The organism is Paenibacillus borealis, from assembly GCF_000758665.1.
In the GTDB taxonomy this organism is placed as follows: Bacteria; Bacillota; Bacilli; order Paenibacillales; family Paenibacillaceae; genus Paenibacillus_AQ; species Paenibacillus_AQ borealis.
In genome coordinates this window covers 7,606,210-7,836,895 of record NZ_CP009285.1, presented here as the reverse complement: position 1 = coordinate 7,836,895, position 230,686 = coordinate 7,606,210, and the positions used below count along the sequence as shown (strand labels likewise).

Annotated in this window: 190 protein-coding genes and 2 riboswitches (2 of these 192 running past the window's edge); of the genes, 143 read left to right on the top strand and 47 right to left on the bottom strand. The window is 53.3% G+C overall.

What is annotated here, in order from left to right; all coding sequences use genetic code 11:
* A protein-coding gene (pgmB, locus tag PBOR_RS33300; RefSeq protein WP_099052507.1) for a beta-phosphoglucomutase crosses the window boundary here: on the top strand, positions 1-1,970 show its 3' portion. 1,042 nt of this gene lie to the left of the window's left edge; the window shows 1,970 of its 3,012 coding nt (coding positions 1,043-3,012); its start codon lies off the left edge, out of view; the stop codon is at positions 1,968-1,970.
* A gap of 216 nt (positions 1,971-2,186) precedes the next feature.
* Here the strand turns inward: pgmB and PBOR_RS33295 are convergent, their stop codons facing one another.
* Together PBOR_RS33295 and PBOR_RS33290 are read right to left on the bottom strand one after the other, a co-directional pair.
* The gene (locus PBOR_RS33295) at positions 2,187-2,648 is read right to left on the bottom strand and encodes a DinB family protein (RefSeq protein WP_052429755.1); all 462 of its coding nucleotides are present in this window, start codon (positions 2,646-2,648) and stop codon (positions 2,187-2,189) included.
* 715 nt (positions 2,649-3,363) lie between these two features.
* Positions 3,364-4,341: a LacI family DNA-binding transcriptional regulator gene (locus tag PBOR_RS33290; protein WP_042218311.1), complete on the bottom strand. Its 978-nt coding sequence runs from the start codon at positions 4,339-4,341 to the stop codon at positions 3,364-3,366.
* Positions 4,342-4,684: 343 nt separating this feature from the next.
* On the opposite strand from PBOR_RS33290, the gene PBOR_RS35905 reads away from it, so the two are divergent.
* Positions 4,685-7,639 carry an ABC transporter substrate binding protein gene (locus PBOR_RS35905; RefSeq protein WP_052429754.1) on the top strand — a complete coding sequence of 985 codons (2,955 nt, stop codon included), beginning with the start codon at positions 4,685-4,687 and terminating at the stop codon, positions 7,637-7,639.
* 151 nt (positions 7,640-7,790) lie between these two features.
* Here the strand turns inward: PBOR_RS35905 and PBOR_RS33275 are convergent, their stop codons facing one another.
* Positions 7,791-9,182, bottom strand: coding sequence for an aldehyde dehydrogenase (locus tag PBOR_RS33275; RefSeq protein WP_042218310.1), 1,392 nt, complete (start codon positions 9,180-9,182; stop codon positions 7,791-7,793).
* Positions 9,183-9,283: 101 nt separating this feature from the next.
* Positions 9,284-9,988: a Crp/Fnr family transcriptional regulator gene (locus PBOR_RS33270; protein WP_042218307.1), complete on the bottom strand. Its 705-nt coding sequence runs from the start codon at positions 9,986-9,988 to the stop codon at positions 9,284-9,286.
* 144 nt (positions 9,989-10,132) lie between these two features.
* Here PBOR_RS33270 and hcp point away from each other — a divergent pair, with 144 nt between their 5' ends.
* Complete coding sequence (gene hcp, locus PBOR_RS33265; protein WP_081972287.1) at positions 10,133-11,785, top strand: hydroxylamine reductase; 1,653 nt, start codon at positions 10,133-10,135, stop codon at positions 11,783-11,785.
* Between the two features lie 504 nt (positions 11,786-12,289).
* Here the strand turns inward: hcp and PBOR_RS33260 are convergent.
* Positions 12,290-13,264 (bottom strand): aldo/keto reductase, encoded by a 975-nt coding sequence (locus PBOR_RS33260; RefSeq protein WP_042218305.1) that lies wholly within the window; start codon positions 13,262-13,264, stop codon positions 12,290-12,292.
* A 5-nt stretch (positions 13,265-13,269) separates the two neighbouring features.
* A complete protein-coding gene (locus PBOR_RS33255; RefSeq protein WP_042218304.1) occupies positions 13,270-14,199 on the bottom strand; it encodes a LysR family transcriptional regulator in 930 nt (309 codons plus the stop codon).
* A gap of 96 nt (positions 14,200-14,295) precedes the next feature.
* Here PBOR_RS33255 and PBOR_RS33250 point away from each other — a divergent pair, with 96 nt between their 5' ends.
* Entirely contained in the window at positions 14,296-15,213 is a 918-nt protein-coding gene (locus PBOR_RS33250) for a DMT family transporter (RefSeq protein WP_042218303.1), read from the top strand.
* A gap of 67 nt (positions 15,214-15,280) precedes the next feature.
* Here the strand turns inward: PBOR_RS33250 and PBOR_RS33245 are convergent, their stop codons facing one another.
* On the bottom strand, positions 15,281-16,906 hold the full coding sequence (locus PBOR_RS33245) for a flagellar assembly protein A (protein ID WP_042218302.1): 1,626 nt from the start codon (positions 16,904-16,906) through the stop codon (positions 15,281-15,283).
* A 102-nt stretch (positions 16,907-17,008) separates the two neighbouring features.
* A riboswitch (cyclic di-GMP riboswitch) is annotated at positions 17,009-17,102 on the bottom strand.
* Positions 17,103-17,621: 519 nt separating this feature from the next.
* Here PBOR_RS33245 and biuH point away from each other — a divergent pair.
* From biuH to atzF, 8 genes are all read left to right on the top strand, one after another.
* Positions 17,622-18,305, top strand: a complete 684-nt coding sequence (gene biuH, locus PBOR_RS33240; RefSeq protein ID WP_042218301.1) for a biuret amidohydrolase — start codon at positions 17,622-17,624, stop codon at positions 18,303-18,305.
* Between the two features lie 68 nt (positions 18,306-18,373).
* Positions 18,374-19,387 carry an ABC transporter substrate-binding protein gene (locus tag PBOR_RS33235; RefSeq protein WP_042218300.1) on the top strand — a complete coding sequence of 338 codons (1,014 nt, stop codon included), beginning with the start codon at positions 18,374-18,376 and terminating at the stop codon, positions 19,385-19,387.
* 13 nt (positions 19,388-19,400) lie between these two features.
* A complete protein-coding gene (locus tag PBOR_RS33230) occupies positions 19,401-20,210 on the top strand; it encodes an ABC transporter ATP-binding protein (protein WP_052422151.1) in 810 nt (269 codons plus the stop codon).
* Positions 20,207-20,959, top strand: coding sequence for an ABC transporter permease (locus PBOR_RS33225; protein ID WP_042218299.1), 753 nt, complete (start codon positions 20,207-20,209; stop codon positions 20,957-20,959). The genes PBOR_RS33230 and PBOR_RS33225 overlap by 4 nt, the downstream gene beginning before the upstream one ends.
* Entirely contained in the window at positions 20,959-22,029 is a 1,071-nt protein-coding gene (atzD, locus tag PBOR_RS33220; protein ID WP_042218297.1) for a cyanuric acid amidohydrolase, read from the top strand. Before PBOR_RS33225 ends, atzD begins: the two co-directional genes overlap by 1 nt.
* 53 nt (positions 22,030-22,082) lie before the next feature.
* Complete coding sequence (locus tag PBOR_RS33215; protein WP_042218295.1) at positions 22,083-22,514, top strand: cupin domain-containing protein; 432 nt, start codon at positions 22,083-22,085, stop codon at positions 22,512-22,514.
* A 13-nt stretch (positions 22,515-22,527) separates the two neighbouring features.
* On the top strand, positions 22,528-24,174 hold the full coding sequence (locus PBOR_RS33210; protein WP_245647974.1) for a PucR family transcriptional regulator: 1,647 nt from the start codon (positions 22,528-22,530) through the stop codon (positions 24,172-24,174).
* A gap of 6 nt (positions 24,175-24,180) precedes the next feature.
* A complete protein-coding gene (atzF, locus tag PBOR_RS33205; RefSeq protein WP_042218292.1) occupies positions 24,181-25,953 on the top strand; it encodes an allophanate hydrolase in 1,773 nt (590 codons plus the stop codon).
* Between the two features lie 497 nt (positions 25,954-26,450).
* On the opposite strand, the gene PBOR_RS33200 is transcribed toward atzF, so the two are convergent.
* Complete coding sequence (locus tag PBOR_RS33200) at positions 26,451-27,551, bottom strand: FUSC family protein (RefSeq protein WP_042218291.1); 1,101 nt, start codon at positions 27,549-27,551, stop codon at positions 26,451-26,453.
* A 294-nt stretch (positions 27,552-27,845) separates the two neighbouring features.
* On the opposite strand from PBOR_RS33200, the gene PBOR_RS33195 reads away from it, so the two are divergent.
* Genes PBOR_RS33195 through PBOR_RS33180 form a run of 4 tightly spaced genes read left to right on the top strand, consistent with a single transcriptional unit; the run spans position 27,846 to position 31,684 of the window.
* Positions 27,846-28,970 carry an ABC transporter ATP-binding protein gene (locus PBOR_RS33195; protein ID WP_174479840.1) on the top strand — a complete coding sequence of 375 codons (1,125 nt, stop codon included), beginning with the start codon at positions 27,846-27,848 and terminating at the stop codon, positions 28,968-28,970.
* Positions 28,960-29,766, top strand: coding sequence for an ABC transporter permease (locus tag PBOR_RS33190; RefSeq protein ID WP_042218289.1), 807 nt, complete (start codon positions 28,960-28,962; stop codon positions 29,764-29,766). The genes PBOR_RS33195 and PBOR_RS33190 overlap by 11 nt, the downstream gene beginning before the upstream one ends.
* Positions 29,767-29,786: 20 nt before the next feature.
* On the top strand, positions 29,787-30,614 hold the full coding sequence (locus PBOR_RS33185) for an ABC transporter permease (RefSeq protein WP_042220208.1): 828 nt from the start codon (positions 29,787-29,789) through the stop codon (positions 30,612-30,614).
* Positions 30,611-31,684 carry an ABC transporter substrate-binding protein gene (locus tag PBOR_RS33180; protein ID WP_042218288.1) on the top strand — a complete coding sequence of 358 codons (1,074 nt, stop codon included), beginning with the start codon at positions 30,611-30,613 and terminating at the stop codon, positions 31,682-31,684. The genes PBOR_RS33185 and PBOR_RS33180 overlap by 4 nt, the downstream gene beginning before the upstream one ends.
* A gap of 611 nt (positions 31,685-32,295) precedes the next feature.
* Here PBOR_RS33180 and PBOR_RS35140 read toward each other — a convergent pair.
* The 4 genes from PBOR_RS35140 to PBOR_RS33160 all read right to left on the bottom strand — a co-directional run bounded on the left by PBOR_RS35140 (position 32,296) and on the right by PBOR_RS33160 (position 35,438).
* Positions 32,296-32,940 (bottom strand): PDDEXK family nuclease, encoded by a 645-nt coding sequence (locus tag PBOR_RS35140; protein WP_245647972.1) that lies wholly within the window; start codon positions 32,938-32,940, stop codon positions 32,296-32,298.
* A gap of 135 nt (positions 32,941-33,075) precedes the next feature.
* Complete coding sequence (locus tag PBOR_RS33170; protein ID WP_042218286.1) at positions 33,076-33,900, bottom strand: class I SAM-dependent methyltransferase; 825 nt, start codon at positions 33,898-33,900, stop codon at positions 33,076-33,078.
* Between the two features lie 54 nt (positions 33,901-33,954).
* Positions 33,955-34,806, bottom strand: a complete 852-nt coding sequence (locus tag PBOR_RS33165) for a 1,4-dihydroxy-6-naphtoate synthase (RefSeq protein WP_042218285.1) — start codon at positions 34,804-34,806, stop codon at positions 33,955-33,957.
* A complete protein-coding gene (locus PBOR_RS33160; protein ID WP_245647970.1) occupies positions 34,806-35,438 on the bottom strand; it encodes a futalosine hydrolase in 633 nt (210 codons plus the stop codon). The genes PBOR_RS33165 and PBOR_RS33160 overlap by 1 nt, the downstream gene beginning before the upstream one ends.
* A gap of 548 nt (positions 35,439-35,986) precedes the next feature.
* Between PBOR_RS33160 and PBOR_RS33155 the strand changes: the two genes are divergently transcribed.
* The 9 genes from PBOR_RS33155 (at position 35,987) to PBOR_RS33115 (ending at position 45,684) form a co-directional block, all read left to right on the top strand.
* Entirely contained in the window at positions 35,987-36,478 is a 492-nt protein-coding gene (locus PBOR_RS33155; RefSeq protein WP_042218283.1) for a MarR family winged helix-turn-helix transcriptional regulator, read from the top strand.
* Between the two features lie 268 nt (positions 36,479-36,746).
* Entirely contained in the window at positions 36,747-37,148 is a 402-nt protein-coding gene (locus tag PBOR_RS33150) for a DoxX family protein (protein ID WP_042218281.1), read from the top strand.
* 93 nt (positions 37,149-37,241) lie between these two features.
* Positions 37,242-38,192: a ring-cleaving dioxygenase gene (locus tag PBOR_RS33145; RefSeq protein ID WP_042218279.1), complete on the top strand. Its 951-nt coding sequence runs from the start codon at positions 37,242-37,244 to the stop codon at positions 38,190-38,192.
* A gap of 2 nt (positions 38,193-38,194) precedes the next feature.
* A complete protein-coding gene (locus PBOR_RS33140; RefSeq protein WP_174479877.1) occupies positions 38,195-38,812 on the top strand; it encodes an alpha/beta hydrolase in 618 nt (205 codons plus the stop codon).
* A 258-nt stretch (positions 38,813-39,070) separates the two neighbouring features.
* The gene (locus PBOR_RS33135; protein WP_042218275.1) at positions 39,071-40,300 is read left to right on the top strand and encodes a multidrug effflux MFS transporter; all 1,230 of its coding nucleotides are present in this window, start codon (positions 39,071-39,073) and stop codon (positions 40,298-40,300) included.
* A complete protein-coding gene (locus PBOR_RS33130; protein WP_042218272.1) occupies positions 40,297-41,163 on the top strand; it encodes a DMT family transporter in 867 nt (288 codons plus the stop codon). Before PBOR_RS33135 ends, PBOR_RS33130 begins: the two co-directional genes overlap by 4 nt.
* A gap of 89 nt (positions 41,164-41,252) precedes the next feature.
* Positions 41,253-41,612: a FlxA-like family protein gene (locus PBOR_RS33125; protein WP_042218271.1), complete on the top strand. Its 360-nt coding sequence runs from the start codon at positions 41,253-41,255 to the stop codon at positions 41,610-41,612.
* 359 nt (positions 41,613-41,971) lie between these two features.
* Positions 41,972-44,623, top strand: coding sequence for a bifunctional lysylphosphatidylglycerol flippase/synthetase MprF (mprF, locus tag PBOR_RS33120; RefSeq protein ID WP_042220205.1), 2,652 nt, complete (start codon positions 41,972-41,974; stop codon positions 44,621-44,623).
* A 197-nt stretch (positions 44,624-44,820) separates the two neighbouring features.
* Positions 44,821-45,684, top strand: a complete 864-nt coding sequence (locus PBOR_RS33115; protein ID WP_042218268.1) for a nitroreductase family protein — start codon at positions 44,821-44,823, stop codon at positions 45,682-45,684.
* Here the strand turns inward: PBOR_RS33115 and PBOR_RS35900 are convergent.
* Both PBOR_RS35900 and PBOR_RS33105 read right to left on the bottom strand, forming a co-directional pair.
* A complete protein-coding gene (locus PBOR_RS35900) occupies positions 45,677-47,461 on the bottom strand; it encodes an ATP-binding cassette domain-containing protein (RefSeq protein WP_052429753.1) in 1,785 nt (594 codons plus the stop codon). The genes PBOR_RS33115 and PBOR_RS35900 overlap by 8 nt on opposite strands.
* A complete protein-coding gene (locus PBOR_RS33105; protein ID WP_245647969.1) occupies positions 47,458-48,246 on the bottom strand; it encodes an energy-coupling factor ABC transporter ATP-binding protein in 789 nt (262 codons plus the stop codon). The genes PBOR_RS35900 and PBOR_RS33105 overlap by 4 nt, the downstream gene beginning before the upstream one ends.
* Positions 48,247-48,396: 150 nt before the next feature.
* Between PBOR_RS33105 and PBOR_RS33100 the strand changes: the two genes are divergently transcribed.
* Together PBOR_RS33100 and PBOR_RS33095 are read left to right on the top strand one after the other, a co-directional pair.
* The gene (locus tag PBOR_RS33100; RefSeq protein WP_042218264.1) at positions 48,397-49,005 is read left to right on the top strand and encodes a biotin transporter BioY; all 609 of its coding nucleotides are present in this window, start codon (positions 48,397-48,399) and stop codon (positions 49,003-49,005) included.
* A 148-nt stretch (positions 49,006-49,153) separates the two neighbouring features.
* Positions 49,154-49,753 carry a hypothetical protein gene (locus tag PBOR_RS33095; protein ID WP_218918873.1) on the top strand — a complete coding sequence of 200 codons (600 nt, stop codon included), beginning with the start codon at positions 49,154-49,156 and terminating at the stop codon, positions 49,751-49,753.
* A 442-nt stretch (positions 49,754-50,195) separates the two neighbouring features.
* Here PBOR_RS33095 and PBOR_RS33090 read toward each other — a convergent pair whose 3' ends face one another.
* Both PBOR_RS33090 and PBOR_RS33085 read right to left on the bottom strand, forming a co-directional pair.
* Complete coding sequence (locus PBOR_RS33090; RefSeq protein WP_042218261.1) at positions 50,196-51,680, bottom strand: alpha-amylase; 1,485 nt, start codon at positions 51,678-51,680, stop codon at positions 50,196-50,198.
* A 99-nt stretch (positions 51,681-51,779) separates the two neighbouring features.
* The gene (locus PBOR_RS33085) at positions 51,780-52,625 is read right to left on the bottom strand and encodes a DUF72 domain-containing protein (RefSeq protein ID WP_042218260.1); all 846 of its coding nucleotides are present in this window, start codon (positions 52,623-52,625) and stop codon (positions 51,780-51,782) included.
* A gap of 263 nt (positions 52,626-52,888) precedes the next feature.
* Between PBOR_RS33085 and PBOR_RS33080 the strand changes: the two genes are divergently transcribed.
* Positions 52,889-53,743: an MBL fold metallo-hydrolase gene (locus PBOR_RS33080; RefSeq protein ID WP_042218259.1), complete on the top strand. Its 855-nt coding sequence runs from the start codon at positions 52,889-52,891 to the stop codon at positions 53,741-53,743.
* Positions 53,744-54,074: 331 nt separating this feature from the next.
* On the opposite strand, the gene PBOR_RS33070 is transcribed toward PBOR_RS33080, so the two are convergent.
* Entirely contained in the window at positions 54,075-55,667 is a 1,593-nt protein-coding gene (locus tag PBOR_RS33070; protein ID WP_042218257.1) for a histidine kinase N-terminal 7TM domain-containing diguanylate cyclase, read from the bottom strand.
* A 370-nt stretch (positions 55,668-56,037) separates the two neighbouring features.
* Between PBOR_RS33070 and PBOR_RS33065 the strand changes: the two genes are divergently transcribed.
* From PBOR_RS33065 to PBOR_RS33040, 6 genes are all read left to right on the top strand, one after another.
* Positions 56,038-56,820: an ABC transporter ATP-binding protein gene (locus PBOR_RS33065; protein ID WP_039305637.1), complete on the top strand. Its 783-nt coding sequence runs from the start codon at positions 56,038-56,040 to the stop codon at positions 56,818-56,820.
* 2 nt (positions 56,821-56,822) lie between these two features.
* Complete coding sequence (locus PBOR_RS33060; protein ID WP_042218256.1) at positions 56,823-57,635, top strand: ABC transporter permease; 813 nt, start codon at positions 56,823-56,825, stop codon at positions 57,633-57,635.
* Positions 57,635-58,534 (top strand): ABC transporter permease, encoded by a 900-nt coding sequence (locus PBOR_RS33055; protein ID WP_052429752.1) that lies wholly within the window; start codon positions 57,635-57,637, stop codon positions 58,532-58,534. The genes PBOR_RS33060 and PBOR_RS33055 overlap by 1 nt, the downstream gene beginning before the upstream one ends.
* Positions 58,535-58,699: 165 nt before the next feature.
* Positions 58,700-59,803 (top strand): ABC transporter substrate-binding protein, encoded by a 1,104-nt coding sequence (locus PBOR_RS33050; protein WP_042218254.1) that lies wholly within the window; start codon positions 58,700-58,702, stop codon positions 59,801-59,803.
* Positions 59,804-59,897: 94 nt separating this feature from the next.
* Entirely contained in the window at positions 59,898-61,361 is a 1,464-nt protein-coding gene (locus PBOR_RS33045; protein ID WP_042218253.1) for a CoA-acylating methylmalonate-semialdehyde dehydrogenase, read from the top strand.
* A 46-nt stretch (positions 61,362-61,407) separates the two neighbouring features.
* The gene (locus PBOR_RS33040) at positions 61,408-62,775 is read left to right on the top strand and encodes an aspartate aminotransferase family protein (RefSeq protein WP_042218251.1); all 1,368 of its coding nucleotides are present in this window, start codon (positions 61,408-61,410) and stop codon (positions 62,773-62,775) included.
* Here PBOR_RS33040 and PBOR_RS33035 read toward each other — a convergent pair.
* A complete protein-coding gene (locus PBOR_RS33035) occupies positions 62,741-64,429 on the bottom strand; it encodes a PucR family transcriptional regulator (protein WP_042218250.1) in 1,689 nt (562 codons plus the stop codon). The genes PBOR_RS33040 and PBOR_RS33035 overlap by 35 nt on opposite strands.
* Before the next feature lie 334 nt (positions 64,430-64,763).
* Between PBOR_RS33035 and PBOR_RS33030 the strand changes: the two genes are divergently transcribed.
* The 7 genes from PBOR_RS33030 to PBOR_RS33000 all read left to right on the top strand — a co-directional run bounded on the left by PBOR_RS33030 (position 64,764) and on the right by PBOR_RS33000 (position 71,864).
* Positions 64,764-66,152: an NAD(P)-dependent oxidoreductase gene (locus PBOR_RS33030; RefSeq protein ID WP_042218248.1), complete on the top strand. Its 1,389-nt coding sequence runs from the start codon at positions 64,764-64,766 to the stop codon at positions 66,150-66,152.
* A gap of 27 nt (positions 66,153-66,179) precedes the next feature.
* Complete coding sequence (gene preA, locus PBOR_RS33025) at positions 66,180-67,469, top strand: NAD-dependent dihydropyrimidine dehydrogenase subunit PreA (protein ID WP_042218246.1); 1,290 nt, start codon at positions 66,180-66,182, stop codon at positions 67,467-67,469.
* Position 67,470: 1 nt separating this feature from the next.
* Complete coding sequence (hydA, locus tag PBOR_RS33020; protein ID WP_042218244.1) at positions 67,471-68,898, top strand: dihydropyrimidinase; 1,428 nt, start codon at positions 67,471-67,473, stop codon at positions 68,896-68,898.
* 1 nt (position 68,899) lies between these two features.
* Positions 68,900-69,139 (top strand): hypothetical protein, encoded by a 240-nt coding sequence (locus PBOR_RS33015; protein ID WP_042218240.1) that lies wholly within the window; start codon positions 68,900-68,902, stop codon positions 69,137-69,139.
* 264 nt (positions 69,140-69,403) lie between these two features.
* Positions 69,404-70,186: a methionine ABC transporter ATP-binding protein gene (locus PBOR_RS33010; RefSeq protein WP_042218239.1), complete on the top strand. Its 783-nt coding sequence runs from the start codon at positions 69,404-69,406 to the stop codon at positions 70,184-70,186.
* Entirely contained in the window at positions 70,183-70,851 is a 669-nt protein-coding gene (locus PBOR_RS33005) for a methionine ABC transporter permease (RefSeq protein WP_042218237.1), read from the top strand. Before PBOR_RS33010 ends, PBOR_RS33005 begins: the two co-directional genes overlap by 4 nt.
* Positions 70,852-71,009: 158 nt before the next feature.
* Positions 71,010-71,864: a MetQ/NlpA family ABC transporter substrate-binding protein gene (locus tag PBOR_RS33000; RefSeq protein ID WP_042218236.1), complete on the top strand. Its 855-nt coding sequence runs from the start codon at positions 71,010-71,012 to the stop codon at positions 71,862-71,864.
* A 55-nt stretch (positions 71,865-71,919) separates the two neighbouring features.
* Here the strand turns inward: PBOR_RS33000 and PBOR_RS32995 are convergent, their stop codons facing one another.
* The 4 genes from PBOR_RS32995 to PBOR_RS32980 all read right to left on the bottom strand — a co-directional run bounded on the left by PBOR_RS32995 (position 71,920) and on the right by PBOR_RS32980 (position 77,698).
* Positions 71,920-72,417 carry a GNAT family N-acetyltransferase gene (locus PBOR_RS32995; RefSeq protein WP_042218234.1) on the bottom strand — a complete coding sequence of 166 codons (498 nt, stop codon included), beginning with the start codon at positions 72,415-72,417 and terminating at the stop codon, positions 71,920-71,922.
* A gap of 111 nt (positions 72,418-72,528) precedes the next feature.
* Positions 72,529-73,203, bottom strand: a complete 675-nt coding sequence (locus tag PBOR_RS32990) for a hypothetical protein (protein ID WP_042218233.1) — start codon at positions 73,201-73,203, stop codon at positions 72,529-72,531.
* Between the two features lie 260 nt (positions 73,204-73,463).
* Positions 73,464-74,561 (bottom strand): response regulator, encoded by a 1,098-nt coding sequence (locus PBOR_RS35895; protein WP_052429751.1) that lies wholly within the window; start codon positions 74,559-74,561, stop codon positions 73,464-73,466.
* 11 nt (positions 74,562-74,572) lie between these two features.
* Positions 74,573-77,698 carry an ATP-binding protein gene (locus tag PBOR_RS32980; protein WP_042218231.1) on the bottom strand — a complete coding sequence of 1,042 codons (3,126 nt, stop codon included), beginning with the start codon at positions 77,696-77,698 and terminating at the stop codon, positions 74,573-74,575.
* Between the two features lie 221 nt (positions 77,699-77,919).
* Between PBOR_RS32980 and PBOR_RS32975 the strand changes: the two genes are divergently transcribed.
* Positions 77,920-78,555: a TVP38/TMEM64 family protein gene (locus PBOR_RS32975; protein ID WP_042218229.1), complete on the top strand. Its 636-nt coding sequence runs from the start codon at positions 77,920-77,922 to the stop codon at positions 78,553-78,555.
* On the opposite strand, the gene PBOR_RS32970 is transcribed toward PBOR_RS32975, so the two are convergent.
* Positions 78,541-80,052, bottom strand: a complete 1,512-nt coding sequence (locus tag PBOR_RS32970) for an aminotransferase class V-fold PLP-dependent enzyme (protein ID WP_042218227.1) — start codon at positions 80,050-80,052, stop codon at positions 78,541-78,543. The two genes, PBOR_RS32975 and PBOR_RS32970, sit on opposite strands and share 15 nt — an antisense overlap.
* A 180-nt stretch (positions 80,053-80,232) precedes the next feature.
* Positions 80,233-80,709: a DsrE/DsrF/DrsH-like family protein gene (locus tag PBOR_RS32965; RefSeq protein ID WP_042218226.1), complete on the bottom strand. Its 477-nt coding sequence runs from the start codon at positions 80,707-80,709 to the stop codon at positions 80,233-80,235.
* Between the two features lie 136 nt (positions 80,710-80,845).
* Between PBOR_RS32965 and PBOR_RS32960 the strand changes: the two genes are divergently transcribed.
* Complete coding sequence (locus PBOR_RS32960) at positions 80,846-81,070, top strand: hypothetical protein (RefSeq protein WP_042218224.1); 225 nt, start codon at positions 80,846-80,848, stop codon at positions 81,068-81,070.
* A 12-nt stretch (positions 81,071-81,082) separates the two neighbouring features.
* On the opposite strand, the gene PBOR_RS32955 is transcribed toward PBOR_RS32960, so the two are convergent.
* The 5 genes from PBOR_RS32955 to PBOR_RS35885 form a co-directional block, all read right to left on the bottom strand.
* On the bottom strand, positions 81,083-81,967 hold the full coding sequence (locus PBOR_RS32955) for a helix-turn-helix domain-containing protein (protein ID WP_042218223.1): 885 nt from the start codon (positions 81,965-81,967) through the stop codon (positions 81,083-81,085).
* Positions 81,968-82,025: 58 nt separating this feature from the next.
* Positions 82,026-82,349 (bottom strand): hypothetical protein, encoded by a 324-nt coding sequence (locus tag PBOR_RS32950; RefSeq protein WP_042218220.1) that lies wholly within the window; start codon positions 82,347-82,349, stop codon positions 82,026-82,028.
* 58 nt (positions 82,350-82,407) lie between these two features.
* A complete protein-coding gene (locus tag PBOR_RS35890) occupies positions 82,408-84,552 on the bottom strand; it encodes a putative bifunctional diguanylate cyclase/phosphodiesterase (protein WP_052429750.1) in 2,145 nt (714 codons plus the stop codon).
* Between the two features lie 255 nt (positions 84,553-84,807).
* Positions 84,808-85,431 carry an acetate uptake transporter gene (locus PBOR_RS32940; protein WP_042218219.1) on the bottom strand — a complete coding sequence of 208 codons (624 nt, stop codon included), beginning with the start codon at positions 85,429-85,431 and terminating at the stop codon, positions 84,808-84,810.
* 120 nt (positions 85,432-85,551) lie between these two features.
* Positions 85,552-87,918, bottom strand: coding sequence for a bifunctional diguanylate cyclase/phosphodiesterase (locus PBOR_RS35885; RefSeq protein WP_052429749.1), 2,367 nt, complete (start codon positions 87,916-87,918; stop codon positions 85,552-85,554).
* Positions 87,919-88,090: 172 nt separating this feature from the next.
* On the opposite strand from PBOR_RS35885, the gene PBOR_RS32930 reads away from it, so the two are divergent.
* The 4 genes from PBOR_RS32930 to PBOR_RS32915 all read left to right on the top strand — a co-directional run bounded on the left by PBOR_RS32930 (position 88,091) and on the right by PBOR_RS32915 (position 91,901).
* Positions 88,091-89,011, top strand: coding sequence for a prenyltransferase (locus PBOR_RS32930; protein ID WP_245647968.1), 921 nt, complete (start codon positions 88,091-88,093; stop codon positions 89,009-89,011).
* Positions 89,012-89,061: 50 nt separating this feature from the next.
* Positions 89,062-89,835, top strand: a complete 774-nt coding sequence (locus PBOR_RS32925; protein ID WP_042218216.1) for a DUF6081 family protein — start codon at positions 89,062-89,064, stop codon at positions 89,833-89,835.
* A 33-nt stretch (positions 89,836-89,868) separates the two neighbouring features.
* Positions 89,869-90,828: a 1,4-dihydroxy-2-naphthoate polyprenyltransferase gene (locus tag PBOR_RS32920; RefSeq protein WP_042220198.1), complete on the top strand. Its 960-nt coding sequence runs from the start codon at positions 89,869-89,871 to the stop codon at positions 90,826-90,828.
* Between the two features lie 74 nt (positions 90,829-90,902).
* Positions 90,903-91,901, top strand: a complete 999-nt coding sequence (locus tag PBOR_RS32915) for a Gfo/Idh/MocA family protein (protein ID WP_042218214.1) — start codon at positions 90,903-90,905, stop codon at positions 91,899-91,901.
* Between the two features lie 380 nt (positions 91,902-92,281).
* Here PBOR_RS32915 and PBOR_RS32910 read toward each other — a convergent pair whose 3' ends face one another.
* Positions 92,282-93,649, bottom strand: coding sequence for a dicarboxylate/amino acid:cation symporter (locus PBOR_RS32910; protein ID WP_174479839.1), 1,368 nt, complete (start codon positions 93,647-93,649; stop codon positions 92,282-92,284).
* Between the two features lie 437 nt (positions 93,650-94,086).
* Between PBOR_RS32910 and PBOR_RS32905 the strand changes: the two genes are divergently transcribed.
* The 5 genes from PBOR_RS32905 to PBOR_RS32885 all read left to right on the top strand — a co-directional run bounded on the left by PBOR_RS32905 (position 94,087) and on the right by PBOR_RS32885 (position 103,634).
* Positions 94,087-94,905 carry a hypothetical protein gene (locus PBOR_RS32905; protein WP_052429748.1) on the top strand — a complete coding sequence of 273 codons (819 nt, stop codon included), beginning with the start codon at positions 94,087-94,089 and terminating at the stop codon, positions 94,903-94,905.
* A 78-nt stretch (positions 94,906-94,983) separates the two neighbouring features.
* A complete protein-coding gene (locus tag PBOR_RS32900) occupies positions 94,984-98,715 on the top strand; it encodes an S-layer homology domain-containing protein (RefSeq protein WP_042218212.1) in 3,732 nt (1,243 codons plus the stop codon).
* Between the two features lie 227 nt (positions 98,716-98,942).
* Positions 98,943-99,743: an ABC transporter ATP-binding protein gene (locus PBOR_RS32895; RefSeq protein ID WP_218918872.1), complete on the top strand. Its 801-nt coding sequence runs from the start codon at positions 98,943-98,945 to the stop codon at positions 99,741-99,743.
* Positions 99,700-101,400, top strand: coding sequence for a hypothetical protein (locus PBOR_RS32890; protein WP_167549588.1), 1,701 nt, complete (start codon positions 99,700-99,702; stop codon positions 101,398-101,400). Before PBOR_RS32895 ends, PBOR_RS32890 begins: the two co-directional genes overlap by 44 nt.
* 224 nt (positions 101,401-101,624) lie before the next feature.
* Positions 101,625-103,634, top strand: coding sequence for a putative bifunctional diguanylate cyclase/phosphodiesterase (locus tag PBOR_RS32885; RefSeq protein ID WP_042218209.1), 2,010 nt, complete (start codon positions 101,625-101,627; stop codon positions 103,632-103,634).
* A 131-nt stretch (positions 103,635-103,765) separates the two neighbouring features.
* On the opposite strand, the gene PBOR_RS32880 is transcribed toward PBOR_RS32885, so the two are convergent.
* A complete protein-coding gene (locus PBOR_RS32880) occupies positions 103,766-105,466 on the bottom strand; it encodes a methyl-accepting chemotaxis protein (RefSeq protein ID WP_042218207.1) in 1,701 nt (566 codons plus the stop codon).
* 251 nt (positions 105,467-105,717) lie between these two features.
* Here PBOR_RS32880 and PBOR_RS32875 point away from each other — a divergent pair, with 251 nt between their 5' ends.
* On the top strand, positions 105,718-106,149 hold the full coding sequence (locus PBOR_RS32875; RefSeq protein ID WP_052429747.1) for a MarR family winged helix-turn-helix transcriptional regulator: 432 nt from the start codon (positions 105,718-105,720) through the stop codon (positions 106,147-106,149).
* A gap of 99 nt (positions 106,150-106,248) precedes the next feature.
* Here the strand turns inward: PBOR_RS32875 and PBOR_RS32870 are convergent, their stop codons facing one another.
* A complete protein-coding gene (locus PBOR_RS32870; protein WP_042218205.1) occupies positions 106,249-108,141 on the bottom strand; it encodes an LTA synthase family protein in 1,893 nt (630 codons plus the stop codon).
* 249 nt (positions 108,142-108,390) lie between these two features.
* Between PBOR_RS32870 and PBOR_RS32865 the strand changes: the two genes are divergently transcribed.
* Both PBOR_RS32865 and PBOR_RS32860 read left to right on the top strand, forming a co-directional pair.
* Positions 108,391-110,706, top strand: coding sequence for an ATP-dependent DNA helicase (locus tag PBOR_RS32865; protein ID WP_042218204.1), 2,316 nt, complete (start codon positions 108,391-108,393; stop codon positions 110,704-110,706).
* 50 nt (positions 110,707-110,756) lie between these two features.
* Positions 110,757-111,725: a Gfo/Idh/MocA family protein gene (locus PBOR_RS32860; RefSeq protein ID WP_042218203.1), complete on the top strand. Its 969-nt coding sequence runs from the start codon at positions 110,757-110,759 to the stop codon at positions 111,723-111,725.
* Between the two features lie 78 nt (positions 111,726-111,803).
* Here the strand turns inward: PBOR_RS32860 and PBOR_RS32855 are convergent, their stop codons facing one another.
* Both PBOR_RS32855 and PBOR_RS32850 read right to left on the bottom strand, forming a co-directional pair.
* Positions 111,804-112,487: a CidB/LrgB family autolysis modulator gene (locus PBOR_RS32855; RefSeq protein ID WP_081972280.1), complete on the bottom strand. Its 684-nt coding sequence runs from the start codon at positions 112,485-112,487 to the stop codon at positions 111,804-111,806.
* Positions 112,484-112,855 carry a CidA/LrgA family protein gene (locus PBOR_RS32850; protein ID WP_039305543.1) on the bottom strand — a complete coding sequence of 124 codons (372 nt, stop codon included), beginning with the start codon at positions 112,853-112,855 and terminating at the stop codon, positions 112,484-112,486. Before PBOR_RS32850 ends, PBOR_RS32855 begins: the two co-directional genes overlap by 4 nt.
* 111 nt (positions 112,856-112,966) lie before the next feature.
* Between PBOR_RS32850 and cidR the strand changes: the two genes are divergently transcribed.
* The 7 genes from cidR to PBOR_RS32815 all read left to right on the top strand — a co-directional run bounded on the left by cidR (position 112,967) and on the right by PBOR_RS32815 (position 123,057).
* The gene (cidR, locus tag PBOR_RS32845; protein ID WP_174479838.1) at positions 112,967-113,854 is read left to right on the top strand and encodes a cidABC operon transcriptional activator CidR; all 888 of its coding nucleotides are present in this window, start codon (positions 112,967-112,969) and stop codon (positions 113,852-113,854) included.
* A gap of 89 nt (positions 113,855-113,943) precedes the next feature.
* On the top strand, positions 113,944-114,228 hold the full coding sequence (locus PBOR_RS38525; protein WP_042218201.1) for an aspartyl-phosphate phosphatase Spo0E family protein: 285 nt from the start codon (positions 113,944-113,946) through the stop codon (positions 114,226-114,228).
* A 141-nt stretch (positions 114,229-114,369) separates the two neighbouring features.
* Positions 114,370-115,776, top strand: a complete 1,407-nt coding sequence (locus tag PBOR_RS32835; protein WP_052429746.1) for a hypothetical protein — start codon at positions 114,370-114,372, stop codon at positions 115,774-115,776.
* A 346-nt stretch (positions 115,777-116,122) separates the two neighbouring features.
* Positions 116,123-116,509, top strand: coding sequence for a MarR family winged helix-turn-helix transcriptional regulator (locus PBOR_RS32830; RefSeq protein WP_052429745.1), 387 nt, complete (start codon positions 116,123-116,125; stop codon positions 116,507-116,509).
* Positions 116,502-118,262, top strand: a complete 1,761-nt coding sequence (locus tag PBOR_RS32825) for an ABC transporter ATP-binding protein (protein ID WP_042218198.1) — start codon at positions 116,502-116,504, stop codon at positions 118,260-118,262. Before PBOR_RS32830 ends, PBOR_RS32825 begins: the two co-directional genes overlap by 8 nt.
* Entirely contained in the window at positions 118,259-120,163 is a 1,905-nt protein-coding gene (locus PBOR_RS32820; protein WP_042218197.1) for an ABC transporter ATP-binding protein, read from the top strand. The genes PBOR_RS32825 and PBOR_RS32820 overlap by 4 nt, the downstream gene beginning before the upstream one ends.
* A 668-nt stretch (positions 120,164-120,831) precedes the next feature.
* Positions 120,832-123,057, top strand: coding sequence for an MMPL family transporter (locus PBOR_RS32815; RefSeq protein WP_042218196.1), 2,226 nt, complete (start codon positions 120,832-120,834; stop codon positions 123,055-123,057).
* 91 nt (positions 123,058-123,148) lie between these two features.
* Here the strand turns inward: PBOR_RS32815 and PBOR_RS32810 are convergent, their stop codons facing one another.
* The 3 genes from PBOR_RS32810 to PBOR_RS32800 all read right to left on the bottom strand — a co-directional run bounded on the left by PBOR_RS32810 (position 123,149) and on the right by PBOR_RS32800 (position 125,935).
* Positions 123,149-123,460, bottom strand: coding sequence for an antibiotic biosynthesis monooxygenase (locus PBOR_RS32810; RefSeq protein ID WP_042218195.1), 312 nt, complete (start codon positions 123,458-123,460; stop codon positions 123,149-123,151).
* Between the two features lie 39 nt (positions 123,461-123,499).
* Complete coding sequence (locus PBOR_RS32805) at positions 123,500-124,219, bottom strand: 3-ketoacyl-ACP reductase (protein ID WP_042218194.1); 720 nt, start codon at positions 124,217-124,219, stop codon at positions 123,500-123,502.
* 162 nt (positions 124,220-124,381) lie between these two features.
* On the bottom strand, positions 124,382-125,935 hold the full coding sequence (locus PBOR_RS32800; RefSeq protein WP_042218193.1) for an FAD-dependent oxidoreductase: 1,554 nt from the start codon (positions 125,933-125,935) through the stop codon (positions 124,382-124,384).
* 156 nt (positions 125,936-126,091) lie between these two features.
* Here PBOR_RS32800 and PBOR_RS32795 point away from each other — a divergent pair, with 156 nt between their 5' ends.
* The 21 genes from PBOR_RS32795 (at position 126,092) to PBOR_RS32690 (ending at position 151,030) form a co-directional block, all read left to right on the top strand.
* On the top strand, positions 126,092-127,459 hold the full coding sequence (locus PBOR_RS32795; RefSeq protein ID WP_042218192.1) for a spore germination protein: 1,368 nt from the start codon (positions 126,092-126,094) through the stop codon (positions 127,457-127,459).
* 35 nt (positions 127,460-127,494) lie between these two features.
* A complete protein-coding gene (locus PBOR_RS32790) occupies positions 127,495-128,556 on the top strand; it encodes a GerAB/ArcD/ProY family transporter (protein ID WP_157764183.1) in 1,062 nt (353 codons plus the stop codon).
* A complete protein-coding gene (locus PBOR_RS32785; protein ID WP_042218191.1) occupies positions 128,553-129,659 on the top strand; it encodes a Ger(x)C family spore germination protein in 1,107 nt (368 codons plus the stop codon). The genes PBOR_RS32790 and PBOR_RS32785 overlap by 4 nt, the downstream gene beginning before the upstream one ends.
* Before the next feature lie 72 nt (positions 129,660-129,731).
* Entirely contained in the window at positions 129,732-130,127 is a 396-nt protein-coding gene (locus PBOR_RS32780) for a Fur family transcriptional regulator (RefSeq protein WP_042218190.1), read from the top strand.
* 236 nt (positions 130,128-130,363) lie between these two features.
* Complete coding sequence (locus tag PBOR_RS32775) at positions 130,364-132,418, top strand: methyl-accepting chemotaxis protein (protein WP_052429743.1); 2,055 nt, start codon at positions 130,364-130,366, stop codon at positions 132,416-132,418.
* Between the two features lie 91 nt (positions 132,419-132,509).
* Positions 132,510-133,322 carry a uroporphyrinogen-III synthase gene (locus PBOR_RS32770; RefSeq protein WP_042218189.1) on the top strand — a complete coding sequence of 271 codons (813 nt, stop codon included), beginning with the start codon at positions 132,510-132,512 and terminating at the stop codon, positions 133,320-133,322.
* A 194-nt stretch (positions 133,323-133,516) separates the two neighbouring features.
* The gene (locus PBOR_RS32765) at positions 133,517-134,149 is read left to right on the top strand and encodes a ThuA domain-containing protein (protein ID WP_042218188.1); all 633 of its coding nucleotides are present in this window, start codon (positions 133,517-133,519) and stop codon (positions 134,147-134,149) included.
* A 163-nt stretch (positions 134,150-134,312) separates the two neighbouring features.
* Positions 134,313-134,669 carry a phasin family protein gene (locus tag PBOR_RS32760; RefSeq protein WP_042218187.1) on the top strand — a complete coding sequence of 119 codons (357 nt, stop codon included), beginning with the start codon at positions 134,313-134,315 and terminating at the stop codon, positions 134,667-134,669.
* The gene (locus PBOR_RS32755; RefSeq protein ID WP_042218185.1) at positions 134,670-136,340 is read left to right on the top strand and encodes an ABC1 kinase family protein; all 1,671 of its coding nucleotides are present in this window, start codon (positions 134,670-134,672) and stop codon (positions 136,338-136,340) included.
* Between the two features lie 423 nt (positions 136,341-136,763).
* Positions 136,764-138,677, top strand: coding sequence for a DEAD/DEAH box helicase (locus tag PBOR_RS32750; protein WP_042220190.1), 1,914 nt, complete (start codon positions 136,764-136,766; stop codon positions 138,675-138,677).
* Between the two features lie 257 nt (positions 138,678-138,934).
* Positions 138,935-139,867: a M15 family metallopeptidase gene (locus tag PBOR_RS32745; RefSeq protein ID WP_042218183.1), complete on the top strand. Its 933-nt coding sequence runs from the start codon at positions 138,935-138,937 to the stop codon at positions 139,865-139,867.
* A gap of 645 nt (positions 139,868-140,512) precedes the next feature.
* The gene (locus tag PBOR_RS32735) at positions 140,513-140,851 is read left to right on the top strand and encodes a DUF3243 domain-containing protein (RefSeq protein ID WP_042218179.1); all 339 of its coding nucleotides are present in this window, start codon (positions 140,513-140,515) and stop codon (positions 140,849-140,851) included.
* 195 nt (positions 140,852-141,046) lie between these two features.
* Positions 141,047-141,646 carry a methyltransferase family protein gene (locus PBOR_RS32730; RefSeq protein WP_042218177.1) on the top strand — a complete coding sequence of 200 codons (600 nt, stop codon included), beginning with the start codon at positions 141,047-141,049 and terminating at the stop codon, positions 141,644-141,646.
* 37 nt (positions 141,647-141,683) lie between these two features.
* Positions 141,684-142,706 (top strand): LLM class flavin-dependent oxidoreductase, encoded by a 1,023-nt coding sequence (locus tag PBOR_RS32725; protein WP_042218176.1) that lies wholly within the window; start codon positions 141,684-141,686, stop codon positions 142,704-142,706.
* Positions 142,707-142,949: 243 nt separating this feature from the next.
* Positions 142,950-143,429 (top strand): glutathione peroxidase, encoded by a 480-nt coding sequence (locus tag PBOR_RS32720; protein WP_042218174.1) that lies wholly within the window; start codon positions 142,950-142,952, stop codon positions 143,427-143,429.
* A 249-nt stretch (positions 143,430-143,678) separates the two neighbouring features.
* Positions 143,679-145,313 (top strand): formate--tetrahydrofolate ligase, encoded by a 1,635-nt coding sequence (locus tag PBOR_RS32715; RefSeq protein WP_042218173.1) that lies wholly within the window; start codon positions 143,679-143,681, stop codon positions 145,311-145,313.
* Positions 145,314-145,702: 389 nt separating this feature from the next.
* Complete coding sequence (locus tag PBOR_RS32710) at positions 145,703-147,061, top strand: FAD-dependent oxidoreductase (protein WP_042218171.1); 1,359 nt, start codon at positions 145,703-145,705, stop codon at positions 147,059-147,061.
* A gap of 238 nt (positions 147,062-147,299) precedes the next feature.
* Positions 147,300-148,127: a formate/nitrite transporter family protein gene (locus PBOR_RS32705; protein WP_042218169.1), complete on the top strand. Its 828-nt coding sequence runs from the start codon at positions 147,300-147,302 to the stop codon at positions 148,125-148,127.
* Between the two features lie 471 nt (positions 148,128-148,598).
* Positions 148,599-149,810, top strand: coding sequence for an MFS transporter (locus tag PBOR_RS32700; protein WP_042218168.1), 1,212 nt, complete (start codon positions 148,599-148,601; stop codon positions 149,808-149,810).
* Positions 149,811-149,871: 61 nt separating this feature from the next.
* Positions 149,872-150,405 (top strand): GNAT family N-acetyltransferase, encoded by a 534-nt coding sequence (locus PBOR_RS32695; RefSeq protein ID WP_042218166.1) that lies wholly within the window; start codon positions 149,872-149,874, stop codon positions 150,403-150,405.
* On the top strand, positions 150,380-151,030 hold the full coding sequence (locus PBOR_RS32690; RefSeq protein ID WP_042218164.1) for an MOSC domain-containing protein: 651 nt from the start codon (positions 150,380-150,382) through the stop codon (positions 151,028-151,030). Before PBOR_RS32695 ends, PBOR_RS32690 begins: the two co-directional genes overlap by 26 nt.
* Before the next feature lie 124 nt (positions 151,031-151,154).
* Here PBOR_RS32690 and PBOR_RS32685 read toward each other — a convergent pair whose 3' ends face one another.
* Complete coding sequence (locus tag PBOR_RS32685) at positions 151,155-151,703, bottom strand: GNAT family N-acetyltransferase (RefSeq protein WP_042218163.1); 549 nt, start codon at positions 151,701-151,703, stop codon at positions 151,155-151,157.
* A 40-nt stretch (positions 151,704-151,743) separates the two neighbouring features.
* A complete protein-coding gene (locus tag PBOR_RS32680) occupies positions 151,744-151,989 on the bottom strand; it encodes a DUF2164 domain-containing protein (RefSeq protein ID WP_042218162.1) in 246 nt (81 codons plus the stop codon).
* Between the two features lie 256 nt (positions 151,990-152,245).
* Here PBOR_RS32680 and PBOR_RS32675 point away from each other — a divergent pair, with 256 nt between their 5' ends.
* Complete coding sequence (locus PBOR_RS32675; protein WP_042220189.1) at positions 152,246-153,949, top strand: glutamine--tRNA ligase/YqeY domain fusion protein; 1,704 nt, start codon at positions 152,246-152,248, stop codon at positions 153,947-153,949.
* A gap of 103 nt (positions 153,950-154,052) precedes the next feature.
* On the opposite strand, the gene PBOR_RS32670 is transcribed toward PBOR_RS32675, so the two are convergent.
* Entirely contained in the window at positions 154,053-155,276 is a 1,224-nt protein-coding gene (locus PBOR_RS32670) for an MFS transporter (protein WP_042218160.1), read from the bottom strand.
* Positions 155,277-155,563: 287 nt separating this feature from the next.
* On the opposite strand from PBOR_RS32670, the gene PBOR_RS32665 reads away from it, so the two are divergent.
* Genes PBOR_RS32665 through PBOR_RS32655 form a run of 3 tightly spaced genes read left to right on the top strand, consistent with a single transcriptional unit; the run spans position 155,564 to position 159,100 of the window.
* The gene (locus tag PBOR_RS32665) at positions 155,564-157,429 is read left to right on the top strand and encodes an ABC transporter ATP-binding protein (protein ID WP_042218158.1); all 1,866 of its coding nucleotides are present in this window, start codon (positions 155,564-155,566) and stop codon (positions 157,427-157,429) included.
* Positions 157,359-158,036 (top strand): response regulator transcription factor, encoded by a 678-nt coding sequence (locus PBOR_RS32660; protein WP_042218156.1) that lies wholly within the window; start codon positions 157,359-157,361, stop codon positions 158,034-158,036. Before PBOR_RS32665 ends, PBOR_RS32660 begins: the two co-directional genes overlap by 71 nt.
* Complete coding sequence (locus PBOR_RS32655; protein ID WP_245647967.1) at positions 158,033-159,100, top strand: sensor histidine kinase; 1,068 nt, start codon at positions 158,033-158,035, stop codon at positions 159,098-159,100. The genes PBOR_RS32660 and PBOR_RS32655 overlap by 4 nt, the downstream gene beginning before the upstream one ends.
* On the opposite strand, the gene PBOR_RS32650 is transcribed toward PBOR_RS32655, so the two are convergent.
* From PBOR_RS32650 to PBOR_RS32640, 3 genes are all read right to left on the bottom strand, one after another.
* Positions 159,093-159,836 carry an SDR family oxidoreductase gene (locus tag PBOR_RS32650; RefSeq protein ID WP_042218154.1) on the bottom strand — a complete coding sequence of 248 codons (744 nt, stop codon included), beginning with the start codon at positions 159,834-159,836 and terminating at the stop codon, positions 159,093-159,095. The genes PBOR_RS32655 and PBOR_RS32650 overlap by 8 nt on opposite strands.
* A 19-nt stretch (positions 159,837-159,855) precedes the next feature.
* The gene (locus PBOR_RS32645; protein WP_042218152.1) at positions 159,856-160,455 is read right to left on the bottom strand and encodes a TetR/AcrR family transcriptional regulator; all 600 of its coding nucleotides are present in this window, start codon (positions 160,453-160,455) and stop codon (positions 159,856-159,858) included.
* A gap of 108 nt (positions 160,456-160,563) precedes the next feature.
* Complete coding sequence (locus PBOR_RS32640) at positions 160,564-162,168, bottom strand: aminotransferase-like domain-containing protein (protein WP_342671098.1); 1,605 nt, start codon at positions 162,166-162,168, stop codon at positions 160,564-160,566.
* Between the two features lie 214 nt (positions 162,169-162,382).
* On the opposite strand from PBOR_RS32640, the gene PBOR_RS32635 reads away from it, so the two are divergent.
* The 4 genes from PBOR_RS32635 to PBOR_RS32620 all read left to right on the top strand — a co-directional run bounded on the left by PBOR_RS32635 (position 162,383) and on the right by PBOR_RS32620 (position 166,436).
* Positions 162,383-162,994 (top strand): LysE/ArgO family amino acid transporter, encoded by a 612-nt coding sequence (locus PBOR_RS32635; RefSeq protein WP_042220185.1) that lies wholly within the window; start codon positions 162,383-162,385, stop codon positions 162,992-162,994.
* Between the two features lie 177 nt (positions 162,995-163,171).
* Positions 163,172-164,563, top strand: coding sequence for a helix-turn-helix domain-containing protein (locus tag PBOR_RS32630; protein WP_245647966.1), 1,392 nt, complete (start codon positions 163,172-163,174; stop codon positions 164,561-164,563).
* A 284-nt stretch (positions 164,564-164,847) separates the two neighbouring features.
* Positions 164,848-165,027 (top strand): aspartyl-phosphate phosphatase Spo0E family protein, encoded by a 180-nt coding sequence (locus tag PBOR_RS32625; RefSeq protein ID WP_042218151.1) that lies wholly within the window; start codon positions 164,848-164,850, stop codon positions 165,025-165,027.
* Positions 165,028-165,113: 86 nt separating this feature from the next.
* Positions 165,114-166,436: a helix-turn-helix domain-containing protein gene (locus PBOR_RS32620; RefSeq protein WP_052429742.1), complete on the top strand. Its 1,323-nt coding sequence runs from the start codon at positions 165,114-165,116 to the stop codon at positions 166,434-166,436.
* 104 nt (positions 166,437-166,540) lie between these two features.
* Here the strand turns inward: PBOR_RS32620 and moaA are convergent, their stop codons facing one another.
* Positions 166,541-167,542, bottom strand: coding sequence for a GTP 3',8-cyclase MoaA (gene moaA, locus PBOR_RS32615; RefSeq protein ID WP_042218149.1), 1,002 nt, complete (start codon positions 167,540-167,542; stop codon positions 166,541-166,543).
* Positions 167,543-167,925: 383 nt separating this feature from the next.
* On the opposite strand from moaA, the gene PBOR_RS32610 reads away from it, so the two are divergent.
* The gene (locus tag PBOR_RS32610) at positions 167,926-168,621 is read left to right on the top strand and encodes a TorD/DmsD family molecular chaperone (RefSeq protein WP_042218147.1); all 696 of its coding nucleotides are present in this window, start codon (positions 167,926-167,928) and stop codon (positions 168,619-168,621) included.
* A gap of 342 nt (positions 168,622-168,963) precedes the next feature.
* Here the strand turns inward: PBOR_RS32610 and PBOR_RS32605 are convergent, their stop codons facing one another.
* The gene (locus PBOR_RS32605) at positions 168,964-172,134 is read right to left on the bottom strand and encodes an efflux RND transporter permease subunit (RefSeq protein ID WP_042218146.1); all 3,171 of its coding nucleotides are present in this window, start codon (positions 172,132-172,134) and stop codon (positions 168,964-168,966) included.
* A 47-nt stretch (positions 172,135-172,181) separates the two neighbouring features.
* Complete coding sequence (locus PBOR_RS32600) at positions 172,182-173,096, bottom strand: TetR/AcrR family transcriptional regulator (protein WP_052429741.1); 915 nt, start codon at positions 173,094-173,096, stop codon at positions 172,182-172,184.
* A gap of 237 nt (positions 173,097-173,333) precedes the next feature.
* On the opposite strand from PBOR_RS32600, the gene cls reads away from it, so the two are divergent.
* Positions 173,334-174,842 (top strand): cardiolipin synthase, encoded by a 1,509-nt coding sequence (cls, locus tag PBOR_RS32595; protein ID WP_042218144.1) that lies wholly within the window; start codon positions 173,334-173,336, stop codon positions 174,840-174,842.
* Positions 174,843-174,907: 65 nt separating this feature from the next.
* Here the strand turns inward: cls and PBOR_RS32590 are convergent, their stop codons facing one another.
* Complete coding sequence (locus PBOR_RS32590) at positions 174,908-176,452, bottom strand: phospholipase D family protein (RefSeq protein ID WP_081972277.1); 1,545 nt, start codon at positions 176,450-176,452, stop codon at positions 174,908-174,910.
* 283 nt (positions 176,453-176,735) lie between these two features.
* On the opposite strand from PBOR_RS32590, the gene PBOR_RS32585 reads away from it, so the two are divergent.
* From PBOR_RS32585 to PBOR_RS32340, 50 genes are all read left to right on the top strand, one after another.
* Positions 176,736-177,665, top strand: a complete 930-nt coding sequence (locus tag PBOR_RS32585) for a MerR family transcriptional regulator (protein ID WP_245647965.1) — start codon at positions 176,736-176,738, stop codon at positions 177,663-177,665.
* Positions 177,666-177,877: 212 nt separating this feature from the next.
* Positions 177,878-179,434 carry a phytoene desaturase family protein gene (locus PBOR_RS32580; RefSeq protein WP_081972276.1) on the top strand — a complete coding sequence of 519 codons (1,557 nt, stop codon included), beginning with the start codon at positions 177,878-177,880 and terminating at the stop codon, positions 179,432-179,434.
* Entirely contained in the window at positions 179,431-180,954 is a 1,524-nt protein-coding gene (locus PBOR_RS32575; protein ID WP_042218141.1) for a phytoene desaturase family protein, read from the top strand. The genes PBOR_RS32580 and PBOR_RS32575 overlap by 4 nt, the downstream gene beginning before the upstream one ends.
* Positions 180,944-181,804, top strand: a complete 861-nt coding sequence (locus tag PBOR_RS32570) for a phytoene/squalene synthase family protein (RefSeq protein ID WP_042218140.1) — start codon at positions 180,944-180,946, stop codon at positions 181,802-181,804. Before PBOR_RS32575 ends, PBOR_RS32570 begins: the two co-directional genes overlap by 11 nt.
* 2 nt (positions 181,805-181,806) lie before the next feature.
* Positions 181,807-182,592 carry a carotenoid biosynthesis protein gene (locus PBOR_RS32565; RefSeq protein ID WP_042218138.1) on the top strand — a complete coding sequence of 262 codons (786 nt, stop codon included), beginning with the start codon at positions 181,807-181,809 and terminating at the stop codon, positions 182,590-182,592.
* A complete protein-coding gene (locus tag PBOR_RS32560) occupies positions 182,561-183,301 on the top strand; it encodes a lysophospholipid acyltransferase family protein (RefSeq protein WP_042218137.1) in 741 nt (246 codons plus the stop codon). The genes PBOR_RS32565 and PBOR_RS32560 overlap by 32 nt, the downstream gene beginning before the upstream one ends.
* On the top strand, positions 183,298-184,452 hold the full coding sequence (locus tag PBOR_RS32555) for a glycosyltransferase family 2 protein (protein ID WP_052429740.1): 1,155 nt from the start codon (positions 183,298-183,300) through the stop codon (positions 184,450-184,452). The genes PBOR_RS32560 and PBOR_RS32555 overlap by 4 nt, the downstream gene beginning before the upstream one ends.
* On the top strand, positions 184,449-185,924 hold the full coding sequence (locus PBOR_RS32550; RefSeq protein WP_042218135.1) for a phytoene desaturase family protein: 1,476 nt from the start codon (positions 184,449-184,451) through the stop codon (positions 185,922-185,924). Before PBOR_RS32555 ends, PBOR_RS32550 begins: the two co-directional genes overlap by 4 nt.
* A gap of 151 nt (positions 185,925-186,075) precedes the next feature.
* Positions 186,076-187,215 carry a type 2 isopentenyl-diphosphate Delta-isomerase gene (gene fni / locus PBOR_RS32545; RefSeq protein WP_081972275.1) on the top strand — a complete coding sequence of 380 codons (1,140 nt, stop codon included), beginning with the start codon at positions 186,076-186,078 and terminating at the stop codon, positions 187,213-187,215.
* A 61-nt stretch (positions 187,216-187,276) separates the two neighbouring features.
* A complete protein-coding gene (locus PBOR_RS32540) occupies positions 187,277-187,729 on the top strand; it encodes a GNAT family N-acetyltransferase (RefSeq protein ID WP_042220174.1) in 453 nt (150 codons plus the stop codon).
* A 404-nt stretch (positions 187,730-188,133) separates the two neighbouring features.
* Positions 188,134-189,234 carry a redox-regulated ATPase YchF gene (ychF, locus tag PBOR_RS32535; RefSeq protein WP_042218133.1) on the top strand — a complete coding sequence of 367 codons (1,101 nt, stop codon included), beginning with the start codon at positions 188,134-188,136 and terminating at the stop codon, positions 189,232-189,234.
* 565 nt (positions 189,235-189,799) lie between these two features.
* A complete protein-coding gene (gene prfA, locus PBOR_RS32530; RefSeq protein ID WP_039309100.1) occupies positions 189,800-190,867 on the top strand; it encodes a peptide chain release factor 1 in 1,068 nt (355 codons plus the stop codon).
* A 4-nt stretch (positions 190,868-190,871) separates the two neighbouring features.
* Positions 190,872-191,930 carry a N5-glutamine methyltransferase family protein gene (locus tag PBOR_RS32525; RefSeq protein ID WP_042218132.1) on the top strand — a complete coding sequence of 353 codons (1,059 nt, stop codon included), beginning with the start codon at positions 190,872-190,874 and terminating at the stop codon, positions 191,928-191,930.
* Between the two features lie 157 nt (positions 191,931-192,087).
* On the top strand, positions 192,088-193,272 hold the full coding sequence (locus tag PBOR_RS32520; protein WP_042218130.1) for an FtsW/RodA/SpoVE family cell cycle protein: 1,185 nt from the start codon (positions 192,088-192,090) through the stop codon (positions 193,270-193,272).
* Positions 193,273-193,814: 542 nt separating this feature from the next.
* A complete protein-coding gene (locus PBOR_RS32515) occupies positions 193,815-195,014 on the top strand; it encodes an FtsW/RodA/SpoVE family cell cycle protein (RefSeq protein WP_042218128.1) in 1,200 nt (399 codons plus the stop codon).
* A 76-nt stretch (positions 195,015-195,090) separates the two neighbouring features.
* Complete coding sequence (gene spoIIR / locus PBOR_RS32510; RefSeq protein ID WP_042218126.1) at positions 195,091-195,870, top strand: stage II sporulation protein R; 780 nt, start codon at positions 195,091-195,093, stop codon at positions 195,868-195,870.
* Positions 195,871-196,047: 177 nt separating this feature from the next.
* Positions 196,048-197,211, top strand: a complete 1,164-nt coding sequence (locus tag PBOR_RS32505; RefSeq protein WP_042218125.1) for an L-threonylcarbamoyladenylate synthase — start codon at positions 196,048-196,050, stop codon at positions 197,209-197,211.
* 100 nt (positions 197,212-197,311) lie between these two features.
* Entirely contained in the window at positions 197,312-197,884 is a 573-nt protein-coding gene (locus PBOR_RS32500) for a manganese efflux pump MntP (RefSeq protein ID WP_042218123.1), read from the top strand.
* A 99-nt stretch (positions 197,885-197,983) separates the two neighbouring features.
* Positions 197,984-198,571 carry a low molecular weight protein arginine phosphatase gene (locus PBOR_RS32495; protein WP_042218122.1) on the top strand — a complete coding sequence of 196 codons (588 nt, stop codon included), beginning with the start codon at positions 197,984-197,986 and terminating at the stop codon, positions 198,569-198,571.
* A gap of 50 nt (positions 198,572-198,621) precedes the next feature.
* Positions 198,622-198,705: riboswitch (ZMP/ZTP riboswitch) on the top strand.
* Positions 198,706-198,900: 195 nt separating this feature from the next.
* Complete coding sequence (locus tag PBOR_RS32490; protein ID WP_081972274.1) at positions 198,901-199,554, top strand: TIGR01440 family protein; 654 nt, start codon at positions 198,901-198,903, stop codon at positions 199,552-199,554.
* A gap of 69 nt (positions 199,555-199,623) precedes the next feature.
* Positions 199,624-200,871, top strand: coding sequence for a serine hydroxymethyltransferase (gene glyA, locus PBOR_RS32485; RefSeq protein ID WP_042218120.1), 1,248 nt, complete (start codon positions 199,624-199,626; stop codon positions 200,869-200,871).
* Positions 200,872-201,316: 445 nt separating this feature from the next.
* Positions 201,317-201,946, top strand: coding sequence for a uracil phosphoribosyltransferase (gene upp, locus PBOR_RS32480; protein WP_042218118.1), 630 nt, complete (start codon positions 201,317-201,319; stop codon positions 201,944-201,946).
* 67 nt (positions 201,947-202,013) lie between these two features.
* Positions 202,014-203,174: a non-hydrolyzing UDP-N-acetylglucosamine 2-epimerase gene (gene wecB, locus PBOR_RS32475; protein ID WP_039309304.1), complete on the top strand. Its 1,161-nt coding sequence runs from the start codon at positions 202,014-202,016 to the stop codon at positions 203,172-203,174.
* Positions 203,175-203,353: 179 nt separating this feature from the next.
* Positions 203,354-203,587: an ATPase F0F1 gene (locus PBOR_RS32470; RefSeq protein ID WP_042218116.1), complete on the top strand. Its 234-nt coding sequence runs from the start codon at positions 203,354-203,356 to the stop codon at positions 203,585-203,587.
* On the top strand, positions 203,580-203,957 hold the full coding sequence (locus tag PBOR_RS32465) for an ATP synthase subunit I (protein WP_042140253.1): 378 nt from the start codon (positions 203,580-203,582) through the stop codon (positions 203,955-203,957). The genes PBOR_RS32470 and PBOR_RS32465 overlap by 8 nt, the downstream gene beginning before the upstream one ends.
* 29 nt (positions 203,958-203,986) lie before the next feature.
* A complete protein-coding gene (gene atpB / locus PBOR_RS32460) occupies positions 203,987-204,754 on the top strand; it encodes a F0F1 ATP synthase subunit A (RefSeq protein WP_042218114.1) in 768 nt (255 codons plus the stop codon).
* Positions 204,755-204,861: 107 nt separating this feature from the next.
* On the top strand, positions 204,862-205,074 hold the full coding sequence (atpE, locus tag PBOR_RS32455; RefSeq protein ID WP_036699216.1) for a F0F1 ATP synthase subunit C: 213 nt from the start codon (positions 204,862-204,864) through the stop codon (positions 205,072-205,074).
* A gap of 97 nt (positions 205,075-205,171) precedes the next feature.
* Entirely contained in the window at positions 205,172-205,660 is a 489-nt protein-coding gene (gene atpF / locus PBOR_RS32450) for a F0F1 ATP synthase subunit B (protein ID WP_039309309.1), read from the top strand.
* On the top strand, positions 205,657-206,208 hold the full coding sequence (locus PBOR_RS32445; RefSeq protein WP_042140251.1) for a F0F1 ATP synthase subunit delta: 552 nt from the start codon (positions 205,657-205,659) through the stop codon (positions 206,206-206,208). Before atpF ends, PBOR_RS32445 begins: the two co-directional genes overlap by 4 nt.
* An 11-nt stretch (positions 206,209-206,219) precedes the next feature.
* Complete coding sequence (gene atpA, locus PBOR_RS32440; RefSeq protein WP_042140249.1) at positions 206,220-207,731, top strand: F0F1 ATP synthase subunit alpha; 1,512 nt, start codon at positions 206,220-206,222, stop codon at positions 207,729-207,731.
* A 71-nt stretch (positions 207,732-207,802) separates the two neighbouring features.
* Positions 207,803-208,672 (top strand): ATP synthase F1 subunit gamma, encoded by an 870-nt coding sequence (atpG, locus tag PBOR_RS32435; protein ID WP_039309316.1) that lies wholly within the window; start codon positions 207,803-207,805, stop codon positions 208,670-208,672.
* Positions 208,673-208,796: 124 nt separating this feature from the next.
* On the top strand, positions 208,797-210,194 hold the full coding sequence (gene atpD / locus PBOR_RS32430) for a F0F1 ATP synthase subunit beta (protein ID WP_042218112.1): 1,398 nt from the start codon (positions 208,797-208,799) through the stop codon (positions 210,192-210,194).
* 60 nt (positions 210,195-210,254) lie between these two features.
* Complete coding sequence (locus PBOR_RS32425) at positions 210,255-210,671, top strand: F0F1 ATP synthase subunit epsilon (protein WP_042220171.1); 417 nt, start codon at positions 210,255-210,257, stop codon at positions 210,669-210,671.
* A 195-nt stretch (positions 210,672-210,866) separates the two neighbouring features.
* Entirely contained in the window at positions 210,867-211,124 is a 258-nt protein-coding gene (locus tag PBOR_RS32420; RefSeq protein ID WP_042140248.1) for a DUF1146 family protein, read from the top strand.
* Positions 211,125-211,322: 198 nt separating this feature from the next.
* On the top strand, positions 211,323-212,705 hold the full coding sequence (gene murA / locus PBOR_RS32415) for a UDP-N-acetylglucosamine 1-carboxyvinyltransferase (RefSeq protein WP_042218111.1): 1,383 nt from the start codon (positions 211,323-211,325) through the stop codon (positions 212,703-212,705).
* 248 nt (positions 212,706-212,953) lie between these two features.
* Positions 212,954-214,114, top strand: a complete 1,161-nt coding sequence (gene spoIID, locus PBOR_RS32410) for a stage II sporulation protein D (RefSeq protein ID WP_042218110.1) — start codon at positions 212,954-212,956, stop codon at positions 214,112-214,114.
* A gap of 61 nt (positions 214,115-214,175) precedes the next feature.
* Complete coding sequence (locus tag PBOR_RS32405; protein WP_042218107.1) at positions 214,176-214,916, top strand: M23 family metallopeptidase; 741 nt, start codon at positions 214,176-214,178, stop codon at positions 214,914-214,916.
* A gap of 225 nt (positions 214,917-215,141) precedes the next feature.
* On the top strand, positions 215,142-215,429 hold the full coding sequence (gene spoIIID, locus PBOR_RS32400) for a sporulation transcriptional regulator SpoIIID (protein ID WP_019915029.1): 288 nt from the start codon (positions 215,142-215,144) through the stop codon (positions 215,427-215,429).
* A 128-nt stretch (positions 215,430-215,557) separates the two neighbouring features.
* Positions 215,558-216,556, top strand: a complete 999-nt coding sequence (gene mreB, locus PBOR_RS32395; RefSeq protein WP_042140244.1) for a rod shape-determining protein — start codon at positions 215,558-215,560, stop codon at positions 216,554-216,556.
* 48 nt (positions 216,557-216,604) lie between these two features.
* Positions 216,605-217,483 carry a flagellar hook-basal body protein gene (locus PBOR_RS32390; protein ID WP_042218105.1) on the top strand — a complete coding sequence of 293 codons (879 nt, stop codon included), beginning with the start codon at positions 216,605-216,607 and terminating at the stop codon, positions 217,481-217,483.
* 57 nt (positions 217,484-217,540) lie between these two features.
* Positions 217,541-218,362 (top strand): flagellar hook-basal body protein, encoded by an 822-nt coding sequence (locus PBOR_RS32385; RefSeq protein WP_042218104.1) that lies wholly within the window; start codon positions 217,541-217,543, stop codon positions 218,360-218,362.
* 9 nt (positions 218,363-218,371) lie between these two features.
* Entirely contained in the window at positions 218,372-218,605 is a 234-nt protein-coding gene (locus PBOR_RS32380) for a DNA-directed RNA polymerase subunit beta (RefSeq protein ID WP_042218103.1), read from the top strand.
* A gap of 306 nt (positions 218,606-218,911) precedes the next feature.
* Positions 218,912-219,334: a 3-hydroxyacyl-ACP dehydratase FabZ gene (gene fabZ / locus PBOR_RS32375; protein ID WP_042220169.1), complete on the top strand. Its 423-nt coding sequence runs from the start codon at positions 218,912-218,914 to the stop codon at positions 219,332-219,334.
* Positions 219,335-219,381: 47 nt separating this feature from the next.
* Positions 219,382-221,100 carry a phospho-sugar mutase gene (locus tag PBOR_RS32370; RefSeq protein ID WP_042218101.1) on the top strand — a complete coding sequence of 573 codons (1,719 nt, stop codon included), beginning with the start codon at positions 219,382-219,384 and terminating at the stop codon, positions 221,098-221,100.
* Positions 221,101-221,237: 137 nt separating this feature from the next.
* On the top strand, positions 221,238-223,277 hold the full coding sequence (locus PBOR_RS32365; protein ID WP_042218099.1) for a DUF5693 family protein: 2,040 nt from the start codon (positions 221,238-221,240) through the stop codon (positions 223,275-223,277).
* Positions 223,250-224,425, top strand: a complete 1,176-nt coding sequence (gene csaB / locus PBOR_RS32360; protein WP_042218097.1) for a polysaccharide pyruvyl transferase CsaB — start codon at positions 223,250-223,252, stop codon at positions 224,423-224,425. Before PBOR_RS32365 ends, csaB begins: the two co-directional genes overlap by 28 nt.
* 70 nt (positions 224,426-224,495) lie before the next feature.
* Complete coding sequence (locus tag PBOR_RS32355) at positions 224,496-225,191, top strand: WecB/TagA/CpsF family glycosyltransferase (RefSeq protein ID WP_081972431.1); 696 nt, start codon at positions 224,496-224,498, stop codon at positions 225,189-225,191.
* A gap of 113 nt (positions 225,192-225,304) precedes the next feature.
* Positions 225,305-226,432: a glycosyltransferase family 4 protein gene (locus tag PBOR_RS32350; RefSeq protein WP_042140236.1), complete on the top strand. Its 1,128-nt coding sequence runs from the start codon at positions 225,305-225,307 to the stop codon at positions 226,430-226,432.
* A gap of 161 nt (positions 226,433-226,593) precedes the next feature.
* Positions 226,594-230,496 (top strand): S-layer homology domain-containing protein, encoded by a 3,903-nt coding sequence (locus PBOR_RS32345; protein ID WP_042218093.1) that lies wholly within the window; start codon positions 226,594-226,596, stop codon positions 230,494-230,496.
* 155 nt (positions 230,497-230,651) lie between these two features.
* Positions 230,652-230,686: the 5' end (the start) of a hypothetical protein gene (locus tag PBOR_RS32340; RefSeq protein ID WP_042218091.1), read on the top strand. The gene runs 307 nt beyond the window's last position; 35 of the gene's 342 nt are visible here — the first part of the coding sequence; the start codon lies at positions 230,652-230,654; its stop codon lies off the right edge, out of view.

Below are 230,686 nucleotides of genomic sequence, written 5' to 3'. Positions count from 1 at the left end.
AATCGGTAGGCCGGGACGGTGCGACGAATATCGGAGCCAAGGGCTTAACCGGAGAAGGCTATGAAGGCCATTACTTCTGGGATACGGAGATGTACATGCTGCCGTTCTTCACCTTCACCCAGCCTGAAGTCAGCCGGGCGCTGCTGGAATTCCGCTATGCCACGCTCGGCAAGGCGCGGGAACGCGCGGAGGTCATGTCGCAGAAGGGGGCGCTGTACCCGTGGCGGACGATTGACGGCGAAGAGAACTCCGCCTACTTCCCGGCAGGCACCGCCCAGGCGCATATCAATGCTGATATTGCCTACGGGCTTAAGCAGTATGTACTGGCAACGGGCGATACGGAATTCCTGGTTGCCCAAGGGGCGGAGATTCTGTTTGAGACCTCGCGCTTCTGGGCCGATCTCGGTCACTATAACCCCGCGCGCGGAGGCGCCTTCTGTATTGATGCCGTGACTGGACCGGATGAATATACGGCAATTGTGAATAACAATGCCTACACCAATCTCATGGTTCAGGACCAATTCATGTATGCCTATGAGACCGCCCTGCTTCTGCGGGAGGAATATCCTGCTGACTATGAGCGCCTGCGGCTGGCCATAGGGCTATCCATGGAAGAAGCAGAGGGCTGGAAGGAAGCCGCCGGAAGGATGTTCATTCCTTTTGACAATGATCTCGGCATTTATGCCCAGGATGACACGTTCCTGACGAAGCAGAAATGGGATTTCGATAACACGCCGGCTGATAAGTATCCGCTGCTGCTGAATTATCACCCCCTCGTGATCTACCGCCACCAGGTGTTGAAGCAGGCGGATTTTGTGATGGCCATGTTCCTGCTGGGAGACAAGTTCAGCCTGGCCGATAAAATACGCAACTATCATTACTATGAGCCGTTAACCACCCACGACTCCTCGCTGTCGCCTTGTATTCACAGCATCATGTCTGCTGAGATCGGCGATTTAAACGGAGCATATGCCTACTTCGACCGCACCGTGCGGATGGATCTTGATGACATTAACCGCAACGCCAAGGACGGGCTGCATATGGCGGCGATGGCCGGCTCGTGGATGTCGATCGTGAACGGTTTTGGAGGGTTTCGGCTGTATGAAGGGCAGCTGAGCTTTGATCCTGCCCTGCCGGAGCAGTGGGAGAGCTACCGCTTCAAGATCACTGTACGCGGGCAACTGCTGGATATATTCGTTGATCGTGAGGTTGCCGTATATACGCTGCTGGCCGGTACGGGTCTTGAGATCAGGCATAAGGAACAGCTGCTGCGGCTGCTTCCGCAGGAGCCGGTGAAGATCCAGCTTGCGGGCCAGCTTCAGGCGGTAATCTTCGATCTGGACGGCGTCATTACCGACTCCGCCGAATATCATTATCTGGCTTGGCAAGCTCTCGCCGATGAGCTGGGCATCCCCTTCAGCCGGGAGAAGAATGAACGGCTGAAGGGGGTCAGCCGGATGGAATCGCTGGAGATTGTGCTGGAGGGCAGCAGACTTGCGCTGCTGCCTGAAGCCGAGAAGCTCCGGCTGGCGGAGAAGAAGAACGATCATTACAAGGAAATGATCGGGCGCATCAACCCGGCGGACCTGCTGCCGGGTATTCCAGAGCTGCTAGATTCCCTGCGCGAGCGGGGAATCTCTGCGGGGCTGGCCTCGGCCAGCCTGAATGCGCCGCTGATTCTGGAGCGCCTCGGCGCAGCCCGTTGGTTCCAGGCGGTAGCCGACCCGGCTGAACTCCGGAAGGGCAAGCCCGACCCGGAGATCTTCCTCAAGGCGGCGGAGCTGCTCGGTGTTACGCCGGGCAACTGCATCGGCGTGGAGGATGCGGCCGCAGGCGTTGTCGCGATTAAGGCGGCGGGCATGAAGGCCGTGGGCATTGGCAGCGCGCAGCAGCTGGGCGCGGCGGATCTTGTGCTCTCTTCCACCTCGGAGCTTAGTGCCTTGAAGCTGCTGGAGCTGTATGCGGGATAAGCGGCAGATAAGTGTTTGGCTGCGGTAATGGAATGGATGTATTGTACGGCAAGTGAAGGGACCGTAGTATGCTGCGGTGCTCCGCCGCGCAGTTGAGAGGAATATTAGACGCCCGTGTTCTCCGCAGTAGGCGGTTGAGCACGGGCGTCTTTGTTGTGTAGAGTTGCTTTTTCGCAGTACATGATGCTGATGCGAGAAGAGGTAAAAGAGGGCCGGCTATACCCAGTCCTGGTCCGGGAACATTTGCCGCAGATGATGCTTCATGTGATCCAGATAGTCCTCAACCAGCCATTGCAGGGTGACCATGGTACCGTCGTTGCGTAGTAAGAGGAGTGCCAGCTGCTCCGCAGACAGGCGCGAAACTGCGCGCAGGATCGACTGATTCAGGCTGATCCACAGGGTCAGTATTTCATCATGCGGAGCCGAGGCATACTGCTGGGCAGTCATCCATTCATTCTGGTCATAATAAGTCAGCAGCAGGGGCTGAGGTTCGTACTGGACCTTGATAAACCGCGTAAGGTTGTTGATCGCCGAATCGCATAAATGTCCGAGTAGTTGCAAACAGGACCATTTGCCTCCAGGACGCGGTGCGGCAGCTTCCTCTGGAGTGAGACGGTTATACGCAGCGGGTACTGCTGCCAGCAGCGATTGCAACTCAGTAATCGTAGACGTTAGCATTGAAACATCCCTTCCTTTCAACTATTGAGTGTATAGGAGAGGGACAAGAGTATGTCCCTAAATCCAGGCATCCTCCGGATTCCGCCGGAAGTGGGCGGAATGAGTGAATGAGAGGGATAAATCCCGCTAATCCCATCTCAGATGGAGGCTCAAGAAGGAGATCAAGAGCGATAATTGCACCTGATTTTACCATACGCGCACCGCGTGATGAGGAAATGAGGGGCTAAGGTGCCCTTGATTTCGCCAGATGCGCGCCCAAGGAGGAAATGAGGGGCAAAAGTGCCCTTGATTTCGCCAGATGCGCGCCCAAGGAGGAAATGAGGGGCAAAAGTGCCCTTGATTTCCCCCAATGCGCGTCCAAGGAAGAAATGAGGGGCAGAAGTGCCCTTGATTTCCCTGGCTACCCCGTATGTATGCTGACTAGAGCAAGGTGAGTGTAGCGGCCTTAAATTCTGCATAGGCTGCATAAGCGGCATAAGCTCCAGCTTGATTCACCCGTTAGGGTGACTTTGTGCCTGTACTTGTGTCTGTCCCTGTACCTGTGTCTGTCCCTGTGCCTATGTCTATATCTGCACCTGTGCTTATATCTGCGCCTATGCTTATACCTATGCCTATATCTGTGCCTCTCTATCTCTATCTCTATCTCTATCTCTATCTCTATCTATGTCTCTGTCTCTGTCTCTGTCTATCCCTATCCCTATCCCCCTATCTACCCCTACGTCGTAGCGCCCTCCTCCAGCTCCACGGGCAGGATGTATGCTGACTCAACGGGTTCACCCTGCACCTGCCGCAGGATTAAATCGACGGCCAGCTTGCCCATCGCCTCCATCGGCTGGCGGATAGAGCTGATGGCCGGATACAGCAGGCTGCGGAGGGCGATGCCGTCATAGCCGATAATCCGCACATCTTCAGGAACGCGCCGCCCTCTGATCTGGCAGGCCTTCAGGGCACAGGCGGCTATGATGTCACTGCCGGCAAAGATTCCGTCCACCTCGGGATGCTCGCGGAACAGCTGGTCCAGCAGCTGCTCATAGGCTTCGAAGTCGAAGCTGTTGTTATCCGTGTGCAGCGAAACGTACCGGACACTGTGCAGCCGAGCGGTTTCCTCAAAGGCCACGCAGCGGAGATGGGATAAGATATTCAGCTTGGGATGGCCGCCGATATGGGCCAGGCGGCGGCAGCCTTTTTGAATCAGCAGGATAGTGGCCAGCTTGCCCCCGTTGTAATTGTCTGAGCATACATAAGGAATATCCGGCGAAATCTGCCGGTCAAAGGTAACCAGAGGCAGGTTCATCTGCCGGTAATCTTCTACTTCAAGCGTATGGCTGCCCATAATAATGCCGTCGACCCGGCTTGAACGCAGCATGTTGATATACTCCTGTTCCTTCTGCTTGTCCTGCCACGAGTTGCAGAGCAGCAGCTTGTAGCCTTCACGGTAGGCATGTTCTTCAATATGACTGGTCAATTCGCCGAAAAAGGGCAGGGAAACATGCGGAATAATCAGTCCGATAATGTTCGATTTGGAGCGGCTGAGGGAGCGGGCCAGTTCGTTCGGGCGGTAATTGAGCTCGTCCATCGCCTGCTGCACCTTCTGCTTCAATTCTTCACTTAAGTACCCCCTGTTGTTCAATACCCGGGATACGGTAGTCGCCGATACGCCAGCCTTCAGCGCAACGTCTTTGATGGTCGGCATGGCATGGCCTCCTGTCTAAACAGTCAATTGCAAATTCATTCTATCGTGAGCGCTGTTCCCTGTCCACAAAGGCCGCAGCTCCGCTCTATTTGTTGTTTATAAAAATAGGGTTTCCCCCTATAATTATAGGAAAGCGGCAAATTTGAAAGATAAGAATTCATTTGCTTCACGCAGTAAATTATCCTTATCTTTCATGCTGAATCCGGCCAGTGCAGAATGGGGTGCTATTTCGCTCAAAAGAGGGATGGGAAGTGGGTTTAACGAATTAGTATTTAGTATAATGTCGAAATTCCTCGTTTTATAATCGAACCTGACTTTGAGATAGATGAACGGGAGTGTGCGAATGGGTGTAGATAAAATTCATCTCAGGTTGTTAAAAAGCTTGCTCTTGCCGCTGTTTATCTTACTGTGTACGACAGGAGGCACACACACCTACGCCGAAGAACTTCCCGCCCAGAATGTGCTGGTGCTGCATTCCTATCAGAAAGGCTTTGCCTGGAGCGACGAACAGAGTGCCGGAATTGAAGAACGCCTCAAGAGCGCAGCCGCTCTGCCTGTAATCTATACCGAGTATATGGATTGGAAACGGTATCCCAATCAGGAGAACCTCGAACACTTCTACGAAACGATCAAATTCAAGTATCAGAATGTCCATATTGATGCGGTTCTAACTACAGATGATGCTGCCTTGAGCTTTGCGATGAAGTACCGCCGCGAGATTCTGGATGATGCTCCGATCATATTCAGCGGTATCAATGAACTGGGTGTGGCCGGTATTTCGGACCCTGACAACATCACAGGCGTTATTGAGAAGATTGATCCTACCCGTACGATTCAAATGGCGCTGGAGATCAACCCTTCCGTGAAGAAGGTTTATGTTGTTTTTGATAATTCGGAGAGCGGTTTGTCTACCGGCAAAATGGTCATGGATCAGATTAATGCGCTGAACCTGGGGCTGGAGATCTTCCCTATGAACCGCTTTTCCAGTGAACAGATAAAAGCTACTGCATCCACTCTGTCTCCGGACAGTATCGTACTGATGACTACATACTATAGTGACTCTACCGGAAGAATTGTTGAGTTTGACAGGTTCTCTAGTGAACTGGGCAAGAGCAGCAGTGTTCCGGTGTACCATATTTATGATTTTGGACTGAACCACGGTGCCTTTGGCGGCAGTCTGATCAGCGGCAGAATGCAGGGACAGACCTCAGCGGATCTGGCGCTGCGCATCCTGCAGGGTGAGAGTGCGGATCATATCCCTGTTGTAACCGACAGCAATGTGCGCAATGTATTTGACTACAACGAGCTTAAGCATTTTGGCGTACCGCTGGACAAGCTGCCGGAGGGCAGCGAAATCATCAACAAGCCGTTCTCCTTCTATCAGACTTACAAAGTGCTGGTGCTTAGCATTATTGCCGCTTTTGCCGTGCTGCTGATCTTTATCTTTGTATTGTTGTTCTATGTGCAGCTGGTCAAACGGATCAGAAGCAATCTGGAAAAAAGCAATGAACGCTTCAGCCTCGCCACCTATGGCGCGGATGCGGTAATCTGGGACGTGGATATGTCTACGATGATCTATTACTTCTCGGACAGCTGGTATGAGCTGCTGGGGTATGAACGGGATGAGATCAATGAGAGCCATGGCGGCTGGCGAGATATCATTCATCCTGAGGATGCCGAGCAGGAGGACCGGCTGCGGACCCAGCATCTGGAGGGTCGTTCTTCTTATTACTACGCTGAATACCGGATGCGCAGCAAGTCTGGGGACTACAAGTGGTTTCAGGCCCGGGGCAAGGTGCTGCGGAATGCAAGCGGAGGATATATCAGGTTTGCCGGATCAATGGTCGATGTCACCGACCGCAAAGGATATGAGAGCAAGCTGCAGATGAGCTATCAGGAGCTGGAGTCTACCTATGAGGAGCTGACGGCGCTGCAGGATGAGCTGCTGGAGCAGTATAACAAGGTGGTGGAGAATCAGGCGCTGCTGCGCACCAGTGAAGAGAAGTACCGCCTGCTGGCCTATAACGATGTATTGAGCGGCCTGCCAAACCGGCTGTCGCTGTCTGAAGAGCTGAAGAGATTTATTGAGGAGCATTCCGGCGGCCATGCTGCGCTGTTCTTCCTGGATATTGATAATTTCAAATATATTAATGATTCGATGGGCCATACCTTCGGCGATGAGCTGCTGGTGAAGGTCGGTGAGCGGCTGCTGGAGCTGTCCGACGGTCGCAGTAAGCATTTCCGTTTCGGCGGCGATGAATTTGTGATCCTGTTCAAGGATATAGACGGGGCAGGTGAGGTGATCCGCTATGCGGATTCATTGGTTCAGGGCTTCAAGGAGCCGTTTCAGCTAAATGCCAGTGTCGTACATATCTCGACCAGTATCGGCATCGCCCAATACCCGGAGAATGGCTTGAATGCAGAGGAACTGCTGAAGAATGCCGATATTGCCATGTACAAAGCGAAGGAAGCGGGCAAAGGCATCTATGTGATCTACGGGCATGAGATGCAGCAGCATTTCGATGAGCGGATGATTATTGAGATGCATTTAAGAAACGCGGTCTCGAATAACGAGCTCTCGCTGCATTATCAGCCGCTGGTGGATATCGGTTCGAATGAGATCTGGGGATTCGAGGCCTTGATCCGCTGGAACAATCCGGTGCTTGGCTTCGTATCGCCGTTGTCCTTCATTAAGATTGCCGAGGATTGCCGGCTGATTGTTCCTATCGGGGAATGGGTGCTGCGCACCGCCTGCCAGTTCATCAAGGATCTGCAGAACCAGGGGTACGAGGGGTACCATATTTCGGTCAACATCTCGGTCATTCAGCTGATGCTGGATGATTTCACGGACATGGTGCTTACCGTGCTGCGGGATACCGGACTTGCGCCGGAGTATCTGGAGCTGGAGATTACGGAGTCGATCTTCATGGAATCGTTCGAGGCCATCAGCTCCAAGCTGGAGGCGCTCAAGAATAAGGGCATCGGCATCGCGCTGGACGACTTCGGAACGGGCTACTCTTCACTGAGCTATCTGAAGCAGCTGCCGATTACCACACTGAAGATCGATAAGTCCTTCATCGACAGCATAGATACCCCGAACAATATGTCGCTGGCCAGCTCCATTGTGACTATCGGCCATGATATGGGACTGAATGTTACCGCAGAAGGGGTGGAGACACCGGAGCAGCTGGCTTTTCTGGAGCGGACTAGCTGTGACAAGATTCAGGGGTATTATATCAGCAGGCCTATTCCGGAAAAAGAGGTCGCGGGCTGGGTTGCCGGACGGCGTGCGGGCTGAAGCAATAAGTATACGGAATGTACTCCGTTTATAGTATGGGTATGTAATATAACAACAAAAAGGAAACCTCCTTTTAGCAAGGGAGGCTTCCTTTTTGTTTTTTCTTCTTTCGCAAAAGTGGGGTAGGGAGCTATCCCGTCTCCTTAATCCTCTACTTCAGCAGCTTTCGCGCCAGCTTGACCTTGTTGCCGTAAGGCGGGTAGACAATCCCGAAGTCCAGCCGCGTGCTTCGCTTAACAATGCTCTTGCGGTGGGAGAAGAGGTCGAAGCTATGCTTGCCGTGATAGCCGCCTATCCCGGAATTTCCCACACCGCCGAACGGCAGATGGGTGCTGGCTACATGGGTGATTGTATCATTCACACAGCCGCCCCCGAAGGAAACACTGTCCATTACCTGCGTCTCGATCTGCTTATCCTCAGTGAACAGATAGAGGGCGAGCGGCTTGGGATGATCGTTGATACTCCGGATAGCTTCCTCAAGCTGGCGGTATTCCATAATCGGCAGGACAGGCCCGAAGATCTCATCCTGCATCGAGGCATCGCTCCAGGAAGCCGGATAGATCAGGGCCGGTTCGATGTACAGATCCTCCGGCACGACACTGCCGCCCAGGATCAGCTTATCGCGGTCCTGCTCAAGCATCGCTTCAATCCGCCGCAGCTGGCGTTCATTCACGATCCGTCCGTAGTCCGTGTTATGGCGGATATCCGTCCCGTAGAATGCGGTGATGTTGTGTTTGATCCGTTCGATCAATTCAGCTGCAACATCTCTATGGACCAGCAGGTAGTCCGGGGCGATACAGGTCTGCCCGACATTGATCAGCTTGCCCCACGCGATCCGTTTGGCCGCGGCCTCCAGATTGGCGGTCTTGTCGACAATGACCGGACTTTTACCGCCCAGCTCAAGGGTTACAGGCACCAGATTCTTCGCTGCCGCCTCCATGACAATTCTGCCTACAGGCACGCTGCCGGTGAAAAAAATATAATCAAATTTCGCATGAATGAGCAGATTCGTCGTTTCTTTCTCACCCTGTACGACCCGGATATATGCCGGATCAAAGGTCTCCCGGATCATGTCTTCAATGACCGCCGAAATAGCCGGGGTGCTCTCGGAAGGCTTCAGTACCGCGCAGTTGCCGGCCGCAATGGCCCCGATCAGCGGCTCAATCAGCAGCTGGAACGGATAATTGAAGGGTCCGATGATGAGCGCGGTCCCGTAAGGCTCTGCTATAATGCTGCTCTTCGCCGGGAACATATGCAGCGGTGATCTTACCTTAACCGGCTTCATCCAGCGCCGGAGATGCTTCATCATATAGCCGATGCTATCCAGCGTGAAGCCGATCTCGGTGGCGTACGCCTCGAATTCACTCTTACGCAGATCCTTATTCAAGGCGGCGATAATCCGGGGCTCGCTGCGTTTGATAGCGTCCTTCAGCTTCCGCAGCTGTTCCAGCCGGAAAGCGGGGGTTCTCGTTATTCCGCTGCTGAACCACTCTCTGTGCTCTGCCAGCAGCTGGTCGATATGGGGTGCGGTTAACTGCAACATGAATGCATCCTCCTAGGGTGAATCTATCGGAATATAACAGCTTGCGTGGTGCGTCTATTTTAGTCTAGCCGAGTCTGTTCTGCTCTGCACCAGAGCGTTCTTCACAGGTTGCCTGCTGAAGAGGGCAGACTCAGAAGGTAGTCATTCATCCGGCTCCGGTCCAGCAGCGTGATTTCGCTGCCCTTGAACTCAATCCAGCCCTGATCGCGCAGAAATCCAAGCTCACGGGACAGAGAGGGACGGGCGGTATTCAGATGCCCGGCCCATTCTTTGCGGCTGAAGGGGAGCTTCAGCGTATCAGAGGCCTGCAGCGCGCCCTGCTCCAGCAGGAAGTCTATGATCCGGCGCCGCAGCGGCCCGGCGGACAGGTTCTCAATCTTCCGGTTAACAAGCACCAGCCGCTCGGACAGATTCTCAATGAAGCGGGTGAGGATATCCGTGTCCGCCGCGAATATTCTCAGCAGCTCCTGCTTGCCGATAAACATTACTTTGCAGGGCCCTGTTGCTGTTACTGTGGCGGGGGCTACATTATCCTTGCGGAATAACACGGCCTCCCCGATGGTCTGCCCTTCCTTAAGATGGGCGATGGTAACGCTGCTGCCGGTGGAATGCGTCTTCTGCACCTCGACCCGGCCGGAGAGCAGAATTCCAAGCCGGTCCGCCGGATCGCCTTCAGCGAGAATTATAGCGTTCTTGCGGTAAGTGCTGACAGTGTAGGCCAGCGTGGGCAGCAGCAGTCCGATCTCTTCTGCGGATTTCCCGCGAAACAGCAGGCAGGCTTGCAGCGCGGCAGGGTCCGGTTTCATATATTTCCTCCGAATTCATAATAATCGGTAACATCCGTTACCGATTGATAGACGAAAGTCTACTACAATTACTGGTAACTGTAAAGGCGGGACGCCGAGCTGTCCTGTCCAGCTATCCAATTCATGATGAGGAGTGAATGAGTAATGAGCGACATGTTTTGTTTTCAGTGCCAGGAGGCAGCTAAGGGAACGGGTTGTACGATTCAGGGGGTATGCGGCAAGACCAGTGACGTAGCCAATCTGCAGGATCTTCTGGTGTATACGCTCAAAGGTATTGCGGTCTTCGCGCGCAGCGGCCGTGAGCTGGGTATTACCGATCCGGTAACAGAGAAATTTATTATAGAGAGCTTATTCGCAACGATTACCAATGCTAATTTTGTACCGGAATACTTCACTGCCAAGATCCGGGAGGGGCTTGCCCTGCGGGATAACTGGCGCAGCAGAATTGCGGATGCCGGAGTGATCGCGTATCTGTCAGAACATGATGCAGCCCTATGGAGTGCTATTACGGATGAAGATTTGATGCACAAGGCGGCAACCGTAGGTGTGCTTGCTACAGAGCATGAGGATATCCGCTCTCTGCGTGAGCTGCTGACCTATGGTCTGAAGGGAATGGCAGCTTATATGGAGCATGCAGCGGTGTTGGGATTCTACGAAGCAGGCGCACATGCTTTTATGGAAAAAGGCCTGACGGCCGTGCTGGATGACAACCTGGGCGGGGGCGAGCTGACTGCTCTGGTCCTGGAATGCGGCAAGTTCGGCGTGGATGTAATGGCACTGCTTGACCGTGCGAACACGGCAGCTTACGGCAGCCCGGAGATTACCAAAGTGAATATTGGTGTGGGCACGAACCCCGGCATTCTGATCAGCGGACATGACCTCAAGGATATGGAGGAGCTGCTGAAGCAGACGGAGGGTACCGGAGTCGATGTATACACGCACAGTGAAATGCTGCCGGCCCACTATTATCCGGCCTTCAAGAAGTACAGCCACTTCGTGGGCAACTACGGCAACGCCTGGTGGAAGCAGACGGAAGAATTCGACAGCTTTGGCGGCCCGGTTCTGATGACTACGAACTGCATCGTACCGCCTAAAGAGAGCTATAAGAACCGGTTGTACACAACAGGCAACACAGGTTATCCGGGAATTCAGCATATTGCTGCGGGAGCGGACGGGGTGAAGGACTTCTCGGCTCTGATTGAGCAGGCCAAAGGCTGCAGTGCTCCGGTAGAAATCGAGACGGGTGAAATTATCGGCGGCTTTGCCCATGCGGCGGTCATGAATGTGGCAGATCAGGTAGTCGGGGCCGTCCAGAGCGGCGCAATCAAACAGTTCTTCGTCATGGCCGGCTGTGACGGACGGATGAAGAGCCGCAGCTATTATACAGACTTCGCGGCGGAGCTGCCTGAGGATACGGTGATTCTTACCGCAGGCTGTGCCAAATACAAATATAATAAGCTGGCGCTTGGCGACATCGGCGGAATTCCCCGCGTGCTTGATGCAGGCCAGTGCAACGATTCCTATTCGCTAGTGGTTATAGCGCTGAAGCTGAAGGAAGTCTTCGGCCTGGAGGATATCAACGATCTTCCAATCGCCTATAATATTGCCTGGTATGAACAAAAGGCAGTAATTGTGCTGCTGGCGCTGCTGCATCTGGGCGTGAAGAACATTCACCTCGGACCAACATTTCCGGCATTCCTGTCACCTAATGTAGCTAAGGTGCTGGTAGACAGCTTTGGCATCGGCGGTATTACCACCGTACAGGAAGACATGGAGCGTTTTATTGCCGCGGTGTAAAAGAGAATCATTGACTGTCTAACCTGCGGTGCTGTGTCTTACAAGACCTCCGGATGACCGCGCTTGCCAGATATTTTCGGATTCTTCCTATTGGTGACAGAGATCCGGTACTATTCTAAAATCCTGCACGGAATACAACATTTTGCCCGTTAAACCGGCCCAAATCTATAATTGTTGTATAAAAGGCAGTATTTCGCCTACTCCATGCGGCTTAGCAGGAACAATTCTTGTATTTCTTACAACAATCCTCCGCCACACCGGGATATCTATGAATCAAAGTTGTAGAACGTACAACACTTATGTATGCAATGCTTACTTCATGGTCTTCATTCTGCCGGCAATAAGATAAGTGTGAGGATCTGATGTATGCCGTATTCTGCTAGTCCCACAGCGGGCCGGTAACTTGTCTGATGGTTGATTAAAGCGGGGTTTGTCTATGTAACGCAAAAAAAGTGGGCCCACGGTATACCATGGGCCCACTTTGGTGCGTCCAGCTGGCCGCTGTTAAGGCAGCCGGTAGACGGCGAACGGCTCCCCGCTGCGGAAGGCGGCGCTGGCCTGGTCCAGCTTCTCAAGCGTTGCTGCATCCGGCTGGACGGAGAGACTCTGCAGGTTATGCTCCACCTGCTCTACCCGGGTGGCGCCGACGATCACCGTGGAGACGGCCGGTCTGCTCATCAGCCAGGCCAGAGACAGCGCTGCAGGTGAAGTCCCTAGCTCTTCCGCTATACTACTAACCTGTTCCCCGAGCGAGATGCGTCCAGGGGTAAGGAAGCGGCGGAAGTTCGGATCGGTTTCCGCTCTGGAACCGGCAGGGGCACTGCCGCTGCCGGCATATTTGCCGGTGAGGATGCCGCCGGCAAGCGGGAAGTACGGGATGATGCCGAGTCCCTGATCCAGACACAGCGGAAGCAGCTCTGCTTCAGGTGTGCGGTCGGCAAGCGAATAGCTGCACTGGATGGAGACATATTTGGCCCAGTTGTGCGCTTCGCTGATGCCCAGCGCCTTCATCAGCTCCCAGGCGGCATAATTGGAAGCCCCGATATAACGCACTTTGCCCGATGAGATCATATCATCGAGGGTGCGCAGCGTTTCCTCCAGCGGTGTATAGGGATCGAAGGCGTGGATCTGATACAGATCCACATGATCCGTCTTCAGCCGCCGCAGGCTGCCTTCCAGCTCCTGCATCAGATGGCGGCGGGAAGAGCCGCTGCCGTCTGGCCCGTCATGCTTCGGCAGGCCGGCTTTGGTAGCCAGGACGGCTTCATGGCGTCTGCCCTCCAGGGCGAGGCCGATAATCCTCTCCGACTCCGAGCCGGCATAGATGTTGGCGGTATCGATGAAGTTAATGCCCTGATCCATTGCGGCATGAATGATACGGATCGAGGTCTCCTGATCCGCCCTTTTGCCAAACGAGTTGGTTCCAAGGCCCAGCGCAGAAACCTGCAGGCCGCTATTTCCGAGACGCTTATATTCCATGTTAATCACTCCTTATCGGTATCGTTAGTTAGGCCGGCAACAGCCGGAGACGGCGGAGGGGCTTCATTACCGGAGAACAGCTGCAGTGCAGTATCGATAAATAATTGTACGGCAATGGAGGTCTCCTCCAGAGAATGGACTGCGATATGAATATCGCGGTAAGCATCAGGCGACAGCTCCCGGACCACGACATTCGGCGGCAGCGACAAGAGAGAGAGCTGTGACATCACACCGACGGCGAGACCCTCCTGGATCATATTCAGTGCGGTGATGTAGCTGTTGACCTCGTATTTCACATTCAGCATGCTGCCTGCCCGGTGAAATAAGTCCACTACCGGAGGCTCGTAGCCCGATCTGCAGAGCAGCATGGGCTCGGCTTCCAGATCCTTCACACAGACGATCCGCTTCTGATGAAGCGGGTGACTGCCGGGCAATACGGCATAGAGCTTCTCCCGGAACAGCGGCAGGGAGGCGAATTCTTCGACCGGGGGAATCATCAGACCCACATCAATGAACCGTGAGGCCAGCCAGTCCTTCACCTCGGCGACGGAGCCCTCATACAGGCTGATCTCAATTCCGGGGTATCGGGCAGTGATAGCACTGATAATCTTCGGGACAAAATAGGCAGCGGCGACCGGAAAGGCGCCGATGCGGATCTGGCCCTTCTCCAGGCCTTTCTCGGCAGCAATCTCCTGGTCAATCTTATCGAGGCCGCTGAGAATCCCGCGGCAGATGACCAGTACCCGCTTGCCGATATCGGTAAGCATCAGTCCGCTGCGCCGGTCGCGCAGCATCAGCTTCACGTCCAGCTCGGCTTCGAGTGCGGAAATGGCCCGGCTGACTGCGGGCTGGGTCATATTCAGCGCAAGACCGGCTTTGGTGAAGCTGCGGCTTTCGGCAATTAAGACAAACAGGCGAATTTGAGTGTTGTTCATAACTAATCTGGTATGCCCCTCATGATTATAATTCATTTCAATTATGACTGAATCTATTGTATCATTTGGGAAGAAATCATAACAAGAGGTGAACTTATGCAGAAGCGGAAGCAAACCATCGGCTTGTTAGTGTTCCTGGTTATTGTCTGGGGCATTAACTGGCCGCTCTCCAAAATTGCCTTAACGTACGCTCCGCCCTTGCTGTTCGCCGGAATCCGGACAGTCATTGCCGGTATTATACTGGTCATCGCGGCTCTGCCTAAGCGGAAACAGCTGAATTTCAGGCAGCTCTGGCCCGTCTATCTGGTGTCGGCCTTCCTCAGTATCGTCTTCTACTATGGCTTCCAGACGATTGGCCTGCAGTACGTGCCGTCCGGATTATTCTCGGCTATTGTATTCCTGCAGCCGGTGCTGCTCGGGATCTTTGCCTGGATCTGGCTGGGTGAGCGGATGTATGGACTTAAGATCGCCGGACTGGTCATCGGCTTCCTCGGGGTAGCCTCATTAAGCCTTGGGGGATTAACCGGAAGTATTTCGCCTGTAGGCGTGCTGCTGGCCTTGGCCAGTGCACTCAGCTGGGCGCTGGCTACGGTGTACACCAAACGCAATGCAGCCAGAGTAGATATGCTGTGGATGACCGCGATGCAGATCATGATCGGCGGAGTAATCCTGCTGGCGGCAGGCTCGGCTTCAGAGAGCTGGGCGGATATTACCTGGAGCCCTCCCTTTATAGTGAATACACTCTTCATCGCGGTCTTCGTGATTGCTCTGGGCTGGATGGTATACTTCAAGCTGATCAACGAAGGGGAAGCCGGCAAGGTAGGCTCCTTCACCTTTCTGATTCCGCTGATCTCCATCGGCTCAAGTGTCGTTCTATTGCATGAACAGATTACGATGAATCTGGTCATTGGTATGCTGCTGATTGTGAGCAGCATTATTCTGGTAAATGTCAGGCTGGGCCGGGCTGCCGGGCGGATCGTGCAGCCCCCGGTACCCGGGCTGGGCAAAGAATAAACAAACGGCTGCTCCCTCAGAAGAGGGGCAGCCGTTTTTACTTGTCAGGGGTTACATTACAGCAGGCTTAGACCGTTTCTGCGTCCGCGTCCCGCAGGATCAGTTCTCCGCCGGGATTCAGGATACTGTCATGCGACCGGGCGATATTAATGACAGCATACTCCTCCTGGAGCAGCTCAATGTCTTCACAGAGATTGCGCAGCAGTCTGGAGAAGCTGTTCAGAACACTGTCTGTGATAAATTCAGTGAACTGTCCCGGATGGGCAAAGACCTCCAGCATCTGCTTAAGCTGCTCCGAAGCGGGCTGGGAAGAGCCGTCCATGCATAGCAGCGCAGTTTTAAGATCGCTGATCAGACACTCTATATGGCTGTATTTATCCTCCAGCAGCAGCATAACAACCAGACCGTACTTCACGGATTGCTGGCGGGATTCTACGTTCTTGGCCAGCAGCCGGGCGGCTTCCCGCAGTCCGGCAACCTCTGTCAGCAGCAGACTGGAGAAGCGGTGCAGGCGGTGCTGCTCTACTCCGGCAAGTCCGGTGTACAGGCTGCAGCCGGTTACCTGACCGCTTATATAGATACTGCCGGTAGCCGTAATTGTAGATTGGCGGACGTTGCCGTAGACATACACATTCCCTAACGCTTCAATCCGCATAGGGCCTTCAATATCCGCCGGTACGACGATGTCACCTGCGAACATAATCTCACTGGCGGTTGCTGCCATCTCCCTGGTGATGAGGCATACGGCAGGGAAATCGCAGGTTATGACACAGCTGGAGTCTCCGCAGATGCGGGGTCTGCCCGTACGCAGAGCCGCAATGTCACCGTTTGGAAGAAGCTGTGCATGTTCTCCGGCTGCGAAATAAATATCCTGCGGTGGAGGGGGGGATAGTACTCCTCCCTCTACGTCGAATCCGGGAATTCCCTCTTCGGGCGGCAATTTGCGGGCAAAGACCTCTCCTTCTCTGGCGAAGGGTGCTCCCGGAAACCGGAGATAATCTAAGGAATCTGCAGATTCCGCAGTCCGGCCTTCCCGGAGCATACCATTGCCTGTGAGCGTATGCTCCGGAAGCGACAGCTGAATCCGGGATTCCTTACCGGGCAGCGGGGCTCTCCCTTCTGCGATGCAGACGGGGAGATATGTAGGGTTGTTCAGTTCGGCGTATAAGGCCGGGATATTCAGATTACGCAGAATTGAACGGTTATCCAGCGAAGAGAGAATCTGTTCTATGGTGAGCGTGGACAGCAGCAGCGCCCGGTTAGGCTCGGCACGCACTGCGGCTTCGAAAGAAGCCGGGCAGTTGACCAGATTCCAGGCGTACTTCTCTGCACGGTACAAGGTGAAGTGAACTTTGAGCTTGTCGGGTGAAACGGTGATTTGATACTGCGGCTTCTCGCAGATCTCCCAGGTGATATAATCCGCTGAGGTAACCTCTGTAGGCTCCGTAACGGTCTTCCAGTTAATCTTCAGCACTACGGGATGAACAGCAGAGATCCGGGCCGGTTTGCCGCCGGAGAGCGGGGGAGTGATGAAAATCTGATTATTCTGCACGAGGATGATTCCATTCTTATCTCCGTCTGTCCCGCCGGAAGGCTGGCCCTCTACGGAGAAAGAATCCAGAAAGCCGGTGCGTTCAAGCATCAAGGATTCCACGAAATCATATCGGGTTGGTTCGATGAATTGCTGCAGCATTGTCTTAACCTCGCTTTTTCGTATAATCAATGGCATTCGTACAGAAAAGAGCATCATAAAGCCTGGGAGGTCCCCCGGTGACAGCTGGCTTACGTGGTCTCTATTGGCAGCCTGGCGACCATAAACGCGGATTCCCGGCGTCCTTAGGCCCATTGCTTTGCGTCCTACCCTTTCAGGAAGTTTGCCTTTAGAAATAGATCAATGATATACACTCAGCATGAGGCATTTTAAATCGACCGCAATCGACAAAAAAGGTCATAACTGGTTCCTGGGCTGCAGGAACTTCTGCAAACAAGCTTAATTCTAGTACTTAAGGAGCTATTTTTCAACTGTATTCTGCCAATCTATTAATAATCTTGAAATGTGCAGCTCTATCTTACCTGAAAAACTGGTTTCCCAGCGCTTACAGCTTATGGGAGGAGTCTGCTCTGCCGGAACAGCCGGATCTTTGATCTGGAGAACGGACTGCTGCTGAGGCTGCCTGTGTTGGGCGGCTTTTTTCAATAAATAAATGGAGTTAATTCGGGGTTTGTATGTAATGTTTATGTTATATATGTAGAAAAACACAAACAATTAGCATATTATTTCGTAATAAAAACGAAGACATTGCAAATTTGTTGTAATATAATCTAACAAACAGCAGGAAATAAGAAATTAGTGTTAATAAACATAACATTAAATACATGCATTGAATTCTGGAAGGGGAGCATGAACCATGCAGATTACAGCAGCACCTTACACCTGGCCCTATGACGGCGTCCTTGATCCGGCGAAGACGGCACTGATGATTATCGACATGCAGACGGATTTCTGCGGCAAAGGCGGTTACGTGGAGAGAATGGGCTACGACCTCTCATTAACAGCCAGAGCCATTCAGCCGATTGGGCGGCTGCTGGCACGCATCCGGGAAATTAACGGATTCACCGTTATCCATACCCGGGAAGGCCATAAGCCGGATCTGTCCGATCTGCCGGCGAATAAACGGTGGCGGAGCAGACAGATCGGCGCTGAGATCGGCTCGGAAGGACCGGCGGGACGGATTCTCGTACGGGGCGAGCGCGGCTGGCAGATCATTGATGAACTGGCACCTGTAGCGGGCGAGCACATTATCGACAAGCCGGGTAAAGGCAGCTTTTATGCTACGGACCTGGATTTGATACTGAAGAATAAAGGGATTACCCATCTGATTCTGACCGGAATCACGACGGATGTCTGTGTACACACGACGATGCGCGAAGCCAATGACCGCGGTTATGAATGCCTGATCCTGGAGGATTGCACGGGTGCTACGGATTATGCCAATCACCTGGCAGCGCTGAATATGGTCAAAATGCAGGGCGGTGTCTTTGGCAGTGTGAGTGATTCGCAAGCGGTGCTGAAGGCGCTTGAGCAATTCTAACTACTAGATCCTAATTACGAATTACGAATGACCAGTATTCCAAATCACATCATAACGGGGGAATCACCATGTGGAACAAGTCCAGAACCAAAGCGCTCATCCTGCTTACTTCACTAATGCTGCTCATTACAGCCTGCGGCAACAATTCGGATACCGGCAAGGCTGAGGGACAGGGGGCAGAAGGCTCCGGTGAGCTTAAGAAGGTTGTTCTGAGGCTGAAGTGGATTCATCAGGCGCAGTTTGCCGGGTTCTATACCGCAGTTGAAAAGGGCTTCTATAAGGAAGCGGGGCTGGATGTGGAGATTCGGCCGGGAGGCTCGGATTTTCCGGCGGTACAGATGGTCGCTTCGGGCAGTGAGGAGTTCGGGGTAACCGGTGCTGACCAGATCATCATCGCCAGAGAAAAAGGCGTACCGGTTAAGGCGTTATCTGCAATATACCGCAAAACCCCGTTTGTAATGTTCACGCTTAAAGAATCCGGTATCACCACAATGGAAGAGCTTGTCGGCCAAAAGGTGGGCATCAAGCTCGGCGGCAATGAAGAGCTGACCTTCCGTGCTATGGAAAAAAGCGCAGGCATCGAAACCTCGCAAATCGAAGAGATGCCGATCAAATATGATCTCAGCCCCCTGCTGACCGGCCAGGTCAAGGCATGGCCCGGATATGTAATTAATGAGGTGCTGGCTGTGCAGGAGCAGGGCGAGGAAGTCAATATTATCGACCCGAACGACTATGGCATTAATTTCTATGCCGACACCCTGTTTACCACGGAGTCTGTGATTGAGAAGGATCCGGAAATGGTCCAGAGTTTCGTACAGGCCTCCATGAAGGGCTGGGATTATGCGATGGAGCACCCTGAGGAAGCGGCGGAATTCGGCCTGAAATATGGAGAAAAGCTTGATCTTGCGCATGAAGTCAGCATGATGAAGGCCAGCATTCCGCTGCTTGAGCCGGAAAAGCTTCCGCTCGGCTCGATGGACGAAGCGGCGTGGGAGACGCTGCAGCAGAATCTTATCGATCTGGGCTTTGTGAAGAAGCAGCAGGACATCGGCTCATTGTTCACCAATGAGTACTTGAAATAAGGAGGGAACCGGTATGACAACAGCGATGAAAGAACAGATGGATTCCGCCCCTGTGAAGAATCCCGGTACCCGGGACACGATGCTCTCCTTGCGCAATTGCTCGCTTTCCTTCGGCAATGTGCCTGTGCTTGATAATGTCAGTCTTGACGTATACCGCAATGAATTCATCTCCATTCTCGGACCGAGCGGCTGCGGGAAATCAACAACACTGCGGCTGATGCTGCGGCTGCTAAGCCCGGAAGGAGGCGGGGAAGTTGCATATTCCTCCCCGGACCTGTCGCTGGGCATGGTCTTTCAAAAGCCTGTCCTGATGCCATGGCTCAGTGCCCTGCAGAATGTCATGCTGCCCCTTGAGCTGGGCCCGAAGAAGAAATTCAGCAAGAAGGAAGCACGTGAAAAGGCGGAAAGCGCCCTGCGGCTGGTCGGCCTGCAGGATTTCCAGAACCACTTCCCGCATCAGCTCAGCGGCGGAATGCAGCAGCGGGCGGCGATTGCCAGAGCCCTGGCCGCCGATCCGACCGTGCTGCTGATGGATGAGCCGTTCGGTGCGCTGGATGAACTGACCCGCGAGAAGCTGAACTTTGAGCTGCTGCGCCTGTGGGAGAGTCCAGAGACAAGTCTCAGCAGCATTGTCATGGTTACTCATTCGATTCAGGAATCTGTGCTCCTGTCGGACCGGGTGGTGATGATGTCACCCCGGCCGGCCGGGGTGACCGATATTATTCCGGTACCGCTGCCTTCACCGCGTCAAGCGGGAATGGAAGAGCTGCCGGAATTCCACCGGACCGTCAAGGAATTGAGAAAGCGGGTGAAGCATCTATGACAGCCAAACTTAAGGACAGCCTGTACCCGGTCACCTTTGCGCTCGGCTTCCTGATCCTGTGGGAGCTGGCCGTACGGCTCCTGTCGGTTCCCATGTATTTGCTGCCTTCCCCAACCCAGGTGGTCTCGGCCATCGACGGTGCGCTGTGGTCCCATACGCTGGTTACCCTGGGCGAATCCCTGACCGGGTTCATGCTCGCTAACATACTGGGCCTGATTACTGCCGTTATTTTTGTTCATTCCAAGCCGATTGAGAAGGGGATGTTCCCGCTCGCCATTGCCCTGAAGACTACACCGCTGGTTGCGCTGGCGCCGCTGCTTGTCGTGTGGCTGGGGACCGGATATACCTCGAAGGTCATCGCTTCGATGCTGATCTGCTTTTTCCCGATACTGGTGAACAGTGTCAAAGGTCTTAAGGCGATTGAATACGAGGCCTGGGAGCTGTTCTCCACCTATAAAGGAACCAAAAGCGAAATCTTCTGGAAGCTGCGGCTGCCAACCAGTCTGCCTTATATCTTCTCCGCACTGAAAATCTCGACCTCGCTTGCCATCGTCGGAGCGATTGTCGGCGAATTTGTCGGGGCCAATAAGGGGCTGGGTTATGTGGTGCTCGTCTCCTCCTATCATATGGACACCCCGGTGATGTTCTCGGCCATTATTGCTTCGGCGCTGTGCGGCCTGCTGCTGTTCTGGTGTATCGGGCTGCTGGAGAAGAAGGTTATTTTCTGGACAAGGAGTGATGATCTGTGATGAAATGCTCGGTGATCAGAATCCCTGCAGGTGCACCGAATGACATGTCCGGCTTGCAGGCGGCGATAGAAGAGGGGCTGTTCCGGCCCGAAGAGGTTGCAGCTGTACTGGGAAAGACCGAGGGAAACGGCTGTGTCAATGATTTCACGCGGGGCTATGCCGTTATGGCGCTGAAGGCATTCTTCGCCGGGGTGTCCCAGGAACAGCGGCCTGCAGAAATATCCTATGTAATGTCCGGAGGGACGGAAGGTGTGCTCAGCCCGCATTTCACGGTAATTAGCCGCAGCGGCCAGGCAGAGACGGGCGTAAATGCTGACGGTCTAAAGTCACTTGCGGTCGGTACTGCCAGAACACGGATCTTCCGGCCGGAGGAGCTGGGCCGGCTCAGCCAGGTGGACGCTGTGGCGGATGCCGTGGCCCGGGCGGTCCTGGATGCCGGAATTACCTCGGAAGCGGATGTGCATTTTGTGCAGATTAAATGCCCGCTGCTCACTGCAGAGCAGATGTATGACGCACACAGCCGTCAGGTATCGCTCGTTACAGAGGATACCTATAAATCCATGGGATATTCCAGGGGTGCCTCCGCACTGGGGGCTGCTGCCGCGCTCGGTGAAGTGGAGCGTTCAGCCTTAACGGAAGCAGATATATGCGTGAACTGGGATAAATTCAGCGCTGTGGCGTCTACTTCAGCCGGAAGTGAGCTTGCCTACTGCGAAGTGATTGTGTTCGGCAATTCGCTGTCTGCGGAAGGCCCGTATCACATCGACCATGCAGTCATGAAGGATGCTATTGACGGCGCAGCGCTGCAGGGCCTGCTGGACCGGTATCCCGGTGAGGAGCTGGTGCAGGTGCTGGCCAAAGCTGAGGCTGATCCGGACGGGGTCATCCGCGGACGGCGCCATATCATGCTGGATGATTCGGATATCAATCATACCCGGCATGCGCGGGCCGTGGTCGGCGGTGTACTGGCCTATGTCGGCGGCGATCCGATGATCTACGTATCCGGCGGAGGCGAGCACCAGGGGCCAAAAGGCGGAGGGCCGGTAGCGGCTGTATTCCGCCGCAGATAGCGGGCTTTCTATCAACCTATACCTATAACTTATACATCATGGAGGAATGGATTATGCATACACAGGAAACGGAAGTGCTGACAGCGGCGGACATGACATGGGAGTTGATGCCGAATCATATTGAGCTCTATCACCGGGAGATAGTCTCGGCAGAGCAGGCGGACCGTCTGGGCATCCGGATGAGCTCGATTCTGTGGGAGAAGCTGGGCGTCGGCGGCCAGGTATTACCGCACCATCATGATGTGGTGGAGATTATTCATATCACTGTGGGGGAGGTCAAGCTGCTGTGCGGGGGTGAATGGTACAGCTACCGGGCCGGGGATACCTTCCATGTACCTGCGGGTGTAGTCCACTCCGTTGCGAATGCGGGTGATTCGCCGTCTGAGCAGATCAGTATTTTTGTACCGGCCGAGGCGAATGTACCTGTGAACCATTTTTTTGGCACCACTCTGATCGAGGATGTGTATTCTTCCAAGCTAAAGTAAAGGCGGCGGAGCTATGGGCAGCAATGTAATCACCGGATTGAACTGCAGCGATATTCTGCTGATTCCCGATCTGAAGGAAGCGGTGGTCCTGGCGGGAGCCGGAGGCCTTGGGCGTTATATCAACCGTGTCAATGTGATGGAGGTTCCCGATGTGATTGACTGGGTCCGTCCGGGAGAATTTCTGATTACCAGCGGATTCCCCTTTCACGGCCAGCCGGAGCTCATCACCGAGATTATTCCCCAGCTGAACCAGAAGGGCGTATCCGCGCTTGGGATCAAGACAAAGCGTTATATCGACGAAATTCCGGCACGGGCGCTGGAGCTGGCGGATCAGCTTGATTTCCCGATCTTCGAGCTGCCGGCGGCTATCTCCTTCTCCGACGTTGTACGTGACATTATGGAACGGGTGCTTGTGCAGGAGGCCAGGGAGCTCTCCCAGCTGCAGAGCCGCTTCCAGAAGCTGTCCAAGCAGCTTCTGCATGGCGACGGCATCGAGGATTTCCTGCTGACGCTGGATGGTATGCTGCATAATCCGGTTGTGCTGCTGGATGATACCGATCAGGTCCTCTGTTCCCCGCAGGCAGAGGCGCTGGAGCTGGCAGAGCAGCTTCCGTTATGGATGCAGCTGCGCCAGGAGGGCAGTCTCGGGATTACCTTCCTGACGGTGGGAGAGCGGCGGATCCGCGCCTATGTATCGTCCGTCCATGACAAGGGAGTGGATCAATGCCTGCTGGTGCTGCTGGAGTGGAACCGCGAGCTGGCGGTTGTAGATCAGTTAACCATTGACCGGGTGGGGGTACTGGTCGGGCTGGAGATGATCAATGCCGGTGCCCGCCGGGAGGTTGAACTGAAGTATGTGGACCAGTTCCTGCAGGACTGGATCAGCGGGCGGATTGCCGCAGCCGAGGATTTGAAGCTGCGGGCCGAGGCCTGCGGCTGCCCGCTTCCTGAGCGCCCGCTGCGCGCCGTAACCGTCGGCTGGCTGGAGGAGAAGCCGGAGCTTAAGCAGCTGCAGCAGGCGGTGAAGCGTGTGCGGGCCCGGGGGGATCTTCAGCATGTGAAGCTTACGATCCTTGAAGGAGAATTGGTTCTGACGGTTCCGGAGCAACCGGATATTCCATTGGAGGAAACCCTGGGACGACTGCTGGCTGAGATGAACCGGGTGTTTGCCAAGCAGAGCTGCGCCTTCTGCATCGGAGATCTTGCGGAAGGTCCCGACCAGGTGCGCTTCAGCTATGAGTCCGCCCGCAAAATCGCCCGTATCCGCGAGGTCAGCGGTTACAGCGGGGCTTATGTGGATTACCGGAAGCTGGGTGTCTTCCGGCTGCTGTACCATTTGCCGGAGCTTGCGGAGATCAGCGGGTACAGGGACCAGTACATCGTTCCGCTGCTGGAGTATGACAGCAAGCATGGCGTGTCCCTCGTGCAGACGCTCCAGCTGTATTTCAAGTGCAACCGCAACATCAAACGGACCTCAGCCGAGCTGTTCACCCATTATAATACGGTCACTTACCGGATAGAACGGGCCTGTGAGCTGCTGGGACTCAGCCAGAATGACGGTGACGATATGCTGGAGCTGCAGCTTGCGCTTAAGCTGCACGAGATGAGCAGCGGCCGCAGGATGCGTACGGATTCGCAGGATTCGCAGAGAAGGAGATGAAGCATCATGACGGCAACAACTGAATTTCCCGCCAGGCTGACCGCAGGCTGGCTGCGCGGGCAATATTTGAGCGGTGCGCTGGACCCGGAGGAGGTGGTCCGGGAGATCATCCGCCGCGCTGCACGCGACAAGGGAATGAACATCTGGATTAAGCCGCCCGCCGAGGCGCATATCCTTCCCTTTCTTGAGAGGCTCAGAGGGATGGACCCGCAGAGCCATCCGCTGTGGGGAATCCCGTTCGCGGTGAAGGATAACATCGATGTGAAGGGGCTGCCTACAACGGCGGCTTGTCCTGAATTCGCCTATCAGCCGGATCACGATGCGGCGGTAGTCGCGAGGCTGGTCGCTGCGGGTGCGATCCCTGTCGGCAAAAGCAACCTGGACCAGTTCGCCACCGGTCTCGTCGGTGTGCGCAGCCCTTATGGCGAGACGCATAACGCCCTGCGCCCGGAATACATCAGCGGCGGCTCCAGCGCCGGATCAGCCGTGGCCGTCGCCCGCGGCCAGGCCGTGTTCAGCCTGGGCACCGATACCGCCGGCTCGGGCCGCGTGCCTGCCGCGCTGAACGGGCTGGTCGGCTATAAGCCCAGCCTGGGCGCCTGGCCGGTGCGCGGGGTAGTGCCCGCTTGTGCCAGCCTGGACTGCGTCACCGTGTTCGCGCACAATCTGGAGGATGCCCTCGCGGTGGACCGCGCCGCGCGCGGCTTCGATGAAGCTGACCCCTGGTCGCGTTCCGTGAAGCTGGGGCCCGCCGCTCTTCCGGCGAAGCTGCTGCTTCCGGAAGCCCCGCCAGAGTTCTATGGCCCCCATGCCGGAGAATACCGGGAGGCCTGGGGGCGGGCCGAAGCAGCCGTGCAGGCATTGGGGCTGCCGGTTGAACGGGTGGACTGTACGCTGTTCTCCAAAGCGGCAGCTATCTTGTACGAGGGTCCCTGGGTAGCCGAGCGCTGGGCCGGTCTGGGTGAGTTCGTGGAGAATCACCGTGAAGCTGTGCTGCCGGTTACGGAGTCCATCTTGTCTTCCGGGGCGGCCGGGCGCCATACGGCCGCGAGCCTGTTCCAGGCCATGCACTTGCTGCAGCGTTATAAGCGGGAAGCGGAGCTGCTGCTGAAGGATGCCGTGCTGGTGCTCCCGACCTGCGGCGGAACCTGGACCCGGGAGCAGGTTGCTGGTAATCCGGTAGGGGCCAACTCCGATATGGGGCGCTATACCAACCACTGCAACCTGCTTGATCTGTCAGCCGTGGCGGTTCCTGCCGGGGATGCGGCGGAGGGCCTGCCGTTCGGCATCACGATGTTCGCGCTGGCGGACAGCGAGCATCTGCTGGCCGGAGCGGGCGCAGAGCTTCTTGGAGAGAGCGGTCCGCCGGAAGGTGCTGCTGACGAGGCGGCATCTCCCGGTATGATGACACTGGCTGTCTGCGGTCTTCATATGCGCGGCTTCCCGCTGGAGAAGCAGATGCTGGAGCATGGCGCCCGGTTCTGGCAGGAGGCGCGGACGGCCCCGTGCTATGAGCTGGTCAAGCTCCAGACGGTGCCGCCGAAGCCCGGCTTGCTCAGACAAGCGGCAGGCGGAGGCTCTGTCGAGCTGGAGCTGTGGCGGATGCCGGCGGCATCGCTGGGCGCATTCGCGTCGCTCATACCCGCTCCGCTGGGCCTGGGGCGGGTGGTGCTCGAAGACGGCCGGGAAGTGACCGGCTTCATCTGCGAAGGCTATGCCGCCGCCGGAGCCGAGAACATTACGGCGTACGGGGGCTGGAGATATCTTCCTGTGAATTGAAAGATGGTTCCTGTTGGAGCGCGCGAACGCCCCGCAAGCAGAAGTATTGCTTGCGGGGCGATTTGATATGCCTGATAAGCGGTGTAGATTCCAGGCTGCTCATGGGGGTTTTTGGATATTCCGGAAGAAGGCAAGCTATAATAATTACGCAGTGCCCCGATTGCGGTGCATGCGGTATGCGGTAAGCGGTATGCTTAATTGCACTTTGTACAACTAAATCCTCTGAATTACGACTGATCCTCCATTTAGTTGTATTTCGTACAACTAAACTGCTCTATATAGATTGGGTTTCACTCATTAGGGCAAATTTAGTTGTACAGAATACAGTTATTAGAGGAAAGCCATCCTTTTTGCTGTTTTTAATTGTACAGAATAGAACTATCACTGAACGTTCACTTAGAACTGAACTTCACATAATTGATGAATTGTTGAATGGATCACTTCTTTAGTTCTGATGTTGTACTAGCCCCCACCCAAAAAAAAGGACGCTCCCCAGCTTATAGCTTGTGGGAGAGTCCTTTTTGTATGAAGCGTATAGCGCGCGCCGGTGTAGCCTTGGCCGGCTGAGCTGCGGCGGAGATTGCCGCATAATCGGCACGTTCGATCTCTTCAAGAATCCGGTTCAGATGCGAGAACACCGCGCCAAGATCACGGAATGCGGCGAGCGGGCATTGGCCCTGCAGCTCAGAGAACCAGGCCAGCTGCACATCACGGGCGCGGCGCAGGCTCTCGGGGAGCGAACGTCCGCATTCCGCATCCGACAGCGTCCGGGTGCCGTATAAGGCAATGCAGTCTGCCGTTGCCGTTACCACCTCTGTCATCCAGTCGGCTGCGGCATAATGGGCGGGCAGCAGAGAGATCTCCTCGGCAATGCCTTTGACGTAGGAATGCACCCTGCTAAGATGGGAGGTTGCCTGTGACAGCGTACCGAGCTCTTTGCGGCACTGGTAATGGGAGAGCGTGAAGTGCAGCTCCTTCTGCAGCTGCGTACTCTTGCCCAGCAGTTCACCGGAAAGCTTAAGTGCGGTCAGCGCCTGTGCGGCATCCCGTCCCCCGGAAGTTAGACCGGTTAAGGCATCAGACAGTGTCAGGCTGCCCTTCAGTGCCAAGTCCTTGACCTTGACGAAGCTCTTGGGCGGAACGATAATCATATTTATGATTAAGGCAATCAGCACGCCGATCAGGGTCTCGGCGACTCTCCAGACGATGTACCCATCATGATAGAAGGTGAGCGCCAGAACGGAAGTGACGCCAACCTGTGAAACGGCCTGGATATTAATCCGGCAGGCGGTGGCTACGCCTATGCCGAGCAGCAGCATCAGCAGGATCGAGAGCGCACCAACATCGAAGAAGCGGCCCACGACCAGGCTGGCGATTCCGCCTAGCACAATACCGAGCAGCCGGTATGCCCCTTTTTCAAGGGAGGCTTTGACACTGCTCTGGGTGATAAGAATCGCCGCAAGCGGCGCAAAGTACAGATAACGGTCGCCATACAGGCTGTGTACCGCGAGCCAGGATAGTGATGCAGCAAGGGTAACACGTATCATATAAAGGGATAATCCGAACTTCTCAAGGCGGTCTTGTAACCCCTCGTTCATGGTAGTCATCTTCTTTCGCAAATGTAAGAAAAATTTTATGTTTTTCAGCCGTTTTCATTATAGCACCTCAAAACAGGCCCCGCCGGGTCCATTTTTTACGAACTTGTTAAGTTTATGTGCTGGATTTAACATTGTAAGCTATCGCATATATCGAATGATTCCTTTATGCTATATATATTGAAGTCTGTCGAACCAGGGGAGGAATTGTCGCTTATCCGCGCTGGGCATGCTGCTTATGGATTGTCTCCCGCAAGAAGCGGGTAAAATAGGTTGTACTACATAAGGTAAGGGAGGTTGTTAGCTATAGCTACCCCGGAAGGCACTATTATTTCATTTGATCAGGTTATCAAGCAATATGACGACGAAGAGGCTGTACTCAAAGGCGTGAGCTTCGAAATTGAACGCGGTAAATTCTATACTCTGCTGGGCCCCTCGGGCTGCGGGAAAACGACCATTCTGCGACTCATCGCCGGCTTCGCCGAGCCGACTGAAGGTTCCATTTATCTGAACGGTAAAATCATCAACCACATTCCCGCCAACGAACGGCAGGTTAATACGGTATTCCAGGACTATGCGCTGTTTCCGCACCTGAACGTATTTGAGAATGTGGCTTTCGGACTGCGGATTAAGAAGCTTAAGAAGGATGTCATTAATCAAAAGGTGCAGGAGGCGCTGCGCTTCGTCAATCTGGTCGGCTATGACCAGCGGGCCATTAATGAAATGTCCGGGGGGCAAAGACAGCGGGTCGCGATTGCGCGCGCGATTGTCAACGAGCCGCAGGTTCTGCTGCTGGACGAGCCGTTATCGGCACTGGACCTTAAGCTGCGCACGGAGATGCAGTATATTCTGCGAGAGATGCAGCAGCGGCTGGGCATCACCTTCATTTTCGTTACCCATGACCAGGAAGAGGCGCTGGCGATGTCAGACTGGATCTTCGTCATGAACGGCGGAAAGATTGAGCAGAGCGGTACGCCTAACGATATCTACGATGAGCCGATCAACCGGTTCGTGGCGGATTTCATCGGCGAGTCGAACATCGTGCCGGGCGTAATGATTGAGGACTATGTGGTTGAATTTAACGGCCATCGCTTCGAGTGTGTCGATGCCGGTCTGAAACCGAATGAATCGGTGGAAATTGTGATCCGCCCTGAGGATCTGGAGATTGCCACCGTAGAAGCGGGCAAACTGAAGGTGCGCGTGGATTCCCAGCTGTTCCGCGGTGTGCATTATGAGATCAGCTGTTATGACGGTTCCGGCCACGAATGGCTGGTCCATTCCACCCGCAAGGCGGAGGTAGGCAGCGAAATCGGGCTGTATTTTGATCCGGAGGCGATCCATGTTATGCGCTTCGGTGAAACGGAGGAAGAGTTCGACAAACGTCTGGAGGCTTACGGCGAGGTGGAGAGCCATGAAGAGTAAGGGCAAGTCGTATTATCTCATCCCGTATTACCTGTGGATCGCGCTGTTTGTCATCGCACCGGTGCTGCTGGTTATCTATTATTCCCTGTTCGATCTGGACGGAAAGCTGACGCTGGATAACTACGTCAATTTCTTCACACCGGTATATATGAGAATGATGATGAATTCCTTCTGGTATGCTTTCCTGATCACGCTGTTCTCACTCTTGGTGGCGTACCCGGCAGCCTATCTGCTGACGCGTACGAAGCATAAGCAGCTGTGGCTGCTGCTGATTATTCTGCCGACATGGATCAATCTGCTGCTGAAGACATATGCCTTCATCGGTATCTTCGGCACCTTCGGCCCGGTCAACAATTTCTTTGATCTGGTGGGGCTCGGGGAGCAGCAGATCCTATTCACAGGCTTCAGCTTTGTGTTTGTATCTGTCTATATTTTCATTCCATTCATGATACTGCCGATCTTCAGTGCACTGGATGAGATGAATCTGTCGCTGGTGGATGCCGCGCGTGATTTGGGCGCCTCCGGCTGGACGACATTCCGGCGGGTTGTATTTCCGCTCACGATCTCCGGGGTCCGCTCTGGCTGCATGGCGGTATTCATTCCCGCGCTGTCGCTGTTTATGATTACGCGTCTGATTGCCGGCAACCGGGTGATTACACTCGGCACCGCCATTGAGCAGCATTTCCTGGTCACACAGGATTGGGGCATGGGCTCCACGGTAGCGGTATTCCTGATCGCCATTATGGCGCTGTTCATGATTCTTACGGGCAGCTCGCGGAAAGGAGGACGCGCGTGAAGAGCAAGAATAGAAACAAAATTAAAAATAAAAACGGGATCGCAAATATATATCTGGTGCTGGTCTTCCTGGTTCTGTACGCGCCGATTTTCTATCTGATGTACTACTCGTTCAACAGCGGCGGCACCATGCATGAATTCGAGGGCTTCACGCTGGATTATTACCGCGAAGTCGTGGCCGATACCCGGCTGATGATTATTATGATTAACACACTGGTCATTGCGTTGCTGTCCTCGGCGATTGCAACGCTGATTGCGATCATCGGGGCACTGGCGATTCAGCATGTCCGCAGCCGCCGGGCCAAGAATACGCTGCTCTCGCTGAATAATGTGCTGATTGTCAGCCCGGATGTAATTATCGGAGCCTCATTCCTGATCCTGTTCACGATTGTCGGGATCAAGCTGGGCTTCACCTCCGTTCTGCTCTCGCATGTGGCATTCAGCATTCCGATTGCCGTTATCATGATCCTGCCGCATCTGCAGGAGATGAGTCCGACACTGACCGACGCCGCCCGTGACCTTGGGGCTACCCGCCGCGATGTGCTGACGAAGGTGATTCTGCCGATCATCAAGCCGGGGATCTTCAGCGGATTCTTCATGGCCCTGACCTATTCCCTGGATGATTTCGCAGTAACCTTCTTCGTAACAGGTAACGGATATTCCACACTGTCCGTTGAGATCTATTCCCGGGCGCGCCAAGGGGTCTCATTGTCGATTAACGCACTGTCGACACTGATCTTCCTCTTCACGATCCTGCTGGTAATAGGCTACTACTACCTTAACCAGCGGAAGAGCCGCCCGGCTATGCATATTGCAGAACAGGTAGCAGAAGCGGGGGTGCCTAGATGAAACAGCTGGTAAATACGTTTCTGGCGATTCTGATCGTCGCATTCGGGCTGATGTTCCTGGCCTCCCGGCTGAACTCGGCCGAAGGCTATTCCGGCGGCAATACGCTGACGATCTATAACTGGGGCGATTACATCGATCCCGAGCTGCTGGAGCAGTTCCAGGAGGAGACCGGCATTACGGTGATCTACCAGACCTTTGACTCCAATGAGGCGATGCTGACCAAGGTTGAGCAGGGCGGTACGGTCTTCGATGTCGTGGTCCCTTCCGACTATGCGATTGCCAAAATGCGCGAAGAAAACCTGCTGCTGCCGCTGGATCACAGCAAGCTTCCGAATCTGGCCAATATCGGTTCCAAATTCATGGACCTGTCCTTTGATCCCGGCAACCTGTATTCGGTGCCTTATTTCTGGGGGACGGTAGGTATCATCTACAACCCCGAGATGACGGAGGGCATCGATTTCAGCAGTTGGAATTCGTTGTGGGATAAGCGGCTGGACAATAATATCTTCCTGGTCGATGGAGCACGCGAGGTTATGGGCATGGCGCTGAACAGTCTGCACTATTCCGTCAATGACAGGAATGAAGAGCATCTGCAGGAAGCGCTGGCCAAGCTGAACCGGCTGTCGCCGAATGTGAAGGCGATCGTCGGCGACGAGATCAAGATGCTGCTGGCGAACGAAGAGGCAGCTGTCGGAATCGTCTGGTCCGGTGACGCTTCGGAGATTATGGATGAGAACGACAAGCTGGATTACGTTGTGCCGGAGGAAGGCTCGAACATATGGTTCGACAACATGGTCATTCCTCGCGGAGCAGCCAATATCGAAGGCGCCCATGAGTTCATTAACTTCATGCTCCGCCCGGATGTGGCGGCGCAGAATACGGAATACGTCGGCTACTCTACGCCGAACGTTCCTGCCCTGGATCTGCTGCCGGAGGACATCTCCGGCGACGAGCGCTTCTACCCGCCCGCCGAGATCACAGACCGGCTGGAGGTCTACGACAACCTCGGCAAGCGGATGCTTGCCCATTATAACGAGCTGTTCCTGAAGTTTAAGATGAATAAGAAGTAGGTTGTTGGTCATTGAGTGCCCGCATGCGGAGGTTTCGCATGCGGGTGTTTTTTTGCTGGGGGGGGGTAGGGGGAGCTTCTGCGGAGCGGGATGGCTGGAAGGGGAGGGGAGTAAGGTGAGGCTGGAAAGCTAGGACCTGAAGGAGGGCGGGAAGGACGAAGCAGGAAGGATAAGGACGGAAAGAGGGCGGGAAGTAAGCTGGAGGGATAGGGCCGGAGGGGGGCTAGAAGAGCGAAGCCGGAGGCTAGGGCCTGAGCACAGGTGGGGGACATGACTTGTTGAAGAATCGTATGGCCCTCACCCGCTACTGAAGCTATAGGAGGCAGTATTAGTTGGATTTTCTCCACTTGCTGATGAACAAATAAACCCTGCGAATACAGCAGTTGGATAAATAGCACTTAAATGATTACATTTCACCCAAAGTAGCTGAAATCACCCGAATTAGATGCTGTTTTTCCACTTGCTTGCACACGATTCTACGAAATCGATAAATTAAGGTACCTTTTTCCACTTACTGTTACAGCAGTTGATCACAGGCCCCGCTGCAGATTGCAGATTACCCATGAATGTTGACCTGGCAAGCTAATTAAAGTATTCCAGCACACCGGTCCTCAGCTCATACCTTGCGGTCCGTTCCTGATTGCTGGTGGGGACGGGAAGGAGCCAGCCTTTGTCAGCCAGATTGTGTAGAGTACGGACCGCAGTTCTGTAATCGACGGTGAAATGCTGCTTAACATCCTGAGGACGGATGGGCCGGGCGAGTTGAATGGCAGCCGGAGTACCTCCTGTTCCATAAGCTGCACACGGGATACAGGTGCATCAGCAGGCTGATATCTGCCCAGCACCATTCGCAGCAGGGTCATACAAAGCTCAGGACGCTGCTCAACATCATCGTACGCGAATGAAATCACATGATAGCCCATGGCATACAGGAACGTTTCGCGGTTTAGCTCATTGCAGTATTTTTGACGGTCCATGTCGCGTACATGGGAAGAATACCCTTTGATCTCGATAAGCAGCTTTACGTATCCGGGCAGCCAGACAAAATCTGCGTAATAAGATCTTCCCCGCCAGTCCATGACCTCGTATTCCGGATGCAGCCCTTCAAAATGTCCCCGCAGCGGCCACCAGACTTTATTCAGAAACAGGATCTCGGCATGCCTGAGCCCCCGCTCCAAGCGCGCCCGGCGTTCTCCATCAGGTCTGCTGCTCAGATGCCCGTTGATAAATTTCAAATGCGCTTCTTCAAATATCATTACGCTCCAACCTCCCCGGAAAAATAGAAAACGCCCCGGCTTCCCCAATGGGGGCAACCGGGACGTTCTTCGTCTCGCTGTTATTAAGTATAGGTTAAAAGCTTGAGTATGACCAGAATGCAGAAGATAAAGCTCCTATTTCACACCGACCCGCATCCGGTAGCTAATCAGCACCTGCAATGTCCGGCCTCGGAAGTAGTTCTTAACCTCTGCCGAGAACTGAGCAATCTCTTGCTCAAGTGAGGCCGGGCTAAGCTTCAGGACAGTCTGTATCCCGCCTTGGCTGAGGGCCAATCCGATATAGCGCTCTGCATCGCAGGCTTCTGTGTTGTGAAAAACAATTTCTCTCGCGTAAGTGAAGCATCCGCTGGCTTTGATCCGGCCCAGATGTCCTTCCTTGTCCCATTTGCGGGCCTGATCGGAATCAGGCTGGAGCTCCGTAAGCAGGGCGTCTGAAGTGGCAATCAGCCCATTGTATCGGACTTCAATAGAAGGGTGCAGTACCAGAGGCCAATCGCAGTCATAGGCCGCGAACACTCCACCCGGACGCAGGCAGCGGGAGATTTCCTGAAGTGTGCTGTCCGGGTCCATCCAATGGAATGACTGTGAGCAGGTGATGATGTCCACACTCTCTGAGGCGAAGGGAAGCTGATTGGAGAAGCCTTGCACAAAAGACAGCACCTCCGTGCCATTTTCCAGGCGGTTCAGCTTCTCCTTTGCCTTGCTCAGCATATCGGGATTAGGTTCCACCCCGGTCACGGATTCGGCGGCTTCCTTCCACAGGAAGGTAGATAGACCGGTGCCGCAGCCTATATCAGCGACCACGGCCGGACGGCGGCCCAGGTAATTGCTCAGCAGTTCAATAACCAGCGGGGGCGCTTCGGGCCGGTAACGGTCGTACTCGTCCTGGTATCCCAGGAAACGGTCAATATTGGCCTTGCTGTTGCCTGTTGGAATCATAGGAATCAGCCTCCATATGAGTTTTGTTTGTTCTTTTAATATAAATAGTCCAAGCTAGCGCAGCAATTCCGGATCAATAGCAGGTACAAGGCCTTCGGCAGCGGCACGGGTCAGCAGGGCAGAGATTGCCGCGTAGCCGTCCTCGCCCAGATTCATCGTGAACTCGTTGACGTAGAGATCAATATGCGATTTGGCTACTTCCGGGGAGAGCTCCTGGGCATGGCTTAGGACATATTCCTGGCAGACCAGCGGATGATCCCATGCATATTGCAAAGAACTGCGGATCCAGCCGGTAATGGCCTCGTGATCCAGGTCACGGCGGGCGATAATTGCACCGAGCGGAATAGGCAGGCCGGTGTCGCTTTCCCACCAACTGCCGAGATCAGTCAGCAGGTTAAGATTATAGGAAGGGTAGGTGAAGCGTGCTTCATGAATAACCAGTCCGGCATCGATCAAGCCGTTCTGTACAGCAGGCATGATCTCATCGAAGGGCATGACGACGATCTCGGCCGGGCCGTCCGGTACCTGCTGTGCGGCCCACAGCCGGAAGAGCAGGTAGGCGGTGGAGCGCTCGCTCGGCACGGCTATGCGGCGGCCGGACAGCTCGCGCGGATGTTTGATGGCGCCTGCGCCTTTGCGCGTCAGCACGAGCGGGCCGCAGCCCCGTCCAAGCGCACCGCCGCAAGGCAGCAGCTTGTACTTTTCCAGCACCCAGGGAAGGGCGGCGTAGGAAATCTTAAGCACTTCCGGCCCGGTGCCGTCTGCAGCCAGCCCGTTGGTAATATCGATATCCGCAAAGGTCACCTCCAGCTTGGGAGCATCCGGCACCAGCCCGTGCGCCCAGGCATGAAATACGAAGGTATCATTGGGGCATGGAGAAAAAGCAATATGAAGTTCGGTTGTCATTACAGCACCTCCAGTAGAATAGCCGCTGCCGCTGTGAGGGCGTCCAGGGCTTCTTTGATCTTCCACGCGGCCCGGTCGCGCGGGCCGACCGGGTTCGAGATCGCGCGCAGCTCCAGCGCCGCGATCCCCAGCGCCTGGGCGGCCACGGCGACCCCGTGGCCTTCCATCGCTTCCGCCGCCGCCTGCGGATGGCGCGCGGCAAGCTCCGCGGCCGTCCCGGCGGTGCCGGTCGCGGTCGACACGGTAAGCACGGTGCCCGTGCTTACCGTGAGCCCGGCCGCTGCCAGCGCGGCCGCAAGGGCCTGGACCGTGCCGCCCGGCGCAAGCACGGACACGCTGCCGAAGCCGAGCTCGGCAGCGCTGCGGAAGCCCACCGGCGTCTCGGCGCCGAGGGCCGCGTCAAGCATCTCGCTGGCGACGACCAGCGAGCCTACGGGCGCCCGGCCGGGGAAGCCGCCGCCGATCCCGGCGCTGATGACGCAGCCGTAGGAACCGGCTGCCAGAGCTGCGGCGGTTCCCGCCGCAGCCGCAGCGGTGCCGGCGCCCGCTGCGATGACATGGAACCTGCGGCTGCCCTGCAGGCCGAGCAGGACGGCATCCCGCTCGGCCGCGACAGCGGTCACGATCAGCACATTAGCACCCGGTGGGATAAGCCGGGCAGCATTACCGGACGCGTCCCGCACCGCCCCATCCAGCACGGCTGAACCGTGTTCTGCTAAATCCTGCTCTGCTGTACCCAGTACAGCAGAATTCCCTTCCGCTGTATCGCGGCCCCGGGCTTCCCATTCTGGTAGTTCCGTTGAACCCATCCCAGTATTGCCTCCTTTATATGTAATGAACTGCTTCCTTATATTCGCACCCAAAAGGATACGCCGTTTTGGGAGTGAGGTCAAACCGAGTCCTTGCTGTAACCTGTCTTTATTAAGCGAACTCAAGCTGTATCTAGATTGATTTGAAGGAATTTCTGAAACAGATGTTTAGTCGAACTGTAATTAAATCATCCTAAGCCCAGGCCTGGTGTTATTTTCACACAACTTCCTATATAGTCACCATATACAATCTGGTATTTAAAAAATCTTCCCCTAATCAGTTGACAATAAAATCAGCATGCTGTATATTTATCTTAACTTAAAGATAATTAACTTAAAGATAAACGCGAACACGATAGGAGGTGCACATAATGAGCGGCAATAAGGAGACAATAGGCACAACAAACGCAGCAGGCACAGCAACTGACAGTACAATCGATCAGGAGCAGGCGGCATCACTGAAATTATTCGTTGTTCTATCCAAGGCTTACAAGAGCTTGATGGATCAGGCGGTGAAGGATATGAAGAGCCACGGGCTGGCATCGGCGGAGTTCATGGTGCTGGAAGTCCTGTATCATAGAACACGGATTCCACTACAGCAGATTGGCGAGAAGATTCTGGTCACCAGCGGCAGCATCACTTATAACATCGATAAGCTGGAGAAGCGCGGATTGCTGAAGCGCGTTCCATGCGAGGACGACCGCCGTGTAACTTATGCCGAGATTACGGAATCAGGGCGCGAGCTGTTCGATGATATTTTCCCCCGTCATGTCAGTTCCATACACAGCCTGATGGGCGGACTGGACAGTGAAGAGAAGGCTCAGGCGACTCAGCTGCTGAAGAAGCTGGGCAAGGGCGTATAGAAGACCGGGAATAGCACAGCGGGTTTCTGAAACGGCCGGCTGGATCTCGATAGCTGACTGTTAGCTTAGCTTTAGCAGCAAGATGAGCATTGATGATCAGGCACAGGCCGTCCATAAATTTAACAGTGTAATACTGAATTGGTATTCAATGAAATGCCAAGTCCCCGAATGGCGGGCGAATTATATATAGATCAGCAGGACCCAAAATTTTTTAGCCAATATCTTAACGTTAAGATAATTAAAATCGAGAGAATGGAGAGTGTTTAAAATGGTTAGTGTAGGTTTATTGTTGATGAGATTGGTAATTGGTGTAGCGTTTATCGGGCATGGTGCACAGAAGCTGTTCGGCTGGTTCGGCGGTTACGGCCCCAAAGGTACAGGCGGCTGGATGGAGTCGATCGGCATTAAGCCCGGCGTACGGATGGCAGTATTGGCAGGTCTGATGGAGCTGATCGGAGGCCTGCTGTTCACACTTGGTCTGCTGACTCCGGTGGCTGCTGTGCTGATTGCCGCAACCATGCTTGGCGCGATTGTCAAAGTCCATGCTCCTAACGGATTCTGGTCTACGGCTAACGGGATCGAGTTTCCATTAACGGTGCTGGTGGTTGCGGTCGGAGTGGCACTGGCGGGTCCGGGTTCGATTTCACTTGATGCACTTTTCTTTAAATAAAATAGCGGGTACGCCAGGCAGACGTCAAGATAGCATCCTCATTTTACGAAAGAACAGATTGTACAACACACCCAATTTCAGGAGGTAATTATTATGACTATGCAAACTGCAGGAATTCATCATATCACCGCTTTTGTAGGAGACGCCCAGCGTAACGCTGATTTCTATGCCGGAATTCTTGGACTGCGCCTTGTCAAAAAAACCATCAACTTCGACGCGCCTGAGGTTTACCACCTCTACTTCGGCAATGAGCAGGGTGCGCCGGGTACCATTATTACCTTCTTCCCTTGGTCAACCGGACGCAAGGGAAGAATCGGCGGCGGTCAGGTGGGCGTAACCACTTATGCTGTGCCGGCAGGCTCCATCGGGTTCTGGGAGCAGCGGCTGGCCGCTTATCAGATTCCGGTTACCAAGGCAAGCCGGATTGGCGAGTCTTATCTCTCCTTCGCGGACTTCGACGGTTTGCGGATTGAGCTGGTGGAACGTGAAGAGGGTGCCTTGAGCACCTGGTCCTTCGCCGGAGTACCCGTAGAGCATGCGATCAAAGGCTTCGGAGGGGCTGTCCTATACAGCACTGCACCGGACAAAACAGCAGATACCCTCTCCCGTACGCTGGGAATGGAGCGGATTGCTGAAGGTGACGGCTACATCCGGTACAGAGCTGCCGGTGATATCGGGAATATCATCGATCTGAAGGCTACTCCGGTTCCCCAGGGGGCTGGCGGCACAGGTACCGTCCATCACATCGCCTGGCGCGCCAAAGATGATGCCGAGCAGCTGGAATGGGGCCGCCGCGTACAGAGCCACGGCTACCAGCCGACTCCGGTGCAGGACCGCCAGTACTTCAATGCCATCTACTTCCGTGAGGAAGGCGGAATCCTGTTCGAGATTGCGACCGATCCTCCCGGCTTCGCCCGTGACGAAGCACCGGATGCACTGGGCCAGAAGCTGATGCTTCCGGCATGGTTCGAGCCGCAGCGTGCGGTGATAGAACAGAACCTAAGCCCGTTTGAAATCCGCGAAATCGGGGTGACGCAGAAATGAGTATGACTCATGTATTCCATCAAGGTACCGATTTGAAGCTGCCGACACTGGTGTTATTCCACGGTACAGGCGGCAACGAGCATGATCTGCTGCCGCTGGCCGAGCTGCTGGCTCCCGGCGCTTCGGTACTGGGCATTCGCGGCAATGTGCTGGAGAATGGCATGCCGCGCTTCTTCCGGCGGCTGGCTGAAGGAATATTCGACGAGGAGGATCTGATCTTCCGCACTCACGAGGTGAAGCAGTTCCTGGATGAGGCTGCAGCGAAGTACGGATTCGATTCAGGCAATCTGGTTGCTGTGGGTTACTCCAACGGTGCGAACATCGCAGGCAGCCTGCTCTTCCACTACGGAGGCCTCTTCCGCGCGGCGGTCCTGCTGCATCCGATGGTTCCGCTGCGGGGCCTTGCGATTCCGTCGCTGCAGGGGGTTCCGGTCTTTATCGGGGCAGGGACCAATGATCCGATTATCCGCTCTGAAGAGACCCGTGAGCTGGAATCCCTGCTGAGCGGCGCGGGAGCCGAAGTCACCTCGCACTGGGGCAATCAGGGACACCGCTTGAGCACCGCCGAAGCTGAAGCGGCCAGGGACTGGCTGGCCAGTCTCACAGTTTCCGGACAATAAATATAACGATACAGACAACCGCCTGCAGGAGCTGCTGATCAGTGATATGATCGGCTGGCCGGTTCCTGCAGGCGGTTATTTGCGATATAAAGGTATAGGTCCGATACATTTGCTTCCCTCTTCTATTCCCCGTTAATGCATAAAAGCATTGAACTTTCAGGCTGCGATCAGGTAGTATGAAGAATAAAAAACGGACCTGAGCAAAACAGATTTGCTGTCTTTTAAAGGGGTGCCAAGAGAAAGGTTGCGTCACTATTCATGATTAAGCAAAACCATATTTCAAGCCTTGCGGAGGGCGGGCCATCGAAGAAACAGCGGCTGCAGCTGGCGGTCATTCTGGGGGCCATCGCCACGATTGGCCCTCTGTCGATTGATATGTATCTGCCTGCTCTGCCTGCGCTTAGCGCCCATTTCGCTACCAGCCCGGCCATGGTGCAGCTCAGCCTGACCTTCTTCCTGCTGGGACTGGCCTCGGGCCAGCTGGTGGCCGGACCGCTCAGCGATGTGCATGGACGCCGTGTTCCGCTCTTTATCGGTATGGTGATTTACGCGTTATCGTCACTGCTCTGTGCGTTCAGTCCTTCTATCGGCCTGCTGGTATTTCTGCGGTTCATCCAGGGGCTGGCCGGATCGGTGGGTGTGGTCATCTCCCGGGCGGCGGTCCGTGATATGTACAGCGGCTCGGAATTAACCAAGTTCTTCTCGTTGCTGATGATCGTCAACGGGCTGGGGCCGATCTTCGCTCCTGTCATCGGGGGACAGCTGCTGAGAGTAACCACCTGGCAGGGCGTGTTTATAGTATTGTTTGTGTTCGGACTGCTTTTTGCGGCCATTATTCTGCTGCGTCTGCCGGAGACATTGCCCAAAGAACGCCGGATCAAAAGCGGACTCAAAGGAACGCTGCTCACCTTCCGTATCCTGCTCGGCAATGCCAAGTTTATGGGCTATGCCCTCTCCCAGGGCTTTGTTACAGCAGCCATGTTCGCTTATATATCCGGTTCTTCCTTCGTATTGCAGATTATTTACGGGGTATCGCCGCAAATGTACAGCCTGATCTTCGCTGTTAACGGGCTCGGCATTATTATCTCCGGGCAGATTGCCGGCCGGTTGTCGGGAAGAGTCGGGGAGCGCAAGCTGCTGATTAGCGGCCTGCTGCTCTGTACATCCGGCGGTGTCCTGCTGCTGGTTACCCTCCTTGCCGGAGGCGGACTGCTGCCGATTCTGGTCTGCCTGTTCGCTGTGGTCTCCAGTGTGGGTCTTGTGAGCACAACCAGCTTCTCGCTTGCCATGCAGGATCAGGGGGAAACGGCAGGGAGTGCCTCTGCGCTTCTGGGTCTGCTCCCCTTGCTGCTGGGCAGCTGTGCTGCACCGTTAGTTGGACTTGGCGGCAGCGGCTCTGCAGTGCCGATGGCGCTGGTCATTGCGGGAGCAGGCGCCCTGTCCATTCTATCGTATGCGCTGCTCTGCAGAAGGACGGACAAGCCATGAGCCGCAAGGATTTCTCGGTACTGCTGCTGCTTGCCTTCGCCTGGGGAGCCTCCTTCCTGTTCATGCGGATCGCTTCTCCGGAGCTCGGACCGGTCTTCACGACCGAGCTGCGTGTTACGCTTGCCGGAGCGGCCTTGCTGCTCTATGCGTTTGTGACCCGGCGCAAGCTGGGCATCCTGAAGCACTGGAAGCAGTTCCTGCTGCTCGGTGCCATTAATGCCGCGCTTCCGTTCACCCTGATCTGCATGGCTGAGCTGCATCTGAGTGCTTCGCTGGCGGCAATCCTTAATACCACGACTCCGATGTTTGCGGCCCTTGCCGTCTGGGGAACCCGGCAGGAGAAGCCGGGCCTGGCCAAGTCGGCCGGACTGGTCCTTGGTTTAGTCGGCGTAGCTGTTCTGGTCGGCTGGAGTCCGGTGCCGCTCACAAGTACAGTACTCTTGTCTGCAGGTTTCTCTCTCTGCGCCGCATTGTCCTATGCATTCGGAGGATTGTACGCTTCACGTGTAGGCTCCGGCCTCACACCGCTAGCGCTTGCTGCCGGACAACAGCTGGGGGCAAGCGTGGTGCTGCTGCCGCTGGCGGTTATTTTTGCCCCGGATCATCTGCCGTCTGCCGCCGCTGTATATTCCGTACTCGGTTTGTCGCTGATCTGTACCTCGGTGGCTTATCTGCTGTATTTCCGGCTGATCGCCAGCGTCGGCCCGGTCAAGACCGTCAGCGTCACGTTTCTCGTGCCGGTATTCGGTCTGTTATGGGGAGTGATCTTCCTGCATGAGCCGGTCTATGCGAATACCCTTGCCGGGCTGGTTATCATCCTGCTGAGCGTAACACTGGTTAACCGGAAGCCGGGCAAGTCGTAAAGTAACAGACATTCAGCAAACTTTCAGCGCATTTTAACGTTCTGCTTGGGTGAAAGAGATATATTGGATAGGTGAAAGGAGGGACAAGTATGAATATTTCATCCGTATCCGCTTCAACATCTACCACGTATACTTCCTCCAGTGCAACGGATACAGCTGCGCTTGAGAAGCAGAAGGCGAAGCTGGAAGCTGATCTTGAGAAGGTGAGCTCCAGCAAAGACGACGAGAAGACCAAGGAAACCAAGACCAAACAGCTTGAGCAGCAGATCAAGCAGATCGAAGCGCAAATTGCCCAAAAGTCACAGAGCGCCAGCAGCGCCTCTTCGGCTGGAAGCGCAGCTGCAACACCGGAGAAGCCTGCTGACAGCAGCAAGCTGGCAGCGGCATCTGCGCAGGAAATCGCTACCGCAACCACTGACAGCGAAGGAAGATTTGACATTCGGGTATAACCCCAGTGAACAGCATGCCTGAGAAGAGAACCGCCATTGCCGTGGTGACTGGTTCTCTATTGCGGTATGGTAACCCTTGTGCAGTAAGAAATAGGCATCTGGACTGATTGCAGTCCGGGTGCCTATTTTTTGTACTCGAGGATCAATCATCTTTCGAACTCTTACTGGAATTTTAAGAGTTTCCTTCGGTTTCTCCGGGGTCTGCAGTGATTTATACTTTGCCGGCTGTCTAACTCTGGTGAACATATAACCGTTATACGGGTCATCTGCTGCTGATATTGCTATAATAGGTTTTATGGAAAATGCTGAATATTATTCAGGCAACAAGGATGAATTCAGCAGTAAGGGCAGGTGAAGTCATGCATTCTATGAAACAGAGACTGGAACGCTTCAGATTCGTGCGGCTGCTTCTATCCATCTACCGGATTAAGGCGGTAAGGGCGCTTTTTCCGCTGCTGATTATCGGCCTTGTCTATTGGGAAGGGCAGAATGAGCTGAAGCAGATTCATTTGGGGAAGATCATTCATGAATTAAAAGCAGTCCCCGCGCCGGACATTCTGCAGATGCTGGGTATTTCCCTGCTCTCCGTTGCGGTCATGAGTACTTATGATTATTTAATCCGCGGGCATTTCCGCTTGCAGACCAGTTACTTAAGCACCTTCCGCTATGCCTGGATTGCTAATACGTTCAATAACATGATCGGCTTTGCCGGTCTGGCCGGAGCCGGCCTACGGACACTGCTCTACAAGAAGAACGGTGTGCCTTCGTCCGTGCTGGCACCGGCCATCGTATTTCTGTCACCGCTGATGATTACAGGGCTGTCGCTGCTCTCCTGGGGCACCCTTACCGGACTCCTTCCGGCGGATGCCCTTCTGCATGAACATCGCTGGCTGGTATTTGCGGTGTGGGGAATGGCCCTCTATTTGCCGTTATTTGTGATTCTCCAGCGTTCCTCGCTGTTCGCCAAGTGGATTAACCGGGGGCAGGGCAGAACCTCATGGCTTACGGTAGCGGCTTCCGTAGGAGCTTCCTTCCTGGAGTGGGCTTTTGCCGGACTGACCTTCTGGATGATTGCCGGTCAGCTGCTCGGAGGTGCCCCGTTTGTTACGGTCTTCAGTATTTATGTCGTTGCCGCCATTGCAGGCATTCTAAGCATGGCTCCCGGAGGCATCGGCGCCTTCGACCTGATTGCCTTGCTTGGGCTTACCCAGCTGGGAATCCGGAGCGATCAGGCTATGGCTGTGCTCGTCATCTACAGATTATTCTATTATATTGTGCCCTGGCTGATCGGACTGGCGCTGGCAGCGCTGGAGATCGGCCTGCCTGGTAAGAAGGGGACTGAACGCAGCGGAGACAGAGTCGAAACTCCCGTTACAGTATGGCAGAGAATATGGGGCTGGCCCGGCCAATACACCTTCCTCAGTGACCTGGGAGTCTGGGCACTCGGCAAGCTGGTGCTGGCCAGCGGCCTGATTCTGCTGCTGTCCGCAGCTACGCCTGAGCTGCTCTACCGGCTGCGGATCACGGAGGAGCTGTTGTCCCTGCCGGTCATGCAGATCTCGCATCATCTGTCCGTGCTGATCGGCTTCATGCTGATCCTGCTGTCGCGGGGCATCTCCCTGCGTGTCTACAGGGCCTATGTCTGGACCAGTCTGCTGCTCTTCGGCGGAGCGGTATTTGCCTTTACAAAGGGATTCGATTATGAGGAAGCTCTGTTCCTATTGCTGGTAGCCTTGATCCTCTGGATCTCACGGACCCGGTTCTACCGGATCAGTGTACCGTTCAGTACCAGAAGTATTCTATGGTGGCTGGCCCTGACCTCAGCTGTAGCGCTCAGTTATTACTGGCTGGGGAGCTATTCGCACCACGGCTTCCTGAAGCATCTCCCTGCCGGGATCCGGCCGGAATGGCTGCGGCAGCACAGTAATGTTGCGGTTACGGCTGCAGGCGGGCTGATCCTCTCCTGGCTGCTGCTGACGATGCTTGCAGCCCTCAGGCCGCAGCGCAAGGCAGATGGGCTCTTCGCGGATAAGGATATGGCGCGGCTGGAGCAGTTTCTGGCGGAAGGCTGGGGCAATGCCTTAAGCCATATGCTGTTTCTGGGCGACAAAAGCTTCTACTGGGCCCGGGAGGGCAGAGTATTATTCGCTTTTACCAGAGTGAGGGACAAGCTGGTGGTACTTGGCGATCCGCTGGGGCCGGTGGGCCTGGCCAATGATGCAATCAGCGAGTTCCGCCAGGCGGCGGATTTGTATGGACTCTCCTTAGTGTTCTACCAGGCTACACCGGCCTACCTTCCGGTGTACCACGAGCATGGCTACCGGTTCTTCAAGCTGGGTGAGGAAGCACTGGTGCCGCTTGAGGACTTCAAGGTCAGCGGCCCCCGGAATGCCAACCTGCGCAGTGTGAGAAGCCGGTTTGAACGTGAGGGATATGTCTTTGAGATTGCTGAGCCAACACATTCCCCTGACCTGCTGCAGGAGCTCCGGGCACTGTCCGAGGAATGGCTGGGCGGACGCCTGGAAAAAGGATATTCGCTGGGCTGGTTCAGCAAGCCGTATCTGCAGCTGGCCCCGCTGGCGCTGCTGCGCGCAGCTGACGGGCATATTTTGGCTTTTGCCTCCATTGCCCCGGGCTATGACGGACACAAGACTGTGTCCATTGATCTCATGCGCCACCGCAAGAATACCCCAAACGGGACTATGGATTATTTGTTCCTGTGTCTGCTGGAGTGGGCGAAGTCACGGGGGTTCCGCAGCTTTAATCTGGGGCATGCCCCGCTGTCCAGCGTCGGCCGGAATACCGGAGCGCTGCGTGAGGAGAAGGTGGCCCGCCTGGTCTTTGAACGCGGCGGCCATTGGTACGGATTCTCCGGCCTGCGGCGGTATAAGGAGAAATTCGGTCCCCAGTGGGAGCCGCGGTATCTGGCGTATCCTGCTTCACTTCCCCTTTATCTCTTAACGCTGGATCTGGTCAGGCTGGTGTCCCGTCATCCGGAAGATAAGGAATAAGAACTGGACGGTTCCCCTGAAATGGGAGATACTAATTTTACCAGTAACCGGACCGCAGAACAGTCAACTATAGACTAGGCATCATTTTAGGAGGGCTTCTGTTCTTAGCAGAGCCCTCTTTTTAAGCTTGAAGCTGTAACGGGGATGCTGAAACAGGCAGGGCAGGGTTGCAGGATAATTTGAGGAGGCGGACTGATATGGGGAATGCAGTAATGGAAATTATGGAGAAACGCAAGTCTGTACGGACTTATGAAACCACACCGATTGATACGGCAGCCCATAACTCTATTATGGAGTACCTGGATAAGGAAGAGAATTTGCGCGGTCCTTTTGGCGGGATATCGGGGATTGAATGGATCTGGGCCAAAGGCGGGGCGGGGGAAGGCAAGGGTATGAAGCTGGGCGCTTACGGGATCATTATGAATCCGCAGGCTTATCTGGTAGGCTCCGTGCGTAATGAGAAGCTGGCACTGCTGGAGTTCGGATATACTTTTCAGAAGCTGATTCTTTTTGCGACCGGGCTGGGGCTTGGAACCTGCTGGATTGGCGGAACCTTCAACCGCAAATCCTTCACCCGTGAGCTTGAGCTTGCCGAAGGGGAGATTATTCCCTGCATTACGCCGCTTGGCTACGCACGGGAGAAGCAGCGCCTGCTGGATACGACGATGCGTTATGTGGTCAGAGCTGACAATAAGAAGCCTTGGCAGGAGCTCTTCTGCGACAGTGATTTCAGCAAAAAGCTGACACCGGAAGCCGCCGGAAAGCTGGCCGTCCCCATCGAGATGGTCCGGATCGGACCTTCAGCCTCCAACAAGCAGCCCTGGAGACTTGTCTTGTCTCCAGACCGGCAGATGGTGCATTTCTATCTGCAGCATACGCCTAATTACAGCGGTAACAAGCTTGGGTTCCAGATGCAGCGGATAGATATCGGCATTGCCGCCTGCAATTTCGAGCTGGCCTGCCGGGAGCTGGATATCGCCGGAACCTGGACTATCCAAGATCCGGGCATAGAGGCCGGCAGCCCGCATACGGAATACATGCTCAGCTATACACTTAGCTGATCCGGGAAACCCACCATAACAGGCCCGCTGCCGTCAGGATACATAGCGCAACCCATGTATCGCGTTTGTTCCAGGCGAGCTGATAGACTGGGGTCCGCTGCTTAGCGGGATCATACCCGCGCGATTCAACGGCTGTAGCCAGCTCGTCGCCCAGGGCCAGGACAAGAATCAGCAGCGGCACGATAATCAAAGCAATCTGCCGCGGAGACCAGCGCGTCAGTCCGCGGGCCCGTCTGCCCCGTGAACTCAGCGCCAGCTGCAGCTGTGTCAACTTGCCGAGAATCCAGGGCACGAACTGCAGGGTCACGGATACAGCCAGCGACCAGTTGCGGGTCCGGATTCCAAGATGTCTCAGCGGAGCAATTCCCCATTCCAGCCCTTCGCGCAGCGGAGCGCCGGTAGTCGTCTCGGTGAACAGGAAGCCGAGGACGATCAGCAGCAGAAACCGCAGCACGCTGATCCCTCCGCGCTCAAGTCCCGCAGAACTGAAGCCGAGCGGCCCGAGGCTGAAGCCGGGCGAGTTCCAGCTGAGCCCGGACAGCAGCCAGAGGAACAGAAACATGAGGAGGAACGGGCGGAAGAAGCGGAAGGCTCTCCGCCAGGAAATCCCGGCCGAAACCGTAAGCCCGGCCAGCAGGCCAGCGGTCAGCAGCAGCGGGAGAAAGGTATCCATGCCCAGTACGGTCAATGAACCGATAATCATCCCGAGCCATTTGACCCGGGGGTCCAGTCCCTGCCAGCGTGATTGGCCAGGGGCTTGTTTGATTGATAAGGGTTCAGATGTTGCGGGCTCCCCGTAAATTGCCTGAGGAATCATTGAAGCCAAGGCCTCGCTTGACGGGCCTTGCGTGGCGTCCGATAGACCCGGTGCGGCTCCGCTTGGCGGGGGAGATTCCGTCTCGCTTCGTTGTCCTTCGCCTGGCTCCCTGCGGGCGTCCGCAGGAGTGCTGACAAACTGCGGAACGGGCAGTGGATGCTCACCCAGTCCGGCCAGCAGCTCCTCCAGAGTGTCCGGCAATACTTCAAGCAGGCCGCGTTCCACAAGCCTGCGGCCTATCGAGGCATAAGCCGGAGGCGTGAGACCGGCACCGGTCAGCAGACTGGGATCGGCTGTCAGCGCCGGAGCAGGGCCGTCATAATGGACAGCCCCCTGCTTCATCACGATCACCCCGTCGGCAACCGGCAGAAAGCTGTCCAGATCATGTGTGCCGATGATTAGAGTCAGGCCGCTCTGCCGCAGCTCCTGTACCATTTCCAGCAGCGACTGTGCCGCCTGCGGGTCCAGTCCTGCGGTCGGCTCATCGAGAATGAGAAACCCGGGCCGGGAGGCTATTGCTCCCGCAAGGCAGACCCGCCGTTTCTCGCCTCCGCTTAGCAGGAAGGGGGAACGTGCCGCGTATTCGTCATAAGGCAGCCCGGTCTGGGCGAGGGCGCTGCGGATGATACCGTCCCGCTGCACCTTAGGCACACCGCGCTGTGTCAGGCCGTATTCGATATCCTTGTATACGCTGTCCGCGAACAGCTGGGTTTCCGGCTGCTGAAATACCATAGATACGGTTTCTCCGGCCTTGCGGTCCGCGGGCTCCGTATCTTCATGAATGATACTGCCGGACGACGGTTGCTCCAGTCCGGCGAGCAGGCGCAGCAGGGTGGACTTGCCGCTTCCGTTAACTCCGCAGAGGACTGTCAGCGTGCCTGCATGGATATTTAGTGAGATATCCTGCACTGCGTACCTGCCGTCGTAATGGAAGGAGAGATGCTCTGCCACAATCCTCATAACATCGCCTCCAGCTGCGGCTCGGTCAGCGGGAGCAGATGGAGCGGCCAGCCCTGCCGCTGCAGCAGTCTTCCGATGCGCACTACAGGGGATGGAGTCCAGCCGAGCGTATCCGGCAGTTCCGAGGCGTAGAACAGGGTGCGCGGATCGCCGTCATAGAGCAGCTGGCCATCGCCCATAACGGCAATGCGCGGACTCTCGGCCAGTTCCTCCATCCGCTGCGTGACCCAGAGCACGGTTGTGCCGCTCTTCCATAATTCCCGGGCCAGCCCGAGAATATCCCGTCTTCCCGCAGGGTCCAGCATAGAGGTGGCCTCATCGAAGATGATCATGCCGGCTTCCAGTGCAAGGCAGCAGCCGACAGCCAGGCGCTGGCGTTCCCCGCCTGACAGACTGGCGACATCCGCTTCTGCTTTGTGGGCCAGTCCTACCTGCTGCAGAATATCATGGATTCGCGCAATCATCAGACTCCGGTCCAGACCGCGGTTCTCCAGCCCGAAAGCAATGTCCTCAAAAGGCGTAGAACCAACCGTCTGTGCCTCGGGGTTCTGAAATACCAGTTGGACATGCTGCTTCACAGCCGCGCGGTTCTGAGGCAAGCGCAGATCCAGTCCGGCGACGGACAGACTGCCTCCTGACGGGGTATTCAGTCCGTTGAAGGTGCGGATCAGCGAGGTTTTGCCGCAGCCGTTGGCTCCTGTGAGCGCAACCCATTCTCCCCGCCCGATATGGATACTAATCCCTTGCAGTACCGGGCGCCTGTGCTGGCCATCCCGTAAAGACAAGGTCAAATTATGCGCCCTGATCATCCTCATGCCCGCTTTCCTTACAGCTCTAGTCAACAATCGCTACCCATTATAACAAAGATTTAAGGATTGATGTATCCGGAGGGGGATGTTATAGTGATCCTTAAAAAAAGGGAGGTAATCCCGGCAATGAAGAAATGGACGACCCGCGGCCTGATATTCAGTGCATTATTCGCTGCAGTCATGATAGCCCTGAGCTATTTGAAGATCTCGCTGCCTTTCTCCACAGTACCTATTACAATGCAGACCCTGGCTGTTATGCTGGCAGGTTCCATCCTGGGAGCACGCTACGGCACGCTCGCCGTGCTGATCGTGATCGGACTTGCTGCTGCCGGCTTCCCGGTGATGGGCGGAAGCGGCGGACTCGCGGTGCTGGCTGGCCCGACCGCAGGCTATATATTCTCCTGGCCGTTCGTAGCCTGGCTGATCGGCTTCTTCGCCCAGCGTATTAAGCAGGATAAATATACTTTTGTGAAGCTGCTTGCGGCCAACTTTATTTTCGGTGCGCTGCTTGTCTACCCGGGCGGTGTGTGGTGGCTAGCCCATTCCCTGGGTATGGACTCGCTGTCCAAGGCTCTGACCGCAGGGATGTGGCCGTTCATTCCGGGCGATCTGACCAAGGCAATCCTATGCTCAGCTGTAGTGACGGCAGTGTGGAAGGTATATCCGATCGACCGTATTTTAAACAGTGATACCGGTGTCTGGGCAGACGGGGAGAAGTCAACCATCAGCCGTTAATCCGTAACAGCACAGATCAAATAAAAGAGGTGACTCCACAGCCATTGCGGCCGGGATTCGCCTCTTTTATTTGTGTGTGTTTGGGAAATTATGATATCCGTCTGTAGTCGATAAAACGTGCTTAATGTCTTGGATAAGTTTCTTGGAATTGGAGCAGATCCGCTTGAGGGACGAAAGTGTTCTTGTATCAGAAATCCAACTGAATCCCCCAGAAACCGGGCGAAATGGAAAAATTAAAGGGATAAATCCCATTGATCGCGCCGGAAGTGGACGGTATGGTGAAATCAAGTGGATAAATCCCTCTAATCCCGCCGAAAGTGGGCGAAATGGAAAAATCAAATGGATAAATCCCACTAATCCCGCCGAAAGTGGGCGGTCTGAAGAAATCAAATGGATAAATCCCACTAATCCCGCCGAAAGTGGGCGAAATGGAAAAATCAAATGGATAAATCCCTCTAATCCCGCCGAAAGTGAGCGGTCGGGTGAACTCAAAGTGGAAATGAAGAGCATTAGTGCCCCTGATTTCGCCGGATGCGGGTCAAAGAAAGAAATGAAGAGCAAAAGTGCCCCTGATTTCACTGGATGCGGGCAAAAGGAAGAAATGAGGAGCAAAAGTGCCCCTGATTTCACCGGATGCGGGCCAAAGGAAGAAATGAAGAGCAAAAGTGCCCCTGATTTCGCCGGATGCGGGCCAAAGGAAGAAATGAGGAGCAAAAGTGCCCCTGATTTCACCAGAAGGTTGCCTTAGTAGCAGTCTGAATGGAGCAGCAATACTAAGTGGCCTTTATAGTTTACACAAGCCACACAAGCCGCACAGACCACACAGACCGCACAGACCGCACAGACCGCACAGACCGCACAACTCAGCCTGATCCACCCGTTAGGGCAATTTTGTTCGGACTGGAAATCCGTAGCTTACTCAATCATTTCCGAAATTGGCTGCAAGCAGTCAATCAACGGAAACCGGGTCAGGTTGGCATGAATCTGCCTGATTTGCTCATAGCGGACTTTCAGTCCGCCGGACTAGCTGATGGCTCAAGCAATACCGTAGGTTCTCGCAGAGAATCTGCGAGAAGGGATATGCTTAACCCGTACTCTGCCGTTAGGAGGGCTGTGTTATGGACGTATATGGCTATTGCTGGCCAAGCTCCAATACTCACTCTTCACTCTGGACTCTTCATCTGCACTCTTCACTCTTTCACGCAATCGTCCTCCGGCTCCGGATCAGGCAGAGCCCAGACCGAGACGCTTCCGCCATTAACCGGGAATACCGCCCAGCCGTCTTCTCCGATCGTGACAGTCTCCTGGCGGTTACCGGTCAGATCCTCCCATACTTCCCCGCCGCGCTCTTCGCCGGCGAACATCCGCTTCTCTCCGTTGTCCCCGTTCGAGATCACTACGGCGCAGCCGGAGCCTTCGATCTCCGGAACGCCGCGCCGCATCCAGCCGATGGTGTTGGGATGGTCGAAGTAATCATCCTGTTCACCGTAGGCTTTGTTATAGCGGGCGCAGAGCAGAGGATCGATAGCGTCCTTCTTGCCCTCCACCGGGGCTGGTCCGCCGATACCGTAATAGTCCCCGTAGAAGACGACGGGATATCCGTCTCTCCGCAGCAGGATCAGGGCATAGGCGCTCTGCTTGAACCAGTCGCCGACCCATGATTCCAGCGCCTCATGCGGCTGGGAGTCATGGTTGTCGACGAAGGTGACGGCATTGGCCGGATGCGTCTGGACCAGCGTATCGTCGAAGATATGCGTCAGATCGAAATCCCTGCCCCCCAGCGCAGCCGAGTAAAGCTTGTAGTGCAGCGACACATCGAACAGATCAATCTGGTAATCGACTGTGTTCAGGAATTCGCGGCAGGCTTCCAGATTGGAGTTCCAGAATTCGCCGACAATGTAGAAGTCTTCGCCGCGTTTCTTTTTCATCTCCGCCGCAAATTCCTTGATGAATTCATGGTTGATATGCTTAATGGCATCCAGGCGGTAGCCGCTGCACTGCAGGGTATCGACCAGCCATTTGCCCCAGTTCAGCATTTCGTTCTTCACGTCTTCATTGCTGTAATCAATGTTGGCGAACATCAGATAGTCATAGTTGCCGAATTCGTCATCTACGTTCTGATTCCAGCCCTTATTCGTGCCGTCAATCCGGAATACACCGTTCCGGCCTGCCTTGGCATCGAAATCCGTGCCGTTGAAGTGGGTATGGTTCCACTTGAAGCTGGAATATTCATCCCCGCGCCCCGGGAAATCAAACTTGGTCCAGCCTTCAATCTCAAATGGCTGGGAAATATCCTTATTACGGTCGTTAGGATCAACTTCGATGACCTCAAAGACCTCTGTCTCATCCGCTCCGGCCTTATGATTCATGACCAGATCCACGTAGACGGCGATGCCGTTCTTCAGACACTCGGCAATCGCATCGACCAGCTCCTGCTTTGTACCGTATTTCGTGCGCACGGTACCCTTTTGATCAAATTCGCCCAAATCATATAAATCGTATACGCCGTAACCGGTATCTTCGGCGGAGACAGCCTTGGTTACAGGTGGGACCCATACGGAATCGATTCCGGCGGCCTTCAGTTCAGGGGCCATTTGGGCGAGGCGTTTCCAGTGCTCTCCGTCTGCGGCAACATGCCATTCAAAAAATTGCATCATTGTATGATTTCTCTTCATTCCTGGTTAGCCTCCTTTGTGGTTGTGAAACGAATGGAATAATTCTTGGGTTTGTTGCTTCAGCAAGGAGTGGAAGAGATTTATGTAGACCTCCGAACCTCAGGTGAATAAGTCCAGCTGGCGCGGGGCCAAACCGCCGTCAATCCCAAGCAGTGACTGCAGCTCCTGCGCATTGGGGGTAGCATCGCCGGCGGAATTATTATTGAAGACTACGTAGATTTCACGGCAGCTCTGCTCAAGTTCAAGCAGACGGCTCTGCCACTCTATCAGTTCTTCGGTGCTGTAACGGTATAGATAGCGCAGCTTGCGCCAATCAGGGTGACTGCTCTGGTTCCAGCCTCCGGTATTGCGGCCGTGCAGCCGCACATAGGTGATATCCGGCGAAGTAGCGACAGGTACAATCGGGATTGAGCCTGAACCAGCCTGCGGCTCATCGGCTACCGTATGAATCCAGCCCTCCTGCTCCAGGAACTGCAGGGTTCTGCTGCGCAGCTCAGGACTGTACCAGGAATCGTTGCGGAATTCGATGGCGGAAGGTACATCCAGCATTCTCTCCTTAATCTCGCGCAAGAATTCCACATTGTCCTTGGTGCAGTCGAACCAGGGCGGGAATTGGAATAGCGTCATAGCCAGCTTGCCTGCCGCACGCACAGGGGCGATGGAGGTATGGAAAGCACGGTACATCTCCTCCGGCGTATCGTAATAATTTTTTTTATTACGGAGATGTCCGGTCATTCCCTGGTAAGCCTTCACGATGAACTTGAACTGCTCCGGCGTCTGGTTAACCCACTTCACGTAATTTTTGACCGGCTGTACGGCATAGAAAGAACTATCGATCTCAACGATGGAAAAATAAGCGCTATATGCAGAAAGCCGGTCGGCGGGTTTGATTTTGCCATACAGCTCCTCGTGGTCGCCGAAGCCGGTAAGCCCGATCTTAATCATAGAACGCCCTCCTTGTCAGCCTAATCTGCGCCGGTTCCAACACTGGCTAACTCTTATTAAACTGAAAACCCGTCAAAGCAAACAAGAGCATTTGATTAATGCCTGAAACTCAGGCAACATAAAGACAGGAATTGGAGAATAATTACCGTGAATGAAAAACCGCTAATGGTGCTGTTATCACCAAAAGAGGAAGAGGATATACTCCGGCGGAAGGCCTTTTATTCTGCTTACCCTTAAGATATAAAATGGAAAGGAAGTTGTGCATGGAACATAAATTTCAGGAGCTAAGCCGGCATATTCTTATCATGCATGCGGAGCATGACACGGACCGCCCGATCCTGGCGGCTGTCACCGGCTCACGCCGGACATTGCTGATGGATGCGGGGAATTCCCCGGCCCATGCGGAGCTGTTCCGGCAAGAATTGGCAAGAAGGGGCTGGCGTCAGCCTGATCTGCTGGTATTGACGCATTGGCATTGGGATCATTCCTTCGGGATGACAGCCTGGAACGTCCCTGTGATTGCGCATGAAGAAACGGCGCAGGCACTTAACCGGCTCGGAGGGCTGAGCGGAAGTGATGAAGAGCTGGAGCACCTGGTTCGGGAGGGGGCCATCAGTGAGGGGAGTGCAGAGCATATCCGCCTGGAATATGGCTCCCCGCGGGTAATCACCGTGTCTACGCCGGATATTATATTTAACGGAAGCATTACAGTAGATCTGGGCGGAGTCACTTGTGAGCTAAGCCATGTGGGCGGTGATCATTCAGCCGATTCCTGCGTGCTGCATGTTATAGAAGATAAAGTTCTCTTCCTGGGAGATGCACTGGGACCGTCCGTATATGGCGGGCCGCGCCGTTACAGCAGTACCGGATTCCTCAAGCTGCTGGAGCGTATCTACGGCTATAAGGCTGCCCTGCTTGTAGAATCACATGGAGTACCAATGACGGAACAGGAATTCCGTGCAGACCTGGTCCCTTGGGAACGTCTTGCCCGGATCGTGGATGTCTTCGGAGATAACCGTGAACGGGTACTGCTGGAGCTTAAGGCGTATCTTCAGCTGGAGGAGCTGCCGCCGGGTTTATTGCGGAGTGTGGAATATTTCCTGGAGGGCGCAAGGTGATACTCCGCAGCCAATACTATTCCAGAAAAGCAATCACTTGATTCAGCTTCTCCAAGTCATGCGGATTAAGCTTGAGTGTGGACGCCGGCACGCCTGTGCCGTTTGACCGGGCTCAATGCCGAAGAATTCGGCGCCTTCTTGCGCTGTACGGATCTGCCTTTCATGATGGATTATTACATATACCGCATTCTTGGCCTCTAATACTTCCATTAACTTATCCACGACATCACCTCTCCCTTGAAACCAGATATGAATATTTGAAATAAACCACAACTACCCCCATACTCAGATTTTCTGTCCGGCGCGGGGGTTGTTGTGGCAGTGTATGAAATTATACTGGCTTGAAATGCGTTATAGCGGACCCGCTGGACAGGTGGACGGCATTGCGGCCGTTCCGCTTGGAGGTGTAGAGTGCGTGATCAGCCTCGGAGAGCAGCTCTTCCAGCGATATGTTACTGCGGAATGCTTCCACTACGCCGAAGCTTGCCGTTACATTGATGGAGCCTGACAGCGTGTAGAAAGCACTCCGCTCGATATCCCCGCGGATCTTCTCCGAGATGACTGCCGCCTGTTTCAAAGGGGTGTCCGGCAGACATAAGACGAATTCCTCGCCTCCATAGCGGCCGAAGATATCCTCTTCCCGCACATGCCGGTTGCACACAGCCACTACATGCTGCAGGGCCATATCTCCATATTGATGTCCGTACCGGTCATTGATGCTTTTGAAGAAATCAATATCCAGCAGGATGATTGAAAAGGGGGCGGACCGTTCGGCCGCTTCCTCGAGCAGACTCCGGCTCAGTTCCATGAAATGCGTCCGGTTGTAAATACCGGTAAGACTGTCGATGGTGGCAAGCTGCAGCAGCTTCTCCTGGAGCAGCGTGCGTTCCGTGACATCAATGAGCATGATCATCCGTCCGGCAAGATGCCCGTCATGCTTCTGCACCGGAGAGGAGCGGATCTGGTAATAACGGACACCCTCATCTGTATTCCAGACAAGCTCCTGCTCCTCGCTGTCCCGGGGATTGGAATTCATCACATAATCGACCGCTTCCCTGCCGGCTGGAAGGAACAGCTGGGCCAGCGGCCTGCCGATTGCAGAAGCATCCAGATCCTGCAGCATCTCCGCAGCCGCCCGGTTATAGTCCACGAGCTTGTCGGAGAGGTCCATGACGAGCACGCCGTCGCGCATGCTCTCGAACAGATTCTCGCGGGCAATGGGCGCAGCGGTAAGCATGCCCCGGGAGAGAATAGCCCATATATACAGGGTGGACGTTACACTCATGATTACGGGCACAGGGTCCATGCCATACGGGGTCGCGTCCATCAGATAGAGGAACGCACCCAGTGCGGGCAGAAACTGCCCGATGAAGATGATCAGCATCTGCCGGAGGTAGGCCCGCTTCATCCGGTTCCACCGCCAGAGAATCAGGCACATCCCGGCCAGCATGCAGCCGAAAGTCAGGCTGCCCTGCACGATATACCAGGGGCCCATAACGATATCCACCAGAGGCGCGGGTGCACCTTCCCGGAAGTGGATGGACTGATAGAACAGGTGGTGGGACTCATTGGTCCATACGAGCACGGTAGAGATCAGGGGCACGGAATACAGGACGGTCAGCAGTTTTTTGGAAATCAGCCGTTCCAGACCTACAAAATGCATAATCATAAGCATACTGGAGGGAGCTATGTAAGGCATACCGAGATACTCCACCTTAATCCATAGCCCTATTTCCTGCAGGGAGTTGCCGGAGAGTTCCAGCGCGAACCCGAAAGTATATATCGCCGAAGCAGCTGAGCTTACAATAAATGCTTTTAGTCCGGAAAAATCCGTCTTCCTATAATAGGCGAACAATGCGAGTAATGCGCTCAGCACACCTGAAATAGAGACGATGACTATATAGTTGGAAATCATGGACTCCATGGATAGCGCCTCCATGTGTAGGAATAGGCTTTGAACATTGGCTAAGAGTCTCCTATATAAAAGTAAATATAGTTAAATGATATCACACATCTGCATAGATAACAGTTGCCGGGAATCCGGACAGCGGAGCGAAAGAATACATACTATCTTTATCGGTACCATTCTTAATTATTAACAATGCAAACGGGCTCCTAGACAAAGTGACGGAATTTCTCAGAGTCCATTTTACGATTTGTCTAATGTGGGTCTGTAGCGCAAAGTGTAAGATGTTAGTTAATCGAACATGAGATAAGAAAAGGACGTTTTTTTCGAACATATGTGTTATGTTATTTAACATATTATAGATTCAGGGATGAAGGGGGAGCTGGAAATGTCATTAGTAGCGACAAAAATTCCTGAAATACAGCTGGAGAGCGTCGAGATGCGTTATAAGACGGAAACGGCTGACGTGCTTGCGCTGCATCAGGTAAGCCTTGATATTGCCAAAGGAGAGTTCGTGTCCCTGCTGGGGCCCTCCGGATGCGGTAAAACTACACTCTTGAGACTGATGGCAGATCTTATAACACCAACTGCCGGTAATATTATGGTGGCCGGAAAGACGGCAAAGGAAGCGCGGCTGGCGCAGAAGTATGGGATTGTCTTTCAGAGTCCCGTGCTGTACGACTGGCGGAAGGTCAAACATAATATTACGCTGCCGCTGGAGCTGATGGGCGTTAAGAAATCGGTCCGTGAGGATAAAGCACTGGAGCTGCTGGATCTCGTAGGGCTGCAGGGTTTCGCAGATAAGTACCCCTGGCAGCTGAGCGGAGGAATGCAGCAGCGTGTAGCCATCGCCAGAGCGCTCTCGATGGAGCCGGAAATTCTGCTCATGGATGAACCCTTCTCTGCGCTGGACGAATTTACCCGTGAACGCCTGAACGAAGAGCTTCTCTCCGTCTGGAGCAAAGTCCAGAGCACGATCGTATTCGTCACTCACAGCATCCCGGAATCCATTTTCCTGTCGGACAGAGTGTTCGTGCTATCTCCGCATCCCGGAAGATTGTCGGCGATTGTTGATATTCCGCTCCCGCGCCCGCGTACGGCGGAGATGAGAAACAGTCCGGAGTTTTTTGAACTGATCGCCCGCATCCGCGACAGCTTCGAAGGGGTGTAGGCATGAAGCAGAACAGTGCGTTTATGCGGGAGCGCGTGCTGCCGCTGTTCGTCTGGATCTTTGGTTTGCTGGTAATCTGGGAGGCTGTCTCATGGTGGCTGCTTAATGTAGCGAAGACGCCGCTGGCCCAGTCCAAGCTGCCCTATGTCCATGAAGTGGCCTCAACCCTCTGGAAGTATAGCGGGACGCTCCTGAAAGAGGGAGGGGCCACCTTCGGCAACGCCGGTGTCGGATTTCTGATCGGAGCGCTGGCTGGGGTCATTCTGGCAGTGCTGATGAGCCTGTCGAAGACAATAGAACAGCTTGCCTTCCCCTATGCCATCGCTTCGCAGATGATTCCCATCCTTGGGCTGGCGCCGATTATCTATGGCATTGTACGCGACGAGCAGGTGTCGCGGATTATCATATCCGGGTACATTACCTTTTTTCCGGTGGCACTTAATATGCTGCGCGGACTGCGCAGTGTCGATCTATCCGCACTGGAGCTGATGCATTCCTATGCCGTGAAGCCTTGGGCTGTATACTGGAAGCTGCGTTTCCCCGCAGCGCTGCCGGGTCTGTTCAGCGGCCTGAAGATTGCTGCACCGCTGGCTGTAACGGGTGCTATTCTCGTTGAGCTGATGGGTGCGCAGCACGGTATCGGTGTAATTATGCTTCGCAATCTCTACTATGGCCCTTCTCATACGTATATGTTCTGGTCCACCGTGCTGGTCGGAGCCCTGCTCGGCATGGCAAGCTATTGGCTGATGAGCCTGGCCGAACGTCTGGTGGCGCCGTGGCAGCCGGAATTCCGTCCCAAAGGAGGGAGCCGCTGATGGAGAGCAGTCCTGTCCGAGACGCAACGTTTATTGCTTCTGCCGGCAAAGAGGCGGATTCAGCTCCTATCCCGGCAGCTAACAACCGTATTTCGTCAGATCCGGGGAGGCCGGAGAGTCCGCGCCGCCCCTTGCGCTGGCTGAATCCCGGAATCATTCTCCCCCTCTTTGCCGGGGTGCTGTTCCTGCTGTTATGGGAATATCAAGTATTTCACAGAATCTTCGATCTGAAGAAATATCAGCTGCCGCTGCCCTCAGCAATAGCGGAAGCTATGCGGGACAACTTCAGCCTGCTGCTCTCTTATACCGGATATACCCTCACTGAAGCTGTCCTTGGCATGCTGATCGGTTCAGCCTGCGGCTTCCTTATTGCTCTGGCCGCAACGGCCTGGCCACGCTGGGGCGGAGGAAGCCTGACCATGGTGGCTGCACTGAACGCGGTGCCGATCGTGGCGCTTGCTCCGATTATGAACCTGTGGTTCGGTGACGGCATCGGCTCGCGGGCTGCTATTGTTACCGCGACCACGATGGCGGCCATGGCCATCAATGCCTACAAGGGCATGGCGGCTGTTGATCCGCTGGCGCTGGATCTGATGCATTCCTATGCGGCAGGCAAACCGGCAGTATTCCGCTATCTGCGGATTCAGAACAGCTTGCCGTATGTATTCACCGCACTGAAGATCAATGCTACGGCGAGTATGATCGGGGCTATTGTCGGGGAGTTCTTCTTCTCCTCGCGGGGGCTTGGTTATCTGCTCTCCAACTCCATCAAGGTGGCCAAAATGCCGCTGGGCTGGTCCTGTATAGTGCTGGCAGCCATTGCCGGCGTCATCTTTTACCTGGTCGTGGAACGGCTGGAGAAGGCATTCATCAAGTGGCATCCCTCCCAGCGTGCGTAACACTTGCAACAACCGTAACACCCTGCACCTGTTACATCCGGCTTCTGCGCTGACGGGATATAGAGAAGCTGTCAACGCATGACCGTATGCATAGAGCACCACGATGGCAACCATGCTGTGTTTGGCCGGATTACAAAACTCAATTTGGTAGGGGGAGTTGCTAAGATGAAGGGTAAAAAAAGAAAATTTCGTGGCGGGTTAATGATGGCGGCGGTCATTATGGTGATCTCTTTACTGGCGGGCTGCGGCGGCAACAACAATAATGCTCCGGCGGCAGAGGCGACAGCGGGCAATGCGGCTGCGGCTTCACCGGAAGCGGCGGCAACTACAGCGCCGGCGGCTGATCCGGTTACAGTGAAATTACAGCTTAAGTGGGTGCCTCAGGCACAGTTCGCCGGATACTTCCTGGCCCAGGACAAAGGGTATTATGCCGAGGAGGGGCTGAATGTTGAGATTCTGCCCGGCGGGCCGGATATCGTACCTGAGCAGCAGGTGGCCGGCGGTTCCGCTGACATCGGCGTGGACTGGGTAGCGAGTCTGCTGACCAGCCAGGAGCAGGAAATGCCGCTGGTGCAGATCGCCCAGATCTTCCAGAAGAGCGGCCTGGTGCTGGTATCCAAGAAGGATGCGGGAATCAGTACACCGGCAGACCTGAAGGGCAAGAAGGTTGGCAACTGGATGGGCGGTAACGAGTTCGAAATTCTGGCACTATTTGATAAATACAAACTGAATTCTAATAAGGATCTGAACTTCACCAAGCAGGGCTTCACCATGGACCAATTCCTCGGCGGTGAGATCGATGCGGCATCGGCTATGACCTACAATGAATATCAGGTGGTGCTGGAATCGGGTATCAAGGCAGAGGATCTGAACGTGATTGACATGAACGATGAAGGTGTGGCGATGCTCGAAGACAACCTGTTTGCCAACAAGGAATGGCTGGAAGCCAATAAAGAAACGGCGGCCAAGTTCGTCCGTGCTTCCCTGAAAGGCTGGGCTGATGCCATTGCCGATCCTGAAGCGGCAGTAGACAGCGTAATGAAGCTTGCGGAAGAAGGCAGCACAACCCGCGAACATCAGCTGACGATGATGACTGAAGTTGCCAAGCTGATTCAGCCGGAGGGCTTCGATGCTTCCAAGCTGGGTTATACGGATGCAGCGGCATTCCAGCAGACAGCTGATATTGCGCTCAAGTTCGGTGTTATCAAGACGGCATCTGATGTGAATGCAGCCTATACGAACGAAATTGTCGAGATGGCGGCAAAATAACGAAAATTCTTTCATATCTATAATAGATGGCCGCCCGGGCACGGCGGTCATCTATTATAATTAACAGCCCAGAATATGGAAAGAGGTGCAGACTATGTCTCTGCTCGTGGGGCAGGCCGGTAAAGTGAAGAACTATGTGAATGGCGCTTGGGTAGAATCCTCATCCGGGCAGGAAGAGGAAGTGTTCAATCCGGCTACGGGTGAGGTGATTGCTTATGTGCCGATCTCCAGCCGCGAAGAATTGGATGCTGCGGTCCAGGCGGCGTCTGGAGCATATCAGTCCTGGAAAAGAGTAGCCGTACCGCGCCGGGCGCGCTATTTCTTCCAGTACCAGCAGCTGCTGGTGCAGCACTGGGATGAGCTGGCGGAGCTGATCACGCTGGAGAACGGCAAAAGCCTGGAGGAAGCGCTGGGCGAGGTGCAGCGCGGCATCGAATGTGTGGAATTTGCCGCCGGCATTCCCACACTCATGATGGGCAGTCAGCTGCCGGACATCGCTACAGGTGTTGAGTCCGGGATGTACCGCTACCCGCTGGGGGTGATCGGCGGCATTGCCCCATTCAACTTCCCGATGATGGTGCCCTGCTGGATGTTTCCGCTGGCGATTGCCTGCGGCAATACCTTTGTGCTGAAGCCCTCCGAGCGGACACCGCTCCTGGTAGGCCGGCTGGCGGAGCTGTTCGCAGAGGCGGGCTTCCCTCCGGGTGTGCTGAATGTCGTGCACGGAGCACATGAGGTGGTGAACGGTCTGCTGGAACATGAAGAAGTGAAGGCGATTTCCTTCGTCGGCTCGCAGCCGGTGGCGGAATATGTATATAAGCAGGGCACGGCGCATGGCAAGCGGGTCCAGGCGCTGGCCGGAGCCAAGAACCATTCGATCGTGCTGCCTGATGCGGATCTAGACAACGCGGTGAAGAATATCATTTCCGCCGCCTTCGGCTCGGCGGGTGAGCGCTGTATGGCCTGCTCCGTAGTCGTGGTGCATGAGACGGTTGCCGATGAGCTGGTGAGCCGGCTGACTGCGGCAGCTGACGGGCTGAAGATCGGGGACGGCAAGGAGGATGGCGTGTTCCTGGGGCCGGTGATTCGGCAGTCGAACAAGGACCGGACGATTGCCTACATCGAGACAGGGCTTGCCGAGAAGGCTGAACTGGTGCGGGACGGCAGGAAGGACGCTGCGGCAGCAGGCGGCGGCTATTTCCTCGGCCCGACGATCTTTGACCATGTGCAGACAGGCATGACGATCTGGCGTGATGAAATCTTCGCGCCCCTGCTGTCTGTAGTGCGGGTTAAGGATCTGGCGGAGGCGATAGCCGTCACGAATGAGTCGCCTTTTGCCAATGGTGCCTGTATCTATACCGACAGCGCCAAGGCGATCCGCGAATTCCGCGAAGAGATTGATGCCGGGATGCTGGGAGTTAATCTGGGCGTGCCTGCCCCGATGGCGTTCTTCCCGTTCTCGGGCTACAAGAAGTCCTTCTATGGCGATCTGCATGCCAATGGCCGTGACGGTGTTGAATTCTACACCCGCAAGAAAATGGTCACCGCGCGTTATTAGATGATTCATTCAAATATCAAATGGGATTCCGAGAGGAGAGAGTGCCGTGCAGAGCCTGGGCAAAGAAAGTGAACTGGCGGTCAAGAAGGATCAGCAGTATTTATGGCATAATATTACACCCTACAGTGAGAAGAACCCGCCAATGATAGCCGCATCCGCAAGCGGTTCATGGGTTACAGATATCGATGGCAACAAATTTCTGGACGGGATGTCCGGGCTATGGTGTGTGAATGTCGGATACGGGCGCAAGGAGCTGGCGGAAGCGGCGTACAATCAGCTGCTGACCCTGCCTTATTTCCCGTTGACACAGAGTCATATGCCGGCGATTGCACTGGCGGAGAAGCTGAACGAATGGCTGGAGGACGATTATGTCATCTTCTTCTCCAACAGCGGCTCGGAAGCTAATGAAGCTGCCTTCAAAATCGCCCGCCAGTACCAGCAGCAGACCGGCCAGCCTTACCGCCATAAATTCATTGCCCGCTACCGCGGATATCACGGAAGCTCGATGGGCTCCCTGTCAGCGACCGGCCAGGCGCAGCGCAAATACAAATATGAACCGCTGGGCGGCGGATTCCTGCATGTGGCTCCGCCTGACAGCTACCGCCGTCCTGATGGCATGACGGAAGAAGCGTTTAATCTCCAAAGTGCGCAGGCTATTGAGGATATGATTATCTGGGAGGGCGTAGAGTCAGTTGCGGCTGTGATTATGGAGCCGGTCATTACCGGCGGCGGCGTCATTGTGCCGCATCAGGTCTACCTGGACCGGGTGCAGGAGATTTGCAACGCCCACGGCGTGCTGCTGATCATCGATGAAGTGATCTGCGGCTTCGGACGGTCGGGCCGTAAGTTCGGCCACCACAACTTCGGAATCAAGCCGGATATTGTCACGATGGCCAAGGGGCTGACGAGTGCCTATCTGCCTTTGTCGGCCACGGCGGTGCGCAAGGAGATCTATGAAGCCTTCAAGGATAACAGCGATGACTACGGCCACTTCCGTCATGTGAATACCTTCGGCGGCAATCCGGCCGCCTGTGCGCTCGCGCTGCGCAACCTGGAGATTCTGGAGCAGGAGAATCTGGTGGAGCGCGCCGCCGTTCTGGGCCAAAGGCTGGCCGGTGAATTCGCTGGTCTCCAGGATCACAAGCTGGTAGGCGACATCCGCAGCTTCGGGCTGGTGATAGGCATTGAGCTGGTAGCGGATAAAGCCAGCAAACAGCCTGCTGACCTCAGTGTGGTCAAGGGGATTATCGCTGAATGCAAATCCAAGGGGCTGATCATCGGCAAGAACGGGGATACAGTAGCGGGCTTCAACAACGTTCTCACGTTCGCTCCGCCTCTATCCTCTACTGATGAGGACATTCAGTTCATCATCGACACCTTCAAAGCTGTGCTGAACGGGAGCTGGGCAGACTGAACTTCTCCGGGTATAGGAACTGGTAGGCCCGCAGAGCCACCTGGATTGAGATCCGGTTCTCCGGCTGCATGAAGTCCTCGCCGAGCAGCTCGGTGATTTTGTCCAGCCGGTAGTAGAGTGACTGCCGTACAATGAACAGATTCCTGGCGGCAATCTGCTTCGAGCCGTCGTGGTCGAGATAGACGCGCAGCGTCAGCATCAGCTCACTGCCCTTGGCTTCATCGTGGTCAATCAGCGGGCCGAGATAGCTGCGGATGAAATTCTCCAGCGTCTTGCCGTCGTTCAGGTTCAGCAGCAGCTGGAAGACGCCGAGCTCTTCATAGAAGAGGACTGGTTTCTGGTAACAAGAATAGAGAGACAGCGCTTGTACGGCTTCCTGGTAGCCGGCATGGGCATGTTTCAGACCTCTGTGGGACTTGCTGACTCCGGTAACGAGCTGCAGGTCCTTCAATTTCTCGTCGGAGCGGATATGCTGCAGGGCATCGAGCGCCTGCTGCAGGCGCAGCTTGCCGGGCAGCTTGGACTGGATATCCAGCGCGATGACGGTCAGCCGGTTGTTCTTGAGTGTAATCAGCGGACGGAGGGAGTACTTCTCGAAGATCGAACGCAGAATGAGGGAGAGGTGGAAGGTGATCGATTCCCAATCATTCTCCGAGCTGTTCCATTTGACATCGCGGGGGTTCTCAATCTCGATCAGGCATACGCGGTACGGCAGCTCGTTAACCACGTTGAAATCAGGGCCCACCAGACCTTTGATCCGGTTATCATCCTGGCCGCGGCCGCCCACGAGCTCATCCACCCACAGGTTCTCGGAGAAAAGCTTGCGTTCCTCCATATACCGCGTGCGCAGCAGCTCCTGCGCGATCGACAGGGAGGCGGAGTCCAGCAGCAGGCAGTCGAATTCCTGCGGCTTATGATTGCAGACCATCAGGATGTAAGCCCAGGTCTGGTCCAAGGCTCCGACTGGTTTCAGGGCAATGGTCTTATGGCCGTATTCCCGGATATGCGGCGCGGCGTCCGGTTGGACGCCCTCCATCTCTTCGCTGAAGGCCTCGAAGAAATTCAGCAGCGGCTGTTGCTCCTCGGGCGGCAGAGCCGGGAAGAACAGGGGTTTACCCTGAATCTGCATATAGACAATCTGTGTGCGGGTGCTTTTGCATAATAATTGCAGTACTTTAAGGGTCCCCTGGGAAGTCAGCGTCAGACGGTGGAATTCTCGGGAGATGCTCTCCAGCTCCTGCAGCATGCGGTGATGGCGGTTGATGATGAGGGAATGCAGATCGAGTGTGATATCGACGAAACGCACAGTGCGGGTGAACTGTATCAGCGGGAAGTCATGATGGCCCGCCAGATCAATCATTTCCTGCGGAATCGAGCTGAAATAAGCACCCAGCTCAATGCATAAACAGGCGGCGTTCTTATCGATCAAATTCTGCATAAAAGATAATGAAGCGGCTAAATCACTGCTTGCGCTCATCCCCGTGGTCAGAATCATCTCTTCTCCGTGAATCAGGCTGTCGAAGCTTGGGCTCTCCAGCACATGTACCCAGCGGACCGCCCGGTTCAGGCCGTTTCTTCCTCCAATCAGTTCAGCTTCCGCAAACAGCGGTCTCTTCAGCGCGTCGCGGATCGTAAATACAAGTTCCCAATCCATAAGCTTCCCCCTCGTTGAACGTATGCCTTAGCAGCCCGTTTTGCGGCTTCCCCATTCTCAATTCATTCTCACAGGTAAAAAATAGACTTTTGAAATTAGACAATGTGTCTAATGTAACGAAAAAATGAATTGACTATAGTTTGAATATAGAATGTCAGGAAATATGACTTAATATTGAAGACGGATCAGTGTTGATGTTGGCTTAGAGTTCATTTTACTACAATAATCCTTATAAGTAAGTAAAATATTAAGGCAATCATCGTAATAATGTTATATTATATAACACAAACCTGATTCGAAAGCGGAAGCTATCATACAGAAGGAGGGATCACCGATGGAGCATGCTTCACCGTTAACATTCACACCTGATATGTTCATGCGCAATTTTGCCGAGGCTGAGCCGGGACTTACCCGCAAAGGTGCAATCGAGGAATCCAACCGCTGTCTGTATTGTTATGATGCGCCATGTATTAAGGCCTGTCCGACCAGCATTAATATCCCTTCCTTCATCAAAAGAATCGCTACCGATAACCTGAAGGGCTCGGCGCAGACCATTATGGATTCCAATCCGGTAGGCGCCAGCTGCGCCCGGGTATGTCCGACTGAGGAGCTGTGCGAAGGCGCCTGTGTCCTGAATGATGCTTCGGCGCCGATTCAGATTGGCCTGCTGCAGCGTTATGCCACCGACTGGGCTATCAGCAGCGGGGTCCAGTTATTCAAGGCTGGCAGTCCAAACGGCAAAAAAGCCGCCGTGATCGGCGGCGGTCCGGCAGGGCTGTCCGCAGCCAGGGAGCTGGCACGCGCGGGCTTCCAGGTCGTGATTTATGAAGCGAAGCAGCTGGCAGGGGGCCTGGATACCCACGGGATTGTCTCGTTCCGGCTGCCGCAGTCCATCTCCCTGTGGGAAGTAGAGCAGGTAGAGAAGCTTGGCGTAGAAATCCGCACCGGAATGAAGGTAGGAGTGGATATCTCTGTAGAAGAGCTGAAGGCCGGATATGATGCCATTGTGCTGGCTGCAGGCATGGGGTACGTTCCTCCGCTGGGCATTGAAGGCGAGAAGCTGTCCGGTGTCTACGATGCGATAGAGCTGGTAGAAACTACGAAGACAGGCATCCCTACCCTGGAGCTGATGGGCCAGCGCGTTGCTGTCATCGGTGCAGGCAACACGGCTATCGATGCGGCCACCTGCTCCGTGCGGCTTGGCGCAGCGAATGTGAAGATGGTCTACCGCCGGACCCGCACGGAGATGACGGCGTATGACTTCGAATATGAATTCGCCAAGCAGGAAGGTGTGGAGTTCAACTGGCTGACCCTGCCGAAGCGGATTGTCGGGGACGAGCTCGGCAATGTGACCGGGCTGGAATGTGTGCAGATGAAGCTGACGGGCGAAGCCGGCCCGGACGGCCGCCTCGCGCCAATGCCAGTGGAGGGATCCGAATTCATCCTGCCCGTGGACGCGGTGGTCGTGGCTATCGGGCAGAAGCGGCGGATTGACCTGATTGAGGCGCTGGGCCTGGAGCATGACCGGGGTGTAGTGAAGATCGACGGGAAGACCGGCCGCACCTCTGATCCGCAGATTTATGCCGCGGGTGATATCGTCTTCGGATCCGGTGCAGGTGAAGCGATGGTCGTCTCCGCCGCCCAGCAGGGCAAGGATGCCGCCTATGCGATTGTGAAGCAAATGTCGGGCCATCAGGATAGTGTGGTTGGCTCTGCGGTATAGATTTCATATGACAGGGAGGGATTTACTATGGCAGATCTCAGTATTGATTTTGCAGGAATCAAGTCACCGAATCCGTTCTGGCTGGCCTCGGCACCGCCTACCAATACAGGCTATCAGGTGCAGCGTGCATTCGAAGCGGGCTGGGGAGGCGCGGTGTGGAAAACGCTGGGCGAGCCGGTCATTAACACCTCCTCGCGGTTTGCCGCCGTTCATTTTGGCGGGCAGCGTGTAGCGGGCTTCAATAATATCGAGCTCATTACCGACCGTCCGCTGGAGGTCAACCTCAAGGAAATCTATGAGACGAAGAAAAGATTCCCCAACAACACGATTATCGCCTCCCTGATGGTAGAGCCCAAGCAGGAAAAGTGGCATGAAATTGTCAAGCGCGTCGAAGCGGTCGGTGTAGACGGCCTTGAGCTTAACTTCGGCTGTCCGCACGGTATGGCCGAGCGGGGAATGGGCGCAGCTTCCGGCCAGCAGCCTGATCTGGTGCAGGCGCAGACCGCCTGGGTCAAGGAAGTGGCGACAACGCCTGTTATTGTGAAGATGACACCGAATATCACCGACATCACGGTCGTTGCCCGGCATGCCGTCAAGGGCGGAGCGGATGCGATCAGCCTGATCAATACGATCAACAGCCTTGCCGGAGTCGATATCCACAGCTGGAACACGATTCCGAATGTCGGCGGCCAGGGGGCGCACGGCGGCTACTGCGGCCCGGCGGTGAAGCCGATTGCCCTCAGCATGGTGGCGGAGTGTGCGCGTGACCGCGCAGTCGGTGTTCCGATTTCCGGAATCGGAGGCATCTCCACCTGGCAGGATGTCGTAGAGTTCATGCTGATGGGCTCCACCGGGATTCAGGTCTGTACGGCGGTTATGCATCACGGCTTCCGGATCGTGGAGGAGATGATTGACGGTCTGAATAATTACCTGGATGAGAAGGGCCTGGCTTCAGTGATGGAACTGGTCGGCAAATCGGTGCCCAAGTATTCCAACTGGGGCGATCTCGACCTTAACTATAAAGTGGTTGCCCGGATTAACGAGGATAACTGCATCAACTGCAATAAATGCCATATTGCCTGTGAAGACGCCTCGCATCAATGTATCGATATGCTGACGAATGCTGAGGGTAAGGCGATTCTGCAGGTGCGTGAGGAAGACTGCGTAGGCTGTAATTTATGTTCCATTGTCTGCCCGGCAGACGGTGCGATTGATATGGTTGCACTGGATAGCGGTGTGGCGCCGATGACCTGGAATCAGCGCAATCAGGTCATTAGCGGCTTAAACGGTTCTTATTCGGAAGCGGAGGTGGGTTAAGATGAAGAAGATCATCAAGAACGGCATTATCGTCACAGCAGCGGATACTTATACAGGAGATGTACTGATTGAGGAAGGCGTAATTACCGGGATTGGCCTGAATCTTGAATCGCCGGGAGCAGAGATTGTCGATGCTTCCGGCTGTTACGTATTTCCTGGGGGGATTGACCCGCATACACATCTGGATATGCCTTTTGGCGGTACCGTCACTGCTGACGACTTCGAGACCGGCACGATTGCCGCCGCCTATGGCGGAACCACAACGGTTATCGACTTCTGCCTGACCACCAAGGGCCAGCCGCTGCAGCAGGCCGTCGACACCTGGCATAACAAATCGCAGGATAAAGCGGTCATTGACTACAGCTTCCACCTCATGGTGTCGGAGCTGAATGACAAGGTGCTTGGTGAGCTGCCGCAGATTATTGAGAGGGAAGGCATCACCTCGCTGAAGGTATTCATGGCCTACAAGAACACCTTCCAGGCTGATGACGGTGTGCTGTACAAGACGCTGCAGGCCGCGAAGCGCGAAGGTGCACTTGTAATGGTGCATGCCGAGAACGGCGATGTGATTGAGTATCTGGTGGATCAGGCGCTGGCCGCCGGCAATACCGATCCGATCTATCATGCGCTGACCCGGCCTCCCGAGCTGGAAGGCGAAGCTACCGGCCGGGCGGCGTATTTGACCGAGCTGACGGATTCGCAGCTCTATGTGGTGCATGTCACCTGCGCCGAAGCTGCCTGGAAGATCGCTGAAGCACGCAAAAAAGGGCTGCGCGTCTACGGCGAGACCTGCCCGCAGTATCTGGTGCTGGACCAGTCAGCGCTTGAGAAGCCGGATTTCGAGGGTGCGAAGTATGTCTGGTCTCCTCCGCTGCGCGAACAGTGGAACCAGGATGTGCTGTGGGATGCCCTCTGGAGCGGAACGCTGCAGACCATCGGCTCTGACCAATGCTCGTTTAACTTCAAGGGACAGAAGGATCTCGGGCTTGGTGACTTCTCGAAGATCCCGAACGGGGGACCAACCATCGAAGACCGGTTCAGCGTCCTCTACTCCGAGGGTGTGCAGAAGGGACGCATCTCGCTGAATAAGTTCGTGGATATCATCTCCACCTCCAGCGCCAAGCTGTTCGGCCTGTTCCCTCAGAAAGGTACAATTGCTGTAGGCAGTGACGCAGATATTGTCATCTTCGATCCTACGGTCGAAAGAACGCTCTCCGCTGAGACTCATCATATGAACGTGGATTATAATGCCTTTGAAGGGATGCAGGTTAAGGGGGAGCCGGTGTCTGTCCTTAGCCGCGGCGAATTCGTTATCCGCGACAAGGCGTTCGTCGGCACAGCTGGTGCGGGCCAATATTTGCACCGCAAGCGTTTCGAGGCGGAAGCGCCCCGTCCGGCCAAAGCGGAAATCAGCGGGGGAGTGATCTGAGATGTCGGCATTCGACGAGTTCGACCAAGAGCGGCAGGCGATCGACAGCCTCCTGCTGCAGGGATATACCGTTACCGGCATCTTCGAGGATCTGGACGGCGCCAGGGTTAGGTTTATCCCTAGTGAGCCGGCCGGAGAACCGGTAGAACTGCTTCTGCTCACGGCGGACGCGCGCAAGCATGTGACGACGCTGATTTTTGGCGGCAGTAAGCCGGCGTCTCCGATTGGAACCCATACGTAAATCAGCATCACGGATAGGGGCTGCGATCTTAGGATCGCGGCTTTTTATATATTAGGTACGAAGATTAGGATTGACAGTTTTTTACGGTTGGTCTATATTAATCCCATGGATTTAATCGGAATATTAATAATTGATTGACCAGCAGACTGGAGATCAAGCCTGACCGCCCGAAGTGGCGTTGGCTTGGTCTTTTTTGATGGCTAAACGGGGCAGGAATATGAGGGCAGCTTATCAGGCGGAGTTATGAGGGGAGGAGGGGGCAGGATGATTGTTGTTAAAGAGTTGAACAAGAGCTACGCTACCCGGGACGGCAAGGTATCCGCTCTGCAGGATATTAATCTGAGCATTAAGAAAGGTGAGATCTTCGGAATTATCGGTGCAAGCGGCGCCGGCAAGTCTACCCTGATCCGCTGTCTCAACCGTCTGGAGCAGCCGGATTCCGGGAGCGTGGAGGTAGCGGGCACGAACATAACAGAGCTTAAGGGCAAGGAGCTGCGGCTCGCCCGCCGCCGGATCGGGATGATCTTTCAGCAGTTCAATCTGCTGGAGGCCAAGACAGTATACGGAAATGTCGCTTTTCCGCTTAGAGTCGCAGGATTTTCCAAGCAGGAGACCCGTGAGCGCGTGCATGACATTCTGGAGCTCGTCGGGTTAAGCGATAAGCTTAATGTATACCCGTCGCAGCTGAGCGGCGGCCAGAAGCAGCGGGTGGGGATCGCCCGGGCGCTGGCCGCTCAGCCTGATGTGCTCCTCTCCGATGAGGCCACCTCGGCACTTGATCCGCAGACGACGTATTCGATCCTTGAGCTGCTGCAGGAGATCAACCGGAAGCTGAATCTGACCATCGTGCTGATCACGCATGAAATGGATGTATTGCGCCATATCTGTGTCAATGCCGCTGTTATCGAGGGCGGGCGGATCGTGGAGAACGGACCGGTTGAGCAGCTGTTCTACCGTCCGGAGAGCGAGACGGCTAAGCAGTTTGTGAATATATTCAACTACTACAAGGATGCCAATGGAGCAGAAAAGGCGGTCATTCTACGATGAAAGAGGATATGGTAGAGCTTCTGTGGGGCGGCCTGCTGCAGACGCTGTATATGGTGGCCTGGTCTTCTGTATTTGCCCTTATTCTGGGGGCGCTGCTGGGTATAACGCTGGTGGTCACGGAGAAAGGGGGAGTACTTCCCGTTCCCCGGCTGAACAGGGTGATCAGCACGGCAATTAACGGGATACGCTCCATTCCGTTTATTATTCTTATTGTGCTGCTGCTGCCTCTGGCCCGGCTGATTGTCGGAACCTCGCTCGGCCCGACAGCGGCGATTGTATCCTTATCCATCGGGGCGGCTCCGTTCCTGGGGAGAATTATCGAGAGTGCGCTGCGGGAAGTGGAGCCGGGAAAGATTGAAGCAGCCAAATCGGTAGGTGCCCATCCCTTAACGATTATTACACAAGTCATTGTTCCCGAGGCGCTGCCTGCACTGGTACGCGGGGTTACGATTGCTGTAATCTCTATCACGGAATTTACGGCAGTTGCCGGGGCCATAGGTGCCGGAGGGCTGGGCAGCCTGGCGATCCGTTTCGGATACCAGCGTTTCCGCACGGACGTTCTTCTGGGGACTGTGCTGCTGATCATTCTAATCGTCCAGGTCCTGCAATGGAGCGGTGATTATATTGCCGGGTCTATCGACAGGAAACGCTGTAAAAGCGGATAAGTCCAAGTGCCGCAGTTATGAACGATGGCTTCATTCAGTGGAAGAATCTCAGGTTCATGCTATACTTTCAAATCGCATCCATTCGTATAACAACGAAATATAGCTGTTATTAAGGCAGTAATGATTGTAAATATATATGTTCGAGAGGCGGGATTAGGGTGAAGAAACAAGCAAGCAGCGTACTGGTCGCATTGGCGATTGTTCTGGCGGGGGTGCTCGCAGGCTGCGGTTCTGACAAGGGGAATGACGGGGCAGCAGCGGCAGAGGGTTCTTCGGACGGCAAGGCAGGCAAAGAGATTACACTCAAGGTGGGGGCGGCAGCCGTTCCGCATGCCGAAATTCTGGAGTTTATCAAACCAGCGCTGAAGGAAGAGGGAATCAATCTGGAGATCGTTACACTTGACGATGAAGGCCAGCTGAATCCGGCACTGCAGGAGAAGCAGATTGATGCGAACTATTTTCAGCATGTGCCTTATCTTGATTCGATTAAGGAAGAGAAGGGCTACGACTTTGCCGTGACTGCCAAGGTGCATGTGGAGCCGATTGGATTCTACTCCGGGAAGCTGAAGTCGAAGGAGGAGCTCAAGGACGGGGCCAAGATCGGGATTCCGAACAACCCTTCTAATGAATACCGGGCACTTGTCCTGCTGCAGCAGCAGGGATTGATTAAACTGAAGGACGGATTGACCACGTATGAGGCCACGCCGAAGGATATCGCTGACAATCCGCATAACTTCGAATTCGTAGAAGCCGACGCCGCTACACTGCCGCGGGCCCTTCCTGATCTGGATGGTGCGGTCATCAACACGAATATCGTGCTTGAATCGGGGATAGATCCTGAGTCGGCGCTGTTCCGTGAGGATGCCAATTCACCTTATGCCAATATTATCGTGGTGCGCAGCGGGGATGAGAACAGGGACGAGATTAAGAAGCTGGATGCGGCACTCACCAGTCCCGACGTCAAGAAGTTTATTGAAGACAAATATGGAGTGGCGGTAGTTCCGGCATTCTAAAATAAAGACAGCCGGATCGCTCCTGAACGTGGGCTGACCGGCTGTTTTGCTGTAACTATTCGTATATGTATTCATGCCGCAGCATAGACATGACCTGCAGCGATTCGAATCCTTCCTCAGTCCGTACACACTCGCGCAGGGTGCCTTCCAGTTTGAAGCCGGCCCCCTCATACACATGCTGTGCTCTGGCATTATGATCTTTGACGTCCAGCCACAGCCGGTGAGTGTCCGTATGGGTGAAGGCCCAGCTGCTCAGCAGCTTCAGCGTCATTTTTCCATAGCCGCAGCCCTTGGTCTGAATGACAATCCGCTTGATACAGACCGTGAGGTTACGGTCCTGAATCCCCGTGAGAATCACGTACCCTGCCCGTTCCCCGGCGGAGTCTTGAACAATCAGATGCATAATGTCCCCGTTATCCAAAGCTGCTGTGTGCTGTTCCCTGCTCCACTGGCCGATGAACCGGCGGTTTAGCTCTGCCCCTTCGGCATCCAGGACAAAATCGAGATCTTCCAGGGTCGTTGCCCGTAAATTTATAATTTCTGAATGCAGCATTATAAGCCACCTGCTTCCTGAGTATGTATACAGTTATACTACAGGAAGTATAGGCGGCTGCCAATTTGTAAGGTGCTTGGAAGCGGATATGGATATCTTAAGGGGCCTCTGCTACGCCAGACGGTTGGTTGACTCTAAGGATGAGAAGACAGATACAGACGGGGATCGGGTAATTTCAACAGGGGCGGGAGTGATTTCAGTGACATCGGGCGAGTATAGATAATAGCTGTTGCCTGCTTCAGAAGTTCTGATTCTGGTGAATTCATTAGCAAGGCCGATGGTCGAGGAGGACGCTAGTGTCTGTTCTCTGACCCGCAGCTTGAAAGTTACAAGCGTCTGGTCTACAGCCGGAATGCAGCTTAGTTTACTGGCCGCTTCGACCTGAATATCGATTCCGCGCATGGTGGTGTTCATTCCGAGATAGATGCTTCCGTCAACCGGATTCTGGAAATTAAACTGAAAGATATTGCTCACTTCATCGCCGGGTGTATAGCTTGCGTCAGTATAGACAGAATGCTGCGTGTATTCGGCGTTGTCAAATACCTGACTATCATACTGCACAATAAAGTTGAAGTAACTGTATCCTTGGTCATTGGGGGCGAAATCACGCAAAAGAACCAGTACGGTTACTTCCTCGCCGGGCAGATAGGAGCTTTTATCAGTGGTAACCTCTACGGACATCGCAGGAGGCGTATTATCTACAGTAACTTCACGAATCATCGACATCATAAGCGGCAATAATCGGGTGGTTTTGACAACCTTTTTGAATCCGGGCCATTTGTTCATTATACAACCTCCATAGCTCTAATCATGCATCCTGTGCCTGAATCAACCTGTGTAAGAACAATGGTAACAATTGTCACTGATAAAACACTGATAAACGTCGAACTTTGACATAAAATAGCGAAATAATTTGCACAAAATATACATATTTGCGCTAAAAAGCAGCCCGGACAGGAATCCGGAGCTGCTTTTTAGTGTGCTTTATATCAGCGGATTTCCCGCAGTGGTAGCAGATAGCGGAACCGCAGGCCAGGCTTCAGCCCCTATTTACCCAGACTCAGGTACACTTCCAGGAACCATTCCGGCAGTTCATCACCCATCTCAGCTTTGTAGGAGTCTCTGAATTGGGTGAACTTGCGCTGTGCCCTCAGGGGCTTGCCGATTTCGTAATAAATGGAGATCAATTGCAGGGCATAACTCTCATCCAGCGGCTCCAGCTCGGCCAGGCGTACGGCGTAATCTTCAGCTTCATAATGACGCCCGGACTGTATCAGCTCCAGGGCCAGCTGCTCCAGCAGCTTGAGGTAGATCCGGCGGTATTTATCGCGGGAGGAATACACCCAGAGGCTGTCCAGCGATTGCAGCAGGTCCCCTTTGTACTGGGCGGCAGCATCACGCATCTCCTCCAGATGATTGTTCTGCAGCGCCAGCGTGGCTGCGTCGAGGAACCTCTCGGTATCGCCTTCAATTCCCCTGGATTCCAGCCGGTAGTTCTCCCTGTCGAAGGTCAGCTCAATACTGTCCTCCAGCGCAGCCTTCTTTAAGGTTTTGCGGATCTGATAGACAGTGGTGTGCAGATATTGCTTGCCCTTCTCATAGTTCCATTGCGGAAACACATCATTCAGAATTACGCTTACGCTGCCCTGTCTGTGAATCCATAGATAGGCGAATAACTCCTCCGCTTTATGAGTGCTCCATTTCACCGGCCCCTGCGGACCGGACAGTTCATAACCGCCCAGGAGGCGGAAGGATGTTTCCGCCGTAGTTCTTGTCCCGGTTGTACCGGGCGATATACGCTTGGAGAGAAGCTTGTTCCAAGTCTTGAGCAGGCGGGAGGGATCTACGGGCTTCAGCAGATAATCCACCGCCGACAGCTCAAAGGCTTCAACGGCATAATTCCGGTAAGCCGTCACGAATACGATATCCGTATCCGGCGAGAAGGGCAGCAGCTTCTCGGCAAAAGCCAATCCGGACAGCTCAGGCATCTGAATGTCCAGAAATAGAATGTCCGGCTTATGTTCTACGGCAGCCGTAAAAGCTTCGCGCGGATTATCATATACAAGAACAGAGGAAATGCCCTCACACTGGAGCAGCAGCTCACGCATCTGCTCCAGCGCCGGCCATTCATCATCAATAACCATTACAGATATACTCAGGAGATTTCATCCTTCCATGGGATTGTTATAAGTACCTCAATGCCTCCGTTGCTCCCGCGTGTAATGACAAGCGGATAGCCGAATTGTGTCAACAGCCGCCGGTTGATATTCCGCAGGCCGATCCCGGTGCCTTCTCCATGCGGGGAATGGTAGTCCTCCTTCATCCAGGAAGAGAGCTGCTCATCGCTCATGCCTTTACCGTTATCGGTGACGGTAATGAGGATCGCATTGCCTTCCTGTCTGGTGGAGAGGAGTACGGTCCCGCCGTCGATCTTCTCCATCAATCCGTGGCGGACAGCATTCTCCACGATCGGCTGCACAATCAGCGGCGGCAGTGAAAATTCACTAACTTCAATATTGTACTGGGCATTGAGCCGCTTGCCGAACCGGGCCTGCTCCAGCGACAGATAGGCCTCGATCAGTTCGAGCTCCTTATCAAACGGGATTGCCGTTTCCTGGTTGCTGAAATCAAAGCTGCCGCGCAGAAAGTGACTCAAATCGTATAGCAGATGCCGGGTCTTCTCATTGTCGCGCGTGCTCATCCAGATGATTGTATTAATGGCGTTGTAGAGAAAATGCGGTTTGATCTGCGCACGCAGCATGGCGATCTCTGAACTTAACCGGTCGGAGACCGACCTTCTCAGCTGTACCAGCGTATTGACGCGTCCCTTGAGATCACTCCAGGCATAAGGCTTATGGATGAAGTCGTTAGCGCCGGCGCGGAATGCTGCTTCGTTGAAGTGAAGCTGCTGCCCGGCGGTAGCCATCAGGATTGGCAGATCCAGAGGCGTATAGGTCTGGCGGATCCTCCTGCACAGCTCCAGGCCTGACATTCCCGGCATCATGACATCGATGATGCAGAGGTCGAAATCACGATCTTCGGCAAGCACAGCCAGTGCATCCTTACCGCTGCGCATACTGGAGATTGTATAATTCTCCAGAGACAGCAGGTTGGTCAGTGCCTTCAGGTTGGCATAATCGTCATCCACAATCAGAATGCGGGGGGCATACGGACCTGCCTGTGCGGTGGAGTGCATTACGGGAATTGTCCTGTACTTCCAATCCTCATCCGTAGCTTCCGGCGGTGCCTTCACCGGCATAAGCAGCAGCTGACGGTCCTCCGGTTCCTCCGTAACAGCGGCGCCGGCCTGCTGGACGGGAAGTGTGAAGGTGAAGCTGCTCCCGCGGCCAAACGTGGAGGACACGGAAATGCTTCCCCCATGCAATTCTACAAGCTTGCGGGTGATGGCCAGTCCCAGACCCAGTCCGCCTGCTTCCAGCGAGTCAGCTTCGTTAACCTGTTCATAATCCCGGAAGATGCTCTCCAGCTGCTCCGGGGGAATTCCCCGGCCCGTGTCGGATACCGTAACCGATACGGATTCATCAAGCTGCACGGCCTCGATAATCACGCTGCCGCGATCGGTGAATTTCAGCGCATTGTCCAGCAGATTGTAGAGGATCTGCATCAGGCGCTGTTCATCGGCCTGGACCAGAAATGCACCCGGCGGAATGCGGTTCTTGATGCGGATCTCGCCGTTCTTGTTCAGAAACTGGAAGACCTCAATTACAATTTCCGCAACGCCTTGAAGATCAACGGCACCCCAGTGCAGGATGATGCGCTGCCGCTTGATCTGTTCATAATCAAGAATATCCCGGACCAGGAAGGCGAGCCGTCTTCCGGTTCCGAGGATCAGCCGCATATCCTCACGCTGTGAAGGGGTAAGCGGCCCGCCTGCCCCCTCATACATAGACAATGAGATATTGATGATAGCATTCAGGGGGGTGCGCAGCTCGATCGAAGTCTTGAGCAGGAACTCATCCTTGTCTCTGTCCTTGCGTTCGAGCTGAAGGGAGAGCTGCTTAATTGTCTGGTAGGCATGTGCATGGCGTGCAGACAGGAATAGTCCCTCGGCAAGGATGAAGATCGGGCCGGATACAGGCGGAATGGCATAGAGTCCCGTGCCCAGGAACAGATTACTGGCCACAGAGAAGGTGAACATAACCGCGGCAATAACACCGATGAGCAAATAATAGGAGCCGATCTCACGCTGCCACGTTGCCTTGGCCATCACATAGAAGGTATAGCAGACGGAAATGAAGCTGAAGAACAGCATTATGCTTGCGATCCGCGAGTAAATAAGAATCGTGCTCATAAGCACAATAATACAGAAGCCGAGCGAATAGGCGAAGGTGATCCGCCGGAAGAGCCGGGAATAGAGTGCGGGAAACAGGGAATAGGTATAGCTGGATACGAAATAGAACCCGATCACGCAGGACATGACCTGCAATTTGCTGAACGCTTCATAAGAGATGGAAGGAAGATATTGAAACAACAGCTTCTCGCTGTGCGTCAGCATATATAGGGCGATTGTGAAGCAGTACATAGCCAGCTGCAGCGAAGAGTTGTCCTCTTTGCGCTGGAATCCCTGCCCCAGAAAGTAGAAGCCAATAAAAGCAAAACCTGCCACCAGCAATATATCGTAAGTACTGTTCCGCTGGTCTACCGCCCCGATGGAAGAGGGGGTGCCGATCCGGATGGATTCGGCAATACCTCCGTTCGCATAGGTGAAGTTGGAAGTGTGAATAAGAATCTCAGCCTGATTATCCTTCGCGCTGAAAGTGAAGGAATACGGGTTGTTGCGCGGCTCCGTACTCTGAAGGGACACTCCCGGTGTTCCGCTGTGTCCCAGAAGCTCGCCGTTCACAAATACCTGGCTGGCATTGCGGATGTTGTTCACCTTAAGGGCAAAGGCAGGAACATCCGGCGGAAGCTGGAGCATCAGGCGGTAGGTTGCATACCCGTAGCGTGAGAAGCCGGTAACCTCTGTACCCGGGCCCCAAGATCCGGGAACCGCCATAAAAGCCGGAGCTTCCGCGCTGCCAGAGCGGTTGTCCTGCGGGTCCAGCAGCTGCTGCCAATAGAACTCCCATTCTCCGTCCAGCGGGAAGACTGATGCATCATCGAAGGTGCAGGCGGATAAATCCGCCCACCCGGACTGGCGGGTGGAGCAGGCGGAAGGGGATTTGTCCAGCAGGGGCACCAGAGCGGCTGCTGCGAGCAGGCAGATGCACAGCAGGGCAAGCACTCTTTTGGCCAGCAGGCTATAATCAAATGTTTTCATGAAGACCTCACTTCGGGCTGGCTGATTGTTCACAAAATAAGAGTAAATCCAGGTTCACGCCGACTCTGTTACTAGTTGAATTCATCATATCCCCGGCAGCTCGTGCTTGTCCAGTCAGTTGACGTTTTAGCATCAGGCGGATGCAAAGTATTGTATAATTGATACTCACCGCCCTATATTATAGGGAACTATTCCACCATGTAATGAGGAGAGCTGAAGAAATGTTCTTTTTAGATATAATGTCATGGCTGACGGAGGAGCGGCTGCGGACTCTACTGGAGCAATACCGCTCGCTTGGGCCGCTGCCCGGGGTTGGCCTTACCTTCATGAAATCATTCGTGCCGCCGCTGCCGACCATTGCGATTGTAGGGCTTAACGGGGCAGTATACGGGTTATGGCTTGGGTTCCTGTATTCCTGGATCGGTCTTGTAGCCGGCTGTGTAACTACATTCCTGATTATCCGTAAAATCGGCAGCCACCGCTATCTGCGTAAATGGGCGGAGCGGCCCAAGGTCGCCAAAAGCATGACCTGGGTCCGCCAGAGCGGGTTCAGCTATGTTTTTCTGCTCAGTCTGTTTCCGGTAGGCCCATTCGTAGTCATTAACATGGCTGCAGGGCTTGCCTCCATGCGCCTTCGTTCCTACCTGATTGCCCTATGCGCCGGCAAAGCCATTATGGTGTTTGCGGTCTCCTACATCGGCAATGATGTGGACCGGTTCATCCGTCATCCGGGAGAGATTGTCTACGTGCTGCTGTTCATCGGAGTGTCACTCTGGGGGGTTAAGGCGATCGAGTCCAGATTCGCCCGGCTGGCCCGGGAACGGGAAGTGAACAGCAAACCGCTACAGAGAGAATAATTCGCGTATAGCCCCCTCGGTCTCCCCTGTATCGCCGGTGTGAAGCCAGCTGTTGGTGGCAGAGCTATAGCGGTAGTCGCTGCTCCATTCGTCGATGCGGCTGACGATGGAGCGGACAGCGAAGGCCATATGCTCCACCTCCCGGTCAGTCATAACCGGGTGCAGGGACAGGCGGACCCAGCCCGGCTTCAGCGACTGGTCACCGGCGTGGATCGCCTGGATGAATGCCTGCGAATGCGCAGGGTCCAGCCCGAGCAGCTGATGGCCGTACGGGCCGGCGCAGGAGCAGCCTCCGCGTGCTTGAATGCCGAAGCGGTCATTCAGAAGCCGGACGGCGAGATTGTAGTGGATCTCCTTCAGGGTGAAGGAGATGATCCCGTGGCGCTCAGTTTGAGCGCCTGCCAGTACGGAGCAGTCTGGAATCTGTGCAAGCTCCGAGAGCAGCTTCCGGCACAGCTCCTGCTCCCGGGCCACCATATATTGTCCGGGTCCGTTCATCTGATCCTTCAGCCTGATGCACAGGGCTGTGCGGATGGCCTGCAGGAATCCGGGGGTGCCTCCGTCCTCGCGTACTTCCACATCTGCGATATAGCGCCGTCCGCCCCAGCGGTTGACCCATACCACAGTGCCGCCGCCGGGTTCATCCGGCAGGCTGCCTGTGCTGAGCGCGGTATCAAACAGCAGCACTCCGCCGGTTCCGGGACCGCCGAGGAATTTGTGCGGAGAGAAGAAGATGGCATCCAGCTTCTCCAGCGGGGATGCAGGATGCATATTGATCTCCTCATAAGGTGCGTTCGCAGCAAAATCCACAAAGCAAACTCCGCCATGCCGGTGCATGACGGCAGCAAGCTGATGGTAGGGTGTCTGAATGCCGGTGACATTGGAGCAGGCGGTGAAGGAGCCGATCTTGAAGCGGCGGTGCCGGTAGCGTATCAATAGCTCTTCTAACTGCTCAAGGTCAACCAGCCCGCCCGGTCCGGATGGAACAGTGATGACATCGCCGATGCCTTCCTGCCAGGGCAACAGATTGGAATGATGCTCCATATGACTGATGAAGATGACCGGGCGTTCTTCCGGCGGACAGACGTAGCTCTGCTGCAGCCACTCCGGCAGCTTAAGGCCCATGATCCGCTGCAGCTTGTTCACCGCTCCTGTAGTGCCGTTGCCGCAGAAGAGCAAAGCGTCGCCGGGACCGGCATTCACATGCTCCCTGATGATCTGCCGTGCTTCATTATAAGCCAGGGTCATCGTTAGCCCTGTAGTATTAGAATCAGTATGCGGATTGCTGACATAGGGGCCGAAGCTCTCCTGCATTCTGCGCTCAATTGGCTCATACAGCCGGCCGCTGGCCGTCCAGTCGGCATACAGCAGCGGCTGCCGGCCGTACGGCGTAGAAATCATATGGCGATTTCCTATAATATGCTCGCGGAAAGCCGCGAAATGCCCCTGCAGTGAAGACGGCACCTCTGCTGCAGCGGCGTGGTGGATACTCAGCACGGATAATCCCTCCAGACAATGAATCTGTTGTCGCGGAAACGGAAGAGTACCGTCCTTGGAGGGATGGCGCAGCTGTTTCGGTACCGCCCTTATTTAAAGGACGGCAAAGCCGTTTCCACTTGCCCAGTATATGCCCGCGCCTGGAATTAGGTTAAAGCCCATGCCAGACTTAATGCCTGCTCAGATAAAGAGCTGAATATCGCTCTCCAGCGCATCCTTCAGGTAGGCGGCAGCGTCGATAATCTCCACTTCAGGCAGGAGCTCCTCCGGCTTGAAGCCCATGATTTCCACAGAGAGCTTGCAGGCATAGAACTTGATGTTCTTTTTGCGCGCGCCCTTCAGGAAATGAATCAGCTTCGGCGCTCCCTGCTCCTCGATCATCTCCTCCAGCATCAGCTTGCCTAGCCCGCTGAAGTTCATCCGCGAGAGCGGCAGCTGCTCCGGTCCTTTGGGTGTGATGACATCCATCAGCTTCTCATAGATCGTCTTATCCTCCAGCGTCATTGTCTCCGGGTCCCGGATGAGGAACAGCCCCCAGAAGGAGAAGAACATCGTAACCTCAACCTCAATATCCCGTGCGGCATTCGCCAGAATCAGCCCCGCCATGGCTTTGTCATATTCTCCGCTGAACATCAGCAGATTCAGTTTTTTGCTCATATCCTTACCCCTCCATAGTTATTCATAGAATGTCATTAGTATGGTTACGCAGAGGTAAAGTATGCCTGTCCGGCGAATACAACATACACAGACGGATTCAGGCTGTGCCAGCAGAGAAAAAATGGAGGAAATCCACATGAAATCCGCATCATTTTCCAGACACATGACCAGAATGGCGCTAATCGGACTAGGTATCGGCTTCATTATGTTCCTACTCACCCAATCCGGAGTGTTTGAGATTCCGATTGTAGTGGGCACCACCTCATACGAGGGAATGACCTCTTCTCTTATGCTGCTCACCGGCTTTCCAATCCTGCTGAGCCTGCTCGGTCTGATCCTTTACGGGGTGCGGAAAAGGTAACACTTTCAAGTGTCAGCTGAAGAACAGGCGGCTGTAGTTCAGGCTGGCGTTCCCTGAGCGGAAGGCACCCGGCGTCTGTCCGGTAAGCTTATGGAATACCTTAATGAAGTAACTGCCTGAGGAATAGCCGATCTGGCCGGCAATGGCTTCGATGCTGCAGTCTGTTGTTCTCAACAGCTCCACGGCATGCTCAATGCGGACCCGGTTCAAATAGTCATTGGGGGTAACACCCACTGCCTTGCTGAAGGTCCGCAGCAGATGGAATTTCGAGAGGCCCAGCTTCCCGGCAAGCTCCTGCTGACCGATCATGGAGCTGTAATTCTCCTCGATGAACCGGACGCATTCGCGGATGGCCGGCGGCCAGCCGGCCGCGTCACGCGGGCCGCCCGAGGTATACCTGCCAAGCTCCATCATGAATTGATGAAGCAGCGAGGAAGCCGAGTAAGGATCGGTAATCCGCCCGGCATGGGCTTCACGGACGATATCGCGCAGCATGCGGACCGGCGGGCTGCCGGAATCCAGAGCCGGGGTTGCCCCGGTTCTGGACTTAATATCATTCCAGAGCGGCAGCAGCGGCTGCGGCCGGAAGAGCAGGAAATAGAACTCCCACGGCTCCGTGCCGCCGGGATAATAATACCGGTGGCTGCCGGGAATCTCGGCCATGAAGGCCTGTCCGGGGCCGACGCTGAAGCTCTCCCCGTCAAGTTCATAGATCCCTCTTCCCGATACGGTATATTGGAAGAGCAGCAGCGGACCATCACTGCGCTCCATGCCGTTCCAGTCATAATCCGGGCTTAGCTCAACCGAATGCCCGGCTGCGAACAGATTCAGCAGCGGCAGCCGGTCCGGTTCACTGAAGCGGAAACCGTAGATGCCCAATTCTTGTGTACTGCCCACAGTGACTCCTCCTAAAAAAAGCCCCCATACGGGAGCTTCAGAATCATAGATTAGTGTGTTATTCTTTGGTGCTCTCCTGCGGCTCTGCAGCTGACTCAGCCAGACGGGCGTTATCATAACGGCGCGCGGACAGCCAGATGCTTCCGGTAAAGAGGACAATCAGTCCAAGAATAATTCCGAAACGCCAGTCCCCTGCTTTGAAGTTCAACTGGAGAACCGTAAGTACCAGTGCCACCTGGGTCCAGACGAGTGTGCGTTTGCGGAAGGCTGTAATATCTCCGGCCATCTTCGGCATGCCGCGGATAATGCGGTAGGCAAGTAAGGCCAGGATCAGCGCAAATATAACGGTTCCGGCAATTTCGCCGGTAGATAATCCATTCATGTTCTCATAATCCTTTCGGGTTAACTTCAGTCTTACCTTTATTATAACGATCCCCGGTTTACGAAGCCAGCTTGCGGATTTCGTCGGCAGGCAGCGGCGGGAAGAACAGGAATCCCTGAATATGCGGACAATCATGCTTCACCAGGAAGGCGAGCTGCTCCGGCGTCTCTACCCCTTCGGCAATCAGGTCATAGCCAAGCTGTGAGGCGACAAAGACGATGGATTTGATGATGGTCTCATCAATGGAGCTGACACCAATGCCGGTGATAAAGGTCCGGTCAATTTTGATTTTGTTCACGGGAAAATGCTTCAGATAATTCAATGAAGAATATTTCGTGCCGAAATCATCAATGGAGACGATGATTCCGTGATCGCGCATCTGCTGCAGCAGCGGATAATGCTCTTCCAGCAGCGCTGTGCTCTCTGTAATTTCGAATTCCAGCATATCGGTATCCAGTCCGTACTGGTCAAGCACGGAGAGCAGATTCTCGATCAGATTACGGTTGTAGAACCAGCTGTTGGAGATATTAATCGATGTCCGCAGCAGCGGCATTCCCAGGTTCCGCCACTCGCAGAGCTGGCGGCATACCTCACGCAGCACCCAGTCGGTCAGCTGGATCATCAGTCCGGCCTCTTCCACGGCGGCGATGAAGGTGCCTGGTCCGATCAGACCCTTCTCGGGATGGTTCCAGCGGATCAGCGCCTCCATACCGATCATTTTACCTGTGACGGCATTGATCTGCGGCTGATAATAGAGCACGAATTCTTCCCGCTCCAGTGCAGAATGCAAATACTTAGCTATCATCGTCTTCTGCTCCAGCTTCTCGCGCAGCTCCCAGTCGAAGATGAAGAAATTGGCGTCTTCCTGTGTCTTGGCCTGGTACATCGACATATCCGCGAATTTCAGCAGATCATCTTTATTCTTCGAATGCTCCGGGTACAGGGAGACACCGATGCTGGTGGACAAGCTGAGATGTGCTCCTGAGATCAGCAGCGTTTGCGAGATTAACAGGCTGATTTGTTCGGCAATCACAGGAATTTGCTCACGCGGCAAGTCAGGGAAGATCATGACGAATTCATCTCCGCCGGTACGTGCGAACAGCTTGAAGGGCAGATCACCGGATTTCAGCCGGCCGGCCAGTGTTTTGATTACCTGATCCCCCGTAGAGTGCCCAAGCGTATCATTGATTTCCTTGAACCGGTTCAAGTCGAAAAAAAATAAGGTATAAGTCTGCGTAGGGTCAGAGCATTGCAGCAGACGCTCGAATTCATCCATGAAATAACGCCGGTTCGGAATGTCAGTCAGACTGTCGTAATGCGCGAGCTTTTCATATAAACGCTTGGAGATGCTCAGATCACGGGTCCGGAGACTGACTACACGCTCCAGCTCACGGTTGAAGCGGCTCTGATGCCAGAAAACATAGAGAATGAAAGCAATCACAAGCAGGAAGGCAACATCAATCCACAGCACGCTGCGGAACACCTGCCATTTCTTATAGGAAGGCAGGGATATCCCCATCAGCCAATGCTGATTATAAGCCTGAACAGGAACAGTAAGCTGCACGTCATCCGTACGGGATTCGTTGCCGAAGAGGAAGGTGTGGTCCTCAGACGCAACATAAATATTGCTGTCCTCAAGCGCAAGCTGGTTCACAATGCTATCGATCTTCACAGTAACCGAGACGATGCCCTCGAAAGAGTTGCCTTGGTAAATAGCTTGCCGGATCACCATTCCATAGCCGCCTTGGGCTAATGTACGGGGTCCGTCTACCGTAATGCCGCGGGAACGTATCGTTTCTTGGATCATACCGGGGGAGGCCAGGGAGGCATCCAGCAGCAGGCTTTTGCCCAGAATTGCTGTATTGCCTTCAAGAGGGTAGAGGTAGCGGATAAGGCCATCAGGAGCGATCATAATATTCGTGACATTGCTTGAGTTGTTGTTGTGTGCCGTTACCAGATAGTTATTGATAAGTGCGGGATCAGCATCAAAGCCGACCGTTTGAATAAAGGAACTTACGCCTTTGACAATTGCCACTCTCTCCTCGATATTCGAGGTCAGCATGACTGCCTGTGAGGACAGATCGGCCTTCTCAGCCCTGTATTCCCGGTTCACGGATAAGGAATAATAATAGAATAGAGAGAGCTGCAGGACGACTAAGAAGCCGACAATAATCGTTAAAGGCTTTTTATTAATGAAAGCCATGGATTGCCTCCGATACCCGAAAAATTAAAGCAGTAGATTTGCTATTCATAAAAAGCGGTTCCTGCACCGCAGAAAAATGTCGAGATATGTCGTAGGTGTCTCTATAGCATGTCATTTTTATCGTCTTTGCGCAAGGAAAAACCTAACAAACAGCCGTGTAAATTCAAAACGGATAAACACCTCTGCCTAAGGACAGCAAGTATTTATCCGTTGCTCTTGAGATTGGAGCCCAATGAACTTGCGCTTGAACTGTAATTACTTCTTGAAGATGCCCAGTGGTGCGCCAATCGGCAGGAAAGTACGTCCGAAATGAGCATTGAGCACAGAAGCGCCGCAGCCGTAGAGCGATACAATTCCGATAGCCATTTCCGAAACGGCAGCCAGCTTGTGGAAGAATTCTGCAGCGACTCCGAAGGAATCCATAGCGAGGCCGAGGAAGAGGAAGTCGATTAGAATGAAGATGACCAGCAGGACGCGGTTCGCTTCAACGGCACCGAGCGTCATGAATAGGGTGAACACGAGATATCCTACAAAAACAAATCCGAGCTGCTTGGGATCAACGCCTTCTGCCAGCACTGTACCGAATACACCGAGCTTGATCAGCCAGCTTGCGCCCATGCCGAACCAGAAGAATGCATAGGCACCAAAAGCAGTCATGCCAAAGGTGTTGTTGTGCTTGGCATCCTGGATGGATGCGAACAGCTGGGCAAAGGCTCCGAGGAAGATAGCCCATGGAATAGCGTAGCTCAGACCTGTTGTAATTTCGAGCTTTTGTGAAGAAGCGACCAAGGTGACGATAGCCAATCCGAACAAGCCGATGGCGCTGGGGTCGGCGGTGACGATTTTGACGGATTGAGTTGTTTGCGGTTGCGCTGACATAACAATTAAAGCCTCCAATTTTCATAATTGTTCGCATAGGATAACAGCACCCGAAGCGGGTGCTGTTATCAGCTTGCCTATCATATCATATCGCCCGTAACTTGCCTATGAAATTACTGCTTATTTTGACTCCGGAAAGTAATTTCCCTGCTCTAAAAAAGAATAAAGTGCCGAGACCTGGAGAGGTCTGCTGATATAGTATCCCTGCAGCTCGTCACTGCCCAGCGCGCGCAGCATATCGAACTGCTCTTGATGCTCAATGCCTTCGGAAACGACCCGCAGCCCGAGGTTATGGCTGAGCTCAATAATCGCCTTGACGAGCACATCACCCGGCGGGGCCGGAGACATCTCGGATATGAAGGAACGGTCGATCTTAATCACATCGACAGGGAAGCGGCGCAGATAGCTTAAGGAAGAGAAGCCTGTGCCGAAGTCATCAAGCGAGATCCGGAACCCGTGGGCCCTTAACTGCTGCAGTGACCGGAAGATGCTGTCCCCGGAGACCAGGACGCTTTCGGTGATCTCCAGCTCCAGACTCGACGCAGGCAGATCATATTCGTGGAGCAGGTCGAGCAGCAGCTCGAGAAGACCGGGCTGCATCAGCTGCAGAGCAGAGATATTAACCGCGGCTGTAACCTCCAGCCCCCGGCTGCGGAATTCACGCATATCGGAGCAGACCTGCCGCAGTACCCAGCCGCCGATGCCGATAATCGAGCCGCTGCTCTCGGCCAGCGGAATGAACTCGGCTGGGGAGATAATTCCGTAGCTCGGACTAGTCCAGCGCAGTAGCGCCTCCACCTTGGATACCTGCAAAGTACCTGCACCGAGGATAGGCTGATAATGAACCTCGAATTCGTTCGCGACTGCGGCAGAGAGCAGCTGCTGGGCCAGCACCTTCTTGCGCCGGATGCCTGCCTCAAGGTCCTCTGAATACTGGAAGATGTTATTGCGGCCGGACTCCTTGACATGGAACATGGCCAGATCTGCCTGTTTGACCAGATAATCGGCGTCTTCACCGTTCTGCGGGTAAATGCTGACGCCGATACTGGCCGTATTATATAGAAGATGTCCCTTAATATGATGCGGCATGGAGAGGGCTTCCTGAATCCGTGACAGCTGGGTGTGAATGCTGCCGGCATCCGGAACATCGGAGAGGAGAATGGTGAATTCATCCCCCCCGAGCCGGGAGACCACATCATGTTTGCCGACAACCTGTGAGATCCGGAAGGCCGTCTCCTTGAGGATGGCATCCCCGAAATCATGGCCGAGCGTGTCGTTCACCGTCTTGAAATGATCCAGATCAATAAATACCAGGGCTATCTGCCGGTTGATCACTTTGGCCGCAGCGATGGCTTCATTCAGCTTGGCAAAAAAGAGCGAGCGGTTGGGGAGCTGGGTCAGCGGGTCCAGCAGGGATTGCTGCCGCAGCTCGTCCTGGACCTGTTCCAGTGAATCGATCATCCGGTTGAATTCAACCTCCACTTCGCCGAATTCATCCCGCCCGGTGCTGGGAATCCGGATAGACAGGTCCTTGCTGCTGCCGATAGCGCGGATATTTCTTACAAGCGATGACATCCGGTCCAGGATGAACCGGTTGACGAAGAGCATGCTTGCAGCAAGCAGCAGCAGCATGGAGATGAAATAGAGCATACGGAAGGTGGCTATGGACTTCTGCCCGCTGTTGTAGAGCTGCCGGGGCTCTTTCAGGGAAATGATCATTCCGGGATCACCGAACAAGTCATTCACCGCCGTATGAATCGACATCTGCCCGTCTGAGACCGGGCTGGTCCAGATCTGCCGGCCTCTGCTTTCCGCAAGCAGCGCAGAGGTGACGCGGGTCACTTTGATACTGGAGAGGGCATCCTCCCAGATATGCGTAACCTCTTCCTGATGCAGCATTCGTCCGGCAACAGCCGTGCCAATAACCGGCTTGTCCCTGCTGCTGCCGGCAATGGGCGTGAGCGTAATCAGCATAGGACCCTTATCAAGAATAACAAGGCCGCTCCTGCTCTCTTCTGTACTCGTGAACCTGGGCAGACGGTTGTTGATCAGCTTGAAGAGAGTGAGCTGCTCCTGTGTCAAGGGGGTAACGCTTCCTAATGCCGGATCGTAGGAGCCGCCATATATTGGACTGCCGTTCAAATCCAGCAGGGCAATCATATCGAAACGATTGATTTCGTATGTGGTCTGGTCAAAGTTACTGGGGATGGGGGCAGGTTCACCGGATATTGCAGAGCCGGTACCGCTTACGGATTCCATGAACCGGTAGGTTTCATCCCACACGGAGTAATTGAGCAGTCCGGTCCTCATGTCCTGCAGTTCCTCATAATAGGAAGTCACGGCTTTGTTCAGATTGCGCTGCAGCTGTGCCTCGTCCAGCTTCTCGAATCGGTTAAGCAGGATCATGTGAAGAAGCAGGTAGGTAGCGCCTATCCCCAGCACGGCAACCAAGCCAATGAAGATAAATATTTTTTTGCGGAGTTTCATGATGCTCCCCTTTAATATTTAAGACTTAATAGGAAATAAGTACCATCAATAATAGTGTACCACGATTAGGGAATATTTTGCAGCGTAAATCTCCCCAAAGTGTCGAAATTTGATGTATAATAATTTAATGATAATTATTATCAAATAATAATTGAAGGAGATAATCCTTGGCATGATGGAAAAATGGATGATATTTAAGAAAGCCTCACGGTTTGGAGTTATTCCCGTTATGCTTATACCGGTTGTCTTGGGAACGGTTGGGGCATATGTATGGCAGGGAGTATTCCATCCGTTTTTGTTTGTTATAACCTTTGTCGGAGCGGCTGCGGCGCACCTGTTCTCCAACATGGTGAATGATTTGTGGGACTTCCGCAACGGAACCGACACGCAGGCGCATAATACACCTGAGGCCATATCTACGAATTCCGGTTTCCTGTCGGGAGGCATCATGCGGGAGTCGCTATTTGCGCTCCTGACCTGGGGTCTGCTGGCCGTTGCAGTTATCTGCGGCTTGCTGCTTAGCTTGTACAGCGGCTGGGAGATTCTGTGGTTTGTCGCCGGCGGTGCACTGATCGCTTATTTCTATGTCGCGCCGCCGCTGCGCTTCGGTTACCGAGGCAAGGGCTACAGTGAGCTTGCAATCTTCCTTGCGTTCGGACTGATGCCTGTTCTTGGCGCGTATTTCGTTCAGACCGGGGAGTTCAGCCTGAAGCCTGTCCTGCTGTCTCTGCCGATCGGACTTCTGACAACGCTGCTGCTGTTCAACCACCACTTCCTGCACTGGAGAGCCGACCAGCAGGCCGGCAAACGCACGCTTGTTGTGGTGTGGGGCGAACGCAGAGCATTGATTTTCTCTCATGTACTGCTCTACATCTCTTATGCATCCCTTATTGTTTGTGTGCTGCTTGATGTATTGCCTGTGTATGCGCTGCTCGCTTTGCTGACGGCCATTGCACCGGTACATGTCTACCGCAACCTGCAGCCGCAGAATGCATCTGCCGCTTATCTGCCGCTCATGGGCGCCTCACAGCGGGCATCTGTGCGCTGCGGGATGATTATGGCGGTGGCACTGCTCATTCAGGGACTGTTGTAAATACCGTCTACACACTGGCACCTACTACATTACAGAAAGCGGGAGAACCCATGGACAAGAACAAACCAAGTAGTGAAGAAGTACAAGCTGCAGAGGTCAAACAAACGGTAATCGGAGATTTTCATACTATTCTGTCAGAGGGGAAGGTCTGGAGAACCGGCGGCTTCACGCTGCCTGACGGCTCGTTCTGGGCTTACCGTGAACCGGAAGCTGTCGTGATTGTACGTAATGGATATCTGTATGTGCGGGCTCAGCTGAGCCGCCAGAACGACCACGTGCAGATTCTTGATAATGCCAAGCATATGTATTATTCGGCTCAGCCTGTAGAGGTTCCTGAAGAGGGTGAGATTAGCTTCGAGCTGCAGATTCGTGCCCGTACGCAGGGGACAGCACCGGGTGACCTGTATGACGGCTATGTCTCGCTGAATTTGCTTGATTTCACGACAGGGGCCGCGCTTGATTTCTTCGCCGGTAACGATAAATATGCCAGTGTGTACGGAATTCTGCCGTTTCCGGGTGTAACAGTACCCGAGACCGGGGGAACCAAATATTTCTGCATTTTCACGGAGGATACCGGCTTCAAAGCACGTGAATTCAATACTTACAAAATCACTTACCACCGGGGCAAGAATGAGGCTGTATTCTATGTGAACGGCCAAGAGGTACGGCGGGAGCAGAATGTGCCGGTTAAATTCAACAGCTTCACTATCGCACTAGGCATTATGACCGAGAAGGATCTGACGCCGGAGGGCAGCGTATCTGCACACGGGCAGACGGTAATCGCAGAATGGTCGCCGGTGACGGTTACAACCTCTGCAAAGTAACAGTGCGCATCTGACAGATAAGGATGAATGGCCGTGAATATTAAAACTTTCTTCAAGTTTGTCGAACTGCCGACGAAGGTAGCCAGTATGCTGCCGCTGCTGCTGGGGACACTCTATGCCTTATACCGGTTCGAGGACTTCTATATCCTGCGCTTCGCGCTGATGTTTGTATCGCTCCTCAGCTTTGATATGGCAACAACGGCGATCAATAACTATTATGATTTCAAAAAAGCGGCAAAAACCCACGGCTACGGGTACGAGACCCACAACCCTATTGTCCATTACAAGCTGAAAGAGAGCACGGTATTGGCGACGATTGTCATCCTCCTGGTGCTCGCCGTAGGCGGCGGGATCGCTCTGGTCTCCCAGACGGGGCTGATTGTGTTCCTGCTCGGCGGATTATCCTTCCTGATCGGCATCCTGTATTCCTTCGGGCCGATTCCGATTTCGCGGATGCCGCTGGGGGAGCTGTTCTCCGGTCTGTTCATGGGGTTCGTCATTATCTTCATCTCGGCCTACATTCACTCGGAGCAGGCGGTGGTGACACTTCTGTTTCAGGGGAACTGGGTCAGCCTGCATATTAACTTCCTTGAGGTGCTGTACCTTTTCTGGTTCTCGGTGCCGGCCATCCTGGGGATTGCCGGCATTATGCTGGCCAACAACATCTGCGACATTGAGGATGACATGGATAACCGCAGGTATACGCTGCCTGTGTATATCGGACGCAAGAATGCACTGATGCTGTTTAAGCTGCTCTACTATGTGTCTTTTGTTGATCTGATCGTGCTGGTCCTGCTTGGTGTGCATCCGGTGCTGGTGCTGTTGCTCCTGCTGACGCTGATTCCGCTGCGCCGTAACATCGCGCGGTTCTACCAGGAACAGCATAAAGGTACGACCTTCATTCTCTCCGTCAAGAATTTCATGCTCATGAGCGCGGCAAGAATCATTGTGCTGGGTATAGCTGTTATATGGGTCTCCATATGGCCCGCTTAGAGATATACCCGATTCTATGATAAGGTGTTTATAGGGTATACGCGGAAGAATTAATATAAGGAAGGTGTATAACTATGACACAGAAGCTTCGTTGGGGAATTATGGGCTGTGCGCAGATCGCCACAGGATCGGTCATGCCGGCCATCCAGGAGTCAGAGACCGGAGTGATCACTGCGGTTGCCAGCCGGGGGCTTGAGAAGAGCAGCGCGGTAGCCGCTGAGTTCAGCATCGGGAAGGCATATGGCAGCTATGAAGAACTGCTGGCTGACCCGGATGTCGATGCGGTCTATATACCGCTTCCGAACCATCTGCACTGTGAATGGGTGATCCGCGCGGCGGAAGCAGGCAAGCATGTCCTGTGCGAGAAGCCGATTGCACTGGACAGCCGTGAGGCTGCCGAGATGGTGGAAGCTTGCCGGAAGGCAGGGGTCCATTTGGCGGAGGCTTACATGTACCGCCACCATCCGCGGATCACAGAGCTGCAGGAGATTATAGCGGGCGGTGAGATTGGGGATTTGCGTTCCATCCGCGGCACATTTACCTATAACGATGCAACGGATACTTCCAATATCCGCTTCAATTCTGCCTGGGGAGGCGGATCGCTGTATGATGTCGGCTGTTACCCGCTCACAGCGGCGCGCCTGCTGTTCGGCGCAGAGCCGGAGGCGGTAACCGTTCAGGCGCTCTTCTCTCCGGAGCATGATAACGTAGACATGATGGCCTCCGGCCTGGTGGAGTTCCCCGGCGGGCGGAGCCTGATCTTCGATTGCGGCATGTGGGCATATAACCGCCAGCTGCTGGAGGTGCTCGGCACGGACGGGAGAATCGAAATCCCGATGCCGTTCAACGCCAGGTTCGATGATGCGGAGTTCTTCGTGTATGGCAGCAGCGGAGAGCCCCGGCATGTTGAAGCCTTCGGAGCCAATCCTTACGTCCAGCAGGCGGATCATTTCGCCACAGCGGTGTTCAGCGGCAAGCCTTGGATCGCCGCTGAGGACCCGGTGCTTAATATGAAGCTGATTGAGAGCTGTCTGGAATCTGCCCGAAAGCGGGAAAGAATCAGCCTGGTGTAGTCATCACAGGAGATAATAAGCTCCCTTCATGAATAAATATTCTTTCAAAGAGAAACGGATACCGTCCCATGGGCGGTATCCGTTTCTGTATGTCTTTATGCTCTAGTGCAACATCTGCACAAGGGAAATGAGCTGATTCAACAATGCAGCAGGTTCCAAGTGGAAATTCAATGATAGTTGTATAATGTGCAATTAAAAACAGCGAAAAGGTGTGCTTGCATCTTATAACTGTATTCTGTACAACTAAATCTGCCCGAATCGGTGAGAACCCATCTGCAAGGGCTTTTTAAATGTACGAAATACAACTAAACGGATAATTGATTGTAAATCAGATGCTTTAGTTGTACAAAGTGCAATTAAGCATATTGCATGTACCGTGATTATATTACGTTCAGGAGAATTTCATCCTCGTTATCGTTGCGGTTGAAGGCTTCGCGGTCAAATTCACCTTCAGAATTGGCGACCAGCAGGGCAGTGACGGCAGTTCCGGTAGCATTGACTGCAGTACGGCCCATATCAATCAGCGCTTCTACCCCTGCAACGATGGCTATCCCTTCTAGCGGAAGGCCTAGTGCCGTTAATACAACGGTTGTTGAGATTACAGCAGGTCCGGGTACACCTGCTACCCCGATGGAGGAGATGATGCTAACCAGCACCAGTGTGACATAGTCGGTTCCGGTAAGCTGGATGCCATAGACCTGAGCCGTAAAGACGGCCACAATGGCAGGCCATACGCCTCCGCAGCCATTGAAGTTGACGGATGCGCCAAGCGGAGCGACGAAGCTGGCAATCCGCGGAGAGACATGAAGACGTTTCGTGATAACCTCGAGATTTACCGGAAGTGTGGCATAGCTGCTTCTGGTGGTGAATGCGACAGTGAGTGTCGGATACACTTTGCGGAAGAAGCGGATCGGATTTACTTTGACCACGAGCAGCACCAGTCCGCCAAAGACCAGGACAAAGTGCAGAATCAAGGCGACATAAGAGGTTACAATGACGCTGCCCAGCTCCTGAAGTGTCTCCCAGCCATAACGTGCCGTGATTCCGGCAATCAGTGCAAACACGCCGTAAGGAGTTAACCGGATCACAAATTTGACCACCTGGTGCAGCACCAGGGTCAGGGATTCGATAAGATCGCGCACAGGTTTGACGGCTTCCGGTTTTTTGGAGCCGATTTTGATAATAGCCACTGCCAGGAAGATAGCGAAAATAAGCAGCGGAACCACCTTGCCGGTAGCTGCCTCATTTACAGGATTAGACGGCACGAGATCGAGAATAACCTGAGAGAACGTGGGGATCTCACGGGCTGTGAAGCCCTCTGGCACAGCTTGCTGAATGCCTTTGCCCGGGTTGAACAGCAGAGCAACAGATAGTCCGATAACAGAGGCAATTCCGGTTGTTCCAAGGAACCAGGCGAAGGTTTTGATTCCGATTTTACGCAGGTATTCAAGATTGGTTAGTGAGGATATGCTGTTGAGCACCAGAATGAATACGAGCGGCACAACGAGCATGCGGATCAGACTGACATAAATACTGCCGAAGGTAGTGATAGCATTGGTTTCGAATTCAAAGTACTGAAAAAATATTCCCGCGAGCAGACCAATTCCGAGTCCGGTCAGTACCCGGGTGCCGAAACCGATCCGTTTGCGGGCCAAAAAATAAAGAATGGCAAACACAAAAATGGAAACCACGAAGCCATACCAGTTTGTCTCAATGGCTGACAATAAGTTGTTGTCAATGTTGTTCATTCCAGCTAAAGACCTCCTAAGACTAGTTTGTTGATGGGAATAATGAGTTCAAATCTATAGACAAATTTTATGAATGTCAATGTATAAATATGTTAATTTTATTTAATCCGATAAAACAGATGAGAAAAATAAAATTTTAATTGACAAGGGATGGAAGGATGAATAATATGGAATTTATCCGCAAGTGATTTTAGGAATCCACTGGACCGCCAGAGATTCAACAGAAGCGCATAAACATGCGTTTTGTTGGGTCTCTTTTTTTATCCAAAAGGGGGGATGCAGCTGCTGTAGGAGCAGTATTCATTAAGATGAATCGACTGGAACGCCAGAGATTCAATGAGCGCGCGAAGAGTGCGTCTTGTTGAGTCTTTTTGTGATGAGTGATTTAGTTTTCCAAAAAAACTGCCAAGGGCAAAGTGAAAGGGATGGTTACATCTATGAAAAAGCTTACTGTATCCGTAATTACTGCAGCCGTAGTTTTCTCGGCACTGACATATGCGGCAGTATCCGCCAAGCAGGACAACAAGGCTGAAGCAGCCGCAACACCGGTAGTTGTGGAAGCAGCAGCCGAAGCTGCCAATGCCGCGGCACCTGTGGAAGCTCCGGCCGAAGCAGTCTCAGCCGCTCCTGCGGCGGAGCCTGTTAAGGCTGAAGCGGCAACTGCTGCTTCAACAGAAACGGCCGAGGCGCCAGCAGCGCCCGTTGTTGCAGACACGGCAAAAGCTTCTGCCGCGCCGGCTTCTGTGAATTCTGCACCTGAGGCCGGCAAGACGGTTGCGGCAGCATCCGCCGGCACGGCAGAGGTTGTCCAGGCTGACGCCAAGGCCCAAGTGGCTGCCGCTCCTGCGGCTAAGGAGGCACAGCCGCAGGCTGCTGCCAAGACTGATGCAGCAGCTGTAGCTGCCCAAGCCCAAGCGACTGCGGCTCCCAAAGCTACAGCCGCTCCGAAGGCAACTGCCGCTCCGCAGACGGCAGCAGCTGTGCAACCATCCGCCGCTCCGGTTAAAACGGCAGCCCCAGCCCCGGCCGCTCAGGCCACCGAACAGCCGGCTCAGAAGAAGGTGACATTCTCTACAACCGAGGTAGTCAAAGCGAGTGCAAACGCACCAGCATCAGCCCCGGCCGCCAGCACGTCCTCAGCGCCGGCTTCCGGCAGTTCCTCATCTCAAACTGCCGACACCTCTGCCCCGGCGCCTGCTGTGAGCAATCCTGCTCCTGCCCCGGCCCCGGCTGCTGTAGAGGAAGTCTGCCCTTAAGATTTCCGTTGCTTACTAACTGACGGGCAGACTGGTTATTGCAAAGTACAGAAAAAAGATAAAGTTGAGGTGCAACTAATGAAAACACAACAAAAACTAAAAAAAATCCTCGCACCGCTGCTGGCGGCTGCACTCCTTGTCTTGCCGGGTATCCCCGGCAAGGCGGCTGCAGAGCCGGTTCTGCCAGCAGTCAGCGCTGGAGCAGTCAGCACATATAATTATTTTTATGAGAATTATCCAAAGCTGAATGACCGGAACCATGTATATAAGACGGCTACATATGAAGATATCGCCAATCTGTTTGAGAGTGAGGGTACCTATGCCGTGCTGGTTGGCGGCACCTGGAGCGGGAACACACAGGCGGATATCGGTTTTATCAATGAGGTTGCCAAGGAAACAGGCATTAATGTGCCTGTGATCTATAATTTTGATACTAAGCTGGACGGGGCCACACTTGACATTGCAGACAGCAATAATCCCTATGCCTATAAATATGTGGATCTGGTCAACAAGTATTTGAAGAATCTTTCGCTGTACGACAAGACTGATCCGCAGCACAACGTCAGTTATGTGAACGCGGCTGGCGAGACGGTTACTGCCAACAAGATTGATTCCCCATTCCTGTTCTTGTACAACAAGGATCATAAGGATCCGCAGGGCAACAGCGCACCTGTTGTTTCTTATCTGAAGGACGGAAAGTCCTGGGAGCAATTTCTGACAGACGGCCAGCTTGACTCAGCCAAGGTCAATGATTATAAGGCTTCTGTGCGTCAGGTGTTTGAAGCAGCCTCCGCCTATAGTGTGATTAATGAGTCCGAGTATATTAAATCAGCGTTCAACCGCAACTATGCCGGAGAGAACAACGGGAATATTATTTTTACGCCGGAGGATAAGGACCTTGTATTGGAGCATGTCACCTATCATCAGCTGCAGCAGATTTTGGCCAGTGACGGGAATTATGCACTGCTGTTCGGGGGCTCGTGGTGCCCGAATACCCAGGCCATTATCAAATATATAAATGAACAGGCGATAGCCCATAATATTAGCAAGATCTATTTCTTTGATACGAAGCTTGATGCGGGTCTGACGGTAGCGGAGTCCGGCAATAACACCGGAACAAGCGGACGGGCCAACCCCCATAATAACAATGAGCTGCAGATCAGAACGAGCAATCATCCGTATGCCAATCTGTATGTTGATCTGGTTAATACCTACCTTACCAATATCAAGACAGAGAACAATCAGGCAGCTAAGCCTTCTGTGATCAGTTATGTGAATGATCTGAACCAGACAGTCACCGGTGACAGGCTTCAGGTGCCGTATCTCTTTACGTACAACAAAGACAACAAGGATGCTGCCGGAGAAAGCGCCCCTATTCTTGGGCATGTGGAGCTGATGTACTCCTGGACGAATATCCAGCCCGGGTATGTAAGCAGCGGATACTCCGACGGAGCCAGATACATTAATGCTATTCAAGCATTAAACACGATTTATTCCAGATTAGCGGCTGTGCCTACGGGGCTGTATGGCAGTGCGGACGGAACCATCAGAGGAGCCAATGACCAGCTGGAATACAAATATAAGACGGTACAGGATTCGGTTTATGAGTATCAACCGGCGGCAGGTGATACCATTTCGGGCTTGGATCCGGGGACTTATCTTGTACGGTATAAAGCTACTACGGGCTCTCAGGGCCCTATTATTAAACCGGAAGGAACCACGACCATACCTTATGCTGCGGGAGAAGCAGTAGAGGTTGTTGTGCCGCTGCCCGGAGAGCAGGCGGCCCCGGCAGGGTTGAAGGGACTTCCGCCGACATCGGCAGCGAATACGGATGGGCAGATCAGCGGTGCAAGAGGGCCGTTGAGTACTGAGGAGCTGCAATCGCTGGAGTACAAGCTGGCAACGGTAACGGAATATACGTATGCCAAGGATGCACCGCCAGTGAATCTCACACCTGGAATCTATCAGGTAAGATATATTGCTAAGGATGAGATTCCGGCAAGCCCTGAGGTGAATGTTACGATTCCTGCCTTCACGGAGAGACAGGCGGCACCTGCCGGACTTACGGGAGTGAAGCCGACAACCTGGGAGAACAAAGACGGGAAGATTACAGGAACTACCGGTCAATTACAGATCAAGCTGTCTACGGTTACAGCCTATGTCTATGCGGGAGAAGGAGAAACCACGGGCTTAATCCCGGGAGTGTACGATCTGAGATATCCGGCAAAAGAAGGCTACACCGCCAGTCCGGTAGCAAAAGTGGTTGTTCCGGGCAATATTCAGGAACAAGCAGCACCAAACGGCCTTAAAGGTGTTGCCCCAACCTCATCCGAGAATAAGAACGGAGCCATTACAGGCACCACCACAGCACTTGAATATAAGCTGTCCACGGCCTCTGCATACACACCGGCCCCGGACAAGGAAATTACGGGCCTGTCCGCCGGAACCTATAATGTCAGAGCTGCGGCTAAGCTCGGCTACAAGGCAAGTCCGGATACCAGTGTTGTCGTACCGGCATATGCGCCGGCATCGAATCCGGATAGCGGAAGCGGGAACAATGGCGGCGGAACTTCTGTTGTGCCGGTACCAAGTGCCAGTCCGGCCCCATCCCCATCCGCTACGACATCCGGGAATACCGTAACTGCAGTGGCGGCCGCTGCTGCTACAACGGATACAGCTACAGGAGTAACTACAGCTTCTATTTCTGCAGAAGCAGTTGCCGGTCTTGTGAACAGTGCCAAAGCTGCGGAGGCAGAAGGCAAGAAGGCAGTTCTGGAAATCAGAGTTGCCGCAGAGGCCAATACCAAGACTGCAGAACTCAGTATTCCAAGAAGTGCATTTAATGAAGCCGCTTCTGCCACGAATGCCGGTCTTAAGATTAATATCCTTAACGTCGGACAGATCACGTTCGATGCTACTGCTGTGGCCGGCATCAGTGCGGCTGCGGATAGCGGAGCCATCCTCATTAGAATAGCGAAGGTATCCCTGACTGAGGAAGGCAAAGCCGTGCTCGGAGACAGACCGGTATACGACCTGACTGTGCAGGCAGGAGACAGCAAAGTGACTGTATTCGGTGGAGGCAAGGTGCAGGTTAGTCTTCCTTACACACCGCTGGCAGGTGAGCAAGCACACTCTATTATCGTATACAATATCAATCAGGAAGGCGGCCTGGATGTTGTACAAGGCAAGTACAATGCAACGGCCGGAGCAGTTGAATTTGTAACCACCCATTTCTCGCAATATATTATTGCCTACAATAAGGTCGCATTTGCTGATATAGCTGAAACTGCCTGGTATAACAATGCTGTAAGCTTCCTGGCGGCCAGAGGCATCACTTCGGGCACGGATAATAGCAATTACAGTCCGAACGGCTTAGTAACCAGAGGCCAATTCATTGTCCTGCTGCTCAAAGCTTACGGAATAGCACCGGAAAGCGGCGCAGCAGCCAACTTTACGGATGCAGGAACAACCTATTATTCGGACTATCTGGCTGCTGCCAAGAATCTGGGTATTGCCACCGGTTCCGGGGATAACCAGTTTAAGCCGGATAACCAGATTACGCGGCAGGAGCTGTTCACCCTGCTGTACCGTGCGCTGAATGTTCTGGGCCAGCTGCCGGATCCGACAAAAGATCTGGCGCTCTCCGCTTACAGCGATGCGCCGCAGGTTGCAGTCTACGCACAGGAAGCTCTGCAGGCACTTGTGCAGCGCGGCGTAGTAGAAGGTGACAACGGCAGAATCCATCCCTTGGAATTCTCCACACGGGCCGAAGCGGCACAGGTAATTTACAACCTGCTGGCCCGGTAATTGATAGGATAACATTTTCTCTAAGGGCGGCCGGCGGGCCGCCCTTTTTGAATAGATAAGAACTTCTTAAGCCCCACTTTGTGGGGTTATTTGTCGTTTTCGTTCTGTATTGCGCATTCGTTGCGATAATTCACAGGTAGCGGGTGTTAAAATTTGCTAAAATAGGGACAACGGTTAAATTATATTTTGAAGATAATGGACGTGTATGCCGAAGGGGGAGAAGGCTAGTGGATTCTACAGAAGAACCGGTCATTTCAATTGCAGGATTATGGATGAATTACAGTGACAGAATGGTGCTGCGGGGAATTGATCTGGAGGTATACCGCGGGCAGATTATCGGATATATCGGACCCAATGGCGCCGGCAAGAGCACCACTGTCAAAATCATGCTGGGGCTCGTGGAAGGCTATAACGGGACCGTGCGTATTTTTGGCAGAGATATCTCAGACGGGGACACGGCCTATAAAAGAAGAATCGGCTATGTGCCGGAGGTAGCGGAACTGTATGACAGCCTGACTGCCAGGGAATATCTTACATTTACCGGAGAGCTGTACGGGATGAGGAATACGGACGCTGATCTCAGGGCGGAGAAGCTGATGCGGCTGCTGAACCTGGACAAAGCTTACGATATGCGGATTGCCTCCTACTCCAAGGGTATGAAGCAGAAGGTGCTGCTGATTGCCAGCATGCTGCATGACCCGGATATTCTGTTCCTGGACGAGCCGCTCAGCGGTCTGGATGCCAACAGTGTAATGGTGGTGAAGGAGATTTTTGCAACACTTGCGGCCAGGGGCAAAACGATCTTTTATTCCTCGCATATTATGGACGTAGTGGAGAAGATCAGCAGCCGGATTATTTTGCTGGACGGGGGAGATATCGTTGCGGACGGAACGTTCGCGCAGCTGCGTGAGCAGAGCCGGGAGGGCTCGCTGGAGGAGATTTTCAATCAGCTGACCGGCTTTGACAAGTACAGGGAGATCGCGAGTGAGTTCGTTGCTGTTATTGGAGAAGGTGCGCCGCATGAGTGATTTCTTTGTACTGAAGCTGCTGGACCGGGTGCAGTGGATGTTTAGGGCGCTTGGAGCCGATTATGCTGTAATGCGCCGCATTCTTCAGGTTAAGCTCACGATGGACGGCCGGCGGACACCTACGATATTCTCGGGAACGCAGGAACCCAAGCTGAATATGGAAGGCTCTCCGTTCCGGGTACAGTGGCTGTATCTGCTGCTGGGGCTGATGCTGATCGCGCTGGTTGCACCTGCAGGCAATTATATCCTGACCATGAGCCTGCTGTTCAGTATAGTGATGTTCATGATCACAACGACACTGATATCTGATTTCTCGACAGTCATGCTGGATTTGCGGGACAAAAACATCCTCTTCTCCAAGCCGGTGGACCGCAGGACGCTAAACATGGCCAAAAGCATACATATTCTGATCTATTTGCTCACGTTAACGCTGACCTTCACCGGTCCTTCACTCCTATTCTCACTGTTCCGGCATGGAGCCTTATTCTTCTTTCTGTATGCTGCGGAGATCATCCTGATGGACGGCTTCATTCTGGTGTTTACTGCGCTGGTCTATCTGCTCATTCTAAGGTTTTTTGACGGTGAAAAGCTTAAGGACATCATCAATTATGTACAGATTATTCTATCCGTTGGCGTAACTGTCGGTGCTCAGCTTGTATCGCGCCTGTTCAATATCACAGAGTTCGGCCTGAATTTCACTCCTGCTTGGTGGCACTTCGCGCTGCCTCCCGTCTGGTTCGGAGCTCCGTTTGAGCTGCTGGTTGGCGGAGCGGAAGGCAGGCATCTTACTATCCTGGCTATACTCGCTCTCGTTGCTCCAGTCGTGTTGTTTGCAGCCTATATCCGGCTGATGCCGCTGTTTGAACGCAGTCTCCAGAAGCTGGCTGAACAAGGCGCGGCAGGACAGGGGGGCGGGCGTATATCCCGCAGGCTGTCGGAGATTACATGCCGGAACAAGGAAGAGGCGATGTTCTTCCGCTTCACCTGGTCGATGATGAAGCATGAACGGGAATTCAAGCTTAGGGTATATCCGACAATAGGCTTATCCCTGGTGCTGCCCTTTATCTTTATCTTCAATCAGGTATGGAGCGGGGACCTGGCAGCCATCAGAGGCTCCCGGTCGTTTCTGTTTATCTATTACAGTGCTCTCCTGATGATGACGGCTGTACAAATGCTCCGCTACTCCGCCAGCTACAAAGGCGCATGGATCTATAAAGTGATCCCCCTGCCGGGAACAGCCATGGTATACCGCGGAATGCTGAAGGCAGTGGTGCTTAAGCTGCTGGTGCCTCTGTTTATTCTGGAGGCAGCCGTGTTCATCGGGTTGTTCGGGTCAAGAATCATTGCTGATATGGCAGCCGTACTGCTTGCGCTGCTGCTGTATTCGGTCCTGTGCTTTCTTCTTTTTCCCAAGGCACTGCCGTTCTCGGAGAAGTATGAAGCTGCGCGGAATAAGGAATTCACCGGCATTGCTTTTGTACAGCTGTTTATTCTGGCGGGACTGGCCGGGGTGCATTATGTATTCACATTAATTCCCGCAGGAATATACATCTATCTGGTAATTCTGGCAGCCGTAAATGGCTGGGTTTGGCACCGGGCCTTCCTGCCGGAGGCTTCGCGCAGCGGCCGGTTTCCAGACCTTCGCGCGGGGGGATGACGCCAAATATGGACATTTTTTGCCGACATTAAAAAAAGGGTCTAAGTTCCAGGATTTACTTAGACAGTCTGCCAAATACAAGGTAAAATACAGCTAAAGTTATATTTCAGGGATCGCCTATAATCTTTATGCACTCTTCCATTTATCTACTATTCGTATATTGATTTAACTTGAGAATAACACTGAAAACGACGATGATAATAAAACCGGTGAAGAGGTCAACTATGGATCAAATGGGAATCCACTATAATATTTGGATTGTTTTACTATCTTTCGCGCTTGCTGCGACTGCAGCCTACTCTGCGCTTAATCTGATTTCACAGGTTTCCCATTCCATGGGCCGGGTCAGGCGTCTTTGGCTGCTCTCTGGTGCCTGCGTGCTTGGAAGCGGAATCTGGGCCATGCATTTTGTAGGCATTCTGGCCAGCCATCTGCCTTTCAAGGTCAGCTACCATCCGGGTACAGCCGTTCTGTCCCTGCTCGTCAGTATGTTCTCCTGTTATGCGGCACTCCAGATAGCGACGGCTTCCCGCCAGAGAATGTGGCGGTTTCTTATCGGAGGTGCAGTACTGGGCGGCGGCATCTCACTTATGCATTATATCGGAATGTCCTCCATGGTGATGGAGGCAAAGGTTCATTATGAGATTAAGACCCAGGTCTTGTCCGTATTGATTGCTCTGCTCGCCGCCTATACCGGAGTATTTATGTTCCGCAGATTTAAGGATTATACAGGCTTTAGCCGCTGGAAGCTGTATTCAGCCCTGTCCATCGCTCTTGCCGTTACCGGAATGCATTATACCAGCCTGACAACAAGCCATCTGCAGTATGAGAACTGGCCGGGAACGAATCCTGTGCTCATGGAGGCCGATGTCATTCTGCTGACCGGCATCTCGCTGGTTACCCTGTTTATGCTGGCACTCTCCGGCGGAGCTGTGTTTCTCGACAGGCATGTGCTGGAGCGTATGGCTTACCATGATCCGCTTACCGAATTGCCGAACCGGCATGGCCTGGAGCGTTATTTCAAGGATGATTTCTTCGGAGGCAACTCGGGAGCCGTGTTCTTTGTCGACTTAGACCGCTTCAAATCCATTAATGACACGCTGGGACATGATATCGGCGACCTGCTGCTGCGGGAAGTCTCAGAAAGGCTGACCCGCTGTGTGGGCGGGAAGGGCAAGGTCTTCCGCCTGGGCGGTGATGAATTCCTGATTGCGCTGCCCGATTGTACGATCGGAGCAGCGGAGGAAGAAGCGCAGCATATTCTGCAGGAGCTTAAGAAGTCTTATAGCATCGAAGGCAATGAACTCTATGTAACGGCCAGTGTAGGGATCAGTATGACCCCGGCACATGGAACGGACCGTTCGGCGCTAATGAAGGCTGCAGATACAGCCTTGTATACCTCCAAGGACTCGGGTAAGAACAAGTTCAGTGTGTTCGATCTGGAGATGAACCGCCATCAGGTACGGCGGATGTCGCTGGAGAAGGATCTGCGCAAGGCCCTGGCCCGGTCGGAGTTCATGGTCGTCTACCAGCCGAAATGGGATTCGCTTATGAATGTTACGGTAGGTCTTGAAGCGCTTCTGCGCTGGAGACATCCGGAGCATGGTATTATCTCTCCGGGGGAATTCATTCCGATTGCCGAGGAGACGGGCCTGATCGTGCCGATTACCTACTGGATGCTGCATGATGTATGCGGACAGAATATGCTCTGGCATAAGGCGAAGGTTGCGAATGTAGCGGTTTCAATCAACATGTCGGCCCGGATGTTTGAGAATGGGAGTCTGTACGATGTGGTGGAAGAAGCGCTGTCGCGTGCGGGTCTGGAGCCGCATTTCCTTGAGCTTGAGATTACAGAATCCATTGCGATGAACAATATGGAAGAAACGGTTGCCCAGCTCTCCAAGCTGCGGAATCTTGGAGTAAGAGTCTCGCTGGATGATTTCGGGACAGGCTTCTCTTCCCTGGGCAATCTGGATGAGATCCCGGTCAATACACTGAAGATTGATCAGGTGTTCATCCGCAAGAGTAAGATGCACTCTAAGAAAGCTATCATCAGTAATATCATTGCCATAGCCAGCAATCTCAATATGGAGGTTGTTGCCGAAGGCGTAGAGACTACAGAGCAGATTGAACTGCTGCAATCCCTCGGCTGCAGGGTGATGCAGGGGTTCTACTACGGCCGTCCAATGCCGGTCAATGAACTGGGTCAATGGTTTATAGAGAATACGGCATGAAGTTAGTCCGACAAAAGGCTGTCCCGGCCGTGGATCATTCCACGAGCGGGACAGCCTTTTTTTGAAAATAAAAATTTATTTGCTCCGAGTCCCCGAAAGCACCTGAGTAATCATCAAGACCAGGCTGCGCTTTATGGGGCTATTTTAAAGTTCTCGACCAATACCTGCAGCTTCTCGGCGAGGGACGAGAGGAAGGCAGCGGAAGATTCCACTTCCTCCATGGCGGCAAGCTGTTCCTGCGAAGAGGCTGATAAGGTTTCTGCACCTTCAGCTGTCTGGTTAGAGACGGCTACAATCTTCTGAATCGCGGTTACAAGGCCATCGGAGATCAGCGCGAGCTCCCGGACCGTTGCCGAGATCTGCTGGCTCTGCGAAGACATATCGGATACGGAGGTCTCGATCTCGGAGAAGGAATGTCCGGCAGCGATGATCATCTCTTTGCCTTGGTGCATCTCTTCTGTGGAACGTTTCATGGTCTCTCCGGCTTTGTCCATCTGATTCACAATCAGACTGACCAGTTCACCAATCTGGCCGGCAGACTTCGCTGAACGTTCTGCCAGCTTGCGTACGGAGCCCGCAACCACGGCGAATCCCCGGCCTTCTTCCCCGGCACGTGCAGCTTCGATTGCCGCATTCAGGGATAACAGATTCGTCTCTTCGGCAATACTGGCAATAGTGCCGACAATATTCTCAATCTCCTTAGAATGGCTGCCAAGCGTCTGAATAATGCCAGAGAGATCGGAAATACTACCGCTCACAATCGCCATCTGTGACGTGGTTGAATCCATAGACTCACGGCCTGTACGGGCTTTCTGGGCATTGAGGGCAGCGTTATTCATGGCGCTGTCCGCATTGTCGGCGATTTCGGTAATGAAATGCGACATTTCCTGTACGGCTTTGTAGCTGCCTTCGAGATTCTGTAATTGGGTATGTGCGCCGTCTGCCAAGTCGATGGTAACATTGACGCTGTGTTCCCCGGCGCGGTTGGTCTCCTGTGCGCTTGCAGAGAGCTCCTGGGAGGAAGAGGCGACCAGCATGGAGGTATCATTAACCTGTGTAATCAAATTGCGTAAATTCAGTGTCATATCATTGAAGTCGCGGGCCAGTTGGCCGATTTCATCCTTGCTCTTGAAGGTCATCGGTTCCCGGCTAAGATCACCTTTGGCTACGGTGTTGACGGAAGCGGACAGTTTGGTGAGCGGGCTTACCATACGGCGGATCATCAGATATGCGGCAATAATGGCCACAATCAGAATCGAACCCCCGATAATGAAGGGTTGAGTAATAATTTCCATCGTCCGTGTCTGAATCAGTGGGCCGTCAAAGCTAATTGCCATTAAAGCAATGATTGGTTTGGTAGGGTCATGGTCCTGATAAATGGGGCCGTAGCCGGTTTTAAGCGAGGTTCCTTGATATGTATATACTTTGGAGTATGCGGAATGCTTCATGGTGGTAATCATTTCTTTATCTTCATCGGAGAAATAGAAGGGATCTCCTGCTTTATATCCTCGTTCTTTGAACCGTGCGTCAGCGGCCAGCACCTTGCCGTCCAGCGAGAGGATGAACGCTTCCTTAAAAATAGGCTTGTGTTCATTAATCCAGCCTATGCGGTCTTCAATGGCACTTAACTTGCTCGTATCGCCTGCAGCCAGAGCTGCTATATCGGCGGGATCGATAAGGCCGGTAGTTATATTGGCACAGCCTACCAGTTCAATCCCTGCGGCTTCATCGATTTGCTTATAAGCAGCATTATAACCGAAGAAACCAATGGATGATCCCACCACAAGCAGTACAATCAGCATCATCCAAGTTAATTTTGTTGCCAATTTCATAAAAATGATCACCAGCCCTGACTCTAAGTATATTAAGTGATTTTTAGTACGATACCATTCTGAAAAGGGAAGGTAAAGCCGTTTCTACTCATCACTGCTACGATTATAGCGCATCGCTGCTGCCTAGGCATCAGCCAGAATAAAGTATTTTTGTGTCGGAGAATGATGATTTGTGTAAACGAAAAGCATTGAATCTATAGCTAAGATAATGGTACGCTTGCAATAGAACAAACGGACTGGGAGCTGAAGGGATGACGCATGATATCAATCCGTTGATCGAACGTGTGGGATTATCCATGTGGAAGGTGCAGCGCAAAATAATGTCGCAGATGTCTCTGCATAAGGAAATCGGATTAACTGTACCGCAATTCGGACTGCTGCATATGATTTCGCAGGAGAAACAGGCGCGGGTCATTCAACTGGCCGATAAGCTGGAGGTGAAATCCAGTGCGGTCACGGTAATGCTGGACCGTCTGGAACTGCTGGAGCTGATAGCACGCGTTCCCGACGAGAACGACCGCCGGGCGGTAATCGTGACGATTACGGGCAAGGGACAAGGGGTTCTTGAGGAAGCGCAACACCGGTCGATGCTGCTGCTGGAGGAGCATTTATCCATACTTGAGCCGGAAGAGCTGGAGAAATTCGCACACTATTATTTGCTGCTTGAGAAGCAGGAACGATAACATTGCACTGTCGTACTAGCGCATGATGTATATAAAATAAGCCAGCACCCTAATTTCGGGAGGCTGGCTTATTTCTGATTGTTCTATACAAGCTCAGAACTATTCTTCAGCAGGCGCTTTGTCCGGCAGCTGTGTGACATAGCTGTCCGATAACTGGCGCAGCCTTAAGGCACGGGTGTATTCATCCTCTGTGCCGGCAGGCGTATGGCCGCCATTCGCAAGCAGATACTGTGTATTATCTTCAAAGCTGTTGCCGGGAATGAGCAGCCCGGAGCTGGCAATAAATGAGCCGGTAGGCAGGTAATACCGCTGAGGCAGCAAATTGTAAGACTGGCTGAGCAAATCCTGGCCGAAATGAATATTGTTATCCATCGATACGCCCAGCAGGCTGGCCGCAGTAGGCATAATATCCACTTCTCCGCCCACCTGCTCAAGTGTCTGTGGCGCTAATTGCTGGCCGTGAATGAGCAGCGGAATATTGAGCATGTTTGCATAGGCGTAATCATAACCATAGATTTCCTTCATTAATTCCTTGTCGTCATGATCGAGCGAGTAGATTGGCAGTCCCATATGGTCTCCATAGACCATAATCAGGCTGTTATCCCATAATCCGTTCGCCTTCAGTTCATCGACGAATTGTCCGAAGGCATAGTCAGCATAATTCTGTGAGCGGATATAATCTCCAACGAAAGTACCTTCATAACGTTCAGGCAGCTTCATTTTATACTTTTCTGCAGGGATGGTGAACGGATGGTGGGCAGACATTGAAATCACCTGTGCGTAGAACGGCTGTCCCTCATCGTTCATTTCCTTCAGCTTCTCTGAAGTTTTGCGGTAGAGCACTTCATCGGAGGCGCCGAAGAAGAAGGTATCTTCGTCCCCGAAGAATTTGTGATCGTAATAATGATCCCAGCCCAGTGAGCTGTACAGCTCGCCGCGGTTCCAGAATTCCACATCATTGGTATGGAAGGTGGCTGTCTGGTACCCGCTGGCCTGCAGCAGACGAGGCAGACTTGGCACTTCCTTATCCACATAAGACATTGTAGCTGCGCCCTGCGGAGGAATGTAGAAGGATGAATTGACTACGAATTCTGCATCTGAAGTGTTGCCCTGGCCGACCATTTGATAGAAGTTGTTGAAATACAGGCTGTCCTCCATCAGGCGGTTCAGATTAGGTGTGACTTCCTGGCCGTCTACCTTCAGACCGAGCAGGAAGTTCTGGAAGGATTCCAACTGAATGATAATCAGATTCTTGCCCTTGGCAGCCCCGGCATACGGGGAGACCGCCGAAGCATCAATTCCTTTGAGCTGGTTTATGGTATCCTGCGTAATCTCGCTGGCCTCCACAAGCTCTGGTTTATCTTGAGCAAAGATAGTGTATGCTTCATAATTAAGGATACCCATTTCCTGAGCCTTCTTAATTTCGTTCATACTTGCTTTGTTGGGAAGAATATTGAACAGGCAGAGGCCGAGCGAAACTGCGAACAGCACGACATGCAGCATTCTTCCGTTATGGCGGTTAATTTTATCCTTCTTGTAATTGCGTCCGTTCTTGTTAATGAAGAAGTAGAAGCCAAGGACGATAATGTCGGTGAAGATCAGCAGATAATAAGGGTCCATGAGTGAGAATACGCTGTTGCGCACCGCAGTGACCTGGTTCACCTGCTCGGCCGCATGGTAAGTGACAATAACCCCGTAATATTTGAAATACATAATAGCGGCAAAAAAGATGGCGGTAACCAGCAGATTAACCGTCATGTAATATCCGAGTTTCCGTTTGGAAGCAAAACGCTCAATCAGGAAGAATAGTGCCCAGACAAAAGGGATTTCAGTCAGTACAGATTTCCAGAATTGCGTGTCTTCAAAAATGACACCCCAGGCTAAAAGGCTTTTAAGGACGAAAATAATCGAGAAGAACACAAATGGCTTGAGCAACCATCGTTTTATCGTTACGGATGACACAGCTTCGCCTTCTTTCTTAAGAATAAACATGTTTCCCGGCTGGGAGGAAACAGCAGCATGAGGACAAAAGAATACCATTATCAATAAAGCCTATTATGCAGCGCCAGGGAAGGAATGTCAAAAATCAGAAATAGCCGTATCCCCCTTGGGGAGAGCGTAAAATCAATCCTGAATGAATCAAAGGGCGGGGAATGCCCTCAGGCAGGGTTATATAAGTGATAAAGGACGAAAATGACGTCTGAGCCAGAAGAATGTACCGGGAAGTAATGGAGGTGATGCATGTTGAGTTATGCAGAAATCGCTCTATCCGTGAGAGCACTGGTGGAGTATGCCTTCAGCAGCGGCAGTCTGGAGCCGGGATTCCGCAGCGGCGCAGCCATGGTGGAGGGTACGCGCAGCCATCAGCTAATTCAGAAGCAATATAAGGAAGGGGACCGCAAGGAGGTTTATTTGAAAACGGAGATTCCCCGCGGGAATCTGCTGTTCATCATCGACGGGCGCTGCGACGGCCTGCTTGCTGCCGGGGACGGCAGCCTGACCGTGGAGGAGATCAAATCCATGTCAGGAACGCCGGATTCCTCCCTGGAGGGACGGGAGGTACACTGGGCGCAGGCTTTCATGTACGCCTACATCCTTACACAAGATCTGGATCTCCCTGCAATACAGGTTAAGCTAACCTATGTGCAGCGGGGAAGCGGGGAGCAATACAGCCTGTACAGGGGAATGACCCGCGAAGCGCTGACGGCCTTCGCTGAAGAGACGGTAGCCAGGTATGCGCCTTATGCCGAGATGATGGTCCGCTACAAGGCAAAGAGGGAGGAGAGCATCCATAGCCTGTCTTTTCCGTTCCCGGCTTACCGGCCCGGCCAGCGTCATTTCGCTGCCGCTGTCTATACTTCGATTGCAGAGGGGGCCAATCTCTTCGCCCAGGCACCTACAGGCATCGGCAAAACGATGTCCACCCTGTTTCCTGCGGTCAAAGCGCTTGGTGAGGACAAGATATCCGGCATCTTTTATCTGACGGCCAAGACGGTTACACGGATTGCGGCACAGGAGGCGGTGATAATGCTGAACAGCCAGGGGCTGCATCTGCATGTAATTGCGCTTACGGCGAAGGAGAAGGCTTGCTTCCGTGAGGAAGGAATCTGCGGCGCCGACGCCTGCCCCTTTGCCGAAGGCTACTATGACCGGATCAATGCCGCCATGATTGATATGCTGGAGCACGAAACGCTGATGACGCGCGAGACAATTGCCGGTTATGCCCGGAAGCATGAGGTATGCCCGTTTGAATTCTCCCTCGATGCCGCCTACGCCTGCGATGTTGTCATTTGCGATTATAATTATGTCTATGATCCCCGGATCAGCCTGAAACGGATGTCCGAGGAGCGGAAGAAAAAGACAGCGCTGCTCGTAGATGAAGCGCATAATCTGGTGGACCGGGGACGCGAGATGTATTCTGCCTCGCTTACCAAGGCGCCGTTCCTGGCGCTTCAGCGGCAGTACAAAACGGCCTATCCGCGGCTAAGCAGCGCCGCGAAGGCCGTAAATGCCTTCTTCATCGCGCTGCGTAAGAGCTGTGGCGATAAGGGGGCCGGGGAGTGGAGCGAGTATCCCGGGGAGCTGCCGGAGCTGCTGGAGCTATTCGCTGCTGAAGCCGAGCTGGAGCTGCTCCAGCCTTCTTCCTTGATCACTCCGGCGGCGGAGGAGGGGGAAGCCGGCAGCCTGCTGGATACGTTCTATGCGGTACAGGGAATGCTGCGTACGTTCAAGACCTATGATGAGCGCTACATTACCTATGCGGAAGTGCGCAGCGGTGATGTGTACCTGAAGCTGTTCAATCTCGATCCTTCACATTTGCTGCAGCAAATGGCTAAGAGCTTCCGCAGCCAGATCCTGTTCTCAGCGACACTTGCGCCGCTCTCGTATTACAGGGATATGATCGGCGCAGGGGAGGAGGACTACAGCCTGAGCCTGTCCTCGCCTTTTCATAAAGAGCAGTGGCAGGTATCTGTGCTTCCGGTATCCACCCGCTACCATGACAGGGAGGCCTCTTTACAGCCCCTTAGCGATGCACTCCAAGGGATGGTCTCGAGGAAGGGCAATTACCTTGTATTCTTTCCCTCTTATCTATATTTGAAGAATGTATATGAAGTGTTCACTGAGAAATACCCGGAGGTCACTACCCTTCTGCAGGGCAGCGGCATGAGCGAGACTGAGCGGGAGAACTTCCTTGCGGCGTTCCGCCCGGACAATCCGGATACTCTGCTCGGCTTTGCTGTGCTGGGCGGGATTTTCTCCGAAGGGGTGGATTTGCCTGGTGACCGGCTGAATGGTGTGATGGTGGTAGGTGTCGGCCTGCCGCAGGTGGGGCTGGAACGCAATCTGCTGCGGAGCTACTTTCAGTCGCAGGGCAAGAACGGGTTCGATTATGCCTATGTCTACCCGGGCATGTGCAAGGTGCAGCAGGCTGGAGGGCGGCTGATCCGCAGCGAGAACGACAGCGGCACTATTGTGCTGGCGGATGACCGCTTTCTGCAGAATTCTTACCGGCAGCTGCTCCCTGAGGAGTGGCGGGACTACTTTGTCATGGCATAAGCGGGTATAATCGTTGAAAAGGCATTCATTAGACAACAGGAGGTAATGACATGACGCTTAATATCGGAATAGTCGGAACAGGGTGGTTCTCCAAGGTGCATGCAGATTTGCTGGCAGGGATGGAGGATGTATCACTGAAGGCGGTCTGCGGCAGCAGTAAGCAAAAGGGTGAGGACATGGCCCGTCCTTACGGAGCCGAGGGCTACGGGGATATTATCGAGATGCTGGATGCGCACAAGCTGGATGCCGTCTATATCTGTGTGCCCCCACAGTCACACGGGGCAATTGAACGGGCGCTGATCCGAAGAGATATCCCCTTCTTTATCGAGAAGCCGCTGGGCTCAAGCACGGAAATTCCGGCCAGCCTGCTGCAGGATATTAAGGAGCATCAGCTGCTGACTTCCGTCGGCTATCATTTCCGGTATCAGGAGAACATCCAGCGGCTGAAGCAATCGCTAAGCTCGGACAAGGTAGGGATGATCGTCGGAGAATGGATGGGCGGTATGCCGGGGGTGGCCTGGTGGCGCAACCAGGAACAGTCCGGCGGACAATTTACGGAGCAGACGACCCATATCGTTGACCTGCTGCGTTATCTGGCTGGTGAGGTAACAGAAGTCTATGGTATGTTCGGCAACCGGATCATGCATGAGAAGCATGAAGGAGTGACCGTGTCTGATGTGGGTACAGTATCCCTGAAGCTCGAAAGCGGCATTATTGCCAGTATCTCCAACACCTGCGTGCTGCCCGGCGAAGTAGGCAAAGCGGGCATCAGCTTCTATAACGATAACGGAATGCTGGACTGGAACCCGGAACGTCTGCTGGAAGTCCGCAGCGGGGACAGCAAGGAATTCAAGAACACAGGTAATCCTTACGCGGTGGAGAGCGAAGCTTTCCTGTATGCTGTGCGGACCGGAGACCGTTCCCGCATTCTCAGCGATTATGAGGACGGATATAAGACCTTGAAGGTGACCTGCGCAGCTTATGACTCCGCACAGAGCGGATTGCCGGTGAAGCTGTAGGCTTGCAGGCTGTAGAAAAAAGACCGGCAACATGGCTTTCGCCTTATGCTGCCGGTCTATGGCCCAAGCCGGGACGGCCTAGTGGAGGAAAACCGCGAGCAGTGCCGGCGCAAGCCCGATAGAGAACAGCGCCGTCAGAATCATCGCGATACTGGAGATGGTGCCGGTCAGCGAACTCAGCTCGAAGGCTTTGGACGTGCCTGTACCATGCGCTGCGGTTCCCAGCGATACCCCGCGCGCAATTTCATTGTCAATGCGGAAAAGGCGGAGCACGGACGGTCCCATCATCGTTCCCAGTATACCGGTCAGAATCACGAAGACCGCTGTAATGCTGGGAACACCGCCGATGCTTTGCGAGATGCTCATGGCGATCGGTGTGGTCACCGAGCGAGGCACCAGACTGGTTGCCAGATCACCGCTGAGATGCAGCCATTTGGCCAGCAGCATGGAAGAGATCACGGCAATAACCGTTCCTGACAGCACGCCTGCCGCAATTTCGGCGGCGTGCTTTTTGAGTACCTTGAAGTTTTTATGGAGTGGGATTGCAAAGGCGATGGTCGCCGGTTGAAGCAGGTCCGATAGCCATTTGCCTCCCGCATTGTAAGATTCATAAGAGCTGCCCGTCATCAGCAGGAAGGCGATGATCAGCAGCGGCGTAATAATCAGCGGAGAAGTGTACATTTTGCCGCTGGAAGCATAGACGCGTTTGGCCAGGAGGTAGACAGCGATTGTAAGTCCAAGAAATAATAAGCCGGTTATCATGAGCTTCTGCGCTCCTTTATTCTATAAATAGCACCAGTAAGTACCCCGGAGCCGGCCATTACAGCAAAAGTACCCACGAGCACAACCGCCAGCACCTGCAGACCGTCTGCCTCCAGCAGCTTCGAATATTTCATGACACCTATAGCCGAAGGAATGAAGAACAGCAGCAGCTCGGCAAGCAGCCACGAAGCGCCAACCTCCACCCAGTTCAGCCGGATCACACCGGACTCCAGCAGCAGAAATAAAAGAATCATCCCGATAATGCTTCCGGGAAGCGGAATATGCAGAAATGAAGTCAACGTATTAACGAGCAGGGAGAAGACGGTAAGTCCCGCGACCTGTAGTAAGCCTAAGGCAATCTTTTTCATATCGATTACCTCCTTTCATCTTACTGAAAGTTTACATCTTTTTCTTTCATAGGTACAATGAATAGATTGAATATCTCACATTCTTTTCATCTATATATGGGGGTTATCGTTATGGACATCAGACAGCTGGATTATTTCGTGCAGGCGGCCAGGCTGAACAGCTTCTCCAGGGCGGCGGAATCGCTGTACATTACCCAGCCCACGATCAGCAAGATGATCCGCAATCTGGAGATTGAACTGGGGGCGGATCTTTTTTACCGGGAGGGCAAAAGCATCCGTCTGACGGATGCCGGTGAACTGCTGCTGGTCAAGGCGCAGAATATTGTAGAGTCCTTCACGAGCCTCTCCTCGGAGCTGGACAGTCTGCGCAATCTGAAGCAGGGGCATATCCGCATTGGGCTGCCCCCTATGGTGGGAGCAAGCTTCTTCCCGGCTGTCATCGGGGAATTCCACCGCCGTTATCCGGAGGTGACGATAAGGCTGCATGAAGACGGCGCCAAAAAGGTAGAAGATGATGTGGAGTCCGGCCTGCTTGATATCGGAGCGATTGTATTGCCTGTAAACAGAGCCAAGTTTCACTGCTTCACCTTTGTGGAGGAGAAGCTGCAGCTGCTGGTTCCCGCTGGACACCGTCTGGACGGGGCACAGAAAGTGCAGCTGAAAGAGCTGGCAGAAGAGGAATTCGTGCTGTTCCGGGAGGACTTTGCCCTGCATGACCGGATTATTTCGGAGTGTGTCAAAGCAGGCTTTCAGCCCAAGGTGGTCTACGAGAGCTCGCAGTGGGATCTGATCAGCCGGATGGTTGCTGCGGGAATGGGCATTGCGCTGCTGCCGGAGACCATATGCCGGGATATGGACCGTTCACGGATCGCAGTGATCCCTCTGACCGAGCCTGTAATTCCCTGGCAGCTGGGGATGATCTGGCGCAGAGACCGTTATTTGTCCTTCGCGGCACGGGAATGGATCGCTTTCGCGATGAAAGTGCTCGGAGAGCTGTAAACGACATTTTTTTCTTTTTTTTCAAAATATGTTTTTTGGCATCATGATTTATGATAAGGGAGAAGTTGATAGAGAGAAGGTGAGTAACCGTGAACCTTTACCAGAATTCCCCCGATAGCCAGAGCAGGGATTATAGAGAAGATGAGCTGTTCCTTACTATAGAAAACTTAAGAAGTGAATTGCTTGAGGTGGCCCAGGAACGGAGTTTGAGCGATCATGCGGTTCTGGAGCTCAGCCAGCGGCTGGACGGATATATTGTACTGGCCCAGAATCTGATGATGGAGAGTCTGCGCAGCCGCAAGAGCGGATCAGGAGCCTACATCAAGAACACCAAAAACCAGCGGATCCGGAATAAAGCTGCTCTTCAGCAGTAGTCTAAATTATACAATAACTCCAATTAGCGTTTGGATACAGAGGTCTCACAATGTGGGGCCGTTTTGTTGTGCTTTCAATAGTCATCACCTATAATGGCAATTAATAGAAGGGTTACAAGTGAATCCTTGAGGAGGTGCCGGGTGGAGGCGAAACTGACAACGATACGAACGGAAATTGAGAAAAATCTGTCCCGCTCGGGCCATAATCTTGCCTCTTTTGCCAAAATCTCCGGCCTGAACCGCGGAAGTCTTAGTGCGATCCTTCATGGGAATCCTCCCAAGCCGATTTCTCTGGGACAACTGGATGCGATGACCCGGGCATTCGGATTCCCTGAGGGCTGGCTGTATCCGCTATACGTGGAAGAGTGTTTTAGTGAGTACAGAATTTCCCGCCGCCGTGTGGAGCCTTTTTTGGTCCGGTGTGCGGAAATTGGCAAGCAGCAGTGTATCGATGAAGTCTTGAGCAGGATTATGGAATATCCTAAACCGCTGGATATCATCTATACGGTAGCGGAAAGGCTGTTCGGCAGCGGCAAAACGCAGGAATCGGTCGTGTTCTACAGGCTTATTGTAGACAATGAGCTGGATAGCTACTCGGAACGGATGGCCATCAGCCAGTACCGTATTTTCAAATCCCTGCAGTCTGCTCCTAATGTGGATATGGAACAGAAGCTGCGCGCTGTAATCAGCTTTGAACCGTTCCGTGGTCTGCTCCCCGAGGACATGCAGCTCGATGGGCTGCTCCAGCTGGCGAAGGTATGCTTCGCGCTGCACCGCTGGAAGGATGTAGAGAAGTTTGCGGATGAGCTGAGGGCATTAGCCAATGGCATTTACCGCGAGGAGCTTCGCAGGAGCAAGGGGAAACGGATGGAAGCTTTCCAGGCTGAGCGCCCGCTGGTAGTCTATTATGGCCATGGCTATCTGTTGAAAGCATCGGCTCTTACTAAGCAGGGTGAATATGAGCGGGCTAAGAAATACACTGCCGGTTATGCGGATCTGGGATGGTTTGAGCTGCTGGACGATGAAGGGCGCAGTGCCGTGGATAGTTTCCGGCTGTTTGCTGTCGCCAATGGATTTACACTTGAGATATTAATGGGCAATACTTCAGTGCTCTCCGCATATATAGCCTTTTTGGCAGAGCATCCCGGCGAAATTCTATCCGGCATGGTCATTATTCTGGAGTCGGCCAACCGCTTCGGCTTCTCTGCGGACACGGTGTTGTCACGCTTTTCCAGGGAGATGCTGCGTTTTGAACAATTCCAGGACCCGATTAATGTAGACCGTGTGTACCGTCTTTATTACCAGATAGCAATGTATCATATCTCCCGTAAACAGTACTCCAGAGGAATTGACCATATTATTCAATGTCTGCGCTTAACCGTCAGGCTGAATAGTGGAAAGGACTTTATTAATTGTGTGACCCTCTTCGAACTGAACAGAGAATTCTCCTCCGACACCCAGCAGAATGCCTATAGGGAGCTGTTAAGGGAAGTGAGGCAGCATGAAGAAATCACCGATCATGAGAGCCCGCGTTTTGGCGTTATTTAGCCTTATTGTTACGATATCTTAGAATAACTCCCCGGCCATCCGTGTCGAGGGAGCGTTTGTGTGTGTAAATGTGAAAAAAAGTACAATATACCGCCATGCTGCGTTCTTCAATCTGTAATAATTGATAGCGTATTCAAGAATTGACAAAGCATTGCCCGGAAAATATAATTAGGTAGCCTAATTAATATAGTATTTAATTATTTGTATACCTAACGAAAAAAGAGGTGGAAACATTGGGATAAATAGTGAAGATGAAAATTCAGTCGGACACAAGCTTTTCTCCGCACTCCGGAAGTTGCGCAAAGGCCATTTGCACCACTCCGTGGAGGGTCATAAGCCAAGTGAGATGACTTTATTGATATGTATTGCACGGGCGTCCCATTCATCCGACGTAGGACTTAAGGTTTCTGAAATCAGCCGCTTTCTGGGGCTGACTCCGCCCACGGTCACACAGCTGATCAACAGCCTGGAGGCAAAGCAGATGGTGGAACGGCAAGCCGACGCCTCTGACCGGAGAGTGGTACGCATCAAGTTGACGGAACAGGGGAAAATTATTACCCGCAAGGCCAAGAAGCACATGGATACCACACTTAACAAAATGGTGGAGTATTTGGGTGAGGAAGAGTCTAATCAGCTGGCAGAGCTGCTGCTTAAGGTGCATGCCTTCATGAAAGACAATCCGCCGCCTAATCTAGACCGGTTACAAATGAACGGAGATGAGAAACTTGATTAAATTACTTAAGCATTTGAGACCTTTCCGATTAGCAATAGCTGCAGTACTGATTCTCGTATTCCTGCAGTCTATGGGGGATTTGTATCTCCCGACCCTGATGAGTGACATTATTGATAAGGGGATTGTAGATGGCGATCAGCCTTATATCTGGAGAATCGGCGGATTCATGCTGCTGGTAGCGGCAGGCGGTGCAGTCTGCTCCATTATTGCCAGCTATCTGTCGGCTAAGGTTGCAGCCGGTTTCGGTAAGAACACCCGGTCACGGATGTTCAACCATGTCGAGAACTTCACGCTGCATGAATTCGACAAGCTGGGCACGGCTTCATTAATTACACGCACTACCAACGATATTACACAGGTCCAGACCGTATTGACTATGATGCTCCGCATGATGGTTGGTGCTCCGATGATGATGATCGGCGGGATTATTATGGCGGTGTCTGAGGATGCCAAGCTCTCGCTGATCTTTGTAGTGGTCATTCCGCTGCTGGTTGGAGCGATCTTCTTCATTGGTATGAAGGGGCTTCCGCTGTTTAAAGCAATCCAGATCAAGCTGGATAAATTAAACCTTGTGCTGCGTGAGCATTTGACCGGTATCCGCGTCATCCGCTCCTTCAACCGGATTGAGCATGAGAATAAGCGTTTTAGTCTGGCTAATGCAGATTTGACGGATACTGCCATCAAAGTGAATAAGGTTATGGCCGGACTGATGCCGCTGATGATGATCGTGATGAACTTCTCCATGATCGCTATTCTGTATTACGGTGGAATCCGGATTGGCGACGGCGATCTGCAGGTGGGTTCACTGATGGCCTTCATTCAATATGCGATGCAGATTATGTTCTCCCTCATCATGGTTTCGATGATGTTTGTCCTGATTCCACGAGCGTCTGCCTCTGCACTGCGTATCAATGAAGTTCTTGATATGCAGCCTGAAATTACAGATCCGACTACTGCAGACCTGAAGACTACGGCTACAGCTACCCATGCGGACGGCCGTGACGGTATGCGCGGTTTCGTGGAATTCGACAACGTGTCCTTTTCTTATCCGGGGGCTGAACAGCCTGCGCTGTCCGGAATTACCTTCAGTGCGCGCCCCGGCGAGATAACAGCGATTATCGGCGGAACCGGGTCAGGTAAATCGACGCTGCTAAGCATGATTCCAAGATTCTATGATGCTATTGAAGGTGCGATCCGCGTGGATGGAGTGGATGTACGCCAGATGACGCAGGAGGATCTGCGGAGCAAGATCGGTTATATCCCGCAAAAAGCCGTGCTGTTCACCGGTACCATTAACGAGAATATCCGTTACGGGAAAGAAGATGCTACGGAGGATGAAATCATTCATGCCGCCAAGGTGGCCCAGGCCTATGATTTCGTAACGGCCATGAAGGACGGCTTCAATTCGGAAATTTCCCAGGGCGGAGGCAATGTCTCCGGCGGCCAGAAGCAGCGGTTGTCCATTGCCCGCGCACTGGTACGGAAACCGGAAGTGTATCTGTTTGACGACAGCTTCTCGGCGCTTGACTTCAAGACCGATGCCAAGCTGCGTGCTGCCCTTAAGGGGGAGACTACAGAATCTACAGTCCTTATTGTCGCACAACGTGTCAGTACGGTTATGGATGCAGACCGGATTATCGTACTGGATGACGGTGAGGTTGTCGGAATGGGCACGCACCGCGAGCTGCTGGATAACAATGAGGTGTACCGCGAGATCGTATCCTCGCAGTTGTCAGAGGAGGAAATAGCATGAGTGAGCAGAATAAAGGAATGAAGCCGCCGGGCCGCAGACCGGGCGGTGGCGGATTTGGCGGCGGCCCAGGCGGGCCGGGCATGAGAATGCCGGCTGAGAAAGCCAAGGATTTCAAGGGAACGCTGCGCCGCCTGATCCGGTATTTGCGTCCGCGCCAGGTTCAGCTGATTATTGTGTTTGTGATGGCGATTGCCAGTACCATATTCAGTATCTTCAGCCCTAAAGTGATGGGTAGAGCTACCACCAAATTGTTTGAAGGCGCCTATGGCAAGCTGATGGGCATGCCGGGGGCAGAGATTGATTTTGGCTATATTAATAATATTCTGATCCTCCTGGCTGCGCTGTATCTGTTGAGCTCACTGTTCAGTTATATACAGCAGTATGTAATGGCCGGTGTGGCACAGAAGGTCGTATATGATATGCGTGAGCAGATCAACAGCAAGCTTGAGCGGCTGCCGCTGAAGTATTTCGATTCCCGGACACACGGGGAAATCCTAAGCCGCGCGACCAATGATGTGGATAATATCAGCACTACCCTGCAGCAGAGCTTGACCCAGCTTATTACGTCCATTGTGACGATTATCGGTGTCATAGTGATGATGCTGACCATCAGCCCGTGGCTGACGTTAATTACCATAGTAACCCTGCCGCTTAGCTTCGTGGTTATTATGCTGATTACCAAACGCTCACAGACCTATTTCATCGGCCAGCAGAAATCGCTGGGCCAGCTGAATGGCCATGTAGAGGAAATGTATACCGGACACCGTATTATCAAAGCGTTCGGACGTGAGAAGAACTCCCTGAAAGACTTTAACAAGATCAATGATGACCTGTACAATTCCGGCTGGAGATCCCAGTTCATCTCCGGGATTATCATGCCGCTGATGATGTTTATCGGGAACCTTGGTTATGTGCTCGTATGTGTGGTCGGCGGGATCTTCGTAACCAAGAAAGCGATTGATGTCGGTGATATCCAGGCATTCATCCAGTATTCGCGCCAGTTCACCATGCCAATTACGCAGACAGCCAATATTGCCAACATTATTCAGTCCACAATCGCTTCGGCCGAACGTGTATTTGAACTGCTGGATGAAGAAGAGGAAATTCCTGAAGTGGGGACTTCACTTGCGAAACGTCCAGCGGATGCAGAAGAGGGCTCCGTGGAGTTCCGCCATGTGAAATTCGGCTACAAAGAGGATGCTATTCTCATTGAAGACATGAATATCGAGGTCAGCCCGGGACAGACCATTGCAATTGTAGGTCCGACCGGAGCCGGTAAAACGACCCTCATCAACCTGCTGATGCGCTTCTATGAGATCAGCGGCGGGGAGATTATTATCGATGGTGTCAATATCACCAATATGAAGCGCAGCGAGCTGCGCAGCAAATTCGGTATGGTGCTTCAGGATACCTGGCTGTTCAACGGCACCATCCGTGACAATATCGCTTACGGCCGGGAAGGTGCTACGGAAGCTGATGTGGTCCGGGCAGCCAAAGCTGCGCATGCCGACCACTTCATCCGTACGCTGCCGCTGGGCTATAACACGGTCCTGAATGAGGAAGCCTCGAACATCTCCCAAGGGCAAAAGCAGCTGCTTACCATTGCCCGGGCAATTCTGGCTGATCCATCGATCCTGATCCTGGATGAAGCAACCAGCAGCGTCGATACCCGTACGGAAGTGCAGATTCAGAAGGCTATGAATACGCTGATGAACGGCAGAACCAGCTTCGTCATCGCCCACCGCCTGTCCACCATCCGTGATGCGGATCTGATTCTGGTCATGAATCAGGGCAGCGTGATCGAGAAGGGTACTCATCTGGAGCTGCTCGAAGCAGGCGGCTTCTACGCCGACCTCTACAACAGCCAGTTCTCCGGGGATGATCTGCCGGACGTGGGTTAACCAGCATAGGACCGCGGGTAAACTGTAGAGATTTACTCCAAACATCTGCTCTAAAATGTACTGTGAAGATGTACTGTAACAATCGGCTGTATCCTTCAGCTTTGCTCATAGCCCCGGCGTTCACTGCAGGCAGTCTGCGTGAACGCCGGGGTTTTTGCTGTATACGGTCAGCGGAGGCGAATTAGGTGGCGGTAAACGGAAATGGAATATTCGCTTGAAATTCTTGCATAAAATACAACAATCCCCCCGGTAAATCGGCCTTAAATCAAAATTGTTGTACAAAAGGTAGCATTTCCCCCTCTTTCAAGCGGCTTAGCGTGGAAATTATTGTATTCCGTACAACAATCCTCTCCCCTACCCAATAATTCAGGGAGCGAAGTTGTAATTCGTACAACATTTCGGGCAGAATCATGCCGCGCGGGCTTAAGCAGAACCGGCTATTTTTCCCTTGGGTATCATATACTATTTTCCAGATAATAATAGAGATAAAGTCTACGGAGTTCGCCCGTTATAGACGCTATGAATCAGGGAGTTCCTGGGCAGCGGTGGAGATAACTCTAGCTATCTATTATTTTAGAAAAAAGGTTTGCTTAAAATTTTCAGGGTATATATGATAAGAATAGTAAAATGACCCGCGGCTCATTTTGGGCTTGCGGATGTGAGAGAGGATGAAAGGGATGTCAGGCTACGGTAAATGGGTAGCAGGGGGCAAAACGAAATGGATTACCCTTCTGGTGTGGATTGCAGTTGTAGGGGCTTTGACTATGATCTGGCCTTCGGTGAACTCACAGGTTATCAATAATGCATCCAACCTGCCGGAGGATTCGCAATCTGTCCGCGCAGCGGCCGTTGCGGAGAAAGAATTTCCTGCCGGAAGCGGCGTACCTGCCTTGCTGGTATGGCACCGTGAAGGCGGGTTGTCAGAAGAGGATCTCTTACATATAACTGCTGTATACTCCAAGCTTGAACAGCAGCCGCTCGAGCATCAGAACTTCGTTCCGCCGCTTGGACAGCTGCCGCCGCAGGCGCTGCAGGCTTCACTGTCAGAGGACGGAAGTACGCTGGTTACACCGGTGCTGTTTGACAAGAACGCGGACAGTGACCAGCTCGGTGAATCGCTGACTGCGATGAAGAAGCTGGTGGGTACTGAAACAGGCACGGATCCTTCTGCAGTGAAGCAAGACAGCGGCGACTTAAGCCTGCGTGTTACCGGCCCTGTCGGGATATCGGTAGATGCCACAGGCTTGTTCAAGAATGCCGACGTTTCACTGCTGATTGCAACAGTAATTCTGGTGCTCGTCTTCCTGCTGTTGATCTACCGGTCGCCGATTCTGGCATTAATTCCGCTCATTGGAGTCGGCTTTGCTTACGGCGTGACTAGTCCGCTGCTTGGCAAGATGGCAGAGGAAGGCTGGATTACGGTGGATTCGCAGGCCGTATCTATTATGACGGTACTGCTATTCGGGGCGGGTACAGACTACTGCCTGTTTATGATTTCCCGGTTCCGTCAGATGCTGAAGGTTGAGGAGAACAAGGGGCGTGCACTGCTGAGTGCAATCACCCATTCCTCCGGAGCGATCGCCATGAGCGGATTCACAGTTGTGCTTGCGCTCTTCGCGCTGCTGCTGGCCAAATACGGTGCATATCACCGCTTTGCGGTTCCGTTCAGTGTCTCCATACTGATTATGGGGATTGCCAGTCTGACGCTGGTTCCGGCACTCTTGGCTATCTTCGGGCGTACCTCGTTCTTCCCGTTTGTTCCGCGTACTCCGCAGATGGAGATTGAGCGGGCCAAGGCCAAGGGTAAACCGGTACCGCAGCCGAAGCGCTCTTCCAAAAAAGGAATCGGGCATCTTGTCATTTCCCGGCCATGGGCGATTGTGGGAGTAACCGTGGTGGTATTGGGCATTCTGGCCTCCTTCTCCAGCGGAATTAAATTCACCTATGATATCCTATCCTCCTTCCCGAAAGATATGGAATCGCGTGAAGGGTTTGATCTGATCGGCAAGCAGTTCTCTCCCGGAGAGCTTGCACCGGCCAAGCTGATGGTGGATACAGAGGGCCTGAGCGGCGGAGAGGATCTGAAGGCCATCCTGGGCGGCCTGTCCTATGTGGACGTGGTGTCTGACCCGCAGCAGGGGGCCGTCAATAAGAACATCACTGCGTATGATATTGAATTCAAGGCCAATCCGTATTCCATCGAGGCGATGAATCACATTCCTGCACTCCAGGCTACGGTAGAGCAGGCACTCACGGAGTCGGGTATAGAGAACGCGCAGGATAAGGTATGGATTAGCGGACAGACCGCCACCCAGCACGATACCAAGGAGCTTGGGGAACGGGATACCGACCTGATTATACCGGTGGTTATCGGGATGATTACAGTGCTGCTGCTGATCTATCTCAGATCTGTAGTGGCGACCATTTATCTGGTAGCTACAGTAATTCTCTCCTTCTTCTCGGCACTCGGTCTGGGCTGGATTATTATTCATTATCTGCTCGGTGCAGATGCAATTCAAGGCGCAATTCCGCTCTATTCCTTCGTCTTCCTGGTAGCGCTGGGCGAGGATTATAACATCTTCATGATCTCGAATATCTGGAAAAAGCGTAAAGCTATGCCGCTGAAGCAGGCCATCGCCGAAGGCGTGAACGAAACCGGATCGGTGATCACCTCCGCCGGACTCATTCTGGCAGGTACCTTCGCAGTATTGGCGAGTCTGCCTATTCAGGTGCTGGTGCAATTCGGCATCATTACCGCGATTGGCGTGCTGCTGGATACCTTCGTGGTCCGGCCGTTCTTGGTGCCGGCTATCACCGTACTTCTGGGCCGCCGGGCCTTCTGGCCGGGCAAGCATCAGGATGTGAGCGAGGCTTCGGCAGCAGGCCGCGAATAAGCGGATCAAGACATACAGAAGCAACAACAGGGATGCCCCGTCAAGCCTATAAAGGCTGCGGGGCATCCCTGTTGTGTGTATGCGGTCAGATTCAGTTGCCGGGAGTACGGCTGAGCACCAGCTCATATTTGTCGAGTGAGGCACCGACTATAGCTTCATGGCGGCCGGCACCGCGGTGCGACTCGCGGAAGGCAGGGCTGGATGTCCAGCCGTTCAGCGCTTCCTCGCTCTCCCAGACGGTACAGATCTTCAGTTCCTCCACGCCTTCCTTGGGAGTGCCCTGCCAGACCTCCATGCGGATAAATCCGGGCATGCTCTGCACTCCGTTCTCTGTGCCGAAACGTGAGGCGATTGCTTCCCCATGTCCTTCTTTGATCTTAATCGTGTTGGTTACCACCAGCATGCCAAGTCCTCCTCATAAGGTGTGGTGAAGCTGCCCTAGCTATTGCGGATTGGTCGTCCAGATGCCAGCGGTCTTCAGGAAGACGCGGTCTGGAAGCTTCAGGGCAGCGAGCGTCAGCTCAGCCACATCCTCCGGCTGCATCATCCGGTCTTCATCGCCGATCTTCAGGCCGGCGCCTGTAGCCAGACCTGTGTTGACGGTGCTGGGGGTCAGTGCCACGACGCGGATATTATGCTTGCGGACTTCCATCGCGAGCGCTTCCGTCATCCCCATCAGAGCAAACTTGGAAGCACAATAGGCTGAGCCTGTAGCGAAGCCGCGTTCTCCGGCAGTAGAAGAAATGTTGATAATGTTGCCGCCCGAACGTTCAACCATCGCAGGCAGCGCCGCGCGGGTTACATAATAAGTGCCGAAGAGATTGATCTGCATATGCCGTTCCCAGTCCGTAGGGTCCATCTCCAGGAAAGTACCGAACTGGGCAATCCCGGCATTGTTAATGAGCGCGTCGAACGGGCCAAGGTCATTCTGCAGGGCCACAACCGCCCGCTCTGCCTCTTCACGCACCGCGATATCGGCTACAGCAATGCTGACCTTGATGTCATATACTTCGGTCAATGCCGATTTCAGAGCCTCCAGATCTGCTGAAGTTCTGGAGATAAGCCCCAGGTTGGCACCTTCTTTGGCCAGCGCCATCGCGAGTGCTTTGCCAATCCCTTTGCCTGCACCTGTAATTACAATACTGGTTCCTCTTAAATCCATAACCTGTCGTCACGCTCCTTTAAATAGAAAACTTCTATATGCTGGTGAACATAAGGCTATTATACCTGAGCGGGCAGAGACAATCACGCCGGAGCAGGCCGGGGGGGACTAAACTGCCTGTTATGACGAAATTCCTTGCCCGATGCCTTATATGGAGCAAGCTCACTGCTTAGCTGTGAGGTTCTTAAGCGGCACCGTGGCCGGTCCTTCAAGCACATCACCCTCATAGGAGAAGCGGGAGCCGTGGCAAGGGCAATCCCAGGAGCGCTCCCCGTCATTCCATTCGCATTCACAGCCCAGGTGCGTGCAGGTTCTGTCCACGAGATGCAGCTTGCCCTCAGGGTCGCGGTAGCCGCCAACCCGTTTGCCGTCATGGAAGACGACGGCACCCTCATCCGGCCCGAGATCTTCTGTTTTCTTATGGATAATCTCCACTTTTCCGGCCACCAGCTCTTTGGCAACGGAGAAGTTCTGCACGATGAAATTTTTGATGCCGGGGCTGGGTTTGAAGCGTGATGGATCGTACAGCTCCATATAAGGATTGCCGCTCCCCTGAATTCCGTCCGCAATCAGGCGTGCAGCCAGCGTGCCGCTGGTCATGCCCCACTTGCCGAAGCCGGTGGCGATATAGATTTCTTCATCCTCTGCACGCTTGCCGATGTATGGGACCCGGTCCAGGGTAATCAGATCCTGCGCCGACCAGCGGAAGGGGATGCTGCGGATGCCGAGCAATTCTCCCGCAAACTTCTCCAGATCCTCATAATGGCCGAAGGTGCAGATGCCCTGTCCGGTCTTATGATTATTGCCGCCGGCGATAACCAGCTTCCGCTCACCCCATTCCACCGCGCGCAGCGAGCGTGTAGGTTCACTGGCACTCAGGTACATACCGCCCTCATAAGCAGCTTCCGGCTCAATAGCCAGACAATAGGACCGCTCCGCGTGCAGCCGGGAGAAATAGAGGGAGCCTCCATCATAGAATGGAAAGTGAGAGGCGGACACGGCGTGACGGCATTTAATTTTGAATTTCTCCCCTTCGGTATAGAGGGTAAGGTGCCCGTCCGTATTGACCTTCTCCCCAATCATCGTGTGCTCGTATACCGTGCCGCCTTTATCCAGCACAACCTGCAGCAGCCCTTTCAGGTACTCCAGCGGATGGAACCGGGCTTGCCCGGGCAGCATGATCGCTCCGCCGGCTCTTAGCGGCAGCGGAACCTGGTCCAGCCATTCTCCGGGCAGCCCGAGCTTGCTGTAGGCCTCGAACTCGGCAGCCAGCTGCTTGAGCGTCTTCTCATCTCCCATATCGACATACAGATAAGCCGCTTCCCGCTTCAACCCGCAGGACAGACCCAGTTCTTCCGCTGTATCAATTATCCACTCCAGCGCTTCGCTGTTCGACTGGAAGTAGAGGCGGGCCTGCTCTTCGCCAAAGTGCTTCAGCAGATCGCTGTAGATCATGCCGTGCTGGGCGGTGATTTTGGCGCTGGTGAAGCCTGTGGTCCCGCCGAGAATGGTGCCTGCTTCAAGCAGCGTTACCTTATATCCGGCATTGGCCAGTAAATAAGCCGTCGTAATGCCGGTAATTCCGGCGCCGACGATGGCTACATCCGTAACATGATCTTCCGCAAGCTCCGGAAAAGAGGGGAGTTCCGTGCTGCCCATCCATAACGATTCCGGAAATTGCGGAAGACCTTGCGAGCGATGATCTGGTGAATTCATGGGTTGATCCCTCCATTAGTCAGTATCCATTTCATTTATTACCACACTTCCGCCAAAAGAAACGCCGGGCCCCGGCAGCAGGTGCATGAAAAATGGGCTGCAGTGCCAAAATAAGGCGAAGTCTCCGGTAATCCGGGCCTAGAGGGAGAATGATCCATGTCAGGACAAGAGCATAAGCAGGGGGTTACCCTGGAATGGATCAGGGCACAGTTGAGCGGTTTCGGCGACCTGGAGGACAAGATCATGGCTGTTCCCTCTGGGGAGGTCAGCCTGCTGTATATCAAGAGTATTACGGATGGACAGATCATCAGCCGGAATATTGTTGCGCCGTTCTACGAGATGGGCAACCCGGCAGCGTACTATAGCTACATCGTGGATTATCCCGGAAGTGAGGAAGTTACAGAGGGGACGCGCGCGCTGGACCTTCTGCTCAGCGGTTATGCCTGTATAGGCAGGTCCGGCCGGCTCTGCTTCTTCGATGCACTCAAGGCTGAGGCTAGCGGTGTTAGAGAAACGATTACCGAGAGTATCAGCCAAGGCCCTTCCGATGCGCTAAGTGAGAGTCTGGCCGTTAATTTGAACATGATCCGGCGGCGTTATCAATCCTCGTCACTTAAGATGGAGTTCACCATCATCGGCAACGTGTCCAAGACCAAGGTGGCTATACTCTATGACGAGAGCAGAGTGAATCACAATGTTCTGGCCGAATTAAAAGAGAAGCTGGACTCTCTTAAGCTGGATGTTCTGCAGGCTGCCGGTGAGCTGGAGAAATATATCAGCAGCGATAAGCTGCGCATTTTCCCTAAGACGATTGTTACAGAGCGTCCGGACCGGGTAGTGTTCAATCTGGCGGAAGGCAAAGTAGCCGTAATGCTGGACACTACCGGATATGCGATTGTGCTTCCGTCTATTTTCAATGATTTCTTCACAGCGATGGATGATAAAATTCACCTTCCCTTTGTAGGACGGTTCTTAAAGCTGCTGCGCATTCTCGGTGTGTCCATGACGCTATGGCTTCCTGCCCTGTATATTGCCTTCACCTCCTACAATCCGGAGATTGTGCGTGTGCAGATCGCTCTGCTGATCGGGGGCAGCCGGGCTACAGTGCCGTATCCTTCCTTTGTCGAGGTCATTCTGATGATGATTATGATGGAGTTTCTGACGGAAGCGAGCTTGCGTCTGCCCAGAGCCATTGGCCCAACGGCAACGACGGTTGGCGGTCTGATTTTGGGGCAAGCGGCCACAGCGGCGGGCCTGATCGGCAACATTATGATTATTCTGGTCTCCGTGGTGGCGATATCCAATTTCCTGATTCCGCTGAATATGATGAGCTTCTCGATCCGTGTGCTGAAATATTTCTTTGTCATTGCTGCGGCGGTGCTCGGGCTTGTGGGTGTCGTCGTCTGCCTGGTGGGCTTCATCATGTATTTATGCAGCCAGCGCAGCTTCGGCCAGCCGTATTTCAAAATGTTTTTCCTCGATACGCTGGGAACGACCCTGAGGAAGAAAAGCGGTGGGGAATGATGGCGAAAAGCCGGTATTTCTATTGTCTTTTTCTCATGAATACCTTGATCAATATCATTAATTTCGCCCCCCGGGAGCTGATCGATGCCCGCTTTGACGGTGCGCAGTCCTCCATTCTGGTTGCGGTGGTTACGGGCACCCTGTTTATCTACCTGTTCACCAAAGTCATCAATAAATTCCCCGGACAGGGACTGCCGGAAATCTTCGGGTCGGCCTTGCCGAAGCTTCTGGCTGCTCCGCTGATTTTTGTATATGCGGTTCTCTGGTATATGGCCGGGGCGCTGATCCTGCTGTCCTTTGTGGATATTACGCTGCGCTTTATCAGCCCGGATACAGGGCCGTATGCAATATTACTCGGCTTCCTGGCCGTTGTCTGCCTGTGTTCCCGGATAGACTCGCTGTCATTGCTCTATGGACTGGAGGTGACGCTGGGGATTACCCTGCCCTTAATTCTGTATACGACCGTCAAGGCGGTTATTAATCCGGATTTCAGCTGGGATGCCGTACTGCAGGTGATGACGCATTCCCTTCATGCCCCCGATATGAACAGTATTGCAGCGGCAACGTTTACCTTCAGCGGTTATATCAATCTGGCGGTGTTCAACCGGGTATTTCATGGACTGAAGCTCAAGCATATATGGATTCTAAGTCTGGAAGGTTTTCTGGTGCTTGCGATATGCTTTTTTGTGCCGATCGGATATCACGGGACCGTTGGAATCGAACGGCATGTGTATACGTGGTTTACAACGGCGGACAGCATCCGTATTGAAGCTTTTCTGATCGAACGCATGCTGTATATCTTCTACTTCGCTTACATTACGCTTTCGCTGGTCAGTGCCATTATCCAGTGGCATGTCGGCAAAGAGCTGCTGCTCAGCCTGCTTCCGTCCACAGCCAGGAAACCTAAGAAAAAGCTGCGGCAGGAAATTGTCATCCTGTGCCTGTTTGCTGCGGGAACCTTTGCCCTCATGCGTCTGGATCAATACGACCTTAATATGCTTGGAGTATTCCTGCTGCATATCCGCTGGTACGGGGAGCTGCTGCTGATTCTCCTGCTGTTCTGGTGCTACTGGGTTGTAAGGAGGAGGAGGGCATGAGAACAAAAAGGGGTGTAGTCTTCCTCCTGCTGTTGCTGATGTGCATGACAGTGACAGGCTGCAATTTCAAAGATATCGACCGGAGAATATTTGTGGTCGCCATCGGGATTGACCCCGGCAAGGAGGAGGGGACATTCAAGGTGAGTCTGAAGCTGGCGATTCCGCAGGGGGATGTGACCAAGATTGATGAGAAAATGCAGATACTCACCGAAGAATCGGAGAGTATCTCCGAGGCACTGCGCAGGATGAAGTCCAAAGTGGAGAAGGAGCTGGACTATGTTCACTGCAAGACGATAATTCTGGGTGAGCAAATCGCCACCAAAGATATCCGGCATGTGATAGACTGGGCGATGCGGCGCAGGGATATCCAGTCTATTCTTAATTTTGCCATCGGAAGACCAGGGGCGCTGGGAGTACTGCAGGTGAAGCCGCCGTCCGAGCGAATCCCGTCTAACTCGCTGATTCTGGCGATGAGCGGACAGGGGACGGAGTCGCCTTTTATATCCAGTGTATTCTCCTACCAGCTAATGCGGAGTATTTATGAGAACGGCATCGATCCTATTCTGCCTATCATTGAAGCGCAGGGGAAAGAGCAGTTCCTGATCGATAAGATTGCCCTGCTGGATAAGAATAAAATTAAGCTTGTTCTCACGCCTGACGAGACCAGACTGTTCAATCTGCTGTCCCGGTCCAATCTGCGGACGAACTTTCCGGCACACTTGGGCGGCGGGTTGTACCAGTACTATACAGAGCGCAGCTCCTCCAGCTACCGGATCGTGACGCAGCATGAGGATGACCCGTACATCCGGTACACCATCAAGATCCGTGCAATCCTGGAGGAAAATAGTACAGAGGACATGGTGACCCACCACATGCTGAAAAGGATTGGGGAAGCCGGTGCAGCGGAACTCAGCGAGGCAGTGACAGCATTGCTGATCAAAATCTGCGACAGCGGGATGGACCCTTTGGGCTGGGGGCTGCATTACGGGGCCCGGCACTGGAATAATGACACGGAAATGGCGGTGTGGGAGAGTCTGTATCCCCGGATGAAGTTCCAGGTCAAAGCGGAGGTGGATGTGAAATACTCAGGAATGATCAAATAGAGCCCTGCCGGATTGACGCTTCCGGCACTAGGACTTATACTTGATCTAAAAACAAGTTAGAGGATGATAAAGATGAGAACGCTAAACTTAACTTCTCAACGTCAAGCTGTTTATGATATCGTCCGTAATTCCCATGACCATCCTACTGCTGCGGAAGTCATGAACCGGCTTGTAGAGCAAGGGCATAACCTGGCCTATGGGACTGTCTATAATTCACTGCGGTATCTTTCAGATAAGCAGATGATCCGTGAACTGAAGCTCGGAGAGGCGGCCAGCAGATATGATGCCCGGCTGGATGACCACCAGCATATTATCTGCGAGATCTGCGGCGCGGTGGATGAAGTGATGAGTCAGGTTCCGCAGGCGTGGATCGACAAGGTGGCGGAGGATACGGGTTATTCCATCACCCATACACATGTTGTATTTGGAGGCGTATGTCCAGCCTGTCGGAATAAGAATTCGCACTAGAGGCCGGCTGTCCGGTTGGAAGGCTGCTGCACACCAAAAGAATAAATATAACAAAAGACCGTTTTCATAAAAACGGTTTTTTGCTGTGTCTATATGAAAATTATTAAGCAACATAGGAGAATAATAATGAATTGCCGAAGAAAAGAGGATTTCCATGGGCGATATTTAATTATATATTGAGGCTGCAGATTTATCGTGCTTAAGACCCATAAAGAAAGAGAGAGTGAGCCCATCATATGAATAAAAAGGCGCGTCTGACCATCCGCATGAAGCTAATTCTTACATACCTGCTTGTCTTGCTGGTACCGAGCATCATCATAGGCTGGCAGACCTATCAATCGGCCAGCAGTAAAGTCGAGCAGCAGCTCACCAAAAATGCCACGGAAAGTGTAGTCGCGGTAAACGAAATTATCAATGCCAACATCCAATCCAAAATAGATGATATTAACTACTTTGCCGCACAGTTCAAGGCGGATTCTATCAATAATGAGGCGGCAGGGGCGGCCGCACCTGAACTGGAGGACCGGCTTAAGGAATATGCCGCGCTGCATTCTGATGTGCTTGATATTTATGCCGGAACCAGTAAAGGTAAGGGTATCCGTGCGGCCGATATCCAGCTGCCGGACGGCTATGACCCGCGCAAGGAGAACGCTTATATCAATGCGCTTAAGCATGGCAGCGGAATTGTGATCTCACCGGTATTCCAGACCGTGAATAATGAGTCAGCTATTGCAATTTCAGCAGTGCTGGAAGGCGGGAACGGGGTAGTGGGCCTGGATCTGAACCTGTCTTCGCTGGCCGATCTGACAGATATCAAGGTTGGCGAAGAAGGCTACATTCTGATTATCGACAGCAGCAAGAAATTCCTGGTTCACCCGACCGAAGCTATCGGCGAGGAGTCCTCACTTGAATTCGTGAAGCAAATGTTCGAAAGTGAGAGCGGCAGCTTCGATTATGACTATAAGGATTCATCCAAGAAGATGACCTTCATGGTGAATGAGCTGACCGGCTGGAGAATCGGGGGGACCATCAGCAAGAATGAGATTACCCGTGCGACGAGTGATATCCGGGAGACGGTATTAATTGTAATCTCTGTTTCTGTATTGCTGGCGCTGGTGCTTATCTACTTCAATGTCTCGTCAATCCTGAAGCCGCTGGTGCGTCTGCGCAGAGCGACAGAGCTAATCGCCGGGGGCGACCTGTCACAGGATATCGGGGACTTCCGCAGAGATGAGATCGGCCTGCTGGCGGAGAATTTCCGCCTGATGGTCGGTAATCTGCGGCAGATGATTATCGGTGTACAGGAGATGACCGACAACGTCTCCTCATCCGCCGAGGAACTGACAGCGGGGGCCGAGCAGACTACCAAAGCGATAGAGCATGTTACGATAGCGATCCAGGAAGTAGCGGCCGGAACAGAACGCCAGGTTAACAGTGTGAATAAAGGAATGGTAAGTACGGCTGCAACTACAAGTGAGGTAGAGCATATTTCCGGGTTTATGGAGCAAGTCTCGGCGATGATGGACAAGACCTCGCTCTCCGCTTCAGAGGGTAATGAATCTGTAATAAGCGTAGTCGATAAGATCAACGGGATTCATGAAACGGTAGAGGAGCTGGGCGGGGTCATTGATAAGCTTAATGAACGGACCGGACAGATCCAGGGGATTGTCGGTGTAATTACCGGAATCTCGCGGCAGACCAATCTGCTGGCGCTGAATGCTTCTATTGAAGCGGCCAGAGCGGGCGAGCAGGGCCGCGGTTTCGCCGTTGTGGCCTCAGAGGTGCGCAAGCTGGCCGAAGAATCAGAGAAGTCGGCAAGAATGATCTCCGAACAGATTACTTCAATTAATGCAGAGATGATTCAGGCTACAGCGACCATGGAGTATGCGAAGAACCGGGTATCCGAAGGCATTATGGCGGTCGATACGACCGGACGCTCCTTCTCGCGGATCCGCAGAGCGGTTAAAGGGGCGGCTGAGAAGATTGAGGCGATGAATGGCGCTGTGCACACACTGACGGCAGAAGCGGATAGTATGGAGAAGGCCATCGGAGAGATCCGCGGGATCACCCAGGAGGCGGCTGGGAATACCGAAACGATCTCGGCGGCTGCCCAGCAGCAGCTGGCATCCGTGGAAGAGATCGCTTCTTCCTCGGCAGATCTGAGTCATCTTGCCGATGAACTGCAGCGGCTTGTCGGCAGATTCAAATTATATCCGGGAAATCAGGCTCCGGGTGCAGCTGATATCGTCCGGCCGGATAGCGGTTTTTCTGGAGACCGGCAGAATTCCTGAAGCAGAAAGTGCATTGCGGTCTTCCCTTTTACCTCCTTTTGCAAGTATACTGATAAGCAATAATATGGGGTGACGAAGGAGAGAAACATTCATGGCAGAGCAATTGAAGGGCGTTACCATTGCCCTGGCGGGTCCGCGCAAGGCGGAAGAAATGGCCAAGCTGGTACAGAATATGGGTGGGACTGCGCTGCACCGTCCGGCCCAGGGGACGTCATTTCTGGATGATGCTGCACTGCGTGACGGGCTGACGGCCTGGACAGAGCAGCCGCCGGACCTGGCGGTTCTGACGACCGGAATGGGACTCGACGCATTGTTCGAGATGGCCGCGAAGCTGGAGCTTGCGGACCGCTTCCTGAAAGTTCTCTCCGCTTCACCTATTGCTGCGCGCGGCTACAAGACGGTTAATGCCTTGAAGAAGCGGGGGCTGGAGCCCGTGGTGCGCGACGATGACGGCAGCACCAAGGGGCTGATCCGCGGTTTGCAGGATTGGGATTTGCAGGGCAAGCGGGTCAGGCTGCAGCTGCACGGAGAGTCCGCTCCGCATCTGGTCCAGTGGCTGGAGCAGGCGGGAGCAGAGGTCAGCTGTGTGCAGCCTTACCGGTACACGCAGCCGGAGCCGGGTGCACTGGCTCTGCTGCTGGCGGATATTACAGAAGGCCGGGTGAACGCGGTAGCCTTCACAAGTGCACCGCAATTCCGCTTCCTGGCACAGTATGCACGGGAGCAGGGCAGACTGGAAGAACTCGTTCAGGCCTTGGAGGATAAGGTGCTGGCTGTATCTGTCGGCCGGCTTACCTCTGAAGCCCTCAAAGAAGAGGGCGTGAAGCGGATCATTATGCCGGAGCATGAACGGATGGGCAGCATGTTCGTTGAGCTGGGCCGTTATATGGCGGCTTCCCGGTAACAGCAGGCTGTGCTGTACAGCCGCCCAGAGCAGGAATTCCCGTCCGGTACAGGGCGGGAATTCTTTTTGGACAACCCGGATTGGCGTTTTCTTACTATCAAAGCAGCCCGTTTTATGGACATCGGGGGCTGTTTTACTTAGAATAATAGGCAACGTTCCACTACAAAGATAAAGAAATAAGGAGGAGGAGACCCATGGATAAGAGAAAATGCCTGTTACTTGGCGATTATACCCACCCACGGTTTCACCCGCTGCAAGGCGTAGACAAGCAGGTCAGCGAAATTCTGAATGATCTTCTGACCGTACAGTGCTCGGAGAATAAAAAGCTGCTGCTAAGCGAGCATTTGGCAGGATATGATCTCTGCATTGCATATAACGAATTATGGAACGAAACAGTATCTCCCCAGCAGACGGCGGGTTTGCTGAGTTATGTAAGCGGAGGCGGCGGCCTGATTGTCCTGCATACCGGTGTTTCACTGGCGAAGCGGTATGAGCTGGCTCATCTGATCGGCGGCAGATTCACCGGACATCCTCCCTACGCTCCACTTAATTTCAAGGTGCGGGAACATGATATCACCGAAGGTATTGAGGATTTCCAGCTGGATGAAGAACCGTACCGCTTCGAGTTCGATCCCTTCACTGATAAGAAGATTCTGCTCGAATATGAGGCGGACGGGGAAATGCTGCCTGCAGCCTGGTGCCACAGCTACGGTCTGGGACGGGTTGTCTATCTGATGCCCGGCCACCATGAGCCGTCGTTCCGTCATCCGGCAGTCCGCCAGCTGATTCTGCGCGCGGCCACCTGGGCGGCGCGGATCCCCAGATAATCCCGGACTTTTGTGTGAAAGACAGTATATATATTTTGGGGGTCTCCCCAAAGTACCTGAGTAATCATCGAAGATTTGGCCCCACTTTGTGGGGTTATTTTGTGAATTGGCCCGCTAAGAGTTATACTCTATCCATAACTGGAATCTTTGGGAGGGAAGTACCATGAGTGATTTGTTAAAGAAAGCAATCTCTTTAGGAGTAGGCCTCACCATTGTCAGCAAGGAAAAAGTTGAAAAGGTTGTAGACGAACTGGTCAAGCGGGGCGAGCTTGCGCCTTCGGAATCCAAGGCGCTGGTTGACCGGCTGGTGGAGCGCGGAGAAGAAGAACGCGGGGCCTTCAAATCCACTGTACATGAGCAGGTGCAAAAGGTACTGAAGGAGCTTAAGGTGCCTGTTCAAGCTGATATTGCCGGACTGGAGTCGCGTATCGCTGTGCTTGAGCGCCGTGTGGCTGAGCTGGAGGGCAATGCTGCTCCCGGCACCCAGGAGGATGTCGTGCCGGAAACGCATACGGAATAGATGGCAGTCCGCATAAGACATGCCGGTCGGTACCGGGCAATAGCCATGGCGCTTATGCGTCATGGCTTCGGCTATATGGTGGAGGAACTGGGCCTCTATCATCTTCTGTCCCTTCCGCGCCGGATAATTACGCAGGAGGTTCACGAAAGCGTAACGCTCGGGGAGCGGATCCGCCGGGTGCTGGAGGATCTGGGGCCGACCTTTGTCAAACTGGGCCAGCTCGCCAGTACACGTTCCGATCTGCTGCCTGATTCAATCATACAGGAGCTTATTAAGCTGCAGGACAATGTGCCGCCGTTCTCGGCCGAGACGGCCCGCAACATTATTGAGCAGGAGCTCGACCAGCATATGGACGCAGTCTTTGAGTACTTCGAGAACAATCCGCTTGCTGCGGCTTCCATCGGTCAGGTGCACCGGGCGGTGCTGCATGGCGGCCAGAGCGTAGCGGTCAAGATCCAGCGTCCCGGCGTCATGCGGACCATGAGCCGGGATCTTGAAATTCTGCTGGACTTAAGCGTCCTGGCGGAGCGGAAGATGGACTGGGCCAAGCAATACGGATTAACCCGGATGGTCGAGGAATTCTCCCGCGCCCTGATGGCCGAGCTTGATTATGCCCAGGAAGGGCGCAATGCCGAACGTATAGCCGGGCAGCTGTCTGCCCAGGATAATGTATATATACCGGCCATTTATTGGGATTTCAGCTCCACACGGGTGCTGACGATGGAATACGTGGACGGGATTACGCTGAACCGCAGGGACGAGCTGCTGAACAAGGGCGTCAAGCTCAAGACTATTGCCCAGCAACTGGTAGAGATGATGCTGAACCAGATTTTTATCCATGGCTTCTTTCATGCCGATCCGCATCCGGGCAATGTCATGGTGCTGGAGGACGGCAAGCTGGCTCTGATTGATTTCGGGATGGTCGGACGGCTGAGCGAGGAAATGAAAGACGGGCTGTCCGCGCTCGTGATCGCACTGATGCGCAAGAATACCGATTCGATGGTACGGGCCATTCTGCGTCTGGGTGTGATTCCGGAGGATGCTGACCGCATGGCGCTGCACGATGATATGGACCGGCTGCGGGAGCAGTATTATGATATCCCCTTCAAGCAGGTCAGCATCGGCAAGGCGCTGAATGATCTGTTCGGCATTGCCCGCAAGCACCGGCTGGTTATTCCGCCGGATCTTGCGATGCTGGGCAAGACGATGCTGACGCTGGAGGGCATGGTCGCCAGTCTCGATCCGGCCTTCAGCATTGTGCAGATGGCCGAGCCGTTCGGCAGGCAGCTGGTGAAGCAGCGCTTCAGCGGAAGCCGCCTGCAGCGGAAGCTGCTGGGCGGAGTAGCCGATCTTGCCGAGAGTCTGGTGGAGCTTCCTGCCCAGGCCCGGCAGCTGTCTTCGCTGCTCAGCAAGGGTAAGCTTAAGGTGGAGATCGGGGTACCGGAGCTGCAGGGTCTGGAGCATAAATTCAGCAGGGTAGGCAACCGGCTCTCCTTCAGCATTGTGCTGCTGGCCTTCAGCATCATTATGGCCGGGCTGATTATCGCCTCCTCTCTGCGCGGCGAGCCTTCATTGCTGTGGGATTTCCCCATTGTGGAGATCGGATCTGTCATCGCCATGCTGATGATTGTGTGGCTGCTGTTCTCCATATTCAAATCAGGAAGATTCTAGCGGGATAAGCCCGGGAAATAATTATTCTTCTGCATATGCACACAAGCGGTGCAGAATCAAGTACAATATATAAAGATAACTTGCCAAAAATTAAAGTGTAATGGAACGCAAATGGAGTGCCGTCTGAATGTCCGGTGGATCGCTGCTGCCCCAGAAACCGAACTTCGACTGCAGCCTTGCGGGCCAGTGGGACGGAAGGGCTCCGGCAACGGGGTTCTTCCGCTTTTGTTTGATACGGATACCTGCGGGCGATAACTGGACTAGCTGTCCGGGACAGCACACTATGCAGAACGGCGCAGCCGTTTCCGCCTGATAACGGGCTTATGCCGCCGGCAAAGCCTTGTGAATGCGTACATTACTCCGATAAATGGATGAATATAAGTTATGAAGTGAAAACTTAGGAAAAATAGTGAGGTGGAGAAATTGCCGGGTTTTAAGGAATTAGGAGTTTCTGAAGTACTAGTCGATCTGCTCAAGGGGCAGGGGATTGTGAAGCCGACGCCGGTTCAGGAGGAAGCGATTCCGCCGCTGGTGCAGGGCCTCGATGTGATTGCCCGTGCCAAGACAGGAACAGGGAAGACACTGGCTTTCCTGCTGCCGATAATGGACAAGATCCGGGTAGAGGCGGCTTATCCGCAGGCGCTGATTCTCGCGCCGACGCGTGAACTCGCGCTGCAGATTACCGAGGAAGCGCGTAAGCTGGCGCGTCATACGGGAGTTAAGATTCTGGCAGTCTACGGCGGCCAGGATGTGGAGAAACAGCTCCGCAAGCTGGAAGGCGGCAGACATCTGATTATCGGAACACCGGGACGGCTGCTGGATCACCTGCGCCGGGAGACGCTGGATCTGAACGGCGTGAAGATGCTGGTGCTGGATGAAGCGGACCAGATGCTGCACATGGGCTTCCTGGAGGATGTAGAGACGATTATTACGGCTGTGCCTTACCGGCGCCAGACGATGCTGTTCTCTGCGACAATGCCGGACCCGATCAAACGGCTGGCTGCGAATTATATGAAAGAACCGCTTGATATCATTATCAAGAGCGGCTCCCCGATTCCGCTGGACAATATCCGCCAGCAGGTTGTGGAATGCTCCGACCGCAATAAGGAAGAAGCGCTGATCTCCCTGATTGAGCGGGACCGCCCTTATCTGGCGATCATCTTCTGCCGGACCAAGCGCCGGGCCATCAAGCTGAACGAAGCGTTGCAGGCGGCCGGGTATGACTGCGATGAATTGCACGGCGACTTGTCGCAGGGCAAACGCGAAGCGGTCATGAAGCGGTTCCGCGATGCCAAGCTCCAGCTGCTGGTGGCTACGGATGTGGCCGCGCGCGGGCTTGATGTGGAGGGCATCACCCACATCTTCAACTACGATCTTCCGCTGGATGCGGACAGCTATATTCACCGGATCGGCCGCACGGGCCGCGCCGGAGGCAAAGGCCTGGCGATCACGTTCTCTTCGCCGCGTGAACGCGCCGGGCTCGAACTGATCGAGCACGGCATTTCCCAGCGGCTGGACCGCCGCCGGTACGAGAAGGATGAATTCGGCGTTGGCGAATTCACCTCTGTGCAAGGCGGCGGCTCGCCGCGCGGCGGGCGGCAGAGCGCAGCGCCTGAAGCGGCGCGCGCTGGACGCGGCGGCCGCGGGCAGGGCCGCAGCGGCGGTGCTCCGCGCGCGGAAGCCGCAGGGCGTCCGGGCGGACGCGGCGGCAAGGACGCAGGCGGCTGGGGTGCGCCTGCGGAAGGCGGAAGCCGCAGCCGTAAGGACGCGGCAGGCGGCGGTGGCGGCAAGCGCAGCGCGTACAGCGCAGCTGCGGCTCCGCGCGGCGGCGACTCCGCCGGCAAGAGCGCGGCGAAGCCAAGACCGGGCGGCGGCTACGGCGCCTTTGCCAGCGGCGGCGACAGCAGCCCGGCTCCGGGTTATGCGGCTGGAGCGAATGCCGCAGGCGGACGCGGCGGCAATAAGGGCGGCGGCGCCAGAAGCGGCGGCCCGAGCAGCGGCTACAGCACCAATGTATCCAGAGGCGCGGATACCGGCGGATTCAGCTACGGTGCTTCGAAGGGCGCCGGCTCCGGTGCCGGGTACAATCCCGGCGGCGCGAAGTCGAGCCCGAAATTCCGGGCGCATGTAGCCCGCAGCAATGAAGGCGGCGGCTCAGGCGCTCCAGCTTCCAAAGGCGGCGGCTCGCGCGGCGGTTACAGCGCGGGCGGCGGCTCCAAGGGCGGCAAAGGCGGATTTGGCTCGGGTGGACGCAGCAGCGGCGGAACCTCATCGCGCGGGGGACGCAGTGGCGGCTCAGGCGGCGGTTCACGCGGCGGACGCGGCTCATCCAGATAAAGGCGCTTTACATTCATAAGTAAAACTTGTTACCATAGGGCGGTTAGCGTATCGGCTAATTGCTCTATGGTAATATTTGTTTTAGGGACTCTTGTAAATTTATCACACTGAACTGAAACATTTCTAACCGCAGGCCTGTCTAATAGATAAATGAAATTCATGAACTTACAAGATTAAGCCGACGCTTCTGAAGCGGGTTTTGCCGAAGTGTCTTCAGGAAGCAAGGCTAAGATAACTTTTAGGAGGAACAACTCAGCATGTCCAAAACCGCCAAGATTGTCATCTTGTTCATCATCGTCATTGCTGTCGGCTGGGGGATCGGCAAATATACTACACCGTCCGCATCCCAGGAAGACGGAACTAGTATAAGTACGGGCACAGATCTCGGGGCCGCGCCGGGTGCGGAGCCTGAGACATCGGCTCTGCCCGGAGCTGAGCCGACACCGGCTGTAACAGACGCCCCTGCGGGGGAGAACACAGCGGAAGAAACTGCGGCGCCAACGGACAAGCCGGAGCCCACCAAGAAGCCGGCATCTACCGATAAGCCTGCAGCTACAGCTTCCAATAATAACGGCTCCGGGAACAGCGATGCAGAGATGGTTGCCGCTGAGCCGGAGAGCATTGCGGTGATGGTTAATAAGCAGTACAGACTGCCTGAGAAGTACAAGCCGTCCGATCTGGTCTATCCTGATGTGCCTTTTATCTTCTCGGAGAAGATCGAGAAGCGGATGCTGCGGCGTGAAGCGGCCACGGCTCTGGAGGAGATGTTTGCCGGAGCGAAGAAGGATGGTATCTATCTGGCCGGTGTATCGGGCTACCGTTCCGAAGCGACCCAGAGAAGGCTGTTCAATAACTATGTAGCCAGAGACGGCGAAGAGAAAGCACGTACCTACAGTGCGGTGCCCGGACACAGCGAGCATCAGACAGGTCTGGCCATTGACTTGTCCGGCAGTGACGGCAAATGTGCGGCCGAAAGCTGCTTTGCCGGTACGAAGGAAGCTGAATGGCTTGCGGATCATGCCGCGGAGTACGGATATATTATCCGGTTCCTTGAAGGCAAGCAGGCGATCACCGGCTATATTTATGAGCCTTGGCATGTCCGTTATGTAGGCAAGGAGATTGCCGCGTCCGTATCGGAGAGAGGAATTACCCTCGAAGAGTATTACGATGCCGTTCCGGTATCGAATTAATTACAAATTGATGTACAGCCGGCCCCGTGTTTTGCGGGGTCTTTTTTGTGATGTGCCACTTGGACTGCCTTAAATACAACATTCCCCTCATCCAATCGGCGCAAATCCAAAATTGTTGTAGAAAATGCAGGATTTCACCTTATTCAAGCGGCGTAGCAGGATTATTCTAGTATTTTATACAACAATCCTCCCGGACACTGGGCTATCCATGAATTAAAGTTGCAAAATGTACAACATTAATGTCTGCAGTGCTTAGTGCTTCCTAAGAGTCTCATTCTGCCGGAAGCGGACTGAGAAGCGCTTATTTCTCCATTAATCATCATATTGGCGCCGAAGCGGACTGAGATTCCGTTATCTTATGCATTTTTGCCTGAAATGAGGATCTGGGGACATATAAGCGATTCTGAGTCCGCTTGATCAGCAAATCCGGCCCGCTCTGCCCGAATAAGGGATTCTCAGTCCGCGTCACCAGCAGCTCGGGCCATGAGAGTCCTCACAAGTTCCTGGCTACGCAGGAAAGCGGTTGTGACCACGGAATGATGATCCGGCAACCGCTATCCGCCTGCGGCTCTTCGTTTGGTTCACCCGCCGGACCGCTGGTTAAGTACTGGGAAACTATACTCTATTCATTAGGAGGTGTTCTGAATGTCTGAGCATAATCATGTGGTGAGCAAGGACGGGAGTGTGACGATGCACCGGGTGAATGATGCGCTGGACCGGATTGAGCCGGAGCAGAAGGAATTGATCCTGAACAATTTCGAGGATTTCAAAAGCTATTTGGGAAAGCGCATTCACCTCGCTCAGAAAATCGGGCTCAGCGATGAGCAGCTGGCTGTGGCTGCAGAGAAAATCGCTGATTATCTGGCAGCATATGAGGATCCCCGCAACAGTGAGGAGAAGCTGCTGCTGGAACTGTGGAAGGCCGGAAACAAGGAAGAACGCCACCGGCTGGCGCATATGCTGGTGAAGATGGTGCAGCATTAAGAAGCAGCCAGCGTATTCTTAAATGATGAACACCAGCGGCTTATCAGCTGTACTGCTTCAGCTTAGGCGGTCCCGTGACGGTAACGGGACCGTTTTTTCGTCTGCGCGGAAGGCTTTTGACAAGTAAATGGTTAGGGGATACAATTAATTCAATATATGAGCAATCATTCATATGTATAAAGGAGTGAATTTTTGATGGATACTCTTAATATTTTATCCCTGATTGTATTCTGTATTTTCCTGTCTTCTTACGTGTTAAAGCTTGTGATTCTGTACAGAAAGAACAGCATTAAGGCCAATGTGCTGGCCAAAGGCAAGAAAAGCTCCGGAATTAAACTAACAGAACGGTTTGTTAAAATAACTACGTTCATTTGGGGGGCCACATGGTTCTTTATGTCATTAGCTGAACCTTATATTGTCGAGTTTATCGGCAGGCATTATAATCTTCCGGTTGTTAACTTCGCAGGTGTGGGTATAGTTAGTGTAGGGTGTGCAGTGTTCATTCTCGCTATGACATCAATGCGTACTTCCTGGAGAGTCGGGATAGATAAGTCTGCAACGACTAAGCTTATCACCCGGGGGGTGTATAGATATAGCCGGAACGTAGCTTTTGTCGGCTTTGATCTTATGTTCGCGGGTTTGTATTTGATGTATCCTAATTCCTTGACCCTGATCATTCTGGTGCTTAATGTTCTAGCTATACACCTGTTGATACTGCAGGAAGAGAAACATCTAAGGCTTGTATTCGGAGAGGAATATGATTATTACTGCCGCAAGACTCCAAGATATATTTAAAGCTGAATACCAAATCCACTCATTGGAGCTGCCCTCTATGAAATTAAGCATTCTGGATCAATCGCCAGTGTCTGAAGGGAGCTCCCCTGCAGAGGCACTGGCCCAGACAGCCATGCTGGCCCGCGAAGCAGAGCGTCTCGGATATCACCGCTTCTGGGTAGCAGAGCATCACGCTGCGCCCGGCCTTGCCGGTTCCAGTCCGGAGGTGCTGATGGCTCATCTGGCTGCTGTAACATCGGCTATCCGCATCGGCTCAGGAGCTGTGCTGCTCCCGCATTACAGTGCTTACAAGGTCGCCGAGAACTTCCGCGTCCTGGAGGCCCTGTATCCCGGGCGTATTGATCTGGGGGTGGGCAGAGCAGCAGGCGGCGGTGCTCTGTCCGCCAAGGCGCTGCAGGATAACCGCGTAAATCCTGAAGATGGAGACCGTTATGAGCAGCAGCTGAAGGAGCTTATCGCTTATATGCATGATTCTGAGGCTGTAGAATCTTCGCACCGCTATGCTGGACTGCAGGCTACACCTGCTGTGAGTACAGCGCCGGAAATCTGGCTGCTCGGTTCAAGCAGTGACAGCGCTGCGCTCGCCGCCCGGCTGGGAACCGGTTATGCCTTCGCCCGGTTTATTAATGGGAACGGGGGAGCCGAGGCGGTGCAGGAGTATGTGAACAGCTTCGCTCCATCCATTGGTGCTGCAGATCCACAAGCGCTGGTGGCGGTATTTGCCGTCTGTGCGGAGACCTCAGAGGAAGCGGACCGGCTGGCCGCCAGCATGGATTTGTCGCTGGTGCTGCTGGAGAAAGAGCATCTCTCCACCTTAACCCCTTCCGTAGAAACTGCAATGAATTATACATATACACCGTACGACAGGTTCTCCATCAAGGATAACCGTAGGCGGATGGTCGTGGGCTCGCCCGGAGAAGTGAGGGAGCAATTGCAGGCGCTGGCAGATGAATATCAATGCGGGGAGCTGATGATTTCATCGCATATTCACAGCTTTGAGGATAAGCTGACATCTCTCCAGCTTATTTCGGAAGCCTGCGGGCTGACGCGAAGAGGGTAGCTTTTCTTTTCTAGAAAACCCCTTCAGCTCACCCAAAGCAACGGATATCCCTGCATCTGCCGTAGGCCAATAGAGGCGAAATTCTGTGTTGTCTGATGTTCTGTATGGCCTGAAATTTTGTATCACGCTGCCAATAGGATAGAATATAGAGGAAGGCGCGTGCGCGTAGTCATGCATGGGCTGCATGGACTCTATAAGCCGTTAGACAAATACGAATATACAGCCGAAAGGAAGCGAAGCAGGATGTCGATCTATAGTTTTGCCGGAGTCACACCTTCGGGTACAGAAGTGCCGTTTAAGAACTATGAGGGCAAGGTGCTGCTGATCGCCAATACGGCCAGCAAATGCGGGCTTACCCCGCAATACGGAGATTTGCAGAAGCTGTACGAACAGTACGGAGATCAAGGGCTGGTAGTGCTGGGATTCCCCTGCAACCAGTTTGCCGGCCAGGAGCCGGGTACAAGTGAGGAAGCGGAAGCCTTCTGCCAGATCAATTACGGGGTTACTTTCCCGGTGTTTGCCAAGGTAGATGTTAATGGGCCGGAGGCAAGCCTGCTCTTTCAATATTTGAAGGGCCAGCAGCCGGGTGACGGGGAGAGCAGCGATATCCAGTGGAACTTTACGAAGTTTCTTGTAGACCGCAGCGGCAATGTGGTGGCGCGTGTGGAGCCGAAGGAATCACCGGAGAGCATGAAGGACCTTATCGAATCCCTGCTGAAGTAAATAGGCTTGTCACAAAATAGTCCGCTCCCGGATGGTGGTGCACGTGCACCCTGTCCGGGAGTTTTTTGATATATAAGCAAGCCGCCTCTTCTTGGCTGTAGAGACAGAAGTATCCCTCGTATGAAAATTATCCTTGAATCTTTTCAGAGACCCTGTATCCTTTGAAGAGGAATGTTTCATTCATCTACGGAAATTGCATAAAGGAATACAGGATGCAGGATAATAACGGCAGGAGGGTTTCATAAAGGCATGAGGTTAATAACAGAGGTAGCATCGGCAGCAGGTATCAGTGAAGAGCATCTGGAGTTGTACGGTAAATATAAAAGCAAATTGTCGCCCTCACTGTGGGCAGAGCTGAAGCACAAGCCGGACGGTAAGCTGGTCCTGGTTACGGCAGTTAACCCTACACCGGCGGGTGAAGGCAAAACCTTGACGACCATCGGATTATCCCAGGCGCTGAATGCGGCGGGGATCAAGACGGTAGCAGCACTGCGTGAACCCTCGCTTGGACCTTGCCTTGGCATGAAGGGCGGCGCAACCGGCGGGGGCAAGGCGCAGATTGTTCCGGCGGATGAGATTAATCTGCATTTCACCGGGGATATCCATGCGGTAACCTCCGCGCATAACCTGCTCTCGGCGATGATTGATAATCATATTTTCCAGGGCAACACCTTGAACCTGGACCCGCAGCGGATCGTCTGGAAACGTGTGATGGATATGAATGACCGCAGCCTGCGGAATATTGTGACCGGCCTTGGCGACGGCAACGGGACTGTTCGGGAGAGCGGCTTCCAGATTACAACGGCCTCCGAGATTATGGCTGTGCTGTGCCTGTGCAGCGATCTCTCGGATCTGAAGACGCGGCTGAGCCGGATGCTGGTCGGGTATGATACGCTGGGCCAGCCGGTCACCGCCAAGGACATTGGGGCTGTGGAGGCAATGACTGCACTGCTCAAAGAAGCGGTGAAACCGAATCTGGTGCAGACGCTTGAAGGCACTCCGGTGATTGTGCATGGCGGACCTTTCGCCAATATTGCCCACGGCTGCAGCAGTGTAATCGGAACCCGCTACGCCCTGAAGCTCGGAGACGTGGTGGTGACTGAAGCTGGTTTTGGCGCAGATCTTGGTGCCGAGAAGTTCATGGATATCAAATGCCGCCAGGCTGGCCTGACCCCTTCAGCCGCAGTGCTGGTGGTTACAGTGAAATCACTGAAATATAACGGAGGCGTCCGCAAGGAAGAGCTGTATGCCGGAAACCGGGCAGCGCTGCTCTCCGGATTGTCCAATATGGAGCGCCATATTGAGAATCTGGCTAAATTCGGTGTACCTGTCCTCGTTGCCCTCAATCACTTTGAAGGGGATGCCCCAGCGGAGATCAATGATGTGCTGGAAGCCTGCCGCCGGCTGGGTGTGCCTGCGGCTGTTTCCAAGGTATGGGCCGAGGGAAGCGCAGGCGGACAAGAGCTGGCACAGGAGCTGAAGAAGCTGCTGGACCGGGAAGAATCCGTGAATTTTGCACCGCTATATGAAGACAACCTGGATATCCCGTCCAAAATCAATAAAATCGTCACGGAAATCTACCATGGCGCAGAAGTGGCCTTCTCTCCGGCAGCCAAACGCAGTCTGGCTGTTATCGACAAGCTGGGCTTGCACCAGCTTCAGGTCTGCATGGCCAAAACGCCATATTCCTTCTCGGATCAGCCGCGGCTGCTTGGAGCACCGGAAGGCTTCACCATGGGTGTCCGGGACATCACCCTGTCCCTTGGCGCAGGCTTTGCTGTAGTCATCACGGGGAACATTGTCACGATGCCGGGACTTCCCGCCAAACCGGCGGCTGAAGGACTGATGGTAGATGAGGATGGCGTAATCTCCGGTTTGGAATAAGGAATCTCTGCTGCAAGCAGGCGTCAGCCCGTTTGATGTATAACCTCACTTTTGCGCAGCTTTCTCTGCGGAAGGGTGAGGTTTTTTGGTATATCCGGATGAGCAAACAGACTGCAGCTTCTTGCAGCTTCCTGCTGCTTCCTGTTGCAGACAGACATAATGTCCTGATGAAGGGGAAAACTAAGGCAAGACGAAAGGGAACCTGTGCAGAAAATCGCGGACATTTCCGGAAAAGAGTATGGACTCTATAAAATTTAAATTGTGAACAATGTGAGAAAAATCACAATACTGCTTGCAATGTGATAAATATCACAATATAATCAATGTATAAAGTGAAATTAATCACAAATACAGAGAAACTTGCTTGCAAATTGGAGGAGGAAGAAATCATGAAAGTAGCAGTCATTGGATGTACACACGCCGGAACCGCCGCAATTGTTAATACCGCCCAGCTGTACCCGGATGCCCAGATAACGGTTTATGAGCGCAATGATAACATTTCATTCCTGTCTTGCGGGATTGCGCTTTACGTAGGCGGAGTCGTCAAGGACCCGCAGGGATTGTTCTATTCTTCCCCGGAACAGCTTGCAGCACTGGGTGTGCAGACGAAGATGCGCCATGAAGTGACGAATGTGGATACCGCCCGCCGAACATTGAAGGCCCGCAATCTGACTACAGGCGAGGAATTTGAAGATACGTACGACAAGCTGATTATGACAACAGGCTCATGGCCGATTGTGCCTAAGCTGGAAGGTATAGAGCTCGAGGGGATCCTGCTTTCGAAGAATTATAATCACTCCAACACCATTATTGAACAAGCGCAGAAGGTGAAAAGAATTACGGTGGTCGGAGCCGGATATATCGGTGTTGAGCTGGTTGAAGCTTTTCAGATGAACGGCAAGGAAGTAACACTGATCGATGGTGAAGAACGTATTCTGAGTAAATATCTCGATGAAGAATTCACCGCTCCGATTCAACAATCGCTTGAAGAGCATGGCATCAGGCTTGCGCTTGGTGAGAAGGTCGCAGCATTCGCCGGTGAGAACGGCAAAGTCACTAAGGTTATCACAAGCAAGGGAGAACATGAGACCGATCTGGTGATTCTCTGCATCGGCTTCCGTCCGAATACAGAGCTGCTTAAAGGCCAGGTCGATATGCTTCCGAACGGTGCGATTATGGTCAACGATTATATGCAGACCAGCCTGCCAGATGTCTACGCAGCTGGTGACAGCTGTGCCATTCATTACAATCCGACCGGCAAACATGCCTACATTCCGCTCGCCACGAACGCCGTACGCATGGGTACGCTTGTAGCCCGTAATCTGGTCTCGAACACGATTCCTTACATGGGCACGCAGGGAACATCGGGCATTAAGATTTATGAAGACAATATTGCCGGAACCGGACTTACCGAGGATGCCGCCAAAGCCGAAGGTATGGATGCTGAAAGTGTAATGCTGATTGACAACTACCGTCCGGAGTTTATGCCGACATTCGAGCAGGTTCAGGTAAAAGTAGTATTCGAACGTGCGACCCGCCGCATTCTCGGGGCGCAGATTATGTCCAAGATGGATCTGACGCAGTCGATCAATACCGTATCAGTATGTATTCAGAATAAAATGACCGTGGACCAGCTGGCCTTTATTGATTTCTTCTTCCAGCCGCACTACAACAAGCCTTGGAATTTCCTGAACACTGCGGGACTTCAGGCGCTGCCTAAGACAGTTAAAGAACCTGTACACGTCTAATCCCGTCCGATTTCGCCGGGGCCCGTTAAGGGCCCTTTTTTTGTGGTTTTAGCCATCAATTCCGGCTCCGCATGAGAAAAATATTCCGCAGTCAAAGCTTTTGTGGTAAATTTGACATGTCAGTGAAAACTTTCACTTGGTTTTTCTGAGAGTGATTTTTATCACGTTAATGTGATTGTGATCACGTTACAATGGCATAAAGGAACAAATTTTAAGTAATTAGAAGGGGATAGGAATCATGGCTTATAACAAACCGCAAGGGATCGCCGAGGTTACGGTAGAGAACGGAGTCAAGAAAGCGCACAATCCGCTCAGCACTGTACTTATTCTCGGTTTCCTGGGAGGAGCGTTTATCGCGCTCGGATTTTTGCTGGATATTCGTGTCATTGCGGGTGCGCCTGCCGAGTGGGGGTCCATTGCTAACTTCATCGGAGCTGCAGTATTCCCGGTCGGCCTGGTACTGGTACTGCTTGCCGGAGGCGAGCTGCTGACAGGCAACATGATGGCGGTGCCGCTTGCTTTTATGGCGAAGAAGATTTCGTTCTGGGAAGTCATTAAGAACCTGGTGCTGATTACCCTCAGCAACCTGGCAGGTGCCTTGTTCGTTGCTTATTTCTTCGGTCACGTCGTTGGCCTTACGTCGGACGGTGTGTATCTGGAGAAGCTGGTAAGTATGGCTGAGCACAAGATTGATGCGACCTTCCTGCAGGCCTTCATTTCCGGGATCGGCTGTAACTGGCTCGTTGCGCTGGCGGTATGGCTCTCTTATGGGGCAGATAATTTCAGCGGCAAAATCCTCGGTATCTGGTTCCCGACTATGGCGTTTGTCGCCATCGGCTTCCAGCACGTTGTAGCTAACATGTTCCTTATCCCTGCAGCCATCTTCGAAGGGCATTTCACCTGGGCACAGTATTTCGCCAACTTTGCTCCGGTATGGCTGGGCAATCTTACGGGCGGCGCTATCTTCGTCGCTGCGGCTTATTGGATGGCCTACCTGCGTAAGGAGCCGGCAGCTGTAGCATCCGTTGAAGGAATCTCCGCTGCTGGTGTGAAGAAACACGCTTAAATTATATTCAGCCGGTGATGTCCGGCGTGTTCAATAGTTTGGCCCAAGCACTTCCTGGCTTCTCGACATCCCGTTTTTTGGGAATAGTAGAGGGACAGGAAGTGTTTTTTTGTTAACCCGGACTCTGCCCTGTAATAACTTCAAGACAGAACAAAATTCGCCGTGCATATCCGACTCGGGGGAACGAAATCGGATTCACGGCGAATAAATAGGGAGTGTTTCATATGCACTATTACCCGGGCTTGCGGGGAACGAATCAGTTCATTTTCCACCTATTTTCTTTACGTGCAGAAGCTGCGGTTATAGAATATTAATAGCACTGCAGGCGGGAAGTTATTTGAAAATACGAAGCAGTGAATTCATTGATGTTATGCGATAAAGCGTTAACGCAAGAACTTGCCCTTCCTCCTGTTTTCAGATGATACTGGATGGATTGATGACACCTATGTTACAGGGGATGAAAGACAAGTTATGAGATTTTTGCAGGCCTATCCGAAGGAAGTCAAAGTATTCTTGATTGCCAGTCTCATTAATGCAACCGGCAGCGCGCTGATGTGGCCGCTGGTCACGATGTATGTATTTGATGAGCTGGGACGCAGTATGAAAGATGCGGGAATCGTTCTGCTCGTGCAGTCCCTTGGAGGTATTGCCGGCCAATTGCTGGGCGGATCTTTGTACCACAAGGTAGGGGTGAACCGTCTGATTGTTGGAGCACTGGCCATGAACGCGCTGACCCTGTTTGCTCTTCCATGGGCAAGCGGCAGCTGGAGTATATTCATTATAGTCATGGGCCTGATGGGTTTGTTCAACTCCCTGTCTCTACCGGCTATCCAGGCTTTTATCGGCTTCCGGTTCGCGGAGCAGCGCGGAGAGCTGTTCAATATCATCTATGTCTCGAACAATATCGGGGTAGCACTGGGAACCGCACTGAGCGGATTCCTGGGCAATTATATGCTGAGCTTTGTGCTGAACGGTGTGACTTCTGCGGTATTTGCCGGATTCTTCTTTGTCTATCTGCGCAAGGTGGGTACGGCGCCGCCTCATGAAAAGGCACAGAAAAAACATCCGCAGGGGGAAGCTTCCGGCTGGAAGCTGCTGGGGCATACGCGGATTTATCTGTACATGGCTATCGGTTCGATGTTTCTGCTGATCGGCAACTCGATCTGGAATACCGGAGTCTCGCCGTTTATTATTTCCGAAGGCTGGTCGAAGCAGTTATACGGCTTCCTCTGGACGCTGAATGGCGTGCTGATCTTCGCCGCACAGCCGCTGGTCAGTCTGATCAAGCGCTGGTTCGCGGAGACGCCTTCTTCGCAGATGACGGCCAGCGCAGTATTCTATCTGGGCGGGTATGCTGTTATTCTGTTCATGCCGAGCTATCCGGGCATGCTGCTGGCCATGGTGCTGGCTACACTGGGGGAGATGCTGATCTCTCCGGCCATGCCATCCTTCATTTCGGAGCATGCCCAGCACAGTGCACCCTTCTACCTCGGGCTTAGCGGCGGTATCGGCGCGGTCGGCCGGGTCATCGGCCCCTACCTGATGGGAATCCAATTCGACAGAGGCGGTCTTGCCCCGACAGGCTGGCTGGCCTGCGGAATGGCGGTTCTGTCTGTGGGATTCTTCGCCGTCCATGCCTACATTAACCGTTCAGCCGCGGGAACCCGGCGCAACACTGCATAAACGGTCACACTGTAACTAATCCTTTTATTATCTGCTTAGTAAGGCAAGGGGTGTAAATGCTATGCAACAACTAAACAGAGATTCAGCTTTCACCATCCGTCCCTCTGAAATCAGGGATGCCCGTGAACTGATCATTCTCGATAATATGATCTGGACAGAGAATACGACACCGGGTCCGCTGATGTGGCGCTCCCGGGAGGACTATCTGCTGCATGCGCCGCCAGGCTCCCAGCTTGTAGCCTTGCAGGACGGGGAACTATGCGGGTATGTCGGCTTCGGCTGTCCCAGCGGGATGGAGAGCAACCGCCATGTATGCGAGGTTAATATTGCCGTACATCCGCGCTTCCAGCGCTTGGGTGTAGGCAGCCGGCTGATCGCTGAGATCAAGCATCATGCCGCAGAGAATGGAATCCGTAAGCTGCGCCTGCGTGTGCTCTCCTGCAATACACCGGCACTCTTATTCTACCGCAAATGCGGATTCGAGGAGGAAGGCCGGCTGCGGGAGGAGTTCTATCTGGGCGGACGATATGTAGATGAGGTATTCATGAGCTGCATGCTAAATGGAGGGAATGAAGATGGAAGTCATCTCGCTTAATGTAGGCAAGCCGAAGACGGTCGATTACCGCGGTAAACCGCTGGAAACGGGAATCTACAAGCTGCCGGTTTCCGGTCCGCTCCAGCTTCATGCTGAAGGGTTTGACGGGGACGGGCAAGCGGATCTTGTAAATCACGGGGGCCCCGACAAGGCCGTCTGCGTCTATCCGGTTGAACATTATGCTTACTGGGAAGAGCTGCTCGGCCGGAAGCTGGATTACTCCGCATTCGGTGAGAATATCACGGTAAGCGGACTGCTGGAGACTGAGGTGTGTATCGGCGATGTCTATGAAATTGGCACAGCACTGCTGCAGGTAAGCCAGCCGCGTTTCCCATGCTTCAAGCTCTCGCAGAAGCACGGGCCGGCGGATATGCCTGCCCGGGTACTGTCCACCGGTTACAGCGGATTCTATTTCCGCGTACTGCGTGAAGGGAAGATTGCGGCCGGTGACCGGATTGTTAAGCAGGAGAGCGGAACAGGCAGTTACCCTGTTAAGCAGGTGCTGTACTCGATGGAACACGGGCGTAAGGATAAGACCGGACTAGCGGAGCTGGCCGGGCTGGACAGCCTCACGGCAGGGATCCGGGAGAAATTCAGGGGATGGCTTACGGCTGCGGAGAACTAGGACGGAGTAATAGCATGGAAGACGGTACGCCAGAACCCCCGGGGCTTATGTTACGCCTCCGGGGGTTCTGGCTTATGCTGCTTATAATTGTGCATAATAACGTGATGCCTGATGCTGCTTGCTGTCAACCCAGCAGCTTCCATTCGCTGCGCAGCAGTCCGTAGACAGCGTGGTTCACATAACCTGCGGGCAGCTTCTCCGCCTCGCGGATCACCCCTTCGAAGATAAATCCGAGCCGCTCGGGAATAGCCCTGCTTGCCGTATTACCCGTGGCGCAGCGGATCTCGACACGGTTCAGCTCCAGCTCCAGCAGGGCATAGTCCACGAATACCCGGCAGGCGCTGGTCATGTAGCCGTTGCCTTCATAGCCCTCACCAAGCCAGTAACCGATACCGACCGAGCGGTTATGCCAGTCAATCTCGTGATATCCGATGATCCCGGCGAGCTCCTCCCGGACCCACAGTCCGGCCGTGAAACCGCCGTTGTCGCTGCCCTGCTTCACGGCGTTCTTAATGAAAGTGTTCAGGTGGGCCTGCTCGGCTACGCCGTCCACCCAAGGCAGCCACTGCCTGAGCCGGTGGCGTGAGCGCTCCACCAGGGCGAACATATGGCGGGCATGCTCCGGCATGAGCAGCTTCAGCTTCAGCTCTTCATCAATGACATAATTAAACATGCGGCTGCCCCCTTTAAGGCGTAAGGTATAAGCTTCTGCCCTAGCGTTTTTTCCACTCCAGAGCGTAGATATCTTCCTCCAGAGCCTGCATGCGCTGTGAGGCCAGCGTCCGGCAGTCACTTAGTGCACTGTTGTAGACAGCCGGCCCAAGCTCGTTCAGGAAGAACTCCAGCAGGTTATCTGCTGCCAGGTGGCCAATCGTTTCCCCGCGTTCAGCTTCGAAGTAGGCGCGGATATTCTCAGTGATCAATTCCCGCTGCTCTTTGGGCAGTTTGATCGGTTTCATGGGTACCCTCCTCTAGTCAGTAATCTTATATTTCACATGCTACTCTATCGCCGGGAGGGAAGTCAAAGGTGCAGTTTTATCACTGTGAGGCCTTCGGGCGCCCTTAGTTTCACCGGAACGGACACTTGGTACATCAGGGACAGGAATGCCGTCTCTGCTTAACTTTTATTGAACATTCCCTGCTTAACGGGTATATTAATAGGAAACATGTTGATACAAGGAAGTAGTAATATTACAGAACGAAAGGTTGATCATTGTGGAGAACCAGGGTACACCCTCCAATTTCATTAAGAACGTCATTACCGAAGATCTCCGCTCAGGCAAGGTTAAGGAAGTGGTCACCCGCTTTCCGCCGGAGCCGAACGGTTATTTACATATCGGACATGCCAAGGCGATCTGGATTAACTTTACACTGGCTGATGAATTCGGCGGCAAGACCCATTTGAGATTCGATGATACCAATCCGGTCAAGGAAGACACGGAATATGTGAACTCCATTCAGGAAGATGTGAAGTGGCTCGGATACGAATGGGAAGAGCTGCGTTTCGCCTCGGATTATTTCGGGGAGATGTATGAACGGGCCGAGCTGCTGATCAAGAAGGGCAAAGCTTATGTCGATGATCTCACGGCAGAGCAGATCCGTGAATTCCGGGGAACGCTGACGGAACCGGGACAGAACAGTCCTTACCGTGAACGGGGTATCGATGAGAACCTGGACTTGTTCCACCGCATGCGGGCAGGTGAATTCAAGGACGGCGAGAAGGTGCTTCGCGCTAAGATCGATATGTCCTCACCGAATATCAATTTGCGCGACCCGGTTATTTACCGCATCTCGCACTCCCATCATCACAACACAGGCGATGAATGGTGCATTTATCCGATGTATACCTTCGCGCATCCGCTCGAAGATGCTATTGAGCACGTTACCCATTCCCTCTGCTCGCTGGAGTTCGAGGATCAGCGCCCGTTCTATGATTGGGTTGTAGCAGAATGTGAGATGCCGGCTGCACCGCATCAATATGAATTCGGACGCCTCAATCTGGCCCAGACCGTTACCAGTAAGCGCAAGCTGAAGCTGCTGGTTGATGAAGGCCATGTAGACGGCTGGGATGATCCCCGCATGCCGACCATTTCGGGACTGCGCCGCCGCGGCTATACCCCGGAAGCGATCCGCAGCTTCGTACATGAGACCGGCATTTCCAAGAGCCAGGGGCTGGTGGACCTGCAGATGCTAGAGCATTTCATCCGTGAAGACCTCAAGCTGACGGTACCCCGGACCATGGCTGTATTGCGGCCGCTGAAGGTAGTTATTACGAATTATCCTGAAGGCGAAACCGAGTATTTCGAAATTGAGAACAATGTGGAGAACCCGGAGATGGGCAACCGCCAGATTCCGTTCTCCCGTGAAATCTATATTGAACGCGATGACTTCATGGAGAATCCGCCGAATAAGTATTTCCGCCTGTTCCCCGGCAATGAGGTACGGCTCAAGAATGCTTATTTCATCAAATGCAACGAGTTCATCAAGGATGAGAACGGCGAAGTGGTTGAACTGCACTGCACCTATGATCCTGAAACGAAGAGCGGCAGCGGATTTACCGGACGCAAGGTCAAGGGAACGCTGCACTGGGTAGATGCCAGCCAGGCGGTACCGGCGGAATTCCGCCTCTATGAGCCGCTGATCTCCGCCGAAGAGGCTGAGACCGAAGCGGAAATCGAAGGTCTGGAAGCTTCTGAGGGCAAGCCGGAGCCTACGTTCCTGGATCAGCTTAACCCGAAATCGATCGAGATTATCCAGGGCTTCGTTGAACCGGGCCTGAAGGACAGTGTGCCACAGGATAAGTTCCAGTTCTTCCGCCATGGTTACTTTAATGTAGACAGCAAATATTCTTCACCGGAGCATCTGGTATTCAATCTGGTGGTTTCCCTGAAGAGCTCTTTCCAGCCCAAACAAGGCTAATATATCTCCATGAATTGCAACAGGCTTGGCCTCCCGTCCGGGAAGCCAAGCCTGTTTGCTGTATGCTATGAATCGAACGGTCCAGCCCATATGGATTCTTATACTACCGCTGCTCCTCTGCAGCTTCATCTTCGGGATCAGCCGGGGGGCGGTAGCCGCCGCGGATGAAGAAGAGCCACATCAGGCCGAAGCCGATGGTGCCGAACAGGGCGAGGAGCGCACCGGATTGATACATCGTCTGGACTCCGAGGTTCTGATACATCCAGCCGCCCAGGATACCGCCCAGGATGCCTGATATTCCGCTCCACGTAAGCGTGTAGAGTGCTTGTCCCGAGGAACGGTAAGCCTTTGGAACAAGCAGCATAGTAAGCTGGGTGCCGACATAGAAGAAACCGCCAAAGGTAATGCAATGCAGCACCTGAATGAAGGCAACCTGTAGTGGAGTTGTTGCATCGGCCATCATCCACCAGCGCAGGAAGAACAGGGCGCTGACAAACGTGAGGGAGGCCAGCAGTACAGAAATTTTGCGTTTCAGGATGAAATTGCACAAGAGCAGCACTACCATCTCCAGAATGGAAGAGAGGAACACAGCGAGACCGATCATGGTCTTGCTTCCCCCCAGCTCTGTGATGTACAGTGACACAAAGGTGTTGTTCATCGTATTCGGGATAGAAACCAGAATGCCGAAGAGGATGAAGCACAGGAAGAACGGATTATAGAAGATCTGGCGCAGCCCCTTGAACGGCAAGGGGGCAATGCCGATCGAATGATCAAGCTTCGGCATAGCGATCAGCGCAATCATCGCTGCGCATAGCAAGGCCGCAAAGAGATAGGACAGCACGGAAATCCCAGCCCATTCGATCACGGGTCCGGCCAGAATGGCAGTAAACGCCCAGCCTAACGATCCCCAGAGCCGGTATGAGCCGAACCGCTGGCTGGTACCGTCGATATAGCTGAGGATCATGGTATTACTCTGGGCGAACAGCGGCCCCTGGAAGAAGTAGAAGAACAGAATGGAAATATATATCATCTCGTATGTATTCGCCTGAAAGACCAGCTGGGACAAGACCAGCGTGCCGGTCAGCATGACCAGGACAATCCGCCGGATATTCTGATAACGGTCACTCCAGATGCCCCAGAAGGGATTGGCAATAATAGATACGAGCGCACCTACTGACATCAGGCTCCCGATCTCCAGTTTATTCATTCCCATCTCCTGAAGATATAGGGGAAAGAAGCTGGTGAAGAGGACGACCGTTCCATATACGAAGAAGTTGAACCATTTAAGAGAGGTGAAAGACAGCTGCTTATTGAGGTTCTCCCGCAAACTTTGCACTCCTTTCCCGCCAGATGCCTTGAATCCTTAGAACGGCAGAAGTTGCCGCTTCTATCACTGTAACATTTGTTGAAAAGGGATACAAACCAACTTTTATAGGGAACTACAAATCAATGGTAAAGATTCTGGCAAAGATGAAGAAAGCTGGCCTGAATCCGTCCGGACCAGATCAGGCTATCGTTTAACTTCAGTTTACAAAGCACAGTTATTCTAGGGTTGAAGGCGGAAGCGGACATTAGCTGCAACTGACAACTATCCGCCGGAAAAGGGGATTAACCATGAAGAACACTCAAGCACCGCAGAAGCAGGGGGCGGCAATGAAGCCATTCCTGAAGCTGCTGCACGAAACCAAACCATCCTACATGCTGCTGGCGCTGGCCCTTGGCCTCAGCATGATTTCGACCCTTGTGGGTCTCGTTATCCCCATGTTCACGAAGAATCTGGTCGACGGTTTCTCACTGGCCTCCGTCAGCAGGCTGCAGATTGCCGGGATTGCCGGAGCTTTCATTGCACAGACCATTGCCGGCGGGGTCTCGATTTATCTGCTGAATGCCGTCGGGCAAAAGGTTGTCGCCGGACTGCGTGACCGGCTGTGGCGCAAATTCCTTGTGCTGCCTGTGTCCTACTACAATGAGAACCGGACTGGCGAAAGCGTCAGCCGGATGACCAATGACACGGGGATTCTCAAGACGCTGATCTCGGAGCATCTGGCCAGCCTCTTTACCGGCGTGATCTCCATTGTCGGCTCAATCTCTGTGCTGCTCTTCCTGAACTGGAAGATGACGCTCGTGTTGTTCACGGTCCTCCCGCTGTCGGCGCTGATTCTGGTGCCGCTGGGCCGGCAGATGTACAAAATATCGAAAGGCACACAAGATGAGACAGCCTCCTTCACTGCTACACTTAGCGGTGTATTGTCTGAAATCCGGCTGGTCAAATCCTCCGGAGCCGAGCAGAAGGAATATGAGGCCGGACGCAGCGGAATTATGAATCTGCTGTCCTTCGGCATTCGTGAGGGTAAAATCAGCGCGATGATCAGCCCGCTGGTCTCCTTCGTCTTCATGATGCTGCTAGTGGTGATTATCGGCTATGGCGGAATGCAGGTGTCCTCGGGGGTTCTGACCGCCGGTGAGCTGGTGGCCTTCATTCTGTATCTGATCCAGATTATTATGCCGCTGACGCAGCTGACGCAATTCTTCACCCAGCTCCAGAAAGCTAAAGGAGCCTCGGAACGGATTATTGAGACGCTTGCGGCAGAGGAAGAGGTATATGAGGGTGTAGAAGAGGCTACCGGCGAGGAAGGCCCAATCGATGTGGAAGACCTCAGTTTCGGATACAAAACGGGCGAGAAGGTGCTGAACAAGGTAAGCTTCACGATGCTGCCGGGCCAGGTGACAGCGATTGTCGGACCAAGCGGCGGCGGTAAAACGACCTTGTTCTCGCTGCTGGAACGGTTCTATGAGCCCCAGAGCGGAGTCATCCGGATGAACGGCAAGCCGGTGTCGATGTTCTCCCTGAAATCCTGGCGTAAGCGGATCGGTTATGTCTCGCAGGAAAGTCCGCTGCTGGCCGGAACGATTGCCGAGAATCTCGGGTATGGACTGGACCGCGAGATCAGCAAGGAAGAGCTGCAGGCAGCTGCGGCTATGGCTTACGCAGACGGCTTCATTGCGGAGCTTCCGGACGGATACAATACAGATGTCGGCGAACGCGGAGTGAAGCTGTCGGGCGGGCAGCGGCAGCGGATTGCCATCGCCAGAGCGCTGCTGCGCGATCCGAAGATCCTTATGCTCGACGAGGCAACCTCCAGTCTGGATAGTCAGTCGGAGGCTGTGGTACAGAAGGCGCTGGGCAATCTGATGCAGGGCCGGACGACAATTGTTATTGCCCATAGACTGGCTACGGTGGTAAATGCGGATCAGATTATTTTCATGGAGAAGGGCCGGATTACCGGGAAGGGGACACATGAAGAGCTGCTGCGGGATCATGAGCTGTACCGTGAATTTGCTGAGCAGCAGCTGCAGATGAATACGCCGGAGCTTCCGGGCACCGTTATAGAGGAGGGGGCTAGAGGCTATGGCCAAAATACTGGTAGTGGACGACGATCCGCATATCCGCGAATTGGTGGGAGTCTTTCTGAGAGCTGAAGGCCTGGAAGAGGTCCTGAGTGCCTCCGATGGTCTGGAGGCGCTGCATCTGCTGGAAGAGACCAGCGCTGATCTGGCGATTATTGATGTCATGATGCCGAATATGGACGGCTGGGAGCTGTGCCGGGAGCTGCGCAAGCACTATGACTTCCCGATCCTGATGCTGACGGCCAAAGGGGAAACCTCGCAGATTGTGAAAGGCTTCGAGCTCGGCACAGATGACTATCTGGTTAAGCCGTTTGAGCCGCCTGTCCTGGTTGCCAGAGTGAAGGCGCTGCTGAAGCGGTATCAGATCTCTGCGGCCCAGAGCGTAACGGTCGGGAACCTGCGGATGAACCGCAGAACCTATGAGACCCTGTCCGACCATGGCGAGATTACCCTGCCGCTTAAAGAATTTGAACTGCTGTTCAAGCTGGCCAGCTATCCGGGGCAGACGCTGACACGCGACCGGCTGATTGAAGAGATCTGGGGTTATGACTTTGAAGGCAATGAGCGGACGCTGGATGTGCATGTAGGCCGTCTGCGCGAGCGCTTTCCCCGTGAGAAATTCGGATTCTCGATCCGTACGATCCGCGGCCTTGGCTATCGGCTGGAGGGGGGAGTATGATGAGCAGGATCAGCAAACTCTGGAAGAAGATTAATGTGATTGTGCCTATATTCGGCATATTGACGATGCTCTTTATCTCCTGGAACGGAAGCTATTTCGGATCAAGGCTGCTGGTCCGCCATTTCGGCTGGTCTTTCTCTGAATACGGGTATCACTTGTTTGTGATGACATTGCAGATTATTATCTTTTTCATTGTGGCAGGCACCATAGCGTTCGCTACCCGGGGACAGGATCGGAGATTCTATATGCCAATCCTGACGGCCATGCGGCAGATTTCCCAGGGGAATTTCAAGATTGAACTGGAGAACAGCAAACAGTACCGGCAGTTTGGCGGTATTGTTGAGGGGATTAACGAAATGGCTAACGAGCTTAGCCGGATGGAGACGTTGCGCCAGGATTTCATCTCGAACGTATCGCATGAGATCCAGTCGCCGCTGACCTCGATCCGGGGGTTTGCCGCTGCGCTGCAGAATGACAGCCTGAGCCCGGAGAGCCGCAGGCATTATCTGAATATCATTGAAGCGGAGAGCCGCCGCCTGTCCGGCCTGAGTGACAATCTGCTGAAGCTGTCGGCGCTGGAGGCAGAGAGCTTCCCGTTCGAGCGGAAGCCCTACCGGCTGGATAAGCAGCTGCAAGAGATGATCCTGGCTTCTGAGCCGCAGTGGCTCGGCAAGGATATTGAGGTAGAGGCAGAGCTTGCGGAAACCACTGTGGTTGCGGTAAAAGACTTGCTGAGTCAGGTATGGACTAACCTGCTGCATAACAGCATCAAATTCACCCCGCAGGACGGGCGGATTACCGTCTCTTTGCGCATCATAGAGGAGTGGATTGAGGTAGAGGTTAGAGACAGCGGCATCGGCATTGCCGAAGAGGAGCTGGAGCGGATCTTCGAACGGTTCTATAAAGTGGATAAATCCAGAAGCGTCAGCAGCGGCGGGGGGAGCGGACTGGGGCTGCCGCTGGTGAAGAAAATCGTCGAGCTTCACGAAGGCAGCATACATGTAACAAGCCGTCCCGGTGAGGGGACGGCTTCAATCGTGCGTTTACCTCTGCAAGTCAGATAAATCCGCCATTAACGCGGAGGGTCTGGCCGGTAATCCAGCCGGAGCCTTCTCCGGCCAGGAAGCTGACCACGCCGGCAATATCCTCCGGCTGGCCCAGGCGTCCGAAGGCATTGCCCTTCTTCAGTCCTTCCAGCACGGCTTCGGATTTGCCCTCCAGGAACAATTCTGTGGCAACAGGTCCCGGAGCTACGGCATTGATGGTGATTCCTTTGCTGCCGAATTCCTTGGCAAGCTGGCGGGTGAATTGTTCAACCGCACCTTTGGTGCCGGCATAAATGCTGTAGGCCGGGAACATCTGTCCGTTGACGGAAGTGGAGAAGTTAATGATACGCCCGCCCTGCTCCAGGTGATAGAAGGCCTGCTGGCAGGAGAAGTAGGTGCCTTTAACGTTGATGGCGAACTGCTTGTCGAATTGCTCCTCAGTAGCTTCTCCGATCAGGGAATTCATCATAATCCCCGCATTGTTGACCACGATATCGATCTTCCCGTAGAGCGCCTTGGTATCCTTGAACAGCTGTTCAATTTGGGCCGGCTTGCTGATGTCTGCCTGCAGGGCTGCCGCTGTTCCGCCGCCCGCCTGGATGGCCTGCACTACCTCATCCGCCTGGGCGGGACTGCTCGAATAGTTGATGATGACAGAAGCTCCCTGCTCCGCCAGCCGCTCAGCAACACTCCGCCCGATTCCTCTTGATGATCCGGTAACAATAGCTACCTTGCCTTGCAATGGTTGTGTCATTATTAGTTCCTCCTTGAATTTAATGTACGGATAATCCTCTTTCCAGCAGCGCCCAGAGCCGGGTGAATTCCTCCCGGACGCCGGGGCTGCGCCACTCGTAGGCGTGTGCCGGATGGTGATAGCGTGCGGTGCCATAGAGGACTGAACGTGCCTGTACTGCCGCCGGAATTTCCCCTGATATAAATCCTTGTTCTATGCCCCGGGCAATGAGAAGGGCAATGTGATCGAGAAGCTTCAGGATGTGGACTTCAACAAGCGCTGCCGATTCTTCAGTAACGGCTGCATACATTTTGAACATCTCGCTGTCCTGTGCGGCATGATGCTGCTTAAGCTCTACGAGCTTAGCGATATAATCTCTAAGCTGCCTCAAGGCATTGGTTGTGGGTATCGCGGCAATTTCAGTTAGCGGAGCTACAATCATCTCCTCCAGCCACCGTTCCGTTACCGCCTCCCGCAGTGCAGCCTTGCTGGGGAAGTGCCGGTACAGGGTTCCATGGCTTACGCCCAGCAGCTTCGCTACATCAGTGACCGAAGCCTTGTCCGGCCCGTATTTGCGCAGCGTTTGTTCAGCTGCATTAAGGATTTCTGTCTTGCTCAAAAAAGAGCCTGTTTTATTCACGGGTATTTCCCCTTCCTGTGCATGAAGCATAACATAGCGCAGAACAAATGACAAATAATTATTTTTGTCATTTGTTCTGCGCTATTTGTTTCCGGCTATTCGTGTTATTCATGGAACTTCCCTGATTAAATTTGCCAGCAGGGTGATTCCGCGCTCCAGTTCTGCCGGAGAAGCGTAAGCGTAGGACAGTCTGAGATGCCCGCGGTCACTGCGGTCGTACAGATCACCTGTATTCAGCAGCAGTCCGGCGCGCAGGGCTGCGGTGAACAGCTTGCGCGGAGGCATAGGATGCAGGAGGGACAGCCAGATGTAGAATCCGCCTGCCGGTACGCTCCAGGTTGCCAGTCCGGCACAATGAAGCTGCAGCAGCTCCAGCATAAGATCTCGGCGCTCCCGGAGTCTGCTGCGCAGCACCTGCAGATGCTCCTCATGATAGCCGCCCTCAAGCCAGCTGGCGGCGGCCAGCTGTGACAGGGAGCTTGCGCCGTAATCACTCTGCATTTTGATATCGGCCAGCCGCCGGACTACCGGCTCCGGGCCGACAATCCAGCCGATGCGCAGGCCGGGGCTGGCTGCTTTGGACAGGGTACCCAGATGCAGCACTCTGCCCTCGCGGTCCAGCGCCTTCAGCGGCAGCGGAGGCGGTGCATCCAGCCACAGCTCCTGATAGGCGCCATCCTCGAGAATAGGCAGCCCGAGGCTGCCTGTGACCTGCATAAGCTCCCGCCGCCGCCCGGCATCCATCAGAATCCCGGTAGGATTGTGAAAGGACGGGATACTGTAGAGCATCGCCGCCTTGCTGCGGACAGCCTCAGCCGTAAGAAGCTCCGGGATCAGCCCGCGTCCGTCCATGGGCAGTCCGCTGAATTTCACCCCGGCAGACTGAAAGGCATGGATCGAATACAGATAGGACGGCTTCTCCAGCAGAATCGATGAGCCGCGCGGCAGAAGGCCCAGAGCAATAAGCTGGAGTCCCTGAAGTGCCCCGGAGGTGATCAGAATGGAGGCGGGGTCGGCTGCAATGCCGCTGCGGGCCAGCATCCGGCTGACCGCAGCCCGCAGCGCCGGATTGCCGAGCGGTTCCTCATAAGAGAGCGGTGGAAGAATCCGCTGCGAGAGTCCGGCCAGCACCCGGTTCATCGCTGCGCCGGGCAACAGCTCCGGCGCAGGCTCGCCGGTGCCGAGGCGGATCAGACCCGGCTCATATTCGAGCCGGTTGATATCCTGTACTGTAGGCAGGTTGGGATAGTGAATCCCCTCCTCCACATAATCATTCCAGTTGCCCCGGCGCTCCGGTTCTGCCGGAGCTGTGACCACGTTGGATTCACCGGCGGGCCGGATGGCGGAACGTGCATCCGCTACTACTACGGTCCCGCCGCCGCGTCTGCCTTCAATCAGACCCAGCGCTGTAAGCTGGCCCAGCGCCGTGACCACCGTGCTGCGGTTAACACCGAGCATGCGGCAGAGCTCACGCTGCGGAGCCAGCCGCATCCCGGGAGGCCAGGCCCCGCTGCTGATCTTGGCGAGGAAGTAGGAGGATATCTGACTATGAAGCGGCAGCTGAGAAGCCGGGTCCGGCTTCCATGTGCCTTGCAGGACAGGGAGTGAACCGTCCGGTTCCTTTTCAGGGGTTGCAGGTGCGGGTACTTCAGGATGACCGGAAGGACCGGCAGCGCTTAAGTCTGGATGATCTGGGGGATGATGATGTGTCAAGGGACCGGCTCCTCTTTTGTGGTTTCTTTCCTTAAGTTTACCATGATACATCGTCTTCTATTAATCTTGGTTGGGTATGTGCCGGACAATTTGGATGGATACGGCAGCCCCTGCACCAGAGTACGATCAGAATGCGTCAACCGGGAAGAAGCAAGAAGCTGTGGAGGCTTGTTCATCCGGAAGCATCACAGCTTATATGAAGGAGGAAGAAGTTATGACGGAAGCCATTGTACATGGAATCATTCTGGCCTTCGGGCTTATTCTGCCGCTGGGCGTGCAGAATATATTCGTATTCAATCAAGGAGCCCAGCACGCGAGATTTCGCAGTGTGCTGCCTGTAGTTCTGACGGCAGCGGTATGCGATACGCTGCTTATAACCGCAGCAGTAGGCGGTGTTTCTCTGGTCATTCTATCGCTGCACTGGGTCACACCCTTTATATATGGTGCGGGAATCCTGTTTCTCTGCTTCATGGGCTGGAGAATCTGGCGCTCTGCTCCGGCGCAGGAAGAGGCGGGGCGCCTCTCTCCGAAGGGACAGATGCTCTACGCGCTGTCGGTTTCTCTCCTGAATCCGCACGCGCTGCTGGATACGGTGGGCGTCATCGGTACGAGCTCACTGCAATACGACGGTACGGTGCGCTGGGCCTTCGCGGCGGCTACGGTGGCCGTCTCCTGGATCTGGTTCCTGAGCCTTGCCGCTGCGGGCCGCCTGCTCGGCAGGCTGGATGCCACCGGTAAGGTGATTAAAGGGCTGAATACCGCTTCAGCACTATTAATCTGGGCGATCGCCGTCTACATGGGAATACAGCTGTGGCGGAGCTTTTAACGTAAATTTAGCTCTGCAGAGCCCGATTCGGCAAACCGGTTGCCAAACTGTTTCGAAAACTTCACACATTCATACTTTATCTGAATCTAGTCTATTGACCATTGGAATATAATCGCCTACTATACAGATATAAACACAAAATTCTAAATTATGGAATTCGGGAAAGGTGGTGTTTCCTTGGAGCCTGCAGCCACGATTCGAGATCAGCTATTGGACTATTTATCAGAGCATGAGTTGTCCATCAATCAGTTTGCCATAAGATCCGGCATTAATTCCGGAACACTCAGCCGGATTATTAATGGTCATCAGCCGATTGCCATGAGCCATCTGGAGTTAATTACTGCAGGAATGGGGGTGAGCGAGGACTATTTTTACAGTTTGTATGTGGACGAGTGTTTCTATCGTTCGGCACCGACTTGGCGGCGGCTTCGCCCTTTTATTGTAAAGTGTGCAGAGCTTGGGCGCATGGACTGTATCGAGCTTCTGGTACATAATCTGCTGGATAATCTGACCTATGTTCCAATGTTGTTCGAAGTAGCTGAAGGATTGTTCCAGCAGGGGCATTGGCCGGGGGCAGCACTGCTCTACGAGAATGTAAGCGCCAGCGAGAAATACCAGTACTCCGAACGGCTGGCTATGTGCCAATACCGCCTGTTCCAGATTGCACTTGGAGATGATCAGAGCACGAACCTGCGCGCAGCTACTCTGTTTGAGAGCTACATCCCGCGTTTGGATGAGGCAGATCAGCTGGATGCTTTGAAGCATTTGATGGATGTCTACTACTCACTGCAATTATGGAGTAAAGTAAATGAGCTTGCTCTTGAATTACTTCGGCTTGCTACAATTCAATATGATCTTTATTGTCGCTCGAAACATAAAGAGATGGTGAAGAGCGGAGAAAGACCTTTTTGTTTTTATATATTGTATGCCCATCTAATGCGTTCGAATGCATACGATGAATGTGGGGATTACAAAGCGGCTCTTGAACTTGTACCTTTATATTCGGACGTAAATTGGATCCATGAAGAAAGTGAGGAAGTGAAGAGGACTGTAGCGCAATTCCAGGAATGGGGCAAGGCTAATACTTATTTGTACCGCTTACTGGATGGACAGTCAGAGGTGTTAGCTGATTATGTTAACTATATTTCAACGCAACAAGGGGAGATCTTCACAGCTTTATTTTATATCGTCAAATCTGCAAACTTATATAACTGGAATGTAGATTCTATTTTAGAACGTTTCTCTGATTACATGCCCTATAGGATACATCTCACTGAGCTCGGAGTGTACAATCAGCAGATTAAGGCTGACCAACACGCCAGATTTCTTGTTGAACTGGGAGTCTATTATCTGCGGAATAAGCGAAGTGAAGGCATTGGATATATCTTGGAAGGTTTGGAATCATCATCTAAGCTTAACAACGAGAGCATCATCTTCAAATGTGTTGATCTATTCGAGCAGAACAGGCATATTGCTGGAGAAGATGAGCAGAGGCAATACAAAATCCTAATCAGAGAGGTACGGGATGCAAATGAAAAGAAAACTCCTATTAATGCTAGCCTCGTGTAGTGTTGTTGTACTGATTACTCTGCCTGTATCAGACATAGTGGGTAAACCTATACAACAACAATTGATTGAAACAATGGGACATGGTCCAGGGGGCTGAATGAGCAGCTGTAGTTATATAGTACATCTTCGGCGTCTTCTGCTAATGCAGGGACGTCTTTTTTATGTATAACTCCTATCTCGCCAGAGCTTGTCAATATATTCACTTTAACAGATAATGCAATCAGTCCAATATTTTGTATTTTTACATAAAAATCTATAATATTGCATAAGGAGGCGGGATTCTTATGTATAGTCCGGCAAGTGTCAGAATTCGTATTGAGAGAGCCAGAAGCAAGCTTCATCAGTTGCAAGTCCAATATGGCGGTTTATGTCATCCTGAGGTACTACGGCAATCCGTAGTGCTGGATGAACTGCTTAATTCTTATGATAATACCTACCGGATGAAGAAAAGGCCGCCTGCTTAAGCAGTATCTGACGAGATGAAGTGAAACAACAGCGAAGTTAGATCTAATATTCTATGGATAAGCGTGTGAAAAGGGTGGTTAATACTGTGGAACATACAGTCAAAATCCGGGATGAAATAGCCGCCTATCTCTCGGAGCATCATATGTCCATTAATCAGTTCGCTGTAATCAGCGGGATACATTCCGGTACACTCAGCCGGGTGATGAAGGGTCAGCAGGCCTTGGCGATGAATCATCTGATTCGTGTAACGCACGGAATGGGACTTCCTGAGGACTACTTTTACAGTAAGTATGTGGATGAATGTCTGTATGATTCGGCACCAACCTGGCGGCGGCTGAGGCCGTTCTTGCTGCAATGTGCGGCGCTGTCACGTCTGGACTGTATTGAGCGGATTGTACAGAATTTGCTGGATAATCTTCTCTATGTGCCGCTGCTGTTTGAGGTCGCCGAGGAATTATTTGAGCAAAAGAGCTGGCAGGCGGCAGCATTAATCTATGAAAATGTGGGAGCCAGCGAGAAATACCAGCATTCCGAGCGTCTGGCGCTCTGTCAATATCGTTTGTTCTTAATTGGTCTCAGCGATGATCAACACAAAAATTTAATTGCAGCTACTTTATGTGAAGGTTATGTGGGCAGGCTGGACGAGGTCAATCAACTGGATGCGTTGAAGCAGCTGGCTGATACGTATGCTTCACTTCATAAGTGGCAGAAGGTGGGCGAGCTTGCCGAGGAAATGCTCAGCATTGCTTCTCATCTGTATGAGCTGCATAGAGAGTCAGGCCGTATGACAAATAATGGACAGGTACACAAAAGACCATTATATGCATATATTTTATACGCCCAGCTACTTCGTGCCTATGTATTAGAGCAGTGCGGGGCTTATAAGTCTGCACTGGAGATTATACCCTTATACATGGATGGAAGCTGGATACGGGAAGACACTGAGGAAGCAAAGCGAATTATCGCCCAATATCAGGAATGGGGAACGGCCAATACTTATCTCTATCGCTTGTTGGACGGACAGATCGAAGTACTGGACGAGTACGTGGAATACATTTCCACCCGGGAAAATGAGATCTTTACAGCACTATTCAAAATTATTGAATCGGCCAACCGGTACAAGTGGGATGTGGATCATATTCTGCAGAGATTCGCCGATTATATCCCTTACCGCAAATATTCCAGCGTCTTTGGTGAACGCAATATACTGATGCTGAAAGACAGTCATACCCAGTTTCGCCGCGAGCTGGCAACCTATTATCTGGCCCGCAGACGTTATAAAGGCGATGATGTAATCATGCAAGGCGTGGACCTGTCCGCCAAAATAGATAATGAGCATAATGTGATCCGGGGCACATTATCCGTGGATTTTGAGATATCGATTTCGGATATCACTAAACTCGGCTGAGGATTTAGGAGAAGCATTCCCTTTGTATATTCATGCAAAACGGCTGAGAACCCCTCCGGGGAATCTCAGCCGTTTATTTGTTCAACCGGTAATGCCGCCTGCGGTTAGCCGCCGATCTGTGACATGCGGCGGGCGGTAGGCGTATGGCTCTGCGCTTTACGCTCCAGGGCGAGCGCCATTTCATGATTATGCGGCTTGTTGCCGAGCGCTTGGCGGAAAAGAGCCTGCACCGCAGCAGGATCACTTATCAGTGGACGCACATTGTATTCATCCTCCCAGTAAAGGCAGGCTTTGATATTGCCGTCGGCGGTGAGGCGCAGCCGGTTGCAGTTATCGCAGAAATGCTCGCTCACCGGATGGATCAGTCCGAAGGTTCCTTTCGCTCCGGTAACACGCCGGTTCTGTGAGGGTCCATTCCCGGAAGGCATATCGGCTTCTTCGGTAGTCCAGCCTGCTTCATTGCAGGCTTCCACTACCGTTTCGAGCGGGAGATAGGTCTGCCGCCAGGCATCGCTTGCGCTGCCGATCGGCATATATTCAATGAAACGTACATTCAGCGGGCTGTTCAGCGTCAGGGCGATAAAGTCCTTGATCTCATCATCGTTAATGCCCTTCATCAGCACAACATTCAGCTTGATCGGTGACAGGCCGGCCGCTTCGGCGGCTTCAATCCCCTTCAGCACTTTGGCGACATCGCCGCCGCGGGTGATCATGGAGAACCGGTCCTGGCGCAGGGAGTCCAGGCTGATGTTCACCCGTGACAAGCCTGCCTGCTTCAGGGCAGCGGCTTTGGCCGGAAGCATCAGACCATTCGTAGTCAACGATATATCTTCAATACCGGGTATAGCGGAGATCATGGATACCAGCTTCTCCAGATCCTTACGGACCAGCGGTTCACCGCCGGTCAGCCGGACCTTCCGCAGACCCAGCGGCGCAAGTGCTTCCACTACAGCGGTAATTTCCTCATAATTCATAATCTCGTCCTGCGGCTGGAATTGCATTCCTTCCGCAGGCATACAATAAATACAGCGCAGGTTGCAGCGGTCTGTAACCGAAATGCGGATGTAATCATGTATCCGTCCAAAAGGATCGGTCAGCGGCTCCATGGCACTACTCCTTCACCTGTTGCGTTTTATTTTAAATTTTAAAGATTTCATTCCTCTGCGTCAATGTTCAGGGCTTCAGCTGACCCCACCAGCAATTATGAAGAGGAGGGAATGTATCCGGCACAATAAACGGACAACCTAAATAATATGTGACAGATGATGAAAGGCGCAGCCTAATTTTGACAAAAGTACGACAATTTCAGGGAATGGTCATAGAATGCTCACCGAAAGCGCTTAACAATTTCGATATAATTTAGGTGCGGAAGATTCAAACTTTATAACCTTTCACTTTTGCGAAGAACACAGCTATGATACCGGAATGATTAGGCGGCAGCCTTCAGGATGCCCCGGCGTCCGGCAAACCAATAGGGAGGATTTGCAAAATGACTATACCTACAGTTCCATCACTTGTCGTGCCGGAGGTTTGTAGCCGCTGGCTGGAGAGTCGGGGATTAATATATCAGCTTCTGGTTGATTTCTACGGAAGAAAACCATCGCTCTCACTGGTCGCCCAGTGGAGCCGTAACCGCGAGATGAGCGTCGCGGCGGAGATGACCGAAGGCGGACGCGAACTGAAACGTTATCTGTGCAGCCAGGAGCCTGCGATGCTTCCGGCCATCTGCGAGAAAGAGAAGCTCGAATATAAACGGCTGATGAACGAGCGTGCAGCCAGCACCTTTGTGGCCCGGGAAGCAGCACAGTTAGGCCGTGAGGAAGAGTTCTGTAACGTGATCTCTGATGTGTATGCTGCGGCAGGAATTGTGTTCAAGAAGTGCAGCGGTGAAGCTGATGACCATATCGCTATAGAACTGGAATTCATGGCAGTCCTGCATGAACGGATGCTGTACAACAGCTTCTCCATCCGCAGTGCAATGGAGCTTCTGGAGATCCAGGAGAACTTCCTCGAAGAGCATCTGCTGAAATGGACCCCGCAGTTCTGTGAACGGCTGAATGCTGCAACCGACAGCCCGCTCTATCTTGGACTCAGCCATATGCTGGAGGAATTCCTGCCGCAGGATCTGCATATGCTGCGTGCCTGGAAGGCCTCGCTGGAGAGCAGCGCGGCGGCAATGGCGTAATAAGAGCATGTAGCACTATATATTACAGCATCAACACAAAAGGCACCCTTCCATCAACGGAAGGGTGCCTTTTTTCTGCTCGCGGCTCTTGAACTTAAGCTTTCATTTTATATGACTTGAACAAATGAAAATACAAAAAGCGTGAAGGATCGAAGGGGGATTTTGGAACTGTAGGAGCGGTAGCGTCCGCCTTTGTCTCTGGATTTCAACCGCGAAAGCGGTATAAATCAAGAAATCTGGAGACAACAGCGGCCGGAAGTCCAAATATTCACCGTAGTGACACCTAAGCTTTACGATATTATCATACGTTCAGATTATATAACTGAAACTGAAGTTCAGCTATTATTCATATACCTTCTTACTGCGGAATCTCATCAGGAACTCATAGACTACGGGCACAACAACCAGGGTCAAGAGTGTAGAGCTGACGAGGCCGCCGATAACCGTTACGCCAAGTCCCTTGGAGATGATCCCGGCGCTGTTCTCAAGTCCTGTAACCAGCGGCAGCAGAGCGCCAATGGTAGCCAGCGCGGTCATCAGAATCGGACGAAGACGGGTAGCTCCGGCCTCAAGCAATGCCTGACGGGTAGGCATACCCTCTTTTTCCTTGTGAATCACCCGGTCGATCAGCACGATCGCATTGGTGACAACGATACCGATCAGCATCAGTGCACCCATCAGTGCCGATACATTCAAGGTCTCGCCTGCCAGGAGCAGAGCGACGAGAGCGCCGATCACAGTGAACGGCAGGGAGAACAGGATCGCAAACGGTGCCAGACCGCCGCCAAAAGTAACCACCAGCACGAAGTATACAATGGCAATTGCCGCAAGCATGGCAATGCCAAGCTGGCCGAACGTTTCATTAATCTGCTCGGTGACTCCGCCGAAGGTGATGGTTACGCCATCCGGGAGGTCCAGGGCGTCGATTTTGTCCTGCACCGCATTTGAAGCGCTGTTGATGTCGCTGGAGATGATCTCAGCCGTCACATCGACTTTCATTTTGCCGTCCTCGCGGGTAATGGAGTCCGGCGAATTGCCTTGCTCAATACGGGCAACTTCTCCGATCGGTACGGTAATGCCCAGCGGTGAAGTAAGTGTAGCGGCCTGCATTTCTTCAATACTGCTATAGGAATCTTTGTCAGTCTCAATGTAGACATTATAATTCTTGCCATCCAGTTCGACCTCTGTCAGTACAGGCCGCGTTCCGGCAGGGCTAAGCTTCATGGCAATCTGTCCGGCTGTAAGGCCCAGTGAACTCAGCTTGGCCTGGTCTGCTACGATCGTATATTGATCATAGGATTCGGAGAGGCTGGTCTCGCCGTCCTTGAAGTTAGCGGTATCTGCCTGGACGATCCCGGCAATCTCATCGGCTACCGGTTTAAGCTGCTCCAGACTGTCCCCGTAGATATTTACGGTCAGCGTACTGCCGCCAAGGCCGCCGCCCGTCATGCCGGACAGATCGCCCCACACGCCATCCGGTACCTCTTTGGTTAAGCCAGCAATTAAATCCTCTTTGACGGTATCGAAATCAGGCGTATCGCTGTCATAAGTGACATAGAACAGGCCGGAATTCCCGGAGCTGAGCCCGAACGGGCTGCTGCCGCCGATGGAGTATTGCATTTTATCCAAGTGCTCCTGTGCCAGAATGAATTTCTCGGCTTTGAGTCCTTGCTCCTTCACATCCTCCAGCGTCTGGCCGGCTTTGGGGGAGAAGGTAAGCGTGACATTCTTCTCCTCCTGGGAAGGCAGGAAGCTGACGCCGATCGGCTTGATCAGGAACAGGCTGCCTGCCAGCAGAGGCACGGCAATGCCGAAGGTAATCAGTTTATGCGAGAGGCACCAATTAAGAATTCTGACATAACCGGCAGCCATTGCCCCAGGTTTGTCGTGGCTGCCCTTGCTTTTCTTCAGTCCGTTACGGAACAGGGTATGTGCCAGTGCTGGCACCAGGGTAATCGCCACAACCAGTGAAGCAAGCAGCGCGAATACCATGGTTAAGGCAAACGGCAGGAATAGTTCACCGACCATACCGCTGACGAAAGCGAGCGGCAGGAACACGGCAATTGTAACAATCGTTGATGACATGATCGGCACGAACATTTCACGGGTAGCCGCGCTGATCAGCTCTCTGCCGCGCAGCTTCTCGCCGGACAGTGTAAGCCGCCGGAAGATGTTCTCGATAACGACAATGGAGTCATCGACTACCCGCCCGATAGCGACGGTCATTGCGCCGAGTGTCATCATATTCAGTGTAATATCCATTTGCCGCAGGCAGAGTACAGCAATAAGCAGCGACAGCGGGATCGAGATAATGGAAATAATGGTCGAGCGGATATTCCGCAGGAACAGCAGGATGATGAGCACGGCGAACAGGGCACCGAACGCGGCCTTGGACAGCATCGTGTTCACGGAATCCTCAATCGGCTTGCCCTGGTCGAGCAGCACGGTCAGGTCCATGGATTTGTACTGATTCTTCAATTCTTCTGTTTTGTCCTTGACGCCGTTAACAACATCAACGGTATTGGCATCGTTGGCCTTCACAATCTGAATCCCGATCGATTCCTTGCCGTTGGTCCGTGAGATCGACTCGGATTTGCCGACCACCTCAATGGTGGCCAGTTCACTCAGCTTCACTGTCGGCAGCCCGGTCATGGCAGCTGCGCCAGCCGCAGCTCCAGCGTCACCCGCAGTGCCAGTACCAGTAGCAGCGCCAGGAGCCGTGCCCCCTGCGTTAGCCGCTCCCGCAGCACCTGCAGCAGACGCGGAAGGAATTAGCGGAATGCTGACATTCTGCAGATCTTCCACCGTAGTAATATTACCGTCGACCACAACAGCCTTCTGCGATTTGTCCATTTCGAACAAGCCGAGCGGAACCCGCAGAGAGGAGGCTTGAATAATGCCTTTGATCGTATCTTCCGTCAGGCCGTATTGCTTCAGCTTATCCTGATTGAACTTCAGGGAGACTTCTTTGACGTATTGGCCCGCAATCTGCACGGAGGCTACGCCTTCTACATCTTCGAGCGCCGGGCGGATATCATTCTCGGCGATACGGGTCAGCTCTTCCAGATCGGCTGAGCTCTCATCAGAAATACTGAGCGAGATGACCGGCAGTGAGCTGAGGCTGAAGCGGGAGATTTGCGGCTTCTGCACATCATCCGGCAGAGCAACCTCGTTCAATGCTTCACGCACCGCAGCTGTGGCATTGTCCAGATTCGTGCCGTATTCGAATTCAATGGTGACACTGGAGGCATTCTCCAGTGAGGTGGAGGTAAGCATCTTCACACCATCCACGTTGCGTAATTTCTGTTCGAGTGGTTTGCTGACATCATTCACGACGCCCTCAGGTGCTGCTCCGGGATAAATAGTAGTAATGCTGAGATAAGGGATACTAATATTCGGCAATGTTTCCTGTTTCATCGTCATCCCGCTGTACAGGCCGGCAAAGACGATAATAATCGTCAGCAGCCATATGGCGAACTTATTGCGGAGCGAGAAATTAATTAAGCTTTTCATTAGTTAAGTGAACCCTCCAGTATCTATAATCTTGGCATTTGTCCGAGTTAATGAAGCCCGCAGGAAGTCTGCATATAGGGAGAAAATAGCTTCTTCAGCGTACTGAGTTCTCCTGCCAGTACAGGGTACCCTTGGAGATTAGCGAGCATGCCCTGAATAATCGCCTTGCGGGGGTGCGAGGTAAGGATTTCGCTTTCCAGAATGTTCAGTGATTCCAGCCCGTCTTCTGCAGTGTCCTGTTCAGAACTTGCAGCATCGCTAAGCAGCAGCTTCATAGCCTTGATCAGCTGGAGCGGGTTCTGGCGCTGGCTCTCCCCGGAACTATCCGCCCATCGGGCCAGGACTGCGGAAGAGATCAGGGGAGCGGGCTGTCCGGCAAGCAGGCCGGCAACCAGAATATCCAGCCAGTCCACCAGGCGGTCGGCAAGGTCAGGGATGGAGACGGAGGTCTCTCCTCCAAACAACAGCTTGATGCTGGAGTTGATCATGCCGTGACTGAGCAGGCACAGCTCCCCGGCATAAGGCAGAATCTCACGTCCATACATAAGCTCCAGCTTATTCTGGAACCAGAGCAGCAGCCCTGCGTTGTTCTTTTGCACCCATTCCGGAATTTCAGTATGGCCTTTGCCGGCGAGCTCCTGGAATTGGCGCTGCAAAAACTCGCGCAGCTCGTATACATGACTAAGCAGAATTTCAATCTGGTTGCGCAGCTGCTCCCGCGGGGTTCTCCGGACTTCCTGTTCTTCACGCTGCAAGGGATCATGGATCATCCGGAAGCAATATATGTAAATGCTGCGTTCGAGCTCCTCCTTGGATTTGAATAACAGATAGAGACTTCCCTTGGAGATCCCGCATAATTCGGCAATCTCCTGCATGGAGGTGGAGGATGAACCTTTTACAGCGAATAGCTGCATTGCTGTCTTGATGATTTGCTCTTTTTTTGTAATACTTTTAGCGGTCACTGCTGACTGTATCCCCCTTCTGACTCCCGGGTTCTGTAATTGACTGTGGGGTCAGGGAGATTATATTATATTATCTGCAGCATTACAAATCAGCAGCCAGGCTCCCTCCGAAGAGGTTACAGTATTGTTGCAATTATAGTTTCATATAGGATTCCAGTAGGAAGAAACGGATTCTTCATGTAATATATAAATGTGTCAGTTTGGTGATGAACGGCAGAATGAGAAGGTAGGTTGCGTATGAGAAGAGGACTGCAGGCTTTAGTCATCATAGGAGCTATGCTTGCTTTTTATTATTTCGGATTCGGGATTTTCGGCAGTACAGCCGGCACCATCATCAGTATTTTCTCCACATTAACAGTCATCTCTATCGGGCTTGGTATTTTCATGGAGAACCGCAATCCATCTACAACAATGTCCTGGATTTTGCTATTGGCGCTAATTCCGGTGCTGGGACTCGTTTTCTATTTTTTGTTCGGACAAAATGTGTTCAAACGGCGCAAATACGATAAGAAAGCGCAGCGCGATCTGATGGCGTATGAACGGATTGAGAATGACGCGCTGCGCATGCATCAGGACTGGTCGGTGTTCAGTCCCGGACGCCAGAAGCTGCTGGGATTATCGCAGCGGCTGGCACGCACGCCTATCTCCTTCAGCTCAGAGACGCGGATCCTCACCAATGGTGAAGAGACCTTCGGCACGCTGCTGCTTGAGCTGCGGCAGGCCCAGCATCATATTCATATGGAATATTATATTTTCCGGGCGGACCATATCGGCACACGCATTCAGCAGATTCTGATCGAGAAGGCCCGTGCGGGCGTAGCTGTCCGGTTTATGTATGATGCGGTCGGAAGCATGCAGCTCTCCAGAGCCTTCCTCAAAGAGCTGAGTGATGCCGGAGTTCAAGTAGCTGCTTATGGCAATTCCACGTCCTTTTTCTCCAGCCGGGTGAATTACCGGAATCACCGCAAGATTGTTGTCATCGACGGCGATGTCGGATTCATGGGCGGATTGAATGTCGGGGATGAATACCTGAGCCGCAGCAAGACCTATGGATTCTGGCGCGATACGCATATGCTGCTGAGAGGTGAAGCGGTGCGGACGATGCAGATTATCTTCCTGCAGGACTGGATGCACACCACCGGCGAGAAGATTCTGGAGCAGGATTATCTCTCCCCGCAGCTGCGCTTCACGACCGGAGACGGAGCGGTGCAGATTATTGCCAGCGGACCGGATAATGAACGGCGTGCGCTGAAGAATATCTTCTTCTCCATGATTACCTCCGCGGAGAAGTCGGTTTGGATCGCCAGTCCGTACTTTATCCCCGATGAGGATATTCTGACCGCACTGCGTGTAGCCGCAATGTCGGGACTGGATGTACGCCTGCTGTTCCCGGCCAAGCCGGATAAATGGCTTCCGTTCCTCGCCTCACATTCCTATTTCCCGGCGCTGCTGGAATCGGGAGTGAAGATCTACGAATATGAGAAAGGCTTCATCCACTCGAAGCTGCTGATCGCGGACGGGGAGATTGCGACCATCGGCACGGCCAATATGGACATGCGCAGCTTCCACCTGAACTTCGAGGTGAATGCGCTGCTGCTGCAGACCGAGAGCGTCTCGCGCATTGTCGCAGACTTCGAACGCGATCTGCTGTCTACGCGGCAGATTGTCCATGAGACCTTCATGGATAAACGGCTGCTGGAGCGGCTGCTGGAATCGGCAGCCCGCCTGATGTCTCCGCTGCTGTAGAGCAGTAACTAATAAAGACCGCCGGAAGGAGCTGCTGCTCTCCGGCGGTCTTTTGTATGGCATCATCAGAAAGTAGTGAACCCGAGGCGGGTCTGCATCCGGTAGAGGATGTACTTCATCCACGTAATCTCACTCTGATATTCCTCCAGCGGCAGGCTGTACTCGGCACCCTCGTTATTCCACAAACGGTTGAAGTAGCTCTCCATTTCAGCATATAGCGGCTGCCCCTGCGGCACGGATACCCAAAGGTTATTCTCCAGATTGTAGTCGTCCAGATTACGGGCTGTGAAATTCGTTGATCCGCCCAGGACGATGGAGTTGCCGGTCGCCTTGGCAATGAACAACAGCTTGGTGTGATACTGCTCCTTGCCCGTATTGTACCAGCGGATTGCGATACTCCCTGCCGACTTCCGGCTCAGCTCCATCGCAACCGGGCGGTTCGGGATGCCGATCTTGTCCCGCCCGAAGGCATTCTGATTGGGGTCCAGCAGCAGCCTTACTTCAGCACCGCGGGCATCCGCCTCAAGCAGGGCATCAATAATTCCGTCGTCCGCCAGATAGAACATGCCCATCCAGACGACATCCCCCTTTTGTGCAGCGTTAATGCCCTCCAGCGCGTACTTGTATACCTTGCCCTCCGTTAAATAGCGTACTTCGGACTGCGGCTCTCCGGTGGTGCTGGCTTGCGGCTTGAATTCCGGTGTCTTGCTCAGCAATGGGCCCGCTCCCGAGAGGTCAGCGGCAGCCTGCTCGCTCTGCAGAATATCGGCCTGAATGGGGCCCTGCACCTCAAGGGCAATATTGGAGTGATAGGCGCTGGCATCATGCACGTTCCCGGAAGAGATCAGTGCGGTGTTCTCGCTGAGCACTACTTTACGGTGATTGGCCTTGACATTGAGCAGCTTCAGATACGAACGTGCGGTAATATCGGGTCCTCCGCTGGCCATAAGATTCGGAATCCAGCCCTTGCCGGATTGTCCGAACCACTGAATGAAGGTGCGCCATACTGCGGAGTAGGCCGGGGTCGAATCACGCAGCGCATCCACATCCGTCATAATAACCTTGATTCCGGCGGCTTTCATCTCTTCCAGCAGGGAATTGGGGGCGGAACCGTAATTTGTATTTACCTCGTCGGTGATGAAGACGATTTCCAGCCCGGGATAGGCGGCTTTCTGAGCGACAAGCTTATCGGTAAGCTCCTGGCTGACTGCAGGGAACTGCTGGTCTGTGTGGGTATAATTATTGAACAGGAACAGATCGATTACGAGGAATTCTCTGGACTCTCCGATAATCTGCAGGATTCTCGGGAGAATCTGCTCTTCTCTTGCTTCAGCCCCGCTGCTGTCCTGATAGGTCAGATCATGCCAGAAGGCTACGTTCTCCACCTTATAAGCAAGGCTCTCGGTTGAAAGCCCGGGAGGCAGCGGTTTATGGGTCTGGTAGATCATTACCCCGGCAAGCCATATAAAGAGAAGGACGACGGCAATCAGTATTTTGGAGCGGCGGCGCAGGATAAGCTGCGGCTTCCGCTTGCGGGGTGTCGTGATCGCACCGGAAGCTATGGTTAGCTGCGACTGTTCAGGTGTGATGGAGCGGCTGCCTTGATTCATGGGATAATCCTCCTGGGTGTGCTGCGGAACCAGAGCTCGTATGTCCTGGCGCGGCATTGTAACTACCTATTAACGCCCGCTAAGGAGAAGTGAAGCAGCTGACTGCAAAATCACCTGAAAGATCTATTTTTGCTAAAATCACCGGATTTATACCGTATCGTTCCTGTAAAGCTGGGTTATACAAGTTCTAATGACATAAGAGAGATGCGAATGTATAATGAGTGTAAATAATTTGTATAAGGTTTGAATCTTCAAAAGTATTCAGTGTAAATAGGAAAAGAGTGTGAGATACATCGTGTATTCCATCAAACAGGTCGTCGAAATGCTCGATATTCCTTCTGTCACTCTGCGGGCGTGGGAGAACAGGTATCAGGCTGTTGTTCCGGAACGTACCGAATCCGGATACAGGCTGTACAGCCAGGAGAATATCGAGGACCTTCGCTGGTTGAAGGAACAGACGGAGAAGCAGGGCATCAGTATTTCCCATGCCGTGCGGATGCTGAAGATGCGTAAGCAGAAACATCTGGATGAACGTCTGAACGCGTCGGGCGGCGACCCCAGAGATGCCATTGACAAAATGAAGCAGCAGATCTATACAGCATTACACGAAATTCAGGGCGAACGGGCGGATGCATTAATTGATTTCGGGTTCTCGCTGTATGGCTATGAGGCAATGGTGTATCAGGTGCTTGTGCCGGTTCTGGTCAAGGTTGGCGATGCCTGGGAAGAAGGGACGGCAACGGTAGCCCAGGAGCATTATATGACACATATGATCTCTAACCGGCTGTCCCAGTTTTTTCATGTGTTTCCCGTTTATGCGCATTTGCCGAAGGTGCTCGCCTTTTGTCCGGCGGGAGAACATCATCAGATAGGACTGCTGCTGTTCTCGCTTTTTCTACGTAAGAACGGGGTTGAGGTCATTTACCTGGGGGCCAATACGCCCGAGGAAGGCGTTATGGATCTGCTGGAGAAGCAAGGCCGGATCGGGGCGGTATGCCTGTCCGTTACGGATGAAGAGCTTGTGCCGTACTGTGAGGATTTGCTTAAACGGCTCGGCAGCCTGCACCCGGAGCTGCAGTTCATTGTCGGCGGCAAAGCGTATGAAACGGCTGGTCCGCAAGCCACCAGGGCGACCTATAAGCTGGATGAGCCCCCGGAGCAGTGGCAAGCCTGGTTTGACCGGGAGTTTGCCGGAATACAACATCGAATATAGCTCTTAGAACCGATCGGTGCCCATTGAGGTGGCCGACCGGTTCTTTTTTTTGATTTTATAGAGGAGCACTCTAATTATTGGAAGTCCAACTGCTGATATTTACATGGCGCTGCAAAGTATGTATGATATTTGTATCATACTTGTATAGTTTTTGTATAATGTTTGAAAAGAGTTATCTGCCTCATGACAGACAGGTATAAGGAGGAAGGCGCTTGACTGGACCCAAACGTACCGCAAAAGTTGCAATAATAGGCGCAGGACCGGGCGGACTGGCCGCAGCTATGCTGCTGGCCGCCGAAGGCTACGCAGTGGATCTATATGAGAAGCAGGATACGGTTGGCGGAAGATCAGGAGAGCTCAAGCTGGGCGGGTACCGTTTTGACCGGGGGGCTACCTTTTTGATGATGCCGCATCTGCTGGAGGAGCTGTTCGCCCTGGCAGGACGTTCCGTGCATGATTATGTATCCTTGAAGCCGCTTGACCCGCTATATTCACTCCATTTCGGAGATACCGTGTTTACACCTTCTACAGACCAGGAACAGACTGCCGGAGAGATTGAGCGGCTGTTTCCCGGCAACGGGAGCGGCTACCGCCGGTTTATGGCCGATGAAGCCGATAAGCTGGAGAGAGTCATTCCGCTGCTGCAGCGTCCGTTCCAATCCCTGGGCGATTATATGAAAAGAGATGTATTGCACGCGTTGCCTAAGCTGAACGCCGCAGATAATGTATACAACCGGCTGTCCCGGTATTTTGACGATGAACGGCTGCGGTTCTCGTTTACCTTTCAGGCTAAATATCTGGGGATGTCGCCCTGGGAATGTCCCGGTACGTTCACGATCCTGTCCTACATGGAGCACCGTTACGGCTTGTACCATCCGATAGGCGGAATTAACCGTGTCCTTCAGGCGATGTCTAAGGTGATTCAGGAGCATGGCGGGCAAGTGCACACCTCCAGCGGAGTGAAGCGCATAGTCGTCAAGAACGGGCATGCGGCAGGATTGCTGCTGGAGAACGGGGAGCGGGTGGATGCGGATTACGTTGTGATCGGGGCCGACTTCGGCTCTGCGATGACGCAGCTGTTCGAGCCCGGCATTCTGAAGCGGTACACCCCCGGCAAGGTTGCCCGGAAAAGATACTCCTGTTCAACAGCCATGCTGTATCTGGGTGTCGATGGAGAGGTGGAGCTGGGTCACCATTCTGTTCATTTCTCCGCCAATTACCGGCGTAATGTCGAAGAAATTACTAAGCTGGGGGTATTATCCGAAGACCCTTCCATATACGTCCATAATCCGTCGGTTACCGATAAGACGCTGGCGCCGCCGGGCAAGTCTTCGCTCTATGTGCTGATGCCGGTGCCTAATCTGAGTGCAGAGATCAACTGGCAGCAGGAGAGTGCGGAAGTTGAAGCGCAGATGATGGAGCGTCTGGAGCAGATCCCTCAGCTTGCAGGATTAACGGGACGGGTGGAAGAGCGGCTGTTCTTCTCTCCGCTGGACTGGCAGAACAAGCTGAATGTATATAACGGCGCAACCTTCAATCTGGCCCATAATCTGGGGCAGATGATGCATTTGCGGCCGCATAACACCTTCGAGGAGGTGCGCGGCATCTGGCTGGTCGGAGGCGGAACCCATCCGGGCAGCGGCTTGCCAACGATCTTCGAGTCGGCCAAGATCAGTGCGCGGCTGCTGCGTGAGCATGACCAGGCCCTGCGAGGCAGCTTCACCGTGCCGGCCGGCGCTACCGGCGCGGGCGCGGGGGTTCCGCTATGAGCCGTGTAGCCGTTGTGGGCAGCGGAATTGGCGGGCTGACCGCAGCGCTGCTGCTTACCCGGCAGGGGCATGAGGTTGTAATGTACGAGCGCGCAAGCCAGGCGGGCGGGCGCGTCGCCTTTGAAGAACAGGGCCGCTACCGGATAGACCGCGGGCCGACCATCGTGCTGCTGCCGGAGATGCTTCTGGATATTCTGGAGGAAGGCGGGCTGCCGCGCGGAAGTCTGGAGCTGCTGCGCTGTGATCCGCTTTACCGGGTTCACTTCAGGAGCGGGCGAGTATTGACCAAATTTGCGGGGGCCGCGGAGCAGGCAGAGGAGATTGACCGGCTGTATCCTGGAGAAGGCAAGGGCTTCCTGCGGTTTATGAAAGATATGTCACAGCTGTATCCAAAGGGCAGGGCATCGTTTCTGGAGAGAGGCTATAAGAACGGACGCGAATTTTTCAGCCCGGCTAATTTGTCGCTGATGGTCCGTCTTCGGGCATACAGAAGTCTGCGCTCGGCAGTCGGGCAATATTTCCGGCATGAGGAGCTAAGGGATGCCTTCTCCCTGCAGAGCCTGTATATCGGCGGAGCCCCTTTCCGTACACCGGGAATCTATACGATGCTTCCCTACGCTGAGCATGCCTTCGGTATCTGGATGCTGAAGGGGGGATATAGCACCCTGCCGCAGATCATTGCCCGGGAGCTGGAGGGCCGCGGAGTACAGATTCATACCAGTACAGAAGTGGATTCCCTGATGGTAGAAGGAGGAAGATGCCGCGGGGTCGTCGTTCAAGGCCGGCAGATAACCTATGATGCTGTGCTGTATAACGGTGACTTCCCGCATATTGAGAAGCTGCTTCCGTCCGGGTTGTTTAAGCAGGACAAGAATCTAGCCGGAACTACAAATAAGACAAGCGGCGCTACTGATAAACCGATCCGGCGCGGCAGCTTCACACCTTCCTCAGGCTGCCTGCTCATCTATGCAGCTGTGTCCAAGCGTTGGCCGCAGTCTCAGGTTCACCAGTTCTTCTTGCCTGACAATCTGGATAGCAGTCTCCATGAGGTGTTTGACCGCGGGCAGATTCCTGCAGATTCTTCTTATTATGTGTTCAATCCGGTAGTGCTGGACGACAGTGCGGCTCCTCCCGGAGAAAGTATGCTCTATTTCCTTGTCCCTGTTCCGGCAGCAACGGATAAGGATTGGGAGGATATCGCCGAAGCGCTGGCCGGCAAGGTGCTCAGGGATGCCGAGAAGCGCGGATTCCCGGGGCTTACCGCCAGTATAGTCTGGCGCAAGCTTAGAACGCCGGCGGATGCCCGGAAGGAAGGGCTGTACGGGGGCGGCAGCTTCGGAATTGCCCCGTTGTTAAGCCAATCGGGTGTATTCCGGCCCCAGCCGAAGCCTTATCCGCTCCAAGGCCTGTATGCCGCAGGAGCATCCGTCCATCCCGGCGGGGGTGTGCCGATTGTAATGCAAGGAGCCAGGCTGGCGGTTCAAGAACTGATAAAGGAGATGAGCGGTCATGGTGAATGAAGGGATATTGCAGCAATGCGAAGAGCTGATGAAGAAAGGGTCTACTTCTTTTTATAAGGCTTTTAATTTTCTGCCAAGTCCCAGGCGTGAGGCGGTACATGTTATTTATGCCTTCTGCCGGATTATTGATGACAGTGTGGATGAGCCTGACAGCTCGCCGTACAGCATTCATGAATTGAAGGCGCATTTCAGTGATCTAGAGGCGGCAGACGGACATTTCATCTGGCCGGCGCTGCGCTGGCTGTTCAGCAGCTTCCCGCAGCTTCAGCGTGAGCCTTTTCATCTGCAGATGGAAGGCCAGATCAGAGATCTCTCCTTCACCCGGTATGAAACGCTGGAGCAGCTGAAGAGCTATTGCTATCTTGTAGCGGGGACCGTCGGGGAAATGCTGCTGCCCGTTCTGCGGGATGATCAGAATGAAGCGGCACGGGCCGCAGGGATATCTCTGGGTATAGGCATGCAGCTGGTGAATATTATCCGCGATGTGGGCGAGGACCTGCGGAGAGGACGAAGATATGTTCCGCTTGAAGTCATGGAGAGACAGGGATACAGCCAGCAGGAGCTGGAAGCCGGAGAGGTTAATGAGCCGTTTATCGCTGTGCTTGAGGAGCTCAGGGCCGAGGCGCTGCACTGGTTTGAAAAAGGACTGGAGAATGTGCATACGTATCCTTGGGAGAGCGGCATGGCAATTGAACTCGCGGCCGCCTTCTATGCCGCCATCCTTGATGCGGTAGAGGGTGACGGTTATGACGTATTCCACAAGCGGTCTTATGTCAGCGATGAAGCCAAGCTCAAGCTGTTCCGGCGTACGGTTGTGCGCTATACCGGTATACAAACCGTGGTGGTGTAATTATGATCAGAACCCTGTTTTGGATCTGGTATGCCATCGGCGCTCTGCTGCTGATCTGGTTGGGGATTCCGGAAAGTCTGCGTTTCTCGAATGGTTTATTTCTGGTCTTGTATGCTGCATATGCTGCGCATTTATTATCTGCAGGGCAAGCATGGCCCTTCATGTCTGACTGGTCAGTCATTGAAGCTGAACGCCGCCGTAAACATTCAATATGGCGTGCTGCTGGCCTGATCTGGGTGGGGGGAATGGCTGTCGAATGGGCAGGCGTTCATTCGGGCCGGTTGTTCGGCGAATATCACTACTCTGCGGTGCTCGGACCTTTGTTGTTTGGCGTGCCTGTTACACTGGGCTTCGCCTGGATCGCTGTAGTCTGCAATGCCGTACTTATCAGCTATGATTTCGGGCAGCGCGGCTTGCGCTTGCGGCTGCTGCGGGCTGTTCAGGTCGGATTCTGGACGGTGCTTCTGGATCTGGTGCTTGATCCCGTTGCCCATGCCAGGAACTTCTGGCACTGGGAAGGAATCGGCGGATTCTATCAGGTGCCCTGGAGCAACTTCGGCGGCTGGCTGATTGCCGGCGCCGCCTTGTCCATGCTGCTGCCGGCTGTGCCGGTTACCTGCCTTGCTGCCCGCCGCGGTACCCGCCTGTACCAGGCGATGCTGATTCTGTTCGGTCTTGTTAGTCTTACAGAGGGGCTGCCGGGTTGTGCAGTGATCGCCGGAGCAGGCACTGCTCTGGCTGAAGGGAGCTTGCGTTATGCTGGAAGCCGTCAAGTCGGGAAGCTTTGACCGCTTGTTCTACCGCTATAATTCACTTTATCTGCTGCGCAGGCATTTCCATTCCATCGGAATTTGCGGGGATTTGCAGCCTGCAACGGCCGAAGGCAGAGGTATTCTCTATCTCATGAATCACAGTTCATGGTGGGATGGTCTGCTCGCCTATCATGCGGCGGGTAAACTGGCCGGAAGCAGGCACTACTTCATGATGGAAGAGGAGCAGCTGCGCAAATATGCCTTCTTCCGGAAGCTTGGCGCTTATTCTATTAACTCCGGCAGTACGGGTGACCTGCGGGCTTCACTGCGGTATACAGCCGGGCTGCTGCAGGCGGGAGAGCGTGTCTGGATGTATCCGGAAGGCGAAATTCTGCCGCTGGAGCATCGTCCGCTGAGCCTGAAAGAGGGTGCAGCGCTTGTTCTGCGCCTTAGCCCGCTGACTGCTGTAGTGCCGGTAACGCTATACCATGGGTTGTTCCGTCATACCAAACCGGAAGCAACGCTGCTGGCCGGAATCCCGCAGATTCTGCCTTGGGCGGATATGAACCGCTCAGACATTGCCCGCAGCCTGGAGGCTGCGCTTGGCGGACAACTGGAGGCGCACCGCAATCAGATCCTTAATCATAAAGGTCACATGCCGGAAGAATTCAGACCGCTCCTTAAGCGGGGAAGATCGACCAACGAATGGCTTGATATACTGAGGCCGGGCAGGGGGAGCGGATGATCACGGTCTTTCAGATCATATCCGGTATACTGCTGCTCCAGCTGCTGTTTGCGCTGTGGAATGCAGCGCAGCTTCCTAAACTGGGGGCTGGGCCGGGCCCAGGGGATTCAGAAGTACAACCTATGGCGGCGTCCAAAGTACGGCGCTTGTCCGTGCTGATCCCCGCCCGGAATGAAGCGGGTAATATTGCGGAATGTCTTTCCTCAGTGCTGGCTTGCAGCACCAGCGGGATAGAGGTGGAAATCAGAGTGCTGGATGATTCTTCGACGGACGGAACCGGAGCGATTGCCGCTGCAGCCCTTGGTGACAGGGCATGTGTCCTGCGGGGACGGGAGCTGCCGGAAGGCTGGCTGGGCAAATCCCATGCCTGTGCCCAGCTGGCGGAGGCTGCAGGCGGTGACTGGCTGCTGTTCCTGGATGCGGATGTCCGCCTGCAGCCGCGGGCTTTGCAGGCGGCCCTCTCTGCGGCCGAAGCCCAGGGCGGCGGCATGGTTACTGGATTTCCCCGGCAGGTTACCGGCACATGGCTGGAGCGGCTGGTGGTTCCCCTGATGGTCTTCACGGTCATCTGCCACCTGCCGGTTCCGCTCGTCCGCAGCTCAAGAGACCCGCGTTTTGTTGCGGCGCATGGGGGCTTCATCCTGATCCGCCGGGACATTTATACCCGCTGCGGCGGGCATGAATCGATCCGTGGTGAACTGGTCGATGATATGGCGCTGGCCCGTGCGGTGAAGCGGGCGGGAGAACCGGTAATCCTAGCAGATATCACAGATCATGCTTCAATGCGGATGTATCACAATGCCAGAGAAGTGTGGAATGGCTACCGCAAGAATATCTATGCCGGTGTTGGCCGCAGCCCTGTGCTCCTGCTGGCTGTGCTTATGATGTACTTAACGCTCTATATTCTGCCGGTTATTGCAGTCTTGTACTATTGCATAAGCGGACTGCCATCGTCTGCAGTCATGCCTGCTGTTGCTGTGCTAACCGGGATTGCCATCAAGCGGATCAGTGATGCAGCCGGCAGGCAGCCGGTATGGTTCTGTCTGCTTCTGCCCGCCAGTATACTCTGCCTGTCCTTGATTGCCATGGCATCCTGGCGCGGAAGCCGGTCCCGGGGAGGCTACGAATGGAAAGGAAGGCGTTATTTATGAAACCGAAGGCTGTGATTATAGGTGCCGGATTCGGCGGGCTGTCCTGCGCGGTAACACTGGCCGTCAAAGGCTGGGAGGTAACCGTGCTGGAACGGCAGCAGCAGCCGGGCGGCAAGCTGCAGCGTGTTGAAGCGGGAGGATACACGTTCGACCGTGGTCCGAGCACCATTACGATGCCGCATGTCTTCAGTTCGTTGTATGAGCTTGCCGGAACCCGCATGGAGGACTATGTCCAGCTGTATGAACTTGAACCGCGGACCCGGAATGTATTCGCAGACGGCAAGACCGTTGATTTCTCCCGCAATATCGAGTCAATGAAGGAGCAGATTGCATCTTATAGTCCTGCAGATGCTGTACGTTATCCGGACTTTCTGGCCGAAGCCTCGCGTCTATATCAGCTCAGCGAGCAGCAGTTCCTGAACAGGCTGCTGCTGTCCTGGCGGGATAAGCTATCGCCGTCTCTTGTGCGGGACCTGCTGAGCGTTAGACCTTTTCTCAGTCTGCACGCCCTGTTGCTCCGTTATTTCAGTCATCCGAACACCCTGGCTATGCTGGGGCGTTATGCCACATATGTCGGATCTTCGCCGTATCGTGCTCCCTCGATATTTGCCATGCTGGGACATCTGGAAATCAAGGAAGGCGTATATGGTGTCAGGGGCGGAACCTATGAGCTGATCAAGGGCTTAGCCACACTTGCCGGGGAGCTGGGCGTACAGCTGATTACAGGTACGGAGGTCACGGGGATTTCTGTAGTTTCCGGCGCTGTGGAAGGTGTGGATACGGCTCAAGGATTCTATCCGGCCAAGACTGTTATAGCAGGCGGTGATGTGCTGAGCATTAACCGCATGCTGCTGCCCGAAGACAACCGTCCGGGAATGACAGACCGCAAGATTGAAGCCTACGAGCCGTCCTTATCAGGACTGGTGACGCTGGCGGGAGTACCGCGCAGATATGATACCCTGCTGCACCATACGGTCTTTTTCCCTGAGAACTATGAACAGGAATTCAAGGATATCTTTAAGCATAAACGTCCTCCGCAGCAGCCTGCGGTCTATGTATGCCACTCGGGTTATTCCGAGCCTGAGCTGGCGCCGCCGGGCGGCAGCAATCTTTTTATACTGGCCAATGCGCCGTATTTGAGCACTGCCTGTGACTGGAACGAAGAAACCGCTGCCTACGGGGAACGTGTGCTGTCCGTGCTGGAGGGGCATGGGATCACAGGGGTGTCCCAAGCGGATGTCCTGCAGCGGTATACCCCACGGGATATCGCTGAGGATACTCTGGCGCACCGCGGGGCTATTTACGGGATATCCTCCAATACGGTGAGGCAGACCTTCTCCCGCCCGGGGAACCGTTCCAGGGATGTTAAGGGACTCTGGTACGCGGGCGGAACTACGCATCCCGGAGGAGGGACGCCGGTTGTATCCTTGTCCGGAAGGCTGGTGGGTGAGTATATTGCCGGCTGTCAATAAAGACAGCAGGAATCCGCCCGCTGTCAACTGCCGGGCGGTGTTGTGCTATAATGAAATGTACTTGTGCTTAAGAAGCCTATAAGCAGCCTATAAGTAGCGTCTCATGCTACCGGACATATATGAATACAGGGGTAGAACGGAGGAAGACAGCATGAATCATATGCCGCAGGACGGTGTGCCGCGAAGTCCGGAACAGCAGGCGGGCACAGAGCACGGGGCAGCACCGCAGGCAGCAGATACTGGGGGCCATAAATCTCTGCTGCCTGACTCCAGAACCGGGGAACGGAAGATTGAGCATGTGCGGCTCTGCCTGAATGAAGACGTTACCGGCAGTGGAATTACCACCGGCTTCGAGCAGTACCGGTTCCGCCACAATGCACTCCCGGAGCTGAACTTTGAGGAGATCGGGCTCGGTACCGAATTTCTTGGCCGGAAGCTGCGGACACCGCTGCTGATCAGCTCTATGACCGGGGGGAGCGAGGCGACCGGGCACATTAACGCCCGGCTCGCCGAAGCAGCCGAGCGCCGGGGCTGGGCCCTCGGTGTAGGTTCTGTCCGCGCCGCAGTAGAGCGTGCAGAGCTGGCGGCCTCTTTCCATGTGCGCGATAAGGCACCCACGATTCCGGTCATTGCCAATGTCGGGGCGGTGCAGCTCTCCTACGGCTTCGGTGTTGAAGAGTGCCGCCGCGCGGTAGAGATTGCCGGGGCGGACTGGCTGGTTCTGCATCTGAACGGGCTGCAGGAAGTGTTCCAGCCGGAGGGAGATACCGGCTTCGCCTCCCTGCTGAAACGGATAGAGTCGTTATGCCGTAACCTTGAAGTGCCGGTAGGTATCAAAGAGGTGGGCTGGGGCATTGACGGAGAAACCGCAGCCCTGCTGTATAATGCAGGTGCTGCCTTTATCGACGTTGCCGGTGCGGGCGGCACATCCTGGAGCCAGGTAGAGAAGTTCCGCAGCACGGACCCGGTGCGGCGTGCTGCGGCGGAGGCCTTCGCGGACTGGGGGATTCCCACGGCGGAGTGCATCGGCGAGGTGCGGGCCATCTCGCCCCGCGGAGCGCTTATCGGCAGCGGCGGGCTGAAGCATGGTGTGGATGCCGCCAAGGCGCTGGCGCTGGGGGCCGATCTGGCCGGCTTCGGGCGGAATCTGCTCGGGCCGGCCGTCAGCTCCGAGGAGGCGCTGGACCGGGCGCTGGCACAGGTTGAACTGGAGCTGCGCACGGTCATGTTCGGCATCGGTGCGCCGGATCTTGCTTCCCTGCGCGGTACCCCGCGTCTTATCCGGCGTTAGAGCAAGCCGATTAATATGGAATTACAGGAAGGGCTAAAAAACAATGATTAAACTGGTCCAAATGGACGAATCAACATTTCAATTTTTCTTAAGACAATCCACCCGTGATTACGCAGAGGACAAAATAAAGGCCGGAGCCTGGGATGCTGAGACTGCCATGAAACTGTCCCAGGAAGAAATGACACGTTTCCTGCCCAGAGGACTCTACACAGAGGGGGCTTACCTCTATTCTATAGTAGAGGTTGAGAGCGAAGCTGAAGCCGGGTACATCTGGTTTAATGTGAACGAGAACCGGGGAGTCCGGGAGGCGTTCATCTACGACTTTTATATTTTTGAACCTTTCCAGAGTAAAGGGTACGGCAAGCAGTCACTGGCTGCGCTGGATGAAGAGGCCCGGAAGATGAATGTGACCCGGATCGGACTGCATGTCTTTGGCCAGAATGACCGTGCTTTTGAGCTGTATAAGAAAATGGGCTTCCTGGTTACGGATATTACGATGTCCAAAACACTCTAGGTGTAGGGTAATTAGCTGCAGCTCTTCAGTCTAGTCCGTCAGACAGGCGGAGCCTTTGAACGAGTGCCCGCCAGCCGTATCGTATATGGAGACTCCGCGAGGGGTCTTTTTTGAAATATAACAATTTATATGTTTCACGCTATCAATTATCCTTCTATTATTGGAGAAACGGATGCCGCCTCTTTCAGAGGACGACAAAGCCGTTTCTTCTTACTGAATGGATATGCCGGGGGTCCGGGAAAGTAACGGAGTCATTTCGGGCTAAGGCCTCACTGTATGCAGATTAGACACGTCCCCTTGACATCCGCTGTTGCTGGAGATTTTGTTCTAATATATAATGGTTTAGATCAGTTCGGTAATTCATGCGTTGATCAATTCAACCGAAAATAGGAGTTGTCATATAAATGGCTTTGAAAGCTGGAATCGTTGGACTTCCCAATGTAGGGAAATCGACATTATTTAATGCTATAACCCAAGCGGGGGCGGAATCCGCCAACTACCCGTTCTGCACCATCGACCCGAACGTGGGTGTCGTGGAAGTGCCGGACGAACGTCTGGATAAGCTGGTAGAGCTGGTGCAGCCGCACAAGACGGTTCCGACCGCTTTTGAATTCGTAGATATTGCCGGACTCGTGCGCGGTGCGAGCAAGGGCGAAGGTCTGGGCAACAAATTCCTGGCTCATATCCGGGAAGTGGATGCCATTGTTCATGTGGTCCGCTGCTTCGTAGATGAGAACGTAACCCATGTTGACGGCAAGGTGAATCCGATCAGCGATATTCAGACGATCAATCTGGAGCTGATTCTGGCTGACCTCGAGAGCGTCGAGAAGAAGATCGAGCGTTCCCGCAAAAATATCAAGGGCGGCGACAAGAAATTCGCTCAGGAAGTAGAAGTACTGGAGCGCGTTAAGGAAGCCCTGTATCTGGATCAGCCTGCTCGCAGCCTGGACTTATCCGATGACGAGCGTCTGATTATCCGCGATCTTCACCTGCTGACCCTGAAGCCGGTGCTGTATGCAGCGAACGTGGGCGAGGATGAAGTGGCGACTGCTGAAGAGAACCCTTATGTGAAGCAGGTACGTGAATTCGCAGCGGCTGAGAATGCTGAAGTAGTGCCGATCAGTGCCAAGGTGGAAGCGGAGATTGCCGAGCTGGAAGGCGAAGACAAGGCGATGTTCCTGGAAGAGCTGGGTCTGCAGGAATCCGGGCTGAACCGCCTGATCAAAGCAGCGTACAGACTGCTCGGCCTCTACACCTATTTCACTGCGGGCGTGCAGGAGGTCCGTGCGTGGACTATCCGTAAAGGAACCAAAGCGCCTGGAGCAGCCGGGGTTATTCATACAGACTTCGAACGCGGATTTATCCGGGCGGAAGTTGTAGCTTATACGGATCTGGTAGCAGCAGGTTCGATGAACGGTGCCAAAGAACGCGGCCAGCTGCGTCTGGAAGGCAAGGAATATCTGGTGCAGGACGGCGACGTTATGCATTTCCGCTTCAACGTATAGGAGTTTTCCAATCAGAGAATATTAGAAAGGCCATCCAAGAGTAGTGGTTTTACTTGTCGGATGGTCTTTTTGCAGGCTGTGGCTGTATAAGCTGAACTTAGGCTATTAACACCACCAAGCCAAGCCTTAATACGTTTGCGGTGGCGGAAATCAGGTAGCTTCTCTAGAATCCTGAGAATCCTGCACGTAATACAACATTTTCCACGTAAATCCGGCCGTAATCCAAAATTGTTGTATGAAAAGCAGCATTTCGCTTCCTCCGAGCGGCTTAGCGGGAAAATTGATGTATTTTATACAACAATACTCCCGGACACCCGGGTAGTGCCCCATTAAAGTTGTATTACTTACAACACTATGCCGCTACACTATTTCCTTAAGTGTCTCACTACTGCCGGCAAAGAATCATGCGGTGTATATAACTAAAATTTTTCCCATTCCAGCAGTTTGTGCTGTAGCCAATTGGCGTGAGTGGTGGTATAATATAAAGTCGTATATCTATTTCTGTTGTATCGACAATTCAAAGTGTCTATAACCGAAGAAATTGAATCAGGAGAGGTGAATTCCCTTGTTGGACCGATTGCAATCCCTGGCGGACCGCTATGAGAAACTCAGTGAACTGCTTTGTGACCCGGATGTTGCAAACGACAGTAAGAAACTGAGGGACTATTCCAAAGAACAATCCGACTTGCAGCCCGCCTTTGAGGCGTATAGCGAATATAAAAATGTAATGGAAGAGCTTGAAGCCGCCAAGATGATGCAGGCTGAGAAGCTTGATGATGAGATGAAGGAAATGGTTAAGATGGAGATTGACGACCTGTCCTCGCGCCAGGTTGTTCTGGAGGAGAAGATCCGTCTGCTCCTGCTCCCCAAAGACCCTAATGATGATAAGAACGTAATCGTGGAAATCCGCGGCGCAGCCGGCGGGGACGAAGCAGCTTTGTTTGCCTCTGACCTGTACCGGATGTATACCCGTTATGCCGATACCCAGGGCTGGCGCGTAGAGCTGATGGATGTCAACACGAACGATCTCGGCGGATTCAAGGAAGTTATCTTTCTGATCAACGGCCGTGGCGCTTACAGCAAAATGAAGTTCGAAAGCGGCGCTCACCGTGTGCAGCGTATTCCTACAACCGAATCCGGCGGACGTATTCATACTTCAACTTCTACCGTTGCGGTTATGCCGGAAGCGGAAGAATTCGAAATTGAAATTCATGACAAGGACATCCGTGTCGACACCTTCTGTTCCAGCGGTGCGGGCGGACAGTCGGTTAATACGACCAAGTCTGCGGTACGCGTAACCCATGTGCCTACAGGTATTGTGGCTACATGTCAGGACGGCAAGTCCCAGAACTCCAATAAGGAGAAGGCGCTGCAGGTGCTGCGTGCCCGTATCTCGGATTTGAAGCGTCAGGAAGAAGAAGCCAAGTACTCCGGAGAACGGAAGAGCAAAGTAGGAACCGGGGACCGCAGTGAGCGTATCCGTACTTACAACTTCCCGCAGAGCCGTGTAACGGATCACCGGATCGGCCTTACCCTGCACCGTCTGGAGCAGGTCATGAACGGAGATATCACCGAGATCATCTCGGCACTGTCTATTGCGGAACAAGCGGAATTGATGGAAAAAGGAGAATAATGCTTTGAAACACGACTCTTACGTCATGTCGGAATTGCAAAGCATCCGGGAAGCCTTTGCGGAGGCTTCTTCTTTTTTGGCCGGGCACGGATGCAATGAGCCGCAGCGCAGCAGCCAACTGCTGCTGGAGCATGTGCTGGGCTTGTCCGGAGCGGCTTATTATATGGCGCTGGCTGATCCGTTTCCGCCAGCGGTTAAGGCGCAGTGGGAAACGCTGGTCACCCGCCGGGCGGCGGGCGAACCGGTGCAGTACATCATAGGCGAGCAGGAGTTCTACGGCCGCGCCTTCGAGGTCACGCCCGATGTGCTGATTCCGCGTCCGGAGACGGAACTGCTCGTCGAGGCGATTCTGCGCTACGGCGCGGAGCTGTGGCCGGACGGGACTGTGGCGGCGCGGGGCGGAGTCGCGCAAGAAGCCGGCGGGCCCGCGGCGAGGAGATCCGCGGGCGTTGAGGCGGAGCGGCCTGCGCGGGGCGAAGCCGCGCAGGAGAGCGGGACGGCTGCGGACGAAGCAGCCCGTCCGGGGGGCGGCGCGGCGGGAACGCGCGCCGTGCGTCCGCTGACCGCCGTCGACATCGGCGCCGGAAGCGGAGCGATCTCCGTCACGCTGGCGGCGGAAGCGCCGGCGTGGCGGGTCTGCGCCGGCGACATCTCGCCCGGCGCGCTGGCCGTGGCCGGGCGCAATGCGCAGCGGCACGGCACGGCCGTTGACCTGCGGCTCGGCGATCTGCTCGAGCCGTTCGCGGGGATGGAGACTGATATTCTCGTCTCCAACCCGCCGTACATTCCCGGCGGCGACATCGCCGGGCTGCAGCGCGAAGTGCGCGACCATGAGCCGCGCACGGCACTGGACGGCGGCGGGGACGGGCTTGATCCCTACCGCCGCATGATGGAGCAGCTGCCGCTGCTCCCGGCTCCGCCGCGCCTGGTCGGCTTCGAGCTCGGCCAGGGACAGGCAGGGCAGGTGGCTGAGCTGCTGCGGGCGGCGGGCCACTGGAACGAGATCATCACGATCGAGGATCTCGCCGGAATTCCCCGGCATGTGCTGGGAATCAACCGCTAGCGTCCTAAGTCTGGATGCGGCTTCCATTAGGCAGAAACCGCCAAACGGTGAAATTGTATTTATGCTGCCCCTTCCTTTACAATAGAAATGACGGAACCTTTGTATACGGCTGCTGCCATGTCACAAGAGGAACCAGTACTGAGTAAGGAGACAGAATATGCTTCAGAAGATTAAGAAGATAGACGGCGTCATCCTGGTCATTCTTGTGCTGCTGATGGTAGTCAGCATTTTCTCCATATACAGCGTTACCCACGGGCGGGACAAGCTGGACGGATCGCATATCAAAATGATCAAATTCTATATCCTGGGCTTCATCGCCTTCCTGGGGCTGACCTTCGTCGATTATCGGCTGCTTGTTAAATATGCGCTATATGTTTACGTTACGGGGATCGGGATTCTGGTGCTGGTCAGCTTTATCGGTACAGAGCAGAACGGGGCGCAAGGCTGGATTAAATTCGGGGGCTTCAGCCTTCAGCCCGCCGAGCTGTTTAAGCTGATTCTGATCCTGTTTCTGGCTGCGGTGCTGGTCCGCAAGAATAAGAATAAGCTGCTGTTCTGGCGCGATGTTGTGCCGTTGGCTCTAATGAGCCTGTTGCCGTTTTTGATCGTACTTAGCCAAAATGACCTCGGGAACGCGCTCTCTTATGTCGTGATTCTGGTAGGCCTTCTCTGGATCGGCAATATCAAGTTTACCCACGCGCTGATCGGGCTGTTAATTATTGGCGGAAGCGCGGCTGCCGGAATCATGAGCTACATTCATTATCACGACGAAATTAAGGATTTCCTGACAGATATCGGCCGTTCTCACTGGGTAGAGCGTTTTGATCCATGGCTGGTGCCGGAAGAAGCGACGGCCAAGGCAAGCTATCATACCAAAAACGCCAAAATGGCTATAGCCTCCGGCGGTATGAGCGGCGAAGGCTATATGGAGGGCAGCTCGGTGCAGACGGATCGGGTGCCGTATACGTACTCTGATTCGATTTTTGTACAGATTGCCGAGGAATTTGGCTTTGTCGGCTCGGCGCTGGTGCTGCTGCTCTACTTTATCCTGATTCACCGGATGATTCTGATTGCGCTGGAGTGCAAGGACAGGGGCGGGCCGTTTCTGATTGTCGGCATTGTCGCGATGATGCTGTATCAGATTTTTGAGAATATCGGTGCCTTCATCGGCCTGATGCCGCTGACCGGGATTACGCTGCCGTTCATCAGCTTCGGGGGGACCTCCCTGCTAATCAACATGGCCAGCATCGGTCTGGTAATGAGCGTGCGTCTGCATGGTCAAGAGGTGGAGGAAGATCTGCCGAGTCCAACGGTCTATACCTCTCCGGCCAAGCAAGGCTAACTGTATACTATAATATCTGCCTCTGATTCATTCAGCGGTAATCCGCGTGCCGGGACTCTCCGAAATGGAAGGGTTCCGGCATTTTCTTCGTCTCTCAAATCCAAGCGGAAATTCAGTGATAGTTGTATAATGTGCAATTAAAAACAGTGAAAAGGTGTTCGTGCAGCTTATAACTGTAGTCTGTACAACTAAATCTGCCCGAATCAGCATGAACCCGGCTACTTAGGGGAGCTTAGTTGTACGAAATACAACTATACGGATAATCGGTTTTAAATCAGGCGTTTTAGTTGTACAAAGTGCAGTTAAGCTGCAGCATGTACTGTAATTACAGAGATTGGCCCACTGCAAGCCCTCAGCAAGCGGTTTACCAAAATAGTTTTCACTACTTTACTAGTTTGAATCCGGCGCTATACCAGGCTGGAACAATCGCATAAATTGTATTTACGTCTCTAGTTGTCTTACAATGGAAATTAGTGGATTCGGATCTCAGTTTATGCTGCTGCAGGCCGGTCCATAATCCGGGTAGGGTAAGGAGTATTCCGATGTTACAGAGAATCAGGCGGATTGACGGCTCCATCGTATTGATTTTGCTCTTGCTGATGTGTGTCAGTATTTTCTCGATATACAGCGTCACTCATGGGAGAGTTGATCTGGATGGCACACACATACGGATGATTCAGTACTATGTGCTGGGTTTTGTTGCTTTTTTTCTGCTTACCCTGTTTGATTACCGCCTTCTGGTCCGGTATGGACTCTATATTTACATCCTCGGGATCGGTATTCTGCTGCTGGTCAGCTTTATCGGCAAGGTGAAAAATGGCGCCCAGGGCTGGATCGGCATCGGTGAATTAAGCATTCAGCCGGCGGAGCTGTTTAAGCTGATCCTGATTCTTTTTCTGACCACTGTACTTGTCCGCAAACAAAGAAATCCGCTGCGCTTCTGGCGTGATGTGGTGCCGCTTAGCTTAATCGCCCTGATGCCGTTCGCGCTGGTCATCATCCAGAATGATCTGGGCAATGCGCTCAGCTATATCGTGATTCTGCTGGGGCTTTTGTGGATCGGGAATATTAAATTCTTACATGCTCTGATCGGGATGGTTATTCTGGCGGGATCGGTGCTGGGCTTCATTCTGTGCTATACCCACTATCATGAGCAGACGGTAAGCTTCATAGAGCAGACGCTGGGCCGGGACCATTTCATCAGGCGCTTTGATCCCTGGCTGGTGCCGGATCTGGCAAGCAGCGATGCGAGTTATCAGACCAAGAATGCCAAGACAGCGATTGCTTCGGGCGGCCTCAGCGGTGAAGGTTATCTGCAGGGCGGCACCGTGCAAAGCGACCGGGTACCCTATCTGTATTCTGAATCGATTTTTGTGCAGATCGGCGAAGAATTCGGCTTCCTGGGTGCAGCGGTGCTGCTGATGCTCTTTTTTATCCTGATCCATAGACTCATTATGATTGCCCTGGAATGCAGGGACCGCGGCGGGCCTCTCCTGATTGTCGGGATCGTAGCTATGCTGCTGTATCAGATTCTGGAGAATATCGGGGCAATGATCGGGCTGATGCCGCTGACGGGGATTACGCTTCCTTTTATCAGCTATGGAGGAACCTCGATTCTGATCAACATGGCCTGTATGGGGATTGCCATGAGCGTGCGGCTCTACGGACAGGATGTGGAGGATGATCTGCCGCTTCCGCTGCCCAGGCTGAAGGATGAGCCTACTTTATTCTTAAAATCATAGATTAATAGGTTTGCAGTCTCTCATTCCCGGACATACTGGGGACATAAGAGTTTCAGAGGGAGAGGGGCTGCGCAAGATGAATAACGATCAGCTGAATAAAAGTGATTCCCTGCGGATTACATTTAAGTATACTGCCATTTTAATTTGTTTTTTTATGATTCTGATGATGGCCTGGGAAGGGCAAAAAAGCGATGCTGCCGTAGCGGAGGTGTCCATACCGCAGGAGTCGATCCGTCTGCGCATTCTGGCGAATTCGGATGGTGCGGGAGATCAGCTGGTCAAGCGCCAGATCCGTGACAGTGTGGTGGAGCAGATTAACCAGTGGGTAGCCGGGCTGGAGGATCCCCAGAGTCTGGAGCAGGCGCGGGCGCTGATTCAGAGCCATCTCCCGGAACTGAATGACCTGGTGGGCGGAGAGCTTGCGCGGCGGGGAATCGAATATAGTTATAAGGTCGAACTGGGCACCGTACCTTTTCCGACAAAAATGTATGGTGGCCGGGTCTATCCTGCCGGGGAATATGAAGCGCTGCGGGTCACGCTTGGTGCAGGCAAAGGCCAGAATTGGTGGTGTGTGCTGTTTCCGCCGCTCTGCTTCATTGATGCCGGATCGGGTGATGCGGCAGCTGCGGAACCCGCAGCAGACAAGAAGGCTTCGGCGGTCTCCGCTAAGGCTTCCGGAGACGGAGCCAAGGTGAAAACGGCGGAGGCGGGGGCCGCTAAGGCTGCTTCCGGGGTCACGGCTTCGTCCGGCGGGGACGGCGGTGCGGACGCTGATGCAGAAGCGCCGAAGGTGAAGTTCTTCGTATGGGAGCTGCTGCAGAATTTGTGGAGCTGGATCTGCGGGCTATTCTCTTAGAATGGCGCGGGACCTGCGGCAGGCTAATTTTGAAATCTACAGTTTTCCTGCCGGATATGGTACGATAAATGCAGAACTTGAGCGGAAGTGGCTGCGGCTCCACCTGGTGGAGCCGTTTTTGGCTTTTCCTGTCCCTTGAATTCTGCAGTGATTAAAGAGGAAAGCTTGTGATGAGAGATGACCGAATTTGAAAATTCTTCGTTCGCGGTCCAGCGCCGGAGCGGCAATATAGATGCAACACTTTACTGGAGTTTAACTACCGGGGACACCGGAGCTGCTGCGGGGCAGGACATGCCTTCTGGGCTGTCTGGCGGCAGTGACAGGGAGGCCATCGCCGCAGCGGCAGCTATGCTGCGGAGCGGGGGCACGGTTGCTTTTCCGACCGAAACGGTCTACGGATTGGGGGCGGATGCCCGGAATACCTCCGCTGTAGAAGCGGTATTCGCGGCCAAAGGCCGCCCCTCCGACAACCCGCTGATCGTGCATATTGCCCGGTGGGAAGATCTGGAGGAGCTGGTCCTAGAAGTGCATCCGGTAGCCTCCGCGCTGATCGATGCCTTCTGGCCCGGCCCGCTGACGCTGGTGCTGCCGGTCCGTCCCGGCGTGCTCTCGCCGCTGGTTACGGCGGGGCTGGATACGGTCGGCGTGCGCATGCCGGGTCATCCGGTAGCGCTGGCGCTGCTGCGCGCCGCGGAATGCCCGGTTGCCGCGCCCAGCGCCAACCGCTCCGGGCGGCCGAGTCCTACGCTGGCCGCCCATGTGATGGAAGACCTCGCCGGCTATATCGGCGGGGTTCTGGACGGCGGCGCAGCCGGGGTCGGCCTGGAGTCGACCGTGGTGCAGGTGCAGCCGGACGGGACGGTAGCGGTGCTCCGTCCCGGGGGCATCACCGCCGAGCAGCTCGCGGCGGTGGCGGGTGCCGGGGCTGTGGCCTCAGCCCCGGCCCCGGGCCCGGCGCCGCGCGCGCCGGGCATGAAGTACACGCACTATGCCCCGCGCGGCGCGCTTGGCATCGTACGCGGCTCCTCCGCGCAGCGCGTGGCGGAGACCGCCGCAAGCCTGCTGCAGGCGGCGCAGCGGGAGGGCGAGATCACGGGCCTGCTCCTCTTCGAGGAGCATAGGGCCCTGTATCCCGCCGTCCCGGCCGCCTGCATCGTTTCTCTCGGCTCGTTAGCCTCGCCGGAGGAAGCGGCCCGCTCCCTGTATGCCGCCTTGCGGCGCTTCGATGAAGCGGGAGCGACCTACATTCTGGCCGAGGCCTGCCCGGTCACCGGCCTCGGCGCAGCCATTATGAACCGGCTCATGAAAGCCGCCGGTGAATCGGTAATCGACGCCGGTTAACAGCCTCTTCCCGGCCCTGCCATTCACCTCACAGTCATGAATACCATCTTGTCCGCATATCGTTGTTGTACAAGAACTTACGGACTTTGGGGGTATATTCATGGGCATAGGCGGAATATATGAGGGCTGGGGCCAGCTCGTAACAATTGCCATTATGGCGGTTGCGCTGGGGATGGATGCATTCTCGCTCGGTGTGGGGATCGGGATGAGGGGCATCCGTCTGCTGCATGTGCTGCAGCTCAGTCTGCTCATAGCTTTTTTTCATGTGCTGATGCCGCTGCTCGGCTTGTTCACAGGCAGTTATGTCGGCCATCTGCTGGGTCAGGTAACGACCTATGCGGCCGGAGGCTTGCTGGTTCTGCTGGGCGGGCATATGATCCTGAATTCATTCCGCAAGGATGACGGCGGGAGCCGGCCGGTGGATCACCGGACCGTCTGGGGGATGCTGCTGATCTCACTCAGTGTGAGTGTGGATTCCTTTTCGGTCGGGGTTTCACTGGGGATGTTTGTGAATAGTATTATTATTACAGTGCTGGCCTTTGGTGTCTGCGGCGGCATGATGTCCATTACCGGACTGCTGCTGGGCCGGAGAGTGAGCCGCGGGCTCGGGGATTACGGTGAGGCGCTGGGCGGAGCCATACTTTTGGCGTTTGGCTTGCTGTTCATCTTCTGATACAATAACGGCAATACAAATAAACAGAAGATTTGATTCTTCAGTTCATTGTAAATGGTTGATTAATCCGAAATTATATTTCTACCGGAGGTGGAAAGTATGCTGCATATTTTATTCGTCTGCACAGGAAATACCTGCCGCAGCCCTATGGCTGAAGGTCTTCTGCGGAAGCTTGCGAGGGAGCGGGGGATCGATGTGGAGGTACGGTCTGCCGGAGTTTCTGCCATTTCAGGTACTTCCATATCCAGACATGCTGCCGGAATCCTGCAGGATGAAGGCATTGACGATCGAATAGTATCCTCGCAGCTGACTGGAGAGGCTGTCCACTGGGCTGATCTGGTGCTTACCCTGACAGGGGGGCATAAGCGGCATTTGCTGCAATATTTCCCTGACGCAGTTAACAAGACTTATACGCTTAAGGAATATGTGCATACGCAAGAGTCTGTGAACGCCGATATCCGTGAGTTGGATAGCCTGTATGCAGATGCAGAACTGAGCATTTCACTGGGCGGGGAGCCGAGCGCCGCTGATTTGCAGCGGATTATTGAGATCCGGCAACGTATTCCAAGCTTCGATATCAGTGATCCGTTCGGCGGTTCCCGTGAAGATTATGAGCTTACGGCTGCTGAAATCCGGACTGCACTGTACAGCTTGCTGGATAAGCTGGAATCCTTACGCCGGCTGTGAAGGTGGTTGATTTTTCGCCGCTTATCCCTTAAGATGAAATAAATATAATCCGGTTCCGGTGTAACTGGCGACAAGTGTGGATCAAACCACGATGGAGCACCTGGAATAAACGGCCGGTCGCCTGGGCAAAAGAGCACATCCGCAGATTGGCTGCGGACTGCTCTTTTTTCTTTAAAATATAAGAATTTACATGTTTTACACGGTAACTTATTCTTCTATTTCTCGCTGAAACGATGCCGTCCTTTGAAGCACGGCGCCGCCGTTTCTGCTTGAATGTCGCATTCTTTTGATATCTGGAAGCATAATCAGCACTCGAAGGAGGCAATCAAATGGATGAGGTCCTGAAACAGGACACTGGTGAAAGCCAAGCATCCGGTACACGATCTGCGCAGGCGCAGCAGTCAGGCGGCGGTGAATTATCTTTGGCCGCTGCCACTGCTGCGGTAACGCGCGAACTGGCGGAAGCGGGTAAGCTCGGTCCGGGTAAAATTCTCGTCGTCGGGGCCAGCACCAGTGAAGTGGCCGGTGTGCGGATTGGTACCGGTGGCGCGCTGGAGGTTGCCCAGCAGCTGCTGCAGGGGATCACTCAGGCTGCTGCTGAATTCGGCTTTCATACCGTGTACCAATGCTGTGAGCATCTGAACCGTTCACTGGTTATGGAACGTTCTTTGCTGGAATCGCTTGGGCTTAGAGAGGTTTCGGCGGTGCCGGTTCCGGGAGCCGGAGGTTCGATGGCTGCGGCTGCTTACCGCTCTATGGCAGATCCGGTGCTGGCCGAATCCATCCAGGCCCACGCCGGTATTGATATCGGGGAAACGCTAATCGGCATGCATCTCCGCCGTGTAGCCGTGCCTTTCCGGCCAAGCCTGCGCTATATCGGGGCAGCCCGGGTGAACGCAGCGTGGAGCAGACCTCCGCTAATCGGCGGTGAACGGGCAGTGTACCGTGCGCCGGAGACAAGCGGCTCTGCAAACTGTGACTGAGAGTAGCTTATACCACTGGTTTCGTCTTAACACCACATAAATTAGAGTAACAGGGAGGAAATAAGAAACATGGAACAATTACGTAAGAGTGACCCGGCAGTACTGGAAGCGATGGGCTTGGAACTGAGCCGTCAGCGTGCAAACATTGAACTCATAGCTTCAGAGAATATTGTAAGTGAAGCCGTAATGGAAGCCATGGGCTCCGTGCTTACGAACAAATACGCCGAAGGTTATCCCGGCAAACGTTATTATGGCGGCTGTGAAGATGTGGATATCGTGGAGAACCTGGCCCGTGACCGTGCCAAGCAGCTGTTTGGCGCTGAACATGTCAATGTGCAGCCGCATTCCGGCGCACAGGCTAACATGGCTGTTTACCTTGCAGCGCTTAATCCGGGTGACACTGTACTTGGTATGAATCTGGCACATGGCGGCCATTTGACCCACGGCAGCCCGGTCAATGCTTCCGGTATCCTGTACAACTTTGTGGCGTATGGCGTACAGGAAGACACATTCCTGATTGATTATGATGAAGTACGTAAAGCAGCGTTCAAGCACCGTCCCAAAATGATTGTAGCCGGAGCCAGCGCGTATCCGCGGACTATCGATTTTGCCGCACTCGCTTCCATTGCGAATGATGTGGGAGCTCTATTTATGGTCGATATGGCCCACATTGCCGGATTGGTTGCTGCCGGTGTTCACCCTAGCCCTGTTCCTCATGCCCACTTCGTCACTACAACTACGCATAAAACCTTGCGTGGACCCCGTGGAGGTATGATTCTGTGTAGACAGCCATGGGCTGCTGCCATTGATAAAGCGGTATTCCCTGGTTCCCAGGGCGGTCCTTTGATGCATGTGATTGCTTCCAAAGCCGTTTCATTCGGTGAAGCGCTGCAGCCATCGTTCAAGACTTATGCCGAGAATGTAGTGAAGAATGCCAAAGTTCTCGCAGAGACGCTGATCAGCGAAGGCGTTAATATTGTTTCAGGCGGTACGGATAACCATCTGATGCTGCTCGATACCCGCAATCTGAGCATTACCGGCAAGGATGCCGAGAAGGTGCTTGATTCCATCGGGATTACAGTCAACAAGAACGCGATTCCGTTCGATCCAACCAGTCCGTTTGTAACAAGCGGAATCCGCATTGGTACACCTGCTGTTACATCGCGTGGTATGGACGAGACTGCCATGGTAACGATCGGCCGGATTATTGCGAATGTGCTGAAGAATCCGAAGGATGATGCTAATTTGACTCAGGCTGCACGTGAGGTGGCCGAGCTTACTGAAAAGTATCCGATCTATCCCGAATTGCAGTATTAATATTAAGCTGTTTGTTCAGCCTTTGCGGGTCCGGTATAACCGGATTCCACAAAGGCTTTTTTGATATTTTATGTCTTCCTGTGCTTTACGGCCGCTTTCTGTTGCATAATGTTCACAAATCACAGTAAGAAAATGACATGAATTATTATGTAATAATCATGAAAGTTCATGGAATTTTCAATAAAAGTAGTGAAAGAAATGTGAATAGTATTAAAAGCGCTTAATCGCACAAACTAAGTTTTGTTTTATATCCAGAGCCCTGGGGGAATTCCCTAAACTTTCCGGGTAGCGTTGAACTTTGGGAAAGCTACATTTGCAGGTGGCTTTGCCCTTCTGTAGGTGAAAAGCGGCCTTGGTGATGATATAATAGACAAGATTTAGCCATGCGGGAAGCAAAGCGCTTACTCTGGCTATAAATAAGACTTACAATTACCGGAGGGACAAAATGGGAAAATTGGTGATTTGCGATCATCCATTGATTCAGCACAAACTAACATTTATTCGCGATGTGCGGACCAACACGAAAGAATTCAGAGAGCATGTCGATGAAGTAGCAACACTTATGGCCTATGAGATTACGCGTGATATTCCGCTCGAGACCATTACGGTGCAGACGCCGGTGGCTGAAACGCAGAGCAAAGTGATCTCGGGAAGAATGCTGGGACTGATTCCGATTCTGCGTGCCGGCCTTGGCATGCTTGAAGGCGTCCTGAAGCTGCTTCCGGCAGCGAAGGTAGGACATGTCGGGCTATTCCGTGATCCGGAAACGCTGCAGCCGGTTGAATATTACATTAAGCTTCCTACAGATGTGCAGGAACGCGAACTGATCGTAATCGATCCGATGCTGGCTACAGGCGGCTCTGCAATTGCGGCCATTACCTCGCTTAAGAACCGCGGATGCACCCAGATTAAGATGATGAACCTGATTGCTGCTCCCGAAGGAGTTGCTGCGGTACAAGCTGCTCATCCGGATGTAGATATCTATGTAGCTGCACTTGATGATCATTTGAATGATCATGGTTATATTGTCCCAGGCCTCGGAGATGCCGGCGACAGACTGTATGGAACCAAGTAATAATACCCTTGAGGTATTAATAGAACAAACACAATTTCTGTAGTCTTCAGAAGAGAGGGTAGGGGTTATGTCCAAAATTAAAGTAATGACGATTTTCGGAGTGCGCCCCGAGGCGATCAAGATGGCGCCTCTGGTTCTGGAACTGAACAGGCACCCTGAGCAGATTGAATCCATTGTCTGTGTAACTGCGCAGCACCGTGAACTGCTTGACCAGGTGCTGGAGGTATTCAAAATTACACCGGATTATGATCTGGACGTAATGAAGGACCGCCAGACACTTAATGAAATCACCATCCGGGTGCTTGAAGGACTAGAGCCGGTGCTTCGCGAGGTCAAACCTGACCTGGTGCTGGTACACGGGGACACACTGACCACTTTCCTGGCCAGCTATGCGTCTTTCCTGCAGCAAATTCAGGTTGGGCATGTGGAAGCAGGTCTTCGGACATGGAACAAGCTTTCCCCTTATCCGGAGGAAATGAACCGCCAGCTGACTGGCGTGCTTGCCGATCTGCATTTTGCGCCGACCGATTGGTCAGCAGGCAACCTGAGACACGAGAACAAAAAAGAATCAAGTATTTATATCACAGGCAACACTGTAACTGATGTGTTTCAATATACCGTACAGCCGGACTACCGGCATCCTGTATTGGATTTTGCTTCAGGAAAAAGACTTATTTTGATGACGGCGCACCGCAGAGAATCCCAAGGCGAACCGCACCGTCATATTTTCCGTGCTGTCAAAAGAATCGCTGATGAATTTGAAGATGTAGCCATTGTGTATCCTGTGCACCCGAGTCCGGCAGTGAAGGAACCGGCGCATGAGATCCTCGGCGGACACCCTAGAATTAAGCTGATTGATCCGCTGGATGTCGTTGACCTGCATAATTTTTATCCGCATACCCACCTGATATTGACCGATTCCGGCGGCCTGCAGGAGGAAGCTCCCTCCTTTGGAGTTCCTGTGCTTGTGCTGCGTGATACAACCGAGCGCCCGGAAGGGATCGAGGCCGGAACTTTGGAGCTTGTGGGGACGGACGAGGAGAAGGTGTATCAACGGACACATGCTCTGCTGACCGATCAGAATCTGTATCAGTCCATGAGCCGGGCCGCCAACCCGTATGGAGACGGCAAAGCCTCCGAGAGAATTGTCAATGCGATTTTGCACCATTTCGGAGCTGTTAAAGAACGTCCGGAAGAGTTTCACAGAATGTTCACAAATAATAAATGATGGCTCAACAACTAATATACTAAAGTAAATAAAAGCAGCATACAGTGAAACTGTACGGTTTATATGGTTTTGGTATGTTTTGCTGTGATTATTTTCATGTTTTCAAGCGCTTTTGAGCAATTTTCGGTGAATTGACAAAGAGTCTGGATATTCAGTAAAATTAGTTGGGATTGTAGCCTATGAAGGAACAAAAGAACGAGGCCGGACTGGGACGTATTGCTTTGGTTCTCGGGGGTGCAGGCAGCTTGCTTGCCGCTTACATTGTTATAGGTTTTTTTGTGGCAAGGTGGCTGCAGAACCTGATGGACGGACCTAAGGCTTGGCTGGCCATCGGAACAATTGCCGGGATGATTCTCGGGGTTGTGAATGTTGCTTTGCTAATCAAAAAATTTCTGGGGGAGCAAAATGGATAATATGACTCCCGTAATCAATACCGTTACCAGGGTGACAGTAATCATTATGGCAGGCTTGTTAATGGGATGGGCTCTTCATCATGAGACCCGTGCAGTTACTCTGGGCATGTCGCTGGGCTTGCTGGCAGGACTCGTTAACTTTCGTTATCTTGCCCTCAAAGTAAGAAGGGTGACACAGGCGGTTGCGGATAAACAGAAAAGTTCTTTCAGCCTTGGTTTCGCTACAAGAATCAGTTTCGCTATTCTGGTCACCATGTTTTCGGTCAAAATCGAGCATTTCTCGCTGGAGGCAACGATTGCCGGCCTGTTCATCCCCCAGCTTCTATCTATTCCCGTGGGGATATATTTAGGAATCAAGAATAAGCTGTAGCTATATTAAAGAGAAAGGGGGATGATACTATGCACGAAATGCCTTTAATCTATGTTGGCGGAATACCGATTGACTTGTCAGCGATACTGATGCTGGTGATCAGTTCGGTGATCGTGTTCGCTCTGGTCATGCTGTCCGTCCGCAACCTGTCTGTTGATAATCCGTCACGACTTCAGAATTTCATGGAGTGGGTCGTTGAATTTGTACAGGGACTGATCAGCAGCGCCATGGATTTGAAGAAAGGGAAGCCTTACATATCACTGGGATTGACGCTGATACTGTTTATCTTCGTCTCCAATCTCCTTGGTCTGCCGTTTTCCTTCATTACAGAAGCCCATGAGCCGGTTCACATTTTTGGACATGTTATCGAAGCAACCAAGAACCTGACACATGGCGAGCATGTAGAGATTCTGTGGTATAAATCGCCGACTGCAGATATCAATGTAACCGCCGGGTTGGCGATTGTCGTATTTGTACTAATGAACTATTTGGGAATCAAGCTGAATGGCAAACATTATTTCAAACACTATATTGAGCCGTTCCCAATCTTCTTGCCGCTTAACATCATTGAGAACCTGGCGAAGCCGGTGGCGCTTGCCATTCGTCTATTTGCTAATATTTTTGCCGGCGAGGTTCTGATCACCGTAATTCTGAAGCTGGGGATATTCAGTATCCCGTTCCTGGCTGTCTGGCAGGGCTTCAGTATCTTTGTAGGCGCGCTTCAGGCGTTTATCTTTACGATTCTGACGATGGTGTACATCGCGCAGATGACGATCCACGAGGAAGAAGCACATTAATGAACTGCCGTGAGGATAGCGGCAGCCGCCGGAATACTCTTCGCGGGAGATTTTTATATCATTAAGTCATTACACAAAGAACCGAAATTAAAGGAGGATATTTACAAATGGAATTTTTGGCAGCAGCAATCGCGGTTGGTTTAGGCGCACTCGGTGCAGGTCTTGGTAACGGTATGATCGTCAGCAAAACAGTTGAGTCCATCGCTCGTCAACCGGAAGCACGTAACGCACTGCAGACAACAATGTTTATCGGTGTAGGTATCGTGGAAGTTATTCCTTTGGCCGCTACAGTTATCGCATTCCTGATCATGTTTACTTAATAAACCGTTTTTACGGTTTGGCGGGGAGGGCAAGTGCCATCCGCGCCTTACTTTTGTATATGTCCGCATGCCGCGGTAACGGAAAGGAGTGACCTCAGTGACTATCGTTTGGACAAATATATTGTTTTCCATTATCGCCTTTGGGATCCTGTATTTCCTGCTCAGCAAATTTGCTTTCAGCAAGCTGTTCGGAATTATGGAGAAGCGCCGCGAAATGGTGCTGCAGCAAATGGATGAAGCAGCCAAGACCAGAGAACAGGCGGTCGCTTACGTAGAAGAACAGAAGCAGGCTCTGCAGCAGGCACGCCAAGAGGCGCAGGCTATCATTCAGCAGTCCCAGGTTACAAGCAACAATCAGGTTGACAAGCTTCTGGATCAGGCTAAAGCTGAAGCTACCCGCCTTAAGGACGAAGCGGTCCGTGATATTGAGAGCGAGAAGAACAAGGCTGTGGAAGCTTTGCGCAGCGAGCTGGGTACAGCATCGGTCCGCATTGCATCCAAGCTGCTTGAAAAAGAAGTTAAGGCTGACGGCGAACAGGAACAACTCGTTGATCAATACCTCAAAGAGGTAGGAGGCCGACCATGAGCCGCGATACGGTAGTTGCCAAACGCTATGCCAAAGCCTTGTACAGTGCAGCAGTGGATGAAGGCATTACACTTGAAGTGGAAGCCCAGCTTAGGTTAGTAGTCGAAGTGCTTCATTATGATGCAGAGGTGAAACAGTTTATTCTGGCACCGCGCATCTCGCAATCCGACAAGCTGAATGTGCTGCGCGGGGCGCTTAAAGGTAAAGTCTCGGAAGCGGTAATGAACATGGTAGAACTGCTGGTAGAGCGGGGCAGAACCGATATTTTCGCAGAACTGCTGGCCACGTACGTCAAGATAGAAGGGGACGCCCTTGGCATCGGCGATGCTACTGTCTACTCCGCCTATTCTCTGAATCAAGAGGAACAGGATAGTGTAGCGGCAGAGTTCAGCCAGCTTACAAACCGCAAGATTCGTGTTACCAATGTGGTGGATAAGAGCCTGCTAGGCGGACTGAAGGTCATCATCGGCGATACGCTGTATGACGGCAGTCTGTCCGGCAAGCTGGAGCGTCTTGAGAAATCTTTTAATGATAAGCAAAGAAGATAGGGGTGAGGATATTGGGCATCAGACCTGAAGAGATCAGCACTTTGATCAAAAATCAAATTGAGCAATATAAAGCCGATATCGAAGTGGCCGAAATTGGCACCGTCATTCAAGTCGGAGACGGTATCGCCCGTGTCTACGGTCTGGAAAACGCAATGGCAGGGGAACTGCTGGAGTTCTCCAACGGTGTAGTAGGCATGGCGCTTAACCTGGAAGAAAGCAACGTCGGTGTTGTTATCCTGGGTGAATACACAGCCATTCGTGAAGGCGATCAAGTCAAACGTACAGGACAAATTATGCAGGTTCCGGTTGGGGAAGCCATGCTGGGCCGTGTAGTTAATGCACTGGGTCAGCCGCTTGACGGCAAAGGTCCAATTGCAACGACTGAATTCCGTCCTGTAGAACATAATGCACCGGGCGTTATCGACCGTAAATCGGTTCATGAACCGATGCAGACAGGTCTGAAAGCGATCGATGCCATGGTACCAATCGGCCGCGGACAACGCGAACTGATTATTGGTGACCGTCAAACCGGTAAGACCGCGATCGCCATTGATGCGATCATCAACCAAAAAGGCAACGGCATGAAATGTATCTATGTTGCGATTGGTCAAAAACAATCTACAGTAGCACAGGTAGTAGAAACCCTCCGCCGTCATGGCGCGCTGGAATATACTATCGTTGTAACCGCGTCGGCTTCCGAGCCTTCTCCGCTGCTCTATATTGCTCCATACGCAGGCTGCGCAATGGGCGAATACTTTATGTATAAAGGCGAGCATGTTCTTGTTATTTATGATGACCTTTCGAAGCAGGCTTCGGCTTACCGCGAATTGTCCTTGCTGCTCCGCCGTCCACCGGGCCGTGAAGCATTCCCGGGTGACGTATTCTACTTGCACTCCCGTCTGCTGGAACGTGCGGCTAAGCTCAGCGATGCGCTTGGTGGAGGTTCATTAACCGCCCTTCCTTTCATCGAAACACAGGCTTCTGACGTATCGGCTTACATTCCTACGAACGTAATCTCGATTACCGATGGTCAAATCTTCCTTGAATCCGATCTGTTCAACTCCGGTCAGCGTCCGGCGATCAACGTCGGTATCTCCGTATCCCGTGTAGGGGGTTCCGCGCAGATCAAAGCCATGAAGAAGGTTGCCGGTTCCCTGCGTCTGGATTTGGCTCAATACCGTGAGCTTCAGGCCTTCTCACAGTTCGGTTCCGATCTGGATAAATCTACGCAAGCCCGTTTGAACCGCGGTGCACGTATGATGGAGATTCTGAAACAAGGCGTAAACCAGCCGCTTAATGTTGAGCACCAAGTGCTCAGTCTGTACACCGCTGTCAAAGGACACCTGGATGATATTCCTGTCAAAGACGTGAAGCGTTTTGAGAAGGAATTCCTGGCGTATATCGACAGCAGTGCAACTGAAATCCTGCAATCCATTACGGATACTAAGGATTTGACAGCAGACAATGAAGCAGCGCTCAAAGAAACGATCGAGAAGTTCAAAAGAGGCTTTGCTACAAGCTAATATATAGAGTTTGCTCAGTTATGCTTACGAAGTTAGCTTTGGCTACGCCAAAGCTCTAAGGTGGTGAAATCATGGCAAGAAGCATGCGCGATATTAAACGTCAAATTAAGAGCGTTCAGAACACCAGACAGATCACCAAAGCGATGGAGATGGTCGCCGCCTCCAAGCTGCGCAAAGCGCAGGAGAAAGCGGAAGCTGCGCGTCCTTACTCAGAGAAGCTTAAAGAGGTGGTCTCGAGTATTGCTGCCGGTACGCAGGATGTTCAGCATCCGATGCTGGTCAGCCGGCCTGTCAAAAAAACAGGGTATTTGATCATCACCTCGGATAGAGGTCTTGCAGGTGGCTACAATGCCAACATTCTGCGTAAAGTAACGATGCTGATCGCAGAGCGGCATAAGTCCAAGGATGAGTATGCGCTGTTTGTTATCGGCCGCAAGGGCCGTGACTTTTTGCGCCGCCGTGAGTACCCCATTGTAGAGGAAATTACTGAGCTGTCCGATACCCCGAAGTTTGCCGACATCAAGTCGATTGCCTATTCGGCGGTAAACCAGTTTGAGACAGGCGTCTACGATGAGCTGTACATTTGCTACAACCAGTTTATCAATGCGATCAGCCAGGTTCCGACTGTAGACAGACTTCTGCCTATGGATGGTGTAGGAAAAGGCGAGCATCACGGAGCAACAGCTGCCTATGAATACGAACCTTCTCCTGAAGGCGTGCTGGAAGTTCTGCTTCCTAAATACGCCGAGACTTTAATCTACGGTGCTCTTCTGAACGGCAAGGCCAGTGAGCTGGGAGCCAAGATGACAGCCATGGGCAGTGCAACGAAGAACGCGTCAAAAATGATCGGAGAATTAAGACTTACGTACAACCGCGCCCGTCAGGCGGCAATTACGCAGGAAATTACCGAGATCGTGGCTGGTGCGAACGCGCAGTCTTAATATGAGCGGGCTTAAGGCCTCCGGGCTTGGCCCTGCTTTGTATTTTCCGCAGAAACGGATGATGCCTGTAAAGGGTAATGGACCGTTTCTACATATGTAACAGCTTTCGAGGAGGGAAATGAAGATGAACAAAGGACGCGTTGTGAGCATTATGGGTCCGGTTGTCGATATTGAATTTGAACGCGGCCAGCTGCCCGAGATATTCAACGCTATCAAAATTGTTGCGACGCTAAGCGATGGCCGTAACATGGATCTGACTCTTGAAGTTTCCAATCATCTAGGAGATAACCTGGTGCGTTGTATCGCCATGTCTTCCACAGATGGACTGGTACGCGGCATTGATGCCATTGACCAGGGAGGACCGATCTCGGTTCCTGTTGGTGAAGCAACACTCGGCCGCGTATTTAACGTGCTTGGTAATCCAATCGATAACGGCGCTGAAGTGGTGGCTGCAAGAAACCCCATTCACCGTCTGGCTCCTACATTCGATGAATTGTCCACTCAGGCAGAAGTTCTGGAAACCGGCATTAAGGTTATCGACTTGCTTGCCCCTTACGCCAAGGGCGGTAAGATCGGCCTGTTCGGCGGTGCCGGCGTAGGTAAAACTGTAACCATCCAGGAACTGATCAACAACATTGCACAGGAACACGGCGGTATCTCCGTATTCGCAGGTGTTGGCGAGCGTACCCGTGAAGGTAATGACCTGTATCATGAAATGACGGATTCCGGCGTTATCAAGAAAACGGCGATGGTATTCGGACAAATGAATGAGCCGCCGGGCGCGCGTCTGCGCGTAGCTCTGACCGGTCTGACCATGGCGGAATATTTCCGCGATGTTGAAGGCCGCGATACGCTGCTCTTTATCGATAACATATTCCGCTTCACCCAAGCGGGTTCCGAAGTATCGGCCCTTCTCGGCCGTATGCCTTCTGCGGTAGGTTACCAGCCTACACTGGCTACAGAAATGGGTCAGCTGCAGGAACGAATTACGTCCACTAAGAAAGGTTCTGTTACTTCAATTCAGGCGATCTACGTGCCTGCGGATGACTATACAGACCCTGCACCGGCTACTGCATTTGCCCACTTAGATGCGACTACCAACCTGGAGCGTAAAATCTCCGAAAAAGGGATTTTCCCTGCGGTTGACCCTCTGGCTTCAAGCTCGCGTATGCTGGCACCTGAAATCGTCGGAGAAGAGCATTACAACGTGGCACAAGGCGTTAAGCAGCTGCTGCAGCGTTATACTGAGCTTCAGGATATCATTGCAATCCTGGGTATGGATGAGTTGAGTGAAGAGGATAAGGTCATTGTGTCCCGCGCCCGTAAGGTTGAGCGCTTCCTGTCCCAGCCTTTCCATGTAGCAGAACAGTTCACAGGCTTCAAAGGCAAATACGTGCCAATCAAAGAAACCGTGCGCAGCTTCAAAGAAATCCTGGAAGGTAAGCATGATGATCTTCCGGAAGTGGCGTTCCTGTTCGTAGGTACGATTGAAGAAGCAGTGGAAAAAGCTAAAACGTTGTAACCCTCGGCACGTATGCCGGGTAGTGAGCTTTATTCTGTAAAGCTTTGAGGAGGAATGGAAGTGAATACCTTTTTGCTCGAAATTGTCACTCCGGAGCATCTGGTCTACTCCAAGCAAGTGAATAGCTTGACGGTACGTGGCGTGAATGGTGAACTGGGCATTTTGCCGGGACATATTCCGCTGGTGACTCCGCTTCAGGTTGCTCCGCTTAGCGTCAAAGCGGACGGCGTAACGGTTTCTATCGCCGTTCATGGCGGTTTCGTTGAGGTGCACAAAGATAAGGTAACGGTGCTGGCTGAGAGTGCTGAGCTGCCCAAAGATATTGATGTGGAGCGCGCTGAAGCGGCTAAGGAACGGGCTGAGCGCCGTCTTAAGCTGCAAAGCAAACAGGATGAAATCGATCACCGCCGTGCAGAGCTGGCCTTGCAGCGCGCTGTGACACGGATCAAAGTTTCAACCGGTAAAGGACAACAGTAGCAGATAAGCGGTCAAGCCCTGGGCTTGACTGCTTTTTTTGCTAGGTAAGAATCTAGCAGATATGAACATATCGTAAACACTCAGGCAGATAAAGCACCAATTGTTTAAAAATTCGTAAAAGTACTGGATTCTTTTCCCCTGCGCAAGTATGATATAAGAGTCGATTTCCGAGTAACCTTACACGGGGGGCTAATGATGAACACAAGCTTATCCGCTGAATTGTCAAGTGCGATCGGCAGCAGCAGTTTAATCTCGATGGTAGTTTCTTTAGTCTGTGTTGCATTATCCTGGTGGGCACTTCAGAACCTAAAGCTCGATCTGGTCATAAGATATCCCAAGAGTCCTCAGGGCAGATTGCTGCATTTACTGCTGGCCATTGTCCTCGGCCATTTCGTGGCCGGATTTCTGCTGGATTATCTGGGCTGGAGCGGACTTATCACCCGGATGTTTTAATGGCGGACGGTTTGGTTATATCTGTCTTAGGCCAATGCAGTGAAAAAAGTGTCGAATAATAAGGTTTTATTATGTCAACACTGAAGTTTAAGCAATGCGTCTGCACATTAGGCGCGATGACGGAATATTCAATATTTTAACTGACGAATTTCAAACTCAAATTAATTTCAGAAATAATGGACGCGGAGGGAAACCGAAATGAGCAAATTTATCGTCCGCGGTGGCAACAGATTGACCGGGAGCGTGAAAGTTAGCGGCGCAAAAAATTCCGTACTACCGATCATAGCCGCCTCTCTATTGGCAGAAGAAGGAGTTAGCGTCATTGTGGACGCACCTCCGCTAGACGATGTAATTACGATTAGCAAAGTGCTGGAGTCTCTGGGTGCAGGTGTTACATACCAGAACGATATCATTGAGGTTGATGCCAGAAGCATTACATCCTGCGAAGCACCTTATGAATGGGTACGCAAAATGCGCGCTTCATTCCTGGTAATGGGTCCACTCTTGTCCCGTATGGGGCATACACGTATTTCCTTGCCTGGCGGTTGTGCCATCGGTACGAGGCCGATTGACCAGCATTTGAAGGGTTTTGAAGCACTGGGCGCCGAGATCAGTCTGGGCCAGGGCTACATTGATGCGAAAAGTAACGGAAGGCTACGCGGAGCCAAGATTTATCTGGATGTGGCCAGCGTAGGTGCAACCGAAAATATAATGATGGCTGCGGCGCTTGCCGAAGGCGTAACTGTAATCGAGAACGCCGCGAAAGAGCCGGAGATTGTTGATTTAGCCAACTACCTGAACGGCATGGGCGGTATTGTACGCGGTGCAGGCACCGGAGTCATCCGTATTGAAGGCGTTGAACGTATGCACGGCGTAAGACATCATGTTATTCCGGACCGCATTGAGGCTGGAACCTATATGGCAGCTGCAGCGATTACGGGCGGAGATGTATATGTGGAAGGCGCCATTGCGGATCATCTGGGCCCGGTTATTGCCAAGATGGAAGAAATGGGCGTTACGGTTATTCCAGACGAGAACGGCGTCCGCGTCATCAGTGACAAACCTCTGAAGGCAGTGGATCTCAAGACGTTGCCTTACCCGGGATTCCCTACCGATATGCAGTCTCAAATGATGGCTTTATTGCTGCGTTCCGAAGGTACCTCCGTAGTCACAGAGACCGTATTTGAGAACCGGTTCATGCATGTGGATGAATTCCACAACATGAACGCAGAGATTAAGATTGAAGGCCGTTCCGCCATCGTAACCGGAAATGCCCGCCTTGTCGGTGCCAAGGTGTGTGCTACGGATCTGCGTGCAGGCGCTGCGCTTATTTTGGCGGGGCTGGTGGCAGAAGGAACTACAGAAGTTAGCGGAACCCATCATATTGACCGTGGTTATGTGCATCTGGCCGAGAAGCTGTCGGGTCTTGGTGCGGACATATGGCGTATTTCCATGGAAGAATCGGCAGTTCCTGCTGCGGCTGCGAAGGAAGAAGTCGTGAAGCCGGAACCGGCAAGAAGCGAATCCTTCAAGGGCGAAGAGGTCAAGCCGCGCTTTCAGATTCAGCCGTCTTGGGTATAATAGCAAATTGTAAACTGAAGGGACCAGGCCGCGAAATGAGCGGCTGGTCCCTTTTTTGATAGACAGGAATTTATATGTTTTGGGGTCCCCGCAAAGTACCTGTACCATCATCGAAGCTAAAGCCCCACTTTGTGGGGTTATTTTGCTGCGCCTCCGGGCAACTCTCTTTCTCTCAGAATAACGTTCTAGCAGGTGCCGGAAATTCATATCTATAAGAATCACCGGTGCTTACGGAAGGAGCCATAGAGATGAAAGAGTTACTATTGCTGCGGCACATCCTGAAGCGCCCGCGCAGCGTAGCGCGGGCGCGGCGCGGGGCGCCCCGGCTCAGGCGGCTGGCCCCCGCCGCCTGGCTCGCAGCGCCGCTGCTGGCGGCGCTGCTGCTGCCTCTGGCTGTTGTCCCGCTGCGCGGGGGACAGCAGCCAGTGCCCCCGGCGGTGCTGCAGGCTACGCCCGCGCCGGCACCGCCGGGAACGGCTGCTGCGGAAGCGCCGCAGCCGGAGGTCTCCGTCTATTTGTCGCAGAGCGGACAAATAGAGACCCTGCCGCTGGAGGACTACGTCAGCGGCGTGCTGGCGGCCGAGATGCCGGCGGACTTTGAGCTTGAAGCGCTCAAAGCCCAGGCCGTTGCGGCCCGCACGTTCATTGCCCGCCGCCTGCTGGCCGGCGATCACAGCGGGGTACCCGTTCCTGAGGCGGATGTGAGCGATACGGTAAGCCATCAGGCTTACATATCGCAGGCCGTGCTGGAACGGGACTGGGCGTCCGGCAGCAAGCGCGCCGGACTGGCAAAGCTCCGCCGCGCGGTCCTGGAGACGCGCGGGATCATCATGACCTATAAAGGTCAGCCGATCACGGCTTCCTTTTTCGCCTCCAGCGGAGGGTATACAGAGAATTCCGAGGATTACTGGAATGCTGCGGTTCCTTATTTGCGCAGCGTAGCCAGCCCTTGGGAACAGCAGATTACACCGAATCTGGCAGTTACCTATACCTTCAGCAACGCCGAGCTCCGCAGCAAGCTGGCTCTTACCGTCAAGGAGCTTCCCGCTGCGGCGAATCTGGCTGCCTCCGGCAAGACCCTGCAAGTATCGTCATCTTCTTCGGCCGGACTGCCCGCAGAAGTCATCTCGCTGACTGCAGGACACCGGATCAAGGAGATCTCTATCGGAGGCACTGTGTTCACAGGCCGGGAGGTGAGAGAGAAGCTGGGTCTTCGTTCGAGCCAGTTCACCTGGAAGCGGAAGGACGGGAAGGTGCTGATCACAACCTATGGAAACGGCCATGGAGTCGGCATGAGCCAATGGGGGGCGAACGGCATGGCGAAGCAGGGGAGTACAGCCACGCAGATTCTCAAACACTATTACAGCGGGGTCTCTTTTACAGGAATCTCAACTCTTCTGAAAAAATAACTTGCAAGATACGTATAAAAGCGAAGCGCCCGGTAACACTGGTTACTGAGGTGATAAACATATGAATGAACAAGACAAAAACAAACCAAACCATGATGAATCTCTCAAAAACAAGCAGGGAGATTCAGGCGCTAAGCCTTCTTCATGGACCAGACTGTTATCCAAACGGTGGGTATTCCCGGCAGTCTACACGGCGGCAGCGGCAATTATACTAACCTTGGTGTGGGTCTATCAGGATGCCGGCCAGAAGCCGCTGAATCCGGACACCGCCGCGGTCGTTTCACAGGAAGGCGTTGCCGGGAATGAAACCGGAGCCCTAACCGGTGATCCGGAAGCCCTGGAAGTCGTAGCTTCAGCTGAAAGCCTGGCATGGCCGGTAGCGAGCCCGAGTGAAGTGGAAGTGGTCAAACCGTATTATGATGAAAACGGCACAGAAGAAAATCATGTGGCGGCAATGGTGCAGTACAATAATACCTTTGTTCCCAATACGGGAATTGACATTGCCCGCGAGGACAACAAACCATTTGATGTAAAAGCGGCTCTCAGCGGTGAAGTCACCAGAGTCGAAGATGTGGCAGTACTCGGTAAAGTGATCGAGGTTACATCTCCTGGTGATTTGAAGACAGTCTACCAGGGTCTGGGCGATACCAAAGTGAAGCAGGGCGATGAAGTGAAGCAGGGCGACACGCTGGCAACAGCGGGACGCAATGAAATGGAGAAAAGTCTCGGCAATCACGTGCACTTTGAAGTGCATGAGGACGGCAAGATTGTGAATCCTTCGGATCTGCTTCCACAGCGCTAAGCCGGAATTTCAGCAGGGGGCGAAAGCCCCCTGTTTTTTATTTTTCTACCCGAAATAGACGGCGGGGCCGGTTCTACATGAAGAATGGGACTGTAAACGGCTCATAATTAGGTTGTCCGAGAAATAAAATGAGCCTTCCGGAGCTTGTCATGTCCTGAAAGCGCGAATATATAGGCCCGCCCCTCATATAATGTACCAAACTATCCACAGTTGGGAGGCGGGAGCGTGCACGATTACATCAAGGAACGTACGATCAAAATCGGACGCTGCATCGTGGAAACCAGGCACACGGTCCGGACCATAGCCAAGGAATTTGGCGTTTCAAAAAGCACAGTGCATAAAGATTTAACCGAACGGCTGCCGGAAATCAATCCGGATCTGGCCGATCAGGTGAAGCACATTCTCGAATATCACAAATCAATCCGTCATCTTCGGGGGGGAGAAGCTACAAAAATTAAATATAAGAAAACGACAGGTAAAAAGCGTGAGGTAGCCGTAGCATCAAAGCCATAAGATTTTCGGAATTTTAAGTAATAATTCAGCTTTACTGCATTGTGTACACCCCCTAAAGTATGGTATTTTTAAATTTGGTACTATCTAACTATTCTCATTTAAAATAACACTTTGGGGGCTCTTTCATTATGCTTAGCAAGGATATCGGAATCGATCTCGGCACGGCCAATGTGCTCATTCATGTCAAGGGAAGGGGAGTCGTTCTGGATGAACCTTCCGTGGTCACACTTGAAAGTGATACGAAGAGAGTCCTTGCGGTTGGTGAACAGGCACGCCGGATGGTTGGGCGTACACCTGGAAATATAACTACGATCCGTCCGCTCCGCGACGGTGTTATCGCCGATTTTGCCATTACAGAAATGATGCTTAAATATTTTATCGACCGCGTCGGGGGCCGGACCTGGTATTCAAGGCCCCGTATTTTGATTTGTGCGCCTACGAATATTACTTCCGTCGAACAGAAATCAATCCGTGAAGCCGCAGAACGCAGCGGAGCCAAAGAAGTTTTCATGGAAGAAGAACCCAAAGCTGCGGCAATCGGAGCAGGGATGGATATTTATCAGCCAAGCGGAAATATGGTCGTCGATATTGGCGGCGGAACGACGGATGTAGCTGTATTGTCCATGGGCGACGTCGTTACCGCCTCTTCGATTAAGGTCGCAGGGGACAAGTTCGACGAGGCCATTTTAAGATATATCAAACAGAAATATAAGCTATTGATCGGTGAACGTACAGCCGAGGATATCAAGGTTACCATCGGGTCTGTCCGTCCGGGCGGCATGAAGGCTGAGCTGGATATACGCGGGCGTGATATGGTGAGCGGACTTCCCCAGACACTGACCATTACATCCGGTGAGGTCAAGGAAGCGCTGTGGGATCCGGTTTCCGCGATCGTCGCTGCAGCTAAGTCGGTGCTGGAGCGTACACCGCCGGAGCTGTCGGCAGATATTATTGACCGTGGTGTCGTATTGACCGGCGGCGGTGCACTTCTTAACGGATTGGACGAGCTGCTCTCGGAACAGCTGCATGTTCCGGTATGGGTTGCCGAAGACCCGATGCACTGTGTAGTCAAGGGAACGGGAATTATGCTTGACCATTTGGACAAGGTTGTTAAGAAAAAGTTCTAGTCTGCCGATAATAGAGGATAACAGCAGATTCAGGAAGGGACTGACCTCATGCTAAGAGGATTATACACGGCGGCTGCAGGAATGGTAACACAGCAGCGCAGACATGATACAGCGACACAGAACATTGCCAATTTGAATACTACCGGGTACAAGCAGGTCGACAGCGTCAGTCATGCATTTCCCGATGTGCTGATTTCGGCGATGAGCGGTGGCGTTACGAAGCCTGTTGGCCGGCTTAACACAGGGGTTTTTGCCGAACAATCTGTATCCCAGTATTTGCAGGGCGACCTCATCGAAAGCGGCAAAAGCGCAGATTTCGCACTGTCAACCGATTTACAGGTAGAGGACCCGGACAATGCAGGCACTTATCTTGCTTTTGACGGCTCAGGCAAATACATTAGTCCTGACGGCGAGGTTACTTACCGGCCGCAGGCGTTCTTCACTGTACAGGATAATGAGGGTAACAATTTATATACACGTAACGGAAGTTTTTCGGTAGGGCCTACCGGAGAGGTGCTTAGCGCCGGGGGATTCAGCGTACTGGACAGTAATGGTAATCCGCTGCGATTGACAGGGCCGGAGGATACCCTTAAAGTGGACGGGCAGGGTAACTTGATTAACAATGCGACAGGGCTGCCTTCAGGAACCCGGATCGGAATCAGCGTAATTACTAGACCTCAGGAACTGGTTCGTGACGGAAACGGCGTTTTCCATGCTGATGATACCGAGGCCGCAGAGATCCGTTACTCCAATGCAACCGATAATCTACAGGTGCGTCAGGGCTATCTGGAGAACTCTAATGTGGATGCCACACAGGTAACGGTGGATATGAATGCCGCCTACCGGGCTTATGAAGCGAATCAGAAGGTTATCCAGTTTTATGACAGCAGCCTGCAGAAGGCTGTTAATGATGTCGGCAGAGTATAGGCTGCACTGCTGAAGTGAGCAGGTTTCTTCTTATCAAGCTTTTGGGAGGTTAGATCCGTGAACAACTCGACAATCGGTGCCGCTGTCTCCATGTCCAGCCTGCAGCAAAGGCTGGATATTATAGCGGATAACATTGCTAATATGAACACAAACGGCTATAAGAGCAAAGAAGGCTCTTTCGAGGATGTGCTCACCCGTGTGCAGCAGCAATCCAAGGACTATGACCAGCCTGGACGCAGTATGCCGTTGGGCTTCAACATCGGCTTCGGTGTCCGTGTGCCTTCGGTTACAAGCAACTGGGAAGAGGGCACACTCCAGGAAACAGGAAATCCTACGGATTTGGCGCTTCAGGGCAATGGATTGTTCGGAGTTCAGGTGAACGGAGTTACTGCGTATACCCGTCAAGGCGATTTCCATTTCACCCCGGATACCGCGAATCCCGACAATATGATGCTTGTTGATAATACCGGTAACCCTGTGCTGAACACAGACGGGAATCCGCTCACAGTGCCAGCCAATGTAAGTGCTGCTATTGATGAGAGCGGCCGGGTACTTACCAAGACCGGTGAGAATGACCCCGCTATTATTGCAGGCACCATTATGATTGTAGAGCCGCTGAGCAAGAATGCCCTGAAGGCCGTGGACGGAAACTTCTATACACTTGCTGATGGTGTGACTGCACAGCAGGCGTTTGTGCAGAGAGCCGCAGGCGAAGCGAAGGATGTAGGCGTACGTACCGGATATCTGGAGTCCTCCAACGTGGATTTGAGCAAGGAAATGACGGAGATGATGCAGATTCAGCGCACTTATCAGCTCGCTGCCCGGGCATTGTCCTCCAGTGACCAGATGCTGGGCCTGGCCAATAACATGCGCGCGTGAGGTGACGGAATGAGTCGTGAGAAGTTCAATAAACCGGAAGAAGAACAACAGCAGCAGCCGGTAAGGCGGCGCGGGATTTCGGCGTGGACCATTATCCAGTGGTTCCTGATTCCCCTGCTGCTTGTTGCTGCGCTTGGAGGCGGCCTGGTCGTCGGTTACGTAATTCTCGGCAAAAAGGAATTTAGTGATGTGCTCTTGTGGAGCACATGGAAGCATGTATATGATTTGGTGTTTGCACCATAAATAATCCCTAAATATAATGATTTCTGGAACTCCCTTGTTGTGCAGGGGAGTTTTCTTTTTTATACTGAAAAATGTATAATGATGGCGTGCCCTAAGAGCGCCAAAAAGGGCCCTCTCCGCCATGCTGCCGCGTGCGGTGGAGAAAGCCCCTTATCTCAACCTCCACTGCTGCAGGTGGTGAAGGATAGTTATAGTTTTTGCCGAAGCTGCCCATATTTATGCAGGGTGGTGAAGAATAAAACAAAAGCGCTGCTGTAGGCGGAGGTTTTATAGACGCGGTTACATCCGAAGGGAGTATTGCTGATCATGCTGGATATCAATCAAATTCAAGAAATAATTCCCCACCGGCCCCCATTTCTGCTGGTGGACAAAATTACTGAAATAGAAATGGGCAAACGGGCTGTCGGCATCAAAAATGTAACGGTGAATGAACCATTCTTCACCGGACATTTTCCGGGCTATCCGGTAATGCCGGGTGTGCTAATTACGGAAGCGCTGGCTCAGGTGGGTGCAGTGGCTATTCTGGGACTGGAAGCAAACCGTGGGAAAATCGGCTTCCTGGCCGGCCTTGACGGCTTCCGTTTCCGCGGCCAGGTCGTTCCTGGCGATACCCTTGTGCTTGAGGTGGAAATTACCCGGCTTAAAGGCAGCATCGGCAAAGGCCAGGCTACCGCTAAAGTGGAAGGCAAGGTAGTGGCCTCCGGGGAAATTATGTTCGCACTCAGCTAGTACCTGTTATAAAATTATAAATTATAGATGGAGAAGGAGAGATTCACATGACTGGATTAAGCCCACAAGCCGCAGAAACCTTATCACGCTGGCTGCAGGACCCTTCCGTTGACGAGAACACCAAAGAAGAGCTGAAGGCTCTTGAGAATGAACCGAAGGAACTGGAAGAACGATTCTATAGAGACCTTGAATTCGGGACAGGCGGTTTGCGCGGTGTCATCGGAGCAGGCAGTAACCGGATTAACCGTTATACCGTAGGCAGAGCCACACAAGGCTTCGCTAATTATATTCTGGGACAGCATACAGGAGAGGGCCGGCCTTCCGTGGTCATCGCCCACGACTCCCGGCGCTTCTCGCCGGAATTCACGCTGGAAGCTGCACTTGTACTGGCAGGCAACGGAATTGAGACCCATCTGTTCCCGTCCCTGCGCTCGACACCGCAGCTGTCATTTGCAGTTCGTCATTTGAAGGCCTCAGGAGGCATTGTGATCACTGCAAGTCATAATCCGCCTGAGTATAACGGGTACAAAGTGTATAACGCTGAGGGCGGACAATTGGTGCCCGACGAAGCGGAGAAAGTGATCGCTAATATTCTGGAAGTGGACTCCTTCAATGGCGTGAAACGCATTACCCGTGAAGCGGCAGAGGGGGCAGGCTTGCTGCACTGGCTGGGAGAAGCTGAGGATGAAGCATTTACAGATACGGTGGCTGCAGTCAGTGTCGGCCGTGAAGAGATTGCTTCTACACTTGGCCGTGATTTCTCCATTGTCTACACACCGCTGCATGGGACAGGCAATCTTCCGGTCCGCCGTGTACTTGAGAAGATCGGATTCACCCAGGTACATGTGGTGCCCGAGCAGGAACTGCCGGATTCAGAATTCTCCACGGTGAAATCGCCGAACCCTGAAGAGCGTGAAGCCTTCACCTTGGCCATGAAACTGGGTGAAGAACTGAATGCCGACCTGTTAATCGGTACAGACCCCGACGCTGACCGTATGGGTGCCGTAGTTCGAGATAATGAGGGCAAATTTGTGGTCTTGTCCGGCAATCAGTCGGGCGCGCTCATGATTCATTATTACTTGAGCCGTCTGCAGGAGCAAGGTAAGCTGCCAAGCAACGGTGCGGTCGTCAAAACTATTGTAACCAGTGAGATGGGGGCGGCTGTAGCCAGTCATTATGGCGCTACCGTGTTCAATACGCTGACCGGATTCAAATATATCGGCGAGAAGATGAACCAGTTCGAGCAGTCCGGCGAATACACTTATCTTTTCGGATATGAAGAAAGCTACGGTTACCTGGCCGGCAACTATGCCCGTGACAAGGATGCAGTCCTGGCTGCGATGCTGATCGCCGAAGCAGGAGCTTATTACAAAGCCCAGGGCAAGACGCTGTATGATGTGCTTCAGGAGCTGTATGAACAATTCGGCTACTTCCTCGAAAGCCTCGAATCACGCACCCTTAAGGGCAAAGACGGCGTAGCGCAGATTCAGGGAATTATGAATGACTGGCGCAACAGCCCGCCGCACGAAATTGCCGGTGCTTCTGTTACAGAGGTGCTCGACTATTCGTTGGGACTGAACGGTCTGCCTAAGGAGAATGTGCTGAAATATCTGCTCTCTGACGGCTCATGGTTCTGCCTGCGTCCTTCCGGCACCGAGCCGAAGATCAAGGTTTATTTTGCCGTCGTTGGTGAGTCGCTTCAGAATGCCAAAGACAAAGTGGCTGAATTGACTAGTCAGGTTATGGCCCGTGTAGACGGGAAATAATACTAAATATAGAACTTGCCTGCGGAAACGGAACTGCTCCTGATGGAGGGACATCCGTTTCCGCTTAAATTTGACCAGGTTGGAGCTTTGTTTACAGAACGGCAATTAGCTTTAAAGTGAAAGAGGAGGTACTTTTGGTGCAGCAGAAATGGCAACGCTGGAATATAGCTTCGCGCAAATGGTTGTGGATTATCGTGGTGATTGGCATCATTGCTGCTCTCCCCGTAGTTTATGACCGTCTTCAGACGGAGAAGTCTTCCAAAACGGTTGAATTTGTCTTTGATTACCGCGATCTGGTCGAAGTAGCCAGCTACCGGGGAAATCCGCAGGATTACATCTCCGAGCAGCTTGACAGACTGAAGACTGCCGGTGTTCAGAGCATGGCAATATATGAAAACACATTGGAGGATTTCCGCAAGGCCCGCCGCCTGATGATGTGGGGTGCGGCAGATATCGCCAATCTGACCGATACTGTAATTCCTGAGAATGAGAACTATACATATGTCCTCTTTACCAGTGCGAAGAACAGTGAAACGCTCTCACCGATCATCCGGGATGCCTTTACCCGATTGGATATTGCAACAGAAGAATGGAGCTACCGCGGACAACAGGGGCTGATTATCAGAACCCCGCTGGAGAACGCAACACTCAAGCCGCTGCAGCCGGATCCGTTCACCCTGGAAATGCTGCATGAGAAAGGCTTTACTATTGTGCCGCGCCTTGTGGATTCCCTGGCTTATAATCAGGAAGCCGTCAAGAGTCTGCTGGACCGCTATGCAGAGCTTGGTGTCAAACGTTTACTTTTCGAAGGTGAGTCTGTTAAAGGCTACTCGGATGATGCCGATCTGGCCAGTATCACCGCATTCGCTGATCTCCTGAAGGAGCGCGGGATGGGGATTGCAGCCATTGAGAATATTAAGGTACAGCAAAAAGGTTTCTCCAAACTGGCCTATCTGCTGGACTATAATGTAACGCGGCTGTACTCGCTCAGTGAAGCTGATTCCGGCTTGTCCACTGAAGTGATTGCCGACCGCTTTGCGCTTGCTACGAAAGACCGCAACATCCGGATGATCTATCTCAATACGATCCCATCCAGAGATACTACCAAGGCAGAGGTTACAGACACCTTGGACAATCTGATTACCAGCCTAAGCGGACCTGACGGCGCGATTGCCAAAATCGAAGCTAACGGTTTCGAAATGGGACAAGCTACTGCGTTTGAGGTGGTGGATTCCTCATTCCAGCGGTATTTCAAATTAATTGCCGTTATCGGGGCTGTAGCCATGGTTGCGCTCCTGGTTTCCTACTTTGTTCCTTGGCTTACACTGCCTGCCTGGGTGCTGGGCCTGCTGGGAAGCGCCGGGCTGATGGTTCTGAAGCCGGCCTTGTTTGAACAGGCGCTTGCTCTTGCAGTAGCTATAAGTGCGCCTACGGTGGCTATGGTGCTTGCTATCCGCAAAATTAATGAAATGGGGCCGCCGCTGCGCACCAATGCATTAACCTTTGCTGTGATGAGCCCGCGCCGCCGTTTGACGCATAGTCTGGTCCTTTATATCAAAACAGCGCTGATCTCATTTAGTGCAGTTCCATTTGTAATTGCGCTCTTGAATAATGTCACCTACGCCCTGGTGCTCAATCAGTTCCGTGGGGTAAGTCTGCTTCATTTGGCGCCGATTGGCCTCACTGCGTTATATGTGCTTTTGTACCGCGGGGAGTTTGCCTTCAACAAGACCGGCAAGCTGCTGCGGACGCCGATTACGCTGGCTATGGTAGTTGCCGCTGGTGTTCTGGGCATTCTGGGTATGTACTATTTAAGCCGTACGGGCAACAGCGGCAGTGTAAGCTCGCTCGAGATGTCGTTCCGCACATTCCTGGAGAATACAGTCGGAGTAAGGCCGCGTAACAAAGAGTTCCTGCTGGCACATCCGCTCTTTATCCTTGGCGCATTTATGGCCTATAGATACCGGAATGCTGCTTTTATCATGATTATTGCGGTTATCGGCCAACTGTCCATGGTGGATACCTTTGCCCACATTCATTCGCCGGTTCTGATCTCGCTGATCCGCGGACTTCTGGGTCTTGGACTCGGCCTGATCATCGGCATTATCGCTATTGGGGTATGGCAGATCGCGGAAGGGTGTTGGAAACGATGGTCGCCGCTGCTCAAAAAATTATAATCTCGGGCTATTACGGATTCCGCAACAGCGGAGACGAGGCGGTCCTGCAATCTATACTGAACGCACTCCGTAAGCAGTCTGAGGCTGCTGGAATAACGCTGACGCCTGTGGTGCTGTCAATTGATCCGGAATGGACAACTGCTACTTACGGCGTTGAATCCGTGCACCGGATGAAGCTGGGGGAAGTACGGAAGGCAATATCAGAGAGTGCCGGGCTGATAAGCGGCGGGGGCAGTCTGCTTCAGGATGTAACAGGCAGCAAGACTATTCCGTACTACCTGGCCATCATTAAGCTGGCCCAGTGGATGGGCAAGCCAACCTTCATCTATGCCCAGGGAATCGGCCCGGTGAACCGCAAGCTGTTCCATCCGCTGATCAAATCGGTTTTCCGTAAATGTGCTTATGTATCGGTGCGGGACGAGCAGTCTCGTCAGTTGTTGCAGTCTATGGGTCTGGGGGAGGATAAAATTGATGTGGTCCCTGACCCTGTTATGGGCCTGACTTTGCCGGAGGATATTGCCTCAGAGAAGCAGGATGCTGGTAGCGGCATTATGGAATCAGCCGTTGCCGATGAAGCCATCCTGCAGTCCGGTCCCTATACCGTGGGCATCTCCGTGCGTTTCTGGGAGCAGTCGCGCAAAGAGCTGGACGCGTTAGCCGAGGGGCTGGTGAAGGCTGCTGCAGAGCTGCCGCTTCATCTACGGTTCCTGCCTTTCCATCATTCTGCAGACAATGATGCCTCACATTATGTTATGCAGAAGCTGGGACAAGATGTAGAGGAGCTTGGCGGATCCGTCAGTATTTGCGAGGATGCGCTTCATCCGCTGCGGATGCTGCGTGAAGTAGGACAGTGTCAGGCAATGATTGGCATGCGCCTGCACAGCCTAATCTATGCTGCCGGAAGACGGGTTCCGTTGATGGGAGTCTCCTATGATCCGAAGATCGACCACTTTCTTGACAGGATTGGGTGCCAGCCGGTAGGTTCGACAGCTGGGCTGGAAGGTGATAGGGTTGCAGCGGGACTTCTGGAGCTGTTGAAATCGGGAGAGGCATGGAAGCGTGAGCGTGAACCGCTGATTGCTTCACTGGTTGAAGAAGCCGAGGCTCCGGCCCGGCAAATTGCCCAATATTTCCGCCGTAAAGGATGAGTGACAAGTGAAAGCAGACAGCACGATACCTACGGTGCCAATTTTTGGTATTCGGGTATCTAAAGTTGATATGAAAACTACGGTTTCTTATTTAACGGACGCGGTTCATAACCGTGAGCCCCATCAGGTTATTACCGCTAACCCGATTATGGTCATGGCGGCACTGGAGAATCCGTCTTATATGGAGATTATGAAATCAGCAGAGCTTGTGGTTCCCGACGGGACTGGTGTAGTGTGGGCAGCGGATTACTGCCACGAGCCTGTGGCTGAGCGTGTAGCAGGTTTTGATCTTTTACATGAATTATTGCGACAGGGCGAAAGCTACAAGTGGAGAGTGTATTTGCTGGGCTCAACCCCTGAGGTGATTCGCGAGACGGCTTCTAGGTTACAAACAGGATATCCCGGCATTGTCATTGCAGGCTATCATGACGGGTACTTTGGTCCGGATGAGGATGAGCAGATCCTTGCCGGAATTCTCGAAGCTAAGCCTGACCTGCTCTTCGTTGCCAGAGGGGCAGACAGCCAGGAGCCATGGATCGCTAAATACAAGTCCCGGCTGCAGATTCCGGTTATGATGGGCGTCGGCGGCAGCTTTGATGTGATCTCAGGCAAGAGCCGCCGTGCCCCCAAAGCCTTCCAGAAATTAAGGGCAGAATGGTTATATCGGCTGCTCAAAGAACCCACACGTTACAAAAGAATGCTTGCGCTGCCGAAATTCGCAGTAAAAGTGGTACGAGAGAAAGAAAAAGTGACAAAAGACCAGTGATTTGAGGATATTTACCGAAGAAATCCGTGTAACAGCCTAAAAACGGTATTGGAATTTGTTTTTGGTTCAGCGTATAATTCAATGCGGTAGAGAAATGGGGGTCGACTGAACAAATGTTAATCATATACATCGCCGGATTTATTGTGTGCATGGGACTTGCACTGCTTTTGACGCCGTTAGTGAAGAAATTTGCTATAAAAATCGGTGCGACTGATGTGCCTAATGCCCGTAAAGTGCATACGAAGATCATGCCCCGCCTTGGCGGACTCGGCATATTTCTGGCGTTTGTGTTAGGCCTGCTTGCCGTATTACCGATTATTCCGTATGATTTCACTCCGCGGGAGGCTAACTTCATCAAAGCGCTGCTCTGTGGCGGGGGTCTGATTGTGCTGATCGGCGGTCTCGACGACCGGTTCGAGCTATCAGCCAAGGTGAAGCTGCTGGGCCAAATTGCCGCAGCCTGCATCGTAGTTTTCGGGTTTGGAATTACTGTTGATTTCGTAAACATTCCTTTTCATAATAGCTATTCTTCACTGGAGAGCTGGATTGCCATCCCTCTTACGATCTTCTGGATTGTCGGCGTCACGAATGCCGTGAATCTGATCGATGGACTGGACGGGCTTGCAGCCGGTGTATCCGGTATCGCGATTGCCACCATTGCTGTAATGGCCTTCCTGATGGGTAATACTATGGTTGCTCTGTTGTGCTTACTGCTTCTGGGCAGCATACTTGGTTTTCTGTTCTTTAACTTTCATCCCGCCAAAATCTTCATGGGTGATACGGGCTCGCTGTTCCTGGGCTTTTGTCTGGCGCTGCTCGCACTGCTCGGTTTCAAACAGATTGCAGTGGTATCGTTTATCACACCACTCCTGATTATCGGGGTTCCTTTATCGGATACGTTTTTTGCCATCGTACGGCGCAAGCTGCAGAAGAAGCCAATCTTCGCACCGGACAAAGGCCATCTTCACCACTGCCTGCGTGAACTTGGCTTCAGCCACCGCCAGACGGTATTAATTATTTATGGCATTGCCGCTTTCTTCGGAATTCTGGCTGTCATCCAGACATCCGCTTCGCTCTATGAAGCCAACTGGGTTACATTCGTGGTTATCTGCGTCATGCTCTTCTTCCTGCAGATTGGTGCGGAGATCACTGGTGTGATCAGCAAAACCAAACGCCCGGTCATAGATTTAATCCTGAGAATGCGCATGAAGCTGGATCCTGAGCGGAGCTCGAAATCTTAGATTATAATTGACACGCATTTATTGATATTTCCTTAAGTTAGCAAAACTCATCCTTTTTGGGATGAGTTTTTTGCTGTATTCCCTAAAAATATACCTTCTACTAACCGATAAAGTACAAAGTGAGGCTTATCAGAACATAAACTCAAAGGAGAGATATACACATGTTACGCTTTAAGAGACCATTCGTTTGGCTGCTGCTGGCGGCACTGATCGTTTCTATGTTTCCAGGCAAATATACGCCCCTTGCGGCGGCAGCTACCACGACTTACTTCAGTCCGGATGAGCTCAAGTTGCGGGATACCGTTGTTTTGGATCCGAATGTAATAACAGCAGGTGCAGAAGGGCTAATCAGCCGATCCAGTGTGTATCTGACTACGAACCAAAACCTGTCTATTACAGGTACCTATTCTCAGGTAACATCATCTACAATGAAGGTTACTGTTGAGCAACTGACTCAAAGTACAAACGGAAAGTGGACTACAGACTCTACCCGTTTGACTACAGGTACGGTTACACCCGATGCCAATAGTCCAAGCAATCGCTTTACTACCAGCGGTGTTGTTTTATATGCAGGCTTTAATAAAATTACTTTCTCCGGTATGCAGGGTAACCTGACACGGTCGGAGTCCTTTTATATCCTTTACGACAAAGTTCCATATCTATCTGCACTTCAAGTGCTCGGTGGTCCTGCTGCACTTAATTTAAATGAAGGGACACAAGTAGTCGTCCCTGTCGACACAGTTACGCTGCAGGGTAAGGCAACGAATGCAACGCAGGTTACACTTTCTGTGAATGGCGGAAATGCACTGACAACAACCTTGCTTGAGGACGGCACGTTCTTCTCCCCTTCCTTAACACTGAAGCCAGGCTTAACCAATATTAAAATAGCTATTAAGAATGCTTCCGATTCCATTGATATTGAACGCTCCTTATACTTTTTTGATACGGATCAGCCTTACGCATCCTTAAACTTAGTGCATGGTTCAGGAACATATAATATTCTGAATAACATTCCCACACTTAGTGACAGCTCGACTAATAAGGCTGGGTTCTCCGGTCAAATTCTGGTTCCATACAGCAGCACTACATTTGCGAGCTCAGGAAAGCTAACGATTAACAAAAATACCACGACTCCTATTCCGGTAAATATAGCATCGGTTGATCAGGAGTTAACCATTCCCGGCGCTGACGGAGTGACCCCTGCGTACAAATTGGTTAAATTCACAACGCAGGCTGACTTAACGCTTGTCACAGGACTAACCGAATTTACTCTGGCCGTAGACTATGGCACTTATAGCTCTTCGTTGGTCTACTCTTATAGATATCTGCCGGGAGAAGTTGTAATTACTGATATGTATTACCTTCCGGGATATACAGGTTCGGGCAGCATCTCAAACATCTCCAAACTGCCTCTGAACGGACAACAGATGGAGAAGGATAACTTCTACATTCTGGTCAAAACCAATGTAGGCGTCGGCACTGCCAAATTATCGGCCAATTATCTCCCGCTTAGTAACAAAGCGCTGGCTTTGACAGATCCGCCTATCACTGGAATGACTGGTCAGGGAACTAACGAGTACATTTACAAAATCACCGGTTTCTCCAACGGACAACAGAAGGTACAGTTCCGATATGGAACATCTAATTCCTACTATAATGCAGATATTTCGTATATATCCAAGAACTATATCTACGTAAGCAGCTTGCAGGATGGACAGACATACGAGTTTAATTCTGCTGCTGAGACGAGCATGAAGGTTTCAGGTGAATATATCGGGTTCGAGAATTTCGTGAGTGCTCAGGTTCAGATTAACGGGATTGACAGCAATCTCCTCCCCGATACCAAAGACAGTGCTGGAAATACACGCGTTAATAAATTTGCTTTAGGTGTAGATAAAGACAAACAGACCTTCAGTTTCGATTTGTGGATCACCCAGTCCGGTCCGCTGGTCTATGGAGAGAATAAGATTGTATTCACCGGGATATCCCAGGATAACGGCCAGAATCAGCGGATCATCACCAAGGAGCTTAAGATATATATTATTGATACTAATGTATCGAATTTGACGCAGTTTCATCCGGCAGTAGGAACCGGGCGTACTGCCTTCTCGACCCAGTCATTAAGCAATGAAACTGAGCGCAATAAAATTCTCGCATTGCCTGCAGAATTCGTCTATAAAGATGAAAAGTACACTACCAATGCTGAGAGCTATGATCTGGTGCTCCGGGGTGGTGGAGCGACGACCATGAACCTCTATAGAGGGTCAGAGTTGATTTTCACCTCAACAGGTACTGCGGATATGCTGGGTACCACGGATAAGCTGCTTGGCCCTGTACCATCTAATCCAACCGGAATATATTTTGATTATTACGGCAGCAGCAAAGATTTCATTCTGCGTCTGCGGGATTTCAAATTTGATGCTCCTGGAAGCCACGTATACACCATGGAGCTAATCAACAAGACTGGAGCAAGAACAACGCAGCGGCTTGAAATCGTACGTGAGGTATCTCCTTACAGGGTCTTGTCCCCTGTAGCAACAGTCGGGGATCAGATTGTAGTGAATAAGAACTTTGTCCGCTTCGATATTGAAGCTGAAGGTGCAACCAAGGTTATGATTGATAAGTATGAGGCTGTGAAGCGTACAGATCTTGAGAACCGCTTCACTTATGATTTTGTAGGCTTGAAACCGGATAAGGCAACAACGATCAAAATTCAAATCGTCCGGGCCGATTCTACCCTGAACGATACGATATCTGTTTATTATGCGAGTGCTATACAGATCGATACTCAGTATATGGCAGAGAAGGTAGCGACGAAATACACTGTATTTAACAAAGCGCTGCAGCTTTCATTCCCGAAAGGGACAATTATGAAGGGCTACACAACAACAGGGGCTGCTAAATATTATCCGGATACGAAACTGCTGTTTGGGATTGCCGATCCCGTGGACGGCGTGGTAGAGCGGACTAATGATTACGGGAATATCATTAATGTCAGTCCTTCGGACAGCCGTACTCTTGGCGGGAAGCTTCCGCTGGTCATTCCGCAAGAGCTTGTACTGAGATTTACCTCGACAGCCACTACCAATAATTTCTCCAGAGTATCGGATATTTATTGGCTGAACGGCGGGCTAGGAGAGTCGGGAACCCAAGGCTCACAATCCTATCTGCCAGCGACGAACGGAATTGCTCCTTATTCTATAGAAGGATATTTCACGCAATACAGTTCCACACGCAAAATTGTCCCGTCACAGCGCGGAGAGCTGACGTTAAGCTTTAACTCCAGCATAGTGGATGAGGTCGGGACGACTGTTACTGTTTTCCGATATACCGATGCAGGGAAGTGGGAGAATATTGGCGGAGAGGTGGATACCAAAAACCACACGGTTACGGTACCCTTCGATGAGTTCGGTTATTATACCGTAATGAAGCTGCGCAGAGGATTCACGGATATCACCAATCACCCGTGGGCGAGAAATATACTGAATGGCCTATATTCTAAAGGCATCATGACCAACATCCGATCCGATGCTTTTGGAGCTGATGATACAACAACCCGCGGAGAATTTGCTACCTTGCTTGTAACAGGGTTGAGTATTCCGCTGAATTATGATCCAAATAAACAAACATTCTTCGATATCGTACCAGAAGCTGTTTCAACAACATGGAACTTCAAAAGCATTGAAACAGCAGCGAGAGCAGGGATTATTACCGGTCTTAGTGACGGATTCTTCGGTCCTGACCAATCACTGACCCGTGAGCAGGCTGCGGTAATGATCGCCAGAGCCCTTAAGCTGAAGATGTCTGCTAACGACGCCAAGTTGTTAACAAGCCTAGGGAAGTCATTCGTTGACTCCGGCAGTATGGACTTCTATTCGAGACCTGCCATTGAGGCAGTGTCGAAAGCGAAGATTATGGAAGGCAATGCAACAACGATTACGGGTCAAGCTAAGCCTGTATATAATTTCAATCCAAAGGGCAAGCTTACAAGAGCGGAAGCCGGTAAAATTGCTGTAGCACTGCTGCAGAAGAGCACAAGCATCTTCCCGAAAACCTTCAACTAATGTGACTACTTGAACAGCAGGTCCGCGAAAAACTGTTCGCGGACCTGTTTTATTGTAATTTAATTACATACTGCACACATTAACTTTTGTAATCTGCACCGTTTTACGTTACAATAACTTAGAAAATAATATTTTCTGAAAGGTGAAAGCCATCGATGAAACCGATTTTATCAAAAGCACAGCTGGATTA

Bases quoted from the DNA above. Each gene is read 5' to 3' on its own strand.
- PBOR_RS33295 (WP_052429755.1), bottom strand. From the start codon at position 2,648: ATGCTAACGTCTACGATTACTGAGTTGCAATCGCTGCTGGCAGCAGTA.
- PBOR_RS33290 (WP_042218311.1), bottom strand. From the start codon at position 4,341: ATGCCGACCATCAAAGACGTTGCGCTGAAGGCTGGCGTATCGGCGACT.
- PBOR_RS35905 (WP_052429754.1), top strand. From the start codon at position 4,685: ATGGGTGTAGATAAAATTCATCTCAGGTTGTTAAAAAGCTTGCTCTTG.
- PBOR_RS33275 (WP_042218310.1), bottom strand. From the start codon at position 9,182: ATGTTGCAGTTAACCGCACCCCATATCGACCAGCTGCTGGCAGAGCAC.
- PBOR_RS33270 (WP_042218307.1), bottom strand. From the start codon at position 9,988: ATGAAACCGGACCCTGCCGCGCTGCAAGCCTGCCTGCTGTTTCGCGGG.
- hcp (WP_081972287.1), top strand. From the start codon at position 10,133: ATGAGCGACATGTTTTGTTTTCAGTGCCAGGAGGCAGCTAAGGGAACG.
- PBOR_RS33260 (WP_042218305.1), bottom strand. From the start codon at position 13,264: ATGGAATATAAGCGTCTCGGAAATAGCGGCCTGCAGGTTTCTGCGCTG.
- PBOR_RS33255 (WP_042218304.1), bottom strand. From the start codon at position 14,199: ATGAACAACACTCAAATTCGCCTGTTTGTCTTAATTGCCGAAAGCCGC.
- PBOR_RS33250 (WP_042218303.1), top strand. From the start codon at position 14,296: ATGCAGAAGCGGAAGCAAACCATCGGCTTGTTAGTGTTCCTGGTTATT.
- PBOR_RS33245 (WP_042218302.1), bottom strand. From the start codon at position 16,906: ATGCTGCAGCAATTCATCGAACCAACCCGATATGATTTCGTGGAATCC.
- biuH (WP_042218301.1), top strand. From the start codon at position 17,622: ATGCAGATTACAGCAGCACCTTACACCTGGCCCTATGACGGCGTCCTT.
- PBOR_RS33235 (WP_042218300.1), top strand. From the start codon at position 18,374: ATGTGGAACAAGTCCAGAACCAAAGCGCTCATCCTGCTTACTTCACTA.
- PBOR_RS33230 (WP_052422151.1), top strand. From the start codon at position 19,401: ATGACAACAGCGATGAAAGAACAGATGGATTCCGCCCCTGTGAAGAAT.
- PBOR_RS33225 (WP_042218299.1), top strand. From the start codon at position 20,207: ATGACAGCCAAACTTAAGGACAGCCTGTACCCGGTCACCTTTGCGCTC.
- atzD (WP_042218297.1), top strand. From the start codon at position 20,959: ATGAAATGCTCGGTGATCAGAATCCCTGCAGGTGCACCGAATGACATG.
- PBOR_RS33215 (WP_042218295.1), top strand. From the start codon at position 22,083: ATGCATACACAGGAAACGGAAGTGCTGACAGCGGCGGACATGACATGG.
- PBOR_RS33210 (WP_245647974.1), top strand. From the start codon at position 22,528: ATGGGCAGCAATGTAATCACCGGATTGAACTGCAGCGATATTCTGCTG.
- atzF (WP_042218292.1), top strand. From the start codon at position 24,181: ATGACGGCAACAACTGAATTTCCCGCCAGGCTGACCGCAGGCTGGCTG.
- PBOR_RS33200 (WP_042218291.1), bottom strand. From the start codon at position 27,551: ATGAACGAGGGGTTACAAGACCGCCTTGAGAAGTTCGGATTATCCCTT.
- PBOR_RS33190 (WP_042218289.1), top strand. From the start codon at position 28,960: ATGAAGAGTAAGGGCAAGTCGTATTATCTCATCCCGTATTACCTGTGG.
- PBOR_RS33180 (WP_042218288.1), top strand. From the start codon at position 30,611: ATGAAACAGCTGGTAAATACGTTTCTGGCGATTCTGATCGTCGCATTC.
- PBOR_RS35140 (WP_245647972.1), bottom strand. From the start codon at position 32,940: ATGATATTTGAAGAAGCGCATTTGAAATTTATCAACGGGCATCTGAGC.
- PBOR_RS33170 (WP_042218286.1), bottom strand. From the start codon at position 33,900: ATGATTCCAACAGGCAACAGCAAGGCCAATATTGACCGTTTCCTGGGA.
- PBOR_RS33165 (WP_042218285.1), bottom strand. From the start codon at position 34,806: ATGACAACCGAACTTCATATTGCTTTTTCTCCATGCCCCAATGATACC.
- PBOR_RS33155 (WP_042218283.1), top strand. From the start codon at position 35,987: ATGAGCGGCAATAAGGAGACAATAGGCACAACAAACGCAGCAGGCACA.
- PBOR_RS33150 (WP_042218281.1), top strand. From the start codon at position 36,747: ATGGTTAGTGTAGGTTTATTGTTGATGAGATTGGTAATTGGTGTAGCG.
- PBOR_RS33145 (WP_042218279.1), top strand. From the start codon at position 37,242: ATGACTATGCAAACTGCAGGAATTCATCATATCACCGCTTTTGTAGGA.
- PBOR_RS33140 (WP_174479877.1), top strand. From the start codon at position 38,195: ATGACTCATGTATTCCATCAAGGTACCGATTTGAAGCTGCCGACACTG.
- PBOR_RS33135 (WP_042218275.1), top strand. From the start codon at position 39,071: ATGATTAAGCAAAACCATATTTCAAGCCTTGCGGAGGGCGGGCCATCG.
- PBOR_RS33130 (WP_042218272.1), top strand. From the start codon at position 40,297: ATGAGCCGCAAGGATTTCTCGGTACTGCTGCTGCTTGCCTTCGCCTGG.
- PBOR_RS33125 (WP_042218271.1), top strand. From the start codon at position 41,253: ATGAATATTTCATCCGTATCCGCTTCAACATCTACCACGTATACTTCC.
- mprF (WP_042220205.1), top strand. From the start codon at position 41,972: ATGCATTCTATGAAACAGAGACTGGAACGCTTCAGATTCGTGCGGCTG.
- PBOR_RS33115 (WP_042218268.1), top strand. From the start codon at position 44,821: ATGGGGAATGCAGTAATGGAAATTATGGAGAAACGCAAGTCTGTACGG.
- PBOR_RS35900 (WP_052429753.1), bottom strand. From the start codon at position 47,461: ATGAGGATTGTGGCAGAGCATCTCTCCTTCCATTACGACGGCAGGTAC.
- PBOR_RS33100 (WP_042218264.1), top strand. From the start codon at position 48,397: ATGAAGAAATGGACGACCCGCGGCCTGATATTCAGTGCATTATTCGCT.
- PBOR_RS33090 (WP_042218261.1), bottom strand. From the start codon at position 51,680: ATGAAGAGAAATCATACAATGATGCAATTTTTTGAATGGCATGTTGCC.
- PBOR_RS33085 (WP_042218260.1), bottom strand. From the start codon at position 52,625: ATGATTAAGATCGGGCTTACCGGCTTCGGCGACCACGAGGAGCTGTAT.
- PBOR_RS33080 (WP_042218259.1), top strand. From the start codon at position 52,889: ATGGAACATAAATTTCAGGAGCTAAGCCGGCATATTCTTATCATGCAT.
- PBOR_RS33070 (WP_042218257.1), bottom strand. From the start codon at position 55,667: ATGGAGTCCATGATTTCCAACTATATAGTCATCGTCTCTATTTCAGGT.
- PBOR_RS33065 (WP_039305637.1), top strand. From the start codon at position 56,038: ATGTCATTAGTAGCGACAAAAATTCCTGAAATACAGCTGGAGAGCGTC.
- PBOR_RS33060 (WP_042218256.1), top strand. From the start codon at position 56,823: ATGAAGCAGAACAGTGCGTTTATGCGGGAGCGCGTGCTGCCGCTGTTC.
- PBOR_RS33055 (WP_052429752.1), top strand. From the start codon at position 57,635: ATGGAGAGCAGTCCTGTCCGAGACGCAACGTTTATTGCTTCTGCCGGC.
- PBOR_RS33050 (WP_042218254.1), top strand. From the start codon at position 58,700: ATGAAGGGTAAAAAAAGAAAATTTCGTGGCGGGTTAATGATGGCGGCG.
- PBOR_RS33045 (WP_042218253.1), top strand. From the start codon at position 59,898: ATGTCTCTGCTCGTGGGGCAGGCCGGTAAAGTGAAGAACTATGTGAAT.
- PBOR_RS33035 (WP_042218250.1), bottom strand. From the start codon at position 64,429: ATGGATTGGGAACTTGTATTTACGATCCGCGACGCGCTGAAGAGACCG.
- PBOR_RS33030 (WP_042218248.1), top strand. From the start codon at position 64,764: ATGGAGCATGCTTCACCGTTAACATTCACACCTGATATGTTCATGCGC.
- preA (WP_042218246.1), top strand. From the start codon at position 66,180: ATGGCAGATCTCAGTATTGATTTTGCAGGAATCAAGTCACCGAATCCG.
- hydA (WP_042218244.1), top strand. From the start codon at position 67,471: ATGAAGAAGATCATCAAGAACGGCATTATCGTCACAGCAGCGGATACT.
- PBOR_RS33015 (WP_042218240.1), top strand. From the start codon at position 68,900: ATGTCGGCATTCGACGAGTTCGACCAAGAGCGGCAGGCGATCGACAGC.
- PBOR_RS33010 (WP_042218239.1), top strand. From the start codon at position 69,404: ATGATTGTTGTTAAAGAGTTGAACAAGAGCTACGCTACCCGGGACGGC.
- PBOR_RS33005 (WP_042218237.1), top strand. From the start codon at position 70,183: ATGAAAGAGGATATGGTAGAGCTTCTGTGGGGCGGCCTGCTGCAGACG.
- PBOR_RS32995 (WP_042218234.1), bottom strand. From the start codon at position 72,417: ATGCTGCATTCAGAAATTATAAATTTACGGGCAACGACCCTGGAAGAT.
- PBOR_RS32990 (WP_042218233.1), bottom strand. From the start codon at position 73,203: ATGAACAAATGGCCCGGATTCAAAAAGGTTGTCAAAACCACCCGATTA.
- PBOR_RS35895 (WP_052429751.1), bottom strand. From the start codon at position 74,561: ATGGTTATTGATGATGAATGGCCGGCGCTGGAGCAGATGCGTGAGCTG.
- PBOR_RS32980 (WP_042218231.1), bottom strand. From the start codon at position 77,698: ATGAAAACATTTGATTATAGCCTGCTGGCCAAAAGAGTGCTTGCCCTG.
- PBOR_RS32975 (WP_042218229.1), top strand. From the start codon at position 77,920: ATGTTCTTTTTAGATATAATGTCATGGCTGACGGAGGAGCGGCTGCGG.
- PBOR_RS32965 (WP_042218226.1), bottom strand. From the start codon at position 80,709: ATGAGCAAAAAACTGAATCTGCTGATGTTCAGCGGAGAATATGACAAA.
- PBOR_RS32960 (WP_042218224.1), top strand. From the start codon at position 80,846: ATGAAATCCGCATCATTTTCCAGACACATGACCAGAATGGCGCTAATC.
- PBOR_RS32950 (WP_042218220.1), bottom strand. From the start codon at position 82,349: ATGAATGGATTATCTACCGGCGAAATTGCCGGAACCGTTATATTTGCG.
- PBOR_RS35890 (WP_052429750.1), bottom strand. From the start codon at position 84,552: ATGGCTTTCATTAATAAAAAGCCTTTAACGATTATTGTCGGCTTCTTA.
- PBOR_RS32940 (WP_042218219.1), bottom strand. From the start codon at position 85,431: ATGTCAGCGCAACCGCAAACAACTCAATCCGTCAAAATCGTCACCGCC.
- PBOR_RS35885 (WP_052429749.1), bottom strand. From the start codon at position 87,918: ATGAAACTCCGCAAAAAAATATTTATCTTCATTGGCTTGGTTGCCGTG.
- PBOR_RS32930 (WP_245647968.1), top strand. From the start codon at position 88,091: ATGATGGAAAAATGGATGATATTTAAGAAAGCCTCACGGTTTGGAGTT.
- PBOR_RS32925 (WP_042218216.1), top strand. From the start codon at position 89,062: ATGGACAAGAACAAACCAAGTAGTGAAGAAGTACAAGCTGCAGAGGTC.
- PBOR_RS32915 (WP_042218214.1), top strand. From the start codon at position 90,903: ATGACACAGAAGCTTCGTTGGGGAATTATGGGCTGTGCGCAGATCGCC.
- PBOR_RS32910 (WP_174479839.1), bottom strand. From the start codon at position 93,649: ATGAACAACATTGACAACAACTTATTGTCAGCCATTGAGACAAACTGG.
- PBOR_RS32905 (WP_052429748.1), top strand. From the start codon at position 94,087: ATGAAAAAGCTTACTGTATCCGTAATTACTGCAGCCGTAGTTTTCTCG.
- PBOR_RS32900 (WP_042218212.1), top strand. From the start codon at position 94,984: ATGAAAACACAACAAAAACTAAAAAAAATCCTCGCACCGCTGCTGGCG.
- PBOR_RS32885 (WP_042218209.1), top strand. From the start codon at position 101,625: ATGGATCAAATGGGAATCCACTATAATATTTGGATTGTTTTACTATCT.
- PBOR_RS32880 (WP_042218207.1), bottom strand. From the start codon at position 105,466: ATGAAATTGGCAACAAAATTAACTTGGATGATGCTGATTGTACTGCTT.
- PBOR_RS32875 (WP_052429747.1), top strand. From the start codon at position 105,718: ATGACGCATGATATCAATCCGTTGATCGAACGTGTGGGATTATCCATG.
- PBOR_RS32870 (WP_042218205.1), bottom strand. From the start codon at position 108,141: ATGTTTATTCTTAAGAAAGAAGGCGAAGCTGTGTCATCCGTAACGATA.
- PBOR_RS32865 (WP_042218204.1), top strand. From the start codon at position 108,391: ATGTTGAGTTATGCAGAAATCGCTCTATCCGTGAGAGCACTGGTGGAG.
- PBOR_RS32860 (WP_042218203.1), top strand. From the start codon at position 110,757: ATGACGCTTAATATCGGAATAGTCGGAACAGGGTGGTTCTCCAAGGTG.
- PBOR_RS32855 (WP_081972280.1), bottom strand. From the start codon at position 112,487: ATGATAACCGGCTTATTATTTCTTGGACTTACAATCGCTGTCTACCTC.
- PBOR_RS32850 (WP_039305543.1), bottom strand. From the start codon at position 112,855: ATGAAAAAGATTGCCTTAGGCTTACTACAGGTCGCGGGACTTACCGTC.
- cidR (WP_174479838.1), top strand. From the start codon at position 112,967: ATGGACATCAGACAGCTGGATTATTTCGTGCAGGCGGCCAGGCTGAAC.
- PBOR_RS32830 (WP_052429745.1), top strand. From the start codon at position 116,123: ATGACTTTATTGATATGTATTGCACGGGCGTCCCATTCATCCGACGTA.
- PBOR_RS32820 (WP_042218197.1), top strand. From the start codon at position 118,259: ATGAGTGAGCAGAATAAAGGAATGAAGCCGCCGGGCCGCAGACCGGGC.
- PBOR_RS32815 (WP_042218196.1), top strand. From the start codon at position 120,832: ATGAAAGGGATGTCAGGCTACGGTAAATGGGTAGCAGGGGGCAAAACG.
- PBOR_RS32810 (WP_042218195.1), bottom strand. From the start codon at position 123,460: ATGCTGGTGGTAACCAACACGATTAAGATCAAAGAAGGACATGGGGAA.
- PBOR_RS32805 (WP_042218194.1), bottom strand. From the start codon at position 124,219: ATGGATTTAAGAGGAACCAGTATTGTAATTACAGGTGCAGGCAAAGGG.
- PBOR_RS32800 (WP_042218193.1), bottom strand. From the start codon at position 125,935: ATGAATTCACCAGATCATCGCTCGCAAGGTCTTCCGCAATTTCCGGAA.
- PBOR_RS32795 (WP_042218192.1), top strand. From the start codon at position 126,092: ATGTCAGGACAAGAGCATAAGCAGGGGGTTACCCTGGAATGGATCAGG.
- PBOR_RS32790 (WP_157764183.1), top strand. From the start codon at position 127,495: ATGAATACCTTGATCAATATCATTAATTTCGCCCCCCGGGAGCTGATC.
- PBOR_RS32785 (WP_042218191.1), top strand. From the start codon at position 128,553: ATGAGAACAAAAAGGGGTGTAGTCTTCCTCCTGCTGTTGCTGATGTGC.
- PBOR_RS32780 (WP_042218190.1), top strand. From the start codon at position 129,732: ATGAGAACGCTAAACTTAACTTCTCAACGTCAAGCTGTTTATGATATC.
- PBOR_RS32775 (WP_052429743.1), top strand. From the start codon at position 130,364: ATGAATAAAAAGGCGCGTCTGACCATCCGCATGAAGCTAATTCTTACA.
- PBOR_RS32770 (WP_042218189.1), top strand. From the start codon at position 132,510: ATGGCAGAGCAATTGAAGGGCGTTACCATTGCCCTGGCGGGTCCGCGC.
- PBOR_RS32765 (WP_042218188.1), top strand. From the start codon at position 133,517: ATGGATAAGAGAAAATGCCTGTTACTTGGCGATTATACCCACCCACGG.
- PBOR_RS32760 (WP_042218187.1), top strand. From the start codon at position 134,313: ATGAGTGATTTGTTAAAGAAAGCAATCTCTTTAGGAGTAGGCCTCACC.
- PBOR_RS32755 (WP_042218185.1), top strand. From the start codon at position 134,670: ATGGCAGTCCGCATAAGACATGCCGGTCGGTACCGGGCAATAGCCATG.
- PBOR_RS32745 (WP_042218183.1), top strand. From the start codon at position 138,935: ATGTCCAAAACCGCCAAGATTGTCATCTTGTTCATCATCGTCATTGCT.
- PBOR_RS32735 (WP_042218179.1), top strand. From the start codon at position 140,513: ATGTCTGAGCATAATCATGTGGTGAGCAAGGACGGGAGTGTGACGATG.
- PBOR_RS32730 (WP_042218177.1), top strand. From the start codon at position 141,047: ATGGATACTCTTAATATTTTATCCCTGATTGTATTCTGTATTTTCCTG.
- PBOR_RS32725 (WP_042218176.1), top strand. From the start codon at position 141,684: ATGAAATTAAGCATTCTGGATCAATCGCCAGTGTCTGAAGGGAGCTCC.
- PBOR_RS32720 (WP_042218174.1), top strand. From the start codon at position 142,950: ATGTCGATCTATAGTTTTGCCGGAGTCACACCTTCGGGTACAGAAGTG.
- PBOR_RS32715 (WP_042218173.1), top strand. From the start codon at position 143,679: ATGAGGTTAATAACAGAGGTAGCATCGGCAGCAGGTATCAGTGAAGAG.
- PBOR_RS32710 (WP_042218171.1), top strand. From the start codon at position 145,703: ATGAAAGTAGCAGTCATTGGATGTACACACGCCGGAACCGCCGCAATT.
- PBOR_RS32705 (WP_042218169.1), top strand. From the start codon at position 147,300: ATGGCTTATAACAAACCGCAAGGGATCGCCGAGGTTACGGTAGAGAAC.
- PBOR_RS32700 (WP_042218168.1), top strand. From the start codon at position 148,599: ATGAGATTTTTGCAGGCCTATCCGAAGGAAGTCAAAGTATTCTTGATT.
- PBOR_RS32695 (WP_042218166.1), top strand. From the start codon at position 149,872: ATGCAACAACTAAACAGAGATTCAGCTTTCACCATCCGTCCCTCTGAA.
- PBOR_RS32690 (WP_042218164.1), top strand. From the start codon at position 150,380: ATGAAGATGGAAGTCATCTCGCTTAATGTAGGCAAGCCGAAGACGGTC.
- PBOR_RS32685 (WP_042218163.1), bottom strand. From the start codon at position 151,703: ATGTTTAATTATGTCATTGATGAAGAGCTGAAGCTGAAGCTGCTCATG.
- PBOR_RS32680 (WP_042218162.1), bottom strand. From the start codon at position 151,989: ATGAAACCGATCAAACTGCCCAAAGAGCAGCGGGAATTGATCACTGAG.
- PBOR_RS32665 (WP_042218158.1), top strand. From the start codon at position 155,564: ATGAAGAACACTCAAGCACCGCAGAAGCAGGGGGCGGCAATGAAGCCA.
- PBOR_RS32660 (WP_042218156.1), top strand. From the start codon at position 157,359: ATGGCCAAAATACTGGTAGTGGACGACGATCCGCATATCCGCGAATTG.
- PBOR_RS32655 (WP_245647967.1), top strand. From the start codon at position 158,033: ATGATGAGCAGGATCAGCAAACTCTGGAAGAAGATTAATGTGATTGTG.
- PBOR_RS32650 (WP_042218154.1), bottom strand. From the start codon at position 159,836: ATGACACAACCATTGCAAGGCAAGGTAGCTATTGTTACCGGATCATCA.
- PBOR_RS32635 (WP_042220185.1), top strand. From the start codon at position 162,383: ATGACGGAAGCCATTGTACATGGAATCATTCTGGCCTTCGGGCTTATT.
- PBOR_RS32625 (WP_042218151.1), top strand. From the start codon at position 164,848: ATGTATAGTCCGGCAAGTGTCAGAATTCGTATTGAGAGAGCCAGAAGC.
- moaA (WP_042218149.1), bottom strand. From the start codon at position 167,542: ATGGAGCCGCTGACCGATCCTTTTGGACGGATACATGATTACATCCGC.
- PBOR_RS32610 (WP_042218147.1), top strand. From the start codon at position 167,926: ATGACTATACCTACAGTTCCATCACTTGTCGTGCCGGAGGTTTGTAGC.
- PBOR_RS32605 (WP_042218146.1), bottom strand. From the start codon at position 172,134: ATGAAAAGCTTAATTAATTTCTCGCTCCGCAATAAGTTCGCCATATGG.
- cls (WP_042218144.1), top strand. From the start codon at position 173,334: ATGAGAAGAGGACTGCAGGCTTTAGTCATCATAGGAGCTATGCTTGCT.
- PBOR_RS32590 (WP_081972277.1), bottom strand. From the start codon at position 176,452: ATGAATCAAGGCAGCCGCTCCATCACACCTGAACAGTCGCAGCTAACC.
- PBOR_RS32575 (WP_042218141.1), top strand. From the start codon at position 179,431: ATGAGCCGTGTAGCCGTTGTGGGCAGCGGAATTGGCGGGCTGACCGCA.
- PBOR_RS32570 (WP_042218140.1), top strand. From the start codon at position 180,944: ATGGTGAATGAAGGGATATTGCAGCAATGCGAAGAGCTGATGAAGAAA.
- PBOR_RS32565 (WP_042218138.1), top strand. From the start codon at position 181,807: ATGATCAGAACCCTGTTTTGGATCTGGTATGCCATCGGCGCTCTGCTG.
- PBOR_RS32560 (WP_042218137.1), top strand. From the start codon at position 182,561: ATGCTGGAAGCCGTCAAGTCGGGAAGCTTTGACCGCTTGTTCTACCGC.
- PBOR_RS32555 (WP_052429740.1), top strand. From the start codon at position 183,298: ATGATCACGGTCTTTCAGATCATATCCGGTATACTGCTGCTCCAGCTG.
- PBOR_RS32550 (WP_042218135.1), top strand. From the start codon at position 184,449: ATGAAACCGAAGGCTGTGATTATAGGTGCCGGATTCGGCGGGCTGTCC.
- fni (WP_081972275.1), top strand. From the start codon at position 186,076: ATGAATCATATGCCGCAGGACGGTGTGCCGCGAAGTCCGGAACAGCAG.
- PBOR_RS32540 (WP_042220174.1), top strand. From the start codon at position 187,277: ATGGACGAATCAACATTTCAATTTTTCTTAAGACAATCCACCCGTGAT.
- ychF (WP_042218133.1), top strand. From the start codon at position 188,134: ATGGCTTTGAAAGCTGGAATCGTTGGACTTCCCAATGTAGGGAAATCG.
- PBOR_RS32520 (WP_042218130.1), top strand. From the start codon at position 192,088: ATGCTTCAGAAGATTAAGAAGATAGACGGCGTCATCCTGGTCATTCTT.
- PBOR_RS32515 (WP_042218128.1), top strand. From the start codon at position 193,815: ATGTTACAGAGAATCAGGCGGATTGACGGCTCCATCGTATTGATTTTG.
- spoIIR (WP_042218126.1), top strand. From the start codon at position 195,091: ATGAATAACGATCAGCTGAATAAAAGTGATTCCCTGCGGATTACATTT.
- PBOR_RS32505 (WP_042218125.1), top strand. From the start codon at position 196,048: ATGACCGAATTTGAAAATTCTTCGTTCGCGGTCCAGCGCCGGAGCGGC.
- PBOR_RS32500 (WP_042218123.1), top strand. From the start codon at position 197,312: ATGGGCATAGGCGGAATATATGAGGGCTGGGGCCAGCTCGTAACAATT.
- PBOR_RS32495 (WP_042218122.1), top strand. From the start codon at position 197,984: ATGCTGCATATTTTATTCGTCTGCACAGGAAATACCTGCCGCAGCCCT.
- PBOR_RS32490 (WP_081972274.1), top strand. From the start codon at position 198,901: ATGGATGAGGTCCTGAAACAGGACACTGGTGAAAGCCAAGCATCCGGT.
- glyA (WP_042218120.1), top strand. From the start codon at position 199,624: ATGGAACAATTACGTAAGAGTGACCCGGCAGTACTGGAAGCGATGGGC.
- upp (WP_042218118.1), top strand. From the start codon at position 201,317: ATGGGAAAATTGGTGATTTGCGATCATCCATTGATTCAGCACAAACTA.
- wecB (WP_039309304.1), top strand. From the start codon at position 202,014: ATGTCCAAAATTAAAGTAATGACGATTTTCGGAGTGCGCCCCGAGGCG.
- PBOR_RS32470 (WP_042218116.1), top strand. From the start codon at position 203,354: ATGAAGGAACAAAAGAACGAGGCCGGACTGGGACGTATTGCTTTGGTT.
- PBOR_RS32465 (WP_042140253.1), top strand. From the start codon at position 203,580: ATGGATAATATGACTCCCGTAATCAATACCGTTACCAGGGTGACAGTA.
- atpB (WP_042218114.1), top strand. From the start codon at position 203,987: ATGCACGAAATGCCTTTAATCTATGTTGGCGGAATACCGATTGACTTG.
- atpE (WP_036699216.1), top strand. From the start codon at position 204,862: ATGGAATTTTTGGCAGCAGCAATCGCGGTTGGTTTAGGCGCACTCGGT.
- PBOR_RS32445 (WP_042140251.1), top strand. From the start codon at position 205,657: ATGAGCCGCGATACGGTAGTTGCCAAACGCTATGCCAAAGCCTTGTAC.
- atpG (WP_039309316.1), top strand. From the start codon at position 207,803: ATGGCAAGAAGCATGCGCGATATTAAACGTCAAATTAAGAGCGTTCAG.
- atpD (WP_042218112.1), top strand. From the start codon at position 208,797: ATGAACAAAGGACGCGTTGTGAGCATTATGGGTCCGGTTGTCGATATT.
- PBOR_RS32420 (WP_042140248.1), top strand. From the start codon at position 210,867: ATGAACACAAGCTTATCCGCTGAATTGTCAAGTGCGATCGGCAGCAGC.
- murA (WP_042218111.1), top strand. From the start codon at position 211,323: ATGAGCAAATTTATCGTCCGCGGTGGCAACAGATTGACCGGGAGCGTG.
- spoIID (WP_042218110.1), top strand. From the start codon at position 212,954: ATGAAAGAGTTACTATTGCTGCGGCACATCCTGAAGCGCCCGCGCAGC.
- PBOR_RS32405 (WP_042218107.1), top strand. From the start codon at position 214,176: ATGAATGAACAAGACAAAAACAAACCAAACCATGATGAATCTCTCAAA.
- mreB (WP_042140244.1), top strand. From the start codon at position 215,558: ATGCTTAGCAAGGATATCGGAATCGATCTCGGCACGGCCAATGTGCTC.
- PBOR_RS32390 (WP_042218105.1), top strand. From the start codon at position 216,605: ATGCTAAGAGGATTATACACGGCGGCTGCAGGAATGGTAACACAGCAG.
- PBOR_RS32380 (WP_042218103.1), top strand. From the start codon at position 218,372: ATGAGTCGTGAGAAGTTCAATAAACCGGAAGAAGAACAACAGCAGCAG.
- fabZ (WP_042220169.1), top strand. From the start codon at position 218,912: ATGCTGGATATCAATCAAATTCAAGAAATAATTCCCCACCGGCCCCCA.
- PBOR_RS32370 (WP_042218101.1), top strand. From the start codon at position 219,382: ATGACTGGATTAAGCCCACAAGCCGCAGAAACCTTATCACGCTGGCTG.
- csaB (WP_042218097.1), top strand. From the start codon at position 223,250: ATGGTCGCCGCTGCTCAAAAAATTATAATCTCGGGCTATTACGGATTC.
- PBOR_RS32355 (WP_081972431.1), top strand. From the start codon at position 224,496: ATGAAAACTACGGTTTCTTATTTAACGGACGCGGTTCATAACCGTGAG.
- PBOR_RS32350 (WP_042140236.1), top strand. From the start codon at position 225,305: ATGTTAATCATATACATCGCCGGATTTATTGTGTGCATGGGACTTGCA.
- PBOR_RS32345 (WP_042218093.1), top strand. From the start codon at position 226,594: ATGTTACGCTTTAAGAGACCATTCGTTTGGCTGCTGCTGGCGGCACTG.